The sequence below is a fragment of the Herbaspirillum sp. NPDC101397 genome (assembly GCF_044767325.1).
Classification (GTDB): domain Bacteria; phylum Pseudomonadota; class Gammaproteobacteria; order Burkholderiales; family Burkholderiaceae_D; genus Herbaspirillum.
Genome location: NZ_JBIWNS010000005.1, coordinates 114,363 through 336,818, shown reverse-complemented (window position 1 = coordinate 336,818; position 222,456 = coordinate 114,363). Strand labels below are relative to the sequence as shown.

At 60.3% G+C, this 222,456-nt stretch carries 232 protein-coding genes, 3 tRNA genes and 1 pseudogene (2 of these 236 running past the window's edge); 117 read left to right on the top strand and 119 right to left on the bottom strand.

Annotation, left to right across the window (positions count from 1 at the left end):
• The 18 genes from ACIROW_RS14345 to ACIROW_RS14260 form a co-directional block, all read right to left on the bottom strand.
• On the bottom strand, positions 1-375 hold the 5' end (the start) of the coding sequence (locus ACIROW_RS14345) for a C40 family peptidase (RefSeq protein ID WP_402276669.1). 381 nt of this gene lie to the left of the window's left edge; the window shows 375 of its 756 coding nt (coding positions 1-375); its start codon is at positions 373-375; the stop codon falls past the left edge of the window.
• Positions 372-1,103, bottom strand: coding sequence for a phage minor tail protein L (locus tag ACIROW_RS14340; protein WP_402276667.1), 732 nt, complete (start codon positions 1,101-1,103; stop codon positions 372-374). The genes ACIROW_RS14345 and ACIROW_RS14340 overlap by 4 nt, the downstream gene beginning before the upstream one ends.
• On the bottom strand, positions 1,100-1,435 hold the full coding sequence (locus ACIROW_RS14335) for a phage tail protein (RefSeq protein ID WP_402276665.1): 336 nt from the start codon (positions 1,433-1,435) through the stop codon (positions 1,100-1,102). The genes ACIROW_RS14340 and ACIROW_RS14335 overlap by 4 nt, the downstream gene beginning before the upstream one ends.
• On the bottom strand, positions 1,435-4,968 hold the full coding sequence (locus ACIROW_RS14330; protein WP_402276663.1) for a phage tail tape measure protein: 3,534 nt from the start codon (positions 4,966-4,968) through the stop codon (positions 1,435-1,437). The genes ACIROW_RS14335 and ACIROW_RS14330 overlap by 1 nt, the downstream gene beginning before the upstream one ends.
• Positions 4,969-5,007: 39 nt before the next feature.
• Entirely contained in the window at positions 5,008-5,313 is a 306-nt protein-coding gene (locus ACIROW_RS14325; RefSeq protein ID WP_402276660.1) for a DUF1799 domain-containing protein, read from the bottom strand.
• Positions 5,314-5,321: 8 nt separating this feature from the next.
• Positions 5,322-5,633 (bottom strand): phage tail assembly chaperone, encoded by a 312-nt coding sequence (locus tag ACIROW_RS14320; protein ID WP_402276658.1) that lies wholly within the window; start codon positions 5,631-5,633, stop codon positions 5,322-5,324.
• A 9-nt stretch (positions 5,634-5,642) separates the two neighbouring features.
• The gene (locus ACIROW_RS14315) at positions 5,643-6,293 is read right to left on the bottom strand and encodes a phage tail protein (protein WP_402276656.1); all 651 of its coding nucleotides are present in this window, start codon (positions 6,291-6,293) and stop codon (positions 5,643-5,645) included.
• Positions 6,294-6,356: 63 nt separating this feature from the next.
• Positions 6,357-6,698 (bottom strand): DUF3168 domain-containing protein, encoded by a 342-nt coding sequence (locus ACIROW_RS14310; protein WP_402276654.1) that lies wholly within the window; start codon positions 6,696-6,698, stop codon positions 6,357-6,359.
• The gene (locus tag ACIROW_RS14305) at positions 6,695-7,174 is read right to left on the bottom strand and encodes an HK97-gp10 family putative phage morphogenesis protein (protein ID WP_402276651.1); all 480 of its coding nucleotides are present in this window, start codon (positions 7,172-7,174) and stop codon (positions 6,695-6,697) included. Before ACIROW_RS14305 ends, ACIROW_RS14310 begins: the two co-directional genes overlap by 4 nt.
• A complete protein-coding gene (locus ACIROW_RS14300; protein WP_402276999.1) occupies positions 7,167-7,493 on the bottom strand; it encodes a phage head closure protein in 327 nt (108 codons plus the stop codon). The genes ACIROW_RS14305 and ACIROW_RS14300 overlap by 8 nt, the downstream gene beginning before the upstream one ends.
• Entirely contained in the window at positions 7,493-7,810 is a 318-nt protein-coding gene (locus ACIROW_RS14295; protein WP_402276649.1) for a head-tail connector protein, read from the bottom strand. Before ACIROW_RS14295 ends, ACIROW_RS14300 begins: the two co-directional genes overlap by 1 nt.
• A gap of 11 nt (positions 7,811-7,821) precedes the next feature.
• Positions 7,822-8,073: a hypothetical protein gene (locus ACIROW_RS14290; RefSeq protein WP_402276647.1), complete on the bottom strand. Its 252-nt coding sequence runs from the start codon at positions 8,071-8,073 to the stop codon at positions 7,822-7,824.
• An 80-nt stretch (positions 8,074-8,153) separates the two neighbouring features.
• The gene (locus ACIROW_RS14285; RefSeq protein WP_402276645.1) at positions 8,154-9,398 is read right to left on the bottom strand and encodes a phage major capsid protein; all 1,245 of its coding nucleotides are present in this window, start codon (positions 9,396-9,398) and stop codon (positions 8,154-8,156) included.
• A 9-nt stretch (positions 9,399-9,407) separates the two neighbouring features.
• Entirely contained in the window at positions 9,408-10,106 is a 699-nt protein-coding gene (locus tag ACIROW_RS14280; protein ID WP_402276643.1) for an HK97 family phage prohead protease, read from the bottom strand.
• Positions 10,096-11,403, bottom strand: coding sequence for a phage portal protein (locus ACIROW_RS14275; RefSeq protein WP_402276640.1), 1,308 nt, complete (start codon positions 11,401-11,403; stop codon positions 10,096-10,098). The genes ACIROW_RS14280 and ACIROW_RS14275 overlap by 11 nt, the downstream gene beginning before the upstream one ends.
• 10 nt (positions 11,404-11,413) lie before the next feature.
• Positions 11,414-13,105 (bottom strand): terminase large subunit, encoded by a 1,692-nt coding sequence (locus tag ACIROW_RS14270; RefSeq protein ID WP_402276637.1) that lies wholly within the window; start codon positions 13,103-13,105, stop codon positions 11,414-11,416.
• Positions 13,106-13,108: 3 nt separating this feature from the next.
• On the bottom strand, positions 13,109-13,516 hold the full coding sequence (locus ACIROW_RS14265) for a hypothetical protein (protein ID WP_402276635.1): 408 nt from the start codon (positions 13,514-13,516) through the stop codon (positions 13,109-13,111).
• Between the two features lie 273 nt (positions 13,517-13,789).
• Positions 13,790-14,155, bottom strand: a complete 366-nt coding sequence (locus ACIROW_RS14260) for an HNH endonuclease (RefSeq protein WP_402276633.1) — start codon at positions 14,153-14,155, stop codon at positions 13,790-13,792.
• A 268-nt stretch (positions 14,156-14,423) separates the two neighbouring features.
• Here ACIROW_RS14260 and ACIROW_RS14255 point away from each other — a divergent pair, with 268 nt between their 5' ends.
• Positions 14,424-14,597 carry a type II toxin-antitoxin system HicA family toxin gene (locus ACIROW_RS14255; RefSeq protein ID WP_402276631.1) on the top strand — a complete coding sequence of 58 codons (174 nt, stop codon included), beginning with the start codon at positions 14,424-14,426 and terminating at the stop codon, positions 14,595-14,597.
• A 63-nt stretch (positions 14,598-14,660) separates the two neighbouring features.
• Entirely contained in the window at positions 14,661-15,080 is a 420-nt protein-coding gene (locus ACIROW_RS14250; RefSeq protein WP_402276629.1) for a type II toxin-antitoxin system HicB family antitoxin, read from the top strand.
• A gap of 178 nt (positions 15,081-15,258) precedes the next feature.
• On the opposite strand, the gene ACIROW_RS14245 is transcribed toward ACIROW_RS14250, so the two are convergent.
• The 4 genes from ACIROW_RS14245 to ACIROW_RS14230 all read right to left on the bottom strand — a co-directional run bounded on the left by ACIROW_RS14245 (position 15,259) and on the right by ACIROW_RS14230 (position 16,789).
• Positions 15,259-15,334: transfer RNA gene (locus ACIROW_RS14245), tRNA-Gly, on the bottom strand.
• A 431-nt stretch (positions 15,335-15,765) separates the two neighbouring features.
• Positions 15,766-15,842, bottom strand: a tRNA-Met gene (locus tag ACIROW_RS14240).
• 80 nt (positions 15,843-15,922) lie between these two features.
• Positions 15,923-16,384, bottom strand: coding sequence for a hypothetical protein (locus ACIROW_RS14235; RefSeq protein ID WP_402276627.1), 462 nt, complete (start codon positions 16,382-16,384; stop codon positions 15,923-15,925).
• Between the two features lie 42 nt (positions 16,385-16,426).
• On the bottom strand, positions 16,427-16,789 hold the full coding sequence (locus ACIROW_RS14230; protein ID WP_402276625.1) for a 2OG-Fe(II) oxygenase: 363 nt from the start codon (positions 16,787-16,789) through the stop codon (positions 16,427-16,429).
• Positions 16,790-17,168: 379 nt separating this feature from the next.
• Here ACIROW_RS14230 and ACIROW_RS14225 point away from each other — a divergent pair, with 379 nt between their 5' ends.
• Positions 17,169-18,851, top strand: coding sequence for a hypothetical protein (locus ACIROW_RS14225; RefSeq protein ID WP_402276622.1), 1,683 nt, complete (start codon positions 17,169-17,171; stop codon positions 18,849-18,851).
• Positions 18,852-18,889: 38 nt separating this feature from the next.
• Here the strand turns inward: ACIROW_RS14225 and ACIROW_RS14220 are convergent, their stop codons facing one another.
• The 13 genes from ACIROW_RS14220 to ACIROW_RS14160 form a co-directional block, all read right to left on the bottom strand.
• Positions 18,890-19,228, bottom strand: coding sequence for a hypothetical protein (locus tag ACIROW_RS14220; RefSeq protein WP_402276619.1), 339 nt, complete (start codon positions 19,226-19,228; stop codon positions 18,890-18,892).
• A gap of 143 nt (positions 19,229-19,371) precedes the next feature.
• The gene (locus tag ACIROW_RS14215) at positions 19,372-19,836 is read right to left on the bottom strand and encodes a hypothetical protein (protein WP_402276617.1); all 465 of its coding nucleotides are present in this window, start codon (positions 19,834-19,836) and stop codon (positions 19,372-19,374) included.
• Positions 19,829-20,155, bottom strand: coding sequence for a hypothetical protein (locus tag ACIROW_RS14210; RefSeq protein WP_402276614.1), 327 nt, complete (start codon positions 20,153-20,155; stop codon positions 19,829-19,831). Before ACIROW_RS14210 ends, ACIROW_RS14215 begins: the two co-directional genes overlap by 8 nt.
• Complete coding sequence (locus tag ACIROW_RS14205; protein WP_402276612.1) at positions 20,155-20,607, bottom strand: hypothetical protein; 453 nt, start codon at positions 20,605-20,607, stop codon at positions 20,155-20,157. Before ACIROW_RS14205 ends, ACIROW_RS14210 begins: the two co-directional genes overlap by 1 nt.
• The gene (locus tag ACIROW_RS14200) at positions 20,604-20,888 is read right to left on the bottom strand and encodes a DUF3310 domain-containing protein (protein WP_402276609.1); all 285 of its coding nucleotides are present in this window, start codon (positions 20,886-20,888) and stop codon (positions 20,604-20,606) included. Before ACIROW_RS14200 ends, ACIROW_RS14205 begins: the two co-directional genes overlap by 4 nt.
• The gene (locus ACIROW_RS14195; RefSeq protein ID WP_402276607.1) at positions 20,885-21,568 is read right to left on the bottom strand and encodes a DUF6475 domain-containing protein; all 684 of its coding nucleotides are present in this window, start codon (positions 21,566-21,568) and stop codon (positions 20,885-20,887) included. Before ACIROW_RS14195 ends, ACIROW_RS14200 begins: the two co-directional genes overlap by 4 nt.
• Before the next feature lie 2 nt (positions 21,569-21,570).
• On the bottom strand, positions 21,571-22,485 hold the full coding sequence (locus ACIROW_RS14190) for a DUF1376 domain-containing protein (protein WP_402276605.1): 915 nt from the start codon (positions 22,483-22,485) through the stop codon (positions 21,571-21,573).
• Positions 22,485-22,919 (bottom strand): nuclease domain-containing protein, encoded by a 435-nt coding sequence (locus tag ACIROW_RS14185; RefSeq protein ID WP_402276603.1) that lies wholly within the window; start codon positions 22,917-22,919, stop codon positions 22,485-22,487. Before ACIROW_RS14185 ends, ACIROW_RS14190 begins: the two co-directional genes overlap by 1 nt.
• Positions 22,916-23,425, bottom strand: coding sequence for a hypothetical protein (locus ACIROW_RS14180; RefSeq protein ID WP_402276601.1), 510 nt, complete (start codon positions 23,423-23,425; stop codon positions 22,916-22,918). The genes ACIROW_RS14185 and ACIROW_RS14180 overlap by 4 nt, the downstream gene beginning before the upstream one ends.
• On the bottom strand, positions 23,425-23,688 hold the full coding sequence (locus tag ACIROW_RS14175; protein WP_402276598.1) for a hypothetical protein: 264 nt from the start codon (positions 23,686-23,688) through the stop codon (positions 23,425-23,427). Before ACIROW_RS14175 ends, ACIROW_RS14180 begins: the two co-directional genes overlap by 1 nt.
• Positions 23,685-26,321, bottom strand: coding sequence for a DNA methyltransferase (locus ACIROW_RS14170; RefSeq protein ID WP_402276596.1), 2,637 nt, complete (start codon positions 26,319-26,321; stop codon positions 23,685-23,687). The genes ACIROW_RS14175 and ACIROW_RS14170 overlap by 4 nt, the downstream gene beginning before the upstream one ends.
• A complete protein-coding gene (locus tag ACIROW_RS14165; protein WP_402276594.1) occupies positions 26,318-26,644 on the bottom strand; it encodes a hypothetical protein in 327 nt (108 codons plus the stop codon). Before ACIROW_RS14165 ends, ACIROW_RS14170 begins: the two co-directional genes overlap by 4 nt.
• Entirely contained in the window at positions 26,637-27,242 is a 606-nt protein-coding gene (locus tag ACIROW_RS14160; protein ID WP_402276591.1) for a hypothetical protein, read from the bottom strand. The genes ACIROW_RS14165 and ACIROW_RS14160 overlap by 8 nt, the downstream gene beginning before the upstream one ends.
• A 124-nt stretch (positions 27,243-27,366) precedes the next feature.
• On the opposite strand from ACIROW_RS14160, the gene ACIROW_RS14155 reads away from it, so the two are divergent.
• Positions 27,367-27,615, top strand: coding sequence for a hypothetical protein (locus tag ACIROW_RS14155; protein ID WP_402276588.1), 249 nt, complete (start codon positions 27,367-27,369; stop codon positions 27,613-27,615).
• Here ACIROW_RS14155 and ACIROW_RS14150 read toward each other — a convergent pair.
• Entirely contained in the window at positions 27,612-27,782 is a 171-nt protein-coding gene (locus ACIROW_RS14150) for a hypothetical protein (protein WP_402276586.1), read from the bottom strand. The genes ACIROW_RS14155 and ACIROW_RS14150 overlap by 4 nt on opposite strands.
• Positions 27,783-27,886: 104 nt before the next feature.
• Here ACIROW_RS14150 and ACIROW_RS14145 point away from each other — a divergent pair, with 104 nt between their 5' ends.
• Entirely contained in the window at positions 27,887-28,102 is a 216-nt protein-coding gene (locus tag ACIROW_RS14145; protein WP_402276584.1) for a hypothetical protein, read from the top strand.
• 10 nt (positions 28,103-28,112) lie between these two features.
• Here the strand turns inward: ACIROW_RS14145 and ACIROW_RS14140 are convergent, their stop codons facing one another.
• Both ACIROW_RS14140 and ACIROW_RS14135 read right to left on the bottom strand, forming a co-directional pair.
• Positions 28,113-28,316 carry a hypothetical protein gene (locus ACIROW_RS14140; protein WP_402276582.1) on the bottom strand — a complete coding sequence of 68 codons (204 nt, stop codon included), beginning with the start codon at positions 28,314-28,316 and terminating at the stop codon, positions 28,113-28,115.
• Positions 28,313-28,609: a hypothetical protein gene (locus ACIROW_RS14135; RefSeq protein ID WP_402276579.1), complete on the bottom strand. Its 297-nt coding sequence runs from the start codon at positions 28,607-28,609 to the stop codon at positions 28,313-28,315. The genes ACIROW_RS14140 and ACIROW_RS14135 overlap by 4 nt, the downstream gene beginning before the upstream one ends.
• A gap of 71 nt (positions 28,610-28,680) precedes the next feature.
• On the opposite strand from ACIROW_RS14135, the gene ACIROW_RS14130 reads away from it, so the two are divergent.
• From ACIROW_RS14130 to ACIROW_RS14085, 10 genes are all read left to right on the top strand, one after another.
• A complete protein-coding gene (locus tag ACIROW_RS14130) occupies positions 28,681-29,397 on the top strand; it encodes an XRE family transcriptional regulator (RefSeq protein WP_402276577.1) in 717 nt (238 codons plus the stop codon).
• 144 nt (positions 29,398-29,541) lie between these two features.
• Entirely contained in the window at positions 29,542-29,889 is a 348-nt protein-coding gene (locus ACIROW_RS14125) for a hypothetical protein (RefSeq protein WP_402276574.1), read from the top strand.
• A 266-nt stretch (positions 29,890-30,155) separates the two neighbouring features.
• On the top strand, positions 30,156-30,512 hold the full coding sequence (locus tag ACIROW_RS14120) for a hypothetical protein (protein WP_402276572.1): 357 nt from the start codon (positions 30,156-30,158) through the stop codon (positions 30,510-30,512).
• 2 nt (positions 30,513-30,514) lie between these two features.
• Positions 30,515-30,772, top strand: coding sequence for a hypothetical protein (locus ACIROW_RS14115; RefSeq protein ID WP_402276570.1), 258 nt, complete (start codon positions 30,515-30,517; stop codon positions 30,770-30,772).
• A 110-nt stretch (positions 30,773-30,882) separates the two neighbouring features.
• Positions 30,883-31,242, top strand: a complete 360-nt coding sequence (locus ACIROW_RS14110) for a hypothetical protein (RefSeq protein WP_402276568.1) — start codon at positions 30,883-30,885, stop codon at positions 31,240-31,242.
• Positions 31,242-31,757 (top strand): hypothetical protein, encoded by a 516-nt coding sequence (locus tag ACIROW_RS14105; protein ID WP_402276566.1) that lies wholly within the window; start codon positions 31,242-31,244, stop codon positions 31,755-31,757. The genes ACIROW_RS14110 and ACIROW_RS14105 overlap by 1 nt, the downstream gene beginning before the upstream one ends.
• A gap of 8 nt (positions 31,758-31,765) precedes the next feature.
• On the top strand, positions 31,766-31,888 hold the full coding sequence (locus ACIROW_RS14100; protein WP_402276564.1) for a hypothetical protein: 123 nt from the start codon (positions 31,766-31,768) through the stop codon (positions 31,886-31,888).
• Positions 31,885-32,016 carry a hypothetical protein gene (locus ACIROW_RS14095; RefSeq protein WP_402276561.1) on the top strand — a complete coding sequence of 44 codons (132 nt, stop codon included), beginning with the start codon at positions 31,885-31,887 and terminating at the stop codon, positions 32,014-32,016. Before ACIROW_RS14100 ends, ACIROW_RS14095 begins: the two co-directional genes overlap by 4 nt.
• A gap of 119 nt (positions 32,017-32,135) precedes the next feature.
• Positions 32,136-33,044, top strand: coding sequence for a recombination-associated protein RdgC (locus ACIROW_RS14090; protein ID WP_402276558.1), 909 nt, complete (start codon positions 32,136-32,138; stop codon positions 33,042-33,044).
• Between the two features lie 84 nt (positions 33,045-33,128).
• The gene (locus ACIROW_RS14085; RefSeq protein WP_402276556.1) at positions 33,129-35,111 is read left to right on the top strand and encodes a DNA cytosine methyltransferase; all 1,983 of its coding nucleotides are present in this window, start codon (positions 33,129-33,131) and stop codon (positions 35,109-35,111) included.
• A gap of 14 nt (positions 35,112-35,125) precedes the next feature.
• Here ACIROW_RS14085 and ACIROW_RS14080 read toward each other — a convergent pair whose 3' ends face one another.
• The gene (locus tag ACIROW_RS14080; RefSeq protein ID WP_402276554.1) at positions 35,126-35,782 is read right to left on the bottom strand and encodes a hypothetical protein; all 657 of its coding nucleotides are present in this window, start codon (positions 35,780-35,782) and stop codon (positions 35,126-35,128) included.
• Between the two features lie 39 nt (positions 35,783-35,821).
• Complete coding sequence (locus ACIROW_RS14075; RefSeq protein ID WP_402276552.1) at positions 35,822-36,076, bottom strand: hypothetical protein; 255 nt, start codon at positions 36,074-36,076, stop codon at positions 35,822-35,824.
• Between the two features lie 90 nt (positions 36,077-36,166).
• On the opposite strand from ACIROW_RS14075, the gene ACIROW_RS14070 reads away from it, so the two are divergent.
• The 6 genes from ACIROW_RS14070 to ACIROW_RS14045 all read left to right on the top strand — a co-directional run bounded on the left by ACIROW_RS14070 (position 36,167) and on the right by ACIROW_RS14045 (position 39,233).
• Positions 36,167-36,715, top strand: coding sequence for a hypothetical protein (locus ACIROW_RS14070; RefSeq protein WP_402276550.1), 549 nt, complete (start codon positions 36,167-36,169; stop codon positions 36,713-36,715).
• Positions 36,715-37,353 carry a hypothetical protein gene (locus ACIROW_RS14065; RefSeq protein WP_402276547.1) on the top strand — a complete coding sequence of 213 codons (639 nt, stop codon included), beginning with the start codon at positions 36,715-36,717 and terminating at the stop codon, positions 37,351-37,353. The genes ACIROW_RS14070 and ACIROW_RS14065 overlap by 1 nt, the downstream gene beginning before the upstream one ends.
• The gene (locus ACIROW_RS14060) at positions 37,350-37,706 is read left to right on the top strand and encodes a hypothetical protein (RefSeq protein WP_402276545.1); all 357 of its coding nucleotides are present in this window, start codon (positions 37,350-37,352) and stop codon (positions 37,704-37,706) included. Before ACIROW_RS14065 ends, ACIROW_RS14060 begins: the two co-directional genes overlap by 4 nt.
• A complete protein-coding gene (locus ACIROW_RS14055; RefSeq protein WP_402276543.1) occupies positions 37,703-38,158 on the top strand; it encodes a hypothetical protein in 456 nt (151 codons plus the stop codon). Before ACIROW_RS14060 ends, ACIROW_RS14055 begins: the two co-directional genes overlap by 4 nt.
• Entirely contained in the window at positions 38,155-38,433 is a 279-nt protein-coding gene (locus tag ACIROW_RS14050; RefSeq protein ID WP_402276541.1) for a hypothetical protein, read from the top strand. Before ACIROW_RS14055 ends, ACIROW_RS14050 begins: the two co-directional genes overlap by 4 nt.
• Before the next feature lie 209 nt (positions 38,434-38,642).
• On the top strand, positions 38,643-39,233 hold the full coding sequence (locus ACIROW_RS14045) for a hypothetical protein (RefSeq protein WP_402276539.1): 591 nt from the start codon (positions 38,643-38,645) through the stop codon (positions 39,231-39,233).
• A 1-nt stretch (position 39,234) separates the two neighbouring features.
• Here the strand turns inward: ACIROW_RS14045 and ACIROW_RS14040 are convergent, their stop codons facing one another.
• Entirely contained in the window at positions 39,235-39,564 is a 330-nt protein-coding gene (locus ACIROW_RS14040; protein ID WP_402276537.1) for a hypothetical protein, read from the bottom strand.
• Positions 39,565-39,596: 32 nt separating this feature from the next.
• On the opposite strand from ACIROW_RS14040, the gene ACIROW_RS14035 reads away from it, so the two are divergent.
• The 4 genes and pseudogenes from ACIROW_RS14035 to ACIROW_RS14020 form a co-directional block, all read left to right on the top strand.
• Positions 39,597-40,406, top strand: coding sequence for a hypothetical protein (locus tag ACIROW_RS14035; RefSeq protein ID WP_402276535.1), 810 nt, complete (start codon positions 39,597-39,599; stop codon positions 40,404-40,406).
• Positions 40,407-40,456: 50 nt separating this feature from the next.
• Complete coding sequence (locus ACIROW_RS14030) at positions 40,457-40,711, top strand: hypothetical protein (RefSeq protein ID WP_402276532.1); 255 nt, start codon at positions 40,457-40,459, stop codon at positions 40,709-40,711.
• Between the two features lie 3 nt (positions 40,712-40,714).
• On the top strand, positions 40,715-41,824 hold the full coding sequence (locus ACIROW_RS14025; RefSeq protein ID WP_402276530.1) for a tyrosine-type recombinase/integrase: 1,110 nt from the start codon (positions 40,715-40,717) through the stop codon (positions 41,822-41,824).
• Between the two features lie 414 nt (positions 41,825-42,238).
• A pseudogene (locus ACIROW_RS14020) lies at positions 42,239-42,571 on the top strand (IS21 family transposase); the annotation flags it as partial.
• Between the two features lie 80 nt (positions 42,572-42,651).
• On the opposite strand, the gene ACIROW_RS14015 reads toward ACIROW_RS14020, so the two are convergent.
• Entirely contained in the window at positions 42,652-43,092 is a 441-nt protein-coding gene (locus ACIROW_RS14015) for a GtrA family protein (RefSeq protein WP_402276527.1), read from the bottom strand.
• Positions 43,085-44,068 (bottom strand): glycosyltransferase family 2 protein, encoded by a 984-nt coding sequence (locus tag ACIROW_RS14010; protein ID WP_402276997.1) that lies wholly within the window; start codon positions 44,066-44,068, stop codon positions 43,085-43,087. The genes ACIROW_RS14015 and ACIROW_RS14010 overlap by 8 nt, the downstream gene beginning before the upstream one ends.
• Positions 44,069-44,272: 204 nt before the next feature.
• On the opposite strand from ACIROW_RS14010, the gene ACIROW_RS14005 reads away from it, so the two are divergent.
• Complete coding sequence (locus ACIROW_RS14005) at positions 44,273-45,688, top strand: DUF6056 family protein (protein WP_402276525.1); 1,416 nt, start codon at positions 44,273-44,275, stop codon at positions 45,686-45,688.
• Positions 45,689-46,211: 523 nt separating this feature from the next.
• Here ACIROW_RS14005 and ACIROW_RS14000 read toward each other — a convergent pair.
• Positions 46,212-46,646 (bottom strand): hypothetical protein, encoded by a 435-nt coding sequence (locus ACIROW_RS14000; RefSeq protein ID WP_402276523.1) that lies wholly within the window; start codon positions 46,644-46,646, stop codon positions 46,212-46,214.
• A gap of 123 nt (positions 46,647-46,769) precedes the next feature.
• Here ACIROW_RS14000 and ACIROW_RS13995 point away from each other — a divergent pair, with 123 nt between their 5' ends.
• The gene (locus tag ACIROW_RS13995; RefSeq protein WP_402276521.1) at positions 46,770-47,429 is read left to right on the top strand and encodes a thiopurine S-methyltransferase; all 660 of its coding nucleotides are present in this window, start codon (positions 46,770-46,772) and stop codon (positions 47,427-47,429) included.
• Between the two features lie 16 nt (positions 47,430-47,445).
• Here the strand turns inward: ACIROW_RS13995 and ACIROW_RS13990 are convergent, their stop codons facing one another.
• Positions 47,446-48,477: a dienelactone hydrolase family protein gene (locus tag ACIROW_RS13990; RefSeq protein WP_402276519.1), complete on the bottom strand. Its 1,032-nt coding sequence runs from the start codon at positions 48,475-48,477 to the stop codon at positions 47,446-47,448.
• Positions 48,478-48,599: 122 nt separating this feature from the next.
• On the opposite strand from ACIROW_RS13990, the gene ACIROW_RS13985 reads away from it, so the two are divergent.
• Positions 48,600-49,055: a hypothetical protein gene (locus ACIROW_RS13985; RefSeq protein ID WP_402276517.1), complete on the top strand. Its 456-nt coding sequence runs from the start codon at positions 48,600-48,602 to the stop codon at positions 49,053-49,055.
• Positions 49,056-49,090: 35 nt separating this feature from the next.
• Here ACIROW_RS13985 and ACIROW_RS13980 read toward each other — a convergent pair whose 3' ends face one another.
• The 4 genes from ACIROW_RS13980 to ACIROW_RS13965 all read right to left on the bottom strand — a co-directional run bounded on the left by ACIROW_RS13980 (position 49,091) and on the right by ACIROW_RS13965 (position 53,954).
• A complete protein-coding gene (locus ACIROW_RS13980) occupies positions 49,091-49,231 on the bottom strand; it encodes a hypothetical protein (RefSeq protein ID WP_016833343.1) in 141 nt (46 codons plus the stop codon).
• A 133-nt stretch (positions 49,232-49,364) separates the two neighbouring features.
• Complete coding sequence (locus ACIROW_RS13975) at positions 49,365-50,699, bottom strand: sigma-54-dependent transcriptional regulator (protein ID WP_402276514.1); 1,335 nt, start codon at positions 50,697-50,699, stop codon at positions 49,365-49,367.
• A gap of 22 nt (positions 50,700-50,721) precedes the next feature.
• Complete coding sequence (locus ACIROW_RS13970; RefSeq protein WP_402276512.1) at positions 50,722-52,527, bottom strand: ATP-binding protein; 1,806 nt, start codon at positions 52,525-52,527, stop codon at positions 50,722-50,724.
• A 92-nt stretch (positions 52,528-52,619) separates the two neighbouring features.
• The gene (locus ACIROW_RS13965; protein ID WP_402276510.1) at positions 52,620-53,954 is read right to left on the bottom strand and encodes an MFS family transporter; all 1,335 of its coding nucleotides are present in this window, start codon (positions 53,952-53,954) and stop codon (positions 52,620-52,622) included.
• A 139-nt stretch (positions 53,955-54,093) separates the two neighbouring features.
• Here ACIROW_RS13965 and ACIROW_RS13960 point away from each other — a divergent pair, with 139 nt between their 5' ends.
• Entirely contained in the window at positions 54,094-54,351 is a 258-nt protein-coding gene (locus tag ACIROW_RS13960; RefSeq protein WP_402276507.1) for a hypothetical protein, read from the top strand.
• A gap of 16 nt (positions 54,352-54,367) precedes the next feature.
• Here the strand turns inward: ACIROW_RS13960 and ACIROW_RS13955 are convergent, their stop codons facing one another.
• Both ACIROW_RS13955 and bla read right to left on the bottom strand, forming a co-directional pair.
• On the bottom strand, positions 54,368-55,981 hold the full coding sequence (locus ACIROW_RS13955) for a methyl-accepting chemotaxis protein (protein ID WP_402276505.1): 1,614 nt from the start codon (positions 55,979-55,981) through the stop codon (positions 54,368-54,370).
• Positions 55,982-56,297: 316 nt separating this feature from the next.
• Positions 56,298-57,203, bottom strand: coding sequence for a class A beta-lactamase (gene bla / locus ACIROW_RS13950; RefSeq protein ID WP_402276503.1), 906 nt, complete (start codon positions 57,201-57,203; stop codon positions 56,298-56,300).
• Positions 57,204-57,322: 119 nt separating this feature from the next.
• Between bla and ACIROW_RS13945 the strand changes: the two genes are divergently transcribed.
• The 3 genes from ACIROW_RS13945 (at position 57,323) to ACIROW_RS13935 (ending at position 59,321) form a co-directional block, all read left to right on the top strand.
• On the top strand, positions 57,323-58,189 hold the full coding sequence (locus ACIROW_RS13945; protein ID WP_402276501.1) for a LysR family transcriptional regulator: 867 nt from the start codon (positions 57,323-57,325) through the stop codon (positions 58,187-58,189).
• A 208-nt stretch (positions 58,190-58,397) separates the two neighbouring features.
• Positions 58,398-58,550: a hypothetical protein gene (locus ACIROW_RS13940; protein WP_167321460.1), complete on the top strand. Its 153-nt coding sequence runs from the start codon at positions 58,398-58,400 to the stop codon at positions 58,548-58,550.
• Between the two features lie 153 nt (positions 58,551-58,703).
• Positions 58,704-59,321, top strand: coding sequence for a gamma-glutamylcyclotransferase (locus tag ACIROW_RS13935; RefSeq protein ID WP_402276498.1), 618 nt, complete (start codon positions 58,704-58,706; stop codon positions 59,319-59,321).
• Between the two features lie 7 nt (positions 59,322-59,328).
• On the opposite strand, the gene ACIROW_RS13930 is transcribed toward ACIROW_RS13935, so the two are convergent.
• Positions 59,329-59,970: a LysE family translocator gene (locus tag ACIROW_RS13930; RefSeq protein WP_402276496.1), complete on the bottom strand. Its 642-nt coding sequence runs from the start codon at positions 59,968-59,970 to the stop codon at positions 59,329-59,331.
• A 153-nt stretch (positions 59,971-60,123) separates the two neighbouring features.
• Here ACIROW_RS13930 and ACIROW_RS13925 point away from each other — a divergent pair, with 153 nt between their 5' ends.
• Together ACIROW_RS13925 and ACIROW_RS13920 are read left to right on the top strand one after the other, a co-directional pair.
• Positions 60,124-61,011 (top strand): hypothetical protein, encoded by an 888-nt coding sequence (locus ACIROW_RS13925; protein ID WP_402276493.1) that lies wholly within the window; start codon positions 60,124-60,126, stop codon positions 61,009-61,011.
• 17 nt (positions 61,012-61,028) lie between these two features.
• Positions 61,029-61,619, top strand: coding sequence for an IMPACT family protein (locus ACIROW_RS13920; RefSeq protein WP_402276491.1), 591 nt, complete (start codon positions 61,029-61,031; stop codon positions 61,617-61,619).
• A 149-nt stretch (positions 61,620-61,768) separates the two neighbouring features.
• Here ACIROW_RS13920 and ACIROW_RS13915 read toward each other — a convergent pair whose 3' ends face one another.
• Complete coding sequence (locus ACIROW_RS13915) at positions 61,769-63,193, bottom strand: MFS transporter (RefSeq protein WP_402276489.1); 1,425 nt, start codon at positions 63,191-63,193, stop codon at positions 61,769-61,771.
• 135 nt (positions 63,194-63,328) lie between these two features.
• Here ACIROW_RS13915 and ACIROW_RS13910 point away from each other — a divergent pair, with 135 nt between their 5' ends.
• From ACIROW_RS13910 to ACIROW_RS13900, 3 genes are all read left to right on the top strand, one after another.
• Entirely contained in the window at positions 63,329-63,949 is a 621-nt protein-coding gene (locus tag ACIROW_RS13910; protein WP_402276995.1) for a helix-turn-helix transcriptional regulator, read from the top strand.
• A 119-nt stretch (positions 63,950-64,068) separates the two neighbouring features.
• Positions 64,069-64,506, top strand: a complete 438-nt coding sequence (locus ACIROW_RS13905) for a hypothetical protein (RefSeq protein ID WP_402276487.1) — start codon at positions 64,069-64,071, stop codon at positions 64,504-64,506.
• Positions 64,507-64,774: 268 nt separating this feature from the next.
• Positions 64,775-66,175, top strand: a complete 1,401-nt coding sequence (locus ACIROW_RS13900; RefSeq protein WP_402276485.1) for a diguanylate cyclase domain-containing protein — start codon at positions 64,775-64,777, stop codon at positions 66,173-66,175.
• Positions 66,176-66,835: 660 nt separating this feature from the next.
• Here the strand turns inward: ACIROW_RS13900 and ACIROW_RS13895 are convergent.
• Positions 66,836-67,675 (bottom strand): lysophospholipase, encoded by an 840-nt coding sequence (locus ACIROW_RS13895; protein WP_402276483.1) that lies wholly within the window; start codon positions 67,673-67,675, stop codon positions 66,836-66,838.
• 368 nt (positions 67,676-68,043) lie between these two features.
• Positions 68,044-69,405, bottom strand: a complete 1,362-nt coding sequence (locus ACIROW_RS13890; RefSeq protein WP_402276480.1) for an HdeD family acid-resistance protein — start codon at positions 69,403-69,405, stop codon at positions 68,044-68,046.
• A gap of 161 nt (positions 69,406-69,566) precedes the next feature.
• Here ACIROW_RS13890 and ACIROW_RS13885 point away from each other — a divergent pair, with 161 nt between their 5' ends.
• Together ACIROW_RS13885 and ACIROW_RS13880 are read left to right on the top strand one after the other, a co-directional pair.
• Positions 69,567-70,331 (top strand): YdcF family protein, encoded by a 765-nt coding sequence (locus ACIROW_RS13885; RefSeq protein WP_402276478.1) that lies wholly within the window; start codon positions 69,567-69,569, stop codon positions 70,329-70,331.
• A 197-nt stretch (positions 70,332-70,528) separates the two neighbouring features.
• Entirely contained in the window at positions 70,529-72,286 is a 1,758-nt protein-coding gene (locus ACIROW_RS13880; protein ID WP_402276475.1) for a methyl-accepting chemotaxis protein, read from the top strand.
• Here the strand turns inward: ACIROW_RS13880 and ACIROW_RS13875 are convergent.
• The gene (locus ACIROW_RS13875; protein ID WP_402276473.1) at positions 72,266-72,439 is read right to left on the bottom strand and encodes a hypothetical protein; all 174 of its coding nucleotides are present in this window, start codon (positions 72,437-72,439) and stop codon (positions 72,266-72,268) included. The two genes, ACIROW_RS13880 and ACIROW_RS13875, sit on opposite strands and share 21 nt — an antisense overlap.
• A gap of 75 nt (positions 72,440-72,514) precedes the next feature.
• Here ACIROW_RS13875 and ACIROW_RS13870 point away from each other — a divergent pair, with 75 nt between their 5' ends.
• Positions 72,515-73,165 (top strand): DUF1120 domain-containing protein, encoded by a 651-nt coding sequence (locus ACIROW_RS13870; protein WP_402276470.1) that lies wholly within the window; start codon positions 72,515-72,517, stop codon positions 73,163-73,165.
• A gap of 190 nt (positions 73,166-73,355) precedes the next feature.
• The gene (locus ACIROW_RS13865; protein ID WP_029363234.1) at positions 73,356-73,544 is read left to right on the top strand and encodes a hypothetical protein; all 189 of its coding nucleotides are present in this window, start codon (positions 73,356-73,358) and stop codon (positions 73,542-73,544) included.
• 23 nt (positions 73,545-73,567) lie between these two features.
• Here ACIROW_RS13865 and ACIROW_RS13860 read toward each other — a convergent pair whose 3' ends face one another.
• Entirely contained in the window at positions 73,568-74,533 is a 966-nt protein-coding gene (locus ACIROW_RS13860; RefSeq protein WP_402276467.1) for a LysR family transcriptional regulator, read from the bottom strand.
• Positions 74,534-74,680: 147 nt separating this feature from the next.
• Between ACIROW_RS13860 and ACIROW_RS13855 the strand changes: the two genes are divergently transcribed.
• Positions 74,681-76,063 carry an NAD(P)H-dependent oxidoreductase gene (locus ACIROW_RS13855; RefSeq protein ID WP_402276464.1) on the top strand — a complete coding sequence of 461 codons (1,383 nt, stop codon included), beginning with the start codon at positions 74,681-74,683 and terminating at the stop codon, positions 76,061-76,063.
• A gap of 70 nt (positions 76,064-76,133) precedes the next feature.
• Here the strand turns inward: ACIROW_RS13855 and ACIROW_RS13850 are convergent, their stop codons facing one another.
• From ACIROW_RS13850 to ACIROW_RS13840, 3 genes are all read right to left on the bottom strand, one after another.
• Positions 76,134-78,392 carry a TonB-dependent receptor gene (locus tag ACIROW_RS13850; RefSeq protein ID WP_402276461.1) on the bottom strand — a complete coding sequence of 753 codons (2,259 nt, stop codon included), beginning with the start codon at positions 78,390-78,392 and terminating at the stop codon, positions 76,134-76,136.
• Between the two features lie 102 nt (positions 78,393-78,494).
• Positions 78,495-78,902, bottom strand: a complete 408-nt coding sequence (locus ACIROW_RS13845; protein ID WP_402276458.1) for a DUF2946 domain-containing protein — start codon at positions 78,900-78,902, stop codon at positions 78,495-78,497.
• A 218-nt stretch (positions 78,903-79,120) separates the two neighbouring features.
• Complete coding sequence (locus tag ACIROW_RS13840) at positions 79,121-79,843, bottom strand: cobalt ABC transporter substrate-binding protein (protein ID WP_402276455.1); 723 nt, start codon at positions 79,841-79,843, stop codon at positions 79,121-79,123.
• A gap of 91 nt (positions 79,844-79,934) precedes the next feature.
• On the opposite strand from ACIROW_RS13840, the gene ACIROW_RS13835 reads away from it, so the two are divergent.
• From ACIROW_RS13835 to ACIROW_RS13820, 4 genes are all read left to right on the top strand, one after another.
• Entirely contained in the window at positions 79,935-80,069 is a 135-nt protein-coding gene (locus ACIROW_RS13835; protein ID WP_402276452.1) for a hypothetical protein, read from the top strand.
• Positions 80,070-80,205: 136 nt separating this feature from the next.
• Positions 80,206-80,766 (top strand): carbonate dehydratase, encoded by a 561-nt coding sequence (locus tag ACIROW_RS13830; protein ID WP_016833314.1) that lies wholly within the window; start codon positions 80,206-80,208, stop codon positions 80,764-80,766.
• Positions 80,767-80,861: 95 nt separating this feature from the next.
• Positions 80,862-81,152 carry a hypothetical protein gene (locus ACIROW_RS13825; RefSeq protein ID WP_402276448.1) on the top strand — a complete coding sequence of 97 codons (291 nt, stop codon included), beginning with the start codon at positions 80,862-80,864 and terminating at the stop codon, positions 81,150-81,152.
• Between the two features lie 25 nt (positions 81,153-81,177).
• Positions 81,178-81,384, top strand: coding sequence for a hypothetical protein (locus tag ACIROW_RS13820; protein ID WP_402276446.1), 207 nt, complete (start codon positions 81,178-81,180; stop codon positions 81,382-81,384).
• Here the strand turns inward: ACIROW_RS13820 and uraH are convergent.
• On the bottom strand, positions 81,381-81,734 hold the full coding sequence (gene uraH, locus ACIROW_RS13815; protein WP_402276443.1) for a hydroxyisourate hydrolase: 354 nt from the start codon (positions 81,732-81,734) through the stop codon (positions 81,381-81,383). The two genes, ACIROW_RS13820 and uraH, sit on opposite strands and share 4 nt — an antisense overlap.
• A gap of 154 nt (positions 81,735-81,888) precedes the next feature.
• On the opposite strand from uraH, the gene puuE reads away from it, so the two are divergent.
• The 4 genes from puuE (at position 81,889) to ACIROW_RS13795 (ending at position 84,747) form a co-directional block, all read left to right on the top strand.
• On the top strand, positions 81,889-82,824 hold the full coding sequence (gene puuE, locus ACIROW_RS13810) for an allantoinase PuuE (protein ID WP_402276439.1): 936 nt from the start codon (positions 81,889-81,891) through the stop codon (positions 82,822-82,824).
• Between the two features lie 74 nt (positions 82,825-82,898).
• Complete coding sequence (locus ACIROW_RS13805; RefSeq protein WP_402276436.1) at positions 82,899-83,744, top strand: outer envelope protein; 846 nt, start codon at positions 82,899-82,901, stop codon at positions 83,742-83,744.
• A gap of 64 nt (positions 83,745-83,808) precedes the next feature.
• The gene (locus ACIROW_RS13800; protein ID WP_402276433.1) at positions 83,809-84,546 is read left to right on the top strand and encodes a class II aldolase/adducin family protein; all 738 of its coding nucleotides are present in this window, start codon (positions 83,809-83,811) and stop codon (positions 84,544-84,546) included.
• 18 nt (positions 84,547-84,564) lie between these two features.
• A complete protein-coding gene (locus ACIROW_RS13795) occupies positions 84,565-84,747 on the top strand; it encodes a 4-oxalocrotonate tautomerase (RefSeq protein ID WP_402276431.1) in 183 nt (60 codons plus the stop codon).
• 77 nt (positions 84,748-84,824) lie between these two features.
• Here the strand turns inward: ACIROW_RS13795 and ACIROW_RS13790 are convergent, their stop codons facing one another.
• From ACIROW_RS13790 to pmbA, 3 genes are all read right to left on the bottom strand, one after another.
• On the bottom strand, positions 84,825-86,423 hold the full coding sequence (locus ACIROW_RS13790) for an MDR family MFS transporter (RefSeq protein WP_402276428.1): 1,599 nt from the start codon (positions 86,421-86,423) through the stop codon (positions 84,825-84,827).
• Positions 86,424-86,604: 181 nt separating this feature from the next.
• The gene (locus ACIROW_RS13785; RefSeq protein WP_402276426.1) at positions 86,605-87,399 is read right to left on the bottom strand and encodes a carbonic anhydrase; all 795 of its coding nucleotides are present in this window, start codon (positions 87,397-87,399) and stop codon (positions 86,605-86,607) included.
• Positions 87,400-87,631: 232 nt separating this feature from the next.
• Positions 87,632-88,996 carry a metalloprotease PmbA gene (pmbA, locus tag ACIROW_RS13780; protein WP_402276424.1) on the bottom strand — a complete coding sequence of 455 codons (1,365 nt, stop codon included), beginning with the start codon at positions 88,994-88,996 and terminating at the stop codon, positions 87,632-87,634.
• Positions 88,997-89,065: 69 nt separating this feature from the next.
• Here pmbA and yjgA point away from each other — a divergent pair, with 69 nt between their 5' ends.
• Both yjgA and mog read left to right on the top strand, forming a co-directional pair.
• Positions 89,066-89,668 (top strand): ribosome biogenesis factor YjgA, encoded by a 603-nt coding sequence (yjgA, locus tag ACIROW_RS13775; protein ID WP_402276421.1) that lies wholly within the window; start codon positions 89,066-89,068, stop codon positions 89,666-89,668.
• Positions 89,652-90,266: a molybdopterin adenylyltransferase gene (gene mog / locus ACIROW_RS13770; RefSeq protein WP_402276419.1), complete on the top strand. Its 615-nt coding sequence runs from the start codon at positions 89,652-89,654 to the stop codon at positions 90,264-90,266. The genes yjgA and mog overlap by 17 nt, the downstream gene beginning before the upstream one ends.
• Before the next feature lie 10 nt (positions 90,267-90,276).
• On the opposite strand, the gene ACIROW_RS13765 is transcribed toward mog, so the two are convergent.
• Positions 90,277-90,912 carry a hypothetical protein gene (locus ACIROW_RS13765; RefSeq protein WP_402276416.1) on the bottom strand — a complete coding sequence of 212 codons (636 nt, stop codon included), beginning with the start codon at positions 90,910-90,912 and terminating at the stop codon, positions 90,277-90,279.
• Between the two features lie 126 nt (positions 90,913-91,038).
• On the opposite strand from ACIROW_RS13765, the gene ACIROW_RS13760 reads away from it, so the two are divergent.
• The gene (locus tag ACIROW_RS13760; RefSeq protein WP_402276413.1) at positions 91,039-91,716 is read left to right on the top strand and encodes an alpha/beta hydrolase; all 678 of its coding nucleotides are present in this window, start codon (positions 91,039-91,041) and stop codon (positions 91,714-91,716) included.
• 115 nt (positions 91,717-91,831) lie between these two features.
• Here ACIROW_RS13760 and ACIROW_RS13755 read toward each other — a convergent pair whose 3' ends face one another.
• Entirely contained in the window at positions 91,832-93,967 is a 2,136-nt protein-coding gene (locus ACIROW_RS13755) for a TonB-dependent receptor (RefSeq protein ID WP_402276411.1), read from the bottom strand.
• Positions 93,968-94,107: 140 nt separating this feature from the next.
• Complete coding sequence (locus ACIROW_RS13750; protein ID WP_402276409.1) at positions 94,108-95,016, bottom strand: LysR family transcriptional regulator; 909 nt, start codon at positions 95,014-95,016, stop codon at positions 94,108-94,110.
• A 117-nt stretch (positions 95,017-95,133) separates the two neighbouring features.
• Between ACIROW_RS13750 and ACIROW_RS13745 the strand changes: the two genes are divergently transcribed.
• Complete coding sequence (locus tag ACIROW_RS13745) at positions 95,134-96,150, top strand: NAD(P)-dependent alcohol dehydrogenase (RefSeq protein ID WP_402276407.1); 1,017 nt, start codon at positions 95,134-95,136, stop codon at positions 96,148-96,150.
• A gap of 111 nt (positions 96,151-96,261) precedes the next feature.
• Here ACIROW_RS13745 and ACIROW_RS13740 read toward each other — a convergent pair whose 3' ends face one another.
• Positions 96,262-98,574, bottom strand: a complete 2,313-nt coding sequence (locus tag ACIROW_RS13740) for an NADP-dependent malic enzyme (RefSeq protein ID WP_116435155.1) — start codon at positions 98,572-98,574, stop codon at positions 96,262-96,264.
• Positions 98,575-98,826: 252 nt separating this feature from the next.
• On the opposite strand from ACIROW_RS13740, the gene thiL reads away from it, so the two are divergent.
• The 3 genes from thiL (at position 98,827) to ACIROW_RS13725 (ending at position 100,954) form a co-directional block, all read left to right on the top strand.
• Positions 98,827-99,792: a thiamine-phosphate kinase gene (gene thiL / locus ACIROW_RS13735; protein WP_402276404.1), complete on the top strand. Its 966-nt coding sequence runs from the start codon at positions 98,827-98,829 to the stop codon at positions 99,790-99,792.
• Positions 99,789-100,325 carry a phosphatidylglycerophosphatase A gene (locus ACIROW_RS13730; RefSeq protein ID WP_402276401.1) on the top strand — a complete coding sequence of 179 codons (537 nt, stop codon included), beginning with the start codon at positions 99,789-99,791 and terminating at the stop codon, positions 100,323-100,325. Before thiL ends, ACIROW_RS13730 begins: the two co-directional genes overlap by 4 nt.
• A 149-nt stretch (positions 100,326-100,474) precedes the next feature.
• Complete coding sequence (locus ACIROW_RS13725; RefSeq protein WP_402276399.1) at positions 100,475-100,954, top strand: CinA family protein; 480 nt, start codon at positions 100,475-100,477, stop codon at positions 100,952-100,954.
• A 102-nt stretch (positions 100,955-101,056) separates the two neighbouring features.
• On the opposite strand, the gene pyrF is transcribed toward ACIROW_RS13725, so the two are convergent.
• Positions 101,057-101,875: an orotidine-5'-phosphate decarboxylase gene (gene pyrF / locus ACIROW_RS13720; RefSeq protein ID WP_402276396.1), complete on the bottom strand. Its 819-nt coding sequence runs from the start codon at positions 101,873-101,875 to the stop codon at positions 101,057-101,059.
• 120 nt (positions 101,876-101,995) lie between these two features.
• Between pyrF and ACIROW_RS13715 the strand changes: the two genes are divergently transcribed.
• Genes ACIROW_RS13715 through ACIROW_RS13700 form a run of 4 tightly spaced genes read left to right on the top strand, consistent with a single transcriptional unit; the run spans position 101,996 to position 105,056 of the window.
• Entirely contained in the window at positions 101,996-102,589 is a 594-nt protein-coding gene (locus ACIROW_RS13715) for a LemA family protein (protein ID WP_016833298.1), read from the top strand.
• Between the two features lie 20 nt (positions 102,590-102,609).
• Entirely contained in the window at positions 102,610-103,452 is an 843-nt protein-coding gene (locus ACIROW_RS13710; protein ID WP_402276393.1) for a TPM domain-containing protein, read from the top strand.
• On the top strand, positions 103,452-103,952 hold the full coding sequence (locus ACIROW_RS13705) for a TPM domain-containing protein (RefSeq protein ID WP_402276391.1): 501 nt from the start codon (positions 103,452-103,454) through the stop codon (positions 103,950-103,952). Before ACIROW_RS13710 ends, ACIROW_RS13705 begins: the two co-directional genes overlap by 1 nt.
• Positions 103,953-104,012: 60 nt before the next feature.
• Positions 104,013-105,056: a diguanylate cyclase domain-containing protein gene (locus ACIROW_RS13700; protein WP_402276389.1), complete on the top strand. Its 1,044-nt coding sequence runs from the start codon at positions 104,013-104,015 to the stop codon at positions 105,054-105,056.
• A 10-nt stretch (positions 105,057-105,066) separates the two neighbouring features.
• On the opposite strand, the gene dacB is transcribed toward ACIROW_RS13700, so the two are convergent.
• A complete protein-coding gene (gene dacB, locus ACIROW_RS13695; protein WP_402276387.1) occupies positions 105,067-106,500 on the bottom strand; it encodes a D-alanyl-D-alanine carboxypeptidase/D-alanyl-D-alanine-endopeptidase in 1,434 nt (477 codons plus the stop codon).
• 206 nt (positions 106,501-106,706) lie between these two features.
• On the opposite strand from dacB, the gene ACIROW_RS13690 reads away from it, so the two are divergent.
• Positions 106,707-107,870, top strand: coding sequence for a diguanylate cyclase (locus tag ACIROW_RS13690; protein ID WP_402276384.1), 1,164 nt, complete (start codon positions 106,707-106,709; stop codon positions 107,868-107,870).
• A 196-nt stretch (positions 107,871-108,066) separates the two neighbouring features.
• Here ACIROW_RS13690 and ACIROW_RS13685 read toward each other — a convergent pair whose 3' ends face one another.
• Positions 108,067-108,249, bottom strand: a complete 183-nt coding sequence (locus tag ACIROW_RS13685) for a hypothetical protein (protein WP_053199787.1) — start codon at positions 108,247-108,249, stop codon at positions 108,067-108,069.
• 457 nt (positions 108,250-108,706) lie between these two features.
• Between ACIROW_RS13685 and ACIROW_RS13680 the strand changes: the two genes are divergently transcribed.
• Both ACIROW_RS13680 and mgtA read left to right on the top strand, forming a co-directional pair.
• A complete protein-coding gene (locus ACIROW_RS13680; protein ID WP_402276381.1) occupies positions 108,707-108,838 on the top strand; it encodes a hypothetical protein in 132 nt (43 codons plus the stop codon).
• 191 nt (positions 108,839-109,029) lie between these two features.
• On the top strand, positions 109,030-111,792 hold the full coding sequence (gene mgtA, locus ACIROW_RS13675) for a magnesium-translocating P-type ATPase (RefSeq protein WP_402276379.1): 2,763 nt from the start codon (positions 109,030-109,032) through the stop codon (positions 111,790-111,792).
• A gap of 79 nt (positions 111,793-111,871) precedes the next feature.
• Here the strand turns inward: mgtA and ACIROW_RS13670 are convergent, their stop codons facing one another.
• The 5 genes from ACIROW_RS13670 to ACIROW_RS13650 form a co-directional block, all read right to left on the bottom strand.
• A complete protein-coding gene (locus ACIROW_RS13670; protein ID WP_402276377.1) occupies positions 111,872-112,525 on the bottom strand; it encodes a DUF1345 domain-containing protein in 654 nt (217 codons plus the stop codon).
• 101 nt (positions 112,526-112,626) lie between these two features.
• A complete protein-coding gene (locus ACIROW_RS13665; protein WP_402276375.1) occupies positions 112,627-113,109 on the bottom strand; it encodes a SecDF P1 head subdomain-containing protein in 483 nt (160 codons plus the stop codon).
• The gene (locus ACIROW_RS13660) at positions 113,109-113,327 is read right to left on the bottom strand and encodes a hypothetical protein (protein ID WP_402276373.1); all 219 of its coding nucleotides are present in this window, start codon (positions 113,325-113,327) and stop codon (positions 113,109-113,111) included. The genes ACIROW_RS13665 and ACIROW_RS13660 overlap by 1 nt, the downstream gene beginning before the upstream one ends.
• An 83-nt stretch (positions 113,328-113,410) precedes the next feature.
• Positions 113,411-114,772, bottom strand: coding sequence for a sensor histidine kinase (locus ACIROW_RS13655; RefSeq protein WP_402276370.1), 1,362 nt, complete (start codon positions 114,770-114,772; stop codon positions 113,411-113,413).
• 63 nt (positions 114,773-114,835) lie between these two features.
• On the bottom strand, positions 114,836-115,504 hold the full coding sequence (locus ACIROW_RS13650) for a response regulator transcription factor (RefSeq protein ID WP_016833287.1): 669 nt from the start codon (positions 115,502-115,504) through the stop codon (positions 114,836-114,838).
• 337 nt (positions 115,505-115,841) lie between these two features.
• On the opposite strand from ACIROW_RS13650, the gene ACIROW_RS13645 reads away from it, so the two are divergent.
• The gene (locus tag ACIROW_RS13645; protein WP_402276367.1) at positions 115,842-118,076 is read left to right on the top strand and encodes a TonB-dependent receptor; all 2,235 of its coding nucleotides are present in this window, start codon (positions 115,842-115,844) and stop codon (positions 118,074-118,076) included.
• Positions 118,077-118,103: 27 nt separating this feature from the next.
• Positions 118,104-118,790 carry a Fe2+-dependent dioxygenase gene (locus tag ACIROW_RS13640; RefSeq protein WP_402276365.1) on the top strand — a complete coding sequence of 229 codons (687 nt, stop codon included), beginning with the start codon at positions 118,104-118,106 and terminating at the stop codon, positions 118,788-118,790.
• 12 nt (positions 118,791-118,802) lie between these two features.
• Here the strand turns inward: ACIROW_RS13640 and mdtD are convergent, their stop codons facing one another.
• The 5 genes from mdtD to ACIROW_RS13615 form a co-directional block, all read right to left on the bottom strand.
• Positions 118,803-120,170: a multidrug transporter subunit MdtD gene (mdtD, locus tag ACIROW_RS13635; RefSeq protein WP_402276363.1), complete on the bottom strand. Its 1,368-nt coding sequence runs from the start codon at positions 120,168-120,170 to the stop codon at positions 118,803-118,805.
• A 40-nt stretch (positions 120,171-120,210) separates the two neighbouring features.
• A complete protein-coding gene (locus ACIROW_RS13630) occupies positions 120,211-121,065 on the bottom strand; it encodes an ABC transporter permease (RefSeq protein WP_402276361.1) in 855 nt (284 codons plus the stop codon).
• A gap of 63 nt (positions 121,066-121,128) precedes the next feature.
• Positions 121,129-121,950: an ABC transporter ATP-binding protein gene (locus ACIROW_RS13625; protein WP_016833282.1), complete on the bottom strand. Its 822-nt coding sequence runs from the start codon at positions 121,948-121,950 to the stop codon at positions 121,129-121,131.
• A 149-nt stretch (positions 121,951-122,099) separates the two neighbouring features.
• A complete protein-coding gene (locus ACIROW_RS13620) occupies positions 122,100-123,113 on the bottom strand; it encodes an ABC transporter substrate-binding protein (RefSeq protein ID WP_402276359.1) in 1,014 nt (337 codons plus the stop codon).
• Between the two features lie 32 nt (positions 123,114-123,145).
• Complete coding sequence (locus ACIROW_RS13615) at positions 123,146-124,171, bottom strand: ABC transporter substrate-binding protein (protein WP_402276356.1); 1,026 nt, start codon at positions 124,169-124,171, stop codon at positions 123,146-123,148.
• Positions 124,172-124,606: 435 nt separating this feature from the next.
• Between ACIROW_RS13615 and ACIROW_RS13610 the strand changes: the two genes are divergently transcribed.
• Together ACIROW_RS13610 and ACIROW_RS13605 are read left to right on the top strand one after the other, a co-directional pair.
• Positions 124,607-125,281, top strand: a complete 675-nt coding sequence (locus ACIROW_RS13610; protein ID WP_116435133.1) for a response regulator — start codon at positions 124,607-124,609, stop codon at positions 125,279-125,281.
• Positions 125,282-125,283: 2 nt separating this feature from the next.
• Positions 125,284-126,678: a sensor histidine kinase N-terminal domain-containing protein gene (locus ACIROW_RS13605; protein WP_402276352.1), complete on the top strand. Its 1,395-nt coding sequence runs from the start codon at positions 125,284-125,286 to the stop codon at positions 126,676-126,678.
• A gap of 36 nt (positions 126,679-126,714) precedes the next feature.
• On the opposite strand, the gene ACIROW_RS13600 is transcribed toward ACIROW_RS13605, so the two are convergent.
• From ACIROW_RS13600 to ACIROW_RS13585, 4 genes are all read right to left on the bottom strand, one after another.
• A tRNA-Val gene (locus tag ACIROW_RS13600) sits at positions 126,715-126,789 on the bottom strand.
• A gap of 123 nt (positions 126,790-126,912) precedes the next feature.
• Positions 126,913-127,638 carry a DNA polymerase III subunit epsilon gene (gene dnaQ / locus ACIROW_RS13595; RefSeq protein WP_402276350.1) on the bottom strand — a complete coding sequence of 242 codons (726 nt, stop codon included), beginning with the start codon at positions 127,636-127,638 and terminating at the stop codon, positions 126,913-126,915.
• Positions 127,639-127,670: 32 nt separating this feature from the next.
• Positions 127,671-128,120 (bottom strand): ribonuclease HI, encoded by a 450-nt coding sequence (gene rnhA, locus ACIROW_RS13590; RefSeq protein ID WP_402276348.1) that lies wholly within the window; start codon positions 128,118-128,120, stop codon positions 127,671-127,673.
• Between the two features lie 85 nt (positions 128,121-128,205).
• Positions 128,206-128,997, bottom strand: coding sequence for a class I SAM-dependent methyltransferase (locus ACIROW_RS13585; protein ID WP_402276993.1), 792 nt, complete (start codon positions 128,995-128,997; stop codon positions 128,206-128,208).
• 64 nt (positions 128,998-129,061) lie between these two features.
• Between ACIROW_RS13585 and gloB the strand changes: the two genes are divergently transcribed.
• The 8 genes from gloB to rbsD all read left to right on the top strand — a co-directional run bounded on the left by gloB (position 129,062) and on the right by rbsD (position 138,125).
• Complete coding sequence (gene gloB, locus ACIROW_RS13580; RefSeq protein ID WP_402276346.1) at positions 129,062-129,844, top strand: hydroxyacylglutathione hydrolase; 783 nt, start codon at positions 129,062-129,064, stop codon at positions 129,842-129,844.
• Between the two features lie 318 nt (positions 129,845-130,162).
• Entirely contained in the window at positions 130,163-131,689 is a 1,527-nt protein-coding gene (locus ACIROW_RS13575) for a transglycosylase SLT domain-containing protein (protein WP_402276343.1), read from the top strand.
• Between the two features lie 348 nt (positions 131,690-132,037).
• Entirely contained in the window at positions 132,038-133,000 is a 963-nt protein-coding gene (locus ACIROW_RS13570) for a sugar ABC transporter substrate-binding protein (protein WP_402276340.1), read from the top strand.
• Positions 133,001-133,121: 121 nt separating this feature from the next.
• Positions 133,122-134,675 carry a sugar ABC transporter ATP-binding protein gene (locus ACIROW_RS13565; RefSeq protein WP_402276338.1) on the top strand — a complete coding sequence of 518 codons (1,554 nt, stop codon included), beginning with the start codon at positions 133,122-133,124 and terminating at the stop codon, positions 134,673-134,675.
• 40 nt (positions 134,676-134,715) lie between these two features.
• Positions 134,716-135,690: an ABC transporter permease gene (locus tag ACIROW_RS13560; protein ID WP_402276336.1), complete on the top strand. Its 975-nt coding sequence runs from the start codon at positions 134,716-134,718 to the stop codon at positions 135,688-135,690.
• 57 nt (positions 135,691-135,747) lie between these two features.
• Positions 135,748-136,746 carry a LacI family DNA-binding transcriptional regulator gene (locus tag ACIROW_RS13555; RefSeq protein ID WP_402276333.1) on the top strand — a complete coding sequence of 333 codons (999 nt, stop codon included), beginning with the start codon at positions 135,748-135,750 and terminating at the stop codon, positions 136,744-136,746.
• A gap of 55 nt (positions 136,747-136,801) precedes the next feature.
• Positions 136,802-137,716 carry a ribokinase gene (gene rbsK, locus ACIROW_RS13550; RefSeq protein ID WP_402276331.1) on the top strand — a complete coding sequence of 305 codons (915 nt, stop codon included), beginning with the start codon at positions 136,802-136,804 and terminating at the stop codon, positions 137,714-137,716.
• A 16-nt stretch (positions 137,717-137,732) separates the two neighbouring features.
• Entirely contained in the window at positions 137,733-138,125 is a 393-nt protein-coding gene (gene rbsD / locus ACIROW_RS13545) for a D-ribose pyranase (protein ID WP_402276329.1), read from the top strand.
• A gap of 40 nt (positions 138,126-138,165) precedes the next feature.
• Here rbsD and ACIROW_RS13540 read toward each other — a convergent pair whose 3' ends face one another.
• Genes ACIROW_RS13540 through ACIROW_RS13525 form a run of 4 tightly spaced genes read right to left on the bottom strand, consistent with a single transcriptional unit; the run spans position 138,166 to position 143,726 of the window.
• A complete protein-coding gene (locus ACIROW_RS13540; protein WP_402276326.1) occupies positions 138,166-139,758 on the bottom strand; it encodes an ABC transporter ATP-binding protein in 1,593 nt (530 codons plus the stop codon).
• Positions 139,755-140,816 carry an ABC transporter permease gene (locus ACIROW_RS13535; protein ID WP_402276323.1) on the bottom strand — a complete coding sequence of 354 codons (1,062 nt, stop codon included), beginning with the start codon at positions 140,814-140,816 and terminating at the stop codon, positions 139,755-139,757. Before ACIROW_RS13535 ends, ACIROW_RS13540 begins: the two co-directional genes overlap by 4 nt.
• Entirely contained in the window at positions 140,813-141,871 is a 1,059-nt protein-coding gene (locus tag ACIROW_RS13530) for a microcin C ABC transporter permease YejB (protein WP_402276321.1), read from the bottom strand. The genes ACIROW_RS13535 and ACIROW_RS13530 overlap by 4 nt, the downstream gene beginning before the upstream one ends.
• A gap of 37 nt (positions 141,872-141,908) precedes the next feature.
• A complete protein-coding gene (locus ACIROW_RS13525; RefSeq protein WP_402276319.1) occupies positions 141,909-143,726 on the bottom strand; it encodes an extracellular solute-binding protein in 1,818 nt (605 codons plus the stop codon).
• A 276-nt stretch (positions 143,727-144,002) separates the two neighbouring features.
• On the opposite strand from ACIROW_RS13525, the gene fabI reads away from it, so the two are divergent.
• Complete coding sequence (fabI, locus tag ACIROW_RS13520) at positions 144,003-144,785, top strand: enoyl-ACP reductase FabI (protein ID WP_016833260.1); 783 nt, start codon at positions 144,003-144,005, stop codon at positions 144,783-144,785.
• 408 nt (positions 144,786-145,193) lie between these two features.
• Positions 145,194-146,636 (top strand): DEAD/DEAH box helicase, encoded by a 1,443-nt coding sequence (locus ACIROW_RS13515; RefSeq protein WP_402276316.1) that lies wholly within the window; start codon positions 145,194-145,196, stop codon positions 146,634-146,636.
• A 109-nt stretch (positions 146,637-146,745) separates the two neighbouring features.
• On the opposite strand, the gene ACIROW_RS13510 is transcribed toward ACIROW_RS13515, so the two are convergent.
• The 4 genes from ACIROW_RS13510 to ACIROW_RS13495 are packed head-to-tail and all read right to left on the bottom strand — an operon-like array spanning position 146,746 to position 150,407.
• On the bottom strand, positions 146,746-147,372 hold the full coding sequence (locus ACIROW_RS13510; protein WP_402276314.1) for a membrane integrity-associated transporter subunit PqiC: 627 nt from the start codon (positions 147,370-147,372) through the stop codon (positions 146,746-146,748).
• On the bottom strand, positions 147,372-149,009 hold the full coding sequence (locus ACIROW_RS13505; RefSeq protein WP_402276311.1) for an intermembrane transport protein PqiB: 1,638 nt from the start codon (positions 149,007-149,009) through the stop codon (positions 147,372-147,374). The genes ACIROW_RS13510 and ACIROW_RS13505 overlap by 1 nt, the downstream gene beginning before the upstream one ends.
• On the bottom strand, positions 149,002-149,742 hold the full coding sequence (locus tag ACIROW_RS13500; protein ID WP_402276309.1) for a paraquat-inducible protein A: 741 nt from the start codon (positions 149,740-149,742) through the stop codon (positions 149,002-149,004). The genes ACIROW_RS13505 and ACIROW_RS13500 overlap by 8 nt, the downstream gene beginning before the upstream one ends.
• Positions 149,739-150,407 carry a paraquat-inducible protein A gene (locus tag ACIROW_RS13495; RefSeq protein ID WP_402276307.1) on the bottom strand — a complete coding sequence of 223 codons (669 nt, stop codon included), beginning with the start codon at positions 150,405-150,407 and terminating at the stop codon, positions 149,739-149,741. Before ACIROW_RS13495 ends, ACIROW_RS13500 begins: the two co-directional genes overlap by 4 nt.
• Positions 150,408-150,791: 384 nt before the next feature.
• Between ACIROW_RS13495 and ACIROW_RS13490 the strand changes: the two genes are divergently transcribed.
• Both ACIROW_RS13490 and leuA read left to right on the top strand, forming a co-directional pair.
• Positions 150,792-150,914 carry a hypothetical protein gene (locus tag ACIROW_RS13490; protein ID WP_402276305.1) on the top strand — a complete coding sequence of 41 codons (123 nt, stop codon included), beginning with the start codon at positions 150,792-150,794 and terminating at the stop codon, positions 150,912-150,914.
• Between the two features lie 92 nt (positions 150,915-151,006).
• Complete coding sequence (leuA, locus tag ACIROW_RS13485; protein ID WP_402276303.1) at positions 151,007-152,710, top strand: 2-isopropylmalate synthase; 1,704 nt, start codon at positions 151,007-151,009, stop codon at positions 152,708-152,710.
• A gap of 88 nt (positions 152,711-152,798) precedes the next feature.
• Here leuA and ACIROW_RS13480 read toward each other — a convergent pair whose 3' ends face one another.
• From ACIROW_RS13480 to egtD, 4 genes are all read right to left on the bottom strand, one after another.
• Positions 152,799-153,542, bottom strand: a complete 744-nt coding sequence (locus ACIROW_RS13480) for an ATP-binding cassette domain-containing protein (RefSeq protein WP_402276300.1) — start codon at positions 153,540-153,542, stop codon at positions 152,799-152,801.
• Positions 153,539-154,273: an ABC transporter permease gene (locus ACIROW_RS13475; protein WP_402276298.1), complete on the bottom strand. Its 735-nt coding sequence runs from the start codon at positions 154,271-154,273 to the stop codon at positions 153,539-153,541. The genes ACIROW_RS13480 and ACIROW_RS13475 overlap by 4 nt, the downstream gene beginning before the upstream one ends.
• 215 nt (positions 154,274-154,488) lie before the next feature.
• Positions 154,489-155,703 (bottom strand): ergothioneine biosynthesis protein EgtB, encoded by a 1,215-nt coding sequence (egtB, locus tag ACIROW_RS13470; protein WP_402276296.1) that lies wholly within the window; start codon positions 155,701-155,703, stop codon positions 154,489-154,491.
• Positions 155,704-155,751: 48 nt separating this feature from the next.
• Positions 155,752-156,696 carry an L-histidine N(alpha)-methyltransferase gene (gene egtD / locus ACIROW_RS13465; RefSeq protein ID WP_402276992.1) on the bottom strand — a complete coding sequence of 315 codons (945 nt, stop codon included), beginning with the start codon at positions 156,694-156,696 and terminating at the stop codon, positions 155,752-155,754.
• A 303-nt stretch (positions 156,697-156,999) separates the two neighbouring features.
• Here egtD and ACIROW_RS13460 point away from each other — a divergent pair, with 303 nt between their 5' ends.
• The 3 genes from ACIROW_RS13460 (at position 157,000) to ACIROW_RS13450 (ending at position 161,696) form a co-directional block, all read left to right on the top strand.
• Entirely contained in the window at positions 157,000-158,805 is a 1,806-nt protein-coding gene (locus ACIROW_RS13460) for an ABC transporter transmembrane domain-containing protein (RefSeq protein ID WP_402276294.1), read from the top strand.
• 179 nt (positions 158,806-158,984) lie between these two features.
• Positions 158,985-160,100: an NADPH dehydrogenase NamA gene (gene namA / locus ACIROW_RS13455; protein ID WP_402276291.1), complete on the top strand. Its 1,116-nt coding sequence runs from the start codon at positions 158,985-158,987 to the stop codon at positions 160,098-160,100.
• Between the two features lie 162 nt (positions 160,101-160,262).
• A complete protein-coding gene (locus tag ACIROW_RS13450) occupies positions 160,263-161,696 on the top strand; it encodes an NAD-dependent succinate-semialdehyde dehydrogenase (protein ID WP_402276289.1) in 1,434 nt (477 codons plus the stop codon).
• A 78-nt stretch (positions 161,697-161,774) separates the two neighbouring features.
• On the opposite strand, the gene ACIROW_RS13445 is transcribed toward ACIROW_RS13450, so the two are convergent.
• On the bottom strand, positions 161,775-162,356 hold the full coding sequence (locus ACIROW_RS13445) for a DNA-3-methyladenine glycosylase I (protein ID WP_402276287.1): 582 nt from the start codon (positions 162,354-162,356) through the stop codon (positions 161,775-161,777).
• Between the two features lie 16 nt (positions 162,357-162,372).
• Positions 162,373-163,368 carry a serine/threonine protein kinase gene (locus tag ACIROW_RS13440; protein ID WP_402276284.1) on the bottom strand — a complete coding sequence of 332 codons (996 nt, stop codon included), beginning with the start codon at positions 163,366-163,368 and terminating at the stop codon, positions 162,373-162,375.
• 115 nt (positions 163,369-163,483) lie between these two features.
• Here ACIROW_RS13440 and ACIROW_RS13435 point away from each other — a divergent pair, with 115 nt between their 5' ends.
• Positions 163,484-164,176 (top strand): UPF0149 family protein, encoded by a 693-nt coding sequence (locus tag ACIROW_RS13435; RefSeq protein ID WP_402276281.1) that lies wholly within the window; start codon positions 163,484-163,486, stop codon positions 164,174-164,176.
• A gap of 27 nt (positions 164,177-164,203) precedes the next feature.
• Here the strand turns inward: ACIROW_RS13435 and ACIROW_RS13430 are convergent, their stop codons facing one another.
• Together ACIROW_RS13430 and orn are read right to left on the bottom strand one after the other, a co-directional pair.
• Positions 164,204-164,965, bottom strand: a complete 762-nt coding sequence (locus ACIROW_RS13430; protein ID WP_402276279.1) for a sulfite exporter TauE/SafE family protein — start codon at positions 164,963-164,965, stop codon at positions 164,204-164,206.
• A gap of 46 nt (positions 164,966-165,011) precedes the next feature.
• Positions 165,012-165,602: an oligoribonuclease gene (gene orn / locus ACIROW_RS13425; protein ID WP_116435106.1), complete on the bottom strand. Its 591-nt coding sequence runs from the start codon at positions 165,600-165,602 to the stop codon at positions 165,012-165,014.
• Between the two features lie 111 nt (positions 165,603-165,713).
• Between orn and ACIROW_RS13420 the strand changes: the two genes are divergently transcribed.
• The 3 genes from ACIROW_RS13420 to rsgA are packed head-to-tail and all read left to right on the top strand — an operon-like array spanning position 165,714 to position 168,260.
• Positions 165,714-166,988 carry a M48 family metallopeptidase gene (locus ACIROW_RS13420; protein ID WP_116435105.1) on the top strand — a complete coding sequence of 425 codons (1,275 nt, stop codon included), beginning with the start codon at positions 165,714-165,716 and terminating at the stop codon, positions 166,986-166,988.
• A 10-nt stretch (positions 166,989-166,998) separates the two neighbouring features.
• Positions 166,999-167,352, top strand: coding sequence for a 4a-hydroxytetrahydrobiopterin dehydratase (locus ACIROW_RS13415; RefSeq protein ID WP_402276276.1), 354 nt, complete (start codon positions 166,999-167,001; stop codon positions 167,350-167,352).
• A 2-nt stretch (positions 167,353-167,354) separates the two neighbouring features.
• Positions 167,355-168,260, top strand: a complete 906-nt coding sequence (gene rsgA / locus ACIROW_RS13410; RefSeq protein WP_402276274.1) for a ribosome small subunit-dependent GTPase A — start codon at positions 167,355-167,357, stop codon at positions 168,258-168,260.
• A 66-nt stretch (positions 168,261-168,326) separates the two neighbouring features.
• On the opposite strand, the gene ACIROW_RS13405 is transcribed toward rsgA, so the two are convergent.
• Positions 168,327-170,474, bottom strand: a complete 2,148-nt coding sequence (locus ACIROW_RS13405; protein ID WP_402276272.1) for a TonB-dependent receptor — start codon at positions 170,472-170,474, stop codon at positions 168,327-168,329.
• A gap of 377 nt (positions 170,475-170,851) precedes the next feature.
• Between ACIROW_RS13405 and argF the strand changes: the two genes are divergently transcribed.
• Genes argF through ACIROW_RS13385 form a run of 4 tightly spaced genes read left to right on the top strand, consistent with a single transcriptional unit; the run spans position 170,852 to position 173,900 of the window.
• A complete protein-coding gene (argF, locus tag ACIROW_RS13400; RefSeq protein ID WP_402276270.1) occupies positions 170,852-171,766 on the top strand; it encodes an ornithine carbamoyltransferase in 915 nt (304 codons plus the stop codon).
• The gene (locus tag ACIROW_RS13395; protein ID WP_402276268.1) at positions 171,763-172,161 is read left to right on the top strand and encodes a VOC family protein; all 399 of its coding nucleotides are present in this window, start codon (positions 171,763-171,765) and stop codon (positions 172,159-172,161) included. The genes argF and ACIROW_RS13395 overlap by 4 nt, the downstream gene beginning before the upstream one ends.
• A gap of 52 nt (positions 172,162-172,213) precedes the next feature.
• A complete protein-coding gene (gene argG / locus ACIROW_RS13390; protein WP_402276266.1) occupies positions 172,214-173,554 on the top strand; it encodes an argininosuccinate synthase in 1,341 nt (446 codons plus the stop codon).
• Positions 173,555-173,585: 31 nt separating this feature from the next.
• Complete coding sequence (locus ACIROW_RS13385) at positions 173,586-173,900, top strand: pyrimidine/purine nucleoside phosphorylase (protein WP_016832939.1); 315 nt, start codon at positions 173,586-173,588, stop codon at positions 173,898-173,900.
• A 95-nt stretch (positions 173,901-173,995) separates the two neighbouring features.
• Here ACIROW_RS13385 and murB read toward each other — a convergent pair whose 3' ends face one another.
• Positions 173,996-175,021, bottom strand: coding sequence for a UDP-N-acetylmuramate dehydrogenase (murB, locus tag ACIROW_RS13380; protein WP_402276264.1), 1,026 nt, complete (start codon positions 175,019-175,021; stop codon positions 173,996-173,998).
• A gap of 150 nt (positions 175,022-175,171) precedes the next feature.
• Between murB and ACIROW_RS13375 the strand changes: the two genes are divergently transcribed.
• The gene (locus ACIROW_RS13375; protein WP_016832941.1) at positions 175,172-175,657 is read left to right on the top strand and encodes a YajQ family cyclic di-GMP-binding protein; all 486 of its coding nucleotides are present in this window, start codon (positions 175,172-175,174) and stop codon (positions 175,655-175,657) included.
• 83 nt (positions 175,658-175,740) lie between these two features.
• On the opposite strand, the gene ACIROW_RS13370 is transcribed toward ACIROW_RS13375, so the two are convergent.
• From ACIROW_RS13370 to ACIROW_RS13350, 5 genes are all read right to left on the bottom strand, one after another.
• Entirely contained in the window at positions 175,741-176,238 is a 498-nt protein-coding gene (locus ACIROW_RS13370) for a VOC family protein (protein WP_402276260.1), read from the bottom strand.
• Between the two features lie 167 nt (positions 176,239-176,405).
• Complete coding sequence (aroG, locus tag ACIROW_RS13365; protein ID WP_402276258.1) at positions 176,406-177,470, bottom strand: 3-deoxy-7-phosphoheptulonate synthase AroG; 1,065 nt, start codon at positions 177,468-177,470, stop codon at positions 176,406-176,408.
• A gap of 337 nt (positions 177,471-177,807) precedes the next feature.
• Entirely contained in the window at positions 177,808-179,268 is a 1,461-nt protein-coding gene (gene tldD, locus ACIROW_RS13360; RefSeq protein ID WP_402276255.1) for a metalloprotease TldD, read from the bottom strand.
• A gap of 35 nt (positions 179,269-179,303) precedes the next feature.
• Positions 179,304-180,110: a carbon-nitrogen hydrolase family protein gene (locus ACIROW_RS13355; protein WP_402276249.1), complete on the bottom strand. Its 807-nt coding sequence runs from the start codon at positions 180,108-180,110 to the stop codon at positions 179,304-179,306.
• Positions 180,111-180,179: 69 nt separating this feature from the next.
• Positions 180,180-184,361, bottom strand: a complete 4,182-nt coding sequence (locus ACIROW_RS13350; protein WP_402276246.1) for a YhdP family protein — start codon at positions 184,359-184,361, stop codon at positions 180,180-180,182.
• A 189-nt stretch (positions 184,362-184,550) separates the two neighbouring features.
• Between ACIROW_RS13350 and glnE the strand changes: the two genes are divergently transcribed.
• The gene (gene glnE, locus ACIROW_RS13345) at positions 184,551-187,280 is read left to right on the top strand and encodes a bifunctional [glutamate--ammonia ligase]-adenylyl-L-tyrosine phosphorylase/[glutamate--ammonia-ligase] adenylyltransferase (protein WP_402276990.1); all 2,730 of its coding nucleotides are present in this window, start codon (positions 184,551-184,553) and stop codon (positions 187,278-187,280) included.
• 51 nt (positions 187,281-187,331) lie between these two features.
• Here the strand turns inward: glnE and ACIROW_RS13340 are convergent, their stop codons facing one another.
• The 6 genes from ACIROW_RS13340 to tkt form a co-directional block, all read right to left on the bottom strand.
• Positions 187,332-188,060, bottom strand: a complete 729-nt coding sequence (locus ACIROW_RS13340; protein ID WP_402276243.1) for a class I SAM-dependent methyltransferase — start codon at positions 188,058-188,060, stop codon at positions 187,332-187,334.
• Positions 188,061-188,186: 126 nt separating this feature from the next.
• The gene (gene lepB, locus ACIROW_RS13335) at positions 188,187-188,876 is read right to left on the bottom strand and encodes a signal peptidase I (RefSeq protein WP_402276988.1); all 690 of its coding nucleotides are present in this window, start codon (positions 188,874-188,876) and stop codon (positions 188,187-188,189) included.
• Positions 188,877-188,992: 116 nt separating this feature from the next.
• Positions 188,993-189,544, bottom strand: coding sequence for a hypothetical protein (locus ACIROW_RS13330; RefSeq protein WP_402276240.1), 552 nt, complete (start codon positions 189,542-189,544; stop codon positions 188,993-188,995).
• 195 nt (positions 189,545-189,739) lie between these two features.
• A complete protein-coding gene (gene gap, locus ACIROW_RS13325) occupies positions 189,740-190,753 on the bottom strand; it encodes a type I glyceraldehyde-3-phosphate dehydrogenase (protein WP_402276237.1) in 1,014 nt (337 codons plus the stop codon).
• 9 nt (positions 190,754-190,762) lie between these two features.
• Entirely contained in the window at positions 190,763-191,341 is a 579-nt protein-coding gene (locus ACIROW_RS13320) for a GNAT family N-acetyltransferase (protein WP_402276234.1), read from the bottom strand.
• Positions 191,338-193,332, bottom strand: a complete 1,995-nt coding sequence (gene tkt / locus ACIROW_RS13315; RefSeq protein WP_402276232.1) for a transketolase — start codon at positions 193,330-193,332, stop codon at positions 191,338-191,340. The genes ACIROW_RS13320 and tkt overlap by 4 nt, the downstream gene beginning before the upstream one ends.
• Positions 193,333-193,622: 290 nt before the next feature.
• On the opposite strand from tkt, the gene ACIROW_RS13310 reads away from it, so the two are divergent.
• The 14 genes from ACIROW_RS13310 (at position 193,623) to ACIROW_RS13245 (ending at position 207,490) form a co-directional block, all read left to right on the top strand.
• Positions 193,623-194,348 carry a 16S rRNA (uracil(1498)-N(3))-methyltransferase gene (locus ACIROW_RS13310; protein WP_402276229.1) on the top strand — a complete coding sequence of 242 codons (726 nt, stop codon included), beginning with the start codon at positions 193,623-193,625 and terminating at the stop codon, positions 194,346-194,348.
• Between the two features lie 212 nt (positions 194,349-194,560).
• Complete coding sequence (locus tag ACIROW_RS13305) at positions 194,561-195,025, top strand: YidB family protein (protein ID WP_402276226.1); 465 nt, start codon at positions 194,561-194,563, stop codon at positions 195,023-195,025.
• Positions 195,026-195,393: 368 nt separating this feature from the next.
• On the top strand, positions 195,394-197,250 hold the full coding sequence (atzF, locus tag ACIROW_RS13300; RefSeq protein WP_402276223.1) for an allophanate hydrolase: 1,857 nt from the start codon (positions 195,394-195,396) through the stop codon (positions 197,248-197,250).
• A 44-nt stretch (positions 197,251-197,294) separates the two neighbouring features.
• The gene (locus ACIROW_RS13295) at positions 197,295-198,344 is read left to right on the top strand and encodes an ABC transporter substrate-binding protein (RefSeq protein ID WP_402276220.1); all 1,050 of its coding nucleotides are present in this window, start codon (positions 197,295-197,297) and stop codon (positions 198,342-198,344) included.
• 2 nt (positions 198,345-198,346) lie between these two features.
• On the top strand, positions 198,347-199,213 hold the full coding sequence (locus ACIROW_RS13290) for an ABC transporter permease (RefSeq protein ID WP_402276217.1): 867 nt from the start codon (positions 198,347-198,349) through the stop codon (positions 199,211-199,213).
• The gene (locus ACIROW_RS13285; protein WP_402276214.1) at positions 199,210-200,055 is read left to right on the top strand and encodes an ABC transporter ATP-binding protein; all 846 of its coding nucleotides are present in this window, start codon (positions 199,210-199,212) and stop codon (positions 200,053-200,055) included. Before ACIROW_RS13290 ends, ACIROW_RS13285 begins: the two co-directional genes overlap by 4 nt.
• A gap of 62 nt (positions 200,056-200,117) precedes the next feature.
• Positions 200,118-201,215 carry a BMP family ABC transporter substrate-binding protein gene (locus ACIROW_RS13280; protein ID WP_402276211.1) on the top strand — a complete coding sequence of 366 codons (1,098 nt, stop codon included), beginning with the start codon at positions 200,118-200,120 and terminating at the stop codon, positions 201,213-201,215.
• A 108-nt stretch (positions 201,216-201,323) separates the two neighbouring features.
• A complete protein-coding gene (locus tag ACIROW_RS13275) occupies positions 201,324-202,466 on the top strand; it encodes an ABC transporter permease (RefSeq protein WP_402276208.1) in 1,143 nt (380 codons plus the stop codon).
• On the top strand, positions 202,459-203,379 hold the full coding sequence (locus ACIROW_RS13270) for an ABC transporter permease (RefSeq protein ID WP_402276205.1): 921 nt from the start codon (positions 202,459-202,461) through the stop codon (positions 203,377-203,379). Before ACIROW_RS13275 ends, ACIROW_RS13270 begins: the two co-directional genes overlap by 8 nt.
• Before the next feature lie 16 nt (positions 203,380-203,395).
• Positions 203,396-204,091: a cysteine hydrolase family protein gene (locus ACIROW_RS13265; RefSeq protein WP_402276203.1), complete on the top strand. Its 696-nt coding sequence runs from the start codon at positions 203,396-203,398 to the stop codon at positions 204,089-204,091.
• Positions 204,092-204,093: 2 nt separating this feature from the next.
• Positions 204,094-205,683 carry an ABC transporter ATP-binding protein gene (locus ACIROW_RS13260; RefSeq protein WP_402276201.1) on the top strand — a complete coding sequence of 530 codons (1,590 nt, stop codon included), beginning with the start codon at positions 204,094-204,096 and terminating at the stop codon, positions 205,681-205,683.
• Positions 205,680-206,366, top strand: a complete 687-nt coding sequence (locus ACIROW_RS13255) for a cysteine hydrolase family protein (RefSeq protein WP_402276199.1) — start codon at positions 205,680-205,682, stop codon at positions 206,364-206,366. Before ACIROW_RS13260 ends, ACIROW_RS13255 begins: the two co-directional genes overlap by 4 nt.
• Positions 206,363-206,743, top strand: coding sequence for an oxalurate catabolism protein HpxZ (gene hpxZ, locus ACIROW_RS13250; protein ID WP_402276197.1), 381 nt, complete (start codon positions 206,363-206,365; stop codon positions 206,741-206,743). Before ACIROW_RS13255 ends, hpxZ begins: the two co-directional genes overlap by 4 nt.
• A 54-nt stretch (positions 206,744-206,797) precedes the next feature.
• Entirely contained in the window at positions 206,798-207,490 is a 693-nt protein-coding gene (locus ACIROW_RS13245) for a GntR family transcriptional regulator (RefSeq protein ID WP_402276194.1), read from the top strand.
• 36 nt (positions 207,491-207,526) lie between these two features.
• Here ACIROW_RS13245 and ACIROW_RS13240 read toward each other — a convergent pair whose 3' ends face one another.
• Positions 207,527-207,982 carry a GNAT family N-acetyltransferase gene (locus tag ACIROW_RS13240; RefSeq protein WP_402276192.1) on the bottom strand — a complete coding sequence of 152 codons (456 nt, stop codon included), beginning with the start codon at positions 207,980-207,982 and terminating at the stop codon, positions 207,527-207,529.
• 287 nt (positions 207,983-208,269) lie between these two features.
• Between ACIROW_RS13240 and ACIROW_RS13235 the strand changes: the two genes are divergently transcribed.
• From ACIROW_RS13235 to ACIROW_RS13210, 6 genes are all read left to right on the top strand, one after another.
• The gene (locus ACIROW_RS13235) at positions 208,270-209,247 is read left to right on the top strand and encodes a bifunctional riboflavin kinase/FAD synthetase (RefSeq protein WP_402276189.1); all 978 of its coding nucleotides are present in this window, start codon (positions 208,270-208,272) and stop codon (positions 209,245-209,247) included.
• 98 nt (positions 209,248-209,345) lie between these two features.
• Positions 209,346-212,240 carry an isoleucine--tRNA ligase gene (gene ileS / locus ACIROW_RS13230; RefSeq protein WP_402276187.1) on the top strand — a complete coding sequence of 965 codons (2,895 nt, stop codon included), beginning with the start codon at positions 209,346-209,348 and terminating at the stop codon, positions 212,238-212,240.
• A gap of 99 nt (positions 212,241-212,339) precedes the next feature.
• The gene (gene lspA, locus ACIROW_RS13225; RefSeq protein WP_402276185.1) at positions 212,340-212,849 is read left to right on the top strand and encodes a signal peptidase II; all 510 of its coding nucleotides are present in this window, start codon (positions 212,340-212,342) and stop codon (positions 212,847-212,849) included.
• 75 nt (positions 212,850-212,924) lie between these two features.
• Positions 212,925-214,133 (top strand): bifunctional phosphopantothenoylcysteine decarboxylase/phosphopantothenate--cysteine ligase CoaBC, encoded by a 1,209-nt coding sequence (gene coaBC, locus ACIROW_RS13220; protein WP_402276182.1) that lies wholly within the window; start codon positions 212,925-212,927, stop codon positions 214,131-214,133.
• Positions 214,134-214,158: 25 nt separating this feature from the next.
• Positions 214,159-214,608: a dUTP diphosphatase gene (dut, locus tag ACIROW_RS13215; RefSeq protein ID WP_402276180.1), complete on the top strand. Its 450-nt coding sequence runs from the start codon at positions 214,159-214,161 to the stop codon at positions 214,606-214,608.
• 12 nt (positions 214,609-214,620) lie between these two features.
• The gene (locus ACIROW_RS13210; protein WP_402276178.1) at positions 214,621-215,712 is read left to right on the top strand and encodes a M48 family metalloprotease; all 1,092 of its coding nucleotides are present in this window, start codon (positions 214,621-214,623) and stop codon (positions 215,710-215,712) included.
• A 215-nt stretch (positions 215,713-215,927) separates the two neighbouring features.
• Here the strand turns inward: ACIROW_RS13210 and clpA are convergent, their stop codons facing one another.
• Both clpA and clpS read right to left on the bottom strand, forming a co-directional pair.
• Entirely contained in the window at positions 215,928-218,234 is a 2,307-nt protein-coding gene (gene clpA / locus ACIROW_RS13205; protein WP_402276177.1) for an ATP-dependent Clp protease ATP-binding subunit ClpA, read from the bottom strand.
• A complete protein-coding gene (clpS, locus tag ACIROW_RS13200; RefSeq protein WP_053199942.1) occupies positions 218,231-218,545 on the bottom strand; it encodes an ATP-dependent Clp protease adapter ClpS in 315 nt (104 codons plus the stop codon). Before clpS ends, clpA begins: the two co-directional genes overlap by 4 nt.
• Positions 218,546-218,885: 340 nt before the next feature.
• On the opposite strand from clpS, the gene ACIROW_RS13195 reads away from it, so the two are divergent.
• Positions 218,886-219,089, top strand: a complete 204-nt coding sequence (locus tag ACIROW_RS13195) for a cold-shock protein (protein ID WP_009665919.1) — start codon at positions 218,886-218,888, stop codon at positions 219,087-219,089.
• A gap of 147 nt (positions 219,090-219,236) precedes the next feature.
• Here the strand turns inward: ACIROW_RS13195 and icd are convergent, their stop codons facing one another.
• Complete coding sequence (gene icd / locus ACIROW_RS13190; RefSeq protein ID WP_402276174.1) at positions 219,237-220,490, bottom strand: NADP-dependent isocitrate dehydrogenase; 1,254 nt, start codon at positions 220,488-220,490, stop codon at positions 219,237-219,239.
• A 197-nt stretch (positions 220,491-220,687) separates the two neighbouring features.
• Between icd and ACIROW_RS13185 the strand changes: the two genes are divergently transcribed.
• The 3 genes from ACIROW_RS13185 (at position 220,688) to ACIROW_RS13175 (ending at position 222,193) form a co-directional block, all read left to right on the top strand.
• Positions 220,688-221,254 carry a pseudouridine synthase gene (locus tag ACIROW_RS13185; RefSeq protein ID WP_402276171.1) on the top strand — a complete coding sequence of 189 codons (567 nt, stop codon included), beginning with the start codon at positions 220,688-220,690 and terminating at the stop codon, positions 221,252-221,254.
• 153 nt (positions 221,255-221,407) lie between these two features.
• Positions 221,408-221,602 (top strand): hypothetical protein, encoded by a 195-nt coding sequence (locus tag ACIROW_RS13180; protein WP_116435334.1) that lies wholly within the window; start codon positions 221,408-221,410, stop codon positions 221,600-221,602.
• A 141-nt stretch (positions 221,603-221,743) separates the two neighbouring features.
• The gene (locus tag ACIROW_RS13175) at positions 221,744-222,193 is read left to right on the top strand and encodes a DUF192 domain-containing protein (RefSeq protein WP_402276169.1); all 450 of its coding nucleotides are present in this window, start codon (positions 221,744-221,746) and stop codon (positions 222,191-222,193) included.
• Positions 222,194-222,439: 246 nt separating this feature from the next.
• Here the strand turns inward: ACIROW_RS13175 and rpsT are convergent, their stop codons facing one another.
• Positions 222,440-222,456, bottom strand: the final stretch of a protein-coding gene (rpsT, locus tag ACIROW_RS13170; protein WP_034294187.1) for a 30S ribosomal protein S20. It continues 250 nt past the right edge of the window; 17 of the gene's 267 nt are visible here — the last part of the coding sequence; the start codon falls outside the window, past its right edge; the stop codon is at positions 222,440-222,442.

Sequence of the window (222,456 nt, the reverse complement as noted above, 5' to 3'; positions counted from 1 at the left end):
GTCCAACAACGGCGCTTCATATCCTGATGGTGCGAAGCTGTGAATCTCCCCTGCGACCACCGCGCCCGCGTCGTCCTTGCTGACATGCACGATGTGCCAGGGTATGCCGCCTTCTTCGCATGCATCCAGATCCGCCGGCGTCGGCAGTGCCGGGACGTTTGGGTGACTGTGCACAACGGAAAGAATCTCGCCCTGGTCTGCCGCCGCGGCGTACTCTTCCTTCGGCAAGCGGAAATGCTCTTCCGGGGTCGCGGCAGCGTTTGAACAAGGGATGTACTTGGTCATGCGGCCCGACTTGATGACCAGGCCGCAGCTTTCCCGCGGGAACTCTTGCACAGCATGCGCACGAATCGCGCGCTCAGTAGATTTATTCATGTTCTCACCAGGGCTGCGGCCGCGTACGAGCCGAAATTGATAACCTCGTATTCGCCAAATCGCTTTTTGCAATCTGAAACCAGTCCCCCGCAATCGTCGAGCGCTGGGTTGTCGGTCGGGTTTCCATCCTTGTCGAACATTGCTGTCCCCGTGTAGCCACAGTATCCGCCGCGGTAGCCGCCGTTCCGGACCCACCAGCACAGGCCGGCCACGATCTGCTTGTCGGGTACCTGCTGGCCGTTCAAATCGAGCGCGTTGCGCAGTTCAAAGGTAATAACCTCGCCGGTTTCGCTGGTTTTTTGCTCGATCTGATAAATATCTTGGGGAAACTCCTCTTCCGGATCGGCGTCCGAATTTCCATCCGCAAAATTGATGGCGTCCAAATACTGCGCCAACGTCGTATGCCGGATCACCTTGGCATTAGCCAGGTCGTCAAGATAGATGCAGAGGGCCGAAATCACCCCCACGACCGGGTTGCCGTCGGCGTCTTGTCCGATGTTCCCGACCGAGAGACTTGGAGCCGGTTGCTGCCCGTCGCTGGTGATCTCGAAGTCTTCAGCATTGATCGCCCAGGGCACGTATTCATTGCCTTGCCACCAGATGGAACCTTGCTGGGCATAGCCGTGAAATCGCATCAGGTCGCCACCGATATCGGTCGCGTCCAATTCGAACAGATGCACGCGGCCGCCCGGCTCCAATTTCTGGATATCGGCAAGGATCTTGTTCATGGCTTGAAGTCCTGATCGAAAGTCACACTCAGCGAATGGACGTCACCACCCTTGTGCCCTTGCGTGTACTTTCCCTTGAAGAGCGCCTGCCCCTCAAGCGGCGGCGTCCAGTAGAACGACCGTGCGCCGGCGTGCCGGTCGATGAAGTCTTTGATGGCCTTGATGTAAGCCGCTTGGCCGGTGAACGTCATCGTCCAGGAAGTCCGTTTGTTGTTGATTCCGTTCGGCGCGGTCTGGGTGTATCCGTCGGCAAAATTGGCTTTCAGGACGTCGAACGTCGGCGTTCCACTCACCCCCGCCGGCGTCGCCCAGGCAAACGTTTCAATCGCCATTACGCGTACCCCATCGATGCCTTGGAGAGCGCGCCGCCGTCTTTCTGAGCGCGGGATAGTTTCTTGTTGATCCGTTGGTCGACAAAGTCGGCCAAGTCACGCCCGAACTGTTGGTAGTCGTCCGGAGCGCTGACATTGCTGGAACCGTCGGTGTTCACTTGGACGCTGACCTGAATTGGCGCCGGGGCGGAAGTATTGTTTCCGCCAATGGCGCGCACGCCCAGATTGCCGTCGGCGGACCTGGTCAACGGCATGATCGCTTCAGGCCCAGCTTCACCAGCTACACCGGCGCCCTTTGCGAAGGCGAAGAATGTAGGCTTGTTCAAAATGGAATTGGAGTACTCGCTGAGGCTTGGCGAGGAATAGACGTCGCCCTTGGCGTTCATCTTCAAACCCAAGCCGCCGCCGGCCTGTTGCTGAAAATAGTTCGCGGTGCTGCCTGCAGATGATTCCGCACCCGTGGCTGCCGCGCCGCTGCCGCCACCAAAATAAGAGCCGAGTGCGCCCACAGCAAAATTGAACAGCCCAGAAATGGCAGCGCGCGCCTGCATGCGGGCGATATCTGCGATTACGGCCTTGGCCAGGTCGCTGAAAGACAGCTTCCCGGTGGTGGCAAATGTGGCAAACGCATCTTCCATTCCGCGCGCGGCCGTGCCGAACACAGTTTCAATCTGCGAGGCGACGTTCGCGGCAGCCGCGCCATAGTTCTGGACGAACCGTGTGGCGCCGTTCCAGCCGTTTTCCTGCACCTTTTTGAGACTGTCTGAATACTGGCGCTCTTGATCCAGTCGTTGCTCGAGATTGTCACGCAACGCAGCCATTTCCTGCTGATACTGCCCTTCGTCGATCCCTCCGTGTGCAACGCCTTTCTCCCGCGACTTACGCAGTGCGTCCGCCGCTCGATCAAACTCCTGCTGCACCTGGTTCAGTCGGGTCAGTTCTTCGCGTGCCGCATCACCGAGTCCAGCGCCCGCGATCAGGTTGTTGATCGCCTCCTGGCGTGTTCGATACGACGCGTTCAGCGACTCAACATACGCGGCAACATCCCGTCGGCTCTTCTCGTGCAACGACTTCAGGTCGTTTACATACTTTTCTTCATTCGCCAGGTCTTCATCGCGGATTTTCTTCTGGAGATTCTTTGCCTCTTCCAGCCCGGTTGCATTCTTCTTCTTGCTGGCGACCTCTTCCTGTTGCTTTGCTAGGGCCATTTCATTGGTCAGTGCGGCTCTACGCGCTTCGTAGTCTGCCTTCAGATAACCTTCTGTATCCAACAAGCCAATGTCATATTGCGACTTGTTGCCTTGAATCGACAGTTTCAGGGCGCGCTCTTGCTCCTGGTATGCGCCCTGAATCGCCTTGATTTGTGCGTTCAATCCATTGTCGTTGCCACGCTGCGCGGCCTTCGGCTTGTACTTTTCTTCGATATCCTTGCGCAGCTGATCGTACAAGCCACCACCGGTTGGTGCACCTGTCTCGCTAAAATACACATCGTCCAGGCGCTCGTTTCGCAGACCTGTTCGATTTGCATCGCGCATCATGCTGGTGAAACGCTCCGACAGCTTGAGAAGCTCAGTTCGCTTTCGGATGTTCTTATCGATCGACTCGCTCTGCTGATCAATAGCCCGTCCTGCAGCAATTGATGCCTCCGACGATTCAGCATCGTCACGTTGTCGCTTTGCGGATATATCTGCCGCTTGTGCCTGGGCCTGCAGCGCAGATATCTCAGCGCGTTTCATTGCAATTTCTTTTGCCGCGCGACTGTCTGACGGAACATTCCCAGCGGTCTGGATCATGCTGGTGAGCTGATTCTGCGCCACAGCAATTTGCTCAGAGAACGACTTGGTACGGCCGATTCCCATCACCGTGTCCCAGAACGAGGCTGCTTCCTGTTTAGCGCCCTTCCACGCCCGCTCAATGATGCCGATGCTGGCCCGGATCTCGCCAGCTCGCTTCTCAAGGGCATCAGCGTATGTGCGCTCGGCGAGCTCAGCTGCAGCGTGCGTGTCACCTTGACGCTCCAGTGCCGCAATCTGGTCATACACCGCCTGCGTGAGGTAGTGGTATTGCTCGTTCAGTTTCACACTTGCGTCAACAGGACTTTTCCCAAGATCTTCGAAGTCCTTGATGGTGTCTCGAACAGCCTCGCCTGTAACATCATTCATGGCAACCGCAGCTGAGGAGATATACGAAATCTGCTCGCTGCTGAATCGACCAGCAGATGCCAAATCAGCAACAGATTCTTTTGCGGCACTGAGGCTGCCACCCATTGAGGTGGCTTGGACTGCAATAGCGTGCAACCCCTCCGCTGTCGTGCCGGCGTAGTTCCCGGCCAGAATCAGCGAAGCGTTGAAGCGCTCCTGCTCGTCGTGGCCTTGCAAGTAGGCTACCGCCAGCGAACCCAACGCTGCGGTAAAAGCAGCAATCGACAGTGCCGCTGGAGAGAGCAAAGTAGTCATCAGCCCCGACCGCTCAGCGAAGATCGAGAAGGAACGGCCGGCCGCGCCCAAGTCGCCCCGCGCCAGTTCCCGGCCGATGACAGCCAATTCACGCCGCGCACCGCCGGTCTCAAGGCTGAAACCATGCATTGCCTTCTCGCCGGCTTCGATTTGCTGAATGAACGGCGCCGCATCGCCGCTGACACCGAGCTGCGCTGCACGATACTCCAACAACTGCGTCGCCGACATGCCTGCCGTGGCAGCTTGCTCTTTCAGTTTCGCGATGAATTGATCAGCGGCAGCAGTGGCTTGCGCGCTGGATTTGACCAGGCTGAGTTCTGTGGTGTCCAGCTGCTTCAGGGCCGTGGCGTACTGCCCCGCTGACAGGCGGCCTTGCCCCCAGAGTGAGACGAGCTTATCGGTCTGCGCCTGCAATTCCTTTTGGCCTGATGCCCCGCGACCAATCGATGCCAGTGCCGCGTTCACCTCATTTACGAGATCGGCGGTTTCCTGCAGGCTTTTGTTCTGAGCCGCAAAGTTGATGGACGAGCCGGTCGACGTGCCCCGGTTGAGTTCGCGCTCCGCGGTCGCGGCCGCCAGCGACGCCGCCTGCTGCGCTTTCAAGGCTGCCGTCTTTTCCAACGAGGCCGCGACCATGGTGCGAATCCGGTCAGTTGCGCCGGCTTCGCTTTCGGCGACCGTGGCCATGGCTGCTGCGGCTGCGTCGGATGCGCCAGCGGATCCTCGTTGCGCTGCCTCGAGTTCGCGCCACTTGGCGAGCAGGGGCGCCGCGGAGTCGGAGACGCCCAACTGGGCTGCCTTCAACTCGATTGAGGCGACCTTGCCACCCTGAATGGCCGCCACCTGGCGCTGCAACCCGTCGATGAACCGCTGTTGCGCCGCGGTCATCTGCTGCGTGCTCTCCGTGGCAACGTCTGACACGGTAGTGAGTGCTGCAGCCGCCTTGGACGAGGACTGGGTGGCATCGGAAGCGAACTGCGCGACCGCCTGCGCCTGATCGACCATGTCGGCACGGAACTGTTCCTTGTCCGTTTCGACCGCGATCGTGACGCTACCGATCAGATTGCCTTCGCTCATCGTGTTTCACCCATAAAAAATGCCGCACAAGGCGGCATATCAGTCATCACTCATCATCCGCATTGCCTCGGATTCCATGAATCGGACATCCGAAAAAATGCGCGTCCACTTTTTCTTGGGCACGTTCAAAAATTGCAGCACCGTCGGCAGTACTTGGTAGTCCAACCCTGTCGCGCCGCCAAATCCCATACGCCACTGGGTACACATCGCTTCAAAAACCTTCACCGACTCGAAGTTATCGGGGAAGACGTCGACCGACCTCTTCTGGGCCTGATAGTCCTTTTGAGTAAGGCCGATCGCCGCGAGCTTTTCTGCGCTGGGCATCCGTTCGTACAGGAATTGCACGACGGCTGTCAGTTTCCCAGCAGTGCCTTGTGGTGTTCGTCAAAAAACGCCTTGAACAGCAGCGTGTCCAGGCCGGCGTAGTTCGTCAGCAGGTTCTCCAGCACCTCCCGGCTGAAGTCCGCATCGACGCCTTGCCAGCCTTCAATGATTCCCATCAGCGCATCGATCTTGGGTTGATCGTTCATCGCCTTCAAGAAAGCATCGCGTGCGGTCGTGTTCATGTATTTGAACGTGACCGTCAGCTTCTCGGCCTTCTTCTCGCCGGGTACCGGCACGTTGACTACCGCGTCGAACTTGGGATTTGGGGTAATTTTGAGCATGGACTTGCCTTAGTCGAAATAGCGGGTGAATTCAGCGGACAGCGCCTGGCTGGCCTTCGTCGCCATGACGCTGCCTTTAGCCAGAGACGGGCTGGAGTTGAAGGAAACGATACCGTTGTAATACAGGTTCGATCCGTTCGGAAGCTCCAGGCGAATGATGCGTGGCAAGCGGGCCTTGTCGGCCTTGGCCAGAACTTTGTTGTGCGGCTTGGTCGGATCGTCAGCGATCGAGATCGCGAGGGTGGTCGGGCTTTTGCTGGTCGGCAGTTGACGTTGCTTCTTGTCGTCCAGGAATTCAATGTTGGCGTAGTTTTGGTCGCCACCAGACACTTCGAACGAAACCACTTGAGGAATGGGAGTCCACTCCGAGACACGTTGCATGGTGCCGGCGCCGGCACCGGCTGGGAAGTCTTTGAGGTCAGTGGTATCAATCTCTTCGAGGGTAATAGCGCCGGCATTAACCGCTTTCAGTCGGGCGACGCGTTGATCAAGGTCGAGCCAACCCGACGTAACGACGACGATGTCGGCTGCGGCGAAATCGTTGACGGCCGGCACGGTGGCGATCGCTTCTTCGGCATTGCTGACTGCTGACATTGCGACGATGGCATCGTAAAGGGACGCGATGGAAACCTTGGAACCATCGGGAAGTGCATAAGACATAGTGGCCTCTCAAAAGAAAAAGCCCGCTCAGGGCGGGCTGTGTTGAACTGCTGAAAAAGACGGCTAAGCGGCTGTCAAAATGGTGAAATCACAATGGCGGCCAAACGTTTGGACCGTCTCTTCGTAGGTGCTGAACGGCGCGCCGACAGGTGTAGCCTTGAGCACGCTAAGCGCCTCTCTCACGGCGGTCATCAGCGAGTTAGCTTCCGGCCGGGTCTGCGCGAAAATATTGATCTGAAGCCGGACAAAATCTGAACCGGAAGGCCCCTCCAAGAACTGCAGCGGCGCGCCGCCGACCTGCTGAATCGTCAAATATGGCAGAACAGTTTCGGCCGGTGCCGCATCGAAAAACGTGCGTTCGCCGACCAATGGATCGAGCAGATCCATGACTTCCTTTTCGATCATCGGGAAAGCTCCTTGATTGCCTTGCTGGTGTTCTCAGCCAGCTTTTCCTGCATGACGCGCAGTACTTCTTCTTTCTTCGCCTCGTAGGCTGGCCGGATGAATGGGTGCGCAGCGACAAAAATCGCCTTCGCGTTGGCGCGGTGCGCCTTCCAGGTGGTCCCTTTTACTTTCGGCGGCACATACCAGTGCCCGTATTCCACCCAGACCCCGTAATACGCGCCGTCGCTGGTCTTCCGGCCTTTGCGCCACGATATGTAGTAGACGTGGCGATCGTCACTGGAGAGCTCGTCCACGTGCTTCTGGTAGATGTTTTCCTGCAAAATTCCTTTGTCGCGCGGCGCGCGCGCGATCACTTCTTCTTTCATCACTGTGGCGCCGGTGTTGGCTGCTGAACGGATAGGATCTGTCAGCTTGTCGGCCAGGCTCAATAACTTGGCAATGGCTTCGTCCTGTCCCGTTACGGACGATTTAGCCATTCGTCAAACCCGAGGAACACATCAGCTGCAGTTCACGCTTCGTGCCCTTACGGTCAAGCACCGATTCGACCTTATAGACGGTGCTCCCGAGGACCAAGCGCATATGCGGCACGATATCCTTCCGGTACCGCAAACGGAATCGGGTTGTAACCTCGCTCTGGGCAGCCTGTGCGGCGAACAACTCGCGTCCGCTTAAATCTTCCTTCTTCGCCCAGACTTTCGCGACCTCCGTCCAGTCCGTCCGCACGTTGCCGTACTCATCTTTGCCTGTCGGCTTGATTTGCACCGACACCTGGTGCCGTAGCTCGCCGGCGCGCATCAAACGCCCATTTCCACCCGGTACGGGCGCATAAGTTGGAGTGCCGAGGCGTTTGCATACAGCAGTGCATCCGTCGATGCCTCCCGGTTTTCCCACAGGTCTCCCAGGAACAGTAGAACAGCCGCCTTCAGTGAAAACGGAATCCCGGGATCTTCCGGCTGCTCCGGCGCGGCCATGTTTCGCATCAGCGGCGCCCCGATGTACTGTTCGACGCGGTCGATTGCTGCACTCATGAACAGCTCGATCATCGGATCAGTGTCGTCGGAGTCCAGGCGAAGATGTGCCCTCGCCTGGACCAGGCCGAAGTCGTCGGTCAAGGGAGTCGCCATTACTTGTTGCGTGGAGCCGGCGCTTGCTTATTGTCCGGTTTGGCGGCTTTTTTCAAGTCATCCGCACCTGGATTTTCAGCGTCATCGCCGACGGCTACAACCAGACCGTTTGCCTTAAGGTCGGCAAAACGGAGGCGCGAAACCGGGAAGGCATCGCTTTCCGGGGTCTTGAATCCTTCTTCGCCTTCGAACGTTTTGACGGCCTTGACCACCACCTCGTCCGCCGCTGCTGCTTTATCTTCGTTGCTCATCGGAGCGCTCCTGAATGTGAAAGGGCCACCTCGCGGCAGCCCCTTGGGTTAGAACAAACTGTGATAGATCGAACGCCGGCTTAGCTGCCCGACGGCACCACCTGGCCGGTGACAAAGGCTTCCGGACGATACACGGCCAACGCCAGGCGCTCTTCCGCCCGGATCGTCACCATGTTCTTCACGAAGTCGTCTTCGTTTTCGGTCGAAACCAGAACTTCGATTTCCATGCGATCGTAGATCTGCGCAGCCAGATTGAACGCACCAGTCAGGAAGGTGTTCTGAGCAATCGCCTGTGTTTCAGCGACCGGAAGGCCCCACAGGCGGGCGATACCGCCGTTGACAGGCTGAGCGATGATGTAGCGGCCTTCGCTATCTTTGGTCAGCTCAATGCCGGCCCAATCAATAGGGTTCAGGACGAAGCCCGACGCAGGATACTCCGCCAGCACAGCCTGCAGAATTGCCAGGCGCAAGCGATCGATCGGGGTGGCGCCAGCGATGGTGATTGCAGCGGCGAATGCCGATGCCTGCGGCAAGATCCCCAGGATGTTCGCACCGGTGCCGTCCCCGCTCAGCAGTTGCTGCTCTTCCTTGAAGCGCAGGCCGTATTGGGCACGACCATCGATATAGCTGGCCAGGCCTTTGGCATCGTCAAGCAACTGACGCGAGGCCTTGAAATAGTGGGCAATCGTGCGCACCGGCGCATTCTTCAGATCGAACGTGATGTTGGACTTTGGCTTTGCAGCACCTTCAGCAACCATGCCGGCGTTGTTGGTGTAGCCCGTTTCGCGGACGAATTCGACAGCGCTGGCACCAGTTTCGCCCGGCATCAGCAGATCACGGATTGTCATCGTGCGCATCGGCGGGGCGATGATGCCGGCAACGCGATCTGCAATGGTCAGCGAGTTGCTTGGGCTGACACCGGCGCCAACGGTTGCCGTCACGTTCAGCAGGTCCTTGCGTTCCATGCCGACGCGGATGCTCTTACGGGCGGAACTGTCCATACCCTTGAAGGATTCGCTTTCGACCACGCGTTGGCCCATCGTTTTGTGCTCTTGTCCTTCGTCGCCACCGGGACGGCGGACTTGCTTCTGCTCGACTTCGGTCAGACGCGCCTTCAGCTCGTTCATTTCGGTCAACGCCTTGTCGGTGTTGTCCTTCAGTTCCTGACTGAGTTGCTGGCCGCTGGACATCTTCTGAGCGATGTCTTCGCCGAAATTCTTCACCTGGTCCATCACCTGGGTCAACTTCTTACCCAATTCGACGATATCTTCGCCACCTTCGCCGCCTGCCGATTTTCGACCGTATTCGTTTGCATTCTTTTGCATCATATTTCCTTAAAGTTTGGGGAGAGTGAAACCGTCGAGCATCTGAGACATGTGCTGCACGGTTGCTTTGCGTTCGCTGTCGCCCTCGGACTCACTCCGGAGCAGATGCTTCAGGCCGCGGTTAGCGACTACAGCAGCCTGAGTTTTTGAGAAGCCGGCCTCGCGCAGGAACTTCTCGAAATCGGGGAGAGATGGCAGATCGCCATGGGCGAGACGTGCTTTGATTGCGTCAATGCGCGCATCGTCGTTTGCAGGAGTTGTCACGATCGAGATTTCGACAAGATCCAGCTTCTTCAGCGTGCGGATGCCGGTTTTTTCGTCGTAGCTGGATTCGCGCACGTAGTAGCCGATCGACAGGCCAGTGACCGCACCGGACTTCATGCCTCGGGAGGCAATCTTTGCGTACGGTGCGTCCTCGAGCCAGAGCAAGCCCTCGCCAAACAGACCGTGATCGTCCTCTTTCAGCGTCGAGATGTCCCAGTTGCCAATCGGCTCGCCGGTCCGGTGCTGCCACAGGACGGGGAATGTACGGCCAGCATCCTTTGTTGCCTGGATGCTCTCGATGAACGCGCCCGGCGCGACGACCTCGTTGTAGCTGTCCACAGTCCCGAAAACGGAGCCGTAGCCAGAAAAAAGGCCGTCCTCTTGGACGGCCTTCACTTTGTAGTCAAACGAGCGAACCTGCATGCCGCCGTTGTTATGTTTCATCTGTTTCTCCAGTTTTGTTCAAACCCAGCCAGTCCAGCACGGCGGACTTGGCCGCTCCTGCTGTTGAAGTAATCTTTCCAAGCATATTTAGCGGAACCAGATTGCTTTGGACAGTCAACTCGTCGCCGCCAGCCATAGGTGGACGGTTGTCGTACGCACGTCCTTCGTTCCGTGTCATCAGCCCGTTCTGTGTCATCTTGGCCAGGTAGTCAGCACGCGCTGCGCTATCAGCTCGCAATAGGCCTTCAATCGAGAACTCGGCGAAATACTTGGCGCGTTCTTCCGGCAACAGCACTGACTTTCGAATTGCCTGCTCTACTCGAGTCAGCCAGGGACGAAGGGAAAACGTCAGGAATCCGATCATCTGCTGCTCAATGCCGGTGCCCCAATTTGTGGAATTTGCAGCGTGCCCGACCATAAAGGGCGGCACGCGGAACCAGCGGCACATCTCCTCGACGTTGAAATTGCGGCTTTCCAGCATCTGGGAGTCGCCTGGATTCATGCTCAACTGGTTGTACTTGGTATCGTTTTCCAACACCATGACGCTGCCAGCATCGACGCCGCCAGCGGAAAATCGACTGACACTTGAGCGCAGATCGTCGCGCTGCTCTTTCTTCAGCGCGCCAGCGACTTGCAGGAATCCAGCCGCACGCATGCCGGTGGTGAACACCTTCGCGCTGGCTTCATCGGTAGCGATCGCGGCGCCGAAGACGTTGGCGCCATATGACATCGGGGTCAGCCCATTGACGCCGTCCAGGCTGAATGCCGGAATATTCACCATGTCGGTCTCGAGGACGATGCGAGTCGTTCCATCCAGGTCCCGGTATTTGTATTCCATTGATCCATCGGTCAGGCGGCGCTTGGACATTCGCGCGGGATTCAGAAAATTCAACGCGACCAGCCGCTTGCCGCTGCGGGCCTTTTCAACGTATGCATTACCCCATAACAGCATGCTTGCAATGATCGCCTCCCAAAACTGCACAGCGGTCATATCGGCGTTGGGCTGACTGTGCAGCAGGTCATACACCGGGTGCTCTGTCGCTGAACGCCGGGAACCGTCCGGCATGCGTTCGTAAAACCCGATCGGCAACGTTGCGATCGTCTCCGAAATCAAGCGCACACATGCCCAGACCGTCGCAAGCTGTAGCGCCGAGTTGACGGTGACGCGCTTGCCAGTGAACGAATGCTCGGCCCATGCCGACCAGAACGAACCATCGGTCATCGAAATGGGCACACCCAGCCACTTCAGCAGGGACGACTTTAGAAAGCCTGGTGGGTTGGTTTTGGTTTCGCTCATTTCGATCCTGTTATGCAACGATGACATCACTAGCCCATCCCTCGTCAGGACCGGTCTCGTCGACCATCGCGCGCGCGAGTGCCATGATCGCGGCGACAACGCCGTCGATTTTGTTTTCGCGCTTTTCTTTGCGGGGATAGATGTTGTCTTTTGCGTCGATCTTCGCCACGACGTTGGACATCATCCAGGTCAGTACTGGGTTGCCGTCGTGATGCAGGCGCCCGGCCTTGACTGCGCTCTCCAACTCTTTCATGGGTAGCGACATGTTTTGCACTGTTTGCCGGAATTCGACTGTTACGGCACCTTCCTTCATCAACTCTTGCGCCAGCTGCGCTGCGCGCCACGGGTCGTACACCACCTCGTCCGGTGCGTAAGCGTCCATATCGGCAAGGACGAAGTCGCGCACGATTTCGAAATCGATCTCAGCGCCTTCGTGCTGGTCAAGAAAGCCTTCAATCACCCATTTCGTATAGGCGTTTTTGAACCGTACGCTCTCCTCAATAGCCGCTTCGGGCAGGGCATAGCGTCCGAACAGGTAGTAGTGCTGCTTGCCGTCGATCATCTTGGTGAAGCAATCGACGTCTGCGCACACGTCTGAGCGTGATGCCAGGTCGAGCGCCTTGACGTTCTTGCAGCCCTTGAATTGCTCGCGGCGCAAGGTCAAGTCCGCACATTTGCCCCACTCGATCATGTTCATCCAGGCGGTCTTGGCCGAGCACCAGATATTCAGGTGCTTCGTCTTGAACCGCGTTTGCTTGGCCGCGCTCTGCACCGCCTGGCGCTGCTGGCTCAGTAAAAATTCTTCGTCGACCGAGATGCCCATGTTCGGATTTGCCTTACGCAGGGCCTTGGGATCGTCCCAGTCGTCCGAATCGTCGACGGTGTAAATGATGGCGAAGAGCTCGTCCTGCTCCAGCGCTCCTTCGAGTACGCGCTTAGCGTCACTCTCCTGTTCATAGCAGGGGCCAGCGATGTTGTAGCCGGCCGTCGTGATCTCAACCAGCAGCGGCTGGTCGCGCGCGCCCATACCGGTTTCCATCGTATCGACCAGGTCGGACGTGTCGTGCTCGTGGTATTCGTCGACGATCGCGCACGATGGCGAGGCACCATCGCCTGGCTTGCCGATGACAGGCTCGAATTTAGAGCCATCCGATGGCGTGAGCAGCATCTTCGCCCAGACCTCGGCGCCAAGTGCATCGGCAAGATCGGGCGTCCGCTGCACCATCTGTTTTGCCGGCCGGAAGACCTCCCAGGCTTGCTTCTCTGTCGTGGCGCCGGAATACACCTCGGCTCCGAACTCGCCATCGCAGGCGAACATGTATAAGCCGATACCGGCCGCGATGATCGATTTGCCGTTCTTACGCGGCACAGCGATGTACGCTTTCCGGTAGCGCCGGCGCCCTGTTTTTCTGTTCTTCCATCCGAAAATCGAACAGAAAATGAACATCTGCCAAGGTTGCAGAACGATCAGTTCCTGCGTTTTTGCCCACTTCCCCTTGGTATGGGGCAGCAGCTCAACAAATCTGCACGCCTTCTCGGCCGTTTCAACATCAAAAACGTATTTCGACGTCTTGCGTTCGGCCTTCTTCAGGCCATCAAGATGCCGCTGACATGCCAGGCGAACCCATTTGCAGGCCACAACCTTCCCCGCAACGACCTCTCGGGCGTAGCGGTTCGCTGCGGTTACATGTGGATTCGCCATTGATCACGCTTTGCTGCCTTTCTTGACCAAGCTTGCGAAAGGGTTTTCTTTTTTCTGTTTCGGCGCGCCAACCTTGGAGCGATCCGCCGGCGTCATGCCGAACTTACCCATCAGGGTTTCGCACCTGGTCAGCACGGCGGCCGGCACCATCCAATGTACCTCCCGGATCTGCGCGATCATGCACGCCAACATCTCAAGCGCGAGCCGATCGGACTTGCCGACCACGCCCGGAGCCGTCAATTGCAGCACCTCGACCCAGACAGCCTTCTCCGCGGCGGTGAGGTGCTCGGGCGGGTCGCCTACATCCCCGCCAGCATCAGGCTCGTTCTCACGCTCCTTGCCGCGTTTAGGGTTCTTGGCGAAGGCGCCGCGCATGTCCAGTACATTGGTCGGTGTTCTAGGTCTGCCCATGGCGCCGGTCCTGAAATTTCATTTTGTGGAAATAAAAATTGTTCGAAGCGTACGGTCAGGGCCTGAATCGTCCCTAGACTTTTGACTCCCCCTCCCCCTGGTCGCGGTCTGTCGATGCCTCGCCGACGCGTTCAGCGGGCGCTGGAGCGTCGCTGCAGTGTGAGCTTGCGTGATCCCAGAAGCCGCAGTGTTCGCATTGCTCAATGCGACTGCCGCGCTCGATCACCCTTCCATTGACCGTCCGCCGAGGTCCGTACCATCTGCCCATGCAACTCAGCGGCGCATCTGCCGCGCCGCCCTTTCCCTGATCGTCTTTGCCTTATGGCAATCACTACACTTCAACTCAAGGTTGTCGTCGTCGTCAGTGCCGCCGTCAACCTTCTCGATGATGTGGTCCACCTCAGAACCGATGTTCACCCGGCCGCCGCGAAGGCAGTGCTGGCACAGGCCCTTGTCCCGGTGCTTGATGCGAACGACCTTCTTCTGCCATTCGTATCCATAGCCTCGCTTGGTCGTGCTCTCAGTGCTGGTCCGCCGCCACCCGACAGCGTCGGCCGCGTGCGCCGCACAGAAGCCCGGCGCGTCGACGAGCTTCTGGCAGCCAGGGTGGCGGCAGATTGTCTTCGGCCTTGGGGCCATGAGGATTCCTAAATGAATGCCCTATGTAAGCCGTCAGCAGCACGTGCGCGCTTAACCAGGCCTCGCCAGCACTCCCACAGGGCAACTGCTTGCGCCTCACGGCGCGAATAAAAAAGCCCGCGACCGGAGACCGATAGCGGGCAAACCCATCACCACGATGGAGGAGACAACCGTTTAAACGTAATCAAAATAGATTACAAATCTCTTGCGCATGTAATCATTTTTGATTACACTGTACTCACTGAATCGAAAAACGAATGGAGGTGCAGTGAAGCAAAAAGAGTTTGTCCGGTGGCTTGCAGAACAAGGCGCTACCTTCAAGGATGGAAGCAATCACCTGAAGGTCTACTTGAACGGCAAGCAAACAGTGATACCGAGACATGCCGGAGAATTGAAAACAGGCACTGTCAACGCTATCAAAAAGCAACTCAACCTAAAGTGAGAGAAGCCCCGAAAGGGGCTGCTCCCGCAACACTGCACCACCGCTACCTTGAAAGGGGCACACATGCAATATCCAGCTACATTTACGCCTGATACCGAAGACGGCGGGTTTGTTATTACTTTCCGCGATATTCCTGAAGCGATCAGCCAGGCTGAAACCGTGGACGAAGCGCTTGCGATGGCTGCCGACGCACTTCTGTCGGCGATGGACTTCTATTTCGAAGATAGCCGTCCTGTTCCACTTCCATCCAAGGCGAAGCGGGGCGAACACTTGATCGCCCTGTCAGCCAGCGTGTCCAGCAAAGTCCTGTTGCTCAACGAAATGCTGTCGCAGCAAGTCGCACCTAGCGAACTGGCCCGACGTCTCGATACAACGCGGCAGGAAGTGAATCGCTTGATTGACCTAAGCCACGCAACCAAGATCGACCGCATCGAGGAAGCCCTCGGCGTTCTCGGCAAACATCTGGAGTTGAGCGTTGCTTAAACACCTTCGCGACAGCATCTGCGCCAAGCGGTGGCCCGCGTATATCGAGGTCCCGCTTGTCTCCGTGGTTTACCTGGTTGCGTTTGGCCTGGGCGTTTTTCTTTTCGGCCTGTGCTGCCTAGCAGTCTTCCTTGGCAGCTTGGCCGTGCGCGCTTGGTTTATGTCGCCTTGAGACGAATGGAGCGGGCGACCGGGATCGAACCGGCGACAGCGAACTTGGAAGGCTCGCGCTCTACCAACTGAGCTACACCCGCGAAATCTGTTTCGGGCGATAAACGCCCTGCCGCTGCACGCATGCGATTTCCTTGCCAAGCTGTTTGCGGTCGATCATTGGCTCATTCACGTCCCGGCTTACCCTTTTTGCCGTGTCTCGGTTTTCGCTACCGTCGCCGGACTACCTGCCGTCGCTCAGGGGTTCGAATCATGTTGCCGGGTTACAGCGTCCCGGCGGCGGTAAGCGTGCGGCTTTTGGCGGCACCCGCTGATATTCACGGCTCACCGGTGGGCCATGCCTAGTAGCAGCATGGGTCGGGTTTTGCACTTCCGTGTATATGGCTTCATTGATTCCGCTAAGGGATCGCCACTCCCAACTACCCGCTGCCCGATGGCCCCATGCGCGGTAAGTCGGCTGTCGCATGTACTCACCCCGCCAGTTTTCTGGCATCCGGGCGACGCTTGCGCGTTCTGGTAGCGTGAGGATGGATTCGAACCACCGACCTTCGGCTTATGAGGCCGACGAGCTGACCGCTGCTCCACTCCGCTGCAAAGAAAAAAGCCCCGATCGGTAAAGGATCGAGGCTTTATGTTCCGTCTATCGTTGAACGCATACACGCTTCAACATTTCACTTTCGCTTAAATTTCTTCCCGGTCAAGGGCTGATCGGGTGGCACCTGGTCACCATTAGCATGAATCGCGGCATCCTCTCGGGCCTTCGCTTGCGCGCTGAGAATGGTGAACTTAGCTAGGAATGCGCTCCGCTCGTCGTCCTGCAGGTCCGACGACAAATTCTGCAGCGCTTCCAAATTGTCCAAAACCGCCAGTTCGTAGACCGCGGCTATCTCGGCATTGGCCACGATGGCATAAATCTCAGCGATCTCCAGCGACGTCAAATCGATATCAGACAATGTAGTCAACAACTCTGCGGTAACAACCTGCCTGTCGGTCACCGCGGTCTTGCTGTAGTTGGCGCGGAGGTATGTGTAGGTCGCCATTCCAACCTGAAGCGCGTCTTTGATTCGTTGCGCCCTGCCTTCCCATGGACTCACGGGTTTGGCGGGCCGGCTGCTTTCTGGGCTATCACTCACGGCTGCGTCTCCTTGTCTAGATGCAGCAGTATGCCAGAAACATCAACCGCGCCGAATCCATCCAATCGACAAGACGTACCGTGAACCGCCCTCAACGCGCGTTACGCTGTGTTCCGAGACATCCGGACGGAAAAGCTTGATTCTTCGTGTCTCGAAGATCGGCGCCGCGCATACGAACTCGCCGCCGCGCGGCGATCGCCACAGAACAATATTTAACCGGTAGTGCCTGGCCGCCGTGACGGGATCGGTGTGCGGCGGGATGCTGGCCCCGATTGGATACCTGATCAGGTACGAATCAAACCCAACCGGCCAAAGACCAGTGATCAGCAGCATCTTGTCGTAACCGCCCTCTTGGCGGCCGCGCTGCCAGCGAAACGCGGTGCGCAAATATTCGCGAAGGTTCATGATCCCTGCTGCAACGAAAAAGCCCCGATCTGTGAAGAAACGGGGCTTTCGATAATTACCGATACTTGAGAAGATTCGCAGTCTCCAAACCTATCTGGAGAGTGAAACTGCCGCGAAAGAATCTGCTCATGTATCGGCACGAGCGTTACGTTTTGTAGGGACGTGACTGGTGACGGAGAGAATCATAAACTGGATAAAAACACAGTGCAAGCTATTTCTGGTACCACGCGTCTTCTTAATTCGATTAATGTGAGCCGAGACCTGCTGGCCCTCCTCGCTGTCGGAGCGTCTGCACGGAGGGAGAGCAAACTCAACATATAATGCGCTGAGCGGACATTCCCTCGATCATCTGTTGAAAACAAATAATTCAAAATTAACCATGAGCGACATCATCGTATTTGATGGCAGCGTAGAGATTCGCGCTGCATTAGAACAAAATGGCTTGAGCACTACTCACGCAACGCTGGGCTCAGTTGTTCGGGTACCAAATCGAAAAACCGGTGACAAGCAGGTACTGGTACCGGATGAGCAATGGCCTGCCAACTTTCATGAATATAAAGTCGCTATTCTTGACTTAACGTCCCCCAGAGTAACGACGCAAACCGGCTCCCTTCCTCCAAATACTAAAGTGGCATTTCGGAGTACGTATCCTGAAACGTCCTTAGACCTCCGGCCGTTCGGTGCGGCCCGTTTGAGAGATGGGATAGATGATTTCATCGATCGTCAATCTGTCACGATCATTTTTTTCAGTCGGCCGGTCAGAGTAACGTATCAAATTGGAACGGTCGGTGAATGGGGATTGGGAGAGGTAGAGGATTTCGGTGCCAATCTGACCACATTTTACGCTGGCTGCCCGTCTTATTCAGAGAAATCAGGCACCAAAATGAAAGGCGCGGGTGCTGATCCAATAGCCACGCTGCTCAGCCGATACCTTTCCGGCTCGTACGGTACCATTTTTGAACATCCCACGCAGTACGTGGACGGCGGGTGGGTCAATGCCCAATATTTTTCACCGCTTGCCGTTAATGCGGACGGAGAGATAATCGCATTTATCAATTTCAAAGAAGCCGGGACAGTCATCGGACTGCCAAATATTGATGACAAGGCAGGATTTTGCCATCAGCTTATTAACGAGGTAATCCCAGATCTCATACCGTCACTCTTTCCAGAATTGAGCTCGGCGAAATGGACGGACTCGGCCGACTATCAGTTGCCGGGGGTACAAACTCTGCTAGATCAACGGGCCGCCGAAGTAGCCGCGCATGAACTCTCCCTGGCCACCTTAGACGTTCGGCTTGCAGAAACCCGAGCCGCATCGAAGTTCTTGCACGACTTGCTCACGGAAACGGGGGACGCGCTCGTAGAAGCGGTCCACCGCTATTGCGAGTGGCTTGAGTTCCCAAGCGTCAAAATGATGGATGACGATAGCAATGAACTACTGGAAGAAGACCTGCAAATCGAAGTCCCAAGCGGCTTACTCATAGTCGAGGTAAAAGGCCTCCACGGTACGTCCACCGACTCAGAGTGCAGCCAGATTGCGAAAATACGCTTTCGTCGGAATCAACAACGCGGCAAAGTCGATGTAGATGCACTGTACATAGTGAATCACCAGCGGCATCTCGCGCCACTGAGCAGAACAAATCCACCCTTCAACGATCGGCAGCAAGAAGACGCCCGCCTGGATTCGCGTGGTCTCCTTACTACCTACTCGTTGTTTGAAGCCTATTTCCTAATCGAACGAGGTTTGTTGACGAAGGCTGATGTGCGCCAAGCATTTCGACGACACGGATACATAGACCCCACTGTTAGCGGCCTTGAACTGCTAGGGACTCCATTAAATGTATTTGCCGAACATAAGGCAGTGATCATCAACATCCCAGCGAGCGTCACGATCAAGGTGGGCGACACGGTGGTGGTCCAAAAGGCTGGGACGTTCACCGAAACTTCGGTCGTATCAATCCAAGTCAAAGACGTGGATGTCACCACTCACACTGGCGGAAAACTCGGAATCGCCCTCGCCGAACTAGTGCCAAAGTCGTGCACCCTTTACTTAAAACCATAATCGGATTTACTTCCCTATCCCTCATCCAGCGTGGCACGTTAAATAACGCCGCGCTTTCGTAGTAGTGAGGCGATTTCGAGCTTTGCCTGTTCATACAGACGATTGTGTTCCGTGAAGCGCCACACCGCAGCCCCCAAGCCGAAGCGGACATTGATAGCAAGACGGCTCAGTGCCTTCAGACTATCAATGGCCGCATCGGTTGCTTCGATCTTCGCCATGTCAGCGGCTTCGTACAGCTCTTCGCTGTCCCTGATCCACGACGGCGCGAGCATGCCCGCCGAACGTGCTGGGTAGCCTTGCGGCGCCTCGGGACGCTTCATCCATTCTGCCCAATCCTGTAAGGCGTAATCGATATCGTCCAGCTGGGGTTGTTCCATGTTCTCTCCCGATCCTTTATTTCTTGTAAATTCAATTGTTTCCGCTGGGTCTCGATACGCGCGCGCCGGCAAGGCGTTGCTAGCCTCTTTCCCGATCCGAGTGAGGCGAATTGCAAGCAGATCCGCTGGCTCCATATCTCGCTTCATGCGTTGGCCCCTTCCATTGCTTCCATGATTTGAAAATCCTTGATCAGCTGATTGGCATAGCCAGCCGTCATGTTCAGCGTCGTCGCGCGTATCCGAGCGAGGCATTCGCGCGCCGCTTTGGTGTCGTTCTGGTCAATCATCATTTGGTACTTCAGCTTGTTCGCAAGCCGGCGCAGCGCGTCTAGCTCCAACACCGCCCCAGTACGGCGCTCATGAATCTCATACGCTTCCACCACGCCCATGATCGCGACCGGGCTGTCGTACCAAACCCCGTCGCAGTGATCTTTGAACACCGCCTGCCCGTCACCGGCGACGTCGATGGTGCCAGCGTGCTCCAGCTGGTCGACGATCGACTCGAGCGGGTTCATGACCGCTGCCACCTTCCAAGGCTCGAACCGCAGCAGGATCGATTCAGGGTCGCGGGGTTTGTACGCCTTATTGCGCCGTTTCGTCTTAGCCACGCGTCGCCTCGCAATTGGCCCGGAACAGGTCCAGTGCAGCGCTATAACCGACCAGTGGGCGCCATTCTCTTCGTTGCGCCGCACGCTCCTCCGCCGCCAATTCCTCGACGCTAGGGACGTAGAACTTGGTCTGCGTGCCGTCGACCATCGCGCGCACCAAACCCAGATCCGAGAGCGAGCGGAGCAAACGCGTCATCTCCGAGATGGACTTCTTGAATTTCGGCGCCATGCCTACGCTGCGGAAGCGCTTGCCCGGCGTCGCCTCGATCATCGCCAGCGCGGCGGCCTGGTCCTTGCTCAATGAATCTCGCACACTCATCAGAAATACTCCTGTGTTTTCCAGCCGCCGCCATCCTTGTCGGCCAGCTTCGTTACTTTCAACATCCGGATGAAGGGCAAGGCCTCGGCGCACAGCTTGATCTTCATCTGCCCCTTGTCGGTGGTGAAGCCGCCCTTCGTCTCGTGAAATTCCAAACCCATGTCCTTGCCCATCACCAGAAAGTCGATCTCGTAATACGTGTTGTCGGCCAGGCGCACGCGCAGCGGATGAAAACGGAACTCCAAGATTTCACCGGCCAGCTGCTGGCGGCCGAGATATGCCGCGTACGCCGCCTCCGTCTTGTTCATCCGCCCCTTTGGCATGCGGCCCAGCGCCTGGAACTTCTTCGTCCGGTCGTGCTGCTTCAGTACATCAGCCGCGGTGGCCGGTGCCTTCGTCTTTGCGCCGCCCCAATTGCATGCCACTGACCAGTTTTGAACCGGTCGCGTCACGCCCGGCCTTCCTCGATCAGTTCGACCAGGCGCTGCAGATGGTGCGAAGCCTTGGCAACGTCCTCGTCGCCGCCCTTCGCGCCTTCCCGCGCCAGATAGCCGATCACGACACCTTTGTGGTATCCGCGCAGCTCCGCCGGCGGCATCCAGGCTTCCATCGCTTCCCATGGCGCCACCGGCATGTCCTTGTAGTGGCTACCGCCGACTTGGCGATCGCTGGCGCGCGGGCGGTCCGGTGCTGGTGGTGTTGGGCGCGGTGGTTTGTGTGTTTGCTTCGTCATTGGTCGAGTCCTCTCTCTGAAAATTGATTGCCTGTATGGCTGTCAACAAGACGCAGCGTGGCGGCGGCTGTCTCTGCGCCCATCTGGGTTATTGCGAGCATTGGTTTGTGCGTGCCGAGCAGCATCACGTTCTGCGCGGCCTTCGGGTTGCCGATCAGCGTCGGCGGTTCGTTCGACTGGTGACCTTCTTTGGCGTTGTTGGCCTGGGACATGCCGAGCAATACCGGCGGGTAGTCCGGCACCATGCTGCGCGACCGGTAGCCGCGATAGCGCGCGCTGAACTCGTTCTTCAGGAAGGGCCAATCCTTCTCCTCCTTGGTGCCAAGCATTGTCCAACCGCCCATTTCCGTGACCACGACGTGAATCAGCGGATCATCGAATGCGACTGAGCGCCACGGCCCGACCACACGGATTCCCCGGTCAACTTTCGTCCAGGCCACCAGCGCGCTGTCGATGGTCGCGCCCTCCAGCATCTGGACGATATCGGCGGGGAATGGGCAGAATCTGCCGGTGTCGGGATTGATGGAGTGGCGTCCGAATGCGTCCTGCACTGCCGCCAGATCGAAATTCTTCATCGCGTTCCACCACACCTGACCGGTGAACTTTGAAAAGTCTTTGCGATAGAAGGCGTAGACATCGCCAATCAGCGTGTAGAAAGTCTTTTTGTCCGCTTCTGTCACGTTCAGACCTCGCCAGCCAGCTCGGCGGCAACCGACCGATTCTTGCCTTCGAGCGACTCTTGTCCGTTCGGACGCTCACCCTTTATCCGCTGGCAGACGGCTTTCATGAACGAAGCAGGGTCTGCCGGACGCTGGACCACGGCGGCGCGCACCGCCTCGAGCACCACGCCGTCGCCGTAGTCCTTGACCAGCTTGCCCACGAAGGCGCCGCACTGCGCACCGGGCATTCCGGCCTGCACCAGCAGCGACTTGCCTACGGTCCAGAGCTCGTCCTTCGTCATTTCCTCGGCGGGCTTCGGCGGCGTGCCGCCCGTACCGTCAGGTACGGAATAACCTTTTCCCTGTCCCTCTCCCTTTTCCTTTCTCTTTCTCTTGGCTTCTGTAACAGACCCTGTAACAGACTCTGTAATTGCCGTTATCTCTGTTTGTGGCAGGTACTGCGACAGATCGTTTAACAGGGTCTGTATGCTGCCTTCGATGTTGGCGAAGTCCATCGTGTCACTGGTCTTTGACAGACGAGATAACAGAGCCTGTAACCGAGCTTTTGCCGTGCGTGCGCGCTGGCTTTTCTTGCCGGTCCATGCCTCGGCGGCCTTTTCAGCGACGACCGGGTGGTAGAAGCGGCCGTCAGAGCACTTGATCCAACCGTGCAAGGCCGTTGCCCGAACCTTCTTCCATGCTTTAACGTCACGCCCCAACTCAGCCAGACGGGCGAGCGATACATCGTCGTCAGGGACCGAGCCGGCTGGCACCTGGTGAAACGACTTGAGCCACAGCGTTAGGCCTGCGCGCCACTCAGCATCGCTGGCGCGCGCGTGAAACTCGGAATTAAACAGTCGGGTAATGTCCAGCGGCATGAACGGAAAATCTCGAAGGTCGCAATCGACCGGAGTGATGGGTGCAGGCAATGTGTCCACTATTTCGCTTTCAGCAAACCCTTGCGGGTGAGGATCTCGTGTGTTCGCCGCACGCCCGCCTCGAAGAGGTCGAGCATGTGGTCGTAGGTCATGTTCTCGGGGCGCGTATTGCGACCATCCAGCACATCATGGCAGGCCACGCAGCCGTAGACCGCACGCGTGTCCGCTGCCTTCAGGCCCATGCCCTTCCCATCTGCCAGCAGGTTGCTGTGGCACAGCACGGTGGTATCGGTGCGGTAGTTGCAAACCCCAGGAAAACGCAAGGTGCAGTCCTGATCGCGCGCGGAGGCTTGGATTTTGGTCAGCGGCTTGCGCCGTGCCTTCATCGGCGTTTTCTTGAACGAAGCTGCCAAGACCTCGCGCGATTCCGGACGGACAAACCCAGTGCGCTTCATTGGCTTGGTGCCGGGTTTCATTGGAGAACGGCGCATCATGCTGTCAGCGAGGCTCCGGCTTTCACGCGCTGGGCGTGTCCGGCGCAAACGCGGACAGGACGGCCACCGGCATCGAGCTTTTCGTGACACATGAAGTCGACCAGCTCGTCTACCGCATGGTCGGCATCGCATGTGGTGACCGGCGACTGATTTGCCGGTGTTCCGCGGCGGTACGCGCAGCCTTGGCAAGTCCCACGTTGCTTGATCGGGAGAGCCAGGAGAGCGCCGGCGGCGGCACCGAAGATAGTCGGCAGATTGATCTTCTCTGCAGTATGTGGGTGCATGCCGTTCTCGATCAGCAGGGATTCAGACATCTGGGCGCAGTTTCTTGCTACAGAGTTCGCCAGACCGACAAACTCCACAAAAAGCGCCGCGATGCTGGCGATGCCGTGGCGCGCGGCGTAGTCTTCCACCAAGACCGCGCGCAAGTCGGCCGGCATCAGCGCGACCGCCTGGACGAATTCGGCTTGAGGCCGCGACAGCTTGTAATCTGTAAAAGTCGGCATCAGTCGGCCCGCCCCATGTTCCAGTTGGCATACGGGATGCGGATGCGGTCGTGAAAGCGATCTGCCGCGGCGGGATCGTTGTCGAGCTGCTTGCGCGAATCAATCTCGCAAACCATCTTCAGGTGCGCGGTCGCCTGCGCCGGCGTATCGATCTGATCGGCGTCCGGCCAGCGGCGCATCAGGAACGTGCGGAAGTTCTCATCAGCGCAGAACAACGCGCTCAGCTTGGCCAGCATGCCGCCTTTGATTTCCGGCGCCGTCATGCCGCGGCTCCAATTTCTTCGAAGTCGAACAGCGATGGCATCGACATTTCACGCTCGGCGGCCTTGCAATACGCCACGCCGTCCAAGAAATACGACGGGTTCAGTTCGATTCCGACGCCCTTGCGCCCTTTCAGCACCGCACGATACGGCACCGTCATCAGCCCGCCGAATGGGTCCAGCACCGTCTCGCCGGGCATCGAGAACTGTTCAATCGCGCGGTCGGCGATATCGAACTGCATAGGGCACAGGTGCATTTCCTTGCCTTTGGCCGACTGCGCGCCGTTCAGCGTCAACATGCGGGTGACGTCCGCCCAGACTTCTGTCGACCATGACTGCGGCTGCAGCAGCATGAACGTGACCGGCAACTTGCCTTGCGTGTCCAGCGATTCGCCGATCTTCACGTGGTGGTCGAAGTCGTACACCGACTGCAGGCTGTAATTACGGAATGCCTTGAATATCTGGTCGTGCGGCATGCTCTGCAGCTCTTCCGGCGTCAGATGGCGATTACCTGACGATCGGGCGTAACCGTGGGCGTCGACCTGCCAGCGAGCGCGGCTGTACGTTTCCTTCTGCTTCACCACCGGCATGTCGGCGTAGCTGTTGCTGGTGTCCGTCGGCGGCTTGCGGAACAGCAGCAAGTACTCCGGCATGCCGCAGCTCATTTTCGAGCCGTCCTTGCATTGCTCCGTCCAGCCCAGGCGGTATGTCTGGTTGTTCTCGCGCACGACGTCGGTCACGATGGTTTTCATGCCCATGTAGGCGAAGCCGTGCTTCGTGAAGTGCTCGATGCAGCGTGCATGGAAGGGATACACCGTCTGGAAGCCGAGACCAGTCATGCCGCCGGGGACAATCCGGTCCTTGACGTGGATGGCGGCAATCCGACCAGGCTGAAGCGACTTGAACAGATTCGGCGTCAGGTAGTCCATCTGACCGAAGAAATGCTCGTTGTTGTCCGTGTGGCCGAAGTCCGCATAGTTCGGGGAGTATTCGTACTGCGTCGAGAACGGGATACTTGTCAGAATGAAACCGACGCTGTTCTCCGCCAGTTTCGCGGTCTCCAGCACGCTGTCGTTGTTGATGCAGCGATAGTTCTCTCCGGCGGACTCGATGCGCTCGACGCCCATCGAACGGGTCAGCAGTTCGGCCATGGCATCTTCGGTCAGGCCGTATTCCTTGATAATTTTGCTCATTTTTTCCATCATCTGAATGTGCTGTTTCCACTTGCGTTCCATCGTGCGGCGGACGCCGCGCTCGGCCTCGGTGTAGATCAGGTCGATGCGAACCGTGTCTTGCTGGAGGAAGCGTTGCAAGCGGTGGATGGCCTGAATCAGGTCGTTGAACTTGAACCCGATGCCGAGGAAGATCGCCCAATGGCAGTGCCGCTGGAAGTTGCAGCCGCTGCCGGCGATGACGGGCTTCGCCGCCAGCTCCTGGCATTGACCGTCGGAGAACTTGATGATGGTGGCCTCGCGCTCGTCGAGGTCCTGTGAACCGTAGACACTGGCCACGGTGGGAATGGCGCGCTCAATGGCGTGACGTTCAGCCTCGAGGTCGTGCCAGATGATCCGGTGTGCGTCCGGATCCTCGGCGCGCAACTCCATCATCTTGGCAATGCGCGCCGGCAGCGAGTCGCGCTTTTCGCGCGCCGCGTCGACCACGCCCAGCGCCTGCGACTTGAACATGCGGGCCTGGCCGTAGACCTCGTGCCCGGCTTCCGAATGGTCTGCCGGGATTTCGTGCCAGCGTACGTCCAGCGCAGGCATGTCGTAGCCGGCGTCATCAAACCCGAGGTCAGAGGGCCGCTGCACGAACAAGCCCCAGCTCGACACCCACAACCAGAACTCACGCTCTTTGTGGGCGTGGATGGTCAGTTCGTCGGCCTTTTCGCTGTTGCGCTTGAAGAAACGCGTTTTCGCGGCCGACACATCCATGACGCCAAGGAACGCTGAATACGCCAGCAGCTCGATGTAATCGTTCGGACTCGGGGTTGCTGTCGCTACAAAGCGATATCGCACGCCATCCGATCGGACGCGGGCATCCATGGTCTTGTAGTCGCCAGCGAACAACCCCATGAATTCGCGGAATGTCTTGGTGCCGCCGAAGCCGCGCAGGCACGATGCCTCGTCCAGACTGGCGACGGCGAACAGGCGCGGGTCCAGCTTGCCGTCGCGGACCGTCTCGTAGTTCGTCGCGTACATGCCCAGCGGATCGGTAGCCTCGGCGATGCTGCGGATGAATTTCGGATTTGGCGCGCGATCCGGGCGACCTTCTAGCCATTGCGCCAACTCGGCGCGCTGGGCGTCAGTGATCGCTGGATGATCGCCGGTGCGCAGCACGTGCGCGTCGCGCATGAATTCCTGCCGCACGCCCAGCGGAATCACCAACAGGCCCATGCCGCCGCCGTAAGCGATCGCCAGCCTGACAATTTCCAACTGGATGATGCTCTTGCCGAGACCAAACGCGGCGAAGATGGCGCGGCGGCCGCCCTTCAACGCCCAGCGAACGATGGCGCGCTGGTGCGGCTTCAGAATCGGATTGATATCGGCGTCGGCGACGTCAAAGCCGATCGACTCCGGCCGAATCACCTTGCCTTGCAAGAACGCCTGATAGTCCTCTACAATGTTTGTGATCATTCACGGTCCCCCTCGATTGTGTTTTGATCTGAAGCCTGGACACCGCAAATGTCTGGGCTTCGCTTTTTGGGCATCCGGTTGGCGCAGCGGATGCAGATGGCGGCGCCGTCAGCGAACTGGCCGACGCTCTTGCTCTTGCCGCATTCGCCGCGGCAGGTCTTTTTCGCGTGATTCAGCTGGACGCCGCGTGACGACGACTCGCGATACTGGTGCATGTAGTTCGGTGCCATGTTCATGCCAACAAACCCCACACCACCAGAAACCCGATCAAGGCCAGATACCCCAGCAGGCCTTGCGCCAAGTGCTTCACGGTTTTCATGCATGCTCCTTCGCGCGGCGTGGATGGCAGAGACGCCCAATGAGCGAACGCGCGCGCAGCATTGCGCCGATCAGGCGGCCCGCGCGTCGCTTCGTCTCGATGGCTTCGGCGATTTCCTTTTGCGCAAGATGCAGCGATTCAGCGCTCGGGTCTTCCAGCACGCGCGCGCACGCCTGGTGCGCCTCGCCGTCCTCTTTCATCAGCACGGCCAGATCGTGAATCCGGAATTCGCCTTCGCCAGCCTCGACCGAGGCGACGCAGAAGCCGTCCAGCCCCAGCACCTCATTCCAGTAGCTGATCTTCAAATCAAGCGGCAAAGCAGCAACCACCGAGTGCACGAAATTAGCGCTCAACAAGTTCTTGTCTTCGGTGACGTCATCCAGCCAGCGCCAGATGCGCGCCGAGTTGGCCTTCATGCGGTTGTATTCGTCCGCGCTGCCGGGATCAAAACGGATGCCGGTGCGTGCCGGGCCGCCGATGCGTTCGTGCGCCGCCACGATCAGGTCAGCGATCGCCTCGTTGCTGAGCCGATCCCGTTTCTTCCATGCGTTGATGTGGCGGACCAGCGCGGCGATCGGGCTTTCGTGTGGATCAAGGAACATGATTTTTCTTGTCTCGTTCGCTAAAGTGCTTCAATGGGAAAACAACTACAAAACTGCAAATTTGGGTGGAAGCCCCTCCGTGATAAATTGCTGGTTCTCACACCACAATCACAAAAGGACTTCCGTGAAACCATCAGAAGAGGAATACATCGTCGCAAAGCTCTATTCAATGGATCTCGTGCTGAAGGCACTTCTTCTTCAAACCACTCCAGAGCAGGCTGCAAATGCGCTGGACTTCATCAGCGGAATGGGCTCCCAATTCGAAAGCGTGTCCGAGGACAAACGTCGCACGCTGGTCGTAACTGGCCACATGAAGAAAATCTTGGCCGAATACGAGAGCATTTTGGCCCGCATCCAGCAGCCGAAAACCTAACGGCGCCTCCACTGGGCCACCCGCGTGTCGATGAACTCAGACAGTTCGCGGCTGTACAACATAAGGGCAGCAGACTCTTTGTCTTGCTGCTCCTTGTGTCGTCGGAGTTCTTCCCGAATTGCCGGGCCGATCAGGAACAGCACGAAACGGATGTACAGCGCTTTCATGCGCCCTCCTTTCCTGCGGCCGGCGCGTTTTCGCCAGACTGTGCAGGTAGACATGCTGCGTGATACATTTCCGGTTTCCTCATATCAACTTTGGAGCTCGTCACATGCACGCGGACTCAGAGACCCTGCTTGCACGCAATCTCGCAACCAACATCGCTCTAAAAGCACTCTTCGCGTCGCTCGATTCGGCGGCTGCCGCGAAAGTGCGCCAGTATCTCGTTCAAGACATCGAGTCGCTGGCCGGCGGACGCGATGCGGACAAACCCTTGACTGCTGCCGTGCTCAAACAACTCAACACCTTCAACGCCCTTCTCGGGTAACAAACACGCGTTACCTTGGCGCCCCTTCCCCCGTCGGCGCGTTCAAGGCCAAAAACTCTTTCGTCAGCGAGGTACGTACGCCCGTCATGGTCGTTTCCGGTATCGGCCGATTCGCGCTGGCAAGGTTCACAGCGATCTGCGCCAGGCTTTCGGCAATCAGTTTTCTTTGCGCTTGGGAGAGGTCCATAACCTTCTTTGAAGTGGTGCCGGTCATCCCGCGGCCCCCGTTGCAATGACCTCGGCCACAGGGGCGTTCTCGGACGCGACAGCAGTTGGGATAGCGCTCCTGTTTTTTGCGTTACGCTGCGAGCCGCCGCGCTTCGTCTTCTCACAGCGCGCGCCATGGAGCCTCAGCAGGCTGTTGCCAATCTGCATGGAGGTTTGCTTTCCCCGTGTGCCATTCGCGAACGCTGCTATCAGCGACTGAGAACACGGCACCAAGTCGGCCAGCTCCTGCTGCGTCAATCCTGTGGCCAGCAGTTCGAGAACGGTTTTTTGTGTATCCATACCTAATTATCACGTACGTGTTTGAACTTGTCAAACACCATCGTGTTTAATTTTTCTATTACATTCGTGATATGAAAACTCTTGCAGAGCGGCTCGTCTGGGCACGCAATAAAAAAGAGATGTCTCAAGCCCAGCTTGCGCAGGCTGCAGGCGTCTCTCAGTCGACCATTGGCAACCTCGAGGCCGGCATCCGCTCGAGCGCACGAAAGATCACTTCTATCGCATTGGCGCTGGACGTCGACGCAGCGTGGCTTGCTGAAGGCATTGGCGATTCAGCCAGAAACGAAGATTCCACGCTCCCCAACATTCATGAAGACTTGCTTCCGCGCGGCGCCATTCCTGTCAGCGTGGCTGAGCAGGAAGATCCCAACTATTTAGAGATTCGAGCAGTGCGATTAAAACTTTCAGCGGGATTGACTGGCGTTGCGATTGACCAGGTTATAGAAGACGCGAAACCGATACTGTTTCAGCGCGAGTGGCTGGAAAAGAATGGCTACTTTGCAGAGGATTTGGTGGCGCTGAAAATCCGAGGCGAGAGCATGGCCCCTCGGATGGAGGAAGGTGACCTCGTTGTGATCAACATGGCGGACAAGGTGCCCCGCGATGGGTTGGTCTATGCGGTCAACTATGAAGGCGAAGACGTCGTGAAGCGCCTTGTCCGCGAGAACCGTGAATGGTGGCTTGTTTCCGACAATCCGGATCAAAAAACATATCAGCGAAAGCTTTGCCGCGGAGCCAGCTGCATCATCATCGGCCAGGTGATCCACAAGCAGAGCTCAACGATTTGATTTCAGCTGAAGCCCCTTCACATTGAACATTAAGATATGCAAATATCAAGATTGCACACTTTGTTATGCATAAAAACCGCAATGGTTGCTGTGTGCCTGATAACGACAAACGCCGGCTGGGCAGCCGAGAATGTGCGACCGTCCTTGATCGCCCTTACCCAGGCGCTCAACGGTGGTGACAGCTCTTGCCAGATGTACGCCAATTTTGCGCGTCAAGCTGACCGACGATTTCCGGACTCGAAGCGCGATAACGCCCGGAAGGCGACTGACTGCGTGCTGAACGCCCGGGCAGCCGCCGAGCCGCTCTATGCCACGGCAATCGCGGACGAACCACGCGCGGCCGTCAAAGCCGGGATCAAATCCATGTACGTGAAATGGAACGCCTACGTTGACGGCATAAGCGGCTACGAACCGATAGACAGAGACGGCCAACGGGCTTTCGCCGAGGCGCGTGTGAGCGTGTTCCTCGATGCGGACCTGAACAACAAGTAGCCTCGTACCTCTGCCGCCGTGCCGGTAGAGACGCTGCGGACATAGACTAATAGCCCCGCGCACAACCGCCACTCAGGCGGTTTTTTTTCGTGCTAACGGGACGCTTTATTCCGAAAAGATGCATTTATCTCATTGACTTAGATTAATTTGATCTAACACATTCGCACTTTTTAAACACATATGTGATTGACTATCTTAAACACATACGTGATACTCCGTTCATCGACAAGTAGACATAAACGTCAACCGATTCAGAGGAGTAAAGCATGGCTTGGATGGATCAAGAGAAAAAAGAACAGATCGCCGCTGCGGTAAAAGCCGTCATGCCGCAGGGCTGGAAGTACTCACTCGACGTGCGTCACAACAGCGCCATCGTGCTGACGATTTCGACCGCGCCGGTGCGCTTGATTCCAACCGGTGAAAAGCACCGTCAGGTCAACCGCTTCTTCCCTGAGAAGTCTGTTTGCCGCGAGCACGTTAAAGCGGTCGAGCAAATCATTGCGGCGCTCAACGCCGATAGCGCCAGCGCTGCCGACTCTCGCCCGGACTACCTGCAGAGCGGCCTGCATGTCGACATCAACATCGGCCGCAAGAACAAACCGTTCACTGTCGCGGCGGCCTGAGCATGACGATCCGTCCATTCGGTAATTCCGAAATTACCGGCGCAGCGCTCACCGCACTTCGCGCCCTCACCGTCAAGTTCGAACTGATCCACCAGCGTCACTCGCTCACCGCGCTCAGTCTCGCTGAAGCCTCCGCAAAGTGGCAAGCCGCGCTCGCCGAAGAGAATTACCGCGCCAGTGAGGTCGGCTATTGCCGCATCTATCAAGGCAGGAAGCTCGTCGCCCGGATCAGCTACAACGGCCGCGTCTGGGCCGTCTGATCACCACAACAAATTTACCAAAAGCCTCAGCCGAACGTGACCCCTTCACACCCCGGTTGAAAGCATCCTGCGCCGGTTTGGGCTTTCCGGCAGATTTTATGGAGAGGCATATGCCAGCAACATCGAAGAAGAAAGCAGCACCGATCAAGCGCCCGGCGCCGAGCCAGACCACGCTGGAGCGCCTGCTGCAAATCACCGAAACCCATGGTGCCGTGCTCGACCGCGTGCTTACACAGCTGACCGAAATCCGGAAAGCGCCGCCCTCGATTGTGGTTCAGGGCAACACCGCGCCGGCCGAGACCGGCAACGCAAGCGCCCGCTTGGGCGCGCTGCTGGCGATCATTTCCGGCAAGGGCTCGCAGCAACTGCTGGAAGACATGCTCTCCGCAGGCCGCCCGCCCTCGCCCGAGAAACTGCTGCAGCTGGCCGATGATCACCTCGCGCGCACCGGCATGAAAGTGGCAGCCTGATGAACAGCCACAGCACACCCGCCACGCTTCGAACGCTTCCAATAGCCCTGCGCGCGCTCTTCATCGACTACGCGACTGTCGCAGAGGAATGGAGCTATGACGTCAAGGTTGGACAGAACCTGCCAGGCCGCGCGAAAGCCGATCGCCCCGGTCTCGTCAAACTTGAAAAAGCGGGCCTGCTCGTCATGTACACGCGCCTCGAAGAGGACACCGACCGTCCTCGCAAGCGCACCTATATCAACTTCACGCAGCTCGGCTGCCAATACAGCGCGGTCCACAGCCTGAAAGTTGAAGCCCTCGATTTGCACAAGGGCACCAACAAGGACACGGCCGATGCGCCGCAGATAGACGAAAACACGATCGACCGGAACAGCGGCGATCAGCTGACCCGCGATATCGCCTTCCTGAGTGAAATGCAAGGTTTGCTTGACGACGGGAACGTCGACGACGTCAAGATCATGCTCGGTGACTGGCAGCGCGAACTTGAGCGGCTCGCCGCCGGGGAGGCCGAATGATTTGCCGCGTGCGCACCGTCTACAGCGACGGCACCGTGCTGGTATTGCCGGCCGTCGGCTCGCCCGCCGATCTTGAGCAGGCCGCGTACGACGCGGGCGCGCTCGGCGTCACCGTGGTGGTGCTTCCATGAAGCCCTTCTACGCAGGCGTCGCGTGCGGCATCGCCATCACCATCCTGTGCGTGTTTGCCCTGGCCGCCCGTGCGTCCCAGGTCAAACCTCATCCGATCAAACCCATCTGCCAGCGGGTACACACATGAAATTCTCTGAATTCTTGCGCTTCGTCGGCGTGTACCGGCGCTGCGGCAACTCCCTGATCACGTCCTTCCGTATGGCGCGCGATCGCGTCTTCAACTCCAACTATTGAACAGGCACTCTCATGTGGTTTAAAAATCTCCAGATTTACCGTCTCCCGGCGCCGTGGCCGATCAGCGCCGAACAGCTGCAGGAACACCTGACATCGCAGGCCTTTGCCGCGTGCGCCAGTCTCGAAATGCAGTCGCAGGGCTGGGTGTCACCGCGCGGCGACGATCAGCTGGTGCACGTCGTGAACCGCCAATGGCTGCTCAAGTTGGACACCGAAAAGAAGCTGCTGCCGGCCACCGTGATCAACCAGGTCACCAAGGCCCGCGCCGGAGAGCTTGAAGAGCAGCAAGGCTTCCCGCCGGGCCGCAAGCAAACGAAGGAACTGAAGGAACTGGTCACCGATGAACTGCTGCCACGCGCGTTCAGCATCGTGCGCAGCACATGGACATGGATCGATCCGGTCAATGGTTGGCTGGTAGTCGACGCCGGCAGCCCGGCGAAAGCCGAAGAAGTGCTGAAGCTCATGCTCAAGGCCATCCCGAAATTCCCGCTGGAGACGCTGCGCACCGCTCAATCGCCGCTTTCAGCCATGACCACCTGGCTCGCCACCGACGAAGCGCCGCCCGGCTTCACCGTCGACCAAGACACAGAACTGCGCGCCACCGGCGAAGGCAAGGCCACCGTACGCTTCGTGCGTCACACGCTGGATCCGGACGATGTGCTCCGCCACATCGAATCCGGCAAGCAATCCACGCGCCTCGCGCTCACCTGGAACGATCGAATCTCGTTTGTTCTGACCGAGAACCTGAGCCTGAAGAAGATCGCGCCCCTCGACGTACTCAAGGAAGACAGCGATATCACCTCGAAAAACGACGCCGAGCGCCTGGACGGCGACTTCATGCTGATGACCGGCGAACTGAACAACCTGCTCAACGACCTTGTCGCCGCGCTCGGCGGCCGTCGGACCAGCATCCCTATCTGATCTCTAACCATCAACCACTTGCCGCACCAACCTGCTGAAACGCCATCGGGAAATCATCTTAAACCGACATCAGGAAACTATTGAATGCAACGCGACACAACTACACTCCCGCTCGGCTTCCCGCATGAGCTCATCGTCGACAACTTCGCCGGCGGCGGCGGCGCGTCGACTGGCATCGAGCAGGCACTACGGCGCCCGGTCGATATCGCAATCAACCACGATGGCGAGGCCTTGGCCATGCACGCCGCCAATCACCCGCAGACCGCGCACCACCGCGAAGACGTCTTCGCCATCCACCCCGGATTTGTGACGCACCAGATGCCGATCGCGCTGGCGTGGTTCTCTCCGGACTGCAAACATCACAGCAAGGCAAAGGGCGGCAAACCCCGTGAAAAGAAGATTCGCGGCCTCGCCTGGGTCACCCTGAAATGGGGTGCGTTCCAGATGCCGCGCAGCATTGCCATTGAAAATGTTGAAGAATTTCTAGATTGGGGCCCCTTGGACGACGACGGCAAGCCGATCAAGTCTGAGAAGGGGCGTACCTTCAAAGCGTTCGTTGCCGCCTTGTCGACCGGCTTGGACAGAGATCACCCGGACGTCGGGGAAATCTACGAAGCCCTCGGCTCCGACTTCCCAATGGACCGCCTGTACGCGGGACTGGGCTACCGCGTGGAATATCGCATCCTGCGCGCATGCGACTACGGCACGCCGACGATCCGCAAGCGCTTGTTCGTTTTCGCCCGCCGCGATGGCCTGCCCATCGTCTGGCCAACGCCGACCCATGGCGATCCGAAAACTGACGCCGTGAAGCAAGGCCGGCTGCTGCCGTATCGCACCGCCGCCGAATGCATCGACTGGTCGATCCCCTGCCCATCCATCTTCGAGCGCACACGTCCGCTCAAGGACGCCACCCTGCGCCGCATTGCAAAGGGCGTGATGAAGTTCGTGGTCAACAGCGATGATCCCTTCATCGTCAAGTTCTCAGAAAACAGTACCGGCCAGCAGCTTGACGAGCCACTGCACACGGTCATGGCCGGCGCCCCTCGGTTTGGGCTGGTGGTGCCATCGCTCATGCATCTAACTCATCACGGCCAGGATCGTACCGGCAGCGTAGACGAGCCGCTTCCTACCGTCACGGGCGCGCATAGGGGTGAGCAGGCACTTGTATCGACAACCTTAGCGCCGTTTGTGACTGAGCACGCGAACGCCAGTACACAACGCAACATGGCAGCCAACGAACCGTTGCGTACGCAATGCGCCGAAGTCAAGGGCGGACACTTTGCCGTCGTCTCAGCCACCCTCATCGACGCAGCGCACGGTGAAATATCGCCCACAGGTGTTAAGCGCTGGGGAACCGGCGCTCACAATATTGAAAAGCCACTCGGCACCATCCTGGCAGGTGGCGGCAATCAAGCCTTAGTCTCTGCCATGCTCGCCAAGCACTATGGCGGTGTCGTCGGCACGGGTGTGAAGGTGCCTTTCGGTACGGTCACGACCTCCGACCATCATTCAGTGGTGACGGCCAACCTCATGCACTACAACGCTGAAAAGCGCGACGGTGAAGTAAGAGCGTCCGATTCACGCACTCCGCTGAAAACGCAGACCACGGAGAATCGGCACGCTGTAGTGACGTCACATCTGCTCAAGCTGCGCAACAATCAGTTCGGCCAGCCGACCGATGAACCGGCGCCGACACTCACCGCCGGCGGCGGCCACATTGGGGAGGTGCGCGCGTTCCTGATCAAGTATTACGGAAACGAAAAGGATGGCGTCAGTCTGCGCGCTCCACTTGGGACGGTGCCGACTCATGATCGCTTCGGCCTAGTCACGATCAAAGGCGAGGAATACCAGATCGTCGATATCGGCATGCGTATGCTGTCGCCGCGTGAGCTGGCGCGCGCTCAAGGCTTCCCTGACGACTACATTCTTGATCCGATTGTCGATGGCAAGCCGCTTTCTAAAACGGCTCAGGTGCGCATGATCGGAAATAGCGTATGTCCACCATTGGCAAAAGCTCTATTAGAAGCAAACTTCGCCCACGAACGCGCCATAGTGATGGTGGCCTGATGATGCCTAGTTTCTTACGAGGTCCAACGGCCGAATGGCCTCCCTTCAGTCAACTCAATACCTTGGGTCGCTTTAACAATGGCGAGATAGTCGCTTTTAACGAGGTCAAGGTATTTGCAAGCTATTCCAGTGACTTGCTCGAGATCAAGATCCTTGTCGCTAGGCAGCGTGGGACCAATAACGATTCTATAGGTAGTCGCCAGCCAGGTGGACAGCCTCAAAATGTTCGCCTGAAACGAAACTACATTTTTGGCAATTTCCTCCGAGTGCAGCTCAAAAAGTGGGATTGCTTGCACGCGATCGATGGATTTCTGAAAACTATCAGTGTCGTAGCTGGTGACCAGTTCGATATATGCAAATTTGTTTTCTTTCTCGGCAACCTCGAACACATGCCGTACGTCAAGGCATTGTTGATAAGCGTCATCGATAACCGCCTTAACCACGGATTGCAAACGTTCAGCGTTCAGGGATGCTGCAACTATAGCGGTCTCGCGGTCGCCAACTCGTTGTCTACGACCTACCTCAATCGCACCAATGACGGCAGCGATCGATCCAACGGCTTGAACCCACGATGCCCAATCGGAAGGCGACAGGTTGAAGAACGTATGTATCAACACCACCGCCATCCATATCACCGTAAAGGCGCTGTACACGATGCTAAATATTCCCAAACGACCTCCCCTATTTTTTCGGAGATCGTAGCACAGACGCTATTTCAAGTCGTCTGGAGCCACTGCTATATACGGGGCCAATGGCGCCGGCAACTTTTTGCGCACCGCGGCAGCGATCACCGCGACGTGCTGGGTGAAGAGCGCAACCAGGTTGTTCGTCGTCAGCCCACCAATTCCGACCAGCGTGTCTTTGCCAATAAAGCCCGGCAGCACGGTGCCGTTGAATTTGATGATGAACGCCACACGCCCATCGCCGGTGTCCTTCGGTTGCTCAACTGCGAATCTCTCAGCCATACGCCCTCCGTAGAAGGGGGAAATCCTATCACGTCCGCGCCGGCCAAGTTAGCCGCTGCGCTGGTCCATAATCACATTGGAGAACAGACAATGACTCTCGAAGAACTGCAAAATATAGCTCTGGCCGCCACCCGTGGCCAGTGGAGCTGGTGGACCAGCAATAGCGTCCGACGCCTGACAGCCGTCGGCGGCGCCGATGGTGGAGTGCTGCACGCAACCAGCCATCCAGCCGACTGGCACGCCGATATCGTTATCTCGCCCGCTGACATGGCGCACATAGCTGCGGCAAGCCCGGCCAACATCCTGCCACTGCTTGAAGAGCTCGCGCATCTCCGCGCCTTGGTCAACTCGCCCGAGCTTCTCAATTTTTCCAACGGCGTGATCCTCGAGGCCGCACACCAAGTCGAAAAATGGGGGCCTGCGCACGATCGCAACAAGAGCGCCGAGCATTGGTACTGGCTGGTCGGCTATCTCGCAGGAAAAGCACTGCGCGCCGCGATCACTGGCAACAAGGAAAAAGCGTTGCATCATACGATCAGCTCCGCGGCCGCGCTCTCGAATTGGCATGCAGCGATCAGTGCCGACACGACCGGCGCCGGCATCGGCGCGGATCTCGACCTGCAGCCGGAGGCCGCGTGATGAACAGCGATACATCCATCGAGACGTCCGAAGACGAAGCCCGCCCCTATCGTCGCGACCCGGACATGGACGGAATGGCGACGCCGCGCGCCCCGGTCGACGCAAACGATTTGGAGCGCATGAGCCAGAAAGCAGCGAGCCAAGACGCAAAGCCGGTAGCTGCTGATGACGATGCAGAAAGTGACTGGCGCAGGCTTGCACTGCAATTTGACAACCATCGCATGAAGGCGCTTGCGCATTTGCGAATGCTTTTGAAGGAACCCGCCGCACACGCTGGTGCAGCCGCTGAATTCTTGGCCGCGCCGCCACTGAGTGGTGAGAAGGTATTGACGCAGAGGATAGCCGCTCTCGCCGCCGCACCGCAGGAACAAGCGCCAGCCGCTGCGGCTCGCGGTGCGGGCCTGTACGTTGAAGCCCGTGAATGCACCGTCTGCCAGCACGTCGGCTTGAACGACGAAGACGAACGCGGCGCAGCATGCAACACATGTGGCTGGACCGGAGAGGGCCCCAGCGAAGATAAATGCCCGGAGTGCAAGACACACGGCACCATGTCGTCAGCGTGCCCGAAATGCGGCGAGCGTTACCGTATGCTCTGCGCGGCTACCTTGCGATCCCAACCGCAGCAGGTGACGAAGTGAGCGCACCAGACTTTGAACTTTTGAAACTCGCCGCGCAGGCGGCAAAGCTCGACTTTCACATCGACCACCTTGATGGCTGCCCAAAGCTGATCGTAGATGGCAGCGTTTGGAACCCGCTGTGTTTTGATGCCCAAGCCCTCCGCCTGGCTGTGATCCTCTGTATTCACCTTGGACTCGAAGACACTGTCGCCAGCGCATGGCCAGCAGGCCAGATGTTCAGGGCATGGGCGACTGAATCACATGGCAATGACCCGTTCGCAGCAACGCGACGCGCGATTGTCAGGGCTGCCGCAGCAATGGCCAGCATACGCCGCCGACCCACTTCCTTGGCATACGACGGAGGTGCAGCATGAATTCCCAAAACATCGGCGTCACTTTGGGCATCATCGCCATCGTGGTATCGCTGTCGTCTTTGATCGCTCCTGTCCGCGAATGGCGCAACCACAATACGCTCCGCTTTGTACGATGGATCTTCGGTCCGAAACTGATCCAGGCGGTACTGGTCGTACGCGACTCCGAAGGCTATTGGAGCCATCCCGGCATGCCTGATTTCAACGAGGACACGCCGCAGTCAGAATACCTCGCGTGGGTCGAAGCGCAAGGCTTGGAACTCAGCATCGACAGCCTGGAAGATTACGATGAGCATCCTGCCTTCGAGCGTTACTTTGAAAACGGAAGCCCTGATATTGGCGACTGGACTCCTGAACAGCCGCGCGGCGACGGATGGTTCATCCTATCCATCCATATGACCGAAGACAGCGCCGTGTGGGTCTGGGCGCGCCGCAAAACAAAGGAACAGAGATGAGCGAGCCAATCAAGATTTTCGGGCTGCTTGTGGTCCATCCCGACCAAGAAGCGCTGATCAAAAAGCATTGCTTCGGTGACTGCGGAAAAATTTCCATTGCCGGCGCAATTGAGGACCCGCAAACCGGCGGCCTTGCAGTCTGTTGCGAAGCTCAATGCCCCTGGCTTCAGGGTGAAATGGATGAGCCGTACGGAACTACCATGTCCTTCGGCAAGGAGCATGCGATCTATCTGCGTGCCATTACCGACACACCCGAAACGCATCAGGACGCGTAACGATGAGTGCCTATTGCACCTATTGCGGCAAGCAACACCCAGTGTCGCTCTGCCCGCATACGTGGGGCGGCAGTGTCGCGAGAACGCATTTGCGCTGCACGTACTGCGGCAGCAATCAGCACGCAGTGAAGTTCTGCCCTCATACCTGGAGCGGCGGCAGCAACCGCCGTCAAAACTCGAACGGCGAATATTTAGATTAAGGAATGGGGATGAAAGACTTTACACCAACGAAGGAGACGATCAGTCTCCATGGCCTCGGATTTATCCAGCTGGTTCTCAGCGGCAATCAACGCATGCATGTGTGGCATCCGGATCTGCCGCGTCGTAATTGCTTCGAGCATTCGGCGATTCATAACCATCGATTCAGCTTCACATCTCGGGTGTTGAAAGGTGTTCAGATGAATACGCGCTGCGATCTGGAAATCGTCAAGCCTGGCACGGGTTCACACGTCCTGATCAGTCACAACGGGCCGCGCAGCGACAAGGGCGGACGGCTCAGCTACCCTGTCGCAGATGTCAACGTTATCGAGCGTGAGCTGGAACCGTATAGTGCGGGCCAAGAATACTTCATGCCGGCGATGGAATACCACTTCACGCCTTGCGTTGGCGTCGTAGTAACTCTGATGACGAAAATCGAAGAAACGCAATTGCACGCAAGCAGCGTGATCCGATCCGGAGTGGACTTCCACTACGATTTTGACCGGTTTCAATTGTCGCCAAAGAAACTCTTTGAATATGTAGTTGATGCACTGGGATCGTCAAGGGTCATGTCGGAAACGGCAAACCCGGAGAAAGCGTGAATCAGGCGCCAACCAACTGCACGACCAAAGAAATCACAGCGATGATCGCTGCGATACCTGCGCACACCGCCGCCCATTTGGCGAAACGTGCAGAATTTTCCGCAGCAACAGCCGATCGCTCAGCAGCGACAACCTCTCGCTCGCGAAATTGTCGATCTGCGTCGGCGGCCGCCGCGCTCTTTTTTTCGTCTTGGTCTCGCAACCATTCGTTGATGTGGCCATACGCCTCGGCTGCCATGCCGAAGCGTTTTTGCGTGACGGCGATTCGGACGCACTCGTCGCCACCGTTAGCGTCTGCCCAGTTCTGGACCTCATCTTTCGATCGCAGCATTGTGACACCCTCAGTTTTTTAGGAATCCTAGCATGAAAAAACGCCCTATCCTCTTCTCCGGCGCCATGGTGCGCGCGCTGCTGGACGGCAGCAAGACGCAGACACGACGAATCGTGAAACCACGGCCAGACTTCGCCAGTGCATTGAAATTGTTGGGAGGGCCTGAAGCCGGAACTTCAATTGCATACGACCATATGTTCGGCGGCATCGGACTGAAACGAAACGCGGGAATTGCTTTTTGCCAGCCGAATATCCACTGCCCCTACGGTTATGCTGGTGATCGCCTCTGGGTGCGCGAAACCTGGCAGTACGCCGACTGGACGGACTGCGGCGAACCACATATCGGCTATGCCGCTGATGGCAAGAGCGTCCTGCACGAAGAGTTTCCAGAGGACTGGGCCAAGCGGCTTGAGGAAATCTGGTGCGAACTCTCCGCACCAGCGAATTTCGACATCGACAACCGTGCGGCAGACCGTCGCTGGCGCCCCAGTATTCATATGCCTCGCTGGGCCTGCCGTCTGCTGCTTGATGTCGTCGCAGTCCGGGTAGAACACCTGCAAGACATTAGCGCCGAGGATGCGATTGCCGAAGGCCTGAGCGCCATCACGAAAGATGGCAAGACGGTGAAATACGGCATCCCAGACCGCGACGGATTCCCTGGTTCAGACGATGATGGCTGGCATTGGAACGAATGGGAAAAGGATCCTATTGTTGCCTTCGGCAAGCTTTGGGAAAAGATCAACGGCGCCGGCAGCTGGGCGGCAAACCCGTGGGTCTGGGTTGTCGAATTCAAGCGAGCCGAAAATAACGTTGAGGCAGATATTTGCCGCAACGGAGCCTGAATCCGACTAATTACGGCAGAAAACTAGACGATATACGCAAAGTGAGAAGCATGAGAGATGACGCAGCGGACATTTTTATGTCGGAAAAACAGGTTGATTTCCTGACCGGGATTTCGCGCGGGCGGACGGTTGGTGAGTTGAAATTGACCAAGTTCCAGCTGCAGGGCGAGTTCCTCCGCAAGAAGGGCATTCCATTCACGGAAAACGCCCGTGGCAAGCCTATCGTCGCCAAGGTGGCCGTCGAAGGGCGCGTTCAATCGGACCAGCCACGCAAACGCTGGCAGCCCACGCTCGTTGGGGCATAGCGAATGGGACGGCAACCATCAACAAATAAAAATCTGCCGATCCGGATGCGCCGTCGCGTGCAGCGGAGCGGGATCGCATATTACTACTACGACGCCGGCGGAAGCCCGCGCGTCGAGATCCCGCTCGGCAGTGATTATGTCGCAGCAGTGATGAAGTGGGCTGAGCTGGAACAAGACAAGACCACGCGCATCGCCGGCCTGATAACGTTCCGATATGCAGCAACGCGCTACATCAAGGAGGTGTTGCCGGGGAAAAGCGCCCGATCTCAAAAAGACAATCTGACCGAGTTTGAGTTTCTCCTTGAATTCTTCGGCGATGCTCCACTTGATGAGATCGACCCGCAACACATCCGGCAATACATGGAATGGCGCGTCAGGAAGTCGCGAGAAATGGCCGCAGAAAAGAATCGCCAGCGCATGCTGCGCGGCCTGGCGCCATTGAAGATTCCCGATGGCCTAGTTCGCGCAAACCGTGAGAAAGCACTGTTTTCGCACGTTTTCAACATGGCGCGCAACTGGGGCCTGACGAAAGCCCAGAACCCGTGCGCCGGCATCAAAGGCAACACCGAGACCGGTCGGGATGTGTACGTCGAAGATGAGACGTATAACGTCGTCTACAACGCTGCTGACCAGCCAACGAAGGATGCTATGGACCTGGCCTACCTGACCGGCCAGCGCCCGGCAGACACAGTGAAGTATCGGGAAACGGACATGAAGGACGGGTATCTGGAGCTTGCACAAAACAAGACCACCAAAAAACTGCGCATTCAGATCATCGGCGAGCTCGAGGCGGTACTGGCGCGGATCATTGCTCGAAAGCGCTTTGCCGAGAATTTCTATGGAGCGTCGTGTCTGGAGCTCATTGTCAATGAGAAAGGCCGCCGACTGACTCAGGAGGCGCTGCGGCAGCGCTTCTACGATGTGCGCCAGAAAACTGGAGTTAAATCCACCCAGTTTCAGTTCCGTGATCTTCGCGCCAAAGCGGGAACTGATAAGGCCGATGAGGCCGGCGACATGCGCGCGGCGCAGCGACAGCTGGGGCACAAATCACTTGCCATGACGGAAACATATGTACGCGAGCGAAAAGGAGACAAAGTAACGCCAACCCGCTAATTTCCGCTCCGCAAACGGTCTCGTGAGTCAGTATTTATAAGGCTTTCAGGGCGGCGAATCCGTCACCTTTGCGGAGCAACAATGCGGCGCAAACCCGCGCCGGTGCTGAATCTATTGGCGGACTCTTAATCCGTAGGTCGAGTGTTCGAGTCACTCACGCCCCACCAAAGAACATCAACGGTCTAGGCTTATGCCTAGGCCGTTTCCATTTGTGGCATTGAGTTGCTCCGAAATTCCCCTCCTGCTAGTAAAAGTCATTTTTTGCCCCGCCCCCTTTTGGCACACTTCTACGAGGCTAATAGTGGCAGCAATCAGAAAAACGAAGAAGTCTCCAATGCAAGCTGTTGATTTGCAGCGGGGATTGACCCACGTGTAGAACACAATTCTGCTTATGGCCATAAGCAGGGGATCCGAGTGATCGACATGGCATTATCAGGCATTATTCGACGCTGGCACCTTCGCGACCAGGTCCCATTGCGAGAGATCGTCAGACGTTCAGGCATCTCACGCAACACCGTCAGGCAGTAGATTCGCGCTGAAACCATTGAGCCAGCCTATGCAGTCAGGCTTTCCTGGAGTTCTTTGGATAAGTACACACTCAAACTCTCGGTCTGGCTAAAGACGGAAGCGGCAAAGTCACGCAAGCAACGTCGCGTCGAACGTTAAAACAGCTCCATTAGGAGCTGTGTGCGTTGGGATATGACGAGTCTGACGATCGGGTCGCCGCCCTTTGCCAGACTCTGGAGGATGATCAATTGGAGAGGCTCAATTCTGCGAGCAAATCAACACTCCATGATTTTGCTTCGAAGGTGTTTATAAAATGAGTTCTAGTTACGATTCCTCAGCTTTTGACCGAACGTCCACAGTGCGTTTGTCACGTAGTTGAAGCAAAGCGTAATGACGGTGACAATCAGCTGAGCAATGCGGTAGTCGAAGCGAGTGCCGTGCGTCAGCAAATACATCAATCCAGCATTGAGCACCAGACTCACTCCGGCAATCAACATGAACCGCGATGCGGTCTCCGATAATTGCCTCTGGCTTTGAAATGTAAACTTGTGGTTCAGAACAAAATTGACCACTGCACCGGCAATCGATCCGATGATCGTTCCCGTAAGAGGCGCTTGCCCGCCGTACTCAACCAAGGAAAACAAAATCGCATAATGCACCAGCGTTCCGACGGCGCCAACAACCGCAAACAGGAGAAACTGCCAAACAGAGATGCCGACTTGCTTATCACGCGGCAACCGCGACACCTCGATATCATTCATGAGAATCGTGAGATGCCAAATGATCAAATGTACGGGAGACACCATGCTGCTTGCGCACAACATAAGTTGGACGTTGCTTGGTTTCCATATAAATTCGCCCGACATACTCACCAAGAATGCCGATGCCAATCAACTGCAAGCTTCCTACAAACAAAATCGCAACCAGCAGCGATGCATAGCCGGGAACGTCCACGCCGTGGATGAGCGTCCTGAATACGATATACAACGCATAAAACAACGTGATCAGAGTCCCCGTTCCACCGAGATAAGTCATCAGCTTCAATGGCGCAGTACTAAAGCTGGTAATTCCTTCCAAAGCAAAATTCCACAACTTCCAGCCCGAAAACTTCGTCGTGCCGACTTCACGCGCGCTACGTTTGTAGTCCACCGTGGTCGTCTTGAATCCCACCCAGGCAAATAGCCCTTTCATGAACCGCTGCCGCTCAGGCAGCTGTTTAAGTACATCAACCGCAATACGATCCATCAGACGGAAGTCGCCGACATTTTCCGGAATCTTGATGTGAGACAGACGATTGTGGAATCGATAGAACAATTCAGCCGTCTTGCGTTTCATATACGTGTCGGTGCTTCTATCCATCCGTCGCGCCAAGACGACTTCTGCGCCCTTGTCCCACTCCGCGAGCATTTCAGAAATCAGCTCGGGTGGATCTTGCAAGTCCGCATCGATGGGAATTACCGCATCGCCGACCGCAACATCGATACCAGCTGTGAGCGCAGCTTCCTTCCCGAAATTGCGAGAAAGCTCAACCACGTGAAAGCGACGATCCTGAGCGGCAATCGATATCAGTTTTTGCAAGGTGTCGTCCCGACTGCCGTCATCGACGCAGATCACTTCAAAATCATATGCCGGCATGGCATCAAGGATTTCCCGGATCGCGGTCCAGAACAGGACCACGCCTTCGCCCTCGTTATAGAACGGTGCCACAATCGATACGGATTTTTTTTTAATTACCATGCTTTTCTCGGTCAACCTCTCCATTTTCACTGGAGAAAGATGCCATTCTAATGAATTGTGGATACCCTGTGCCATGCAAATTGCCGGCTTTCATCGCAGGGACGGAAAATGCGGCCTTGCTTGCAAGCTCGCGATAGAAATACAATCCCGCGTGCCAGTTCGATGCACGCATAATGTCAAATCAACAATAAACGCGCCCCAAAGTTGACTACCGAAAAAATACCCCCAGCCACAACACCTGAAAACAGCGTGTTCAATTTCTCCGACCATCGACTTTCGCAAATTTGCCAAATCGTCTTCTCCCTCCTGGCCGTAGCGTTTTCAGGTTGGATTTTGTGGAATGCAGTTCTGGCGATTCCTGCAGTTGACGACTTCTGTTATGGCGCCGGCGCTCATGAGCGCGGCGTCATCCAAAATGTCGTGATTGAGTACTTCACGTGGGGAGGCCGGTATTCGGCAGCTTTTCTGATTAGTGCATTTGCAGGCGCAGACACGCTGCTGTTTCACTACTATTACCTGGTCCCTCTCACGATTCTGGCTCTCAATCTCCTGGCCGTCCGCCATTTTCTGTCCAGTGTCGATCTGAAAACAAAGACAATCCTGCTGTTGTTCTTTGTCATTCTCATGACAACATTCCGCATGCGTGAATCGCTGTTCTGGCTTTCCGGAGGCGCGACGTACGGAGTATCCTGCGCGATCTTTCTTACCCTGATTGCGGAAGAGTGGCGCATCTTTACAGGAGCGGTCCAGTTACGCTGGAAACGCACCTTGGTACTTTCCATCGCGAGCATACTGTTGGTCAGCTTCAATGAAGCGGTCATGCTCGCGCACGTTACCTTGCTCTTTCCCTTGGTGGTCGTTGCGTTCGCGACGAAAAATAACAGAGCCGTTGCATGGATCTTGGCCGCCACGATTGTCGGCACGCTGATCTCCGGCCTCGCTCCTGGAAACTTCCTTCGAGCCGGCCTGACCCCCCACAATACAAATGTACTGGTCGCGGCCTGGGTATCGTTCAAGCTGTTGGCGATCAAATATGCCTTGCCCACACTTGTCAGCATTCTGATGTTCCGTTGCTTGCTATGGTTCTGCCGGGTCCGCAGAGACTTCGCTTTCACGCGCAACCAGGCTTTTGCGTTCTGCCTGTTTCTTCTTCTGGCGCTATGGGCAAGTATCTTTGCCAGAGCCTATGCACTCAACGAACTGGGACCGGAAAGAGCGAGAACGATTGACTTTCTGCTGGTGAATCTGATCGGATTTTTCATTGCGACTCAACTGTATCAACGCAGCCGCGCGCGATCTGAGAATCAATCCCGCCCGATTTTGGCAGGACTCATCTTGTGCGCACTCGTCGCCACGATAGCCGGCGCAGTCTTCGCCCCTCAGCAGACTTGGCGACCGCTACTGGATGGCATGCAAGAGAGCGTCCGGTTACGCGATCTGATCACCGCGCGACTGAATCTTGCCGGCTCGGCAAGAGGCCAGGCGCTGGTCGTAGACGCTTACATCCAGGATCAAAAGCCGATTACCTTCTTTAACGATATTAAGGAAGACCCGAAACAATGGGAAAACAGCTGCTTTGCAAAGTACTTCGACTTGAAAGAAGTTCGCACCAGAAATTGACCACAACTTATCGTCAGAATGTCATATGAAAAGGGCCTGCGTTTCACCGCAGGCCCTTTTTATTGTTTGTACCGACTTCGTTTTCTCCAAACTCCAAGGATCGATGCTGCGAGCAAAGGCGCAACAAGCTGATAATGCGCAAAATCGACGCTTACTCCGCAAGTCGAGTGATCGAATCACTCACGCCTGACCAAAGAATGCAGAGGGCTTGAATCGAGATTCAGGTTCTTTTTCTTTGGCCGACACAAGACGAATACTTCTGGCGATTTCCGCTCCCGCATCCCCGTCACCCCTGAAGCAAACATCCCACCATCAGACGGGATGTTTAGAGATCATTTATTCTTCGGTGGATTATTGCTTCTACCACCACCCGATGGTTGCCCGGGATTCTTGCTCGGCCAGTTCGGTGGATTTTCGTTTGCCATTTTCACATCGACCTCCAATAAGAAAAATACCGCATCAAGAATTAAAAAACTGCACCGGGATTTTTATCGCTGCATTCCGCTCAGCACACAGTCACGTTCTACAACTTCCCCGCCGCCACATCCTCATCAATCGCCTCGCGCGCCACCGCTATCGCGTTGTCTTCCGCTTCCTTGCGTGTGTTGCCGCGGAACGTCGGGACGTTGGCGCGGCGAAACGGCACCGGGTTGTCGTTGCGATGCAATTGATAGGCGCCGACCCAGGTGCCGTCGCGTTGTTCGCTGCCGCTGGCGCGGATGAAGTAGCCCTTGTGTTCGTAGGAGTCGAGGTCGAGTTCGGAGTCGATCAGCGCGCGTGCGAATGCCGCGCCGGCCATTTGGGCAGCGTGGACCGTGTCGAAGGGGGAGCCTTTGATATTCGGATATTCTTCTTCACCGTCGACCTTGATGCTGCAAAACACGCCCTTCTTGCCGGGCTGCGTGCTGTCGATCACGATGAAGTGCTTGCCGCGATGGGTGGAACCGTACTGCGCCATTGTTTCTGCCTCAATAAATAATTAACAGCCATCGTAGCATATGCCCCTCTTGCATGAAGGCAACCCCGCTTCCGCACCGGGGACGGCTACAATATGCGTCAAACAAATTCACGGGACAAGTTCATGGACGCAGAATTCTGGCTGGAACGCTGGCGCGACGGGCGCACGCATTTTCATCAAACCCGCGTGACGCCGCTGCTGCAGAAATACTGGCCGACACTGGCGCTGCCGCAGGGCAGCCAGGTGCTGGTGCCGCTGGCGGGCAAGTCGCTCGACATGGTGTGGCTGGCGTCGCAGGGACATCGCGTGCTGGGCGTGGAATTGTCGCAGCTGGCGGTCGAGCAGTTCTTCGATGAAAACCGGCTGCAGCCACAGGTCAGCGAATCCGCCTACGGTCGCCACTATGCGGCCGGCGACGTCGAGATCATTTGCGGCGATATTTTCAAGCTGGATGCAGCGCTGCTGTCGGCCTGCGTCGGCGTCTACGACCGCGCCGCGCTGGTGGCGCTGCCGGCCGACATGCGCGCACGCTATGCGCAGCACGTCTATGGCCGGTTGTCCGCACAATATCGCGGCATCCTCATTACGCTCGACTACCCACAAGAACAGATGGACGGTCCGCCGTTCTCGGTCAGTGATGCGGAAGTGCAGGCGATCTTCGCGGCGCATTCCGAAGCGCTCGTCATCGACCGTCGCGATATCCTCGACAAGGAACCGAAGTTCAGCGAGCGTGGCGTCAGCCGGCTCGACACCGTGGTGTATCAGCTGCAGCGCAAACGCTGATTGCCCTCATCACGCGTCACTTGATCTGTCCGATCCTGCGCAGGAACTCTTCCACGTCCTTGCTCGCCTGGTCGCGGTAGCGATTGTCGAACGAACCGACGGTCACGCCCACGGCCTGGCAGTCCTTGTACAGCTTGCGCTCGTCCGCGGGCGAGAGTTTGTCGCCGCTACCGACCAGGCTACGCGCCCAGCTCGGAATGTCGGTTTCGGTCATCGGGCAGTTGCGGGTGGAGGTGCCTAGCCTCAGGTAATGCACGCCCTGGTTGCCGTCGAAACTGTGATGCGCGCCGTCGTAGACGCGATAATCGATGACGCCCGGATACTCTTCCTGCATGCCCTTGATCTGGTCGAGGCAGAACTTCGCCGGCGTGTAGTCGTCCTTGCTACCCATCAGGAACAGCATCGGCGCGCCGGTCTTGTCGAAGCTGCCGTTTTTGCGGAAGCGCGAATTCTGGCAGCCGGGATAAGCGGGAATATGGAAGGCGAATTGCAGGTTTTTATTCTCGCGCAGCACGTTGTCGCGGAAGGACTTGACCGCCGTTTCGTTGGCGGCGGTGCCGCCCCGGCTGAAGCCGATGATGCCGATGCGGTCGGCATCGAAGCGCGGATCGGCGGCGAGGAATTTCAGCGCAAAGAAGGCATCGGCGGTGTCGGCGGCATTGCTGACCAGGCTCTGGTCATCCACCGTGCTCTCGACGCCGCGCGGGGTAAACGAATCGACCACGAAGGTGGCGAAGCCGAGCTTGTTGAAATACGGCGCCCAGAAACCGGTGTCCTTGGCTTGTACGCCGGCGCTGCCATGCGCAATCACAACCACGGGAATCTTGCCGGCCGGCGGATTCGGCGGCAGCGTCAGGTAGCCGAAAATCTCAAGCGGCTTGCCCACCCGCTTTGCCATTTCGAACTTGTTGGCGTATTCGGCCGAAGGGAAGCTGATCTTTTGCTGGGCAGAGGCAAGGCCCGACCAGAGCAGGCAACACGCTGCAAGAACGCACATCAGTGCCTGCAGATGGCGACGTAACGGAGCGGGTATTTTTTTCGAGTTCATGTCGGCCTTCAAAAAATTGCCCTCCATCATGCCAGCAAGCGCCACGCCTTGGCTGACAAGCTCGTCAGGAGTTGAAGATGGCGCATGCCTTTTACGGCTACGCACCTCGAAATAAAGCGATAATGCTGCTTTCCCAAGCCAGCGACGACGCCCAGCCGATGCAAGACCCCGATCAAGATTCTCCCGAAGTGCAGCCGACCCGTCCGTGGATCGTGCTCACCACCACTTACGACGTGGAAGCGTGGATCGACAACTACAACCGGGACTTGCAACAGGCGGTGAAGAAGGACAACACCAAGGGTTACGGTATCTGCTTCTGCATGGAACTGGGCGGCGAGGTGTACCTGCACACGACGTCGGAAGGCGACATCCTGCTGGACGTGACAGAAGAAGCGGAATGGGTGGCGCCGGTGATCAGCGCGGCCACCGGGGTAGCGGCGCCGTCGTCATCGGTGTGGGCACTGCCGGGCGATACGCTGACGCAGCTGGTGCTTGGGCTGAGCGGATTGATCGCGGCAACCCGCATCGTCGTCAGCCACGCCTACAAGACTCCGAAAAACTGGCCGCAACGCTATTGAACGGTGCGACCTCAGGCCGGCAAGCCCGGTGATGTTTATTGCGACTTCGGCTTGGTGTTGATGGCCCGGCGGGCATCAGCATCGCGTTCGGATTTCTTTTCGAATTCGGTGCGTTCGCAGGCGCACAGGATAAAGGCGATGCAGGCAGCCAGCGAAATGGCGATGAAACGCTTCATGATTATTCCCCGATAGTGATGGGCCGATGCCGGAGTCGTTGCTGCGGCTTGAATCGCACCCTTATTTCCCTGGGACAAGAGTCTAACCCAGCCCTTCCCAAAAACAAAGAATAACTCGTCTGCGCTGCCTGGCTCAGGCGCCGCGCGCGGCCGCCAGGTCGTATTTCTTGATCTTGTCGTACAGCGTCTTGCGCGGGATGCCGAGTTGCTCCGCCGCCAGCGCGACGTTGCCGTCGGCTCCCGCCAATGCATCCTCGATCAGGATGCGCTCATAGGCGTCGAGTTGCTGCGGCAGGCTGGCGGCGGCGGTCGAGGCAGCAGCAGCCGTGCTGCTGTCCGCCACGCCGAGCACCCAGCGATCGGCGAAGTTGCGCAACTCGCGTACGTTGCCCGGCCAGTCGCGTTGCTGCCATTGCGCCATGAGCGCTGCGGTCCAGGCCGGCGCTGTACGACCGTAACGAATTGCCGCAGCATGGATGAAATGCGCCAGCAGCAGCGGGATGTCTTCGCGCCGGTCGCGCAGGCGCGGCAAGTCGATGCTGACCACGCCGATGCGGTAGTACAAATCTTCACGGAAGGCGCCCTGCGCGCTCAGTTGCAGCAGGTCGGCCTTGCTGGCGGCGATCACGCGGCAATCGATGGCGATCGACTCATTGCCGCCCAGACGCTCCAGTCTGCGCTCCTGCAGCACGCGCAACAGCTTGACCTGCAAGGCCATCGGCATGCTTTCGATTTCATCAAGGAACAGCGTGCCGCCGTTGGCGTATTCCAGTTTGCCGATGCGGCGCTTCTGCGCGCCGGTGAAGGCGCCTGCTTCGTGGCCGAAGATTTCGCTTTCGAATACGCTCTCCGGCAATGCGCCGCAATTGATCGCCACGAAGGGCCCCTTGCGTTCACTGGCGGCGTGCAGCTGGCGCGCCACGACTTCCTTGCCAGCGCCGGTCTGGCCGTTGATGAGGATGTCGACCGAGGTCGGGCCGACGCTGCGGATCAGCGTGCGCACCCGCTCCATCGCCGCCGACTGCCCCACCAATGCCGGCGTGGCGGGATCGGCCTGCCAGGCTTCGCGCAGGCGGCGGTTGTCGAGCACCAGGTTGCGCTTCTCCTGTGCGCGCCGTGCGGTCTCCAGCAGCCGGTCGGCAGCGAAAGGCTTTTCGATGAAATCGTAGGCGCCGGCACGCATCGCTTCGACCGCCATGGCGACGTCGCCGTGCCCCGTTACCACGATCACCGGCAGGTCGGCGTCGGCCGCCACCGCGTGCGCCAGCACTTCCAGGCCGGAACGCCCCGGCAGCCGCACGTCGGTCACCACGATGCCGGCGAAACCCGCATGCAGCAGCGGCAAGGCCTGTTCGGCATCGGCGCAGGCCTGCACGCTGAACCCACCGAGTTCCAGCGTTTGCGTGGTGGCCTTGCGCACGCTTTGTTCGTCTTCAATCAGGATGGCGAGTGCGTTGGGTGCGTTCAATGAGGTCTCCATGAATCATCAGTTACGGGGCCGGCGCCGGCAGGCGTACGGTGAATTCGGCGCCGCCTTCGGGCAGATTATGCGCCGACAGGCGGCCGTTCATCGCCTGCACGATGGACGACGAAATCGCCAGTCCCAGCCCGAGACCTTTGCCGCTGGGCTTGGTGGTGAAGAACGGTTCGAACAGGTGCGGTGCGACTTCATCGGGAATGCCGGGGCCGCTGTCGCGAATACGTATGACGGCCTCGCCGGCGTCGTGCTCGACGATCACCGTGACGCGCTTGTCGGCAACGTATTCGACCGTCTCAACCGCATCGATGGCGTTGCGCAGCAGGTTGATCAGCACCTGCTCGGTGCGCACCACGTCGCCCATCACCTGCACCGGACTGCGCACGTCGATCTCGATGGCGACCGCCTGCTGGCGGAACTCGTTGCGCAGCAGCAGCACCGCCGCTTCGACCGTCTGCGCGACGTCGACCACGGCGATGGCGTCGCCGCTCTTGCGCGCGAAACCTTTCAGCTGCGCGATGATCTTGCCCATGTGGGCGCTGGCGCCGCTGATGTGCTCGAGGTTCTCTTCCACCTGCGGCAGCTGGCCGCGGCGCATGAATTGCACGGCGTTGTCGGCGAAGGCGCGGATCGCCGCCAGCGGCTGATTCAGCTCATGCGTGACGCCCGCCGCCATTTGTCCCAGCATGGCCAGCTTGCCGGCCTGCACCAGTTCATTTTGCGTCGTGCGCAACAGGCTTTCGGTCTGCTGCAGGGTGACGTATTTTCCCTCCAGCGCCTGATTGGCCACGCGCAGCTCCTGGGTGCGCACGGCGATGGTGGCGTCCAGCTCCTGGGCCGCACGGCGCAATGCGTCGCGCGATTCCAAGCGCTCCTGCAGGCGTCGTCTGCGCTGATAGATCGCCCATAGCGAAATCGCTGCGATCGCCATGATCAGCGCGACCCACATGGACCACAGCATGGCGATGCGGGTGATGCGGGCCTCGGACGGAAACAGCATCAGCTGCCAGCCCTGCTTGTCGATCGCGCGTGCGACGTGGTCGCCGAAGCCACGCCGCAACGGCTTGGGCATCTCGGCCACCGGCGTGATCGGCTGGTCGGCATATTGATGCGTGCCGGCCAATTCCTGCTGCAGCTTGCCGTCGAGCGGACGCAGGCTGTGGTATTTCCATTCCGGCCGATTGCTCAGGAACACCACGCCGCTGTGATCGGCCAGCGTGATCGGGTCTTCATTGCTGCGCCAGGTGTGTTCGAACTCGGACAGGTCGACCTTGACCGTCATCACGCCGATCGGCTTGCCTTCACCACGCGGCGCCCCGGCCGGATAAATCGGCTGGGCCATGAAATAGCCCGGTTCGCTGGAGATATTGCCAATGCCGTAGAAGCGTCCGGAGCCGCCCGCCAGCGCTTCGGCAAAATAGGGCCGGAAACCGAAATCGCGGCCGACGAAACTGGTTTCTTCATTCCAGTTGCTGGCCGCCAGCGTCATGCCGCGCGCATCCATCATGTAGATCGCCAGCACCTTCGACTGCTTCTGGATCGCCTGCAGGCTCAGGTTCAGGCGTTGCACCGCGGCTGCGTCATCGGGATGATGCAGCACCTGGTCGACGTCGGCCAGTGCGCCCAGCGCGTACGGCATGATCTCGAACTTGTCGAGTATCGATTGCAGGTCGAGCGCGACGATCTGCAGTTGGCGTTCGCCGGCGGCATGCAGGTCGCTGCGGGCTTTCTCCGCGGCGACGAAATACGATGCAAAAAAAACCGCCGCCGCGCACAGCGCGACGACGGCGATCAGTATCGGAAATTTACGGGAAGACATGGCTGGAGAGGTGCTCTGAACATACATGCCGCCATCATACCCGCTGGCGCGCCCTGCTCTGTCGTCTCTCTCCCTTGCTTCCCGTAACGCCATCAGTCCTCGTCCTTGAGGTAACCGACCTTGCTCGGATCACGCATGCGGAAAGTAATCAGCAAGGCGATCGCGCACATGATCGAGACGTACCAGTAGAAGTTGGACTCCATGCCGGCCGCCTTGAACGACAGTGCAACGAACTCGGCCGAGCCGCCGAACAATGCATTGCCGACCGCATACGACAGGCCGACGCACAGCGCGCGCACTTCCGGCGGGAACATCTCGGCCTTGATCAGGCCGCTGATCGAGGTGTAGAAACTGACGATGCACAAGGCCAGAAGCGCCAGGCCGAATGCTGCGTACGGATCGGTGACGTCCTTGAGCATGTGCAGAATGGGCACGGTGCACAGGGTGCCGAGCACGCCGAAAAACAGCATCATGTTGCGGCGGCCGATCTTGTCGGACAGTGCGCCGAACACCGGCTGCAGGATCATGTAGACGAACAGCGCGCCGGTCATCACTGCGCTGGCGGTCTTGGGGTCCATGCCTGCGGTGTTGACCAGGTACTTCTGCATATAGGTGGTGAAGGTGTAGAACATCAGCGAGCCGCCGGCGGTGAAGCCGACCACGGTGAAGAAGGCACGCTTGTGCTTCCACAGGCCGGCGAAGGTGCCAGCCTCTTTCTTGTTGCGGGTTTCGGCGGTGGTGGTCTCGGTCAGCGACCTGCGCAGGTACAGCGCGATCACCGCGCCGAATGCGCCCAGCACAAACGGCACACGCCAGCCCCAGGCGCGCAGCTCTTCGTTGCTCAAGGTCTGCTGCATGGCCACCAGCACCAGAACCGCCAGCAACTGCCCGCCGATCAGCGTGACGTACTGGAACGAGGCGAAGAAGCCGCGGTTATTTTTTGGCGCGATTTCGCTCATGTAGGTCGCACTGGTGCCGTATTCACCGCCCACCGACAGGCCCTGGAACAGACGCGCTACCAGCAGCAGGAACGGCGCCGCCGTACCGATCACGGCATAGGTCGGCAGGAAGGCGATCATCAGTGAACCGCCGCACATCATCAGCACGGAGATCATCATCGAGGTCTTGCGGCCATGCTTGTCGGCGATGCGGCCGAACAGCCAGCCCCCGATCGGGCGCATCAGGAAACCGGCTGCGAACACGCCGGCAGTGTTCAGCAATTGCGTGGTGGTGTCGCCCTTGGGAAAAAAGGCCGGTGCGAAATAGATGGCACAGAATGAATAGACGTAGAAGTCGAACCACTCGACCAGGTTGCCCGACGAAGCGCCGAGGATCGCCAGGATGCGTTGCTTGGTGGTGGATGGTCCGGCGGCGACGGGCGTAGCCGAAGCGTGCGTGGTCGACGTAGTGGAAACTGTTTGAGTCATTGCTATCTCCAGGTTTGTAAGCGGCCGGAGGTGCTCCACGAAAATCACGGGGCAAACCGGCTGTTTGATATTTGTGCCAGGCGTGTGCCTGCAATCGCGGCCGCAACGCGGTGCGACAGGAGCGAAAAAGGACGTTGGTTTGCCGGATTACGGCGAAGGAAGCGGCGTCACATCTGTCTCCTGCTTTATTGTTTTGGAGAGGCATATGCAGGCATCGTGCCAGTATCCGGATCTTTCTCAAGCATTTGATTTAAAAAGGGTTTTAAAAATACGTTGCGACAAGGAAAGCGCTTTCCTTGCGAACATCCAGAATCCCGGGAACACACATTGCGGATATCCAGCCAAAGCGCAGGGCGAAAAAAAAGCCCGGGCCGTTGCCGGGCCGGGCTCTTCTTGAAGCGCTGACAAAAGCATTAACGCAGGCGCGGCTCCGACGGCGTGATGTCGATGGTGCGGCGCGCTGCCGGCAAGGCCGGCACGCCGCTCAACGTGAACACGCTGACCAGTTGCGCCAGGCTGTCGGCCTGGGTCTGCATCGAGGCGGCAGCCGCGGCAGCCTCTTCCACCAGCGCGGCGTTCTGCTGGGTAACCTGGTCCATCTGGGTGATGGCGTGGTTGATCTGCTCGATGCCGGTAGTCTGCTCTTCGCTGGCGGAGCTGATCTCGGCGACGATGTCGGTGACGCGCTTGACGCTGTTGACCACTTCGGCCATTGTCGCGCCGGCCTGCTCGACCAGCTTGCTGCCGTTGCCGACTTTTTCCACGGAGTCGTTGATCAGGACCTTGATTTCCTTGGCGGCCGCCGCAGAGCGTTGCGCCAGGCTGCGCACTTCGGAAGCGACCACGGCGAAGCCGCGACCCTGCTCGCCCGCCCGCGCGGCTTCCACGGCGGCATTCAAGGCCAGGATATTTGTCTGGAAAGCAATACCGTCGATGACGCTGATGATGTCGACGATCTTTTTCGACGAGTCGTTGATGGCGCCCATGGTGTCGACCACCTGACCGACCACGCCGCCGCCCTGGGTGGCGATTTCAGATGCCGATACCGCGAGTTGGTTGGCCTGGCGCGCGTTGTCGGCGTTCTGCTTGACGGTGGAGATCAGTTCTTCCATCGATGACGCGGTTTCTTCCAGCGCACTGGCTTGCTGCTCGGTGCGCGAGGACAGGTCAAGGTTGCCGGCGGCGATTTCGCTCGATGCCGTGGCGATGGTGTCGGTGCCGGTGCGCACGTTGCTGACGATGCCGCGCAGGCTGAGATTCATGTCTTGCAGCGCTTGCAGCAGCTGGCCGGTTTCATCCTTGCTGCTGACCTGGACGTCGCTGGTCAGGTCGCCCTCGGCGACACGGCGCGAAATCGTCACGGCGGAATTGATCGGCCGCGTGATGCCGACCGTCAGGTACCAGGCGCACAGCACGCCCAGCGCCAGGATCAGGCCTTCCAGCGCGAGCAGCAAGATACGGCTGTCTTCGGCGATGACGTCGATGTGTTTCGCGGTGTCGTCGATGTCTTTGCGCTGCAGCTCGACCAGCTGGCGCATGGTGTCCTGATAGGCATTGGACGCCGGTACGAAATCCTTTTCAAGCACGCGCTCGGCTTCCTCGATGTTGCCGGCCGCCTTGGCCTTGTTGATAGCGTCGCGCGAGCTCAGATAGAGCTTGCGCTGTTCGCCGATCTTCTGGAACAGCTTCTTTTCTTCGTCGCTTTCCAGCAGTGCCTCAACCTTCTTCTGGTATTCGCCTGAGCCCTTGGACGAGGCCGCCGCTTCCGCCGCGAAATACGGGCCGAGTGACGGATCGCTGCTCTTGGCGATGGCGATCGTGCGGCGGATGCCGCTGGCAAGGTTGGCGTACCAGTCGCCGATCAGGCGCTCCTTCAGCAGAGGCTGGCTCATCATCTCGCGCGTGGCCGACGATACCGCTTGCAAGCGCCAGATGCCGATGGCCGTGATCACGATGGAGAAGGCCAGAATAAGGGCGAAGCCCAACGCCAGGCGCTTGCCGATTCGCATGTTTCCGATAATGTTCATTGCTATTTTCAATCCCGTTTTACCGTCGCTGCTGCGACGTGTTTTTAAATTCTCGAGGCGACCCCGATCCGCTCAGCACCGCCGGGCAGGTCGCCATTACAAATCAAAACGGGATATTTGATTCGTCGCAACATACGATGAAAAGCCCCGCAGATCGGGGCTTTGAGGCATATGTTGCGCAAAAGGCATCGAAAAAATGGGAATGGCATTAATGCTTCGACAAGATTGGCGTCGCAAGTGTTATCGGAACAACCACGGTCTTGTCGAAGGAACAAATCGGCCAGCAAATCGAACGAGCAAATCGAATAAGCACATCTTATCGATCAAGACCGCCGACGATCAATTTTCCGACTTCCGCCAACACCGTATTGCGCTGCTCTTCCGGTGCCTTGGTTTCAGTAAGATAAATCGATGCCAGCAACGGTGCGCCCTGCGGCGGCCAGATGATGGCGACGGTGTTGGTGGTGCCGTAGTCGCCCGAGCCAGTCTTGTCGCCTACTTTCCAGCCAGCCTGCATGCCGGCACGCACCCGGCGGTCGCCGGTTTTGTTGGCCAGCATCCAGGCCGTGATCTGGCGTCGCGATGCAGCCGACAAGGCATCGCCGAGCAGGATTTTTTGCAGGTTGCCGATCATCGCCGTGGGCGTCGTGGTGTCGCGCGGATCGCCGGGGATGGAGGTGTTGAGTTCTGTTTCGAAGCGATCCAGGCGCGTCGTGTCGTCACCCAAAGAGCGCACGAATTTATTGAACGCCTCGAGGCCGCCGAGGCTGCGCAGCATCAGGTTGGCGGCGGTGTTGTCGCTCAGCGTGATGGCCGCTTCGCACAATTGCGCCAGGGACAGGCCGTCGCCGCCGACATGCTTGCCGGTGGTCGGCGAGTAATTGACCAGCACGTCTTCGCCGTAGACGATGCGGCGGTCGAGCTGTTCGGCGCCGGTGTCGACGCGCCTGAGCACGGCCGAGGCCGCCAGGAACTTGAAGGTGCTGCACATCGGAAAGCGTTCGTCGGCGCGGTAGCCCCAGCGGCGACCGCTGCCGCTGTCGAGGATTTCCACGCCGAGGCGGCCGGCGACGCTGGCTTCCAGTTTCGCCAGACGCGCCACAACGGAAGCAGAGTCCTTAGATTTTTTTGCCTCAGCGGTACCGGCTGCCCACGCGCCGCCGGCACAACCGGCCAATACCGCGCCGGTCATGGCGAGAAAATGTCTTCTGTCTGTCATCATTTTTCCTTGCAAAATTGGAGACGAAGCGAAATGATAGGCAGCAAGTACGGTCATCGCAATTCACGATAATTTACCCCAGACCACAGAAAAACTGATCCCAGAATGAATTCGGAAAACTTATGCATCTCCCCCTCAATGCCTTGCGGGCCTTCGAAGTCGCCGCCCGCCATCTCAGCTTCACTTACGCGGCCGACGAACTGAACGTGACTCAGACCGCCGTCAGCATGCAGGTCAAGAATCTGGAAGAGCGCCTCGGCGTGACGCTGTTTCGTCGTCTGCCGCGCGGTCTCGCGCTGACCGACGAAGGCCTGGCGCTGCTGCCGGTGCTGGCCGAATCCTTCGAACGCATCGCCACCGTGCTGGGCCAGTTCGAGAACGGCCGCATGCGCGAAGTGCTGACGCTGGGCGCGGTCGGCACGTTTGCGGTCGGCTGGCTGATGCCGCGGTTGCGTGAATTCCAGCAGACCTATCCGTTCGTCGATCTGCGCCTGCTGACCAACAACAACCGCGTCGACCTGGCCGGCGAAGGATTGGACTACGCGATCCGTTTCGGCGATGGCGCCTGGCACGGCACCGACGCCGAGCGCCTGTTCGCCGCGCCGCAGTCGCCGATGTGTGCGCCGGCGCTGGCGGCACGGCTGCGGCGGCCGCAGGACCTGGCCGGCGAAACGCTGCTGCGCTCCTATCGCACAGATGAATGGAACCACTGGTTCGCCGCTGCCGGCGCGCCCTGCCCGCCGATCCGCGGCTTCGTGTTCGACTCCTCGCTGACCATGGCCGAAGCGGTGGCGCAGCAAGCAGGCGTGGCACTGCTGCCGGTCAACATGTTCGAGCGCGAACTGCGCCAGGGCCGGCTGGCCTGCCCTTTCGACATCTCCATCAGCGACGGCGCGTACTGGCTTACGCGCCTGAAATCGCGGCAGGAGACGCCCGCGATGCAGGTCTTCCGCAGCTGGCTGCTGGCACATGCAACCGGCGCGGCGTAGACAAAAGACCACATCCGATATCAGGAAACGCCTGATACTTGCAAAAGAGAACACACCGTAAAATAAATGATATAAACTATTTACATCCGCACTGCATCAGGCTTCACCAGGATGATGTAATCGTTTACAAATGCGGATTGCAGGCCGGAACCTATGAAATCAGACGGCTTGCAACGTGTCTCAACCCAACAAGGAAACGGGGGACATCATGAAAAATTACTTCGCTGCGCTGTATCGGAAACTGGTCGATTACCTCAACGACTCCAGCGCCCTCACGACCGGATCGCACCGCGGCGAGCCGCATTGCTGTGGCATGTACTCGGGCCTGTCCGACATGGAACAGGGTCACGAAAAGAACTGACGTCCGACTTTGCCTGGGCGGGCCGCGGTCCGCCCAGCCGTATTTTCCGCACTTCCTCCGGCCTTCTCCGCCGGGCACGCCCATCGGCGCTTGCCTTTATAATTTCAGCGGATCAACATTCCGTCACGCCCTTCCCGGCGCGCATCGCCTGCAATGTCCGACAACACCATCGCCCGCAACAAGTCCATGACCCGTTTCGACCAGCACGACAGCGTCTGGCTGTTCGGCTACGGGTCGCTGATCTTCAAGGCCGACTTCCCTTTCATCGAGCGCCGTCCGGCCCACATCGTCGGCTGGAGCCGGCGCTTCTGGCAAGGCTCGCACGATCACCGCGGCACCGTGCAGGCGCCCGGCCGTGTCGTGACGCTGATCCGGGATGAAGGTGCGACCTGCGCCGGCATGGCTTACCTGATTACACCGGAAGTGTTCGGCCATCTCGACTACCGCGAAAAGAATGGCTATCTGCGTCTGGCCACCGACATCCTGTTTGAAGACGGCAGCTGTACCGAAGGATTGATCTATATCGCCACGGAAGAAAACGCCGCCTTCCTCGGTCCGGCCTCGGAACGCGACATCGCGCGCCAGATCGCCGGCGCGGAAGGCCCGAGCGGACGCAATGCCGATTACCTGCTGGGACTGGCGGTGGCCTTGCGCGAACTGGGCAAGGACGATCCGCACGTGTTCGAAATCGAGCGTCACCTGCAGTTGCTTGGGGAGATCAATGCGACGAGCGGCAAGGACAAGGATGCGGCAGCGAAGCCGCATCCCTGATTGAAAATCACTGACGTGCCGCCAGCAGCAGAGCGCCGGCGCCGATGAAGAAACCGCCGGTAGCCTTGTTCAGCCGCGCCACGCCGCGCGAGGTACGGATGTAGCGGCGGATCTGCTTGCCGCAGGCCGAATACACTGCACTGGAGACGAATTCGGCGCACAGGTAAATCGAGCCGAGCACCAGGAACTGATGCGCCGCCGGGCGCGACGGATCGATGAATTGCGGGAAGATCGCAGCGAACAGCATGATCGCCTTGGGATTGGTGATGCCGAGCAGGAATTCCTGCATGACCAGCGCGAAGACGCCTTTCTGCGCCGGCGCCGACGATGGCGCCCCCGACTCGATGCCGTCGGCCAGTTCCAGTCCATGGAATTCGCGGCTGCGCCAGGCGCGCCAGCCCAGATAGAACAGATACAGCGCGCCGACCCACTTCACGGCCGTGAAGGCTGTTTCCGAAGCCAGCAGCATGGCGCCCAGTCCCACCGCCGATACCGTCAGGAAAATCGCAAACGCCGTCACCCGCCCGAACGTGGCCAGCAGCGCCACGCCGACGCCGCGGCGAATGCCGTTGTTGAGCGCGCAAAAATTATTCGGACCTGGCACCAGCGCCAGCATGATCGCGACGGGGATGAAGAACAAGGCGTCCATGTTGCTTCCGTTTTCTGAACGTTGGGGGAGTAACGATTTTATCAGCCGCAGGATTTTCACGCCGCTACGATCGCCTTGCACCAGGATCCAGCCCCGACCCGTAGTGTAAAATTCCGGTCCGCCTCCGATTCGCCGGAGCGGTCCAGGGATGCCATGAATATCACGATCAATAACGAACTTCTCCAATACATCGATCCGCTCACCGCCAACGAATACGCCGCCCTCGAACGCAGCCTGCTGGCCGAAGGTTGCCGCGATGCGCTGGTGCTGTGGGGCGACGTGCTGGTCGACGGCCACAACCGCTACGAAATCTGCCGCAAGTACGACATCGAATTCAAGACCGTGCAAAACACCGGTTTCAGTTCGATCGACGACGTCATGCTGTGGATGATCGACAACCAGCTGGGCCGCCGCAGCGTGACCGACTTCCAGCGCGGCGTGCTGGCGCTGCGCAAGCGCGACATCATTTCCGCGCGCGTGCGCGCCGAGATGGATGCATCCATCGCCGCCAAGGCGGACACCACGGCGTCGGAACAAAGCAGCGACACACAGGCAGAAGACACCTCGATCCCGAGCGCCTCCATCAAGACCCGCGAAGACATCGCCCGCGTCGCCGGCATCAGTTCCAACACCATCGGCCAGATCGAGAAGATCCGCAAGACCGCCGCGCCGGAACTGGTCGAAGCAGTGCGCACCGGCGCCATCTCGATCAACGCCGCCGCTGCAGTGGCGTCGCTGCCGAGCGAAGAACAGATCACGGCAGTAGCCGGCGGCAAGAAGGAGTTGCGCCAGGCCGCCAAGATGGTGCGCGAAAAGCAAGCCGCCAACCGTACGCCCCGTGCCGCTCCCCAAAAAGAAACTGAAACTGCAGCGGCAAGCAGCGCCAACGACGGCGCCGCGCCGCCGTGGTCGGTTGACGGCGACGATGCAGCCGCGTTGCGCGCCGAAATCGCCACACTGAATGCCCGCGTCGCCGCACTGACGGCGGAAAACCAGGCCCTGCAGGCGGAGATCGACGCACTGCGCGGCGTGACCGCCTGACCGTACGATAGTCGACCTTGCCGGTCTATACCCTCACCGCCGCCGTCGAGATCGAACTCGAGATCCGCAAGAGCCGCTTCATCGGCATCGTCATGCCGGTGGACAATCGCGACGCCGCACAACGGCAACTGGAACAACTGCGCGCGCAACATCGCGCCGCCACCCACGTATGCTGGGCGCTGATGGCTGGCGGCCAATCGGGCATGTCGGACGACGGCGAACCGTCGGGCACGGCTGGACGGCCCATGCTGGAAGTGTTGCGCCATCACGAACTCGACGGCGTGCTGGCGGCGGTGGTGCGCTATTACGGCGGCATCAAGCTCGGCGCCGGCGGCCTGGTGCGCGCCTACACCGACGCCATCGCCACGGCGCTCAAACAGGCGCAACGCATTGAGCGCATCGTCTACGCCGAAGTGGAAATCGCCATCGCCTATGCCGATGAATCGCAGCTGCGCTACTGGCTGCAACAGAAGCAATACGCCCTGCTCGGGAGCCGTCACGACACGCTGGCGCGCTTGCATGTGCGCTTGCCGGCAACGCAACTGCCTCAGCTTGCGGACAGCTTGCCGCGGCTTTCTTCAAACGCTGCGATCGCGCAGATCATGTAATCCATGCGGCGCCGGTTGGCGTCGCTGCAGGGACGTCCCCACAGAGCATCGAACTCGGCCACCACGAGGTGGTATTCAATCTCGCTGATGGGATCCATGGCTGCATGCTCCTCACAGGTTACGGTCGTCGCCGGCATCAGCATGTCCGCTTACCTGTCCCGCGCCACGCGGCGCGCCAGCACGATCGCCAGCGCCGGCGCTACAGCGAAGCAGGCGAACAAGGCGTAAGCCGCATGGCGTGCGCCGTCGATACCGCCCGGCTCCGTCAGACCTGCGGCGTTCACCGTGAGGCCTGCCAGCGCGGCGCCGATCGCCATGGCGTAGAGCTGCACCGTGGTGATGCCGGCCGAGGCCAGGTTTTCTTCACCGCGGCGCGCCGATTTCAACACGCGCGTCAGCAGATGCGGCCAGCCCAGTCCTATGCCCAGACCGACTCCGCCGAGCGCCAGCGCCAGCCACAGTCCTTCTGCCCCAACATCCACATCGACGTCGCCGGGCAGCAGCGCCGCCAATGCCACCAGCGACAAGGTCATTATCAGCGGTCCGATATGCACCATCCGATCGGCATCCTTGCCGCTGCGCGCCGAACTCAGCAGCGACGCCAGGCTCCAGCCGCCGGCCATGGCGGCCGTCATGTAACCGGCCTGCAGCGGCGCGTAACCGTGCAGCGTCTGCAGGAAGTACGGTACGAAGATTTCGGTCATGCTGCCGATCATGAGCAGGCAGACGCAGGCGAATACCTTCCCCATTGCGGTACTCAATTGATAGGCGCCGGTCGGCAAGAGGGCTACGCCGGGACGCTGGTCAAGCCAGGCGACCAGCCCACCCGCCGCCAGTCCGGCCGCGACGCCGAGCAATTTTCCGGCGATGTCCTCCACCTGTCCGGCCAACGCCACCAGCAGCACGGACAGCGCCAGCAAGGCAATCTTGAGCAGTGGAATACGTACCGGACCAGAAGCCGCAGTATCGCCCTGCGACGGCTTGCCGTTCAGTTGTCCGGCCACGATCACCGCCTGCAGCAACGCCACCGGCAGCAGGCACCAGAACGCCAGCCGCCAGGCGCCGCCGGCGGCGAACAGTCCGCCCACCGCCGGGCCCAGCAAGGTCGCCACGCCCCACATGCCGGACTCCAGCGCCACCGCGCGCGACCACAGGCGCTGCTCGAACAGCACCGGGATCAGCGCATAGCCGAGCGCCGCCAGCAAGCCGCCGCCAAGACCCTGCACGCTACGCCCCGCCAGCATCCATGGCATCGACAAGGCCGTGGCGCACAGGATCGAGCCGAGCGTAAATACGCCTAAGCCCAGCAGATAGGCGCGACGCGGGCCGAGCTGGTCGAGCAGCTTGCTGGTCAGCGCCGAGCCGACGATGGAGGCGACCACGAACAGCGTGATGTTCCAGGCGTAATACGCCAGGCCGCCGATGTCGCGCACCACCGACGGCAAGATGGTGGTGACGATGTGGACATTGATGGCGTGCAGCGCAACGCCGCCGGTCAGGGCGACCGAGCGCAAGAGATTGCGGCCGGTCAGCAATTCGCTCCAGGATGTGACGACAACGGTTTCGGACTTCATGACTGACCTCGACATTCGGATGGATAACGCCTAATATGCAAGCGTTTGTTTGGATATTGTTTGAACGCATGTTAAACCCGCACCTTGAATTACACAAGTAAACACTTGGAAAATAAAATTGACATTAACCCCGACATGCCGACCGCCGAACGCATCCTGCTCCGGCTGAAGACGCGCGGCCCCGCCTCCACCGCGGCGCTGGCGCAGGAGCTCGGGATGACGGCAGAAGCGGCGCGGTTGCAGGTGCAGAAGCTGCTGGCGGACGAATTGATCAGCGGCGTGCAGGAAGCTGCCGCCGGCGCCGGACGTCCGCGCCAGAACTGGGAGTTGAGCGCAGCCGGCCACGCGCGCTTTCCCGATACGCATGCCTACCTGACGATCCAGCTGATCGGGTCGATCCGACAGTTGTTCGGCGAAGAAGGACTGGATCGCCTGATTTCCCAGCGTGAAGGCGAGATGCGCAAGGATTACCTGAAGGCCTGCAGCGGCCTTGCCGGGATTCCGAAAAAACTCGACAAGCTGGCCACCCTGCGCGCTGCCGAAGGCTACATGGCGCGCGTCGAGAAGGATGGCAAGGACTGGCTGCTCATCGAAGACCACTGCCCGATCTGTGCGGCAGCAACCAGTTGTCAGGGCTTTTGCCGCTCGGAGCTGCAGCTGTTCCGCGAGGTCATCGGCGAGGCCGCCTCGGTGACGCGCGAAGAGCATTTGCTGGCCGGTGCGCGGCGTTGCGTCTATCGCGTCAAGAGCCAATGAGGAGTACCTGAGGCATGACAAGAGCGCGGCATGCGTAAAGTTGTATAGGCAATGCCGTCGGCTTCATGTCAGAATCGCTTTCGCGCAACATGAAAAACCTCCCACATAAGGAAGCTGCAATGAAGACACCGATGACCGCCTGCCTGCTGGCGCTGACCATGGCGTTGAGCGCCTGCGTAATCCAGCCGGCCGCCGAGCAAACAACGTCGACCGGACAAGTGCCGCCGGCGCGGGTCTACATCAAGAGCATGCTGTCGCCATCGTCGGGAACGGCCGAGGTGCAATTCTCGCGCGGTACGTCGTTCTTGTACGGGAACGCGCCGCTGGAGCTGGCGATCAACGACGTGGTCCTGGCGCAGATACAGAAGGGCGAACGCCTCAGCATCTGGCTCAAGCCCGGCACCAGCTATGACTTCAGCATCAAGCCCGTGCATTCACTCAATAGCGCGACCTATCCGCAGCCCAGGAAGATCACTGTGGAGCTGAAAAATCCCGGCATCTACAAGATCGTCATCGGCGGCGACCACGAAGGCCCCGTCCTGCAACAGGAAAAGTGAAACAGGGCTACCGTTCGGGACCATCCCGAACTTGATAAAAAGCGCGGAGAGTCCGCGCTTTTTTAATGCCCGCAGGAAAATTGATGCCGCCTTGCAATGCACGTCAGGAGCGGTTTTCGGAGCCGGGAGACACAAAAATTTCCTTGAAAAAACTATCCCGGCCAAATAACAACACTCTCAAAAAAATTATCAATCGGTCATCACTCTTCGCGCGCCGATGCGCTTCTTCGGCACTAAGATGTGGAAAAATCGACAACAAGAATCTCTCATGGACCAAGAACCCTATCTCATCAAGGATGCCGGCGTCAGTCCGCGCCAGATCCGCATGGCGCGCGTCGTCATCGCCGTGTTGTTGCTCTCTGCGGCGATCGCCACGCCGCTGGCGACCACTCCCCTGCTGCCGATTCCGGGCTACATGAGCGCCTTCGGCATTGCCATGATCGTGGTCAACATCATCCTGGCTTCGCTGCTGTTCGCCCAAGGGCTGATCGAAGGCAAGGAGCGCACGATCAGGCTGGGCACGGCGTATTTTTTCGTGACGGTGATTTTCGTGCCGCTGATCGCAGCCTTCCCGGGCGGGCTGATGGAAGCCTCCATCATCGGCAGCACCAGCAGCGCAGTGTGGCTCTGGTGCTGCTGGCACACCGGTTTCGGCCTGTTGATCATCCGCTACGCGACCAGTTCGGAGGAAGTCACCGGCACCACAGCCAGCGTGCGCAAATCCATCGTCGCCTGCCTCATCGTGGTGGCGCTGCTGACGCTGGCGGCGACGCTGGGACTGCCTTATTTGCCGGAAGTATTCCGCAACGGGCGCAACTTCTTCGACGACTCGACCATGCTGGTGCCGGCGCTGGTGTTCGGCGTCAACGTGATCGCCTTGCTGTTCGTGATGCGCATGCGCGAAGAAAGGCCGGAACAGCTGTGGGTCATGGTCGGCATGTTCGCCGCCTGTATCGACGTCTGGCTGACGCTGTACGGCGGCGCACGCTTTTCACTGGGCTGGTATTTCGCCAAGATGACCAGCCTGTTCACCTCGCTGGCCGTGCTGATTTCGCAGCTGTACGGCATCACGCGGCTGTACCACAGCATCGCCGGCGCCAACAAGATCCTCATGACGCAGGCCAACCAGGATGGTCTGACGGCGCTGTCGAACCGGCGCTGCTTCGACCAGGTGCTGGAAATCGAATGGAATCGCGCCCGCCGCGACAAGCGTTCGCTGGCGCTGCTGATGATCGACGTCGACCATTTCAAAAAATACAACGATTGCTACGGCCACCTGGCCGGGGACGATTGCCTGCGCCAGATCGCACAGCAGTTGTTGCGCGTGATCAATCGGCCGGGCGATGTCGCGGCACGCTACGGCGGTGAAGAGTTTGTGGTCATTTTGCCAAACACGGATACCGCCGGGGCCCGCCTGGTCGGCGAACGCCTGCTGGTTAACCTGACTGCTGCATCGATTCCGCACGCCCACAACCAGCCGCTATGCCATGTCACGCTCAGTATCGGCGTGTCGGCGATGGTGCCAGGCCCCGGCGGCAGTACGACTGCGCTGGCGCTGGCAGCAGACAAAGCCTTGTACGAGGCCAAGGAAAGCGGCCGCAATCAGGTCTGCATCGCCCGCCATGAATCATTTGCGTCGGCAGCGACACCCGCATTCCTCATGAGTTAGGTGCGTCGGCGCTCAGATATTCAACAAACCCATAACTGGTATTGGTAATCAAAATTGGAAAAGGATGTCTGAAACACGCATACTGCAACGCAACATAAATCACTTTCTTGCGGAGCCCACCATGCGTATCCTGATCGACGTCCTGCCATACACCCTGCTGATCGCTGCAATGGTCGCACGTTATTTCGCGTCGACACGCTAATCCATGGCGGCAAGCCTGCTGCGGGCCACCGCAGGCAGGCCTGAAATAAAAAAAGGGCGGATTTTTCCGCCCTTTTGCTTTTTCTTCTCCGACGAAAAGCCTCTCTTTTCGCGTCTTTACAATTTCCCCGCACGATTCAAGTAACCGCCCCCTTCGTCGTTATGGAGCTGGGTACCCGCGCCGACTTGGCCTTACACTCCACGCTTCATTTTGCTTCCGTCCATTTAGAAAGACTGCTCATGCCGCGCATCATGACCCTCCTCCTCGCGACAGCACTGGCGCTGGCGATCACCGGCTGCGCCTGTGTGCCCGGCTTCGTGGGTTTCGACAGTCGCTGCGGCTTCACCAACCTGCCCAGCGGGCAACCCTGAGGACAATTTACACGTGCAAATCGAAGTTAAGTTTTCCGCCTTGGACGGCCTGTAGCGCAACGCAACAAAAACGCCGGCGGCAAGCGTTCAATGCACGTGCGATTCCAACCATGCAATGAGATCGTTTTGTGCGTGCAAACGGCGTTCCGGGGATTCATTGAAAATCTCGTGGAAAGCGTCGTCGTAACAATGCATCGTCTTGTCGACTTGCGGCACATGGGCGAAGAAAGCACGGCTGCCTGCCGGATCGACGAAAGCGTCGTCGCCGGCAAACTGCAGCAGCAGCGGTGAAGTAAATGTGCCGGCATCGCGCTGCACGCATGCCATCGCCCCCAGCATGAAATTGACCACGCGCGCGGACACCTTGCCATGGTTGAGCGAATCATCGAGGAAGTCGCGCACCACCGCTTGGTCATGCGACAAGCGCTGCGCCGGCAGACTGGTCGGCACCGCTACCCCCGGCGCAATCCTTGTGGTCAGCGCCAGCAGGAATTTCTGAAAGCCCGACATCCGGATCGCCAGCGCCGGCGACGACAGCAGCAGCCCACGCACCTTCGACCAGCCGCCGGTGGCGAAGCGCGCCGCCACCAGGCCGCCCATGCTGTGCCCGAACAAAAATGGCGTGGTCTGCGCGACGGCGGCGAAATCGTCGAACACGGTCTTGAGGTCATCAAGAAAATCATCGTTCGCCTGCACGCTACCGCGCGCACCTCCTGAACGACCATGGCCGCGATGATCGTGAATGCGCACCGAGAAACCGGCATCATGGAAAACCCGCGTCAGTTCGGCGTAGCGGGCGCCGTGCTCGCCGAGTCCATGCACCAGCACAATGGCACCGCGCGGCTGCGGATGCACCCATTCGCGATAAAAAAGCTTGACGCCATCGGCGGCCTGGAGAAATCCCGTATTTTGATTGTTGTCGGACATCGCGCTGCATTTCCTTGAAGGGATCACGGACGTCTGCATATTGCCCTAAAAACCGGCAACGCACAGCATCGCCCTGTTCCGGCGAAACGGCAGGGACACAATAAAAGAATGGGAAAAACTCGATGGGAAAACAAGCGCGCCGGGCGATCTGCGGAAATATGCTGATCGCCCGGCGGCGGTGAAATGCCGCATGCATCGCTTCGGGGAATTGGTGTTGGTATATTTTCTAACCGCCAACTCCGGTATCGAGACCAGATAATAAATTCGCCTCTGCGCGCCACCAATCGGACGATGCCGGATTGCCTTGTAGGACAAGCTCCCCTGTCGCGGTGGCGCCGGTTCCTGCTGCTATCGCGCGCTTATCGTGGTCAATCCTGGCCCGCTATTCCGGTGTCCTGGCGACGGTGTGAGCGACGCACACGCCGGATCGCCAGTTGCACGCTGGCCAGCCATGACAGCGGACGCGGATGCACTACGGCGCGCAAGGCGCGCGCATAGTCGAGGATAAGCCCCGGCGTCCACGCCATGGTCATGGCGCGCTTGCGGATGTGGCTGGCGACCCAGACTTCCGGCGAGAACAGGATCTTGATGAAGCTCAGCCAGTGATCGGCGCGCTTGCCGATCACGCCTTCCAGTGCCGCCTCCAGCGCATGCGCGACGGTGCTGGAACAATTGCGATGAGTCAGGTTGTAGATCTCTTCGCGACGATAGTCCTGCCAGAACTGCTGCAGGTGACGCACGTCGTAATCGCGGAAAGAAATCTTTTCGGTCGATTCGCACCACGCCGCCGATTCCGACGGATAGTCGGTCAGATAGCGGCCCCGCACGTTGTTGTCCGGCGTGGCGCGCAGCAGGCGTGAAAACTCGCCCGGTGACCGATCGATTTCAACCGCCGGATACAGGCTGATATACAGACTTGGCGCAATCTCCAGCGCTGCGTGGCCGGTCGAAATGCGGCCGCTGGCGTCGACTGCGGCAATATAGCGATCGACGATGGGACGATGCAGCGTCGCTTCCCGGGCCGAGCCGGCCGGCGTCCAGACGTGCACCGTGAGCGGCGCTGCCGAGGCAATTGCTGCCGGCGTCGTCACCGCCAGCTGGCCGTCGTAGCTGCCGGCATCGAGCGGCCGATCCGAATCGGCGTTGCGATAAGCCAGCTGCGACAATGAACTGGCACGCGGCAAACGGCGTGAACGACTGGCCAGCCAGATCATGCTCCAGCCGCTAAAAATCAGTCCCATGCCCAGGCAATACGGCACGGTGCCTTTGTAATGCGTAGGGTAAGGCTGGAAGAAAAAAATCGCGATCAGGATCTGGCCGACGCCACCCGCCAACGCCATGCGCCAGCGTGGAAAACGCACGATGGCGGCCGAGATGATCTGCAAGCCGCCGCCGATCGTGAAAGCCGTGCCGAACAGCATCGCCAGCAGCATATCGCTGTGGTGATAGGCCGAAATGATCAGCAGCGCGATCACCAAGAACAGACTGCCTTTGACGTAGCGCAGCGTTTTCTGCGCACCTATGCCACTCGACGCCAGGAACAGCGTGGCCAGGCTTTCCACCAGCAGCAGCCAGCCGAACAACGTCAACGGAAACACCAGCACACCATCCAGCGCATCGATGCACAGGCTGACGCCGACGACCGCCCAGGCCAATCCGATCAATGCCAGTACATGCCAATAACGCCGGATAAAATCCGCTCCCAGTAACAACAACACCAGACGTATCACGTTTTGTTCCCCATTTCTGATGACGGCCTTGCGGCCGGTCCCGTTTCCTCTGTTTCCCGGCGTCCATTTTACCGTCGTCGGCGCACTTGTTCCCAACGGAAAGAATCGACGACAATGGACGGCCTTCTCCCTCTTCTTCGTCTTCTCTCTCTGTGCCATCCATGCTCCTCTTCTCTACATTTGTCAGCGCGATGCTGCTGTTTCCTCTGAACGTGACGCTGCTGGGCGCGCTCGGGCTGCTGTTGCGACGACGCCGGCCTGCGGCGATATGGCTGAGCTGGACGGCGCTGGCCCTGCTGCTGGTCTTCAGCACACGAGCCGGCGCACTGCTGCTGGTCGCACCGCTGGAATGGCAGACGCCGCCGCTGGCATCGATACCGCCGACGGCGCAGGCCATCGTCGTACTCAGCGGCGCACGACTGTCAAATGCGCCGGACTACGATCATCAGGACAAACCCGGTTTCATCACGCTTGCACGTCTGCAATACGCCGTGCGCCTGCATCGCGCCAGCGGCCTGCCGATTCTGGTCACCGGCGGCAAGCCTGACGGCTCGGTTGAAAGCGAAGCGGCTGTCATGGCGCGCAGCCTGCGCGACGACTTCGGCGTCGCTACGCGCTGGCAGGAACAGGCCTCCGACACCACCGCCGACAATGCCCGGTTGACGGCGCCGATTTTGCGCAACGCGGGGGTACAACATGTGCTGCTGGTGACCGACGCCATGCACATGCCGCGCGCGCTGCGCAGCTTTCGCGCACAAGGCATCGGAGTGATCCCAGCGCCGACGGTCTTTTTCAGCAATGAACGCCTTACGCTCAACGACTGGCTGCCGGGAGGCGAAGGCTTGCGACGCAGCAACTACGCGCTGCACGAATGGATAGGCGCACTCTGGTATGCGTTGCGGAGCATTGCTGACAAGAGCCGATAAGGCCGAGGAAAGCCCCACTAATCGGGGCTTTCTTTTTTCCTACCACGTTTAAAGTTATCCTGTTGTCGCGCCGTTAACGACACAGTCCGGGCAGCATTCCGGACGACAACTCGGGTATTTTTATCCAAGTTTTCAAGGCATGCGCAGACACGCCGACCATTTCCACTTTAATCAAAGAAAACTCTGGAGACCATGGAATGAAACTTTCATTCAAACAACGTCTGTGGGCGCCGCTCGTCATCAGCCTGATCGCTCTGCTCGCCATTTCAATTTTCAACGCCTACCAGGCGCACAACATCCGCCTTGAAGAACGCAAGAAAGACCTGATCAATGTGGCGCAAGTCGCCATGAGTACGATCAAGGAATACGGCGAGCTGGCCAAGAACGGCACGATGAGCAAGGAAGAAGCGCAAAAGACCGCGTTGGCGCGTGTGAAGATGATGCGCTACGGCACCGACGGTTATTTCTCGGTATCCAATTCGTCCGCCGTGACCATCATGCATCCGATCAAACCGGAGCTGAACGGCAAGGACCTGACCAACTTCAAGGATCCGGCCGGCAACCAGGTGTTCGTCAACATCTCCAAGGCCGCTGCATCGCCGCAGGGCGGCTTCATCAACTACATCTGGCCGAAAGTCGGTTCACCCGACCCGGTGCCGAAAACTTCCTATGCGTTCCGCTATGAACCTTGGGACTGGATCGTCACCACCGGCGTGTACATGGACGACGTCAATTCGGCGTTCACGCAATCGGTCTATCAGCTGATCGCGATCTTCGCCGGTTTTGCCATCATTCTGATCGCTCTGGTGGTGGTCAACAACCGCAGCATCCTGCGCACCATCGGCGGCGATCCGGGCGACGCGGCGGAAATCGCCAACCGCATTTCCGACGGCGACCTGACGCTGGTCATCAACACCGCGCCGGGCGACACCTCGAGCCTGGTGTACGCGTTCAAGCGCATGCGCGATTCGCTGACGCACACGATCTCGAACATCAAGTCGTCGGCCGACACCATCGCCACCGCATCGAGCGAAATCGCCAGCGGCAATCTGGATCTGTCGGGCCGCACCGAACAGCAGGCCGGCTCGCTGGAAGAAACCGCGTCGGCAATGGAAGAACTGACCTCCACTGTGAAACAGAACGCCGACAACGCACGCCAGGCCAACCAGTTGGCGGTGTCCGCTTCGGAAGTCGCGATCCAGGGCGGCGCGGTCGTCAGCCAGGTGGTCGACACGATGGGCTCGATCAACGAATCCTCGCGCAAGATCGTCGACATCATCAGCGTCATTGACGGCATCGCATTCCAGACCAACATCCTGGCGCTGAACGCGGCGGTGGAAGCTGCTCGCGCCGGTGAACAGGGCCGCGGCTTCGCGGTGGTGGCGTCGGAAGTGCGCAGCCTGGCGCAACGCTCTTCCGCTGCGGCCAAGGAAATCAAGACGCTGATCGACGATTCGGTATCGAAGGTCGACGTCGGCAGCAAGCTGGTGCAGCAAGCCGGTGAAACAATGAACGAGGTGGTCGCCAGCGTCAAGCGCGTGACCGACATCGTCGGCGAAATCAGTTCGGCCAGCCAGGAACAAAGCGCCGGCATCGGCGAAGTCGGCCAGGCGATTACCCAGATGGATGAAGGCACGCAGCAAAACGCAGCACTGGTGGAACAAGCCGCCGCTGCCGCGCAGTCTCTGCAAGACCAGGCGGCTACGCTGGCCCAACTGGTCGGCCGCTTCAAGCTCGATGGCGCTCACGTGCAGGCGGCGCCGATCGTACGTGCTGCCGCGCCGGTACGTACTGCGGTGGCAAAGGCGCCGGTCCGGCCTGTTGCCGTCGCCGGCAAACCCAAGGCGGCTGCTACTGCTCCTGCTGCAGCGCCACGCATCGCCTCGGCGCCTGCCAAATCGGCAGGATCGAAACCGACGATGCCGGATTCCGATTCAGATTGGGAAACCTTCTGACGGACGTCCCTGCATCATCGTGACGGGCAGCAAAACGAAGGGCTTGCATCTCAGTGCAAGCCCTTTTTTCATGCCTTGATCCTGCACATTTTCTTTCACCGCGACCATGCCGCCACGCTTGTCGAAGCGGTCATTTTTTGAGAGTTTTCTCATATTCTTTGAGGGCGTGAATCGCGAGAATGGTTACATCGCGCTGAAACAAGGCGCTCACATGAAACCACAATCGCCATGAACCGTCTCGCCGCCCTCATCGTCCTGACCTCCGCCTTGTGCGCCACTGCCGCCGTGCAGGCAGCGCCGACGGTGGAACTGCGCGTGACCGGCGTGATCCGTCCTTCCGCCTGCACCCCGACCCTGGGCAACAGCGGCGTGGCCGACTACGGCACCATCCCGGCCAAGACCTTGCAACCCGGCCAATACAAGAAGCTGGACGTCAAGCAAGTCAGCCTGTCGGTGACCTGTGACGCCGCCGCCAAGATTGCGCTGGTGGTGATCGACAACCGCGCTTCTTCACGCATCGACGGCGTGGTCGACAGCATCCGCGCCGACGCTGCCTACAACTTCGGCCTTGGCAGTGTTGCCGGCAAGAACGTCGGCGGCTACACCATGATGCTGTCCGCCGCCGCGCTGGCCGACGGCCAACCGGTCTCCGCTATCGCGTCCAAGGATAAAGGCGCTTCGTGGAGCGGCAACGCCGGCTACCTCGATCACGACGGCGCTTATTTCTCGTTCGCTCAAAGCGGCATGACACCGGTTGCACTCAAGACGCTGGCCGCGACCATCAATGTTCAGGCCGTGCTGAACAAACCGGAAAACTTGCCATTGAATCAAGACGTGCCTCTGGACGGCTCCGCCACGATCGAGATCAAGTATCTTTGACGCGACAGAGTTGCGTTGCAAGCACGCTTCTTGCAAGCACTTTTTGCGCAGTCCACAGTCAAACTTGGAATCGGCTTAAAATAAGCCGGTAGCATTGCCCAGCGCATTGAGCCGTTTAGTTGTCGACCGTCTGTGAAAATCCAGCAGTTCCGGCAGGTCCGCCCTGTCGAATCCGTTTAAGGAAAGAGACATGGCAAACTCTCCAAAAACAATGTCCAGCCTGATGTGCGAGCTCAGCGTCGCACTCGCCGACCTTGCTGAAAAAATGAGCAATCTGGCAATCAATCTGGAAAACCAATACCTCGATTCCGATGCGGAAGAACCGGCTGCGCTGATGGAAGCCGCCCGCTCCACGATTGAAAAAGCCAGGAGCAATTGACGCGCAGCCTGCCGTCATTTCCCTTAGCCCGACTTGCCGCGTCTCTTTTTTGACATCGCTTCCCGAGCGACATCACGTGCCACTCCGCCATCGTCGTCGATCCAGAACGACACTCCTTCCGCCTCCACCCGCTCAGCAATGAAATCCGCCACCACGTTGACGCGCACAATGTCGCGCGCATCGGCATGCGTAATCAGCCAGTAGGAACGATACAGTTTCACTTGCTGCAACAGACGCACCAGTTTCTTCTCGCGCCGTGCCATGAAACAGGGCAGCACGCCCAGGCCTGCCCCACCGACCACCGCCGCCATCTGGCTGATGATGTTGGAGATGCGGATGCGCGGCCGCAGCGCCGGTGAAATCTCGGACAGGTAATCCAGCTCGCGCGACCACATCAGGTCTTCCACGTAACCGACCCACGGATGCGCTTCCAGTTGCGACTTGTCTTCAACGGCCGGCTTGCGGCGCAGGTAATCGCGTGCAGCGTAGATGCCGAGTTCGTAATCGTTGAGGCGGCGCGCGTACAAGCGCCCCTGTTCGGGCCGCGTCATGCTGATGGCGATATCGGCCTCGCGTTTGGACAGGCTGAACATGCGCGGGTTGGGGATCAGTTCCACTTCGAGCTCCGGATGGCGCTGCGCCAGCAGGTCCAGCTGCGGCGCCAGGAAATAGGTGCCCCAGGCCTCCGGCGTGCCGATGCGGATCGAGCCGGTCAGCCCCTGCGCCGGATCGTCCTGGCGCGCATGGATGCGCACCGCCAGGCTTTCCATGGCTTCGGCTTCGGGAATCAGGCGCTCGCCTTCGACGGTCAGCGCGTAACCGGCCGAGCGACGGTCGAACAAGGCCGCGCCGAGGGATTGTTCCAACCCGACGATACGCCGGCTCAGCGTCGAATGGTCAATGCCGAGCTGACGCGCGGCCACAGTCAGGCGTCCGGCACGGACCACCGCGAGGAAGGCTTGCAGGTCGTTCCAGTCGAACTTGTTCATGGGATTTCCGTATGCGATTTTTTGCACATGAAGTGTGTGATATTCGGCATTTACCGGGAAAAATCCCAATGCTACTCTTTTTCTGCTTTTACGCCTGCACGTTCATTTTCTTGCTGATGCGGGCGACAAACCTACAAAGGAGACCGCATGTCCAACATGTTCCATCAGCTCAAGGCCCTGGCCCAGGCCGGCAAACCGGTGCGGGTCGGCCTGATCGGCGCCGGCAAATTCGGTTCGATGTTCCTCTCGCAAGTCCCCCGTACACCCGGTGTGCATCTGCTCGGCATCGCCGACCTCTCGCCGGCGCGCGCCAAACAGGCGCTCACGCGCGTCGGCTGGAAGGACGACATGCACGCTGCACGCTCGTGGGAAGAGGCGCTGCGCGACGGCAGCACCTTCGTGCAGGACGATGCCGAAGCGATGATCGCGCATCCGCAACTCGACATCGTCATCGACGCCACCGGCAGTCCCGCCGCCGGCATCCGCCACGCATTGCTGTGCTGCCAGCACCGCAAGCACATCATCATGGTCAACGTCGAAGCCGATGCGCTGGCGGGACCGCTGCTGGCGCGCCGTGCGGCCGAAGCCGGCATCATCTATTCGATGGCCTACGGCGACCAGCCGGCGCTGATCGCCGAGATGGTTGACTGGGCGCGCACCTCGGGCTTCGACGTGGTGTGCGCCGGCAAGGGCACCAAGTACCTCCCGATCTACCATCAATCCACACCGGATACGGTATGGGGACACTACGGTTTCAGCGAGGCGCAGGTGGCGTCGGGCGACTTCAATGCGCAGATGTTCAACTCCTTCCTCGACGGCACCAAGTCGGCGCTGGAAATGGGCGCGGTGGCCAACGCCTGCGGCCTGACGCCGGGCGCCGACGGACTGGCCTTCCCGCCGTGCGGCGTGGACGATCTGCCGAACCTGCTCAAGCCGGCTTCGGCGGGCGGCATTCTGCCGCACTCGGGCACGGTGGAAGTGGTGTCCTCGCTGGAACGTGACGGCCGTCCGGTGTTCCGCGATTTGCGCTGGGGCGTGTACGTGACCTTCGAAGCGCCGAGCGATTACGTGCGCGACTGCTTCGCCCAGTACGGACTCAAGACCGATGCCAGCGGCCGCTACGCTACCATGTACAAACCGTATCACCTGATCGGCCTCGAGCTTGGCATCTCGGTGGCCAACATCGCCGTGCGCGGCCAGGCCACCGGCAGCACGCTGGCGTTCAGCGGCGACACCGTCGCCACCGCCAAGCGCGATCTCAAACCAGGCGAAAAACTGGACGGCGAAGGAGGTCACATGGTCTACGGCAAACTGATGCCGGCGGCCGACTCGCTCAACGCCGAAGCATTGCCGATCGGCCTGGCGCATCACATCGTGTTGCAGCGTCCGGTCGCGGTGGGTCAGGCGGTGCGCTGGAGCGACGTCGCCATCGACAGCAGCGTGCAGGCGATCCAGGTGCGGCGAGAAATGGAGGCGCTGTTCCGCAAGGAAATGGGATTGGCGGCGCCGCGCAACAGCATCGCCGCATGATCTGAATGGGCATGAAAAAACCGTCGTCCGGCATGACACCGCACGACGGTTTTCTTTTGGCGACGACGTATCAGAAGTCGTACTTCAGCTCCGCAAACAAGGTCCGCTGCGGAAACGGATGGAACAGGAAGTAATCCTTGTTGGTGATGTTGTCGATGCCGACGGCGGTGCTCCAATGCTTGTCGATCTTGTAGCGCACGCGCGCATCAAAAATCACGTAGCTGTCGAAGCCCTGGTAGGTATGCGTGTTGACGTCGCTATTGTCGACCGTGGCGTACAGGCGGCCGCTGTAGCGTCCGGCCAGCGTGTAGGCCCATTTGTCGTCGGGACGGTAAGTACCTACCAGCGTGGCGCGCCACTCCGGCACGTAAGGCGTGCGCTTGCCGACCGAGGTCGTGGTGGAAGAGACGAAACTGCTGTTGCCGAGGATACGTGCATCGACATAGGTCAGGCTACCGTTGATCTCGAGTCCGCGGATCAGCGCGTCGTCTTTTTGCAGCACCAGTTCGACGCCGCGCTGGCGCGTCTTGTCGATGTTCTGCGTATAGGACGACACCACCGTGCCCAGCGTCGCGGTCTGCGAAATCAGGGCGTTCGAGACGTCTTCCTGGAACAGCGACACCCGCACCTTGCCCTTGTCGAGCACGCGCTCGATCGCCAGTTCGCTCGACAACACGCGCTCCGGCTGCAGGTTGGGATTGGGCTGGCGGAAGATACCGTCGCTGCCCTGTACGTTCTGGTACAGCTCGCCCACGGTCGGGAAACGCAAGGCCTTACCAAACGAGCCGGTGAACTGCCATTGCTCGCCGGGCGTCCACGCCACCGACAGCTTCGGCGAGAAGCCGGAGTTGCGCACCTCCGGCTGGTTGATGCCGCCGCTGGCCACCGCATAGTTGTAGCCGCCGAAGGCGCGCCACCATTCATAGCGCCCACCCAACGTCGCCTTCCAGTCCTGCGCCAGGCGCCAGACATCCTGCGCCCACACAGCGGACGTCTCGGTCTTGCCGCGTGAGTCGGTCGACAAGGCGCCGTTGCTGCCGGAAACCCAGTTGCCGGTCAGGTAAGTCGGGCTGACCAGTTTGTATTGATCGTAGTGGCCGCCGAAGCTGACGATGTGCGCGCCCTTGAGACCGTCGGGACGCCAGACACCCTTGAGGTCGAGCGTGTTCCAGCCGGTGCCGCCGGCGTCGGCGACAGTGCCGGCACCGCCGTTTTGTGCAGCGGGATAAAGGCCTGTCGACGTACGTGTCAGATCCTTGGACATGGAGAAATTGCTCACGACTGCTTCCCAGTCGAACACGCCCTGCGTCTTGCTGCGGACCGACAGGCTTTGCATCCACTGCTCTTGCTCGACGGTGTTGCTGGAAAATCCGTTGGCACTGGTATAGACCGGCGCACCTGCAGCATTGCGTAGATAAGTGACGGCATGTGCATCAGCCCTGTTCTGCCAGAAACCAAGCGTATAAGTGGCCGTGAGCGTCGGCGAAAAATCATAGGCCAGCTTGAGCTTGGCATTGTCCTGCACGGTGTGTGTCAGCCCGGACGCACCCAGCACGACAATACCTTTCCCCGTGCGATCCTGGGTCGCATAGCTGCCGCTGCTGCCGGCCGGCGCCGTGCCCGTCACATATCCCAACGGCTGGCTGTAGCTGTCCAGATGATTGGCGCTGAACCACCACGACAGGTCGCCGCTGCGATTGCCCAGCGTGGCGCTCAATTCCTGTGCGCGATAAGTGTTGCTGGTGCCGTACTGGCTGAAATCCTGGAACGCGGTATTGGCCTTGACGCTGGCTTCGAAGTGATCGGGCATGCGCGTGGTGATCTCGGTCACGGCGCCGTAGGAATTACCGGGATACTGCGCGGCGAACGGACCGTACAGCACGTCGATGCGCTCGACTTCTTCCGGCGCGACCATGAACCAGCGCGGCGAACCGTTGCCGTTGTTGTTGTTGATCAACGCCGACAACAGCATGCCGTCGGCGTAGATCAGGCTGCGCGCGCCGGCGTTGATGCCGGTGGTGCGGGTGGACATGGGCGCCTGCGTGTCGCCGATGTAGCGCTTGCGCACCAGCACGTTGGGCAGGTACTTGAGCGTGTCCTCGACGTTCATCGCGTTGACGGTGTCGGCCGCTTTGGCGGCGGTGATGCTTTCGGTGGTGGTCGGCAGCTGGTTCTTTTCGCTGACCGAGCGCGACTCCTTGACGACGACTTCGGGCAAGGCCGCGGCGTCTTCAGCTTGAGACTGAGCCTGGGTGAGCGGGCTCCATGCGGCGATCATCGCCAGCAGCAGAGGCCGCAAGGGGAATGGAAATGGATTGGTGTTTTTCATGTTGATCCGGACCGGCGGCGCAGGCGCGGACAAGATCCGTACTTGCGCAAGTTGACTGAACAGGGAAGACAACCGTCAAACCGTCAGCGGTTGCCACTGAATTCAGACGGCCGGCGGCGGCGCACGCGACAGTGCGACGGTCCATGCAAACAGCGGCTGCGGCGCGCGATAAAACAGGCGCGGCAGGAAATGTGAAATGGTGAAGACGGTCTCGGCCAGCATCGGTTGCCGTGGCGGCGCGACGGCGTCGGCATGCATCAGGCAATACGGGCAATGCGAGGAAGAAGCGGCGTTTTTACCGGTGTCGCGATCAGCTTCATTGGCGGTCTTGTCGCCGAAGGCGCTGCAGATTTCCATCCAGAACGAACCGCCGCGCTCCTGCGACCACGCTTGCGATGCCGCGGAAAACGTCGGGGCGAGCACCATCAGCAGCACCGCCAAAATGGCGGCCCACGCGGTGATTGTGTTGCGGATGGATGGGCTCGAACGGCCCGATGTCTGCTTCCCCATCGTGCGAATGTAGCACGCAGATGCGCGGCAATGCAGCGCCGGAACTGGAGTTCAGGCCGACGGCAAGGTGTACGCGGCGGGAAGAAAAAGGCTTGAAAGGCTTGCCGGTGGCGGTCTGCAAACGATGCAGGCCGCCACGGCAAGACCGGATGAAAGCAGGTGCGACAAATTGTCGCACCCCTGCAAGCCGGGAAGCTTGCAGGGGTGAATCGTCCGGATTACTTGTTCGGCGTGGCGGCCGGTGGCGTCGGCAGCGCCTTGATGCCCTTGGTCTGCGCCACGGTCAGGCTGGTGACGAAACTGGCGATGTCATAAGGCTTGCCGTCGCGTTCGCCCGCAGTCTTGTCGATGTGGTGCGCTTCAACGACATAGGTGCCTTGCCATGGCAGATCGAAGTTCACCAGGCCTTGTTCATTGGTGTGGCCTTCCTTGCCCCAGCCTGCCGAGGTAACGATGGTGATCTTGGTCTTGGCCAGCGGCTGGCCCTTGTAGACCAGCTTGAATTCGCCCGGCTTGCCGGTGGTCACGATGTCGAGCGTCAGGCGCGGCGCCTGTTCGGCGAAACCGGTGACAAGGCGTGCGGCCGGGGTCCACAACGTGCGCGTCACGGTTTCGCCGGTCTTGCGTTCGAGGATGGGATAGTGCGCTTCTTCAGCAACGATGGACTCGCCCTTGCCGGCGCGTGCCGACAGTGCGTAGGCGTTCTTGCCCTTGTTCACGTCCAGTGTCTTGTCGCCGTTGGCGCCCAGCAGGACGGCGCTCGGTTGCACGAAGCGGTCGAGCAGACCAGGCGAAGTTTCGCGCAGGTTTTCACCGAACTCGCCGAAATACAGGTTGGCGGACTTGGCGTCCTGCTGCAGCCAGACGTGGTGGGCCTGCGCGGACGCGGCCAGCAGCAAGGTGGACAGCAAGGCGGGAATGACGAGACGTTTCAGTTTCATGTAGTGCTTCCTTTCAGGGGCTAGGTGTTTTTATGATGCAAAACGACAAACTCTCTCCTTCCGGCGCGCATCGACTAATGAGCATCGACTGATGAACAACGAGCAAAACCCTGCCGGAGATGAAGAACAAACGGGAGATCATGCGAAGCGCTGTATGGCGCCAACCTGGCTTGAGGCTCGGTTAATTTTAATTATCGAGAATGATTATCATTATATCAGAAGCTGACAAAACCCTGAATCCAAAAAGCCCCCTACAATGAGCGCCGCTCTTTACCGGCAAAACCGTCCGCCTCCACCGGCACAGGTAGCCGCAGTTCAATTTCGGCCCGCATCATCAAGGCCAGTTCAAGGAGAAAGCCCCCATGCTTCGTCGCAATCCCTCCGGCGATATGCCGCAAGTCCACGAATCCGCTTACGTCGACCAGACCGCCATCCTGTGCGGCAAGGTCATCGTCCACGAGAATGTTTTCATCGGCCCCTACGCAGTCATCCGAGCCGATGAAGTCAACGAGAAAGGCGAGATGGACGCCATCGTCATCGGCGCTCACTCCAACATCCAGGACGGCGTGGTGATCCACTCCAAGTCTGGCGGCGCCGTGACCATTGGCGAGCGCACGTCGATCGCACATCGCGCCATCGTGCACGGTCCCTGTACCGTCGGCCATGACGCCTTCATCGGCTTCAACAGCGTACTGTTCAACTGTGTGATCGGAGATGGTTGCGTGGTGCGCTACAACGCCGTGGTGGATGGTTGCCATCTGCCGCCGGGTTTCTATGTCCCGTCGACACTGCGAATCGGCCCGCAGACCGATCTCGATGCCTTGCCGCGGGTGTCGGCGCAGGCGTCGGAATTTTCGGAAGACGTGGCGCGCACCAACAATGAACTGGTGCAGGGCTACAAGAAATTGCAGAACGAATTCTGAGCGCCGTTGCAACGCCCAAAAAAGAAAAAGACAGACGGCTCTTGCCGTCTGTCTTGTACGGTGAAACTTACTTTGCGTCCTGGTAGGTATCGCCGATGACTGCCTCACCCTGGATTGCCACTTCCATTCCCGGTTCTGCGAAATGTTCGATGGTCAGCAACGCGCTGCCGGGATACTTGCCGGTGTCTTTGAACGCCGCGACGCGAATTTCTGAAGCACGCGGACCGTTGCGCGTTAAAAAAATGGCATCAAAACGAAATGATGAAAATGCCCATGCACTACGTCCCGAAATACAACGGATTGGTCAACTGCGGGGCGCAACACTTTCCTTGAGGCATTCAGCCAGCTTCGCCGCAGCCTTGCCGACAATTTCGGCATCCGCATGAATCAAATAAAGCGCGGAAGTGCGCCGTGCCCCGGCGAGCAGCGGCATTGATCAGCGCGCTGAAATTCTTCTTCGCCACGCTGGCGGGGATGGCGATCGGCGTCTTGCACGACGGCACCTCGCTGCCGCTGGTCATCGTGATGGCTGTCTGCGGTTGCGGCGCCTGGGGAAGTCATCGCTTGCTACTGAAGAAGCGTCCGCAAGCGGATGCTGACTTCGGCCAACGCTCCTAGCTTCCCCTGTAGGTCGAATACGACCACGGCGACACCACCAGCGGCACATGGTAATTCTGCGCCGGGTCGGCGATGCCGAAGGCCAGCACCACTTCATCGACGAAACGCGGGGCCGGCAATTGCACGCCCTGCGCCGCGAAATAATCGCCTGCGCCGAACACCAGTTCATAGCGTCCGGCCAGCAATTCGTCGCCTTGCAGCAACGGTGCATCGCAGCGGCCGTCGCTGTTGGTGACGGCGTTTTTCAGCAGGACCTTCTCGTTGCCGCGGACCGCAAACAAGGCCACCTTGACGCCGACGCCCGGCTTGCCCTGGGTGACGTCCAGGACGTGGGTGCTCAGTTTTCCCATTGTGTTTCCTCTCGTTGACAAATTTTGTAGATCATTTCAGTCGCAAATGATATACCGCAGAGATCAGGTCCATATACGTTCGCCGTTATATCTGTAATCAATTCTGAAGACATAATTCGGCGAAGATGCAAAAAACGATTCCAAGGCAGGAGACATGACAGATTCCACTTACCCTCGCGACCTCACCGGTTACGGCCGTACGCCGCCGCACGCGCAATGGCCTGACGGCGCGCGCATCGCATTGCAGTTCGTACTCAACTACGAAGAAGGGGCGGAGAACAGCGTGCTCGACGGCGACGCCGGCTCGGAAACTTTCCTGTCCGAAATCATCGGCGCCCAGAGTTTCGCCGCGCGCCACATGAGCATGGAGTCGCTTTACGAATACGGCTCCCGCGCCGGCCTCTGGCGCTTGCTGCGCATGTTCGAAGAGCGCCGGCTGCCGCTCACCATATTCGGCGTGGCGCGCGCGCTGCAGCGCAATCCGGAAGCCACTGCCGCCTTCCTCGAACTGGGTCACGAAATCGCCTGCCACGGCCTGCGCTGGATCAGCTATCAAAACATCGACGAAGCCACCGAACGCCGCCACATCGCCGAAGCGATAGCGATCATCAAGGACATCACCAACAACGCGCCGCTGGGCTGGTACACCGGCCGCGATTCTCCCAACACACGCCGTCTGGTGGCCGAACACGGCGGCATCGCCTACGACGCCGACAGCTACGCCGACGACCTGCCCTATTGGGACAAGGTGCAAACCACACGCGGCGCCACACCACAACTGATCGTTCCCTACACGCTCGACAGCAACGACATGCGTTTCGCCGCACCGCAGGGTTTCAACACCGGTACGCAATTCTTCGACTATCTGAAGGACGCCTTCGACGTGCTGTACGCCGAAGGTGACCCGTCCGGGCTCGACCGCCCCAAGATGCTGTCGGTCGGCCTGCACTGCCGTATCGTCGGCCGGCCGGCGCGCGCAGCGGCGCTGGCGCGTTTCCTCGATTATGTACAGAAGCACGACAAGGTCTGGATCACGCGCCGCATCGACATCGCCGACCATTGGCGCGCCACTCATCCGTTCAAAGTTTGATCTACCGCCGTGGCGGCTCCACGGAACACTATAAAAAACAGCAGTACACATAACCATTCAATGGAGGAGACACCATGCAGCAAGCAAACGCAATCGTGCGCACGCCACTGGGCAAACATCTCGCAGCCGGCCTGATCGGACTGTCGGCGTTGGCCGCCGTGCAGCACGCACACGGCGCCGACTGGAGCGACAATTCCATCGGCTACCGCTACGGCACCAAGTTCGCAGAGCCGTTCAACACGCAGGACATCAGCAAGAACATCATCAACTTCACCCATGCCAGCGGCTACAAGTACGGCACCAATTTCCTCAACGTCGACTTCCTCATGTCCGACAACAAGGACAGCAATGCACAGGAAGCCTATCTGACTTATCGCCACACGCTCGACATCGGCAAGATCAGCGGCAAGGATCTGGCGTTCGGCCCGGCGCGCGGCGTCGGCTTCACGCTGGGTGTTGACCTCAACACCAAGAACGATCCGGGCTACGGCTCCAAGAAGCGCATGTGGGTCGCCGGTCCGACGCTGATGATGGACGTGCCGGGCTTCCTCAACCTGAGCATCTTCGCGCTATGGGAAAGCAACAAGCCGGTCGGCATCGCCAACCGCTACTCCTACGACACCCATCCGATGTTCAACGCCGCCTGGGGCATTCCGTTCGGCACCAGCGGCTTCGCGTTCGAAGGCTACCTGAACTACATCGCCGCCAAGGGCAAGGACGAGTTCGGCAACAGCACCAGCCCGGAGCTGAACTTCGATGGCCAGATCATGTACGACGTCGGCACACCGCTGGGCATGGGCAAGAACACCTTCCGCGTCGGCGTGGAATATCAGTACTGGCGCAACAAGTTCGGCAACCGTTCGACGGTGCCGGGCTCGCTCGCCAAGACGCCGATGCTGCGCGCGGAATATCACTTCTGAGTCTGCGTGTAACATACCGGGGGACGCATTTGCGTCCCCTTTTTCATTACACACCCGATTGCCCATGACCGACATCAGCCGCAACGAATGGCAGACCCGCCTGGACCTCGCCGCCTGCTATCGCCTGTGCGCGCTGCAGGGTTGGGACGATGTGATCTATACGCACATCTCGGCCACCGTGCCGGACGAGCCCGGCCACTTCCTGCTCAATCCCTTCGGCTTGCGCTTCGATGAAGTCTGCGCCTCGAACCTGGTCAAGGTCGACCGCCACGGCGCCATCGTCGGCGGCAGCACCTATCGCATCAACGTCAGCGGCTTCGCCATCCACGGTGCGGTGCACGCGGCGCGCCCGGATGCACTGTGCGTCATGCATCTGCACAATGATCATGCGGTGGCCGTCAGCGCCCAGCCGCAGGGCTTGTTGCCGCTGTCGCAACACGCGCTGCGCTTCTACGAGGCCATCGCCTGCCACGATTACGAAGGGCTGGCGCTGACGTCGGCCGAGCAGACCCGTCTGATTGAACGCCTGGCCGATTTGCCGGCGCTGCTGCTGCGCAATCACGGCAGTCTGGTGTGCGGACGCACCGTCGCCGAGGCCTACGTGCTGATGGATACGCTGGACAAAGCGTGCCGCATCCAGCTGCTGGCGCAAGCCGGCGGGCAGGCGCTGCACATGCCGGCGACGGATATCTGCCGCACGACGCACCGGCAACTGCTGGGCGACGGCAGCCCGGAAGGCCTGCTCGAATGGCCGGCGTTGCTGCGCAAGCTGGATGCGATCGACGCATCCTACAAGAATTGATTTTACTGAGGAGACGACATGCCCACATTCAACATCCAGTTGTTCGAAGGTCGCAGCATCGAACAGAAACGCGAACTCGTGAAAGCGATTACAGAGGTCACCTGCAAGACGCTGCAATGCAGTCCCGAATCGGTCGATATCATCATTCAGGATGTACGCAAGGAAAACTGGGCGACCGCCGGCAAACTGTGGTCGGACTGACCACGACACTGCAGAAATAGAAAAACGGCGTGCTGGATGTGCACGCCGTTTTTCTTTTTGCGAATCCTGAAATCGTTCTATTCGGACAGCACCGTCTCCACCTTTTCATTCGGCGTGAAGCGAATCAGCGGCACCCGCCGCACCATCCACAAGCCGATCAGCGCCGACACGACCGCCAGCGCAATGCCCATGTGGATCGCGCCGACCAGTGCATCGCGGGCAGCGTCCAGCAAGGCCGATCCGTTATGCCCTGCTTGCAGCATTTGCGCCAGCAGGGTCGACTGGATATCGTGGTTGACGAGGATTTCCGGGTCCTTGAATTCGGCCAGCCATTGTGCTGCGTGATCGGTTTCCAGCGCGCGCTCGACGCCGCTGCCGTACATCTGCGTGACCAGCGTGCCAGTCACGGCGGTGCCGAGCATGCCGCCGATCATGCGCAGCGACTGCAGCAAGGCGGTGGCAATGCCGAGATGCTCGCGGCTGGCCGCCTGCTGTGCGAACACGGTCAGGTTGGGCAGCACCAGCCCGAGGCCGAAGCCGCCGGCCAGCATCGTCGCCAGCATGAAACCGGTCGGCGTATTGCGCTGCGACAGCACGATGCCCAGGCAGGACAGCGCGATCAGCAAGAAGCCGACGTACATCATCATGTTGGGATTGGGAATGCGCGTGACGATGCGACCGTTGACGATGCTCGCCACGGTGATACAGGCCACCAGCGGCGTGATCAGCAAGCCGGCTTCGCGCGGCGACATGCCGAAACCGCCCTGGAACAGCAGCGGCGCATACATCAGCATCGAGAACATCGAAAAGCCCGCCAGCACCGACAGCAGGAACAGGCTGGAGAGCGCCGGATCCTTGAACATCTCGAACGGCAGGATCGGTTGCTCGACCTGGCGCTCCCATTTCCAAAGTGCGTAAAACGCGCCGATAGCAACCACCAGCAACGCCAGCATGCCGCCGGTCAGGCCGCGCTTGGGGAAGAGCTCCACCAGCAGTTGCAGACTGCCCAGCGCCACCGAGATAAGCAGCGCACCCACCCAGTCAAGGCGAACCTTGCCGGCGTGCTTGTGATGACGGATGTGGGGGATGTAGCGCATCGCAAAGAACAGCGACACCAGGCCCACCGGCAAATTGACGTAGAAGGTCCAGCGCCAGCCCAGCGACTGTGTCAGGAAGCCGCCCAGCGATGGGCCCACCGAAGTTGCAATGCCGTAGGCCGCGCTGAGGATGATCTGCCAGCGCAGGCGGATGTGCGGATCGGGGAACAGATCGGCCGCCGAGGCGAACGCAGTGCCGACCAGCATGCCGCCGCCGATGCCTTGCAGGCCGCGCGCCAGCACCAGGAACAGCATGCTGTCGGCCATGCCGCACAGCATTGACGCAATCACGAAGATGATGATGGAAGCGATCAGAAACGGCTTGCGGCCGAAATAATCGCCAAGCCGGCCGAAGATTGGCACGGTGATCACCGACGTCAGCAGATACGACGTCGCCACCCAGGCGTACAGGTCGAAGCCCTTGAGCTCGGCCACGATGGTCGGCAAGGCGGTGCCGACGATGGTCTGGTCCAGCGCCACCAGCATGATGACGAAGCAGATGCCGAGCGTGGCCATCAGGGATTCGCGGAAAGGCAAGACTTGACCGCTCGAATGCGCGGCTTCTTTGTGTGGAGACATGTTGGGAAAATCGTTTGGCCGGGGCTTGCAGATGTTGATGTTGGCGAAACGACAAGCACCTGAAAATGATTACTTGTCGTGCACGACCACATTCATCACAGGCGCCAGCCTGAAGTGACTGAACCGTCATTCTATCAATTGCGGACGTACCCTGCAGAATGTCTTGGCAACGATGCCGGCATCAGCGCTTCACCTCGCGGTGATAAAGAACTTCGCGACCATTCAGCGGCTGCAGATCACGGCTGTTGCCCGAGTAGTAGCGATGAAAATCTTCCAGTTGGGCTGACGACAAGGTGACCGGCTGCGACAGCACATGCCACTCCGCATTCTCGGTCAGCGGTGGTGTGGTCAGCGAACCGAGATAGTGGAAGTAACTCAGGTCTGCCGGCAACAAGGGGCTGATGTCAAACTCCGGCATCGGTTCCGCCTGCCCTGCGCGTACGACGCGTCGCATGATGGCGCCAAACGCGGGGTTGGCGGCGCCTTTCTGAAACGGGACGCCGATCACGGCAAGGCGACCGTTTTTGGCGCGGTAGACCAGATGCAGCTCCAGCGGATATCGCTTGCCGTCGATTACATGCTCGGCCGGTGTGTGGAAGTGGAACTGCTGCAGTTGAAAGCGGCGCCCGCGAATGCTTGCAAAATTTCCCGGCAATACGTTGACTTGTATCGTGTGTGAGTTGTCCACCACGATGGCGTCTCTGATCGTGGGCGCTATCTTGATGCTGTCGTCTTCATCGTCGTCGAAATCCGGCATCGCGTTGTTCGAATCAAGTGCAACCGGCGACTGGCGGTCGCCATGCACTTCTTTCCACGCTGCCTGATGCGCATAGTCAAAGTGCGTGCCTTCTGACATCGCATCCGGCGTAGCGCCGGCCAGCATGATCGTCAATAACAGCATCGCAGGCAACGCCTTGTCGGCCCCAGAAAAAATCTTTGATTTCATGAAAATCCTCGGTCCCATGTTGTTCGTCACTGAGGCCGAAATTTTAGTCGGGCGCTTGTACGAAACACGTCGCGTCAGGACGGATTAACCGATATACAACGGCCTGTTCGAAATCGAACGACGTCTTTATCGTTGTGGCAACGCTGAGAAAAGCAGGGAGAGAGTCGCTATCAGGAAGCTGATAACCGGAGAGTCTGAACGAGCCGCCTGACGAAAATTCAGGCGGCTGTACGAGGAGAGATATGCAAGAGTGAAGGCGCTATCAGTCGCCCGCGATGGTCATGCTTTCCAGCAGGATGGAGCCGGTTTCCTTGGTGCCGCGGATCAGGGTGTCGTTCCCGATGGCGACGATCTGGCGCAGCATGTCTTTCATGTTGCCGGCGATGGTGATCTCTTCCACCGGATACTGGATCACGCCCTTCTCGACCCAGTAGCCCGACGCGCCGCGCGAATAATCGCCGGTCACGTAGTTCACGCCCTGCCCCATCAGCTCCGTCACCAGCAGGCCGGTATGGAGTTTCTTGAGCATGCCCTTGAAGTTGTCGGATGCGGTGGTCAGCGACGAAGTGATCGACAGGTTGTGCGAGCCGCCGGAGTTGCCGGTGGTTTCCATGCCCAGTTTGCGCGCGGAATAGGTCGACAGGAAATAGCCTTGCACGACGCCGTCCTTGACCACTTCGCGGCGATGTGTCTTGACGCCTTCGTCATCGAAGGGGGCGGAACCGACGCCGCCGATGACATGCGGATCTTCGAGGATCTGGATATGGTCGGGCAACACTTGCTTGCCCAGCGAGTCGAGCAGGAAGGTCGATTTGCGGTACAGCGCGCCGCCCGACACCGCTTGCACGAAAGCACCCAGCAAACCCGCCGCCAGCGGCGCTTCGAACAGCACCGGGCACTTGCGCGTGGACAGCTTGCAGGCGTTCAGGCGGGCCAGCGCGCGTTCGGCGGCGTAGCGGCCGATGGCTTCCGGCTTGGCCAGTTTCTTTGGATCGCGCATCGACGAATACCAGTCGTCGCGCTGCATGTTGGAGCCCTTGCCGGCAATCGGCGCCACCGAAATGGTGTGACGCGAGAATGGATAGCCGCCGATGAAGCCGCGCGAATTGGCCGCGACAAAATGCGATTGCTGCGCGTAGACGCTGGCGCCTTCGCTGTTGGTGATGCGCTTGTCGACCGATAGCGCGGCAGCTTCGCAGCGCTGCGCCAGTTCGACCGCTTCTTCGGCGGTGATCAGCCAGGGCGTGCACAGCTTGAGATCGCGTGGATTGAGTTCGAGGTTTTCTTCGTCAGGCAGGCCGGCGCAGTCGTCAATCGCGGTGAAGCGCGCGATGTTGTAGGCGGCTTCCACGGTTTCCTTGAGCGCCTGCTGCGAGAAATCCGAGGTACTGGCGTTGCCGCGGCGCACATTGCGGCCTTCACCAAGGTACACGGTGACGCCGATACCCTTGTCCTTGTTCTGCTCGATGGTCTCGATCTGGCCCTTGCGCACCGCTACCGACAATCCGCTGCCTTCGCTGATGTCGACCGCAGCATCCGAAGCGCCCTTTTCCTTGGCGTAACGCAACACATCCTGTGCAAGCTGCTTCAATTGGTCTTGACTGTGGGTAAATACGGTATCGCTCATTGGGCTGTTTTCTTCGGAATGCGTATAAAACGGGTATGATAGCAGTCGTTTAGCTTATTTTTCTGAATCATGCCAAATCCCAATCGCGGGTCCTGCGGCTTTCAATCCAACGAATTCGAGCAGGAATACGACCGTCCCTCCAAATCCCAACTGAAACGCGATATGACTGCGTTGCAGAAACTGGGCGAAGAACTGGTTGCCGAGCCGCGCGACCGCGTCAAGCGCGTCCCCATGCCGGAAGATGTACGTGACGTCATCCTCGAATGCCAGCAAATCAAGGACCACGAAGGTCGTCGCCGCCAGATGCAATTCGTCGGCAAAAAGATGCGCACGCTGGAGGAGCACGAAGTTGCCGCCATCCAGAAGACGCTCGACAGCTGGCGCGGCCTGTCCAAAGCGGACACCGCCTCCATGCATGCACTTGAGCGTCGTCGCGAAAAGTTGTTGAAAGACGACAACGCCCTCACCGAACTGCTCGCCCAGCATCCCGATCTCGATGCGCAGCACCTGCGCACCTTGATTCGCAATGCCCGCAAGGAACAGGCCGAGAACAAGCCGCCCAAGGCGTATCGCGAAATTTTCCAGATCCTCAAGCAACTGCAGGTTGCGTCGCGTGGCGCCAACGCCGCGGAAGATGATGCGGACGCGTTGGACGATGAGCACGAAGACTGATCCGGACGAACTGCTGATCGGCCTGGTGTCGATCTCCGATCGTGCGTCGGGTGGTGTCTACGAAGACAAGGGGATTCCGGCGTTGCAGGAATGGTTTGGCGCTGCGCTGACCAGCCCGTGGCGCATGGAAACTCGCCTGATCCCCGACGACCGCACACAAATCGAACAGACGCTCATCGAGCTGGTGGATGTGATTGGTTGCGACCTGGTGCTGACCACAGGCGGCACCGGTCCTTCGCGCCGCGATGTCACTCCCGAAGCCACGCTGGCGGTAGCCACCAAGGAAATGCCCGGCTTCGGCGAACAGATGCGCCAGATCAGCCTGCAATTCGTGCCGACCGCGATTCTCTCGCGCCAGGTTGCGGTGATTCGTGAAACGAATGATCGCGCTGCCCTGGTCATGAACCTGCCGGGCCAGCCCAAGTCCATCCGCGAAACGCTGGAAGGCGTCAAGGACGCCGACGGCAAGCAACAGGTACCCGGCATTTTCGCCGCTGTGCCTTACTGCATCGACCTCATCGGCGGCCCGTACATCGAGACCAACGAAGCGGTCTGCAAGGCCTTCCGTCCCAAGTCGGCAATACGCCCGGCCAAATAAGCAATCCTCTTCAACGTGGGCAGGTCAGCTGATCCGCTCCTCCGCACAACATCGCACGATTGATCTGATCAAGCAGCACCTGCAACCGCTGCGGCGTAATGCGCAGGGGATATCCATTCAGTTCGTTGGGGGTCGATGGACGCCAGCCGAACTGCACCAGAAACAGATTCTTGGTTCCTTCAATGACCGCCACCAGGCTGCCTTCGCCGAACGGTGCTGCCGCCCCATAACGATCGCAAAAGCCGCCGCTGATTGAGGTGTACGCACCGTTGGTCATGGAGTCCTTCTGCTTCATCGGCGTGAAGTGCCCGGAGCAACCATTTTGCGCGCCTTGCAGCACACGCTGCACGATCTGGGTCGACATATGCACGCCGGGGCTGACGGAGGCCGCGCCGCGCTGCACCGACATGTAGCCTTCGCGCCAGGAGTCATGGCTTTCATTCTGCGGCAGGAACTCGACCACGTAGTCACCGTTCGGATCGCCATTCATGTAGGCCAGACGCCAGCCGGTAGGCGGCTGGATGATGAGGTTTTCACCATTGGGCTGGAACAGGCTGCCTTCCAGCGCTGCGTGCGCCGCCGGCATCGCGGTCAGAGTTGCAGTCAAGGTCAGTGCGCAGGCCAGCAGCGCGGCGATTTTTTTCATCGTGGGTCTCCATCAGGGCAGGCGGGAGATTTTCCGCCGGGATCGTCGTATCATGGCGCTTCCGGCATCTCCGCCGTAAAACGTTATTGTGCACCAAGCTGCGCAAACCTGACCCAAAGAAAATACATGTCCGCACCTGCCCCGCTCCAGACCATCGAAATCGAATCCGCTCCCAATCCCACCGCCGCTGTGATCTGGCTGCATGGCCTCGGCGCCGACGGCAACGACTTCGTGCCCATCGTGCGCGAACTCGACCTGTCCGGCAGTCAGGCCATCCGCTTCATCTTCCCGACCGCACCGACGATGCCGGTGACCATCAACGGCGGCTACATGATGCGCGCCTGGTACGACATCTTCACGCCCGACCTGGTGCGCCGCGAAGACGAACCCGGCCTGCGCGCCTCGCAGGCGCTGGTCGAAGCGCTGATCGCCAAGGAAAAGGCGCGCGGCATTCCGGCCGAACGCATCGTGCTGGCCGGCTTCTCGCAAGGCTGCGCGATGACCCTGCAAACCGGCCTGCGCCATCCGGAAAAGCTGGCCGGCCTGATGTGCCTGTCCGGCTACCTGCCGCTGGCCGCCACGATCGAAGCGGAACGCCATGCATCCAATCACGCCTCGCCTATTTTCATGGCGCATGGCCGCCAGGATCCGGTGGTCGTCATCGCGCGTGCGGAACAGTCGCGCGATACGCTCAAGGCGCTGGGCCACGACATTGAATGGCATGAGTACCAGATGCAGCATTCGGTCTGCCAGGAAGAAATCGACGACATCGGGCAATGGCTGGCGCGGGTGTTGCCGAAGTAAATACGGCCGACGTCGAGACGTCTTTCATCAAAGAAAAAGCCTGCGATGTCGTTCACATCGCAGGCTTTTTTCATGTTGCCCCTGGTTTGCCGGAGCAACGCTGATTACACGTTGATTACATCGAATAGCGCAGCGTCAATGCAGCGTTGCGCGGTGCGCCCGGCAAGCTCAGGTTCGGGCTGGTGCCGTGACCGGAGACGATGTAGCCGGTGTTGAAGATGTTGTTGATGTTCAGCTGCACCGAGTACTTGGCCGCCTTGTACACCGCCATCGCATCGGCAGTGAAGTAACCCGGCAGGCTCACGGTATTGCCGGGATTGGCGAAACGGCTGCCAACGGCGTTGGCGCCGCCGCCGACCGTGAAGCCGTAACCGATATCCTTGGTCAGCCACAGGTTGGCGCTATGCATCGGCGTCAGGGTAGCGCGCTTGCCCTTGAACGGAACGTTCGCAGGGCTGTTCACGCTGCCGTCGACGGCAACCGATTCGATCACCTTGGCGTCGAGGTAAGCGTAACCTGCCAGGACTTTCCAGCCCTGCTTCAGGTCCGCGCTCAATGTGACCTCAGCACCGTCGGTGCGTTGCTTGCCGACCGGGATGATGGTGGTGGTGCCGGGAATCGTCGCCTTCATGTTGTCGCGTTCCAGGCGGAAGATCGATACGGTGGCATTGGCGCGGCCGTCCAGGAAATCGTACTTGGCGCCGATTTCGGTGTTGCGCGTATTTTCGGGCGCGAGATCGGCGTTGTTGGTCGCCAGAGGCAGTGTTTCGCCGGAAGGCTGGAACGAACGGCTCCACGACAGGTAGTACGATTGTGTCTCGCCCGGTTGCCAGACCAGGCCGGCGCGCGGGCTGAAGGCATTGTCGGTGCGCGACAGGTTGCCGACTGTTGTGCCAGTCAGACGCGACTGTTGCTTGAAGCTGTCGTAACGCAGGCCGACCAGTGCTTTCCATTGATCGCTGAAGGCGATCGTGTCTTGCACGTAGCCCGCCAGCGTATCGTAGGTGCCGAAGGTATAGGCAGCAGGGCCACGCAAGGCTGGATTTACGGTTGGGATAACCGGATTGAAAATTGAAACGCCCGACGCCACCAACGTGGCGCCATAGCTAGCAGCATCTTTGCTCTGCTGACCAACTTCTACGCCATATAGAATCTCGTGCTTAGTGCCTCCCCAATTCAACTTCTGAGTCAACTCAGTCTGATTGAACCAACCATTTTCATCTCGCATAAGCGACGCATGAGTGATATTCATCGTGCGCAAAACTTCGTTGACGTTAGCGCTAAATCCTGGAACTCCGCCAATGTTAGTGTTGTTGCGGTTCAGGTGATAGTCGTAATAGCGGAACGCATTGCGTAGTGACAAACTGTCATTGAAACGATGCGTGAGCGTCGCCGCAGTTGATGCCACGCGCGACTGACTGAAATCAGCGTCACGCGCGTTGGGCGCACCATAGTAAGTCCCCGGATTCACATTCACCGGACGCCCCTGATACGAAGGAATACCGAAGTCGGTCAGGCGGCGATCTTCGATGTAGTCTGCCTGCAGCAACAGCTTGGTGTCGGAAGTGAACTTGACCTCGACCGATGGCGAGATCGCCGTGCGGTCGATGAATTGCTGGGCGCGGTAGCTGTCGGATTGCTCGCGCGCGCCGGTCAGACGCCACGACACCGTTTCGCCGCTGCGGCCGACATCGATCTCGCCGCGACGGCCGGCGGTGCTGGTGAAGCTGACGCTGACGTCGCTGATGTCGACGCCCGGCTTCTTGGTGACGCGATTGATGAGACCACCCGACGAACCGCGGCCATACAGGACGGCTGCCGGGCCCTTGATGACTTCCAAGCGTTCGACGTTGGACAGGTCGCGAAAATACAGCGCATCGTCACGGAAGCCGTCAACGAACTGGTCGCCGATGGCGGTGAAGCCGCGAATGAACACCTGGTCGCGCTGACCGTCGCCGGTCGACAGGCCGATGCCTGGCACGTTCTTGAGGATGTCCTGCAGCGAAGTCGCGTGCTGGTCGCGGATGACTTCGGCGGAAATGACGTTGATGGTTTGCGGAATGTCGCGCAGCGGCGCTTCGCTCTTGGTGGCGCTCACCGATGTCGGCGCGACGTAGCCCTCGCGGGCTCCGCTGACCTGGACTTCGGGCAGGCTGCCTGCACTTTGCGCCCATGCGACGTCAGCGTTGATTGATGTCAGCGACAGTGTCGCCAGGACTGCCAGGTAACCAGGCTTGATGCGAAACTCCATTGTTCCTTACCTCATTATTAATGTTAATCGTTCTCATTAATATTAGCTTTCAATTGTAAGTGTGTGTAAATTCTTGTAACAATTTGGTGCCAAACATCCCATAAAACGGCGAATTGTCACGAGTATGTTGTAGTTATACGTCAGGTTTTCGTCAGCAAAGGCGGCACGCTCGCCATTAATTCGTCGATGACGACGCGCAGGCGCTGTGGCACGTGCCGGCTCGCCAGCCACATCAGATGCATGTCGAAAGAAACCTGGGAAAACTCTTCCAGCACCGGCACCAACCGCCCCTGCGCCAGATGCTCGGCAATGCTCCAGCGTGGCAGCCGCGCCAGTCCGGCGCCGTCCAGCGCAGCCTCGGCGATGGCCTCCAAGTCATCGAAGCGCAGTTGATATGGAATGACAACGTCGCGCAATTTACCCTCTTCATCACGCATCTTCATCTGTACATCGCGGCTGCTGCGACCATACAAGATGGCGCTATGGCTCGCCAGATCGGCGATACTCCGCGGCATGCCGCGACGGGCGAGATACGCCGGCGCCGCGCACAGACAGGTTTCCTGCATCCCCAGACGACGCGCAACGATGCCGCTGCTGTCGAGCAAAGGACCGCTGCGGATCACCAGATCCACGCCTTCATCCACCAAATCGACGACACGGTCAGTGAACGAGGTGGTCAACTCCAGCGCCGGATAGCGTTTCGCCAGGCGCACCAGCACCGGCGCCACGCAACGGCGTCCGAACAGCACCGGCATGCTCAGCCGCACACGCCCGCTCGGTACACTTCGGCCCGCATTGACGGCGGCCTCGCCGCTCTCGAGCTCATCCAAGGCACGCAGGCAGCGCTCGTAATACGCCTGCCCTTCCTCGGTCAGACTTTGGCTGCGCGTGGTGCGGTGAAACAGCCGCACGCCCAGACGTTCCTCCAGCCGCGCGATGCTTTTTGCCACGGCCGAGCGTGACAGGTGCATGCGTTCCGCGGTGCGGGCGAAGCTGCCCGCCTCTACCGCCTGGACAAAAACGGCGATACCACTGAGCCGGTCGGACATGATTTTTCTCCATCAATTGAAGAATTAAATTCTACATTCAAAAGAAAAACTGCCGCCACATGACGGCATAAATCGCCGATAGACTCATGCTCATTCCCATCCATGAAGGAGCAAGCAATGAGCAACACCATGCGGCAATGGCGTCTTCCCCAATTCGGCCGGCGACACCTGCAACTGGAACAGGTCGCGATCCCGACTCCGGCAGACGATGAAATCCTGGTCAAGGTCGCGGCGGCAGCGTTGAATTACCGAGACAAGCTCAATATCGAAGACGGCAGCGGCGGCCTGCAAATCACGCCGCCGCTGGTGCCTGCGTCGGACCTGAGCGGCGCCGTGGTGGCGACCGGCAAGCGCGTCACCCGTTTCCGTACGGGTGACCGCGTGCTTGGCACCTTCTGGGCCGACTGGATTGACGGCCCCTGGCCGGCGCATGCCTTGACACTGGGCGGGCCGTTGACCGGCGCGCTGGCCGACTACGTCGTGCTGAAACAGGAATGGGCAGTGCACGCACCAGCCACGCTGGATGATATCCATGCCAGCACGCTGCCTTGCGCTGCCCTGTCGGCGTGGTTTGCGCTGGTCGAGCAAGGTCATCTGCATGCGGGCCAGACCGTGGTGATCCAGGGCACCGGCGGCGTGTCGCTGTTCGGCCTGCAATTCGCCGCGGCGCACGGTGCCCACGTCATCGTTCTCTCCGGCGACGACGACAAGCTGGCGCGCGCAAAAGAACTCGGCGCCACGCATGCGGTCAACCGCCGCAAGACGCCGCGTTGGGACGTTGCCGTGCGTGATCTCACCGCTGGACGCGGCGCCGACCACGTGCTGGAAATGGTCGGCGGCGACAATCTGCTGCTGTCGCTGCAAGCCTTGAAACAGGCCGGGCGCCTATCCGTGATCGGTACGCTTGGCGAAGCTGAAATCCACAGCCCGAGCGTGCCATTGTTCCTGGGCCGGCCGACCATCCAGGGCATCGGCGTGGGTCATCGCCGCGGGCTGGAAGACATGATCCGCGCAGTCGATCATCTCGGCCTCAAACCGGTGGTGGACAAGGTCTATGCGCTGGAGGAGTTGCCGGACGCACTCGATCACTTGGAGCGCGGTCCTTTCGGCAAGCTGGTGATGCGCATGGATTGAGTACGCTTGCGTTCAGACGAATCCGACACAAGCAAAAACGGCGCATTCCTTTCGAAATGCGCCGTTTTTCTTGTTGCTTGTTGCTTGCTGATCAGCCTGACTTGGCTGGGATCAACGCTCCGACATTGCATCCATGACGCACAAAGCCGTCATGTTGACGATGCGGCGCACCGTTGCCGATGCCGTCAGGATATGCACCGGCTTGGCGCAACCCAGCAGGATCGGGCCGATGGCCACGCCGTTGCCGGATGCTGTCTTCAGCAGGTTGTAGGCGATGTTGGCGGCGTCGATGTTCGGCATCACCAGCAGGTTGGCGTCGCCCTTCAATGGCGAATCCGGCATGATTTGCGCCAGCAGCTTCGGATCGAGCGCGGTGTCGCCGTGCATTTCGCCGTCGGCTTCCAGTTCCGGCGCTTGCTCCTGGAGCAGCTTCAAGGCGGTACGCATCTTGACGGCCGACTCGCTGTTGCTGGAGCCGAAGTTGGAATGCGACAGCAGCGCTGCGCGCGGGTGCAGGCCGAAGCGGCGCATTTCTTCCGCAGCCATGATGGTGATTTCCGCCAGTTGCTCCGCCGTCGGGTTTTCATTGACGTGCGTATCAACCAATACCAGTTGGCGGCTCGGCAGGATGACGCCGTTCATGGCGGCGTAGACGTTGACGCCTTCACGCTTGCCCAGCACCTGATCGATGTAGTGCAGGTGCAACTGGGTGGTGCCATAGGTGCCGCAGATCATGCCGTCGGCATGGCCCTTGTGGATCGCCATGGAACCGATCAGGGTGTGGCGGCGACGCATTTCCAGCTTGGCGTATTGCTCGGTGACGCCACGACGCTTGGTCATCTCCAGGAAGGTCTGCCAGTAGTCGCGATAGCGTTCGTCGAAGTTCGGGTTGATGACTTCGAAGTCGACGTTCGGACGCAGGCGCAGGCCGAATTTCTTGATGCGTTGTTCCAGAACTTCCGGACGACCGACCAGGATCGGTTTGGCCAGGCATTCGTCGACGATGACTTGCACCGCGCGCAGAATGCGCTCTTCTTCGCCTTCGGCAAAGACGATGCGCTTCTTGGCGTCCGGCGCCTTCTTGGCGGCCTGGAAGATCGGACGCATGAAGGTGCCGCTGTGGTAGACGAACTGTTCCAGCTTTTCGGCGTAGGCGCCCATGTCCTGGATCGGACGGGCGGCGACGCCGGAAGTCTCGGCTGCACGCGCCACCGCAGTGGCGATCTTGATCATCAGGCGCGGATCGAACGGCTTCGGAATGATGTATTCCGGACCGAACGACAAGTTGGTCACGCCGTAAGTCGCAGCGACGATGTCGGATTGCTCGGCTTGCGCCAGTTCGGCAATCGCGTGCACTGCGGCGATTTCCATTTCACGCGTGATGGTGGTCGCACCGGAATCCAGCGCGCCGCGGAAGATGTAAGGGAAGCACAAGACGTTGTTGACCTGGTTCGGATAGTCGGAACGGCCGGTCGCGATGATCGCATCGTCGCGCACTGCCATGACGTCTTCCGGCAGGATTTCCGGGGTCGGGTTGGCCAGCGCCAGCACCAGCGGACGCGGCGCCATCTTCTTGACCATGTCTTGCTTGAGCACGCCGCCGGCGGACACGCCCAGGAAAATGTCGGCGTCAGGAATAACGTCGGCCAGGGTGCGCGCATCGGTTTCGCGAGCGAAGCGTTCCTTGTCCGGATCCATCAGTTCGACGCGGCCCTTGTAGACCACGCCGGCCAGGTCGGTGACGTAAATGTTTTCAATCGGGAAGCCGAGATCGACGATCAGGTCCAGGCAGGCCAGCGCCGCAGCGCCCGCGCCGGAGACCACCAGCTTGACTTCCTTGATGCTCTTGCCGACGACCTTGAGGCCGTTCAGGATCGCTGCGCCGACGATGATCGCGGTGCCGTGCTGGTCGTCATGGAAGACCGGGATCTTCATGCGGTCGCGCAGCTTGCGCTCGATATAGAAGCACTCCGGCGCCTTGATGTCTTCCAGGTTGATGCCGCCGAAGGTCGGTTCCAGCGAGGCGATGATATCGCACAGCTTGTCCGGGTCGGTCTCGTTGATTTCGATATCGAAGACGTCGATGCCGGCGAACTTCTTGAACAGCACGGCCTTGCCTTCCATCACCGGCTTGGAAGCCAGCGGGCCGATGTTGCCCAGGCCCAGCACGGCAGTGCCGTTGCTGATGACGGCAACCAAGTTGCCGCGCGCGGTGTATTTGAATGCGTTGGCCGGATCGGCGACGATTTCTTCGCAGGCCGCAGCCACGCCTGGCGAGTACGCCAGAGACAGGTCTCGTTGATTGGTTAAAAGCTTGGTGGGCGTGACGCTGATCTTGCCCGGCGTTGGAAATTCATGGTACTCCAGCGCTGCCTGGCGAAGTTGCTGACGCAATTCTTCTTTCTTGCTGATCATCGAATCCATACTCTGCGTTCTCTTTTAGACTTGTCGAAGACCTGCGATTTTAGCAGAGCTCGGCCCGCTCTCATAGCGCGGATGCAAGCCATTTATGGTGCACCGCGACATTCGGCGAGCCTTTACCGGTGCGGGTTCCGTGGATAAAACAAAGGACGCAATGGTCCTACCAATCCGCACCAAAATAGCGCCCGCAGATGCACCGAAATTCATCGAAGGCCAACGCGTAATATCTCTGATGTATTGGTTACAATCACGCCCATGCTTAGCGAATTCGAACTTATCTCCCGTTATTTCACGCGTCCGATGGCGCAGGACAGTCGCACCGCGCTCGGCGTGGGCGACGACTGCGCCCTGCTGACGCCGGCCCCGGGAATGCAATTGGCGGTGTCGACCGACATGCTGGTCGAAGGCCGTCATTTCTTCCCGCATGCGGACCCGTATGCGCTCGGCCACAAATGCCTGGCCGTCAATCTGTCGGACCTGGCCGCCATGGGTGCACAGCCGATCGCCTTCACGCTCGCCTTCGCCCTGCCGGAAGCGCGCGAAGACTGGCTGGCGCCGTTTTCACAAGGCTTGCTGAAGCTGGCCGACGAGCACGGCTGCGAACTGATCGGCGGTGACACCACCAAGGGTCCGCTGACGATCAGCATCACCGTGTTCGGCGAAGTGCCGTTCACCCAGGCCTTGCGCCGCGACGCCGCGCGCGATGGCGACGACATCTGGATTTCCGGCACGCTCGGCGATGCAAGGCTGGCGCTGGCCGGCTATCGCAAGGAACTCGCGCTCGACGCCGAAGTGCTGCATGCCGCCGGCGCACGCATGCACCAACCGACGCCGCGCGTGGCGCTCGGCATGGCCCTGCGCGGCATCGCACATGCCGCCATTGACATCTCTGACGGCCTGGCCGGCGACCTCGGCCATATCCTCGCACGCTCGCACGTGGGTGCTCGCCTCGACGTCGACGCGCTGCCGGCCGGCCCGGTGCTGAGCACGCAGGCGCAAACGCTACGCCGCGCCTTCACGCTGTCGGGCGGCGACGATTACGAACTCTGCTTCACTGCACCACAGAGCCGACGCGAACAGGTGCTTGCCGCCGCCGAACAAGCCGGCGTCGCGGTCACCCGCGCCGGTGTCATTGAATCGGTTCCCGGCCTGCGCCTGGTGGACGCCGGCGGCGAACCGCTCGACCTGACGCCTTCTTCTTTCGACCATTTCAGTTCATGACAACAACAATAAACCCTGCCCGCAAGACGTATTCGACCAAACCAGTGCGCCCGACTGCGCGCTTCATGCTGGGACATCCGGCGCGCCTGCTGGCGCAGGGCTTCGGCAGCGGCCTCTCGCCGATCATGCCGGGCACCTCCGGCACGTTGTTCGCCTGGCTGGCGTATGCGGTGCTGAACGTGCGCTGGCCCGCCGTCTTCACGCCGTCGGCGTGGCTGCTGATTATCTTCGTCGGCTTTTTCATCGGCGTATGGGCGTGCCATCGCACCGGTCGCGACCTCGGCGCGCCCGATCACGGCAGCATGGTGTGGGATGAAATCATCGCGTTCTGGCTGGTGCTGGTGGTGCTGACGCCGGCCGACTTCAAGACGCAGTGCTGGGCCTTTTTCTGGTTCCGCGTCTTCGACATGGTCAAGCCGCCGCCGATCGCTTATTTCGATCGCCGCTTCAAGGGCGGCTTCGGCGTGATGTGGGACGACATCGTGGCGGCGTTTTACACGCTGCTGGTATTTGCGTTCTGGCGCTCCATGTAAAACCGCTTCAACAAGAGTATGCTGAACACATGGGAATGCGACGGACTATTCCATGAACTATTAGTGAACTGTTTCATGTCGATGTTCGTCAAGAAGTACATCGCGCCCATCACGTTGACCACCCGCCAACCCTGAAGGATGACATCAACATGGATACCTCGACTGACCTCGCCGCGCGCGTCGGACTCGCGCTCAAAGCCAGGAAATTGCTGCTCTCCACCGCCGAATCCTGCACCGGCGGCGGCGTAGCCCAGGCCATCACCGACATCGCAGGTTCTTCGGAATGGTTCGATTGCGGCTTCATCACCTATTCCAATACCTCCAAGAACGAATTGCTGGAGATTTCCGAAGCATTGATCGCCCAGCACGGCGCCGTCAGCGAAGAAATCGCCGCCGCCATGGCTGAAGGCGCGATTGCCAACAGCAGCTCCGACGTCGCCGTTTCCACCACCGGCATCGCCGGTCCGGGCGGCGCGGTGCCGGGAAAACCGGTCGGCACCGTCTGCTTCGGCTGGAAGGTCGGCGACCAGACCTTTACCGAACGCCTGGTGTTCACCGGCGACCGCCGCGCAGTGCGTGAGCAAGCCGTAGTGCATTCGCTGCAAGGCTTGCTGCGCTTGCTGACCTGAGCTGCCGGCAAACGTGCATGAAAAAGAGCCGCAGCGAGTGATCGCGACGGCCCTGGTTTCTGCTGCTGCGGCTGCAGCGACGCTGCAAGCCGATACGTTTCCTCAGCGATACTGATTGATCGCGTCGCGCGTCTCCAGCGCCACACGGCGCGCTGCTGTGGCGTAGTCTTCGCCGGCCTGCGGCTTGGCGTACAGGATCGCCCGCGACGAATTGATCATCATGCCGCCGCCGTTCGCCGTCTTGCCCGATTTCACCGTCGCCGCCACGTCGCCACCCTGCGCACCCACGCCCGGCACCAGTAAAGGCATGTCGCCGATGATACTGCGCACCTGCGCCAGTTCCTCCGGGAAAGTCGCTCCCACCACCAGTCCGCACTGGCCGTTGGTGTTCCACTTGTCGGCCACCAGACGCGCCACGTGCTGATACAGCGGCACGCCGTCGACCGTCAGGAATTGCAGATCGGAACCGCCCGCATTCGAGGTGCGGCACAGCACGATGGCGCCGCGATCCTTCCACTCCAGATACGGCGCGACCGAATCGAAACCCATATAGGGGCTGACCGTGACCGCCTGCGCGCCGTAGCGTTCGAAGGCTTCGCGCGCATATTGCTCGGCAGTGGCGCCGATGTCGCCGCGCTTGGCATCGAGCACGATGGGAATATGCGGATAGGTGGTGCGGATATAGGTGCAGATTTCTTCCAGCTGGTCTTCCGCGCGCAGGGCGGCGAAGTAGGCGATCTGCGGCTTGAACGAGCAGGCCACGTCGGCGGTGGCGTCGATGATGCCTTTGCAGAAAGCAAAAATGGCGTCGGGCTGGTCCTTCCACTGCGCGGGAAATTTGGCGATATCCGGGTCGAGGCCGACACACAGCAGCGAATTATTGGTCTTCCACGCAGCGGATAATTGTTCGATAAATGTCACGGTAAGCCTTAATATGCAAAGATGCGATATTGTAACGCGCCCGCAGCCCGCCCTACCCGCTTGACGGCGTCGGCAGTAGTACGCACAGTATCGAATCTCCCTATCTTCCCGAGGCACACAATGAAAAAATGGTTTGCATGGCTGGCGATCGCCGCTTCCGTCCTGACGCTGAGCAGCTGCGGCTACAACGACTTCCAGGCCAAGGATGAGGCCACCAAGGCCGCCTGGAGCGAAGTCGTCAACCAGTACCAGCGCCGCGCCGACCTGATCCCGAACCTGGTCAATACCGTCAAGGGCTACGCCTCGCATGAAAGAGAAACGCTGGAAGCCGTCACTCGCGCCCGCGCCGCCGCCACCAGCTTCCAGATCACGCCGGAAGTGTTGAACAATCCGGAAGCCTTCAACAAATTCCAGCAGGTCCAGGGCGAACTGTCGTCCGCGCTGTCGCGCCTGATGGCAGTGTCGGAAAACTATCCGCAACTGAAGGCCGACACCAGCTTCCGCGACCTGCAGTCACAACTGGAAGGCACCGAAAACCGCATCACCGTGGCACGCCAACGCTACATCGCCTCGGTGCAGGAATACAACGTGCTGGCGCGCAGCTTCCCGACCAACATCACCGCCAAGATCTTCAGCTACCCGGTCAAGCCGTCCTTCACGGTCGAGAACGAGAAAGCGATTTCCACCGCCCCCGCCGTCAATTTCGGCAAATAAGTTCGACCTGAATCTTGCCCATGTCGCACTTTTCCCGCCTGCTGGCGTTCTGTCTCTTCTTCCTGCTGGCCGGCTCCGTCCAGGTTGCCGGCGCGCAGGATTTCGTTGCCGTCCCTGCGCTGACCTCGCACGTGATGGACCAGGCAGGGATGCTGGACGAGCAGCAGCGACGCACACTGGACCAGGTCCTGACCGACTATGAAACCCGCACCGGCAGCCAGATCGCGGTGCTGCTGATCGCCAGCACCGCGCCGGAAGCCATCGAGCAATACGGTATTCGCGTCGCCGACGCCTGGAAACTGGGCCGCAAAGGCATCGACGACGGCGTCATCCTGATCGTCGCCAAGGACAACCCCAAGGCCTTGCGGCGCTTGCGCATCGAAGCCGGCCGCGGCGTCCAGGGCAGCCTGACCGACGCCCAGTCGAAACGCATCCTGGAAGACGTGATCGCGCCGCACTTTCGCCAGAACGACTATTACAGCGGCCTCGCGGCGGGTATCTCGGCGCTGACCAGCCTGCTTGATCGTGAGAACCTGCCCGCGGCGGAGAAGAAAGAGGCAAGCGTCCCATCCGATGCCGGCTGGCTTGAAGTTGCGATCCTGGTAATCATGCTGGCGGTATTCTTCACCGCGCTGCTGCTGGTGCGACGCCGCACCACCGGCCGCAACAATCTCAACAACAATAGCTGGGGCAATGCCGCCGGCGTCATCATCGGCAGCATCCTCAACGAGGCCGCTCGTGGCTCCGGCAGCAGCGGACGCGGCGGCTTCGGCGGCGGTGGTTTCAGCGGCGGCAGCGGCGGCGGCGGATTTTCGGGCGGCGGCGGCAGCTTTGACGGCGGCGGCGCCTCGGGGGACTGGTAATGCATACATTCAAGCGCCTCCTCAGGCATCTGCGCCACACCCGCGCCGCAGCACGCGCGCAGTTTCCACCGGCCACGCTGCAGGCGATACAGGCCTGCATCGGCGCCGGTGAAGCGGAGCATCGCGCCGAGGTCCGTCTGGTGATCGAAGCATCCCTGCCTCTGGGCGCAGTGCTGCGCAACGAGTCCTCGCGCGCCCGCGCTCATGAGCTGTTTTCGCACTACCGCATCTGGGACACCGAAGAAAACAGCGGCGTGCTGATCTACCTCAACCTGGCTGATCATCGCGTCGAAATCGTCACCGACCGCACTGTCGGCCGCGCCCTCAAGCGCGCTGACTGGGAATCCGTTTGCAGTACAATGACCCGAAGCTTTGCCGGCGGGATTTACCATGACGGCGCGCTGGAAGGGCTCGCACAGTTGAACCGTTTGCTGACCCTGCATTTTCCCCAGACGTCGCAGCACAAGAACGAGATTTCCAACCGGCCGCTGATGCTCTGACATCCCTGAGCGACCGATGCCTGGCACACAAGCTTCGACTCAACAATAACGATGGGGGAAATGATGAGCACATCCGGTCCCGAACAATCGCATGAGCCCGCAGCACCTTCACGCCAGTCCGCCGTCGCGGAGCAGGAATACCGCTTCAGCGTGCTGCTCATTGATGACCAGCTGGTGGTCCAGGAAAAAGTCCGGCGCGCCGTGCGCCCGGAAACCGACATCGACTTCCACTTTTGCGGCAAGGCCGCCGATGCCCTGGCCAAGGCTGAAGCCTGTCGGCCCACCGTCATCCTGCAAGACCTGGTCATGCCCGACTCCGATGGCCTCGAGTTGGTGCGGCAATACCGCAGCAGCCCCCTGCTGGCGAATGTCCCGGTGATCGTGCTCTCCAGCACCGACGAACCGCTGATCAAGAAAGATGCCTTCCTGGCCGGCGCCAACGACTACGTGGTCAAGTCCTATGACACCATCGAACTGGTCGCGCGCATCCGCTACCATTCGCGCTCCTACATCAATCTTCTGCAACGCGACGCCGCCTACGCCGCCCTGCATGAAAGCCAGAAACAGCTGGAAGCCAGCAACGCCGAACTCAAGCGCCTGACGCATACCGACGGCCTCACCGGCATCGCCAACCGGCGCTATTTCGACGACTACATGAAACAGGAATGGCTGCGCGCACAACGCGAGAAGACGACGTTGTCGCTGCTGTTGATGGATGTGGATTGCTTCAAGCTGTACAACGACACCTACGGCCATGTCGCCGGCGATGACGTACTGCGCCGCGTGGGCGCGGCGATTGCGGCCGGCGCCGCGCGCCCTGCAGATCTGGCGGCGCGTTACGGCGGCGAAGAGTTCGCCGTCGTCCTGCCCAACACGGACAGCGCCGGCGCGAAGGAACTTGCTGAAAAAATCTGCCGGGCGGTAGCCGCTCTCGGCATTGCACACGCCACCTCGAAAGCGGTCGATCACGTCACCGTCAGCGTCGGCGCCGCTACCGCGCATCCCGTTCAGGGCGGCGACATCGTCAGCCTCATCAAGCACGTCGACGACTGCCTCTACAACGCCAAGCAAAGCGGGCGCAACCGCGTCAGTGCGGCGCCATGACGCAACCCGGTCAGCCCTTTTCAAACACCCATTGCAGCAAGGCGTCCTGCGCCGCTTGCCCGAGCGGCGCGTTCGGATGATTGATCAGGCACACCACCACATACATCTTGCCTGACGCCGCCTGCACATAACCGGCAATCGAGCGCACGTCGTTGAGCGAACCGGTCTTGATGTGCGCCTGCCCGGCCACGCTTTCGCCGCGCAGGCGCTTGCGCATGGTGCCGTCGTAGCCCACCAGCGGCATCGAGGCGATGAACTCCGGCATCACCGGCGAATGAAATGCCGCCACCAGCACCTGGCCCAGCGTGGTCGGCGCGATGCGCTCGTTGCGCGACAAGCCCGCGCCGTTTTCAATCACCAGTTCATCGGCGCCGATGCCTTTGGCCGACAACCAGCCGCGAATCGCCTGCGCGCCGCGCACAGTGCTGCCCGGCGCCTGCGATGCCTGCGCACCGATGGTCAGCAGCAACTGGCGCGCCATCACATTGTTGCTGTATTTGTTGATGTCGCGGATCACCTCGGGCACGGCTGGAGACTGCCACTCCGCCAGCAAGCGCGCCACCGGTGCGACATTGCCGGGCATGACCTTGCCCGAGATGGTGCCGCCCAACTCGCTCCACATCTGGCGCAGCACCGCGCCGAAATACTGCGTCGCGCTCATGCGGTAGGGATGGATGTACCAGACTTTTTCTCCGCAGGCCGCAGGAAAAGCGCCGTTGAAGACTGCCGCGCCGACGCCGACGTCGGCCTGCAACTTGCCCTGCCAGTCGCCGCAGACGGTTTCTTTCGACAAGCGTGGCGCCATCACGGTATAGCCCGACAGCGGAGGTTCCATGACCACGCTGACCTGGCCGCTCGCTTCGTCCGGCATGAAGCGGATCGCCACTGTCTTGTAGTTCAGCAGCAAGGCGTCGGGACCAACGTTGTAGGGCTTCTGCGGATCGCCGTCGAATTGCGCCGGATCGTAGACGTTCTCTTCAAACACGCTGCGGTCCAGCACGACGTTGCCGCGAATGTCGCGGATGCCCTTGGCGCGGATCTGGCGCAGGAACATCCAGAAGTTCTCCATCACCAGCTTGGGGTCGCCGCTGCCCTTGATGCTCAGATCGCCCAGCAGCACGCCGTCGTTGAGCACGCCGTCGGTGTAGGCCTGGGTTTTCCAGTTGAAGGCGGGGCCGAGCAATTCGAGCGCGGCGTCGGTGGTCACCAGCTTCATCACCGACGCCGGATTGAACGGCGCCGTCGCATTGAAGGCCAGCGTCGGACGCGTGGCGTCGACGGCCTGGACAAACACCCCGACATTGCGCGCCGGGATCTTCGCCTGGCGAAGTGCGCTGCTCATTGCAGGCGGCAATTCTTGCGCTGCAAGGTGTTGCGCGGAAACGATACCGCCGGAAGCGAAGGCGCAGAGCGCCAGGATTCGGAATTCTTTGAGGATCTGCATGAGCGGCCAAGGACAGGGGAACAAAATGACCCGAAAGAAGGGACCCGGCATTATATGTCGTCTTTTCGCTCCTCTCTCCGCGCGACATTCTGGCGATAGGGCGGCAGATGTTGTAATCTAGACATATATTGGCTGGATGCAAATCATGCCCGACAACAAGAACGCCGCCGCGGCCGGCATGCCAACATTGGAAAGCACCCCAGATCATGTCGCATCGCAACGCCCCATCTCGCACGCACGGCAGCCACGGCACTGACAGCTCGCATGGACGCTCGGCGTCCTTCTTTTCGTTCAGGCGGGCGCGGCGTGCATTGCGTGACTCTCCGTCACCGGAAGAACTGATCGGCAAGGGTGTGCGCTTCGTCAAACGCATCTACAAGCTGCGCGTGATCGGCCTGTCGATCGGCTTCTTTTGCGTGGCCGCCGGCTTCCTGCAAAATCCGGTCGGATGGCCGCTGTGGGCCCTGCTGATATTCCACGGCTACCTGTGGCCGCACCTCGCGTACCACCTGGCGCTGCGCAGCAAGATCCCGTATCGCACCGAACGCCTCAACCTGGTGATCGACACCACCTTCGGCGGCTTCTGGCTCATCGCCATGCAAGGCAACTTGGTGCCCGGCGCCGTGATCCTGGCGATGCTGTCGATGGACAACATCGCCGCGGGCGGTACCAGGCTGTTCCTGCGCGGGCTGATCGGCAGTGTCGTGGGGGTCTTGCTGGGTCTGCTGCTACTCAACTTCCGCTTCCTGCCGCAATCCGACATCTACACCGTCGTCGCCTGCCTGCCGATGCTGGCGCTCTATCCGCTGGCGCTGGGCAAGTCCACTTATGACATGTCCAAGAAACTGGCCGAACGTTCACGCGAGTTCGAAACCGTCAGCCAGCGCGACGGCCTTACCGGCCTGCTGAACCGACGTTATTGGGAAACCCTGCTGATCGAGGAATTCAACATCTGCCGCGAACGCAAACAGAGCTCCTCGCTGCTGTTGCTCGACCTCGATCATTTCAAGAACATCAACGACACCCACGGCCATCTGGTCGGCGACGAAGTACTGAAGAACTTCGCCCAGCTGCTGCGCGAAAACCTGCGCGCGGATGATCTGATCGGCCGCTACGGCGGCGAGGAATTCGTGGTGATCCTGCGCGACATCAGCCTCAGCGAAGCCGAAACCCTGGCGGCGCGGCTGATCGAACAAGTGCGCCGGCACCGCTCGGAAAAAAACTTGCTGTGGGGCTGCACCATCAGCGCCGGCCTGGTGTGCTTCCATAGCGACATGGAGGCGCATTACTCCTGGCTGCAACGCGCCGACAACGCGATGTATCGCGCAAAGGATAGCGGACGCGATTGCCTGGTGGTCGAAGGTAACTGAAGGTGGCCGAAGGTGAAAGGCGGCAAGGCGGAGAACAAGAAAAAGCCGCCGCGTCATCTTAGGGAATGACGCAACGGCTTCGGAAAAAAGGTGGAACGCCCGACGAGTTCTCGGAGTACACGCATACTGAAGATGCCGACTCCCTCCGACGTTCCAGCCACCGCCGCTTGCGCGGCGAACGAGCAAGAAAGCTCGTTTAGATTAGCACTGGCAGTACCTCCAGCACTAAAAGCGCAATCAGCGCCCCACCTACGGCGCCAATCGTTCGCAACACCGTCCTCACAAATTTTGACGCTACGGGCACTTCGCCGAACAACACCAACCCGGCGAATGCCATCGGTAAAAAGAACATGAGATTGTTCGTGACGATATTGGGCATGATCTGTGTCTCCTACCTGTTTTCTTTATGATTTGAGTATAGGTCGCCGTTCGCATAAAACAAGGAATGTTTTCGAGGCCGCCGCCCCGCAGCGCACATCCCGCGCCGCTTGCAGCGATGCCTCCTATTTGCGGAAGTGTTGTTGAATAGGCTTGACCATGCTGCGGCGCGGGAGTAGACTCCGCCCGTTCTTATTTTATGGAGTCCCTCTCATGGGCACTTGTTCGAGTGACAGTTGTTGCCGGGAAATTTCCCGGTTCGCCTCGGCAAGATAACGCAGGACTTCCCTGCCGTCATCTTGCAAGAGAAGATGACGGCATCAGGCATGCACCGCTTCAGGCGCAGGCCTTTTCCACCGTACAACACAGCACGCTACAGACCGACCCGCACCGGCGCACGTCCGGATGCTGCATGGCTTGCGGCCATACGCGTCCACGACATATGCATTGATTCGCCGATGCCTCTCGCGGCCGTCGCCACAGTCCAGACTGCGCGCCGGCCGGACCTGCCATTGCCCGGCCTGGCCGCCGGCGCCGTGCGCACGCCGTCGATGGAACAATTACCGATGAAAGGGTCTTCGCAAACCTGACCTGCGGAGGCCTTATGCCCGATATATCTCGCACCTGATCGCCTGCTGTCATCGAGATGTCAGGAGGATTCGTTACAGTCTGACGCTTTCCTCATCTTTCTCTCCGATGACCGCACGAACCGGACCGCCACGCCCCGTCAAGGCATGCCGTCCGCACTGCAAACCGCTGCAAAAAGAAAAAGAGCTTCATCATGAATCTGGATCTGTTGAAAGAAACCTTCGCGAACTTCATCCGCGCACGCGGCATGGATCGCCACTTCCATCGCATCGGCGTGGACATGTTCCGCAGTTCGCCGACCACCAAGGAAGTCCCGCAAACCGTGGCGCAAAGCCTGGTGGACGCCTCCCGCACCGAGCTGTCCGGACTGCTGGAAAAACTGCACTCGCGCACTGACGGCCTGACCGAACAGGAAGCTGACGCCATCCGCCTCGAGGTCGGCCCCAATGAAGTCGAACACGAAAAACCGCTGAGCTGGTGGGTGCACCTGTGGCACTGCTACAAGAACCCGTTCAACCTGCTGCTGACCGTGCTGGCCGCCGTCTCCTACTACACCGAAGACATGAAGGCCGCGATCGTGATCGGCACCATGGTGGTGGTGTCGACGCTGATGCGCTTCATCCAGGAGTCGCGTTCCAACACCGCCGCCGACAAACTCAAGGAAATGGTCAGCAACACCGCGACCGTGATCCGCCACGACATCGTGCAGGACATCGCCGAAGAAGCCCAGCGCTACTTCGACGTCACCCTGCACCCTAAAGGCGCGCGCCGCGTCGAGGTGCCGATCAAGAAGCTGGTGCCCGGCGACATCGTGCAGCTGTCGGCCGGCGACATGATCCCCGCCGACCTGCGTCTGCTCGCAGCCAAGGACTTGTTCGTCAGCCAGGCCGCCATGACCGGCGAATCGCTGCCGGTCGAAAAATTCGCCGAGCATCGCGGCGTCGACGCCGGCAATCCGCTCGAGCTCGACAACCTGTGCTTCATGGGCACCAACGTCGTCAGCGGCTCGGCCACGGCCGTGGTGCTGACCACCGGCAAGCGCACCTACTTCGGCGCGCTGGCTGAACGCGTCACCGCCACCGACCGCACGCCGACCGCGTTCCAGTCGGGCGTCAACAAGGTCAGCTGGCTGCTGATCCGCTTCATGCTGGTGATGACGCCGGTGGTGTTTTTCATCAATGGCTTCACCAAAGGCGACTGGGTCGAAGCCTTCCTGTTCGGCCTGTCGATCGCGGTCGGCCTGACGCCTGAAATGCTGCCGATGATCGTCACCTCGACGCTGGCCAAGGGCGCGGTGGCACTGTCGCGCAAGAAGGTCATCGTCAAGCGCCTGGACGCGATCCAGAACTTCGGCGCCATGGACGTGCTGTGCACCGACAAGACCGGCACGCTGACGCAGGACAAGATTTTTCTCGAGCGCCACACCGGCATCCTGGGCGAGCCGAACGATGAGGTACTGCAATACGCTTACCTCAACAGCTACTACCAGACCGGCCTGAAGAACCTGCTCGACGTCGCCGTGCTGGAACACGCCGAACTGCAACGCGAAATGGCGCTCGCCTCGGCCTATCGCAAGGTCGATGAAATCCCGTTCGACTTCCAGCGCCGCCGCATGTCGGTGGTCGTCAGCGAACGTGAAGATCACCATGAGCTGATCTGCAAAGGCGCGGTCGAAGAAATCGTCTCGATCTGTACCCACGCGCGCAACAACGGCGAGATCGTGCCGTTCACGCCCGAACTGCTGGCCGAGATCCGCGAAACCACCGCCAGCCTGAACTCTGAAGGCCTGCGCGTGGTGGCCGTGGCCGCCAAGGACCTGCCGCCGACCAAGGAAACCTACAGTGTCGCCGATGAATCGGACCTGGTGCTGATCGGTTACATCGCCTTCCTCGATCCGCCGAAGGAATCGACCGAGCCGGCGCTGGCGGCATTGCGCGCGCATGGCGTGACGGTCAAGATCCTGACCGGCGACAACGAATTGGTGACCGCCAAGATCTGCCGCGAAGTCGGCCTCGAAGTCGAAGGCATGCTGCTCGGCTCGCACGTAGAGAAAATGAGCGATGCGGAATTGTCCATCGCCGTGGAAAAGACCACGGTCTTCGCCAAGCTCAGCCCGACCCACAAGGAACGCATCGTGCGCGTGCTGCACGACAAGGGCCATGTGGTCGGCTTCATGGGCGACGGCATCAATGACGCACCGGCATTGCGCGCAGCCGACATCGGCATCTCGGTCGACACTGCGGTAGATATCGCCAAGGAAGCGGCCGACCTGATCCTGCTGGAAAAGAGCCTGATGGTGCTCGAAGAAGGCGTGCTGGAAGGCCGCAAGACCTTCGCCAACATGCTCAAATACATCAAGATGACCGCCAGCTCCAACTTCGGCAATGTCTTCTCGGTGCTGGTGGCGAGCGCCTTCCTGCCCTTCCTGCCGATGCTGCCTTTGCATCTGCTGGTGCAGAACCTGCTGTATGACGTGTCGCAGATTTCCATCCCGTTCGACAACGTCGACAAGGAATTCCTGGAAAAGCCGCAGCGTTGGAATCCGGGTGAAATCGGCCGCTTCATGGTGTTCTTCGGTCCGATCAGCTCGATCTTCGACATCAGCACGTTTGCCCTGATGTGGTACATCTTCGGCGCCAACTCGCCGGACCATCAAACCCTGTTCCAGTCGGGCTGGTTCATCGAAGGCCTGCTGTCGCAGACGCTGATCGTGCACATGATCCGCACCAAGCGCATTCCGTTCTTCCAGAGCCGCGCTTCGTGGCCGCTGATGGGCATGACGCTGGTCATCATGGCCATCGGCATCATCCTGCCGATGTCGCCGCTGGCCAGCTACTTCAAGCTGCAGGCGCTGCCGCTGAGCTACTTCCCGTGGCTGCTGGCGATCCTGATCGCGTACGCCGCGCTGATCCAGCTGATGAAGAAGTGGTACACCCGGCGCTATGGCTGGCAATAAGGCCGGTGTCGTGACGTAAAAAAAACGGGATGCGTGCAGACGCATCCCGTTTTTTATTGCGTGTTGAGAACGCGCCGAATCAGCCCACCAGGCTCGCCGCGATGTTGATCGACAAGCCCAGAATCGCCGCATTGAACAGGAAGCCGATCACCGAATGCGCCAGCACGGTCTTGCGCAAGGAGCGTGTGCCGACGGCAACGTCCGAGGTCTGCACGGCGACACTGATGGTGAACGCGAAATAAAGGAAGTCCCAATAGTCCGGATTTTTCTCGCCGTCGGCAAAACGCAGCGGCGGCTCGGCGTCGTCATCCTCGGCGTAAAACAGGCGCGCATAATGCAAGGTGAAGACCGTGCCGATCAGGAACCAGGAACCCAGCACGGTGCCGCCGGTGAAAGCATAATGCAGCAGCTTCTGGCCGCGCTCCAGATGCGAAGTATCGGCAAGTTCAATGACGATGGCGGCCAGGCTGGCGATGGCGGCCACGCAGACGGTGGCCAACACCAGCTCTGCACTTTCATCCTCCTTCTCGGCGAGGCGTTTGGTGTCGTCCGCCCTGGAGCGGAACATCATCACCCAGATCGTCAGCAGGTAGCAGGCCACGCCGGCATTCCACCCCGTCAGCAGGCGCGTGATGAGATCGCCTCCGGAACACAATAAATACCCTGCCGCGCCGACCGCGACAGCGATGAGCAAACGGGGATGGACCTGGACGATATGACGAGCGACTGACATGGTGTGGGGCGGGTCGCGTGACCCGCAGCAATTGAATTGCTGCAACCTTATCATGCGCGCGGCCGGCTGCGCATGCCGCCGGTCGGATGCGCCCTATTGGATTACTTCTTCGGCGCAATGCCCTGGGCGATTTCCTGCGCTTCTTCCAGCGACCTGAAGCCGGTGATGGCAAAGCGATTGCCCGACAGCGGCGCCGACACTACCGGCGCCGTCATCACCTCGCCGTTGATCATCACCGCCATGCGCTGGCGCAGCAGCACGCGTGAAGCCATGCCCATGCGGATCGCGCCGGCCGGCGTCATCTGGATCACGATCAGGACCTGGCCGCCGAGGTCTTTCTTGGCATTGGCCAATTCCACGTCGGAATTGTCCAGCAGTACGTCCGGCGCCACGTAGACCGTGGTGCCGGGATCATCGAGCAGGTTGGCTTTTTGCCAATCCGGACTGGCGACCAGGCTGGCGGCGTGGATTTCGAAGCGTGTCCCTGATTGCGAATGGCCGGCCGCGCAGGCGACCAGGCCGATGCTCAGGATCAGCAGGGAAAGAGTACGTTTGAACGAGGTAAAAGAAGCTGTTGCCCGCATCAGAACTCATGTTCCTTGAGCGCCCGCTCGGCGCGCTGTTTGGCATTATCCAGCGCTTCCTGCATGGAGCCGAACAGGCCTGCGGGGATGTAGGTCTCGGCAATTTCCGGTTCACGTGTGAGACGTACGAAGACTTGCGCTTCGAAGACGTCGTCGTCTTTTTTGACCGCGTCGAAACGGGCGATGTGGGTGCCGCTCTGTAGGACTTGCTCTGTCATGGATACCTCCATCAATGGCGATAGAGGATTGGACAGAGGCACGCCGAACAGGTTCGGTCCAATTTTGAACCCTAAGCTGAAACTCAGGCCTGGCGCGGGAAACGGACCGTAAATACGGTCCCGCAATTGGCCTCGCCCGAGGTCAGCGTAATCTCCCCGCCATGATCCTTGGCAATATCGCGCACGATGGCCAGGCCAAGTCCGCTGCCGGCGATCTTGTCGTTGACGCGATAGAAGCGGTCGAAAATCAGTTCGCGATGTTCGGGCGCGATGCCGGGGCCGGAATCCTCCACCGTCAGCAGCGTGGCGTCTTCCTGCTCGCGGCAACTTACCGTGACGGTGCTCTGCGGCGGCGAATAGCGCACGGCATTGTCGACCAGATTGTCGATCAAGTCGCGCAGCATGAAACGGTCACCCTTCATGCGCGCCGGTTGCAAGTCGAAGCCGAGGTCGATCTGTTTCTTGTCAGCCTGTTCGATGAAGTGCTGCACCGATTCTTCCACCAGCTTGTCGAGAAGCAGGTCTTCCAGATGGGTCGGCTTGAAGCGGCTCGGTTCGGCGCGCGCCAGCGCCAGCAACTGATTGCTCTGGCGCACCATGCGCTCGACCGACGAGGTCATCAGTTCGGTGGAATGCGCGGTCTCGGGCTCGTCGGCGTGACGCTGGTGCAACCATTCCAGTTGCAGCCGCAGACCGGTCAGCGGCGTGCGGATCTGGTGCGCGACATTGGCCAGGAAATTCTGCTGCGCACTCGCGCCCTTGCGGATGTTTTCCAGCAGGCTGTTGATCGCGCCGATCACCGGCGACAGCTCTTCGGCGGTCTCCTTGAATTCGATCGGCGTGAGGTTGTCGTGATTGCGCTGGTCAAGATTCTGCCGCAATTCTCGCAGCGGACTCAGGCCCTTGTTGACCGCGATCATCACGATGGCGATCGAGAAGAACGTCAGCGCACCGTCCAGCAGCAGCAACGAAATCAGAATCACGTAATGGGTCTGGTTGCGCTTGCGGAAGGTCTCGGCGATGCCGATGTAAATCGGCGTGCGCTCGATGCTGACGTACAGCGCGGCGATGCGCACCTGTTCGCCGTTCATGACGCCGTCGTAGGTAACCGGTTCGTTGGGCGCGGTGACCTGATTGACCGGCGGAAAGTTGTGATCGCCGGCCAGGGTCTCGCCATTGGAGTCGCGCACCACGAAGTACATGGTGTCGAAATGATCCGAGCGCAGCATCTGCTCGGCCTGCTTGGTCAGCTCCAGCGAAGTCTTGCCGCGCACGCGCTTGATCTGCGAGGTCAGCGCCCAGGCGGCATCGGTGATGCTCTGGTCGAACGCATCCTGCGCCGGCAGCCATGCCAGCCAGTAAGTCAGGCCGGCGCCGATCAGGTTGACAGCGAGCAGCGGCGCGATCAGCCATTTGAGAAGATTGATTTTGATGCTGGGGCGCATGGCGATCTCAGGCCCTCAGCCGACGCGGCAGAAAAAACACATGCCGGCTTGTCCCCACGTGCTTCAGGCTTCGCTCTTTTCCAGCATGTAGCCAAACCCGCGGATGGTGCGGATGGCGACGCCTGAGCCGGCAGTCTTGGTGCGGATGCGGGAGACGTAGACTTCCACCGCGTTGAGCGTGACGTCTTCGCCCCACGGCAGCACGGCGTCGATGATCTGCTGTTTGGAGACCACGCGCGACGCTTGCTGCATCAGGTATTCCAGCACGGTCCACTCGCGCACCGAGAAGTCGACTTTCTTGCCGTCGATGGTCGCGCGCTTGGAGGAGGTATCGAGCGACAGGCCGCCGATGGTCAGTTGCGTCGGCTGCGGGCTGCTGCGGCGAATCAATGCCTTGATGCGCGCCACCAGCTCCGGCGTCGCGAACGGCTTGACCAGGTAATCGTCGGCGCCCAGCTCAAGGCCGTGCACGCGATCGGGAATGGTGTCGCGCGCCGTCAGCAACAGCACCGGCATGTTGCTGCCGCGTGCGCGCAAGCGGCGCACCACTTCAAAACCGTCGAGGCCGGGCAAGCCGATGTCGAGCACCAGCACGGTCGCGGTATAACGCTGCAGCAGCGCGTCGGCGTCGGTGCCGTTGTTGACCGTGTTGACACTCAGACCATGCGACTTGAGCATGCGCGACAAGCCGTCGGCCAGCACCAGATCGTCTTCCACCAGCAGAACGTTCATATTTCGGGACCAGATGAGAAATTCGAGTTGCGCCGGAGAAATTCACAACGCATCGGGCAGCGCAAGTCAGACCAATTCACGCTGCAAGGAACGTATTGTAGCGCCGGCAACACCGCAGGACAGGGACTTTGAGCGCGATCATCGTTTTATTTTAGCCACAGTCAGTATTGCGTCAGCATATCGTCAGCACGTCGACAGCACACCGCTTTAGTCTAGCGCACACGCAATTGGAACGAGAATCAAAATCAATTCCACACTGCCTTCAGCCAGCCAGACGGCCTTCGCCTTCATCGCCAGCCAATCTTCATATGAACCAACCAGACAGAAAACGCCAAAAATGAACCGTCTTACGCCGATCGCCGCTGCACTTGTCGCCGTGTTTGCCGCGCCAGTTGCCGTGCATGCGCAACAAACTTCCGCCCCCGCTTCTTCTACGGCGCCGTCCTCCTCGCTCAAGGAAGTCGTCGTCGAAGGCAAGCGTGATGATTTCAACACCGGGACGACCGCGCTGACCAAATTGCCGGCCGATCTGCACGACGTGCCGCAATCGGTGGTGGTGGTCAACAAGGCTCTGCTGCAATCGCAAGGCGCGGCATCGCTGTCGGATGCGCTGCGCAATGTCGCCGGCATCACGCTGGGCGGTGCAGAAGGTGGTCAGATCGGCAACAACATCAACCTGAACGGCTTCTCGGCGCGTACCGATATTTACCTGGACGGCTTCCGCGACCGCGGCCAGTACTTCCGCGATACCTTCGCGATGGAAGAGATTGAAGTCCTGATGGGACCGTCGTCCATGCTGTTCGGCCGCGGTTCAACCGGCGGCATCATCAACCAGGTCACCAAGAAGGCCAACCTGAAGCAATCGACCGAGGTCTCCGCTTCGGTGACCACCAACGGCCTGGTGCGCACCACTGCCGATTACAATCATCCGCTGTCGGATACTTCCGCCGTACGCGTTTCCGTGATGGCCCAGGATGGCGCAGCCACCACGCGCAACCAGACCAACGTGCAGGACTTCGGCCTGGCCGCCTCCTATGTGACCGGCATCGGCACCGCGACGGAAATCACCCTGTCGACGCTGATCCAGCACAACCACGATCAACCCGATTACGGTCTGCCGGCGCTGAACGGCCGTCCGGTCAATGTCGACCGCGACACTGCCTACGGCCTCAACTCCGACCGCACGGACCAGGACGTGGTCTCGCTGAACGCCGGCATCAAGCACAAGATCACGCCGGACGTGACGCTGCGCAACCAGACTCAATTCAACTACGTGCGCACCAACGCCGTGGAAACTGCACCGCAAGGCATCGGCACCGTCGGCGCAGGCGGCTACACCGCAGTGACCGGCGGCGCCAGCACATTGCCGCTGTCCAGCTTGTTCGTCCAAGCACAGAGCCACGATCGCACGATTCGCGATTACTCGATCTTTAACCAGACCGAGCTGTCTGCCAAAGGCTCGTTCCTGGGCTTCAAGCATGATGCGCTGGTCGGTCTGGAAGTGGGTCATGACGGTTACGACGTGCAAAACTACTATCGCAACGGCACTTGTAACGGTGTCGCGTTGACCGGCGCAGCGACGCCGACTTCGGGTTACGCCGACTGTATTCCGCTGGTCAATCCGACCTACAGCGCCGCCGGCACCGGCGTCACCAGTAGCATCGGCAACCATCAGGGCGGCAGCTCCAACACCATCGCCACCTATGTCGGCGACACACTGGAACTGACCCCGCAAGTCAAGCTGGTGGGCGGCTTGCGCTATGACAAGTTCGTCGCGCAGATCAGCAACTCGCTCAACTCCGGCAACATGCCCGCGGCAGCGAAGAACACCGCCCTCGCCTATGCCAATCAGAGCGTCAACTTCCTGAGCGTACGCGCCGGCGCCATCTGGCAACCGACCGCAGCGCAGTCGTATTACCTGTCCTACGGCACCTCGTTCAATCCTTCGCTGGAACAGTTGACCGGCACCGTCGGCCAGACCAATCTCGATCCGGAAAAGAACCGTTCGTACGAAGTGGGCGGCAAGTGGGACTGGGCGGAAAGCCTGTCCTTGAATGCGGCGGTATTCCAGATCGACAAACAGAATGCCCGCAGCCTGGTCTCGACCGGCGTCTACGAACTGTCCGGCAACGTGCGCGTCAAGGGCGCCCGCGCCGGCGCCACCGGCCGCATCAACAAGCAATGGCAGATCGCCACCGCCTACACCTACCTGGACGCCAAGGTCATGAGCGGCGCAGCCGGCGACACCGCCGTCGGCAAGGTGCCGAGCAACACGCCCAAGCATACGCTGACGGCCTGGAGCACCTATGACGTGGCTCCGCACTGGCAACTCGGCGGCGGCGCAACCTACATGTCGCAACGCTACGTCACACCGACCAACAACGTGCAGGTCGGCGGTTACACACGCTGGGATGCGACGCTGGCTTATCTGCAACCGAAATACGATATTCGTCTGAACCTCTTCAATCTGACGAACAAAATGTATTACGATGCACTGATCCAGTCCGACGGCGGACGCTCGGTGCCAGGCACTGGTCGCACCGGCATGATCTCCGTCAACTATCGTATGTAATCTGAAGTAAATGAAAGAGATCCACCCATGCTGATCGCCATTCCCAAGCTGCTCGACGCGCAACAACTCAATGCTGTACGTCAGCTGCTGGAACAGGCCGGTCCGGCATGGGTGGATGGTCGTGCGACCGCCGGCTATCAAGGCGCGCCGGTCAAATTCAACCAGCAGATCGACGAACGTTCGGAAGTCGCTGCGCAATGCCAGCACATCATCCTGTCGGCCTTGGAACGCAACCCGCGCTTCATCAGCGCCGCCTTGCCGAATACGGTCTATCCGCCGATGTTCAACCGCTACAGCGAAGGCATGACCTTTGGCGCGCATGTGGACGGCAGCGTGCGGATCGATCCGCATACTGGACGCAAACTGCGCACCGATATTTCCGCGACCCTATTCCTGTCCGATCCGTCGACTTACGACGGCGGTGAATTGCAGATCCACGATACCTACGGCGTGCATTCCGCCAAGCTGGAAGCCGGCGACGTGCTGGTCTACCCCGCCACCAGCCTGCATCAGGTGACGCCGGTGACGCGCGGCGTACGCACGGCGTGTTTTTTCTGGGTGCAAAGCCTGGTGCGCGACGACGGCCAGCGCAGCATGCTGTTTGACATGGACAATGCCATTCAGACACTCAACCAGACCGGCGCCGACGAAGTTGCGCGGCGCACGCTGGTCGGCTGTTATCACAATATCTTGCGCCAGTGGAGCGATACATAAAGTACTTCAGAATCAATTGAAGTAACGCGCATCCATCCGGCGAAAAACCAGCGCCGACAACAAGGTCACCATGCCGACGCAGACGAAGGTCAGCGTAAAGCTCCAGTCCCTCGCCCACGCCACGCCGTCGAGCCCGCTCAGCATCGAGCCGGCAATCGTCACACCCAAACCCAGCGCCAGCATCTGCACCATCGAGAACAGGCTGTTGCCGCTGCCTGCATCCTTGCTGTTGAGGCCCTTGAGCGTGACGCTGTTCATCGCCGCGAACTGCATCGAGTTGCACACGCCGAAGACCGCCAGCTGCACGATGCCGACCCAGATCGGCCAGGCCGGCGTGATCAGCGCAAATGAAACAATCGCGGCGCCGACCATGATCGTATTCACCAGCAGGAAATTTTCATAACCGTAGCGACGCACCAGCGGCGCGATCCACGGCTTGGCAATGGTGCCGGCCACCGCCGCGGGCAGCAGCACCAGCCCGGCATGCAAGGGCGAAAATCCGAGCTTGACCTGCAACAACAACGGCAGCAGGAACGGCACCGCCGACGAGCCGATGCGGCAGATCAGGTTACCGATCAGGCCGACGCTGAAATTGGGTTCATTGAACAGTCCGAGTCGGAACAGCGGCTGCTCGTCGCGCCGCGCGTGGGCGACATACCACCACACCGTCAGCACCGAAATACCCAACAAGCCTGCGCTCCACCACCCGCGATGCTCGTCCATCGGCACATCCAGCGCCAGCGAAAACGTCACCATGCAGGTCGACAGCAAGGCGCAGCCGAGCATGTCGAAACGCGGCGGCGAAACGATTTCTTCGGCGGGCAGGAAACGATGCACGGCGAACATGCCGACCACGCCGACCGGCACGTTGATCAGGAAAATCCAGTGCCAGCCGATGGTCTGCGACAGCCAGCCGCCGGTCACCGGCCCGACCACCGGCCCGAGCTGCCCGGCAATCGAAATGAAGGCCAGTGCTGAAATGTATTGCGCTCCCGGCACGCTGCGCAGCACCGCGAGGCGGCCGATCGGCAGCAGCATGGAGCCGCCCACGCCCTGCACCACGCGCGCCAGCAGCAACTGCGACAGCGAATGTGCATTGGCGCACAGCAGCGAGCCGAGCACAAAGATCAGAATTGCGAGGAAGTAGACGCGGCGTGTGCCGAAGCGGTCAGCCAGCCAACCGGATGCCGGCGTCAGCGAAGCCATCGCCAGCGTATAGGACACCACCACCGGGTGCATCGCCAGTACCGGTTCGCCGAGGCTGGCGGCCATGGAAGGCAAGGCGGTGTTGACGATAGTGGTATCCAGCGTCTGCATGAAAAAGCCCGATGCGACGATCCACAACAGGGCTTTTTGGGAACGGGAGGAAGTGAGGGACATAGGCTGTGATTCTATCGTCCCTCGGATAACAGCAACAAGATCAGAATGCCGCCGGACGCCATTTCAGCAGACGTTTTTCCAGCGACGTCAGCAGGTAATCCGCCAGCAAGGCCACCACCGCCAGCACGATCATCGCCGCAAACACGCCGCTGGCGTTGAATGCGCCCTGGGCTGTCGAGATCAGCAGGCCGATGCCCTGCTTGGAGCCGAGGAACTCGCCCACCACGGCGCCGACCAGCGCGAAGCCGAAGCTCACGTGCAAGCTCGCCAGGATCCAGCTCAATGCCGATGGAATCACCACCGACATCGTCACCTGACGACGCGAGGCGCCGAGGATTTGCGCATTGGCGATCATGTAGCGATCGGCTTCACGCACGCCCTGGAAGGCGTTGCCGAATACCACGAAGAACACCATCACCACCGCCAGCGCCACCTTGGACGCCATGCCCAGGCCCAGCGCGATGACGAAGATGGAACCCAGTACCACACGCGGAATCGAGTTGGCGATCTGGATGTACAGGCTGAACACGTCCGACATCAGCTTGTTGCGGCCGAGCGCGATGCCGGCAATGATGCCCGCGACGGAACCGATCAGGAAGCCCAGCACGGTTTCTTCCAGCGTGACCATGACCTGCACCCACAACGGGCCTTGCGAGGTGCCTTCCATGATCCAGTCATAGATCTGGATCACGATCAGCGACGGCTGCGAGAAGAAGAAAGGATCGATCCATTGCATCGTGGCGGACAATTCCCAGCCGCCGAGGATGATGACCAGAATCGCCAGGCGCAGTGAAATCACCAGCCAGTAGCGTTGTTTGATCTTGCGTTGCGCTTCGCGTTCGACTTCGGCGATCGCTTCCGGGCTCATGGCGCGGCTTGTATTTACTTGTGTCATGTTGCTCACCTGTCTTGTCGTTGGTGTGGTGTAAGGAGCAGAAGCTGTTTCTGTGGAAAACGTCTATTTGATTTGGACCTCTTCGCGCAGATCGGACCAGATCTTGCGTGAGATATCGATGAAGCGTTGCTCGTAGCGCACTTCTTCCATCACGCGCGGACGCGGCAGGTCGATCTGGTAGGTGCTCTTCAAGGTCGCCGGACGCGCGGTCAGCACATACACCTTGTCGGCCAGCGCGATCGCTTCTTCCAGGTCATGGGTGACGAACACCACCGAGCCGGAATGCGCCGACCACAATTGCAGCAGCTCGTCCTGCATCAGCGTGCGGGTCTGCATGTCGAGCGCGCTGAACGGCTCGTCCATCAGCAGGATTTCCGGGCTGTTGATAAAGGTCTGCGCCAGCGCCACGCGCTTGCGCATGCCGCCCGACAATTGATGCGGATAGTGGTCGCCGAACTTGTCGAGGCCGACGCGGCGGATCCATTCATTGGCCAGTTCATAGGCCTGGTCCTTCGGCTTGCCGCGGAACAGCGGGCCGGCGGCGACGTTGTCGCGTACGCTGCGCCAAGGAAACACGGCGTCGTTCTGGAACACGAAACCGATGCGCGGGTCGATGCCGTTGACCGGCTCGCCCATCACGCGCACTTCACCGATGGTCGGTTTCAGCAGGCCGGTGATCAGGCTCAGCGTAGTCGACTTGCCGCAGCCGGTAGGCCCCACCACGGCGACGAACTCGCCGCGCGCGACGCTCATGGAAAAATCGCGCAAGGCGACAGTGACGTTGCCGTCGGCGGTGATGAAGCGGCATGACACGTTGTCCAGCTCGATGGCCGGCGTGTCGAGCTTGTTGGCCGTTTTTGCAGAAGCGGTGGCGGTTTGATTCATGGAGACTCTCTCGTCTGTTTTTTGGATTGCTGGCCGCGAAGCGTCCCGCCGAGGGCATTCCGGAGAACGCCCGCGTCAGGTGTCTGCTGTTCGCGCTTGAGTGAAACTGGCCGGCCCGGCCGATGAAGCGGGCAAGCCGTGGAGCCGTCTTACTTGACCTGGTTCACGAACTCATTGGTGTAAGTCTTGGACAAGTCGATGTGTTTGCCCTTGACGTTCGGATTGAAACCGGCCAGCACCGACAGCACGGTTTCAGGACCGCCGACCGGCATCTTGCCGTCGGCCGAATACATCGGCAGCGAGTTTTCCAACGCCTGGATGTACAGCGGCTTGTTGTTGCCGTAGTAGTCCTTCGGCATCTTGTCGGCGATCTCGGCGGCGCTGTGGGTCTTGATGAACTTGAGCGTCTTCACGAAGGCGCGCGCCAGCTTGGCGGCGTCATCCTTGTGGCCGTTCAGCCAGTTGCGCTGCACGTACAGGCTCGATGCCGGATACAGGCCTCCCAGCGCCTTCACGGTGCCTTCCACCGAGCGCATGTCGACCAGCACCTTGGCTTCGCCGGTCTTGAGCATCTGCGAGACGGTCGGCTCGGTGGTCATGCCGGCGTCGATGCGGCCCTGCTTCATGGCGGCGATGAAGGTGTTGTCGGCGCCGACCGGCAGCACCGAGTATTCCTTGGAGCTGATGTTGTAGCGCGACGCCAGGTATTGCGTCAGGAAGTTGGTCGACGAGCCGAGACCGGTCACGCCCAGCGTCTTGCCCTTGACGTCGCCCATGTTCTTGATCGTGGCGGAAGCCTTGGTCGAGACCAGTTCCACTTCACCCGGCACCTGGCCGAAGATCACGATGGCGGTGATTTCCTTGCCCTTGCTTTGCAGGTCGATGGAGTGGTCGTAGAAACCAACCACTGCCTGCACCGCGCCTGCCAGCAATTCATTCTCGGCATCGACGCCGGCCGGTTGCGATTGCAGCTCGACCTCCAGGCCTTCTTCCTTGAAGTAGCCCAGTTGCTCGGCCAGCTTGGCCGGCAGGTAAACCATCTTGGTGATGCCGCCGACCATGATGGTGATCTTGCCTGCAGCAGATGCCGTGCCCGGCAGGGCCATCATGGTGGCGCCGGCAACAGCCAGCGAAATCAGCGTGCGACGGATATTCTTGTTCATGGAGTCTCCTGAAGGTTGTAGTTGTGAAGTGCTTATTTCACCTGATTGACGAATTCGTTGGTGTAGGTCTTGGACAAGTCGATTTTCTTGCCCTTGATGTTGGGGTTGAACCCTGCCATCACCTTGAGCACCACTTCCGGACCTTCGGCCGGCATCTTGCCGTCCGGCGAATACATCGGCAGCGAGGCCTTCAATGCCTGCACGTACAGCGCCTTGTTGCCGCCGTAATAATCGGCCGGCATCTTGGCCGCGATTTCTTCCGCGCTGTGGCTCTGGATGTATTGCAGTGTACGGACAAACGCGCGCGCCAGCTTGGCTGCTTCAGGCTTGTGCGTCTTGAGCCAGGCGGCCTGCACGTACACGGCCGAAGCCGGATACAGGCCACCCAGTGCGGCGCGCGTGCCGGCGGCGCTGTTCATGTCGACCAGCACCTTGGCTTCGCCGCTGGCCAGCAGCATCGAGGTGGTCGGTTCAGTAGTCCACACCACGTCCACGCGCTTTTGCTTGAGCGCGGCGATCAGCGTATTGCCGGCGCCGACCGGCAGCATCGAATAATCGCTGGTCTTGAGGCCGTTGCGGCTGGCCAGGTATTGCGCCAGGAAACTGGAGGACGAACCAAGACCGGTCACCCCCAGCGTGCGGCCCTTGAGGTCGGCCATGCTGCGCACTTGCGTCGCCAGGTCGCTGCGCACCATCTCCATGCCGCCCGGCACCACCAGCAGTTGGGTGATCGACAGGACTTCCTTGCCCTTGCTTTGCAGGTCGATGGAATGATCGTAATAGCCGACCACAGCCTGGACGGCGCCGGCCAGCAGTTCATTCTCGGCATCCACGCCGGCCTGCTGCGATTGCAGCTCGACGTCGAGGCCTTCATCCTTGAAATAACCGAGGTTTTCCGCCAGCTTGGGCGGCAGGTAGATCAGCTTGTTGATGCCGCCGACCATGATGGTGATCTTGTTGTCCGCAGCCTGGGCTGCAGGAGCCAAGGCCGCGCCGATCAGCGCGGTGGAAAATAACGTACCGATGACATAAGCACACACTTTGAAGCGTTGACGCATTATGATGCCTCCTGAATGAGATGGAAGACTGCCGGCAAGGGATGCAAGCAGTTCGCTCAAGTTCTTATGTGAACTCATTTCACCAATAGGCGTGAGATGCGTTCTTCCCAGAAAGGGCGCTGGCAAGGCGTGCGACGCGTCGCGTGGCGGTGCCACGCGCAAGGAGCGCAACGCAGCCAGCGCCCTTTCTGGGAAGAACCCGGAGGGAGCGGCCTGTTTGGGCGGATTGCTGCGTTACGACTTATGGTCAAGACGCCCAGTCTTGACCATAAGTCGCGCCTTGCACTCCATCCCAAACAGGACACGCTCGCACTCACGCCTATTGGTGAAATGAGTTCTAATAGTGGTCGCTATTCTAAGAACCGGAAACCTTCATCCAGCTTTCCAAATCCGGTGTTTCTTCTGTGCACCGCAACAAAAATATGGGCCTTTTGCATGAAATTGCTGCTGATCGAAGACAACCCGCCACTGGCGCATTGGCTCACGCAGATCCTCAGGGAGAACAAATTCAGCGTCGACGTCGCCAGTGACGGAGAGATGGCCGATCACGTCCTGCATACGGAAAACTACGACGTCGTGCTGCTCGACCTGATGCTGCCCAAGATGCACGGCAAGAACGTGCTGCGCCGCCTGCGCGAGCGCCACAATGCGGTGCCGGTGATGATCCTGACCGCCAGCGGCTCCATCGACGAGAAGGTCGAATGCCTCGGCGCAGGCGCCGACGACTACCTCGTCAAACCCTTTGAAGTGCGCGAACTGGTTGCCCGCATCAAGGTGCTGATCCGCCGCCAGACACCCGACAAGGCCGCCGAAATCCATTGCGGCGATCTCAGTTATGACAGCAACACGCGCCAGTTCGCCATCGCCGGCAAAACGCTGGCGCTGCCCGCACGTGAACACGATGTGCTCGAAATCCTCATGCTCAAGCAGGGCAAGACGGTGTCCAAGAATGCGCTGGTGAACGGCATCTTCAGTTTGTCCGACGAGCCCAGCGCCGACGCCATCGAAATCTACATCTCGCGCCTGCGCAAGAAACTGGAACCGTCGCAAGCCGCCATCATGACGCTGCGCGGCCTGGGCTATCTGCTGAAACAAAAAGATGATAGTTAGCGATGATCGTTAGCCTGCGCCTGCGGCTGCTGCTGTGGCTGCTGATTCCGCTTACCGTCTATGTCGGCGTCAGCGCCAGCTTCACGCACGACAGCGCGGTCACGAGCGCCGACCTGGTGCAGGACCGCGCGCTGCTGGCCTCGGCGCGCATGATGGCCGGCCAGGTCACGTGGGAAGACGGCGCACCGGTGGTCAACATCCCGCCGGCCGCGCTGGAAATGTTCGCCTCGCCCGATCACGACGAAGTCTATTACCAGGTGCTGATGGACGACAACACGCTGCTGGCCGGGCGTCCCGACTTCCCGGTCGACGTCGACTTTTCGCTGATCGCACCGGCTTACGCCACCACCTATTTCAACAACCAGCCGCTACGCGTGGTCAGCTACGTACGCGCGCTGTACGACAACGGCACGCTGCGCATGGTCGCGGTGTCGGTGGGCCAGACCATGCGCGGCCATGCACAACTGCTCGATGAATTGTGGCGCCCCGCCCTGCACCGCCAGATCATCATGCTGCTGCTGGCGATCGCGCTGGTGGTGGTCGGCCTGACGATGGAGCTGCGCCCCATCCTGCGCGTCAAGGATGAACTCGCCACGCGCGAACCCAACTCGCTCACGCCTCTGCGCGCCGGCGAGCTGCAGGTGGAACTGCGTCCCATCGTGGTCGCCATCAACCAGTATATCCAGCGCCTCAATACCCAGGTCGCGGTGCAGAAGCGTTTCATCGCTGACGCCGCGCACCAGTTGCGCACGCCGCTGACGCTGATCGATTCGCAGATCCAGTTTGCCCGCCAGCTCAACGATCCACAGCGCCTGCCGCAAGTCTTGCAGGCCTTGCAGGACAGCAGCCGCAACATGACCGACCTGACCAACAAGCTGTTGCAACTGTCGCAGGCGGAAGCATCGAACAGCACTGCGTTCCCGCGCCAGCCGATCGAGCTGGTGGGACTGGCGGCGACCGTGCTGGAAGAAGTGGTCAGTCTGGCGCAGCGCAAGCACATCGACCTCGGCATGGAAACCGCCGTCGACGAAGCCTGGGCCATGGGCAGCCAGGCGCTGTTCTCGGGCATGCTAATGAACCTGATCGACAACGCGCTGCGCTACACCCCGGAACACGGTAAGGTCACCGTCGGCGTGGCGCTGGAAGACAACAAGGAAGTGGTGATCACCGTGGCCGACAACGGACCGGGCATTCCCGCCGAAGTGCGCGAACGCGTGTTCGAACGCTTCTACCGGAACGCCGCGCCGGACCAGCACGGTGCCGGCCTGGGCATGGCGATCGTGAAGGAAATCGTGCAGGCGGCGCAGGGGACGATTACGCTGGGGACGGACAGGGATGGCAAGGGGTTGACCGTGACAGTCAGACTGCCGGCTTGGAAGGCGCCGTCGCCGAAATGAAAAAAGCCAGCGCGAACGCTGGCTTTTTTTGAATTCTGGTGGAAAGTCGCAGTTTCGAACTGCGGACCCCTGCAGTGTGAATGCAGTGCTCTACCCCTGAGCTAACCTTCCATTTTGCTATCGCCACCGACCGCAAGGGTTGGTGTGAAGCGGCCCGAATTATGACACAAAATTGACGGCACGGGCAAGCTGCTTGTTATTTCTTCCCGTTTCCCGCCATTTCCCTCAAACAATTTACGCCGGCGGCGCTTCCGCCTCGGGTTCCTTGCGCCATACGCACGTGCCGCGCACTTCCTTGTCGAGCGTGTTCAGGAGGGTTTCATGCAGGCCCAGTTCGGCTTCGCTGGCGGCGACCACGATGACGTCGGCCAGCGGCGCCAGTTCGAGCTTGACGGCGCCGTCTTCATCGTCGCCGCCGGCGGCCAGGTCCATGGTCAGGCTGTTCTGGCCGCGCGTCATGGCCAGGTACACCTCGGCCAGCAGGGCGGCATCGAGCAGGCCGCCGTGCAAGGTGCGGTGGGCGTTGGAGATGCCGTAGCGGTCGCACAGCGCGTCGAGCGAGTTGCGGCGGCCGGGATGCTGCTCCTTGGCCATTTGCAGCGAATCGATGACGTTGTCGACGTGCTCCTTGAACGGCGGCAGGCCGAGCAGCTTGAACTCGGCGTCGAGGAAGCCGACGTCGAAGGGCGCATTGTGGATGATGATCTCCGCGTCGCGCACGTAGTCGCGGAACTCGTCGACGATGGCTGCGAACTTGGGCTTGTCGCTGAGGAACTCGGTGGTCAGTCCGTGCACCGCCAGCGCGCCTTCTTCGGAGTCGCGCTCGGGGTTGATGTAGAAGTGCAGGTTGTTGCCGGTCAACTGGCGGTTGAGCAGTTCAACACAGCCGATTTCAATGATGCGGTCGCCGGTGCGGGGATTCAGGCCGGTGGTTTCTGTGTCGAGGACGATTTGTCGCATGAGGATTCCGTTAGCTGGTGCTGAGCCTGCGCTCAGAGGACGGTTTCAACGCCGCGGTTGGCGAGCTGGTCGGCGCGCTCGTTGCCGGGATGGCCGGCGTGGCCCTTGACCCAGCGCCATTCGATCTTGTGCTGCGCCTGGGCGGCGTCGAGCGCCTGCCACAGGTCGACGTTCTTGACCGGTTCACGCGCCGCGGTTTTCCAGCCACGCGCCTTCCAGCCGTGGATCCATTCGCTGATGCCTTTTTGCACGTACTGGCTGTCGGTGTAGACGGTGACGTCGCAGCGGCGGGTCAGTGCGCCGAGCGCTTCGATCACGGCCTTGAGTTCCATGCGGTTGTTGGTGGTGTTGCGTTCGCCGCCGCACAATTCCTTCTCGCGGCCGCCCGCGATCAGCAGTGCGCCCCAGCCGCCGGTGCCGGGATTGCCCTTGCAGGCGCCGTCGGCGTAAATCTCTACACGTTCCAACTCGTCTTTGTTCATGCTTGCGTCTGTCATTTCCTGATTACTTTGTTCGTTGATGTTGATCGTTGAGGATGCCCCCGCTTTTTTGCGGGAAGGCGGCATTCTATTCCTTATGGATGCGATTGGTCGCGGGCATGCCCTTGGGCACCTTGACCTTTTGCTTGCTCCAGGCCGGGCCGATCAGGCGCATGCCCTTGACACGCTTGATCGCCTGCACGATGTAGACCGCGCCGAAATACGGCCACCAGCGGTCGCCGGCTTTTTCCATGAAGTCGAAACGGTCCAGCCATTTGTCGGTGGCGCACGGCGGCGCATAGCAGCCGAAATGGCCGCGATTGACTTCCATGTTGAGCAGCTTGAGCCAGTCCTTCAGGCGCGGCAGGCGGATGAATTCGCCGTCCTGCGGCAGGAAGTGCGCGCCGGTCAGCCGGCCTGCGGCCTGGCGTGCTCCCCACAGGCTGGTCGGATTGAAACCGCAGATGATGACCTGGCCTTCGGGGATCAGCACGCGCTCGACTTCGCGCAGCACCTGGTGCGGCTCGGCGCTGAACTCCAGCACGTGCGGCAGCACCACCAGGTCGAGGCTTTGCGTGGCGAACGGCAGTTCGGAAAAATCATGTGCGACCACCAGCGGAATTTCGCGGCCCTCTTGCAAGCCGGCCGACGCCTCGATCGGCAGGCAATTGTCGGTGAGCCAGCGGTAAGGCATGCGATTAGCCTGCAGCGCGTTGATCTGCGGCATGCCGATCTGCACGGCGTTGAATCCGAAGATGTCGGCCGTGAGTGCGTCCAGGTGCTTCTGCTCCCAGGCGCGGACGTAGTTGCCCATCGGCGTATGCAGCCAGTCGTCGAGGGCTATAATGGCTTTTCCCGAATCCGTATCGACTTCCGCCATCACGCGCACCCATCCAGCCATGTCAGCCATCCCGCCAGCAGCATCGTCCGATTCATCCACATCCTTGAGTATCCTGACTGTTCCTGCATTTGACGATAATTACCTGTGGTTGATTCATGACGGCGTCAATGCGGCGGTCGTCGATCCCGGCGATGCCGCTCCGGTCCTGGCAGCGCTCGAGGCACATGGCCTGACGCTGGCCGCTATTCTACTGACTCATCATCATGCTGACCATGTCGGCGGCGTTCCAACCTTGTTGCAACATGGACAAGTTCCGGTCTACGGCCCCGCCGGCGAAGCGATTCCGACGATTACCCAGCCCTTGTGGGAAGACGATCTGGTGCACCTGGCCGCGCTCGGCCTTGACCTCAAGGTAATCGACGTACCCGGCCACACCAAGGGCCACATTGCCTACTACGCCGCACGCCAGGGCTGGCTGTTCTGCGGCGACACGCTGTTTGCCGGCGGCTGCGGCCGCCTGTTCGAAGGCACGCCGCAGCAGATGGTGGCCTCGCTCGGCAAGCTGACCGCCCTGCCGGCCGACACCAAAGTCTACTGCGCGCACGAATATACCCTTTCCAACCTGCGCTTCGCGCGTGAAATCGAACCGGGCAATGCGGCGCTGGCCGCGCGCATCGATGTGGAACAGGCCAAACGCGCCCGCAACGAACCGACCGTGCCCACCACCATCGCGCTTGAAATCGCCACCAATCCTTTCCTGCGTTACAAGGAAAGCGCCGTCATCGCCCGCTTGCAACAAGCCGGCCGTTTGCCTGCCTCAGGGAAACTAGTTGATCCGGCGGAAACATTCGGCGCGCTGCGCGAATGGAAGAATACCTACAAATAGAGGGTGTATAGGCCTTTTTTCGGACAAATACCAAGCGAATCAAGGGCTTAAGCTTTGTAACATAAGTGAATTTTTACTTGACGAGTGAAAAGGGGCTTACGTACACTCCGTCTAGACTCCAAATCCACCGGCTTGCAAGCCGTTTTTAGATAAACAGGCGCTTTTGTTGTTTTTTAATGACAGAACCGCCAGATGCATTATTGCTTTCGTTCGGACACATACTTCCCCGCAGGAGGTGCCGTGCACCCGAGACGACCGGTGAATTTACCCATGCGAATTTAATCGCTACTTCAGCCTCAGGCACAGGATCAGGTACCCATGCAGCTAACATTCAGGAAACTGGCGATCGCAACGCTTTTCTCTCTCGGTACTCCCCTCCTGGCCCACGCCAACGACATCTCGATCTACCCCGCACCTTTCAACGCCATCAATCCGAATGATCCGGCTTCCGCATTGCCAGGCATGGAAGACATCGATATCTGGGCCCGCATCCGCAAGGGCTTCGGCATCCCGAATCTCGAAAACCCGCTGGTCGACAACCAGACCCAGTGGTACAGTTCGCGTCCCGACTATATCCAGCGCACCACCGTGCGCGCGTCGCGCTACCTGTTCCACGTCGTGCAGGAACTCGAAAAGCGCGGCATGCCGACCGAACTGGCGCTGCTGCCGTTCATCGAGTCCGCCTTCAACCCGCAAGCCTTGTCGACCGCCAAAGCGGCCGGCATGTGGCAGTTCATCCCGTCGACCGGACGCGACTACAACCTGAAACAGAACCTGTTCACCGACGAGCGCCGCGACGTGCTGGCCTCGACCGATGCGGCGCTGACTTACCTGCAGAAACTGTATGGCATGTTCGGCGACTGGCAGCTGGCGCTAGCCGCTTATAACTGGGGTGAAGGTTCGGTGCAGCGCGCCGTCAACCGTAACCTGGCCGCCGGCCTGCCGATCGACTTCAACACCCTGTCGGCGCAGATGCCCAATGAGACGCGCAACTACGTGCCAAAGCTGCAAGCCGTCAAGAACATCATCGCCGTGCCGGGAGAATTCGGCATCGACCTGCCCAAGGTCGACAACCAGCCCTACTTCGTCACCATCGGCAAGACCCGCAACATCGACGTGAAGGTGGCTGCGCAACTGGCCGAATTGTCGCTCGATGAATTCAAGGCGCTCAATCCGCAGTTCAACCGCCCGGTCATCATCGGCGGCGACGACACCAAGATCCTGCTGCCGGAAAGCAATGCCGAGAAGTTCAAGACCAACATGTCCAAGTTCACGCAAGCGCTGAGCTCGTGGACCGCACACACCGTGTCGAGCGCGCGTGAACGCATCGAAACCATCGCCAGCCGCTTCGGCACCACGCCGGACGTGATTCGCAGCGTCAATCAGATTCCGCCGAAGATGGTCCTCAAAGCCGGCTCCATGATCCTGGTGCCGAAGACCGAAACCTCGATGGAAGCCGACATCACGCCTGAGATGGCCGACAGCGCCCGCCTGGCCGTGGCGCCGGACGTACCCGACTTCAAACGTATCTACGTGAAGGCCGGCAAGCGCGACACGCTGGCCTCGATCGCCGGCCGCTACCGCGTCAGCGTAGTCCAGATCAAGCAGTGGAACAGCCTGCACCACGACACGCTGGCCAACGGTCAGAGCCTGCAGCTGCAAGTGCCTTACCAGACGCCTTCTGCGGCCCCGGTACGCGTGCGCCAGGTAATCCATTCGCCGGCCAAGCCGATTCGCAAGGCGCCTGCCGTCGTCGCCAAGAACACCCGCGCGGCACCGGCGCCGGCGCGCAAGGGCGCGGCACCGATCACGCTGGCATCGGAAAGCGGCAACCGCCGCCGCTGATACAGGCACTCAGGAATCGTCAAAAGGCCGGGATGCGTTCCCGGCCTTTTTATTTCCGCCGCTTTCTACCGCACCGCAAAACGACGGTTTTTCCCCGGGTTTATCCTGCAAGCTTCAATCAATTCGATATTCTCCCTCGGAAATATTCAAGTAAAACCCCGCCGCCTCTGCCGCGCCGCCGCATGAATGATCGTGCCGATGGCCTTCATTTTCCCGAAATCCGGTGCTATGATTCAGTCGCGCAAACGTTTGCGCATATCAATACACAGCACGCAGAACTCACCAATAACAGCATGCCGATCCACACGAATTGCTGCTCACCCCGAATATCTGGAACCTGGAGACATCATGAATAAACGTATCCGCCTCAAGCTGATTGCCGCTGCCGTCCTGGCCTGCGCCCTGCCTGCACTGCCTGGTTTGGTCCAGGCGCAAACTGCCGCCAAGCCCAAGGTCGCCCTGGTGATGAAGTCGCTGGCCAATGAATTCTTCCTGACCATGGAAAACGGCGCCAAGGAACACCAAAAGGCCCACGCAGCGCAATACGACCTGATCGCCAACGGCATCAAGGACGAGCAGGACACCGCCAACCAGATCAAGATCGTCGAACAGATGATCGTCTCCAAGGTCAGCGGCCTGGTGATCGCACCGGCTGACTCCAAGGCGCTGGTGCCGGTCATCAAGAAGGCTATCGACGCCGGCATCATCGTGGTCAACATCGACAACAAGTTCGACGACGCCGCGCTGAAGGAAAAGGGCATCACCGTACCATTCGTCGGTCCTGACAACCGCAAGGGCGCCAAGCTGGTCGGCGACTTCCTGGCCAAGCAGATCAAGAGCGGTGACAAGGTTGCGATCATCGAAGGCGTCTCGACCACCTTCAATGCGCAGCAACGCACGCTGGGCTTCCAGGACGCCATGGGCGCGGCCGGCGCCAAGGTAGTATCGGTACAATCGGGCCAATGGGAAATCGATCCTGGCAACAAGGTCGCCGCCTCGATGCTGAACGCCAATCCTGACATCAAGGCGATCCTGGCCGGCAACGACAACATGGCGCTGGGCGCGGTTGCCGCGGTCAAGGCAGCAGGCAAGGCCGGCAAGGTGCTGGTGGTCGGCTATGACAACATCAACGCCATCAAGCCGATGCTCAAGGATGGCCGCGTGTTGGCGACCGCCGACCAGTTCGCTTCGCAGCAAGCCGTGTTCGGCATCGAAACTGTGTTGAAGGCGCTGACCGACAAGAAGAAGCAAAGCAGCCTGAGCGGCGCGGTTGAGACCAAGGTCGAGCTGGTGACCAAGGACAGCAAGTAAGCAGCAAGTAAGCAGCAACTAAGCTGTAGCGCACAAAATGAAGCATCGGGCGGAACGCGCGTGCGTTCCGCCCTTCCCGCAACACCTAATTTCTGAACCACACCTTCACGGTGGAGACTGCATGTCCAATCCATCATCCCCGGCTTTGCTCTCGCTCAGCGGCATCGGCAAGACCTACGTCGAGCCTGTGCTCAGCGATGTCGCGCTGGAAATCCGTCCCGGCCAGATCCTGGCGCTGACCGGCGAAAACGGTGCCGGCAAAAGCACGCTGTCGAAAATCGTGTGCGGCCTCGTACAGTCGACCACGGGCGCCATGCTCCTCGACGGCCAGCCCTATCAGCCGCGCTCGCGCACCGAGGCCGAACAGCTCGGCATCCGCATGGTGATGCAGGAACTGAACCTGATCCCGACGCTGAGCATCGCCGAAAACCTGTTCCTGAACCAGTTGCCGCAACGCTTTGGCTGGATCGACCGGACCAGACTGGCCGCGCTGGCGCAAGCACAAATGGCGGCGGTCGGCCTGACCGACATCGATCCGTGGACGCCGGTTGGCGAACTTGGCGTGGGCCATCAGCAAATGGTGGAGATCGCACGCAATCTGATCGGCAGCTGCCGCCTGCTGGTGCTGGACGAACCCACCGCGATGCTGACCAGCCGTGAAGTGGAATTGTTGTTTGCGCAGATCGCGCGGCTGCAATCGGAAGGCGTGGCGATCATCTACATCTCGCACCGCCTGGAAGAATTGAAACAGGTCGCCGACCGCATCGCTGTGCTGCGCGACGGCAAACTGGTCTGCGACGACGCCATCGGCGGCTACAGCAGCGACGCGCTGGTGCAACTGATGGTCGGGCGCGCCGCCGAAGCGGAACTCGATCTCGGCCATCGCGAGATCGGCGCCCCGCTGCTGCGCGTGCGCAATCTCGGTCGTGGCGATGTCGTGGCGCCGGCCTCATTCGATTTGCGCGCTGGGGAAATCCTCGGCATTGCAGGCCTGATCGGTTCCGGCCGCACCGAACTGCTGCGCCTGATCTTCGGCGCCGACCGCGCCGACCAGGGCGAAGTCTTTATCGGCGATCAGACGCAAGCTGCCGACATCCGCTCGCCGAAACATGCGATCGCCGCCGGCATCGCCATGATCACCGAAGACCGTAAAAGTCAGGGCCTGCTGCTGCCGCAGTCGATCGCCGTCAACACCACGCTGGCCAGGCTCGGCGACGTCAGCAAGATGGGCCTGCTTGACGGCGACGCCGAAACCAACGTCGCCGCCGACTACATCAAACGCCTGCGCATCCGCTCGCGCGACGGCGCGCAGGCAGCGGGCGAACTGTCCGGCGGCAACCAGCAAAAAGTCGTCATTGCGCGCTGGCTCTACCGCGATTGCCCGATCATGCTGTTTGACGAACCGACCCGCGGCATCGACATCGGCGCAAAATTCGACATCTACAAACTGATGGCCGACCTGTCACGCCAGGGCAAGGGCCTGCTGATCGTGTCCAGCGACCTGCGCGAACTGATGCTGATCTGCGACCGCATCGCCGTGATGAGCGCGGGCAAGCTGGTCGATACCTTCGAGCGCGGCCAGTGGAGCCAGGAGGCGATCCTCGCCGCGGCGTTCAGCGGCTACATGAATTCGCCGTCCACGACCGCAGCCGCAGCGGCCGAACAGACCGCCTGACCATGACGTCACCAATATACAAACACAACAAGCCAAGATCATGAGCCATCCCAATCGCACCTTCTCCGTCTACGGCCTGTCCGCCGTCAAGAACTACCTGGGCCTGATCGGCGCCCTGCTCGCGATGTGCGTGCTGTTCTCCTTCCTGAGCGAAAACTTCCTCACGCTGGGGACCTTCAGCACCCTCTCCAACGACATCCCGACGCTGGTGGTGATGGCGGTCGGCATGACCTTCGTGCTGATCGTCGGCGGCATCGATCTGTCAGTGGGCTCTGTGATGGCACTGGCGGCATCGATCCTGTCGATGGCGATGGTCCGCTGGGGCTGGCCGCTGTTTGCCGCGGGCCTGCTCGGCATCCTGGTAGCGAGCCTGTGCGGCATGCTGACCGGACTGATCTCGGTGGGCTGGCGCATCCCCTCCTTCATCGTCTCGCTGGGCGTTCTGGAAATGGCGCGCGGCATGGCCTACCAGGTCACCAATTCGCGCACTGAATACATCGGCAGCGCGGTCGACGGCATCAGCTCGCCGATTTTCCTCGGCCTGTCGCCGGCCTTCATCGCATCGATCGCCGTCGTCGTCATCGGTCACCTGGTGCTGACACGCACCGTGCTGGGACGCCACTGGATCGGCATCGGCACCAATGAAGAGGCGGTGCGTCTGGCCGGAATCAATCCGCGTCCGAGCAAGATCCTGGTGTTCGCGCTGATGGGCTTGCTGGCCGGTGTCGGTGCGCTGTTCCAGGTGTCGCGCCTGGAGGCGGCCGACCCCAACGGCGGCGTCGGCATGGAGCTGCAGGTGATCGCGGCGGTCGTGATCGGCGGCACCAGCCTGATGGGCGGACGCGGCTCGGTCATCAGCACCTTCATCGGCGTGCTGATCATCTCGGTGCTGGAAGCCGGGCTGGCGCAGATCGGCGTGTCCGAGCCGATGAAGCGCATCATCACCGGCCTGGTGATCGTGGCTGCCGTGGTGCTCGATACCTATCGCCGTCGCGGCGAACGCAACACACACTGAATAAACACTGAGCTGCACCGACGAACATTCATTCAGCGATAAGAAGACAAGAAGAACATGGCAACCATCAAGGACGTAGCGCGCCACGCGGGTGTTTCGTACACCACCGTGTCACACGTGCTGAACAAGACCCGCCCGGTCAGCTCCGAAGCGCGCGACCGCGTGCTGGTGGCGGTCGAGGCGCTGGCCTATGTGCCCAGCGCACTTGCCCGCTCGCTGCGCAGCAACGCAACCGGCAGTATCGGCCTGATCATCCCGAACAACACCAATCCGTACTTTTCGGAAGTGGCGCGCGGCATTGAAGACAGCTGCTACGAGGCGGGTTATAGCGTGATCCTGTGCAATTCCGACGACGATCCTGCCAAGCAGCGCGACTATCTGAACGTGTTGCTGACCAAGCGTTGCGACGGCCTGATCGTGGCAACACTGGCGCAGACCGACGGTGAGCTGCTGCGCAAGATGAAGGTGCCGACCGTTCTGCTCGACCGCGCGCCGAAAGACATGGCGATCGACCTGGTAGCGGTCGACAATGCGGCCGGCGGCGCGCTGGCTGCGGAACATCTGCTTACGCTGGGACGCCGTCGCATCGCCTGCATCGGCGGCCCGGAGAGCCTGGACATTTCCGCAGAACGGATTGCCGGCCTGCGCCGCAAACTGCAAGCCGCAGGTGTCGTGATTGCACCCGACCTGCTGGCCTATGCGGACTTCACCAGCGCCGGCGGTTATGCCGCGGCGCGAGCACTGTTGTCGACATCACAGCCGCCGGACGCCATCTTTTGCTGCAACGACCTGATGGCCATCGGCGCGCTGCGCGCCGCCGCCGAGCGCGGCATCGACGTGCCGGACCAGTTGTCCGTGATCGGCTTCGACGATATCGACCTGGCCCAGTTCGTGCATCCGCCGCTGACCAGCGTCTCGCAGAACACGCGCACGCTGGGCCAGTTGACAGCGCAATGCCTGCTCGAACGCATCGCCGATCCGACGCGCCCGGTACAACGCAAGACCATCACGCCGCAATTGCATGTGCGCGGTTCTACCGTGCGCTCGCCCACATGAGTGCGGGATGGCATCCGTTCAACAATTCCATTCAATCATCAATCGTCGGAAACACATGATAGTCATCATCGGCAGCATCAACATGGATCTGGTCTTGCGCGTGCCGCGCATGCCGCTACCCGGCGAAACCATCACCGGCGGCCAGTTCCGCACCATCCCCGGCGGCAAAGGCGCCAACCAGGCCGTCGCCTGTGCGCGCCTGAGCGCCGACGACGTCAAAGTCGCGATGGTGGCCTGCCTGGGCGACGACGCCTTCGGTACCGAGCTGCGCGCCGCGCTGCGCAAAGACGGCATCGACGACAGCCACGTGGCGACGATTGCCGGCACGGCGTCCGGCATCGCCTCCATCCTGGTGGATGACAACGGCCAGAACAGCATCGTGCTGGCTTCCGGCGCCAATGCCGAGCTCAGCCCGGCTCACATCGACGCCGCACGCGACATGATCGGACAGGCGCGCATCGTGGTGTTGCAACTGGAGTCGCCGCTGCCGACCGTGATCCATGCGATCAAGCTGGCGCATGCGCTGGGCAAGACCGTCGTACTCAACCCGGCCCCGGCGCAAACCCTGCCGACCGAATTGCTGGGACAAATCGATTACCTGGTCCCCAATGAAATCGAAGCCGCGATGCTGGCCGGCATGCCCGCCAGCGGTATTGAAAATGACGAACAGATTGCCGCCGTGATCAGCAAGTTGCGCGCGGCGGGCTCGACCAACGTACTGGTCACGCTCGGAGAAAAAGGCGTCTACGCGGCGCTGGAATCGGGCTCCGAACATTTCAGCGCCCAAGCCGTCAAGGCGGTCGACACCACCGCCGCCGGCGACACCTTCATCGGCGGCTTCGTCGCCGCGCTGGCGGAAGGCCGCAGCGAAGCCGATGCCATCGCGCTGGGCCAGCGTGCGGCAGCCATCAGCGTGGCGCGCGTGGGCGCACAAACCTCCATTCCTTCCCGCCGGGAAGTTGCGGACTGAACAAAGGAGATCCGACATGAAGAAAACGCCGCTGCTCAACATCGCGCTGTCGCAGCTGATCGCCTCGCTCGGCCACGGCGACAGCATCGTGATCGGCGATGCCGGCTTGCCGGTGCCGGCCGGCGTGCCGGTGATCGACCTGGCGCTGACGCGCGGCATCCCCGGCTTCATGGACACGCTGCAAACCGTACTGGCCGAAATGCAAGTAGAACATCATGTGCTGGCCGATGAGCTGGCCGAGCGCAGTCCTCAGTTGGCGCAGCAGATCGGGCTGCTCGGACTGGCCGGCAAGCAGACCCTGCCGCATGAGGAATTCAAGCACCGCACGCAGCAGGCGCGTGCGGTGATCCGCACCGGTGAATTCACGCCTTACGCCAACATCATCCTGATTGCCGGTGTGACGTTCTGAGTCAGACCCGGCGAAGCAATCTCAATTAAAGGCAGACTCCTCACGTCCCTGCTACGTTGTCAGCCGCATAAGTCGCCGCCGCCAGCAGTCGCTGGGTGTAAGCATGCGAGGGCTGCTGCAGGACGTCGGCAACCGCGCCGCCTTCCACCACCTTGCCGTCTTTCATCACCAGCACCTGATGCGCCATGGCACGGATGACGGCGAGGTCGTGACTGATGAACAAATATGCCAGGCCGTACTTGCGCTGCAACTGCGCCAGCAGTTGCAAGACCTGCTGCTGCACGGTGACGTCGAGCGCCGAGGTCGGTTCATCCAGCAACAGCAGATCGGGCTTCAACACCACCGCACGCGCAATCGCGATGCGCTGGCGCTGGCCGCCGGAGAATTCATGCGGATAGCGTTGCAGCATGTCTTCCGACAGGCCGACTTCATGCAGCGCCGCGACCACTTCTGTGCGCTGCTGCGCGGCGCTCAGTTGCGGCTGATGCAAGGCCAGTCCTTCGCCGACGATCTGCGCAACCGTGCGGCGCGGTGACAGCGAGGCGAACGGATCCTGGAACACCACCTGCATGCGCGCGCGCAAAGGCCGCACCGCAGCCGAACTCATGGCGCTGACCTGTTGACCGTCGAAGCGGATATCGCCCTCGACCGTAGCCGTGGACAGGCGCAGCAGGGCCATGCCCAGGGTCGACTTGCCGGAACCCGACTCACCCACGATGCCGAGCGTTTCGCCCTTGCGTAGCGTCAGGCTGACATCGTCGACGGCGGCGAATTTTTTCTTGTGCAGCCAGCCTTGTTTGATCGTGAACGTGCAGCGCACGTTCGCGCCGGTCAGCAGCACCGGCGCATCCGGCGCGACGTCGTCGACATTGCGCTGCGGCTGGGCGGCCAGCAGTTTGCGCGTGTAGGCTTGCTGCGGCGCTGCGAACAAGTCAGCGGTGGCGGCGGTCTCGACCAGCTTTCCTTTTTCCATCACGCCAACGCGATCGGCGAAGTGGCGCACCAGGTTGAGATCATGAGAGATCAGCAGTACGGCCATGTTCTCGTCGCGCTGCAATTGATTGAGCAATTCCAGGATCTGCACCTGGATGGTCACGTCCAGCGCGGTGGTCGGCTCGTCGGCGATCAGCAGCTTGGGATGGCAAGCCAGCGCCATCGCAATCATCGCGCGCTGGCGCTGGCCGCCGGACAACTGATGCGGATAAGCCAGTGCGCGTCGCGCTGGCTCCGGAATGCCGGTCTTTTCCAGCAAGGCCACGGTGCGCTGTGCAGCGGCCCTGGCGTTCAAGCCCTCGTGCAGCATCAGTACTTCAGCGATCTGGTTGCCGATGGTGAACAAGGGATTCAAGGCCGTCATCGGCTCCTGAAAAATCATCGCTGCATCCATGCCTCGTACACCGCGCATGGCGGCCTCGCTCTTTTGCAGGATGTCTGCGCCGTTGAACAAGATCCGGCCATCGTAGCGCGCATCCTGGTTCAGGCGCAGCACCGACAAGGCGCTGACGGTCTTGCCGGAACCGGACTCGCCGACCAACGCGAACTTCTCGCCGGGTTGGATGCTGAAGCTGACGTCGTCGACCACGGTGGCGTCGCCGAAGCGCACCGAGAGATTCTGAATATCGAGCAGGCTCATGCTTTCCTCCGCACGTCGAGGGCATTGCGCAAGGCGTCGCCGATATTGGTCAGCAGCAGCAAAGTCACGGTCAGCACGATGAAGGTCGACAAGGCAATCCACCAGGCGTCGAGGTTGTTCTTGCCCTGCGCCAGCAGCTCACCGAGGCTAGGCGTAGAAGGCGGCACGCCGAGGCCGAGGAAGTCGAGGCTGGTCAGCGCCAGGATCGACGCGCTCATGCGGAACGGCAAAAAGGTGACGACCGGCGTCAGGCTGTTGGGCAGCACATGGCGCCAGATGATCTGCAGGTTCGACAGGCCGAGCGCGCGCCCCGCCTGCACGTATTCAAGATTGCGGTTGCGCAGGAAGTCGGCGCGCACGTAGTCCGACAAACCCATCCAGCCGAACAGCGACAGCAGCACCAGCAATAAGCCGATGCTGGGTTCGAAGATCGAGGAAAAAATGATCAGCAGATACAGCTCGGGCATGGAGCCCCATATCTCGAGAATGCGCTGCATGAACAGATCGATGCGGCCGGCAAAGTAACCTTGCACCGCGCCCGCCAGCAACCCCAGCACCACGCCGGTGATCGTCAGCGCCAGGCCGAACAGGATGGAAATACGGAAGCCGTACAGCAAGCGCGCAAACACGTCGCGGCCGCGGTCGTCGGTGCCCAGCCAGTTCTCGGCAGACGGCGGCGCCGGATTGGGTTGTTTGGCGAAATAGTTGAGCGTGTCGAAGCGATAGTGGTTGGGCGGATAGATCGCCCAGTTGCCGTCCTTCCTGAACTGGTCCTGGATGAAGGGATCGAGGTAGTCGGCCGGCGATTCGAAGTCGCCGCCGAAGGCCTTCTCCGAATAATCATGCACGATCGGGAACAGGATCTTGCCGTGGTAGCTCGCCATCAGCGGCTTGTCATTGGAGACCAGTTCCGCGCCGAGGCTGATCACGAACAGGATCAGGAACAGGATCAGGCTCACGTAGCCGTTGCGGTTCTGGCGGAAGCGCAGCCAGATGCGGCGGCCCGGGGAAACCGAAGGAGAGGTAGCAGGAGAAGCAGTCACGATGGTCACGCTCATTTGGCCAGGCTTTCAAACTGGACGCGCGGATCGGCCCAGACATAGCAGAGATCGCCGAGCAGCTTCACCACCAGGCCAATCAGCGTGAACAAGTACAGCGTGCCCATGACGACCGGATAGTCGCGCCGGATCACCGACTCATATGACAGCAGACCGAGCCCGTCGAGTGAGAACAGTGTTTCGATCAGCAGGCTGCCGGCGAAGAAGGCGCCGATGAAGGCGGCCGGAAAACCGGTCACCAGCGGAATCAGCGCATTGCGGAACACGTGCTTGTACAGCACCTTGTTTTCGGAGAGTCCCTTGGCGCGCGCGGTCAGCACGTATTGCTTGCGGATTTCTTCAAGGAAGGTGTTCTTGGTCAGCATGGTCATGACCGCAAACGAACCGGCCACGGAGGCGATCACCGGCAAGGTGATGTGCCAAAGGTAATCCTTGACCTTGCCCACCAGCGACAGCGTGGCCCAGTCATCCGAAGTCAGTCCGCGCAGCGGGAACCACTGCACGAAACTGCCGCCGCCGAACACCACCAGCAGGAACACCCCGAGCACGAAACCGGGGATCGAATAGCCGACCAGCACCAGCGCGCTGGTGGCGGAATCGAAACCGCTGCCCTCGCGCACGGCCTTGGCGATGCCGAGCGGCACCGAGATCAGGTAAGTCAGGAAGAAGGTCCACAGACCGATCGTGATCGACACCGGCATCTTGGATTTCACCAGTTGCCAGACGTCGCCGTGATGGTAAAAACTCTTGCCCAGGTCGAAGCTGGCGAAGCCCTTGAGCATTTGCCAGAAGCGCTCGACCGGCGGCTTGTCGAAGCCGTACAGCGTCTTGATCTCGTTGACGCGCTCGGCGTCGATGCCCTGACGTCCGCGGTATTGCGAAGCGCCGCCGCCGGAGGCTTCACCGCCGCCCCCGAGGCCTTTCATTTCGATCAGCGCCTGCTCGACCGGACCGCCCGGCACGAACTGGATCACGGCAAAGGTGATCACGACGACGCCCAGCAATGTCGGCAACATCAGCAGGATGCGTTTGAGGATATAGGACCAGATATTCATGGCAGCGCCGGCAGGTTAAAAATAGTAATCACGACATTCATTTCGGCGACACTTCCCACCAGCTCGAGATCACGTAAGGATCAGCCTGGTAGTACAGCGGCGCCACGGCGGGAATGCCGAAACGGTTACGATAGGCCACGCGGTGCGTTGACGAATACCACTGCGGCACCACGATGTATTTGTGCAGCAAGACGCGGTCCAGCCCGCGTGCGGCCGCGACCAGGTCCTTGCGCGTTTCGGCGGCGACCAGCGCCTCGACCAGCTTGTCGACGGCCTTGTCCTTCAGGCCCCAGACATTGTTGGAGCCTTTTTCGTCGGCCGCCCTGGAGCCGAACATGTCGAACATTTCGTTGCCGGGGCTGCTGACATCGGGGAAGCGGATGCTGGTCATGTCGTAGTCGAACTCGTCCATGCGCTTGGCTACCAGGGCGAAATCGGCGGTGCGCTGCGTCACCTGGATGCCCAGCTTTTGCAGATTGCGGACGTAGATGCTGATCACGCGCGACAGCGCCGACTGATCATCCAGGACCTCGAACGCGAACACTTCACCCTTGGCGTTGCGTAAGGCGCCGTCGCGATATTCCCAGCCGGCCTGACGCAGCAGCTCACGCGCCTGCAGCAGGTTGGCGCGCAGCGAGCCGGGCGGATTGGTGTTGGGTGGCACCGGTGCCGGGCCGAAGACGGCCGGATCGATCTTCGTGCCGGACGCGCGGATCGACTCCAGCAATTTGAGCTCGTCGCCTTCCGGCACGCCGGTGGCGGCGAGCGCGCTGTTGTTGAAGAAGGAATAGATGCGGGTGTACTGACCATAGAACAATTGCCGGTTCATCCACTCGTAGTCGAGCGCAAGTCCCAGCGCCTGGCGCACGCGTGCATCCTTGAACTGGTCGCGCCGCAGGTTCATGACGAAACCCTGCATGCCGGCGCCGTTGGAATGCTTGAGTTCACGCTTGACGATTTCACCGCTGACAAATTTGGGACCGTTGTAGTTGCGCACCCAGTTCTTGGCGCTGTACTCCACCACTACGTCGAACTCGCCGGCCTTGAAGGCTTCCAGCCGCGCGACGTCGTCCTTGTAGAAACGATAGGCGATGCGTTCGAAATTGAAGCTGCCCTTGCGCGTCGGGATGTCCGTGCCCCAGTAGGCGGGATTGCGCTTGTAGGTGATGTTGCGGCCGACGTCGTAGGTATCGATCAGATACGGGCCGCTGGTGATCGGCGGCGTCAGCTGGATGTTGTCGAAGGCAGTGCCGGCCGCCCATTTTTTGGAAAACACCGGCACGCCGCCGACGATCAGCGGCAGCTCGTGGTTCCTGGTCTTGAATTCGAAGCGCACGGTCTGCGCGTCGACCACGACGCATTGCTTGACGTCGGCGAACATCGACTTGAACTGCGGCGCGCCCTTGGCCAGTAGCGTGTCGTAGGAATACTTGACGTCGGCCGCGGTGACCGGATCGCCGTTGTTGAAGCGAGCCTTCGGATTCAAATGGAAAGTCATCGCCATGCGGTCCGGCGCCAGCGTCATGTCGTCGGCCAGCAGGCCGTACATTGTGGCGACTTCATCGGAGGAACCTATTGCCAGGGTTTCAAACATCAGCGTCGACACGCCCGCCGCCGCCACGCCCTTGAGCGAGAACGGATTGAACTTGTCGAAGCTGGTGCGGCGGTCCGGATTGGCCAGGTACAGCGTGCCGCGTTTGGGGGCGTCAGGGTTGAAGTAATCGAAGTGGGTGAAGCCGGCGGGATACTTGGGAGTGTCGTACAGCGAGAAGGCGTGGTCGGCGAAGGCCGGGCCGCTGAATCCGAGTGTTGCCGCGCAGCTCAGAAGCAATGTGGAGAGGGTGAATTTACGCATGCGTACTTGTCATGTCGAATTTCTGGTTCCTGAAAGTGATGTGCTTTATGCGCTATTTGAAAGCAATTCGACCATTTTACAGAATAAATTTTTACACAATGGCAATAACGGGAGACCGCAAAAACGCCAGAAGTTGCCCCCGCCGTCGCAAGCCCCTACAATCTTGCCCAGTTCAAGCGCAAATATACTGCATAGAACCGGAATCCCCCTTATTTCGCCTGTTCCGGCGCGGCTTTCAGCCTGCTGCCGCTGTACGGCGAATCACTCGGAGTCAACATGGCATTTCTGCAAGGCAAAAAAATCCTGATCACAGGTTTGTTATCGAATCGTTCCATCGCCTACGGCATCGCCCAAGCGTGCAAGCGCGAAGGCGCGGAACTGGCGTTCACCTATGTCGGCGAGCGTTTCAAGGACCGCATCACCAAGTTCGCGGAAGAATTCGACACCAAGCTGATTTTTGATTGCGACGTCGGCAGCGATGAGCAGATCAACGCCCTGTTCGCCGATCTCGGCAAGTCCTGGGATCAGCTCGACGGCTTGGTGCACGCGATCGGCTATGCGCCGGCCGATGCGATTGCCGGCGACTTCCTGGAAGGCTTCTCGCGCGAAGGCTTCAAGATTGCCCACGACATCTCGGCCTACAGCTTCCCGGCCATGGCCAAGGCTGCCCTGCCGCTGCTGCGTCAGAACTCGGCGCTGCTGACACTGACTTACCTCGGCTCCGAGCGTGTCGTCCCGAACTACAACACCATGGGCCTGGCCAAGGCGTCGCTGGAAGCCAGCGTGCGCTATCTGGCCGAATCGCTGGGTCCCAAGGGCGTCCGCGTCAACGGCGTTTCCGCCGGACCGATCAAGACCCTGGCGGCCAGCGGCATCAAGGGCTTCGGCAAGATCCTCGGCTTCGTCTCCGATCACGCTCCGTTGCGCCGCAACGTAACTATCGAGGACGTTGGCAATGCATCGGCCTTCCTGCTGTCGGACCTGGCGGGCGGCATTACCGGCGAGATCACCTACGTGGACGGCGGCTTCTCGCGTGTTGTCGGCGGTATTTCGGAGTAAGACGCATTAAAGTTCAGGACTTGTTCGAAGCAAATCTCCGAACAAGTCCTAGTGCCAACTTCGACATTTTCCTGTATGATCCGGTTTGTGCGTTGCAATACGACGTACAAACCGTGATCCGGCCTACCGGATTACTCCGTAGCTTCGCAAGCCCTAATTGTCGCGCTAGACAGTCGACAGTACGTAGTAAAAGCCCTCCCGCCTTGAGTGTCCTTATTTTCTAAGCGACACCGTCCCGGCGCAAAGCTTTTGTGCCGAAATTTCTTTGTTTTTCATAGTCATTTCGTTGGTTGGCGTTGCTTTTTTGCGTTCACCGCTTTTGCTGTGCGCTCGTTGCGTTCGTTCAAACCGACGCAATCGTTGCGCTGCATAGCATTTGTCTGGCGCTCATACTAAACGAAAGAAAACATGACTTTTGAATCACTAGGCCTGCACCCATCGATCATCAAAGCCTTGACCGACTCCGGCTACACCGCGCCGACTGCGGTCCAGGAACAGGCTATCCCTGCGGCCATCGCCGGCAAGGATCTGCTGGTGTCGTCGCAGACCGGCTCGGGCAAGACCGCAGCGTTCATGCTGCCGGCGCTGCACAAGTTCGCCTCGATGCCGCCTGCCGCTCCCGGCGCCAAGACGCCTAACCAGGAAGCCCAAGCCGCCAAGGCGCGCGGCGACCGTCCACGTTTCCGCCCTGCCCAGCCGAAGATGCTGGTGCTGACCCCGACCCGCGAGCTGGCCCTGCAAGTGACCACCGCGACCGACAAGTACTGCGCCCACATGCGCCGTCTGAAGGCCGTGTCGATCCTGGGCGGCATGCCTTATCCGAAGCAGATGCAATTGCTGTCGCGCAATCCTGAAATCCTGGTGGCGACACCTGGCCGTCTGATCGACCATATGGATTCGGGCAAGATCGATTTCTCCGAACTGGAAATCCTGGTTCTGGACGAAGCCGACCGCATGCTGGACATGGGCTTCATCGAAGACATCGAAAAGATCGTCGCCGCGACACCGGCGACTCGCCAAACCATGCTGTTCTCGGCAACGCTGGACGGCGTCGTCGGCAACATGGCCAAGCGCATCACCAATGCACCGCAGATCATCCAGATCGCCGGTTCCGCTACCAAGCATGAAAACATCGCCCAGCGCGTTCACTTCGTCGACGACCTGTCGCACAAGAATCGCCTGCTCGACTTCCTGCTGCGCGACGTCACCATGGACCAGGCGGTTGTGTTCACCGCCACCAAACGTGACGCCGACACCATCGCCGACCGCCTCAACATCGCCGGTTTCGCTGCCGCCGCTTTGCATGGCGACATGCACCAGGGCGCACGTAACCGCACTCTGGACGGTATGCGCCGCGGCCAGGTGCGTGTGCTGGTGGCAACCGACGTCGCCGCGCGCGGCATCGACGTGCCGGGTATCACCCACGTGTTCAACTACGATCTGCCGAAATTCCCGGAAGACTACGTTCACCGTATCGGCCGTACCGGTCGTGCCGGCCGTAACGGCGTTGCCGTCTCGCTGGTCAATCACGCAGAAGGCATGCACGTCAAACGTATCGAGCGCTTCACCAAGCAACCGATCCCGGTGGACGTCGTTGAAGGCTACGAGCCGAAGAAGACAGCAGCACCTGCACGCGCCGCGCGCAAGCCGGGCGGCTGGCGTCCAGGCGACAACCGCAGCGGTCCTGCTCGTCCTGCCGGTAGCGGCAATGGCAATGGCGGTGGTCGCAGCTTCGGCGGCAAACCGGCCGGCAGCGGCGGTCCACGCAAAGAAGGCGGCGGTGGCGGCTACAAGGGTACTGGCGCACGTTCTTCCGACGGCGGCGCACGTCGCTCGTACGGCGATCGCTGATCTGCATTAAAGACTGACCGTACCGGTGATGTTTGCCGGTGCAGCAAAACAAAAGGCCGCTTCGATGAAGCGGCCTTTGTCATTTTCGGCAAGGTAAAACTGCGCAGTGCTAGCGGCTGCAGACACCAGTCTTCCCTGCACGCAATGCCGTCACGTCGGCGGCGATGGCGTCGGCGGCATTGCCCACCGCGCGTTGCATGCCCTGCACTACGCCGTCAACACCAAGCCCTGACGCCGGCTCTACCACGCTCAAACGGCACACTGCACTGCTGCTGTTGTCGCTGCGCGTGATGGTCCAGCCAAACGTGGCGTCGACCTTGCCACCCTTCACCGCGTCGAGCTGGCGCAATTCGACCACGATGCGATAGACCGGTTGGTTGTTGGGGCGGCCGCCGCGCGTCACATCGACCGCGCCGAGCCGGTTGGCCACACCACTCGCCAGCGCGTCGCGCAACTCATTGTTGAACGGCGCCGACCAGCGATCCTGCTCCAAAATATCCACGCGCGTGGCGTCGGTGCGCACCACGATTTGCGGTCGCGCCAGGCGTTCCGGCACGCTGACCGGGGCGACCTCGATGAAGGTCTGGCCGGTCGCGATCGATGCGGCCGCTGCTGCTGTCGGCGCCGCGGTATCGGCCAGCGTATAGAAACGCGTCGGCGCCGATGCGCAGGCGCTCAGCAGCATCGCTGCTGTTGCCGATGTTGCCAACGAGATGAGAGTGAAACTGCGCTGCATTATTTATCCTCCTGCTTGCCGCGAATCAGCGATTCGGGATGTTGCTGCAAATAATCGGTCAGCACGCGAATTGATGCCGCTGCACGCGACAGCTCCTGCATGGTCTGACGCACGTCCTGCTGCAACGGTGCGTCCTCGGACAACGTCCGTTCGGCGGCGCTGAGCGTCTTGCGCGCATCGCGCATGGCGGCGGTGATTTCCGGTGCGACGTCGTTGTTGATCTTGTTCATGGTCTGCTCGGCACCTGTCAGGGTGCGGTTGAGCGTCGCCAGCGTCTTGCGCAGGTCGTCGCCGATCTTGTCGAACGGCACCTTGCTGAGCTTGCGCGTAATGTCGCCAATCTGGTTCTGGATCTCGTCGAGGCTGTTCGGGATCGTCGGGAACACCAGCGGCGTCCTCTCGATATCGATCTGCGCCGGCGCCGCGTTCGGGAAGAAGTCCAGCGCCACATACACCTGCCCGGTCAACAGGCTGCCGCTGCGCAGCTGCGCCCGCAGGCCGCGCGAGACCAGATACTTCAGGCGCTGACGCGGCGTATAACGCGACTCCTGCTGCTCGTTGAACTTGCGGCCGAGGCGATCCGGATACAGCTGCACCACCACCGGCATCAAGAACTCCCGGGTCTTGTCGTCGTATTCAATGCCGATGGACTTGACCTCGCCCAGCACCACGCCGCGGAAGTCCACCACCGCGCCCGGCTCGAGGCCGCGCAAGGACTGGTTGAAGTACAGCAGCACGGTTTGCGAGCGGCCGTCCGGTTCCTTCATCGCCGCCGCTTCGTCTTCGGCCAGGCGGAAGCTGGTGTTTTCCTTGGCGGGGGCCGGCGAGTCGAGATCGTCGATGCTCTTGAACGCGATACCGCCGAGCACCACCGTCGCCAGCGATTGCGTGTGCAGCTTGAAGCCGCTGGCGTTGATCTGCATGTCGAAGCCGCTGGCGTGCCAGAAGCGCGAACTGATGCCGACGAACTTGTCGTAAGGGGCATTGACGAAAATGCGCAACGTCACGCCGCGGCCATCCTGGTCAAGGTCATAGGCAGCGACCTGGCCTACCTTGATGCGGCGGTAGAACACCGGCGAGCCAATATCGACCGAGCCGAGGTCGGCGGCATGCAGCACGAACTGCTTGCCCGACGTGTCGCGCGTAATGATCGGGGGTTGTTCCAGACCGGCGAATTCCTTCTTGGTTTCTTCCGACTTGCCGGCGTCGGCGCCGATGTAAGCGCCCGACAACAAGGTGTTCAAGCCGGAAATGCCCGACGCCGCCACGCGCGGACGCACCACCCAAAAGCGGGTGTCGTCGGCAGTAAAGCTTTCCGCTTCCTTGGTCAGCTGCACGGTGGTGATGACGTGCGAGCGATCCTTGCTGAGCGTGATCGACTGTACCTGGCCGATGTCGACGTCCTTGTACTTGACTTTGGTCTTGCCGGCTTCGAGGCCTTCGGCCGAGACGAAACTGATAGTGATGATCGGGCCGCGTTCGACCAGGATCTTGGCCACCAGCGTCAAGCCGACCACGGCGGCAACGATGGGGATAAGCCAAACCAGCGACGGCAGCCAGTTACGCTTGCGCTCGCGTTTGGGTTCCGGCCGGTTCGGCTGCGATGGTGCCGATGTCGGCGTCGTCGGTTCAGTCATTGCTATCCTTTTCTTGTTGCTCTTTATCTGCGGCAGGTTCGGCTTGTTCGGATTCCGGATCGAGCTCATCCCAGATCAGGCGCGGGTCGAAGCTCAGCGACGCCAGCATGGTAAACACCACCACCGAGCCGAACGCCGCCACACCGATGCCGGCGGTGATCTTCGCGAATCCTTCTATCTGCACCAGTCCGGTCAGCAGCGACACCACAAAGACGTCCAGCATCGACCAGCGGCCGATGGTTTCCACCACGCGGTACAGCTTGGCGCGCTGCAGGCGCTGCCAGCTGCTGCGGCGACGCGCGCTGACGGTCAGGATGATCAGCGCCACCAGCTTGAACAGCGGCACCATGAAACTGGCGACGAACACCACGATGGCCAGCTCCCATGAACCCGACGCCCAGAAATAGACGATGCCGCTCATGATGGTGTCGCGCTGCTCGTCGAGCAGCGTCGAGGTGATCATCACCGGCATCAGATTGGCCGGGATGTACATGATGCAGGCGGCGATCAGAAACGCCCACGTGCGGTTGAGGCTGTCGATGCGGCGCCGGTGCAGCGGCGCATGGCAGACGCCGCATTGTTCGTCCTGTTGCGCGCCCTCCCAGACCGTGCCGCAATGGTGGCAGGGGAAAATATCGGTGCCGATGGCGCTGTCGAGCCGGGGTGCGGCCGCAATCGGATGCGAGGCGCGGTCGATGCCGTCGACGCCGGTGTTGTGCATGCCCGCGCTCATGCAATCGGCTCCCCGCTGTTGCGGCGTTCGCTGACCAGGATGCGCCACAGGTAACGCGGGTTGAACGACACCACCACGGTCAGCAGGATGGTCAGCGCACCGAACGCCCATAAGGCGACGCCCGGCACCACGGCCGCCATATTGGAAAGCTTCACCAGCGCCACCAGCACGCCAAGCAGGAACACCTCGACCATGCCCCAGGGGCGCACCACCTGCATCAGGCGCAGCAATATCTTCACACCGGGACGGCGACCATCATGCGCGCCGTGTACATCATTCGCGTCATTCACAACAGGCGCAGACGGCAGCAACAGATAGAGCAGCACCAGCATTTGCATCAGCGGGAACAGGATCGTGGTGGACAGCACCAGCATCGCCACCAGCGACATGCCCTCGCCGTTGAGCACCATCACCGCGCCGAACAGGGTCGTTTCGCTGGTCAGGCCCTGCAACTCGATCTGCACGATAGGGAAACTGTTGGCGATCACGAACATGATCAGGCTCGCCACCGTCAGCGGCAGCAAGCGCTCCAGGCGGCTGCCGGTGTCGCGCTCCAGCTCGGCGCCGCAGCGCAGGCAGCGGGCGACCTCGGCATGCGCGAGCACCGGCCGGCGATGGACGGCATCGCACTCTTCGCAAACGATCAGGTCGGGGCGCTCTTGCATGGAGAGGGAGAGAGGTTCAAATTGATGACTTATTGGTTAATTAGGCAAACTTGGATTCTAACAACAAAAAATGACCGGATCGGCTCGCTTTCCGGGGATATTGGGCCTGATCGGGCAGATAAAGCTTGACAATTCAAACGGCAATCTTCTAAAGTGACCAGATGAACTCCGCAACACAATTCTCCCTGACACTATCGCACTTCGCTGGCGCCCTGCTAGCGTTGCTACTAGTGACGCTACTACCAGCTTCGCGCTGATCCAAGTTTCTCCCCTGGTTTTTGCAGTTTCCTCGCTGGTCATGGTCTGAAAAGCATCCGAAATGGGTCTTCAGGCACACATGGCGGCACAATTAAAAAGTTGTAAATTTTTCCTGAAAAGCCGTCCATGCATTTCACGTCCATCACTGCATTCCTGATTTCCGGCGAATTGATCGCTGCGATGGTCGTTGCACGTGCGCCGGCGCGCTTGCTGCTAAAACTACCGATCGGTCGCCTGGCCTTGCGTTAGTGGCAGTCAGGCGGCCCTACTTCCAGCCACATCAGATGATTTCCCCAGTTACGTTTCTCTGTTCAGCAGTGACCAATTAAAGAGGTTCCACCATGATGTTAAGCAACCCGGCAGCAAAATACCGCGCATTCCCGACGATCCCGTTATCTGATCGCACCTGGCCCAATCAGTTCATTTCCAAGCCGCCGATCTGGATGAGCACCGACCTGCGCGACGGCAACCAGGCGCTGATCGAGCCGATGAGTCCGGAACGCAAGCTGCGCTTCTTTGAAATGCTCCTGCAAATCGGCCTGAAGGAAATCGAAGTCGGCTTCCCTTCAGCCTCGCAAACCGATTTCGATTTCGTGCGCAAGCTGATCGAAGAAAACCGCATCCCCGACGACGTCACCATCATCGTGCTGACACAGTCGCGCGAAGAACTGATCCGTCGCACCATCGATTCGCTGGCCGGCGCCAAGCAAGCCATCGTCCACCTGTACAACTCGGTCGCGCCGGCATTCCGCAAGATCGTCTTCAACATGTCGCGCGACGAAATCAAGAACATCGCCGTCACCGGCACCCAGCTGGTCAAGGAATTGACCGACGCCCGTCCGGAAACTCAATGGCGCTATGAATATTCGCCGGAGTCCTTCAGCACCACCGAACTCGACTTCTCCAAAGAAATCTGCGACGCCGTCTGCGAAACCTGGGGAGCGACGCCGGAACGCAAGGTCATCCTCAATCTGCCGTCGACCGTCGAATGCAGCACCCCGAACGTCTACGCCGACCAGATCGAATGGATGTGCCGCAACCTGAAATACCGCTCGTCCTCCATCATCTCGGTGCACCCGCATAACGACCGCGGCACCGCCGTCGCCTCCGCCGAACTGGCCGTCATGGCAGGCGCTGACCGCGTCGAAGGCTGCCTGTTCGGCAACGGCGAGCGCACCGGCAACGTCGACCTGGTCACGCTGGCCCTGAACCTGTACACCCAAGGCGTCAACCCAGGCCTGGACTTCTCCGATATCGACACCGTGCGTCAGTGCGTCGAAGAGTGCAACCAGATCCCGGTCCACCCGCGCCATCCTTACGTCGGCGACCTGGTCTTCACGGCCTTCTCCGGCTCGCACCAGGACGCGATCAAGAAGGGTTTCGCCAAGCAGCAAGCCGACGCCATCTGGGAAGTGCCTTACCTGCCGATCGACCCGGCCGACCTGGGCCGCAGCTACGACGCCGTAATCCGCGTCAACAGCCAGTCCGGCAAGGGCGGCATGGCTTACCTGCTGGAACAGGAATACGGCTTGGCCCTGCCGCGTCGCCTGCAGATCGAGTTCAGCCGCGCCATCCAGCGCGAAGCCGACGCCAGCGGCAAGGAAATCGTCGCCACCGACATCTACACGATCTTCAAGACCGAGTACCTGGACCGCAGCGCACCGTACGTCTACCGCGCGCATCGCATGTCGGAAGACACCTCGCATGAAGAATCGATCAAGATCGAAGTCGACATTGAGCGCAACGGCGAAAAGACCACCGTGCGCGGCACCGGCAACGGTCCGATCGACGCCTTCGTCAATGCGCTGGGCCTGGACATCAAGCTGATGGATTTCCACGAACACGCCATCGGCGCAGGCGCCAACGCGCAAGCCGCCAGCTACATCGAACTGCGCCTGAACGAAGCGCCAACCGGCTTCGGCGTGGGCATCGACGCCAACATCGTCACCGCCTCGTTCAAGGCCGTCCTCAGCGCCGTCAATCGCCAGATCGCGATCGACCAGAGCGCCAACCAGTCTTCTTCGCCAAAAGCGAAAGCAGCCTGATTCGGGATCACGCAAAAAAAGCCGCCGGTTTATCCAACCGGCGGCTTTTTTACGTCTCTGAATTTCTTTAATATGCAGCGTGTCGCCCTCAAGCGAAAGAGGGCGTCTTCGGATTGATGCCCTGCGCCGCACGAATGAAGGCGGCATCGAGTGAATCACAATCAAAGGTTGACGAAAAATCGGCGCCGTCGCGATACTTTGTAAACTCACCATTCACGAGAAAATAAAAATAATCACAGTTGTCAGCGATCTCGCTTACCAAATGAGAAGAAACCAGAATCGTTTTCTGGCATTTTTTCAACGTCGAAATTGCTTGCCAGATGTAGAACCGATATTCAGGATCAACTCCGCTAGTGGGCTCATCCAGTATGTAAACATCCCGGTCAATGGCCAGCAGGCACATCGCGATATACCAGCGTTTTTCACCGTAACTGCAAACGCCCGAACGCAATGCACCGATTTCATCAAACCGAGATTTTTTGTGCTCCCCAATCAGTTCATCCCTCCTCGCCTTTATCGCAGTCTTGTCAATAACGCCTGACATCAACTCAATCATTTCCGCGATTTCATGCATTTTCAGTGCAGCCGGCGTCGTAATGGCTTGGGACAAATATATGCATTGCCCCGGACTCAATGCTTTTTCAGTTCTCAGCGTGGCGGTAGGATTTATTCCGCAGAGAATATCGAAGAAGCTGCTTTTCCCTGCACCGTTTGAGCCCAGCAAACCCACAATCTCTCCAGGCTCCGCCCGCAACTTAGCCCCTTCTAAAACTATCTTGTCCTTATACCTCAGCGTCGCCTCAATAACGTTAATTCCTGAATTCGAGTTCAATATCGACTCCATATAGGATTTATCTTGAAACACAACAAACCATAGATACCCAACGCCAGCAACAGAACGAAATGCAATATTGGGGCCACTGAAAAGTCCGTCACACCACCACTGATGAATTCTCCGGCAACAAAATAGGGGTTAACGAAGTTGATCCAATGCAGCGCCACTGCATCGGTCCTCGTCGAAGCCAGTCCCAGCATGATGAGCGGCATAGACAAAATTGACATCAGGCTGCTTGCCGTTTGAAACGTCAACGGCAGTGCACTGAATGTCACACATCCAACCATCAGGATCATCGTCGTACATATGAAACGGATCAATAGGGCGAATAACGGCGCGCTACTTATATTCGGCTGAAAAGCCAGACTCGTGACGAGCATAAAGAACAAGCCGTAGAGAATTGACAGCGTCAAAGATGCCAGAAATTGCGCGCCGATAAACTGCATCCGCGAACGGCTGGCGTAGGCGAATGTTCGGATAAATCCGCTTTCCCGTCGCCCTATCAGGTACAAGCCAAAGCCGAAGAGCGCTGTCATTAATCCGATATAGGCCAGATGCCAACCTGCACGAAGCAAGAATGCCCCGCCCTCTTCTAAAAAGATATTTCGATCCGACCAATTGGCAAAACAGAAGAAGCCTGCCGGCGCGATCAGGGCCCAGAAAATACCTACAGGCTCGCGGCATTGTTCTCTGATTAGAATAAGACTGAGTTTTAAGGTAGCGAGCATTTTTTAATAGGCGCGAAAAAAACTTGGCGAAATAGATCATCCACGTTGCTGCAGCAGCAACTGCCAGATCAACTACCAGTTCACTTTAGTGAAAATTATCATAATTACAATTAATCTTTTAGAATTCAGGAGATACTTGAATCGGAATTACCAGGCAAAAAAAACGCCGGTTTATTCAACCGGCGGCTTTTTTAATTTGTACTACAGCGGACTCGTTACAGCGATCGCGCCAAACGAATCCCGCTGTACTGCCAGCAAGCCGTGGCCGGGAAGAAGTTGCGATAGCTGGTGCGCGAATGCCCGAGCGGCGTTGCGCCCGAGGAGCCGCGCAAGACGTATTGATTGACCATGAACTTGCCGTTGTACTCGCCCACCGCGCCGTCGGGAATCGCATAGCCCGGATACGGCGCATAGCTGCTCGAAGTCCACTGCCACGCCGTGCCGAAGAATTGCCGGCCTTCGTTGCCCAACTCGCCGGCGGCATATTCCCACTCCGCTTCGGTCGGCAAGCGTGCACCGGCCCAGCGCGCAAACGCGTCGGCCTCGTAATAGGACAAATGCAGCACCGCCGCATGCGGGTCCAGCGGCAGCGTGCCGTGCAGCGTGAACTCGCGCCAGGCGCCGTCCTCCTGCCGCTGCCAGTACAGCGGATGCGCGATGTGATTGCTGCTGCGCCAGTCCCAGCCGGCCGACAGCCAGTAGGCGGGATTCTCGTAACCGCCCTGTTCGACGAACATCAGGTATTCGATATTGCTGATCAGGCGCGAGCCGATCGCGAATGCTTCGACGAACTGGCGATGCGACGGCAGCTCGTTGTCGAAACAGAATCCACCATTGCGATAACCGATTTCCACCACGCCGGCGTCGAAGGTATTCCACTCCAGCTCGGTCTGCACCGGCATGGCCTGCAAGGCGCGCGGCAGGTAGGCGGGCTTGAGCGGATTGAGCGACAGCAGGTGCTTGAGGTCGGTCAGGATCAGTTCCTGATGCTGCTGCTCGTGCTGCATGCCCAGTTCCAGCAGGCGCAGGCAATTGTCATCGCAGACATCCGACAGCAGCAGGGCTTGCATGCGCAGATCGATGTTGGCGCGATAGGCGCGAACCTCGGCCAGCGAAGGGCGCGTGAGCATGCCGCGCTGCGGACGCGGATGCTTGTCGCCGACACCTTCATAATACGAATTGAACAGCACCCGGAACGCCGGATGGAACGCCGCAAAGTCTGGCTCGTACGCTTCGAGGATGAAGGTTTCAAAGAACCAGCTGGTGTGCGCCAGGTGCCACTTGACCGGACTGGCGTCGGGCATCGACTGCGCCCCGCAATCCTCGTCAGACAAAGGCGTTGCGAGGATCATCGAATATTCGCGCGTGCGCAGGAAATCGTCGACGATGGCCGCGTTCGTTGCCGCCAGTACTGCCGTCTCGTTATGCATGCTGCTTATCTCCTTTTGTACCTCTTCGCCCGTGAGGCCTGGTGCTGCTTACACCGGTCGCGCGTAACATAGCATGAACCATTTCTGCGGGTCGAACCACATCTTGGCCTGACCGAAACCGGCCTCGCGCAGCAGGTCGCTGAAACCGTCCGGCGTGAATTTATGGCTGTTTTCGGTATGGATGCGTTCACCCTGGCTGAATTTGCGCTCGCCGCCGCACCATGTCACGGTGAGGTCGCGGCGCGCTTCCAGGTGCATCTCGATACGCGACAGTTCCGGATTGAAGAAACCGCGATGCTGCCAGTCAGCCACCACGAAATCGCTGCCCAGCAGGCGATTGACGTGCAACAGCGCGTTGCGGTTGAACGCCGCCGTCACGCCGAGCGCGTCGTCGTAGGCCGCGTCGAGCACCGCCTTTTCCTTGACCAGGTCAATGCCCAGCAAGACGCCGCCGCCTTCGCCCAGTTGCAAGCCGTGACGCATGCGACGGAGGAATTGCAGCGCCTCTTCCGGCGCGAAATTACCGAGCGATGATCCGGGATAAAAGAACAGGCGATTTTCACGTCCGACCGTGGACGGCAATTGCAGCGAGGCGGAAAAATCCATCGCAATTTCCTGCATCGGAATCGCCGGGAATTTTTGCCGCAAGCCGTTCACCGCCTCGCGCAGGAATTCCGTCGAGATATCGATCGGCACATATTGGCGCGGCTGCAGCGCAGGGAACAAACGCGCCGCCTTGGCGCAATTGCCGGCGCCGAGGTCGATCATGGTCACGCCCTTGCCGACGGTCGCGGCAATGTCGTCGGCGTGCTGCTCGAAGATTTGCGCCTCGGTGCGGGTCGGATAGTATTCCGGCAGCGCGCAGATCGCCTCGAACAAAGTGGAGCCGAGCGCGTCGTAAAAGTATTTGGGAGAAATTCTGGCAACGTCGGCCATCAGGCCGTCTTGCAATTCGCTCCGGATGGGACAGGGTTCTGACCAATCGTCCTGCATGTCCTGCAACAATCGTTGAGCCAATTTGCTCTCCTGGTTGAAACAGCATGAAACATCATGAACGCGATCGGCACGGTAGCCGCGCATGCAATACACTAGATCGCGTTTAAAGAACCAGATATGGCGTGCACCCTGCGCATTTCAAGCTCTGCGCCAGGAAAAGAACAGCGGCTTGCATATCTGATGAATGCATATACTTATGCATTCTATCGACTTGCAATCAATCGCGTGGTTCACCGCCCGATAAAAAATCCGACATCCAGCCGCCAAAGTTGCTTCATCAACATCAAGAATCTTGCCAACATGTCATCAAGCGTCAAACCAGAACCAGCCAAAGGCAGCATCAAAACCCTGATCGGCCTGCTCCCCTTCCTGAAACCCTACAAGCGTCAATTCATGCTGGCCGGCCTGGCGCTGATCGTGGCGGCCGCAGCGACACTGGCGATTCCCTATGCCTTCCGGCAGATGATCGATCTGGGCTTCGGCAAAAGCGGCATCGGCGGCGCGGATGCCGCCGCCAGCACCTTGCACATCGACCTGTACTTCCTCGCCCTGTTCGGCGTCGCCTGTATCCTCGGCGTGGCGACGGCGGCGCGTTTCTACATGGTGTCTTGGCTGGGTGAACGCGTGACGGCGGATCTGCGCAGCGCGGTCTACGCGCACGTGGTCACGCAAAGCCCGCAATTCTTCGAAACCACCAAGACCGGCGAAGTGCTGTCGCGCCTGACCACCGACACCACGCTGATCCAGACCCTGGTCGGCACCAGCATTTCGATGGCGCTGCGCAATGGACTGCTTTTTATCGGCGGCATGGTCATGCTGTTCATCACCAGCGTCAAACTGTCGTCCATCATCATCGTGATGCTGGCGGCGGTGGTGCTTCCGATCGTGTTCTACGGCCGCCGCGTGCGCAAGCTGTCGCGCGAATCGCAGGACCGCGTGGCCGACGCGTCGGCGCTGGCTGGCGAAATCCTCAACGCCATGCCGACCGTGCAAGCGTTCACGCATGAAGAGATCGAGGCCAAACGTTTCGGCACCTCCGTGGAACGCGCTTTCCACACCGCCATGCAGCGCATCCGCGCGCGTTCGGTGCTGACCATGATGGCGATCCTGCTGGTGTTCGGCGCGATCGTGTTCGTGCTGTGGCTGGGCGCCCATGCGGTCGTGCAAGGCAGCATGAGCGGCGGGCAGCTCGGCCAGTTCATCCTGTATGCCTCGCTGGTGGCCGGTTCCATCGGCGCCCTGTCGGAAGTGTTGGGCGACACCCAGCGCGCCGCCGGCGCCACCGAACGCCTGCTCGACCTGCTGGCGGCGCAGTCGCCGGTGCAATCAGTGCTGCTGCCGGAGACATTGCCGCCGCGCACCGCCAACGGCGCCGCCCTGCGGCTGGACGACGTGATGTTCCACTATCCGTCGCGCCCTGACAGTAACGCGCTGATGCATCTGTCGCTGGACATCAAACCGGGCGAAACGATTGCCGTGGTCGGCCCGTCCGGCGCCGGCAAGACCACGCTGTTCCAGCTGCTGCTGCGCTTCTACGATCCGCAGCACGGCAAGATCACGCTGGACGGCGTCGACATCCGTTTCCTCACTTTGTCTGCGCTGCGCAACGCCATCGGCATCGTGCCGCAAGACACCGTGATCTTTTCCGAGAACGCACTGGAGAACATCCGCTTCGGCCGCGCCGACGCCAGCGACGAGGAAGTCATCGCGGCCGCCAGGATGGCCGCCGCGCACGAGTTCATCGAGCGCCTGCCGCAAGGTTACCAGTCCTTCCTCGGCGAGCGCGGCGTGCGCCTGTCCGGCGGCCAGCGCCAGCGCATCGCGATTGCGCGCGCGCTGTTGAAAAATCCGCCGCTGCTGCTGCTCGACGAAGCCACCAGCGCGCTCGACGCCGAATCGGAGCGACTCGTGCAGATCGCGCTGGAAGCAGCCATGGTCGGCCGCACCACGCTGGTCATCGCACACCGCCTGGCGACCGTGCAGCGCGCCGACCGCATCGTGGTGGTCGAACACGGCCGCATCGTCGAGACCGGTACGCATACCGAGCTGATTGAGCAGGATGGACTTTACGCCAGCCTGGCGGCATTGCAGTTCAATACCGACTGAGGGTGCCGACCGGACTCCGGCATCCGGCCTCCTCGTACGCGCTTTCAAAAAATAAAATAGACTTTCGTGTTGAAGCCAGATTCAGGCCACATTCAGGCCGCAACCATTTTCCGTACTTTCCCCAATCCGCGAAGACGCGCCTTTATCCCGGGCGCGCCGCGCACAACCAGGAGTTTCCGATGAGCAGCAAACTGTTTTCTCCGTTCACCTTGCGCGGACTGACCCTGCCCAACCGCATCGTCGTCTCGCCGATGTGCCAGTACTCGTCACAAGACGGCTTCATCAACGACTGGCATCTGGTGCATCTGGGCAGCCGCGCCGTCGGCGGCGCCGGGCTGGTGATCGTGGAAGCCGCCGGCGTACTGGCCGAAGGCCGCATCACGCCGGAAGACGTCGGCATCTGGAAAGACGAACACATTGAGCCGCTGCAACGCCTCACGCGTTTCATCGAAACCCAGGGATCGTTCGCCGGCATCCAGCTGGCGCATGCCGGCCGCAAGGCCAGCGCATGGCGTCCATGGGCAGGCAAAGCCGGCACCGTGCCCGCAGCAGAAGGCGGCTGGGAAACCGTCGGCCCGTCGGCGCTGCCGTTCGACGCCACGTTCAAGCCGCCGGTCGAGCTGAGCGTCGCCGCCATCGCCGAACGCGTCCAGGCATTTGCGGACGCCGCCCAGCGCGCGCTCAAGGCCGGCTTCAAGGTGGTCGAAGTGCATGCCGCACACGGCTACCTGCTGCATGAATTCCTTTCGCCATTGAGCAATCAGCGCACCGACCAATACGGCGGCACGCTGGAGAACCGCGCGCGCTTCCTGCTGGAAGTCGTCGCCGCCGTGCGCAAGGTGTGGCCGGCCGATCTGCCGCTGTTCGTGCGCGTCTCGGCCACCGACTGGACCGAGGGCGGCCTGACGCCGGACGATATCGTCGCCGTCTCGCGCCTGCTGCGCGAGGCAGAGGTCGATCTGGTGGACGTCTCCAGCGGCGGCAATGTCGCCACTGCGGTGATCCCAACCGGGCCGGGCTATCAGACTGCATTCTCGGCGCGCGTGCGCAACGAAGCGAAGATCGCCACCGGCACCGTCGGCATGATCACCGACGCCACCCAGGCTGAACACGTATTGCGCACCGAACAGGCGGACCTCGTGCTGCTGGCGCGCGAACTGTTGCGCGATCCGTACTGGCCGCTGCACGCCGCCGACGAACTCAAGGAAAACGTCGCCTGGCCGCCGCAATACGTGCGCGCCGCGTCGAGCAAGACACCGCTGCGCGAGAACGTCGACTACAGCGATCTGGATTGATTGCTTCCCTGCGCCGGCCTGCCGGGTCGGCGCAGTTTTTGATGGCGTGGTATAAATGGCGCCTGCCCTTTTTGTTTCTGCATTGAGCCGTTGCCGGCTGTGAATTCAACACCCTGCTTCTCCTCCATAAATTTCCCCCACCCGATCTGCAAAGAGATATCCATGTACAAAGACGTCCAACTCTTCATCGACGGTCGCTGGACCGCCAGTGTTTCCAACCGCACCATTGCGGTCGTCAATCCGGCCACCGAAGAAGTCATCGGCCATATCGCCCACGCCAACAAGCAAGACCTCGACGCCGCGCTGGTTTCCGCGCAAAAAGGTTTTGACACCTGGCGCAAGATCTCCGCCTTCGAACGCTCCAAGATCATGCGCAAGGCCGCCAACATCCTGCGCGAACGCGCCGATGAAGTGGCGCTGCTGATGACGCTGGAACAAGGCAAGCCGCTGGCCGAAGCCAAGGCCGAGACCCTCGGCGCCGCCGACACCATCGACTGGTTTGCCGAAGAAGCCCGCCGCACCTACGGCCGCCTGGTGCCGGCACGCGTGCCGAACGCCTACCAAATGGTGATCAAGGAGCCGGTCGGTCCTGTCGCTGCGTTCACGCCGTGGAACTTCCCGCTCAACCAAGTCGTGCGCAAGCTGTCCGCAGCGCTGGCCGCCGGCTGCTCCATCATCGTCAAGGCGCCGGAAGAAACCCCGGCCTCGCCGGCCGAACTGATCCGCGCGTTTGCTGATGCCGGCATCCCCGATGGCGTGGTCAACCTGGTCTACGGCGTGCCGTCGGAAATCTCCGAATACCTGATCCCGCATCCGATCATCAAGAAGATTTCCTTCACCGGCTCGACCCCGGTCGGCAAGCAACTGGCCGCGCTGGCCGGCACCCACATGAAGCGCGCCACCATGGAACTGGGCGGTCATGCGCCCGCCATCGTGTTCGACGACGCCGACATCGACGCCGCCGCCAAGCAGCTGGCAACGGCCAAGTTCCGCAACGCCGGCCAGGTGTGCGTGTCGCCGACCCGCTTCCTGGTGCAAAAGAGTGTGTTCGACGCCTTCGTCGAGAAGTTCATCGCCGTCGCCAGCCAGCTCAAGGTGGGCGACGGTACGGTTGCCGGCACCACCATGGGTCCGGTTGCCAACAAGCGTCGCATCCCGGCGCTGGAAGCATTGATCAGCGACGCGGTTGAACAAGGCGCGCAATTGCGCTTCGGCGGCAAGCGTGTCGGCGACAAGGGTTATTTCTTCGAGCCGACCGTGCTGACCAACGTGCCGTTGTCGGCGCGCGCGATGAACGAAGAACCGTTCGGCCCGCTGGCGCTGATCAACTCGTTCGACACATTGGATGAAGTGATCGCCGAAGCCAACCGCTTGCCGTTCGGCCTGGCTGCCTACGCCTACGCCAAGTCGGCGCAGACCAAGCACGCGCTGTCGTCTCGCGTCGAAAGCGGCATGATCACCATCAACCACCTCGGCCTGGCTCTGCCGGAAGTCCCGTTCGGCGGCATCAAGGACAGCGGCTACGGTTCCGAAGGCGGCACCGAAGCGATCGAAGCTTACGTCAACACCAAGTTCGTTTCGCAGTTGGACGTGTAAGCACGCGGTATCGTTACAAAAAAAGCCCGCGCTCTTCAAAGGAGCGCGGGCTTTTTCATTGCGGCAAATGCGGCGGTGTTACTTGGGCTGCTTGTGTTTGCGACCGTGGCAGTGGCAACCGACGACGTGGTCGTCAATGATGCCGATGCCTTGCAGGTAGGCGTAGATGATTGTCGAGCCGACGAACTTGAAGCCGCGCTTGAGCAGGTCTTTGGACACCTGATCCGACAGCGCCGTCTTGGCCGGTGCTTCACCCAGGCTTTTCCATTTGTTGCGAATCGGCTTGCCGTCCACATACGCCCACAGGAAGGGATCAAGGCCGCCGACTTCGTCGCGCAGGCGCAGATAGCTCTGTGCATTGGTGATGGTCGCCGCCACCTTCAGCCGATTGCGGACGATGCCAGGATCGGCCAGTAGCTTGGCCACCTTGGCGTCGGTGTAGCGCGCGATCTTTTCCGGATTCCACTGATCGAAAGCGGCGCGGTAAGTCTCGCGCTTGTTGAGCACGGTCTCCCAGCTGAGGCCCGCTTGCGCGCCTTCCAGGTTGAGCATTTCAAACAGGCGCGTCTCGTCGTGGCAAGGCACGCCCCATTCTTCGTCGTGGTAAGTTACGTAGCGCGGGTTGGCGAGATTGACCCAGGCGCAGCGTTGTACGCTCATCTATTCCTCACTCATTTCATAAGGGCCACAAGGGCGGTTCATCCATCAGCGCGATCTGCTCGCGCAACTCCAGAATTCTGTCCTGCCAGTAACGCTGCGTATTGAACCACGGGAAGGCCTGCGGGAACGCCGGATCTTCCCAGCGCCGCGCCAGCCAAGCCGAGTAATGGATCAGACGCAGCGTGCGCAGCGCTTCGATCAGGTACAACTCGCGCTGCTCGAATTCGCAGAAGCTCTCATAGCCGGCCAGCAAGTCGGACAGCTGGCGCACCATCTCGCCGCGCTCGCCCGACAACAGCATCCACAGATCCTGGATCGCCGGACCGCTGCGGCTGTCGTCGAAATCGACGAAATGTGGTCCGGCATCGGTCCACAAGACGTTGCCGACGTGGCAGTCGCCATGCAATCTCAATTGTCTGATGTCGCCGGCGCGGTCGAAGCAGCGGCGCACGCCATCCAACGCCAGATCGACGGTGCTCTTGTACGAACTCAGCACATCCATCGGGATGAAATCATTGGCCAGCAGATAGTCACGCGGCTCTTCACCGAAGGTGGCGATGTTCAACGCAGGCCGGTGCGCAAAAGGACGCTGCATGCCGACCGCGTGGATGCGGCCGATGAAGCGCCCCAGCCATTCCAGCGTGTCGGGGTTGTCGAGCTCGGGCGCGCGACCGCCGTGACGTGTGAAGGCGGCAAAGCGAAAACCCTGGAATTCCTGCAGGCTGCGCCCGTTGGACAGCAGCATCGCCGGCACGACCGGAATTTCCTGTTCGACCAGTTCGCTGACGAAGGCGTGTTCTTCGAGGATCGCTTCATCGCTCCAACGCTGCGGCCGGTAGAACTTCGCCACCAGCGGCGGGCCGTCCTCCATGCCGACCTGGTAGACCCGGTTCTCATAGCTGTTGAGCGCCAGCAGGCGGCCATCGCCGTACAGGCCGACGCTGTCGAGTGCATCGAGCACGGTATCCGGCGACAGCCCGGCGAAATTGAATACGGTGGTGGAATCGGTCATGGCTGTCATTGTACGTGCCAGAGGGGGGCTGCGGTAATCCTCGCCTCCGCAGCCGAATGGAATTAAACTGCGGTTTTATTAAACTGCGGTTTTACTCGCAATACGGACGCACACCATGCAACTCGACCAACCTCTCTCCGACGAAGAGTTCGACGAACTCGACGATTTCCTGCTGTCCGACCGCTGTGCGGAAGACGCCATGACCATGGATACGCTGCACGGCTTCCTCACCGCGCTGGTGATCGGCCCGCAGGAAATCCTCATGGCCGAATGGCTGCCGCGCGTCTGGGGCAGCAAGCCGGAAGACACGCCCAAGTTCAAAAACCCCAAGGAAGCCGAACGCATCACCGGCCTGATCGCGCGCTCGATGAACGAAATCGCGATCACGCTGGAAGTCGCGCCCAAGGAATATGAACCGCTGTTCTGCGAGCGTGAGCACGAAGGCAAGAGCCTGCTCGACGGCGAAGCCTGGTCGTGGGGATTCTGGGAAGGCATCCAGATGCGCGTCAAGGAATGGGATCCGATTTTCCATTCCAACCTGGCTGCACTGATGCGCCCGATTTACCTGCTCGGCTCGGACGAGCTGGAAGAAGAAGAAATCGCGCTGGTCGAAGATCCGGTCAAGACGCACAAGCTGGCGGTGGAAGTGGAATCGGCGATCCCGCACATCTACAAGTACTGGCTGCCGCACCGCAAGTCGGCGGTGGAAACCGTGCGCCGCGACGGCCCCAAGGCCGGCCGCAACGACGACTGTCCGTGCGGCAGCGGCAAGAAGTTCAAGAAGTGCTGCGGCGCCGACAACGCGTAATCAGTTGGTTTCAGCGCCGGGGCTTATTTATCCCAGATAAGCTCCGGCGGCATCCCACAACAGCTTGCAGCCGGCCACGAACAAGGCCGCAATGGTGATCTGGTAGAAGCGCACCTGATCCACCTTCATCAGCAATTTCAAACCCAGCCAATATCCGACCGGCGCCAGCGGCAGCAAGGCCAGCGAGGTCGTCAGGTTGCGCGCGTCGAACAGGCCCAGCAATACGAACGGCACGACCTTCACCGCATTGATGACGGAAAAGAAAATCACCGAGGTGCCGACGAACACCAGCTTGTCGAGTTGCTGAGGCGCAAGATAAATCACGAATGGCGGTCCACCTGCATTGGCGATGAAGCTGGTGAAGCCGGACATGGTTCCCCACACCGATCCGCGCACTACGCTGGGCGACGTCGGCTGCAATACACGGCCGCGGCCGAGCAGGCGCTGCGCCACGAAACCGATCGACAACACGCCGATCAGGCCGCGCAGCATGGCGTCGGAGGTGAAGCGGAAAGTCAGCGCGCCGATGGCGATGCCGACCAGCGCGGCCGGAATCAGGATGCGCAGATTGCGCAGGTCGCCTTTGCCGCGAAACGTGATCAACCCCATGATGTCCATGGCGATCAGCAAGGGCAGCATGATTGCCGCACCGACCGAGGGCGAGGCAACCAGCGACAGGATGGGAATCGAGAGGATGCCGAGCGAGCCGCCGCCCAGCCCGGACTTGGAAATGCCGACGATCAGCACCGCGGGAATCGCCGCTGCGTAGAACAGCGGGTCCTGGATCAAGGCAAGGTCCCCGACCGCAATCCCGTCGTCGGCATGGTCATCAGGATTACTCCTTGATGAAATGCTCGCGGTAGTACTTCAGTTCTTCGATCGATTCGATGATGTCGGCCAGCGCGGTGTGCTTCTGATGCTTCTTGAAACCGCTTGCCAGCTCGGGCTTCCAGCGGCGGCACAGTTCCTTGAGTGTGGACACGTCAAGGTTGCGGTAGTGGAAGAAGGTTTCCAGCTTGGGCATGCCGCGCGCCATGAAGCGGCGGTCCTGGCAAATCGAATTGCCGCACATCGGCGACTTGCCGACCGGCACGAAAGGCTTGAGGAAGGCGATCAGCGCCGCCGAGGCTTCTTCTTCGGTCACGGTCGAGGCCTTGACGCGCTCGATCAGGCCGGAGCGGCCGTGCGTGCCCTTGTTCCAGGCGTCCATGCCGTCGAGGATCTCATCGGACTGGTGAATCGCGAACACCGGGCCTTCGGCCAGCACATTGAGTTCAGGATCTGTTACCACAACGGCAACTTCGATGATGCGGTCGTTATCGGGATCCAGGCCGGTCATTTCCATATCGACCCAGATCAGGTTGAACTCGTTTGGACGCGCCGGGATCGTATACGGAGCGGCGTTGGTGTCGGTGGCTTGTGACATAATCGTTCTTTCTTCATATTCTGCTTGAATCGGCCGCTCACCCCATTCGATTCGCCATTTTCATCGAATTTTTTGAGCGGTCTTGATCCGCCATTTTCGCACAGGGAAAGAATGTATTCACTCACGTTTTCAGTTTTGTTTGTCGGTTTTCTGCTGGTGACGCTGCTCGTCCGGTTCTGGCTCAGCTCGCGCCACATCCGCCACGTGCTGGCGCATCGCAGCGCAGTGCCGGCTGAATTCGCCGAAAAAATCCCGCTCGCGGCGCATCAGAAAGCCGCCGATTACACCGTCGCGCGCACCAAGTTCGGCATCCTTGCGCTGCTGGTGAATGCCGCCGTGCTGATCGGCTTTACCCTGCTGGGCGGACTGCAACTGCTGTCGACCCTGCTGCTGCAATGGCTGGGCGGTCCCGGCATGGTGTACCAGTTGTGCCTGATCGGCTCCTTCGCGGTGATCTCCGGCCTGATCGATCTGCCGTTCGACTATTACCGCCAGTTCGTGCTGGAAGCGTACTTCGGTTTCAACAAGATGACGCGCACGCTGTTCTTCGTTGACGCCGTCAAAACCGGCCTGATCGGCGCCGCCATCGGCCTGCCGCTGCTGTGGGTGATCCTGCTGCTGATGGACCAGGCCGGTGCGCTATGGTGGTTCTACGCATGGCTGGTGTGGAGCGGCTTCCAGCTGCTGATGCTGGTGCTGTATCCGACCGTGATCGCGCCGCTGTTCAACAAGTTCACACCGCTTGACGACGACAGCCTGCGGGCACGCATCGAGAGCCTGATGCAGCGCGTCGGCTTTGCGTCCAAGGGCTTGTTCGTGATGGACGGCTCCAAGCGCAGCGCGCACGGTAACGCTTACTTCTCGGGCTTCGGCGCGGGCAAGCGCATCGTCTTCTTCGATACCTTGCTGGCGCGTCTGGCGCCGCAGGAAATCGAGGCGGTGCTGGCGCATGAACTGGGTCATTTCAAGCTCAAGCATATCGTCAAACGCATCAGCGTGATGTTCGCGATTTCGCTGGCGTTCCTGGCGCTGCTGGGCTACCTCAAGGGCCAGGCGTGGTTCTACACGGGCCTCGGCGTGAACCCGCTGCTGTTCGGCAACAACGACGCCATGGCGCTGATCCTGTTCATGCTGGCGCTGCCGATTTTCACCTTCCTGCTGTCGCCGTTGTCGTCGCTGTCGTCGCGCAAGCACGAGTTCGAAGCCGATGCCTTCGCCGCCCAGCACACCAATGCGCAAGACCTGGTGTCGGCGCTGGTCAAGCTGTATGAAGACAACGCCTCGACGCTGACGCCGGATCCGCTGCATTCCGCGTTCTACGATTCGCATCCTCCCGCCTCGCTGCGGATAGGAAAACTGCACGACAAACTGAACGCGGCACACTGAGGAGCACGCCATGACACTGACAACCCAAACCCTGCTGGCGCAAAAGAGCCAGCATCAGGTCGCCGCCTTCAACGATGCCGATATCCAGCAATACCTGCCGCTGGTGCCGGGCTGGGCGCTGGAACAAGGCAAGCTGGTGAAGGCGTTTTCCTTCGAGGATTACCATGAGACGCTGGCGTTCGTGAATGCCATTGCCTACGTGATCCATGCCGAAGACCATCATCCGGAACTGGTCGTGACCTACAACCGCTGTGTCGCGAAGTTCGACACGCATAGCGTCAACGAAGGACGCGGCGGCTTGTCGATCAACGATTTCATCTGCGCCGCCAAGGTGGATGCGATTTTCCACCAGACGTTTTCCTGAGCATGAGCGCACCCAAAAACAATACCGAAGTCGGCACCGTCATCGCCGCCCACGGCCGCCACTATCTGGCGCAAGTAGGCGAAGAAAAACTGCAATGCGTCACCCGCGGCAAGAAAAGCGACGTCGCCGTCGGCGACAAGATCAACCTCAAGCGCACTTCGCTCAACCAGGCCGTGATCGAATCCATTGCCGAGCGCAAGACCTTGCTGTATCGCTCGGACCAATACAAATCCAAACTGCTGGCCGCCAACGTCACCCAATTGTTCATCGTGGTGGCGACCGAACCGGGTTTTACCGATGACCTGATTTCACGCTCGCTGGTGGCGGCGGAGTCCGCCGGAGTCACCGCCCACATCATCCTCAACAAGACCGACATCGAAGCAGCGCTGCCGCGCACGCGTGAACGTCTTGAGGTGTACCGCAAGCTGGGCTACCCGATCCACGAAGTGTCGGCAACGGCGCAACCCGAGGCGACCCACGCCACCATCCTGCCCTTGCTGCAAGGCCAGACCACGATCCTGATCGGTCAATCCGGCATGGGCAAATCATCAATCATCAACCTGATCGTGCCGGACGCCGACATCGCCGTGCGCGAGATCTCCGCTGCGCTCGACACCGGCAAGCACACCACCACTTTCACGCGGCTGTATGTGATGACGGACGATACGGCGATCATCGATTCACCGGGTTTTCAAGAGTTCGGCCTGTATCAGTTGAGCGAAGGCATGCTGGAGCGCGCCTTCCGCGAATTTGCGCCGCATCTCGGCCACTGCAAGTTCTACAACTGCCATCACCTGAGCGAGCCCGCTTGTGCGGTGCTGGCAGCAGTGGAAAGCGGCGAGATTGCGCGCATGCGGCATCAGTTGTACGTGCAATTGCTGCATGAGTCGTCGCAGAAACTGTACTGATTGCGATCGTCTCAACGTAAAAAGCCGCTCAATCCCGAGCGGCTTTTTTATTGTGCACAACGGCGATCAGAACTTGTAGGCCGCACTCAGCAAGGCGCTGCGCGGCGCGCCCGGTATGATCTGCGACAAGCCGGTCGACGTCGCGTAATAGCTGCGGTTGGTTAGATTGGTGACCGCCAGGGTGAGCTCGACCTGGGGAAAACGGTAGCCAGCCTTGGCGTCCCAGCGCGTGTAGGCCGGCAGATCGAGCTGATTGGCGACGTCGACATAACGCGAACCTTCATAGATCATGCCCGCTTCCGCGAAGAAGCCTTGTGGCGGCGCATAGCCGACGAACACGCTGCCGTTGGCGCTGGAGACGCCGGCCGAACGCTTGCCCTGCACGTTGGCGCCGCAAGCCACGCAGGACTTCGCTTCGACAATGCGCGCGTTCTGCATGCTGAAGCCGCTGCGGATGAACCAGTCCGTCGCCAGTTGGCCATTGACGCCCAGCTCGACGCCGCGGTTGCGCTCCAGCCCGGTCAGCACGAACAAGTCGGGGCTTGCAGAAACCTGCGTGCGACGGTTGTACAGATCAAGCTGGAACACCGCCAGCGTGGTGCTGATCTTCTTGTCGAACCAGTCGCTCTTGACGCCGACTTCGATCTGCCGGCTGAACTGCGGATCGAGCGCGTTGACGTTGCTGCCGCCGCTTGCCGTGCTCAGGCTGATGGTGTCGGCGCCGCCCGACGGGATGAAGTTCTTGCTGTAAGACGCGTAAAAACTGTGCGCCGCCAGCGGCGACCACACCACGCCCAGACGGGGATTAAACGCTGCAGTGGTGCGTCGCGCGCGGCCGTTGTTGAGCAGGCTCAGCGAATCCGCTTCGAAATGATCCCAGCGCAGACCGGCCAGTAGTTGCCACTGCGGCGACAAGGTGAGCTGGTCCTGCGCATATAGCGCATAGGCGCGCGCACGGTGCACGCTGTCCGTGTTGATGACGGGCGCGGCGCCGTTGTCCGGGCGGTTGTCAGGCGCCATCAGCGACACGGGCGACGCGTTGGCGCGCCACAGCCGCGGATGACGGTTCTCGTTGCTGTATTCGGCGCCGAACAACAACTGGTGTTGCATGCCGTCGGCATCGAGCTTGCCCTCCAGCTCCAGGTTGCTCTGCCAGTTGCGGTGTTGCAGATCCTGCTGCCAGCGTGAACGTGTCACCTGGCTGTTGCCGACGCCGGTCAGGCCGCCGGCGAAGGTGTTGTCGAAGCGACTGTCGAGATTGAGCAGACTGAGGACGTTGCGGACTTTCCATTGCGCGTCAAGCTTGTGCTCAAAGGTCGAGCGCACGTAGGTGCTGGAGTCCTTGATGAAGTCGCGGCCGAGCGCGCCATAGGTCGTGGATTGCGGCGCCGGCGGCAGGAAGTAGCTGCCGTTGGCGCGCCGCCCGGCCGGCATGCCGCGATCGGGCACGCGTTCGAACTCGCTTTGCTCGAGCTGCAGCAGCCAGCTGGTGCGCTGGTTGTCCCACTTGACCGACGGCGCCAGGTATTGCCGCGTGGTGTCGACGCCGTTGCGGAAACTGCCGGCATGGTCGCGCCCGGCATTGATGCGCATGGCCCATTCTTCGGACAACACCTGATTGACGTCGGCCGCCGCGCCGATGCGGCCATAGCTGCCGGCGTTTATCCTGACGCTGCTTTGCACGTCATGGCCGGGCTGCTTGCTGATGCGGTTGATCACCCCGCCGCCGCTGCCGCGTCCGTACAAGACGGCGGCCGGGCCCTTGAGCACTTCCACGCGTTCAATGTTGCCGAGGCTGCGCACGTATTGCGCGTCGTCGCGTACGCCGTCGAGGAACACGTCTCCGGCGCCGGCGAAGCCGCGGATGCGGAATGAGTCGAAGCGCGTATCCGAGGTGTTGGAGATGCCCGGCACGCCACTGAGCGCATCGGCCAGGGTCTGCCCGCCGTAGGAAGCGACGTCTTCCACCTTGATGCTGTTGACGGTCTGCGGCACGTCGCGCAAGTCGGTGTCGGTCCTGGTGGCGGTATTCACGGAAGCCGGACGCGGATCGTAATGGCTGCGCTTGCTGCGGATCTCGATGGCGGGCAGATCTACGGATTCTCTCTCAGGGCCATCGGCCGCATAAGCGTAGTCAAAGGAGGAAGCGATGGAACAAATGGCGATGGCAAGGGGCCGGAGCCGTGCGTCGCGACGGATAGGAAAAAAAGGCATGTTGATCACTCGACTGGTCTTTGAAAGAGGCGCAGTCTAATGACTTACGTTGAGAACAATTCTCAACAAGTACGAAAATCCTGAGAAAATCGTTGAGTACCGATCATCTCGTCGTGAATCTGAAAATGCCAGCTGGAATTGATTTCAATAAATATCAAAATGACAATTCAAAATTACCCGATCGCGATCCCACATCCGGACAGCCGCCGACATGCTTCCCTGCCCCTTTGCCGCGACGGCCCTCATCCCATAGAGCGACACCCTGCCATCCCGCCCTCGACATGCCTGCTTTTGGGTATCTTTTTGGCCCGAATCCCTTATAATTGAAGCAGTTACAACAATCGGCGGCAGGCGCCCACTGGCCGCCGTTTTTATTTATGGCAATCAAACACTACCTGCAGTTTTCCGACTTTACGCTTGATGAGTATGAGTACGTGATCGAGCGGTCGCGTGTGATTAAACGCAAATTCAAAAACTACGAGCCGCATCATCCGCTGGCCGATCGTACGCTGGTCATGGTCTTCGAAAAGAATTCCACGCGTACCCGCCTGTCCTTCGAAGCCGGCATGCACCAGCTCGGCGGCGCGGCGATCTACCTCAACACCCGCGACAGCCAGCTCGGCCGCGGCGAGCCGATCGAAGACGCTGCACAGGTGATGTCGCGCATGTGCGACGTCATCATGATCCGCACCTTCGGCCAGGAAATCATCGACCGCTTCGCCGCCTATTCGCGCGTGCCGGTCATCAACGGCCTGACCAACGAACACCATCCCTGCCAGGTGCTGGCCGACGTCTTCACCTACATCGAGCAGCGCGGCTCGATCAAGGACAAGGTCGTGGCCTGGATCGGCGACGCCAACAACATGCTGTATTCGTGGCTGCAGGCGGCCGAAGTGTTCGGCTTCCACGTCAATGTCTCGACGCCGAAAGGTTACGACATCGACCAGAAGCTGGTCAGCCCCGGCCACCAGCGCTACACCTTCTTCGCCAATCCGGCCGATGCCTGCCAGGACGCCGATCTGGTCACGACCGACGTCTGGACCAGCATGGGTTACGAAGACGAAAACGCCACCCGCCTGAAGGCCTTCGACGGCTGGATCGTCGACCAGGCCAAGATGGCGCGCGCCCGCAAGGATGCCTTGTTCATGCACTGCCTGCCGGCGCATCGCGGCGAAGAAGTGTCCGCCGAAGTCATCGACGGTCCGCAATCGGTGGTCTGGGAAGAAGCTGAAAACCGCCTGCACGTGCAAAAGGCCTTGCTCGAATATCTCGTCCTGGGGAAAGTAGCATGATCGACCATACCGGATTTACACCTTCCGATTACGACCGCACCAAGGCGTTTTACACGCAGGCATTGGCGCCCATCGGCTACACCTTGCTGATGGAGCTTCCCGCTTCGGTCACCGGCGGCACCGACGTTGCCGGATTCGGCGAAGCGCCCAAGCCCGATTTCTGGCTGGCGCGCGCCACCGCCGACAAGCCGGCACACAGCCCGACGCTGCATTTCGCCTTCCGCGTGAATACACGCGGCGCAGTGGATGCGTTTTACCAGGCGGCCCTGCAGGCCGGCGGCAAAGACAACGGCGCTCCCGGCATCCGCGCGCATTATCATCCCGATTACTACGGCGCGTTCGTCCGCGATCCGGACGGGCACAACATCGAAGTTGTCTGCCACGACCCTGCATAATTACGCGCAAGTCAATTCAATCCATCCGTCATAACCAGCCACTACGAACATCATGTCCAACATCCTGCAATCCGTTCCGGTCAACGAAAAAGTCGGCATCGCCTTCTCCGGCGGCCTCGATACCAGCGCCGCACTGACCTGGATGCGCCAGAAAGGCGCCATTCCTTACGCCTACACCGCCAACCTGGGTCAACCGGACGAGCCTGACTACGACGCGATTCCGAAGAAGGCCATGCAATACGGCGCGGAACTGGCGCGACTGATCGATTGCCGCGAACAGCTGGCCAACGAAGGCATCGCGGCGCTGCAAAGCGGCGCCTTCCACATCTCGACCGCCGGCGTCACCTACTTCAACACCACGCCGCTGGGCCGTGCCGTCACCGGCACCATGCTGGTGGCCGCCATGCGCGAAGACAACGTTGATATCTGGGGCGACGGCAGCACCTTCAAGGGCAACGACATCGAGCGTTTCTACCGCTACGGCCTGCTGGTCAATCCGAACCTGCGCATCTACAAGCCATGGCTGGACAATACCTTCATCGACGAACTGGGCGGCCGCAAGGAAATGTCCGAGTTCATGATCAAGTCCGGCTTCGACTACAAGATGTCGGTGGAAAAAGCCTACTCGACCGACTCCAACATGCTCGGCGCGACGCACGAAGCGAAAGACCTGGAGTTCCTCAACAGCGGCATCAAGATCGTGCAACCGATCATGGGCGTGGCGTTCTGGCGCGACGACGTCGAAGTCAAGGCGGAGGAAGTCACCGTGCGCTTTGAAGAAGGCCGTCCGGTCGCGCTGAACGGCAAGACCTTCGACAACATGACCGACCTGATCCTGGAAGCCAACCGCATCGGCGGCCGTCACGGCCTCGGCATGAGCGACCAGATCGAAAACCGCATCATCGAAGCCAAGAGCCGCGGCATCTATGAAGCGCCGGGCCTCGCCCTGCTGTTCATCGCTTACGAGCGCCTGATCACCGGCATCCACAACGAAGACACCATCGAGCAATACCGCGACAACGGCCGCAAGCTGGGCCGCCTGCTGTACCAGGGCCGCTGGTTCGATTCGCAGGCGATCATGCTGCGCGAAACCGCGCAGCGCTGGGTGGCACGCGCCATCACCGGCGAAGTCACGGTCGAACTGCGCCGCGGCAACGACTACTCGATCCTCAACACCGAGTCGGCCAACCTGACCTACCAGCCGGAACGCCTGACCATGGAAAAGGGCGAAGGCGCCTTCACGCCGCAAGACCGTATCGGCCAGCTGACCATGCGCAACCTCGACATCATCGACACCCGTCAGAAGCTGGCGATCTACCAAAGCACCGGCCTGCTGGCAACCAGCAACGCGGTGTCGCTGCCGCTGCTGGAAAAAGACAAGAACGCGAAGTAATCACGCAACCAATCAACGAAAACCAGACAACATGACGACTCAATTCGACAACGTTACCGTCCTGAAAAAGGGCAATGTTTACTTCGACGGCAAGTGCGTTTCGCACACCGTGATTTTTGCCGACGGCACCAAGAAGACGCTCGGTGTGATCCTGCCGTCCTCGCTGACATTCAACACCGGCGCACCGGAAATCATGGAAATCAACGGCGGCAGCTGCAACGTCCGTCTGAAAGGCGAAGACGCCTGGAAGACCTACGCGGCCGGCACCAGCTTCAACGTCCCGGGCGACTCCAGCTTCGAGATCGAAGTGACCGAGACTGTGGATTACGTCTGCCACTTCGGTTAATCGCCGGAACGCAGCAAACAAAAACGCGGCCGGGGAAACCTGGCCGCGTTTTTATTTGCGTGTCGATTGTGTTGCTTGTGCGAGCGCCGGAAGGATCAGATGAACACCGGCTCCGGTTCCAGCTGTACGCCGAACCTGGCCTGCACATCGGACTGGATGGCCAGCGCCAGCGCGGCGATCTCCTTGCCGCTGGCGCCGCCTTTGTTGACCAATACCAGCGCCTGCTTTTCATACACGCCGGCCGCACCCAGCGACCTGCCCTTCCAGCCGCACTGATCGATCAGCCAGCCCGCAGCGAGCTTGTAGCCGCCATCGGGCTGCGGATAACTCACCAGTTGCGGATGTTGCGCCAGCAAGGATTCGCGCTGCTGCGCCGGCACGATGGGGTTCTTGAAGAAACTGCCGGCGTTGCCGATCTGCGCCGGATCCGGCAGCTTGCGCGTGCGGATCGCAATCACGGCGTCGGCGATGTCGCGCGGCGACGGTACGGTGATTTGTCGCAGCGACAATTCCTGCATGACGTCGGCATAGTTCATGTTGGCCCGCCACTGCTTGGGCAAGGCGAAGGTCACATCAAGCACCACGGCGCGGTCGCGCAGTTCCTGTTTGAAAACGCTGTCGCGGTAAGCGAACCGGCATGCCGCGTTATCGAGTGTGAAGGTCTTGCCGTCGACGAAATCGAAAGCCGTCAGGCTGTGAAAGCGATCTTTCACTTCAATCCCATAAGCGCCGATATTCTGGATCGGCGCGGCCCCGACACTGCCGGGAATCAGGGACAGGTTTTCCAGTCCGCCCAGACCGAGGTCCAGCGACCATTGAACGAAACGATGCCAGTTGTCGCCTGCTGCAGCCGTCACGTAGACGAAGTCTTCATTCTCGTTGACGATACGCATGCCGGCGCCACGCATGTGCAGCACCAGTCCGGAAAAGTCCTGCGTCAGCAACAAATTGCTGCCGCCGCCGAGAATCAGGCGTGGCAAGGCCGACAATTCCTTGTCGGCTCTCACCGCGAGCAAGGTATCGACGCTGTCTACCGGCAAATAGACGGCTGCCTTGGCGTCAATGCCGAAGGTATTGAGATGGCGCAGGGAAAAATCCCGCTGGACAGGTATGGGAAACATAAGCGCAGGATTATAGCCTGCGCTATACGGGAACGGCGCGGGCATAGCCGCAAACCCGGTTGTCCGTTAAAATCACGTCTTTCGGGTGCAAGCGCCCTGCCGCAGTCTTCTCTACTTTGCGCGCACCCACAAGATATAAAGGAAATCGCCATGCCCTCATTTGATACCGTCTCCGAAGCCAATCTGGTTGAAGTCAAGAACGCCGTCGAGCAGTCCAACAAGGAAATCACCACGCGCTTCGATTTCAAGGGCAGCGACGCCCGCGTCGAACAAAAGGAACGCGACCTGACCGCCTATGCCGACTCCGAATTCCAGCTCGGCCAGGTGCGCGACGTGCTGACCAACAAGATGACCAAGCGCAACGTCGACGTGCGTTTCCTCGACCACGGCAAGATTGAAAAAATCGGCGGCGACAAGGTCAAGCAGGTCATCAAGGTCAAGAACGGCATCGAGACCGAAGACGCCAAGAAGATCGTGCGCGTCATCAAGGACAGCAAGATGAAGGTGCAGGCCAGCATCCAGGGCGACGCCGTGCGCGTGACCGGCGCCAAGCGCGACGACCTGCAAGCCGCCATGGCGATGCTGCGCAAGGAGATCAAGGATCTGCCGCTGGAATTCAACAACTTCCGCGACTGACGATCATTGTCTGAACGAATAAAAAACGCCGGCACATCATGATGTGCCGGCGTTTTTTATTGCTGTGCGCTTTCTTGACGCCATCAACCGCATTGCATCTTCTGCTCCTTGCTCATCTTTTCCATCGCCTCCCTGATTTCGTCCGGCGACAGGTCGCGCTGATGGGTGGCGACCGACCAGCGATGGCCGAACGGATCTTCGAGCTGGCCGTAGCGGTCGCCCCAGAACATGTCGGCGAGGGGCACCACGACTTTGGCGCCGGCGGACTGCGCCTGGGCAAACACGGCATCGGCGTCTTCGACGTAGAGATGGACGATGACAGGCGAACCGCCCAGCAGATGCGGACCGCGCGAGCCTGCGCCCCATTCTGGCATTTCATCGACCAGCATCAACGACGAATCGCCGATGCGCACCAACGCGTGCATGATCTTGCCGTCCGGCCCCGGCAACCGCGCCAGTTCAATGGCGCCGAAGGCCTGTTTGTAAAATTCGATGGCTTGCGCGGCCCCGGCGCATATCAGATAGGGCGTCAGCGTATGCATGCCCTCGGGGATAGCCTTGACTTGGGAAGAAGTGGCCATGCTTGTCTCCTTTGATGAAATCAGGACGCTCATTGTGCGCCCTGCGTCTTAAAAATCAAGTTGACGGAAAGCCAAGCCGAGATGCAGTGTCGGAATGAAAAAAAGCCCCGACATGTGGGGCTTTTCGTGTTTCTTCTGCTTGCAGGCACATCGCAAACGGAGCGACCTTACTCCTTGTCGCCGATCAGCCGGCGTTGCTTGACCGCGTCGGCCAGACCTTGCAGCACGCCCAGGCTTTCTTCCCAGTTGATGCAGCCGTCTGTGACGGATTGACCGTAGGTCAGCTCCTTGCCCGGCACCAGGTCCTGGCGACCTGCCACCAGATTCGACTCGACCATCACGCCGACGATGCGGGTGTCGCCGCCGGCGATCTGGCCGGCGATGTCGGCGCAGACCGGGATTTGATTCTCCGGCTTCTTCGAGCTGTTGGCGTGCGAGGCGTCGATCATCAGGCGCGCCGCCAGGCCGCTCTTGGCGATGTCCTGGCAGGCCGCTTCCACGTTGGCGGCGTCGTAATTCGGCGCCTTGCCGCCGCGCAGGATAATGTGGCAATCCTCATTGCCGGCGGTCGAGACGATGGCCGAGTGGCCGCCCTTGGTGACCGACAGGAAATGGTGAGGCTGCGAGGCCGCCTTGATGGCGTCGACGGCGATCTTGATGTTGCCGTCGGTGCCGTTCTTGAAACCGACCGGGCACGACAGGCCCGAAGCCAGTTCGCGGTGCACCTGCGATTCGGTGGTGCGCGCGCCGATCGCGCCCCAGCTGATCAGATCGGCGATGTATTGCGGGCTGATCACGTCGAGGAACTCGGTGCCGGCCGGCAGGCCCAGCTCGTTGATGTTCAGCAGCAGCTCGCGCGCGGTGCGCAGGCCGTCATTGATGCGGAAGCTGTTGTCCATGTAGGGATCGTTGATCAGGCCCTTCCAACCCACTGTCGTACGTGGCTTTTCGAAGTAGACGCGCATGACGATTTCCAGCTCGCCCTTGAAGCGTTCACGCTCGACCACCAGGCGGCGGGCATATTCCATCGCGGCCTTGGTGTCGTGGATCGAGCAAGGGCCGATCACGACCATGACGCGGTCGTCCTGGCCGTGCAGGATGCGATGCAGGGCCGTGCGGCACTCTGCGGTGGTGCTCTCGACTTTTTCGCTGCCGCCGAATTCACGGATCAGGTGCGAGGGGGGTGTCAGTTCTTTCATTTCTCGGATGCGTAGATCGTCGGTGCGCGGCATTTTTTTCTCCTGATTGCAATCTGAATTTGGGAATTCGAATGGGTAAAAAAAAACCGCCATCACTGGCGGTTTTTTAGAAATTCGGTTTGGTCTCTACTTACGAACGCTTACCGCTTTTCACCGCCGTGGGGCTGGAATAGCTAAAGTAAAAATAAAAGAAGTAAGCGCGGGCGAAAGACATTGTGTGATCTATGCGAATAGTCGTTAGTGACAACAGAAAACGATAATGCAACAATTTCCCGGCTTTGGCAACACCGGTCATTAATTTTTCACAAAAACCGCATTGAATGACGTTTTTTTGCATTCAAACCGTCACCCAATGCCTGCAACGCACAATTTATGCCGTACCACCCACCGTAACGCCATCGATGCGCAAGGTCGGCTGACCGACGCCGACCGGGACGCTCTGGCCTTCCTTGCCGCACACGCCGACGCCGGAATCGAGTTTCATGTCGTTGCCGATCAGCGAAACCCGGTTCAGCACGTCAGGACCGTTGCCGATCAGCGTGGCGCCCTTGACCGGGTAGGAAATCTTGCCGTTCTCGATCATGTAGGCTTCGCTGGCCGAAAAGACGAACTTGCCGTTGGTGATGTCGACCTGGCCGCCGCCGAAGTTGACGGCGTACAAGCCGTTCTTCACCGATGCCAGAATTTCGGCAGGATCCTTGTCGCCGGCCAGCATGTACGTATTGGTCATGCGCGGCATCGGCAGGTGCGCAAACGATTCGCGGCGGGCATTGCCGGTCACCGGCATCTTCATCAGGCGCGCGTTCATGGTGTCCTGGATGTAACCCTTCAGGATGCCGTCTTCGATCAGCGTGGTGCACTGGGTCGGATTGCCTTCGTCGTCGATGTTGAGCGAACCGCGGCGATCGGCAATGGTGCCGTCATCCACGACAGTGACGCCCTTGGCGGCGACGCGCTCGCCGATGCGGCCGGAGAAGGTGCTCGAGCCCTTGCGATTGAAGTCGCCCTCGAGGCCGTGGCCGATGGCTTCGTGCAACAGGATGCCGGGCCAGCCCGGTCCGAGCACAACGGTCATCGGACCGGCCGGCGCCGGACGCGCGTCCAGATTGACCAATGCAGTGGAGACCGCTTCAGAGGCGTATTTTTCCAGCAACTCGTCGCTGAAGTAAGCATAGCTGTAGCGACCGCCGCCACCACTGCTGCCCATTTCGCGGCGACCGTTCTGTTCGGCAATGACCGTGATCGACACGCGCACCAGCGGACGGATATCGGCGGCAATGATGCCGTCGCTGCGCGCCACCAGCACCACGTCGTATTCGCCGGCCAGGCTGGCCATGACTTGCACGACGCGCGGATCCTTGGCGCGGGCGATGCGTTCGATACGTTCCAGCAGATTGACCTTGGCCGTCGCATCGAGGGAGGTCAGCGGATCGTGCGGCAGGTACAGCGAACGACCGCCGTTGGGCTGCATGCTGCCGGCAATCTTGACGCGCCCTGCGCCCTGGCGACCAATGGTGCGGGTTGCGGCAGCGGCGTCGAGCAGGATCGCTTCCGAGATTTCATCCGAATACGAGAACGCCGTCTTGTCGCCCGACACGGCGCGTACGCCGACGCCCTGGTCGATGGAGAAGCTGCCGGTCTTGACGATGCCCTCTTCCAGGCTCCAGCCCTCGCTCTTGGTGAACTGAAAATACAGGTCGGCGTAATCGACCTTGTGCGTAAACATGGTGCCCAGTGTTTTCAGCAACTTGGCTTCGTCCAGGCCGAACGGCGTGAGCAGGACATCGCGTGCAATACCGAGCGCGCTGAGATTGGGTTCGAATGTTTTCATGAATGATTTATTTAATTTACAGCAACTATTGGCGCTCAGAGTTTGCGGTGCCTGAGCGCAGGCAGGCTTTCACGTACGTATTGTAGACGATGGGGGTCAACGCCGCCGATAACAAGGCCTTCGCCTTCCGGCAACACGCTGACGATTTCACCCCACGGGTCGATCAGCATGCTATGGCCCCAGGTGCGGCGACCATTGACATGCTTGCCGCCTTGGGCCGACGCCAGGACGTAACACTGGTTCTCGATCGCGCGGGCGCGCAGCAGGGTTTCCCAATGCGCCTGGCCGGTGGTATGAGTGAATGCCGCCGGCACCACGATCAGCGCGCAGTCGCCCATGGCCCGGTACAGCTCGGGGAAACGCAGGTCATAGCAGATCGACAGGCCGACCTTGCCGAACGGCGCGGTAAAGCCCCCGACTTCGTTGCCGAAGACAATGGTGCGCGCTTCGTCATAAGCCTCTTCGCCGCGCACGAAACTGAACAGGTGGATCTTGTCATAGCGTGCCACGCGGCGACCGGCCGGGTCGTAGACCATCGTCGTGTTGAGCACCTTGTCGGCTTCATCGGAAGCCATCGGCAAGGTGCCGCCGATCAGCCAGACCTTGAACTCGCTGGCCAGCGCCACCATGAAATCCTGGATCTTGCCGACGTCGGTCTGCTCGGCGTGCGCGAGCTTGGCTTTTTCGTGCATGCCCATGATGGGCCAGTATTCCGGCAGCAACACCAGTTGTGCGCCCTGTTCTGCGGCTTGTCCGACCAGCCGGCGCGCAGCCGCGAAATTCTCTTCGACTTCGGGCGTCGACACCATCTGTATCGCCGCAACTTTGTACGTTTCACTCATGTCAGCCTCGCTGGAAATCGTTTGCGCCGAAAGATGACGCAATCCGGGGATGGGAATGCCGTATGAATATTATTTGGCGGCAGGTTTGCTGTTGGCGTCAGCGGTGCGTTCCTGCTTGACGACCAGAGGATCGCTCCAGGACCCGGTTACATTATATTCAAAGGTCAGCGTCTTCATCAGCGGGTTGCGCAGGAACAGTTGCGCCAGGTAAGTGCCGACCCCGACCACCGGATTGATCGCCAGCGCCACCAGCGACGCGGTACCGAGATTGACCTCCGGGATCACCACAAGGTGCAGGTTTTGGGTTTCCCTGGCGATGTCTGCCGAACCGTTCATCAGCACTGACGCCGCCACGCCGGTCATCTTGAGATTGTCGGTGGTGGCGATGCCTTGTGCGATGGATGCGGTGCCGACGATGTTGTCAAAGGCAAAGCCTTCCGAAAACACGTCGCGGAAATCCAGCGCCAGACGACGCGGCAAGGCTTGCAAATTGAGCACGCCGAGCAGCTTGGCCGCACCCGGATCAACCTTCAGGAACTGCCCTGAATGGATATCCATGTGGACCTGTCCGCTCAGGCTCGGGATGTCCAGTGAATACGGCAAGCCCTTCCAGCTGACGTCGCCGTCGAGTTGCCCCTTGCCGCCGCGCACCACACCGACGAAACCGAAGCGCTCAAGCAGCTTGCCGGCGTCATTGATATCCAGCGCATAGGTCAGGTTGGAAGTATTGTTGCGGCCGAACGCCATCCAGTTGCCGGCGGCGCGCAGCTCGGCGTCGGGATTGATCAGCGTGAGCTTGTTGATGCGCCATTCGCTGCCGACGCTGACGCGCACGTTGTTGGCGTTGAGTTCGAGGCGGCCGAGCTTCTTTCCGAACAGGCGGAAGTCTTCCGCCACGATGTCCAGCGCCGGAATTCGGCTGGCACTGTTGGCGTTGGTATTGTCGGCTGCATCGGCGTTATTTTCCAACAGGTCGGCAGGATCCGTGCCGGCGCCCTTCTGGATATTCAGCGTGGCCAGGCGCGCCGTGACACGGCCCAGTCCGCGGCCGCTACCTGACTCGCTCCAGGTGGCGTAACCGGTGGCTTGGTCAGAAGATATATTCACCTGCCAGGCTTTGTTCTGGTGCGAAGCGCCCAGCACGACGTTGTCGAGCTTCTTGCCCATCAGCAGCAATTCACTGGTGCGTCCGGCGATGACGTCAGGCTCGAGATAGGCGCTCAGGCCCGGATCGGGAGCGCCCTCGCTACCGTCGGACTGCTTCAGCATCGCAGAACGGAAGCTCATCCACTGATCGATGTTCATCGATTTGGCGCTGGCGTAAATCGCCAGGCCGCTATCCGGTTGCGGCGCCGGCTGGCCGAAGCCGATACCGCCGCTCAGCACCTGCCAGTCAGCCTTGCCGGGCGCCTTCTGGCGCAGGTAGCGCGCAGCCAATACCGACCCGAGCGACAGTTTGATTTCATCGCGCTGAAGCAAAGGATCAGACGACGGCATGCCGACGATTTCAAACTTCAAAGGCCAGCTTTCACCGGCAGCTTTCTGCATCGGCGCCGGCAAGTCCACCGCCAGCCCTTGCAAGCTGGACTCGATGGTGATTTCCGGCAGATGCTGGCGCACCGCGATGGTGGCGATGTAGCGTGAAGCACCGCTCAGGCGGCCCAGCAAACGCTGCAGCACTGGCTCGCTGTAGGCCTTGCGCAAACCGTCTGCGGTAACTGCGCCGTCGACCTTGACCAGCGTCGTGCCGTCGCGCTGGGTGCCGCCCGCCACCGTGACCGGCTCATTGAGGAACATGCCCTTGATACCGTTCAGGTTGAAGCCCTTTTCATTGAACTCCAGCTTGCCGTTGGTGCGGTAGACGGTCGGCAGTCCGGTCATCAGCGCGACGTCGTTGTTCTGGAATTGCAGCGCGCCATCGACCTTGGCCTCGATCATGTGATGCAACGGCAGCTGGAACTTCAATTGCAGCTTGGCGTTGCCGGTCGCTTGAGTGTCTTCGGTGAAATTGCCGATCCAGTGCGCCACCGGACTGTCCTTCACATAGCGCAGGAAATCCGGCATGGCGCCGGCGGCACTGCCGTCAATCTCCAGCGACGATTCGGCACTCAGCAAATCCGGGATCACGGCCTTGACGTCCGACACCCCGACGCCGTGGGTCTTGCCCGAATCGGCCAGGATTTCCAGGCGCGTGCGGTCGATCGTGATGCTGCCCTTGACGTCTTCCAGCAGCGGCCATTCGGGCGACTTGCCGTCCTTGCCGGTATGCGACGGCGCATAGTTGATCTTGAGCTTGTCGAACTTGCCGGAGACCTTGAATTCGCCGGGATTTTTGCTGCCCGGCTTGACGTTGCGGAACGGGAAGTCGGCCAGATCGCCGCGTGCGACGATGTCGACGTCAGTCGCCTGGCCGTCAAGCAGCGCGCCGCTGATCCAGTCCATGGCCGGTTTGGCAGTGTGCAGCGGCAGGTAGCGCGACAGCTTTTGCAGATCGAAGCGCGACAGCTTGGCTTTCAGGTCGATGACGCCGGGCGACTTGCCTTGCAGCGGCAGCGTGTGAGTGCCGCTAAGCGTGCCCGCAGCGCTGTCCTGCGCAAAGTCGAGGCTATCGACGTGGAACTGCAGGATCTCGTTGTTCTGGATTTCCCAATGGCTTTGCAGATTGAGCTTGTCGAACGGCATGGCTGCATCGGCGAACAATGCCGGCAGTTGCAGCGCAACGTCCTGCGACGCCAGGCTCAGCTTGCCGCCGCGCTCCGTCGCATCAATCTGCCCATCCAGATTGGCAAAGCCGGGAATCGCCGGTGCACCGGCGCGCGCGGGCTGCGTTGCGGTCTTGGGCTGGGCCAGGCGGGCTGCCTGCGGCTGCATGCCGAGGCCATTGAAGGCGCCGCGGAGACGATAGGCGCGCACATCCGGATAGCTGCCTTCCCATTGCACCGAAAAATCCTTGAGTTGGCCGTGCGGCGCCAGGTCGGCGAGCAGTTTGTGCTGCGACGTCGTCAGCGGCAGGCGGCTGCCGAGGTCGGAAAGAATGGCGAGGTCGAGCAGCTTCGCTTCCACCGTCATTTTCTCGGGACGGAAGCGCGTGGCCGGTTCGAACACTTCGGAAATTGTGGTCGGCGGCAGCGCGAAGCCGTCATCGGTCTCCAGCGAGAAATTGCTCAGCGTCAGCCTGTGGCCGTTGGCGCCGAAGGTCGGGATGCCGTCCTGCAGATCGGGGGCATAAATCTCGCTGCCGGACACGCGGCCGCTGACGCGCGCCAGTTGCAACGGCTCGAGTTTTTTGTCCAGCCGCGCCGACAGGTTGGCCAGGCTGAGGTCGGCGGTGAAGTTGGCGATCTTGGTGTGATCCAGGTCGAGCCAGGCGCGCACCGAGCCGCGGCCCTGCGTCAATTCCAGCGGATAGTCAACATAGGCTTTCCAGACTGCAAGATCGGTATTGCGCACGTCGGCGTACAAGGTGCCTTTCCAACGCGTCACGTCGGAAATTTTGCTGGCGAAACTGGGATGGTAAAAATTCGCGCGCACGTCGAGCGGTGCCGCATAGTCGGCCGGCGGCGTCGCCTTCAACGCCATCTGGTGCAGGCGCCATCGGTTGTGCAGCACCAGGTTGACCTGGTCGAGCGCCAGCTCGGGCGCACCGCGCTTGTCGTCGCGCCAGCGAATCTTGCCGTCGCGGATGACGACTTCGCGTTGCGACAGCAGCCAGTCGGCGCCGGCGCTGTTGTCCTTGCCGCTGGAGGCCGGCAGGCCGGCGACGAAGAATTTGCCGTCGGCGTCGCGCAGCACCGACAGATCAGGCCGCAGGATGGTCAGGTTGTCGAAGCGCAGCTCACCGACCAGCACCGTGGTCCACGACAGCGTGGCGGAGACCTTGGGCAAAGTCAGCGCCGCTTGTCCGGCGCTGTCGTGGATCACGACTTCGGTCAGTTCCAGCTGCGGCCGCAGTCCGCTCCAGGAGGCGTCGATGTCGGCGATGGTGACCGGACGGCCGACGGCCCGGGTGGCGATTTTTTCGATGTCGCCCTTGTAGCTGTCGATTTCGGGCAGGATGCCGTAGCGCAGCGTCAGGAACAGCGCGCAAAACACGAAATAAGCCAGCACCAGCAGCTTGAAGACAAAGCCGATGACGCGGCGCGTGGCGCTGCTCAGATGGCAATACACCCCCTTGGCCGCACCCCACGCAGTACGCCAGGCGGCAGCGCGGCGGCCGGTCGGCGGAGTGGCGTCGTGTTGGTCTTCGGACATCAGGGGCAAGAGGAAAAACTCACGGTAGAATGAAACAAGCGTCGTAGCCCAGCATCATCGCATGGAAGCGTGGTTTGACCTAGAGGACGGCGGCCCGTTTTCATGGTGGAAAACCCCGGCTTTACCATCTTTAACCTCGTATTCAACCCGATATCCTGACAATTTGTGACTAACTCCCTTCTCGACAGCATGACGGCCTCCCGGTTCCTGGCCCGTTGGGCAAATGCCGATGCGGCGCGCCCCGCCCAACTGGCGGAATTCTCGCAATTATCCCTGAACCGTGCGGTTTTCGAGCGCGTTTTACAAAATGACATAAGTACCGCCCGCGCCCCTGAAAGTGGTGCTGCGGCGCTCAACGGCCCGATGCGGCGGCTGCGCAACCTGATCGTCTGCACGCTGATCGAACGCGACCTGAGCGGCAAGGCCGATCTGGCCGAAGTCGTGCGGACCATGAGCGAATTCGCCGACTTCGCGGTCCAGACCCACCTGGCGGCGCTGATGCAGGAGTTGACCGCGCTGTACGGCATGCCCATCGGCGAGGAGTCGGGCAGCGAACAGGAAATGATCGTCCTCGGCATGGGCAAGCTCGGCGGCGGCGAACTCAACGTGTCCTCCGACATCGACCTGATCTTCGTCTATCCCGAGGATGGCGACACGCGCGCCGACCAGCCCGGCCAGCGCTCGCTGTCGAACCACGAATTCTTTATCCGGCTGGGCAAGAAACTGATCGCCGCGCTGTCCGAGATCACCGCCGACGGCTTCACCTTCCGCGTCGACATGGCGCTGCGTCCCAACGGCGGCTCCGGCCCGCTGGTAGCCAGCCACAACATGGTCGAGGAATACCTGATCCGCCAGGGCCGCGAATGGGAGCGCTATGCGTGGACCAAGGCACGCGCGCTGACCGGCAAGGACAGCGACATCGCCGCGCTGGAAGCCATCAGCCGGCCGTTCATCTACCGCCGCTATCTCGACTTCGGCTCGATCGATGCGCTGCGCTCGATGCACGCGCAGATCCGCGCCGAGGTCAAACGCCAGGAGTCGCTGCACCCTGAACGCAGCAACAACGTCAAACTCGGTCGCGGCGGCATCCGCGAAATCGAATTCACCAGCCAGGTATTCCAGCTGATCCGCGGCGGCCGCGACCCGGAACTGCGCGACCGCTCCACCCGCGTCACGCTGCGCACGCTGGCCGACAAGAACCTGCTGGAGCCGGACGTGGTCGCGCAATTGCTCGAGGCGTACACCTTCCTGCGCAATCTTGAACATCGCCTGCAATATCTGGAAGACGCGCAAACCCACACGCTGCCGGTCAACGACAGCGATCAACTGATCGTCGCCCAGATGATGGGCTACCCTGACGTCGCCGCGTTGCTTGCCGAACTGGAACGCCATCGCCGCATCGTGGCCGGGCAATTCGATACCATCTTCAGCGACAAGCAAGGCGGCAACAACACCGACGATCGTGCGGACTCGGAAGGCGATGGCGCTGTCTGTGAACTCAACGACGGCGAGAGCGCCGACTCGATCGCCGATACGCTCACGCTGCTCGGCTACGACGACGTCGAGGGCGCCACCCAGCGCGTGCAGGCGACGCTGCAGTCGCCGCGCCTGCAATCGCTGCCTGAAGCCAGCCGCACGCGCCTGATGACGCTGATCAATGCGGCGCTGCCGATCATCGGCGCGATGCCCGACAAACGCCTGCCGACCTTGCGCCGGCTGCTGGATTTCTTCGAAGCGATCGCGCGCCGCGCGGCCTACCTGGCGCTGTTGACCGAATATCCGCATGCACTGACACGCCTCATCCGCATGATGGCCGCCAGCGACTGGGCCGCCCAATACCTGACGCAGCATCCGATCCTGCTCGACGAATTGCTGGACGACCGCAACCTCAAGGCGCCGCCCGACTGGCCGGCGTTCGCCCTGGATTGCCAGCGCCAGCTCGACACCGCGCCGGGCGACACCGAGCGGCAAATGGACATCCTGCGCGAAGTCCATCACGCCCAGCTGTTCCGCTTGCTGGCGCAGGACCTGGAAGGCGACCTGAGCGTCGAACACCTGGCCGATCACCTGTCGGCGCTGGCTGATATCCTGGTCGCCGCCACCATCCAGGCGGTCTGGCAGACCGTCGCCAACCGCCATCGCGACGTGCCGCAATTCACCGTGATCGCCTACGGCAAGCTCGGCGGCAAGGAGCTCGGCTACGTGTCCGACCTCGACGTGGTGTTTCTCTACGATGACGACGACCAGGAAGCGCCAGGCTTGTACGCCAAGCTGGCCCAGCGCTTCATCACCTGGATGACCTCGCATACGCCGGCCGGCACGCTGTTCGACATCGACATCGCGCTGCGCCCGGACGGCGCCAGCGGCTTGCTGGTCTCATCGTTTGCTACCTTCGAAAAATACCAGCGCACCTCGGCCTGGGTATGGGAACACCAGGCGCTGACGCGGGCGCGCTATTGCGCCGGCGACACCGGCATCGGCAACCGTTTCGAAGCCTTGCGCGAAGACTTGCTGCGGCAGGAACGCGATCCGCAGAAACTGACCCAGGAAGTACTCGGCATGCGCATGAAGATGCATCAGGCGCATCCCAATCCCAGCACGCTGTTCGACCTCAAGCATGACGACGGCGGCATGATCGACATCGAGTTCCTGGTGCAATTCCTGGTGCTGCGCTATGCCTCGCAATACCAGCAGCTGACCGGCGACATCGGCAACATCGCGCTGCTCAAGCTGTGCGGTTCACTGGCGCTGATCGACGCGGCACTGGCCGATGAAGTGGCCAATGCCTACCGCCTGTTCCGCAAGCTGCAGCATCAGATCCGGCTGCGGGGCGAAGAGCGCGCACGCACGCCGATCGAACGCGTGCAAAAGGAAACCGACAGCGTCAAGCGCTTGTGGCTGGAAGTGTTCGGGGGATGAGGGGTTGAAGCTGGAAGTGCAGCCGGATCAGGACGAACCGGCTGCAAAAATTCAGACGACCGGCTTGACCGCGACTAGGTTGATCAGAGTTTCTTCACGCACGGCATTGGGCTTGATGCGCAGTACGCGCTCCATCAGACCGAGGTCCTCGCGGCTCCACCACAGGTAGGGATAGGAAATCGACTGCGGCGCCACCTGAAAGCCGGCGCTGCGCACCAGCGCCAGGTATTCGCCGGCGGTCTTCTGCACTTCCATCGGATGGCGAAACAGCAGCCGGATCATCCACGAATGGATGTAGCGCTTGGTCGATTCGGCGAACAACAGCACGCCGCCCGGCTTGAGCACGCGGAAAAACTCCTGGATCGCCTCTTCCTGCTCGATCAGGTGATGGAAAGTCTGGTGGCAGAACAGCAGATCGACGCTGTTGTCTTCCAGCGTCATGTGCGAGCTTGAGCACTGGATGAATTCGGCGCGGATGCCGGCGCCGGCGACTTCTTTCGCGGACGCCTCCAGCATGGCGGCATCGATGTCCATGCCGATCAGCCGCTGCGGCGCGAAACGCTCATGCAGCTTCGTGAGCGAACGACCCCAGCCACAACCAACGTCGGCCACCACCGGATACGACGCGCGCCGCTCCGGAATCAGCGGCTCGAGATCCTTGAAGGCGCGCTCCAGCACATGCAAGGTCCAGGTATGGGTCTGCAGGAACCAGATGCCGAAGGCGGTCTCGGGGACGTGGGGATAGCTGTGAGGCGATTTGACGATCAGGGGAGCGTTCATATTCTTATGGTCTTGCGTGACGAGCGAGCATGATGCCCTGCCTTGCCGGGAAAAGCAAAACCTGTACCGACATTCCCGGAAGAATGCCAGTCGCCGCGGCAAGCCGCTGCGTAGCGCTGTCCCCGCTTAGCCGGCGTCCCGCAACGCCGCGCCAAATCGCTGCACCCGCGGCAGATAGTGACGCTGCGGATCGAGCGAAAACATCACGCGGCTGACGCGTCCGGTCAGCAAGGCGCGCGGCACGAAGCCGATGTAGCGTGAATCCTTGCTGTCGTCGCGGTTGTCGCCCAGCACCAGGTATTCCCCTGCCGGCACGGTCATCGGGCCGAAGCTGCGCAAGGCCATGCGCTCGGGCAGCAGCATCACGCCGTGCGCCATTGCCGGCAGGCTTTCCCGGACAATCAACTGGCTTCCTTCATAGTCCGGCATGCGGTGCGATGCGGGCGCCGCCGTCGCGGCGTCGTAAGACATCGGCGTACCGTTAATCACCAGCTGCTCGTCGCGCATCTCAATGATATCGCCGGGCAGGCCGATCAGGCGCTTGACCAGCCGCGTACCGTCTTGCGGCGAACTGAAGGTGACGATGTCGCCGCGCCGGGGATCGGCGATGCGGCCGACCACGATATCGGTGAACGGCAGCTTGACGTCATAGGCAAGACGATTCGAAATGATGCGGTCGCCGATCAGCAGCGTCGGATACATCGACGCCGACGGCACGCCGTACCAATCCGCGACGGCGCTGCGGATCAGCAACATGCCGAGCAGGAAGCACAGGAAGCCCTTGTTGGCGGAAATCAGTTTCTTGATCGCTTGCATATCGTTCATTCCATGAAAAACGCCCCGACTGGCGGGGCGCATTGTCTGCCTTGAGCTGCTCGTTGCAGGCCGGCGCGCAGCGAATCGTCAAGACTCGCTCCCGCCGTCCAGTCTACTTACTTTTTGCTCGAGCTGCTGTCGTCGCGATCACGATTGCTACGGCTGCTGCGGCTGCTGCGGTCGCTGTCGCCACCGCCACCATCCTTGCTCTTGCTATCCTTGCTCTTGCTGTCTTTGCTGTCTTTGCCATCCTTGGCATCTTTCTCGGCCTTCTCACGCTCACGGCGTTCGCGGCGCGCGGCGCGATCGTCCTTCGGCGCTTCCTTTTCCTTGGCGCTATCGGCCTCGGTCTTTTCAGGCACCGGCGGCGGCACCACGGTGGGGATGTTCTTGGCCGCCATGTACTCGTGCATGTCCTTCCAGCCGGCGAAAATACCCGCTTTCAGCTTATCTGGGTTGCGTTGGTAGCAATCTTCCAGGCTCTGGCCGGCCTGGCGGCAACCCGCGCCCAGTGCGATGCCTTCGGCCTTGGCTTCTTCGGGCGTCTGCTTGGGTTTGGTGAAGCTGGCGACATAGTCGCAGCCGCCGAGCGTGAAGCTCAGGGCCAGCATGGCGATCAGCTTGACGCCGTGGCTACGCAAAATCGGTGTTGAAGAAGGTGACGACATTACAGCCCTCGATTAATTATTGTTAAATCGTCAATAAAAAAGGCTATCGCAAAACGGATTTGCAACAGCCTTTCCAGAACACATCGTCTGGTTATTGATCCGCCCAAGATATTTTCTTAGACATCGCCTGACAAGCATGCGAAGAAAAGAAGCCAAATTAGGCCGGATCAATCAAAAATGACGGTTTGAGACCGATTATTTTGCCGAAACCAGTGCGACTGTGGTGTCCAGCATGCGGTTCGAGAAGCCCCACTCGTTGTCATACCACGACGAAACCTTGACCAGACGGCCGGAGACCTTGGTCAGGGTCGAGTCGAAATTCGACGATGCCGGGTTGTGGTTGAAGTCGACCGACACCAGTGGCTCGGTGTTGTAGGTCAGGATGCCCTTCAGCGGACCAGCTTCGGAAGCGGCCTTCATGATGGCGTTGACTTCGTCCACAGTCGTGTCGCGCGCGGCGATGAACGACAGGTCGACGATCGAGACGTTGATGGTCGGCACGCGGATCGCGTAACCGTCCAGCTTGCCGTTCAGTTCAGGCAGCACCAAGCCGACTGCCGAAGCGGCGCCGGTCTTGGCCGGAATCATCGACTGGGTGGCCGAACGCGCACGGCGCAGGTCTTCGTGGTAGACGTCGGTCAGTACCTGGTCGTTGGTGTAGGCGTGGACGGTCGTCATCAGGCCGTTGACCAGACCGATCTTCTCGTGCAGCGGCTGGACCAGCGGTGCCAGGCAGTTGGTGGTGCACGATGCGTTCGAGATCACGGTGTCGGAGGCCTTCAGCACGCCGTCATTGACGCCGAACACGACAGTCGCGTCGACGTCCTTGCCGCCTGGTGCGGAGATGATGACTTTCTTGGCGCCGCCCTTCAGGTGGGCGCTGGCCTTTTCTTTTGTGGTGAAGAAGCCGGTGCATTCCAGCACGACGTCAACCTTCAGTTCGCCCCATGGCAGCTCTGCCGGATTGCGTTGCGCCAGCACCTTGATGCGGTCGCCGTTGACGACGATGGAATCGCCATCGACAGTCACGGTGCCCGGGAACTTGCCGTGGGTGGTGTCGTATTGGGTCAGGTGGGCGTTGGTCTTCGGATCGCCGAGGTCGTTGATCGCCACGATCTGGATGTCGTGTTTCTTGCCGCCTTCGTAATGAGCGCGGAGGATGTTGCGGCCGATGCGGCCATAGCCATTGATTGCGACGCGGATAGTCATGTTTTCTCCTTAAGAAACAGTAGTAATTCTGCCGATGGATTGGATGTCGCGCCAGCCATAGGCGACTTCGATCAAATCCAGTTCATCCCACTTGAAGGTCTGTTCAGCCAGCAGCAGCGCATCGAGGTGCGCGTAAAAGTCGCGCGCCTTCTTGTTCTGCGCCAGCACCCAGACCAGCAGGTTGGGCGCTCCTGCCGCGCCCAGTGTTGCAGCCACTTCGGTCAGCAGGCGGCGGCCAATGCCGGCGCGCTGGGCCGAAGGTAAAACGTACAGGGCTGTCAGTTCGGCATCGAAATCCAGCTTGCGTTCCGCCAGCGTAATGCCGGCGGCGAAACCGACCAGTTCGCCCTCCACTTCCGCCACGAAGGTGCAGGCGGCGTCGGACGCCGCGCCCAGCACGCGCGTCCACATGCGTGTGCTGTCTTCCACCTTCATGCCGTCCAGATAGGCGTCCGGAATCATGCCGCGATATGCCGCGCGCCAGCTGTCGATACGCACCTGAGCGATCAGGGCTGCATCATCGACCGTCGCGCGCCGGACCGTCACCGGACCGACGACATTGATGATGTCGTTGCCGGAGACACTCATGCCAGGATCAGCTTGGCCTTGGCGACGACGTTTTCGACGGTGAAGCCGAAATGCTTGAACAGCACGCCTGCGGGAGCCGATTCACCGAAGGTGTCGATACCGACCACGGCGCCTTCCAGGCCGACATACTTGTACCAGGTCGAGGTCACGCCGGCTTCGATCGCGACGCGCGGCACGCCGCGCTGCAGCACGCTGGCCTTGTAGGCTGCATCCTGGCGATCGAACACATCGGTGCTCGGCATCGACACGATGCGCGCGAGGATGCCTTGCGCCGCCAGTTCGTCGGCCGCCTTGACCGCCAGTTCGATTTCCGAACCGGTGGCGATCAGGATAACCTTGGCGTCCTTGGCTTCCCTGAGGATGTAGCCGCCGCGCTTGATGTCGGCGACTTGCTGAGGAGTACGCTCCTGGAACGGCAGGTTTTGACGCGAGAAGATCAAGGTGCTCGGACCGTCGTTGCGCTTGACCGACTGCTCCCATGCCACGGCCGATTCGACCGTGTCGCATGGACGCCAGTTGTCCAGATTCGGGATCAGGCGCAGGCTGGAAACGTGCTCGACCGATTGATGGGTCGGGCCGTCTTCGCCCAGGCCGATGGAGTCATGCGTGAACACGAACAGCGCACGCAGCTTCATCAGCGCGGCCATGCGCAATGCATTGCGGCTGTAATCGGAGAAGGTCAGGAAAGTCGCGCCGAACGGAATGTAGCCGCCATGCAGGGCGATGCCGTTCATGATCGCGCTCATGCCGAATTCGCGCACGCCATAGTTGATGTGGTTGCCGGCGACATCGGCGCGCACGGCCACCGATTCTTTCCAGTTGGTCAGATTGGAGCCGGTCAGGTCGGCCGAACCGCCGAGGAATTCAGGCAGCACTTGCGCGTAAGCCTGGATCGCGTTCTGGCTGGCCTTGCGGGTGGCGATGGTTTCTTTCTTGTCGATGGTGCTGGCGATGTAAGCCTGCACCGCCGCGTCGAAACCGGCCGGCAGCTCGCCCTTCAGGCGGCGCACCAGTTCGGCGGCTTCGGTCGGGTACTTGGCCTGATAAGCCTGGTACAGCTTGTTCCAGTCGGCTTCCAATTGCTGGCCTTGGACCTTGCCATCCCACGCGGAATAGATGTCGGCAGGGATTTCAAATGGCGCCGAAGTCCAGCCCAGCGCTTCGCGCACTGCCGCGACTTCCTTGTCGCCCAGCGCCGCGCCGTGGACCTTGTCGGTGCCGGCCAGGTTCGGCGAACCCTTGCCGATCACGGTCTTGCAGCAGATCAGGGTCGGCTTGTCGGCCAGCTTGGCCTGATGGATGGCGGAGTTGACCGCTTCGACGTTGTGACCGTCGACCGCAGGGATCACGTTCCAGCCGTAGGCTTCGAAGCGCTTCGGGGTGTCGTCCTTGAACCAGCCTTCGACCTTGCCGTCAATGGAGATGCCGTTGTCGTCGTACAGCACGATCAGCTTGGACAGGCGCAACGTGCCGGCCAGCGAACAGGCTTCGTGCGAGATGCCTTCCATCAGGCAGCCGTCGCCGACGAAAGCGTAAGTGTAGTGATCAACCACGGCCAGGTCCGGCTTGTTGAATTCTGCAGCCAGCAACTTTTCCGCCAGCGCCATGCCGACGGCGTTGGTGATGCCCTGGCCGAGCGGACCGGTGGTGGTTTCCACGCCTGGGGTGATGTGGACTTCCGGATGGCCGGCGGTCTTGGAATGCAGTTGGCGGAAGTTCTTGATCTCGTCCATCGACAGGTCGTAACCGGTCAGGTGCAACAAGGCGTATTGCAGCATCGAACCGTGGCCGTTGGACAGCACGAAGCGGTCGCGGTTGGCCCATTGCGGATTGGTCGGGTTGTGGCGATAGTGCTTGGCCCACAATGCAACTGCGATTTCCGCCATCCCCATCGGCGCGCCTGGGTGTCCTGAGTTTGCTTTTTGTACTGCGTCCATTGCCAGCGCGCGGATCGCGTTGGCCATCTTGTCGGTAGGGAGTGTGGAAGTCATGTCGATGTCAAAGAGTTGCGGATTGCGGTCGAACTACGCCGTTACGAACAATTTGGACCTAACGCGCGCATGTCGGATGCCTTGCCGGTCGGCCCGGATGAACTCCCGGATCAAGCCAGACTGAGCCAACTATTTTACCAGAGACCAGCCCGAAGAATTAAAATCGCGGCATGTCGGCGGCGTATTACGGCATGTAAAAAAACAATTTTTTATGCATTTTTGCCCGCGCCTCCGGTTAAATCGCTTCAAATCGTTGCCAATTGCCATTTTTCTATCGGATCGTCCATCCCATGCCTCGCTTTTACTGCCCCGACTCCCTGGCCATCGGCATGACGCTGGCCCTGCCCGAACAGGTCGCGCACCATGTCCAGGTGATCCGCATGCAAATGGGCAATCCGATCACCCTGTTCAACGGCCAGGGCGGCGAATATACGGCGGTCATCACCCAGATGGAAAAAAAGCGCGTGTACGCCGAGGTCAAGACCTTTTCGCCGCGCGAAGCCGAGCTGTCCTACGCCGTCACGCTGGCGCAGGCGCTGCCGGAAGCATCCAAAATGGACTGGATCATCGAGAAAGCCATGGAGCTCGGCGTGGCCGCGATCCAGCCGCTGGCGGCGCAACGTTGCGTGGTGCGCCTCAACAGCGAGCGTGCCGAGAAGAAGCAGAGCCACTGGCAAGGGATTGTCCAGGCCGCGGCGGAACAAAGCGGACGCAATCGTTTGGCGCATCTGGCGCCGCTGACCGAATTCAACAGCTGGATCGGCCAGAGCGACCTCCACAAGCGCATTCTGCTGTCGCCGCGCGGCGAGCAATCGCTGTCCGACTGGGCGCGCCATCACCCGGCGCAGGCGCTGAGCCTGGTAGTCGGCCCGGAGGGCGGCTTTACCGAAGCCGAAGAAAACCTGGCCTGCGACCAAGGCGCGCTGATGCTGTCGATGGGACCGCGCGTGCTGCGCACCGAAACCGCCGGCCTGAGCGCGCTGGCGGCGATCAATGCGATCTGGGGCGAGATGTAGGCAGCTTCCCGGCAAGGCCGCTTCAGAGAAGTCAGCAGAAATATGAAGAAGCAGGAAAAGCAGTAAACATAGGCATAGAGAGACAAAAGAAGAGATATCTCCACATCCTTCGACAACGCAGTCAGCGTGCCATCCGTTGCCTCTCCACCCGTTCCGGCAATTCTTTTCCTCCCCTGCCGGATCGTTCCTTCACTTCCTTTCAGGAGAATCTCATGGGCTTACTCGACAGCGTACTCGGCGCACTCAATGACAGTACAAACGGCAATGCAACCGGCGGCGACCCCAAAACAGCGTTGATTCAGGCTGTGCTGAGCATGCTTGCCAACAATCCGTCCGGCGGCTCGGGCGCGCTGGGTGGGCTTGGCGGATTGGGCGGCTTGCTCGGCAGCCTGCAAAATGCAGGCCTCGGCCAGATCGTCGATTCCTGGATCGGCACCGGCCAAAATCAGCCGGTCTCGGGCGATCAGCTGGCGCAAGCGCTGGGCGACGACCAGTTGAGCGGGCTGGCGCAAACGGCCGGCATTCCGCAAAGCGATATCGCCGGCCATCTGGCCCAGATTCTTCCAGGCCTGGTTGATCATCTGACGCCAAACGGCCAGGTGCCCGCATCCGACGGCGATCTCGGCTCGGAAATCGGCAGCCTGCTTGGCGGCTTTCTCGGCGGCAAGTCGGCCTGAATCTCGAGCTTGAATCTCGAGCTTGATTTTCGAGCCTTATTCTTGTGACTCTCGGCGGGGCAATCGCCACGCCATCATTGCCCGCTAATCATTAGCTGCCTGCGTCCCCGCCTGCACCAAAATCTGGTGCAGGCACCAGTTTGGCGTTGCTGAACGCGCCAATCGAACGCACTCCTCCGCGTTTCCGATCAAGTCCGTCCTCTTTCCACCATCAATCTCCCCTCATTGTCGCGCTGACTGCGATGCCGCCAAACAAGCTGCGGCAAGCGGTTTCGGCGCCTCCCGTCGTTCTCAGAGCGCCCCCAAAGATCCGCTGGCACGCTATCTGCTTAATATTTTTCATCTTGTATTCAAGAATGCATATATCTATGTCAGCAACTACTTTGCCCCAATACGCCTCCTCCGCCTCCTCGAATTCCGCCGCCCCGCAGCGGACCATCGCCGATTTGCTGGCCTCCTATCGCACCGGCAGCCTCAAGCCGAGCAAGCTGATCGGCGACCTGTTGACGCAGATCGAGCAGTCCGATCGCACCGAGGTCTGGATTCATCGCGTGTCCGCCAAGACGCTCAAGCAACAGGCCGCCGCACTTGACCTGATGCTGCAGATCAAGGGCGAAGCGGTGTTCGAGACGCTGCCGCTGTTCGGCATCCCGTTTGCGGTGAAAGACAATATCGACGTCGCCGAACTGCCGACCACCGCCGCCTGCCCTGAATTCAGCCATGTGCCGCAAGTCAGCGCCACGGTGGTCGCGCGCTTGCAGAAAGCCGGCGCCCTGCTGATCGGCAAAACCAATCTCGACCAGTTCGCCACCGGCCTGGTGGGCGTGCGTTCGCCCTACGGCGCGGTGCGCAACGCGCTGCAACCCGAATATGTATCGGGCGGCTCCAGCTCCGGCTCCGCCGTCGCGGTCGCGCTGGGACAGGTGTTGTTCTCGCTCGGCACCGACACCGCCGGGTCGGGCCGCGTGCCGGCCGCCTTCAACAACCTGGTCGGGCTCAAGCCGACGCGCGGCCTGCTCAGCGGCAGCGGCATGGTGCCGGCATGCCGCACGCTCGATTGCATTTCCATCTTCGCGCACGACGTCGCCGATGCCTGGCGCGTGCTGCAAAGCGCGGCCGGCTTTGACGCCGCCGACGCCTACTCGCGCACCCCGGCCATGCTCGGCGTCAAACGCCGCGGCTATCGCGTCGCCGTACCGGCCAAGCCGGAGTTCTATGGCGACGAGCAGGCCCGGCTGGCGTTCGAGCAGGCGTTGGAAAAAGTCACGGCCATGCCGGGCGTTAGCATCACGCGCATTCCTTTCGACGCGTTCACCGATGCCGCGCAATTGCTTTACCAGGGCCCGTGGGTGGCCGAGCGACGCGCCGCACTGGGAGATTTTTACGACACCAATAATGCGGCGATCCATCCGGTAGTTCGGGAGATCACCGCGCAAGCCGACAAGTTCAATGCGGTCGACGCCTTCAACGGCCAATACCGCCTCGCCGGGCTGCGCCGCGAAGCGGAAAACCTGCTGCAAGACACCGACCTGCTGCTGGTGCCGACAACGACGACGATGCCAACCATCGCTGCAGTGGAAGCGGATCCGGTGGTGCGCAATTCCCAGCTCGGCTACTACACCAATTTCGTCAACTTGATGGACATGGCGGCGCTGGCGATTCCTGCCGTGTGGCGCAAGGACGGCTTGCCCGCCGGGATCACGCTGATCGGGCCGGCCGGCTCCGACCACTTGCTGGCTGAAGCCGGGGCGAAGTTCCAGCAACTGCTCGGCGGCGCGGCGCAGGCCGACGCCGTGGCGGCAGCGCCGCTGCCCTTCAATGAACCGACCATCAAGGTCGGCGTGGTCGGCGCGCATCTGAGCGGCCAGCCGCTGAACTGGCAACTGCTGGAAGCCGGCGCGCGCCTGCATGCCACCACCACCACCAGCAAACATTACCGCCTTTACGCGCTCGCCAACACCACGCCGGCCAAACCGGGCCTTGTCCGCATCAATAGTGCAAATGGAGAGGACGGCGTCGCCATCATCACCGAAGTCTGGGAAATGCCGCTGCGCAATTTCGGCAGCTTCGTCGCCGCGATTCCTGCGCCGCTGGGCATCGGCACGATGGAGCTGGCCGACGGCAGCAGCGTCAAGGGCTTCATCTGCGAACCGGCAGCGCTGGACAATGCGCGCGACATCACCGGTTACGGCGGCTGGACTGCGTATCTCGCTGCAAAAATCTGAACAACCTTCGACCTTATTTTCCGCCCCCACCTCACGGAGCCAGCATGAAAAAAACAGCAATCTCTGATACAGAAAACGCACTTGGCACACAGACAGAGGTGAAGGTGGAGTCGGCGCGACGCCGCCGCTTCCTCGGTGCCGCCGGCACGGTCGCGACCACGCTGGCGCTGGGCGGCGCGCCGGCGATCCTGCGCGCGCAAAGCGTGCCGATCCGGATCGGCTACTGGCCGGTCGCCGCCGGCCTGCCCTTTTACGCAGCGGTGGAAGCCGGCTACTTCAAGGAAGCCGGCCTTGATGTGCAACCAATCAAATTCGCCGGTGCGCAGCAAGTGATGGAAGCCATGCTGTCAGGTCGCGCTGATGGTTCGGCCAACGGCACCGGCGCCGGCAACCTGGCCATTGGTGAAATCGCCCAGCCCGGCCTGTTCAAGATCTTCGCGACGAATCCGAGCAATGCGCAATACGTGCTCGACGAATTCCTGGTGCCGAAAGACAGCACCATCAAATCGATCGCCGAACTCAAGGGCAAGAAGGTCGCCTCCGGTCCCGGCATCCAGAACGTCACGCTGGCCAAGACCGTGCTCGAACGCGCGGGCGCGACCGGCGCCACTGTTACCGAACTGCCGATCGGCCAGCACGTCGCCGCGCTTGCCGCAGGTCAGGTCGACGCCGTCTACACGCTGGAGCCGACCGGCACCGTCGGCCGCATGAACAACACCACCCGCGTGCTGGAAGCCGGCGTCATCGCCAAGTACATCCTCGGCAATCCGAACGCGCCATGGCATGGCGGCGCAGCGGCGCTGACCACCGAGTTCATCAAGAAGCATCCGGCCGAAACCAAAAAATACATCGCCGCTTATGCGCGCGGCATCGAGCTGATCCGCAAGACGCCCGACAAGGCGCGTCCTTACCTCAAGGGCTACACCGCCATCGAAGGTTCGCTCACCAATGAAGTTCCGCTGGCGTCTTACATGCTCTACAACGAGTTCAAGGCCAGCGACGTTGCCTACTTCCAGAAGTTCTACGACCTGTTCGTCGACAAGGGCATCTTCGCCTCGCGCGTGATGGTGGATTCGCTTCTTTACAAGGGTTGATCATGGCTGACTCCCTCACTGTTGACGGCGCCGATGCTGCCGCCAAGCCGGACACCGCAGGCGTTGCGGCGGCTGAAATCAAGCCTGCACCGGTTGTCAAAAAGCGCCGTGCGCTGCCGTCCTTCGGCAAGCTCCTGCCTTTCATCGGCCCGATCGCCTTGTTCATCATCTGGGACCTGGTGGTGCGCGCCGGCTGGATCAAGGCGATCCTGCTGCCGACGCCTGCGGCAACGCTGATCACGCTGGTCAACGGCCTCGCCGGCGGACCGCTGTTGCTGGATTTCCTGGTGACGGTGATGCGCACGCTGGAAGCCTTCCTGATTGCCGCCGTGGTCGGCGTACCGCTCGGTGTTCTGCTGGGCAGCAACGAGCGCGCCTATCGCAGCGTGGAGTTCCTGATCGACTTTTTCCGCTCGACGCCGTCGTCGGCACTGATCCCGCTGTTCCTGCTGATCTTCGGCGTGTCGGACATCAACAAGGTCGCCATCGCCGCCTTCGGCGCGCTGCTGATCGTGCTGTTCAACAGCGCTTACGGTGTGCTCAACGCCCGCAAGCAGCGCGTGATGGCGGCCAAGGTCATGGGTGCGTCGCGCTGGCAGATCTTCAAGGACGTGCTGCTGTGGGAAAGCCTGCAACCGACCTTCGTCGGCCTGCGCAGTGCGGTGTCGATGGCGCTGGTGATCGTGATCGTGGCCGAAATGTTCATCGGCTCCGAAAACGGCCTTGGCCACAAGATCATCGACGCCCAGCAAGTGTTGAACGTGCGCGAAATGTATGCCGCGATCCTGGCCGCCGGCGCGCTCGGCTATGCGTTGAACGTGGTGTTCATCGTGATTGAAAAACGTATCGTCCACTGGAGCGGAAGATGAGCGTCGTCATTTCCCCGAAATTGAAGCACGAAGAGCCGGTCGTCCCTTTCGTTCCCGGTCCTCCCGGCACCCACATCACGATCCGAGGGCTGACCAAATATTTCGCCGGCTGGCCCCTGTACGAGGATTTCAACCTTGACATCCCCAAGGGAAAGATCGTCTCGGTGTTCGGCCCCAACGGCTGCGGCAAGTCGACGCTGATCAACATGATCGCCGGCCTGATCCCGATCGACGCCGGCCAGATCCTGTTCGACGGCAAATCGCTGGCCGACACCAAGATCGGCTACGTCTTCCAGAACTACCGCGAAGCGATGTTCCCGTGGTTGCGCACCATCGACAACATCGCCTACCCGCTCAAGCTGGAAGGCAAATCCAAGGTCGAGATCAACCGCCGCGTGGAAGAACTGGTGGCTTCCTTCGACGTCAAGTTCGACCTCAACCGCTATCCGTATGAAATGTCGGGCGGCCAGCAGCAGACCGCTTCCATCATGCGCGCACTGGCGCCGGGGCCGGAGGTGCTGTTTCTCGACGAACCGTTCTCCGCGCTCGACTTCGAGATGACGCTGTTCATCCGCGAAAAGCTGCAGGAAGTCTTCATGCAGACCGGCACCACCATGATGCTGGTCTCGCACGATCTGGAAGAAGCGGTCTACCTCGCCGACGAGATCCTGCTGCTGACCAAGCGCCCGACCAAGGTGGCACACATCCTGCATTACGACGATGCCCGTCCGCGCACGGTGGAGACGCTGACGCAACCGCGCTTCATCGACGCCAAGAAGATGAGCCTGGAAATTTTCCAGACTGAAGTGCGGCGCGAGGCTACTGCTCAGCCGCCGAAATAAGATTTTTTTCAGCATCACTTTGCCAACAACACCACCAACGTTTCCCTTTACCGGAGCCAAAGATGAACAACCGTCGTGACTTTCTCAAACTGACCGGCGCCGCCGCGCTGGGCTCGGCATTTCCACTGGACCTGCTGGCTGCCGCACCGCTGACGGTCGGCTTCATCTATGTCGGCGCACGCGACGATTTCGGCTACAACCAGTCGCATGCGCAGGCTGCCGCCATCATCAAGAAAATGCCCGGCATCAAGGTCATCGAAGAAGAGAAAGTCCCGGAAACCGTGGCCGTGCAAAAGACCATGGAAGCCATGATCCAGCAGGACGGCGCATCGCTGATCTTCCCGACCTCGTTCGGCTACTTCGATCCGCACGTGCTGAAAGTCGCGGAGAAATATCCCAAGGTGCGCATCGCCCATTGCGGCGGCCTGTGGACGCAAGGCAAGCATCCGCTCAACGTCGGCAGCTTCTTCGGCTACATCGAAGAGTGCGAATACCTGTCCGGCGTGGTCGCCGGACACATGAGCAAATCCAAGAAGCTGGCCTTCATCGCCGCCAAGCCGATCCCGCAGGTGCTGCGCAACATCAATGCCTTCACGCTGGGCGCGCAGTCGGTCGATCCGGCTATCACCACACGCGTGATCTTCACCGGCGACTGGTCGCTGCCGGTCAAGGAAGCCGAAGCCGCCAACAGCCTGATCGACCAGGGCTGCGACGTCATCACCTGTCACGTCGACGGCCCCAAGGTCATCGTCGAAACCGCCGAGAAGCGCGGTGTCATGACCTGCGGCTACCACGCCAGCCAGGCCGCGCTCGCGCCCAAGGGCTACCTCACCGGCGCCGAGTGGAACTGGGCCACGCCTTATACCGAGATCGTCAAGGCCACGCTGGAAGGCAAGCCGATGATCAACTTCCTGCGCGGCGGCCTCAAGGACAATTTCGTCAAGATGTCGCCTTACGGCGCCAACGTCAGCGCCGCCGCGAAGAAGAAGGCCGACGACGTCAAGGCGCAGATGCTCGCCGGTAAATTCCAGATTTTCAAGGGGCCGATCAAGGACAACAAGGGTGCAGTCGTGATCCCGGCCGGCACCACGCAAATTCAGACCGACGTCGCGCTCGAGAAGATGAATTATCTGGTGGCGGGCGTCGTCGGCCAGGTATGAAAACTGCTTGACGCAATGTGATACGGCAGCGCGTTGCAGCGACAAATAGTCGTCACCGCAACGCGCCGCTTACGGATTTTTTTCGCCATTCATTGTTCATTGATCGCCATGACCACACACGACCGCGCGGAAAGCAGTGGTTTCATTTTGCAGCTGAAGGCCCGTATCGGTATCGCGCTGGCGCCGGTATTGCCGACGCTGTGCGCGCTGGCCGGTACACTGTTGCTGTTCGTGCTGTTCCTTCTGGTGCAGGGCAAGCCCGCGACCGAAGCCTGCCTGCTGATTTTCCAGGGTGCGTTCGGCTCGATGTTCGCCTGGCAAAATACCTTGCAGCGCGCAGCGCCTTTGCTGCTGACGGCGCTGTGCGTGGCGCTGCCTGCGCGCGTGGGCCTGATCGTCATCGGCGGAGAAGGCGCGCTGGCGATGGGTGGTTTGTTTGCCGCCGTGCTTCCTTCTTTCTTACCCATGCTGTCGCCGTGGATCATGTTGCCGGCCATGGCCATCGTTGCGATGATCGCCGGCGGTCTCTGGATCGCGCTGTGCGGCGCCCTGCGTCAATGGCGCGGTGTCAACGAAACCATCTCCAGCCTGCTGCTTTCCTACATCGCGGTTGCACTGTTCAAACATCTGGTCGAAGGTCCGCTGCGCGATCCGGCCAGTCTCAACAAGCCGTCGACAGTGCCGCTGCCGGACGCCTATCTGATCAATCCCCTGCCCGGTCTCGATGTGCATTGGGGATTGGTCTGGGGTGCACTGGCTTGTGTGGCGGCGTGGGTATTCCTGCGCCATAGCGTGACCGGTTTCGCCATGGCGATTGCCGGGGGCAACGGTCGTACTGCGCGCCTGGTCGGCCTGCCGGTCAATCGCCTGGTCGTGATCGCCTGCGCCATGGGTGGCGCTGCAGCGGGTCTGGCCGGCATGTTCGAAGTCACCGCCGTGCATGGCAGCGCCAACAGCGCGCTGCTGGCAGGCTACGGATTCAGCGGCATTCTGGTTGCCTTTGCCGCGCGCCAGAATCCGCTCGCCATCATCGTCTGCGCGGTCGTCATCGGCGGCGTCGAAGCCAGCGGCAGCCTGCTGCAACGCCGCCTCGACCTGCCCGACGCCACCACGCTGGTGTTGCAGGGACTGCTGTTCTGCAACCTGTTGGCATGGGAAGCCATCACTGGTCGTCTCGGCGCGTTGAAGACGCGCTGGCAGCAGCAGGCGCAACCTTTGTCGACCACTGTCGCGGAGACCATCCATGGTTGATTTCGATTTCACCACGCTGCTGCTGGCCTTGTTCGCGGGCGCGATCCGGGTCGGCACGCCCTTCCTGTTCGTCAGTCTGGGCGAATGCCTGACCGAAAAAGGCGGCCGCGTGAATCTCGGCCTCGAAGGCATCCTGGTTTGCGGCGCGATGACCGGCTACGCCGTCTCCTTCTTCTCCGGCTCGGCCTGGCTGGGTGTGCTGGCGGCGGGCGCCTCCGGCATGCTGCTCGGCACCTTGCACGGTTTGGTGTGTTCGCTGCCGCGCGTCAACGATATCGCCTTCGGCATCGCGCTGATGCTGCTCGGCACCGGCCTCGCCTTCTTCCTCGGCAAGCCGTTCATCCAGCCGCAGGCGACGATGCTGCCGTCGATCGATCTCGGTCGCTGGAGCAGCAATCCGCATCTGCATCACGCGCTCGAAATCAATGCCCTGTTCCTGATCGGCGTGCTGTTGGCCGCCGCCTTGCAATGGGGCCTGTCGAGCACCAGCTGGGGCCTGGCGCTGCGCCTGGTCGGCGACCATGCCGAGACCGCGCGCGCACTCGGCTATCGCATCAATCTGACGCGCATCATCGCGACGGCTTGCGGCGGCTTCCTGGCGGCGGTGGGCGGCGCTTATCTTTCGCTCTACTACCCCGGCAGCTGGAACGAAGGCCTGTCCAGCGGACAAGGCTTGATGGCGGTGGCACTGGTGATTTTTGCGCGCTGGCAGCCGCTGCGCTGCCTGCTGGCGGCGCTGCTGTTCGGCGCTGCGGGCGCACTCGGTCCGGCCTTGCAGGCGGTCGGCGTGACCTCGGGCTATTACCTGTTCAACGCCGCGCCTTACGCGCTGACCCTGCTGATCATGATCATTACCTGCCGCCCCGACCGCACGCTGTCGAGCGCGCCGGGCGAGCTCAGCCTTACCAGATAAATCAGGAGAAACCGATATGTCCGAATTGTTCATCCAGTCCGAACCCTACCCGTGGCCCTACGACGGTGCGCTGACGCCGGGCAACACCGCGCTGATCGTGATCGACATGCAGACCGACTTCTGCGGCATCGGCGGCTACGTCGACAAGATGGGTTACGACCTGTCGCTGACGCGCGCACCGATCGCGCCGATCAAGAGCGTGCTGGCCGCCATGCGCACCGGCGGCTACACCATCATCCATACCCGTGAAGGCCATCGCCCCGACTTGTCCGACCTGCCCGCCAACAAGCGCTGGCGTTCGCGCCGGATCGGCGCCAACGGCGTCGGCATCGGTGATGACGGCCCCTGTGGAAAAATCCTCGTGCGGGGCGAGCCGGGCTGGGAAATCATTCCCGAACTGGCGCCCATCGCCGGCGAAATCATCATCGACAAACCGGGCAAGGGCTCGTTCTGCGCCACCGACCTGGAACTGGTGCTGCACACGCGCGGCATCCGCAACCTGATCCTGACCGGCATCACCACCGACGTCTGCGTCCACACCACCATGCGCGAAGCCAATGATCGCGGCTTCGAATGCGTGATGCTGGCCGACTGCTGCGGCGCCACCGATCACAACAATCATCTGGCGGCGCTGTCGATGATCAAGATGCAAGGCGGCGTGTTCGGCGCGGTGTCGGACTCGTCATCGCTGTTGCAAGCGATAGGCAAATAATCATGCACGCGCTCGAGCTGGAAGTCATCGGCGCCGGCAAATCCTTCGGCGAATTCCGCGCGCTGGACGAGGTCTCGATCAAGATCAAGGCCGGCACCATCCATGCGCTGCTGGGCGAAAACGGCGCGGGAAAAAGTACGCTCGTCAAAGGCCTGGTCGGCTACAGCCCGCTCGACCAGGGCATCATCCAGGCCGATCGCCGCGAGGTGGAGATTCGCGGCCCGCGCGTGCCCAACATGCTCGGCATCGGCATGGTGTACCAGCATTTCACGCTGGCGCCGAGCCTTTCCGTGGCCGAAAACCTGCTGCTGGCGCGCGGACTGGTGCGCTGGCGCATCCACTGGAACCTGGAACGCCAGGCGCTGGAAGAATTCATGGAGGCGATGCCGTTCCGGCTCGACCTCGACCGCCTCATCAGCAGCCTGTCCGCCGGCGAAAAACAGAAGCTCGAAATCCTCAAGCAACTTTACCTGCGCCGCCGCCTGCTGATCCTCGACGAACCGACCTCGGTGCTCACGCCGCAGGAAGCCGACGAAGTGCTCGGCCTGATGCGCGACCTCACTCGTCGCGAAGAACTGACCGTGCTGATGATCACGCACAAATTCCACGAAGTCACCGCCTACGCCGACGATGTCACGGTGCTGCGCAAGGGACGGCTGGTCGGCAGCGCGGCGGTAGCCGACACCAGTCCGGCCGAACTCGCACACTGGATGATGGGACAGGCGCGCGTCGAAAAAGAAGCCGTGGCGCGACCACCCGTGCCCGCCAATGCGCCGGTCGGACTGAACGTGGATTCCCTGCTGGTGCTCAATGACCGTGGCGTCACCGCCGTCAACACGCTGTCGCTGCAGGTAAAGCGCGGCGAGATCGTCGGCCTGGCCGGCATCTCCGGCAACGGGCAGAAAGAACTGGTGGAAGCCCTGCTCGGCCAGCGCCGCCGCTTGTCCGGCGAAGTACAGATCAACGGCGCCGATTACCAGGCCAGCCGTACTGAAATGCGCGAGCGCAAGGTCTTTGCGCTGCCGGAAGAACCGCTGCGCAACGCCTGCATCGCGGGGATGAACGTCGCCGAAAACATGGCGTTACGCAATTTCGACGTCGCGCCGTTCCGTCGCAGCGGCTGGCTGCGCTGGAGCGTCAATCGCGCCGCCATGCGCAAGCAGGCGCAGGCCCTGATCGCCGCCTTCAACGTCAAGCCGCCGCTGCCGGAACGCGCCATCGGCACGCTTTCGGGCGGCAACGTGCAGCGCGCGGTGCTGGCGCGCGAACTGGGCGACTCGACCAGGCAGGAAGACGCCGTCAACGTGTTGATCGTCGCCAATCCGGTGTTCGGCCTCGACTTCGCTTCGGTGGCCGACATCCATGCACGCCTGCTGCAGGCGCGCGCACTGGGCGCGGCAGTCTTGCTCGTGAGCGAAGATCTCGATGAGTTGCTGGAGTTGTCGGACCGCATCGTGGTCATGACCGACGGCGCTATCGTGCATGCGACTGATGCCGCCGGCGCCGACCGCGCTGAGCTGGGACGCTGGATGGCGGGACATGGTCAGCACGCGGACGCAACCTCACACAACGCTCAACTGGAGACCGCATGATCACCGTCGACGCCATTCCCTATCCTTACCAATTCGACAGCCGCCGCACGGCGCTGGTGGTGATCGACATGCAGCGCGATTTCGTCGAGGAAGGCGGCTTCGGCAGCGTGCTCGGCAATGACGTGCGGCCGCTGACGATCATCGTGCCGACCGTGGCGAACCTGCTGGCGCTGGCGCGCGAACAGAACATGCTGGTGGTGCATACGCGCGAATCGCATTCGCCGGATCTGTCCGATTGCCCGCCGGCCAAACTCAAGCGCGGCAATCCGACGCTGGGCATCGGCGATGAAGGCCCGATGGGCCGCATCCTGGTGCGCGGCGAACCGGGCAACCAGATCCTGCCGCTGCTGGCGCCGCAATACGGCGAGCTGGTGATCGACAAACCTGGCAAGGGCGCGTTCTACGCCACCGACCTGCATGCCCAATTGCAGGCGCGCAGCATCACGCACCTGCTGTTTGCCGGCGTCACGACCGAAGTCTGCGTGCAGACTTCGATGCGCGAAGCCAACGACCGCGGTTACGAATGCCTGATCGTCGAAGATGCCTGCGCCAGTTATTTCCCCGTCTTTCATCAGGCCACGCTGGCCATGTTGACCGCACAGGGCGGCATCGTCGGCTGGCAAGCGTCGCTATCCACTTTGCAAACCGCATTCAAAGAAACCGCCGGAGAAACCGCATCATGAATCCGCAAGTCAATCTGCCGCACATCGTGGAAGAAGTCGAACAAGCCTTCGCCGACTACGAACACGCCCTGCTGATCCACGACGTGCCCGCGCTGGACCGCTGGTTCTGGTACGACCCGCAGACGGTGCGCTACGGCGTGGGTGAAATCCTGCTGGGCGGCGAAGCGATCCGCCAATATCGCCAGACCTGCGCGCCGGTGCATCCTTCGCGTAAATTGCATCGCACGGTGGTCACGACCTTCGGCAGCGACTATGCTACTGTCAGCACCGAATTTACCGGCGAGGACTCCGATAAAATCGGCCGCCAGATGCAAACCTGGGTGCGCATGGACGATGAATGGCGTATCGTCGCGGCCCATGTCAGCCTGATGCTGTGAACAGGTTCCAAGATAGTTGTTCCGATTTCTTCTTTGTATTGACGACGTCCCGCCATGACCGTAACTGCTGCAAATCCGCTTGCTGAACAGGTTTACAACCGGCTCAAGGAAGACATCTTCAATTTCCGCCTGCTGCCGGGCGACAACTTTACCGAAACCGAGATGGCGCTGTCCTACGGCGTCTCGCGTACGCCGCTGCGCGACGCCCTTTTCCGGATGCAGCGCGAAGGCTACCTGGACGTCGGCTTCCGGCGCGGCTGGAAGGTGCGGCCCATCGACTTCGACCGGCTCGACAATCTGTATGACTTGCGCATCGTGCTGGAAATGGCGGCGCTCGAGCGTCTGTGCCAGAATCCCGATCCTTCGCCGGGCCTGCTGGCGCTGAACTCGATCTGGCTGGTGCCGGAAGACGAACGCGAAAGCGAAGCCGTCAAGGTTGCCGAGCTCGATGAAAGCTTCCACACCAACCTGGTCGCCGCCGCCGGCAACGAGGAAATGACGCGCATCCACACCGAGGTCACGGAAAAGATCCGCATCGTGCGCCGTCTCGACTTTCTCAAGAAGAACCGTGTGCTGGCGACCTATGAAGAACACGGCAAGATCCTCAAGCTGATCGCCAAGCGCAAGGCCACCGAGGCGCAGATCCTGCTGCGCGCCCACATCACGCAAAGCAAGCTGGAAGTGCGCAAGATCACGATCTGGATGCTGGCCGAGGCGCGCCAGGAACAATTGAAAACACTGCCTTAGCGGCCAGAACAACTCTCTACGCCGCCTCGCCCAAGTTTACAGACGCAAGGTCATGAACAGGCTGTTCGGATCTTCTTCGTAAGTCCCGAACGGGCCGCAGTAGACGAAACCCACACTCTCATACAGTTGCCGGGCCGGCTTGAATGCATCGAGCGATCCGGTCTCCAGGCTGAGGCGTTCATAGCCGCGCGCCCTGGCTTGCCCGATGATGTGCGCCAGCATTGCCCGGCCGGCGCCTTTGCGGCGCAGCGCTTGCGGGGTGCGCATGGACTTGATCTCGCCGTGCAGGCGATCGAGCTCCTTGAGCGCACCGCAGCCAATCAGTTGCGCATCCTTCCACGCCGTCCAGAACGTGATGTCGGGGCTGCGCAGCTTGCCAAGGTCAAGAGCATGCACGCTCTCCGGAGGCGATATCTCACGCATATTGCGCAAATGCTCTTCGAGCAAGGCGTGAATGGCGGGGCGCGAAAGATCGTCGACTTCTATGTGCATCGCTGCTTCCTTGGGGGGTTGGCGTCTGTAGAGTGAAGTTCTGCCGGATTCGGCCATTATGCCAAGGGTCGGGGACGCTGGCATTGGCGCCGAACAATATTTCCAAATTGGAATAATTGCACTTTGATCAATTCCCCTTGAAAAACCGCCTCGCCGGTCAGCCCGATGCCTTGGAGCGGCTTCAGCTGCGGCTTGTTTCCCGCCGTTTCGCCGCCAAATCAGGGGTGGGCCTCCGAAAACATTTATAATGGAAGGCTTTTGCAACGGCATCACTTTTAACCTCTTCCATGAAGGTATTTCGCGGACTTCCCAATGCTGAATCGCGTGCGCCCTGCGCGCTGACGATCGGCAACTTCGACGGCGTGCACCGTGGCCACCAGGCGCTGCTGGCGCAGGTGCGCGAAGCGGCCACCCGCCTGAACCTGGATGCCGCCGTGATGACGTTCGAACCGCATCCGCGCGAGTTCTTCGCACAGCTGGCCGGCACCCCGGAAAAAGCCCCGCAACGCATCGCCAACCTGCGCGACAAGCTGCAATCGCTGTCCAATGCCGGTGTCGACCGCGTCATCGTCGAACATTTCAACGCCAACTTCGCCGCCCTGTCGCCGCAAGACTTCATCGAGAAGATCCTGATCCAGGGCCTGCACGTGCGCTGGCTGCTGGTCGGCGAAGACTTCTGCTTCGGCTCGCGCCGCGCCGGCAATATCCAGACGCTGATCGACGCCGGCAAGCAATACGGTTTCGAAGTGCACACCATGCCGAATGTGAACAACGACGGCGTGCGGATTTCGTCGTCGGCCATCCGTGCGGCGCTGGCAAAGGCGGACTTCCCGCATGCACGCCAGTTGCTGGGCCATTCGTACGCGATCTCCGGCCACGTGGTGCACGGCAAGAAGCTCGGCCGCACCATCGGATTCCCGACGCTCAACATGCGCGTGAGCCACAAGCATCCGGCGCTGTCAGGCATCTTCATCGTGCAGGTGCACGGACTGGGCGACCAACCCTTGCCGGCCGTTGCCAGCCTGGGCGTACGCCCGACCGTGGACGACAGCGGCCGCGTGCTGCTGGAAACGCATATCTTCGACTACAGCGGCGATTGCTACGGCAAATTGCTGCGCGTGGAGTTCCTGAAGAAGATTCGCGACGAAGAGAAATACGTCGACCTGCCGACATTGACGGCAGCCATTGAGCGCGATGCGCAACAGGCGCGTGCCTGGTTCAAGGAACAGGCGAGTTTCGCCGTGTCCGCCACCGACCGAATTTGACGCTGGCCCGCCCCGCTCGCTCGCCGGCAGTCATTCGCGGCACCGCTTCTTCCGGCATCAGCCGTCACCGATTTCCCGAATTTAACTGAAAACAACTTATGTCGAACAACGAATCCTCCAAGCCGAACAAGCCCGGCAAGAACGAAGGCAAACCGGCCGGCAAGTATCCGGTCAACATGACCGAAACCGCGTTCCCGATGCGCGGCGACCTGGCCAAGCGCGAGCCGCAATGGGTCAAGGAATGGCAGAGCAAGAAGCTGTATCAACGTATCCGCAAGGCCTCGGCCGGTCGTCCGAAGTTCATCCTGCACGACGGTCCGCCGTACGCCAACGGTGAAATCCACCTGGGCCACGCCGTCAACAAGATCCTCAAGGACATGATCGTCAAGGCCCGCAACATGGCCGGCTTCGATGCGCAATACGTACCGGGCTGGGATTGCCACGGCATGCCGATCGAAATCCAGATCGAAAAGAAATACGGCAAGAACCTGCCGGTGGCCGAAGTGCAAGCCAAGGCGCGCGCTTACGCCAACGAGCAGATTGAGCTGCAGAAGAAGGACTTCATCCGCCTCGGCGTATTGGGCGAATGGGACAATCCATACAAGACCATGAACTTCTCCAACGAAGCCGATGAGCTGCGCGCGCTCGGCACGATCCTGGAGAAGGGTTATGTCTATCGCGGCCTGAAGCCGGTCAACTGGTGTTTCGACTGCGGCTCCGCATTGGCGGAAGCGGAAGTGGAATACCAGGACAAGCGCGACCCGGCCATTGACGTCGGCTTCCCGTTTGCGGAACACGACAAGATCGCCAAGGCCTTCGGCCTGGCCAAGCTGCCAACAGATAAAGGCTACGTGGTCATCTGGACCACCACGCCATGGACCATCCCGTCCAACCAGGCGCTGAACGTACATCCGGAATTCGACTATGCGCTGGTGCAGACCGAGCGCAACGGCGAACCGACCTTGCTGATCCTGGCCAACGACCTGGTCGAAGCCTGCCTGCAGCGTTACGGCCTGGAAGGCAAGGTCATCGCCACCGCCAAGGGCGAAGCGCTGTCGCTGATCGCCTTCCATCATCCGCTGGCGAAAGCCGACAAGGGCTACGACCGCCTGTCGCCGATCTACCTGGGCGACTATGTGACCGCCGACAGCGGCACCGGCATCGTCCACTCGGCGCCGGCTTACGGTATCGAAGACTTTATCTCGTGCAAGGCGCACGGCATGAAGGACGACGACATCATCAGCCCGGTCATGGGCGACGGCCGCTACGCGTCGTCGCTGCCGCTGTTCGCCGGCCTGACGATCTGGGAGGCCTCCAAGCCGATCTGCGCCAAGCTGGAAGAAACCGGCGCGCTGTTCAAGCTGGTGATGTTCGACCACAGCTACATGCACTGCTGGCGCCACAAGACGCCGATCATCTATCGCGCCACCTCGCAATGGTTCGCGAGCATGGACAACACCCCCAAGGATGGTGGCAAGAGCCTGCGCGACACCGCGCTGCAAGGCATCGAGGACACCGCCTTCTTTCCGGCCTGGGGCAAGGCGCGCCTGCACGGCATGATCGCCAACCGTCCCGACTGGACGCTGTCGCGCCAACGCCAATGGGGCGTGCCGATGGCCTTCTTCGTGCATAAGGAAACCGGCCTGCTGCATCCACGCACGCCCGAGCTGCTGGAACAGATCGCCCAGCGCATCGAGCACGGCGGCATCGAGGCATGGCAGGCGCTGGATCCGAAGGAATTGCTGGGCGACGAAGCCGATCAATACCTGAAGAACAAGGACACGCTGGACGTCTGGTTCGACTCCGGCTCGACCCATCAGACCGTGCTGCGCGGTTCGCATAAGGATGAGCTCCAGTTCCCGGCCGACCTGTACCTGGAAGGTTCGGACCAGCATCGCGGCTGGTTCCACTCCTCCTTGCTGACCTCGTCGATGCTGAACGGCTGCGCACCGTACAAGGCCTTGCTGACGCACGGCTTCGTGGTGGACGGGGAAGGTCGCAAGATGTCGAAGTCGCTCAAGAATGGCGTCGAACCGCAAAAGGTGGCCGACTCGCTGGGCGCTGAAATCCTGCGCCTGTGGGTGGCGTCGAGCGACTACTCGGGCGAGATCTCGATCTCGGACGAAATCCTCAAGCGCGTGACGGAAGCCTATCGCCGCATCCGCAATACGCTGCGCTTCCTGCTGGCCAACACGGCCGATTTCGACATGGCCAAGAACGCCGTGCCGGTCGCCGAGATGCTGGAAATCGACCGCTATGCGATCGCCAACATGGCCAACCTGCAGAAGGAAATCCTGGCGCATTACGAGACCTATGAGTTCCATCCGGTGGTCTCCAAGCTGCAGATGTATTGCTCGGAAGACCTGGGCGGTTTCTACCTCGACATCCTCAAGGACCGCCTCTACACCAGTGGCGTCGATTCGCACGCGCGCCGTTCGGCGCAGACCGCGATCTGGCACATCACCCAGGCGCTGCTGCGCCTGATGGCGCCGACGCTTTCGTTCACGGCGGAAGAGGCATGGAGCTTCTTCGCAAGCAAGGAAGCCTTTGCCGACAGCAGCGAAACCATCTTCTCGCAGACGTATTACACGCTGCCGGAAGTGGCGCAGGCTGACGCGCTGGTGGCCAAGTTCAACGTGCTGCATGAAGTGCGCGCCACCGTGACCAAGCAACTGGAAGAAGTCCGCATCGCCGGCAACATCGGTTCGTCGCTGCAAGCGGAAGTCGAACTCAAGGTCAGCGGCGACAAGGTGGCCTTGCTGCAAAGCCTGGGCGACGATCTGAAGTTCGTGCTGATCACCTCGGCCGCCAAGGTCACTGCGGTGGCGGCGGAAGCCGACGAAGCCATCGTCGTCACGCCATCGGCCAATCAGAAATGCGAACGCTGCTGGCACTATCGCGCGGATGTCGGCTCACATGCCGAACACGAAGGCCTGTGCGGCCGCTGCGTCGCCAATCTGTTCGGCAGCGGTGAAGACCGCCACTTCGCTTAAGCATCAGGCAAGCCGGCGCGTGACATATGACACGTGCCGGCGCTTTTTCCGCGCTTTTTCTCCCGATATCATCAACGTCCGTATCCATATTCATCCTCCATGGCTTCCAATAAAAAACGCCTCATGCCCAGCTCCAGCAACAACAACAGCCTGCTGCCATGGCTGGGTATTTCGCTGATCGTCCTGCTGCTGGATCAACTGTCCAAGATCACGATTCTCAAGCTGTTCCACTACGGCGAATCGCGTCCGATCACCGGCTTCTTCAATCTGGTGCTGGTCTACAACAAGGGCGCGGCGTTCAGCTTCCTGGCCGCCGAATCGGGCTGGCAGCGCCACCTCTTCACCGCGATCGGCATCGCCGCCGCGATCTACATCATCTATCTGCTGCGCAAGCACGCCGGCCAACGCATGTTTTGCTGGGCGCTGGCGCTGATCCTGGGCGGCGCGGTGGGCAACGTGATCGATCGCATCCTGTACGGTCATGTGATCGACTTCCTCGATGTCTTCATTGGCAACTGGCACTGGCCGGCTTTCAACATCGCCGATAGTGCGATCTGCGTCGGTGCGGTATTGTTCGTGCTGGATGAATTGCGCCGCGTCGGCAAATAGTGGCTGGCGGCAAGGCTGCAGCAATTTTCTTGATTGCTGCGGTCGTCACGATTGAGTTCTATAAGGAGTAGGGCAATGGATCTCGCTGGCAAAAAAATCCTTCTCGGCCTGACCGGCGGCGTGGCCTGCTACAAGGCCGCCGAACTGGCGCGCGGCCTCGGCAAGGCGGGTGCCTCGGTGCAAGTCGTCATGACGCAGGCGGCAACACAATTCATCACGACCGTCACCATGCAGGCGCTGACCGGCAACACGGTCTACACCGATCAATGGGATGCGCGCATCGGGAACAACATGCCGCACATCGACCTCACGCGCGGGATCGACGCGATCGTGATCGTGCCCTGCTCCACCGATTTCATTTTCAAACTCGCGCACGGCGCCTGCGACGATCTGCTGTCCACACTCTGCGTGGCGCGTCCGCATGGCGTGCCGCTGATGATCGCCCCGGCCATGAACGTCGAGATGTGGCAGAACCCGGCGACCCAGCGCAACATCGCGCAGGTGCAGCAGGACGGCATCAAATTGCTCGGCCCCGATTCGGGCGACCAGGCCTGCGGCGAAGTCGGCTATGGCCGGATGCTTGAGCCTGAACAACTGCGGGAAGAAATCATCGCCGCGTTCCAGCCCAAGCTGTTGGCCGGACGCCGCGTATTGCTGACAGCCGGTCCGACCTTCGAGCCGATTGATCCGGTGCGCGGCATCACCAATCTGTCATCGGGCAAAATGGGCTATGCCGTGGCCCGCGCTGCACGCGAAGCCGGCGCCGAGGTGGTGCTGGTGTCGGGACCGACCGCACTGGACGCACCTTACGGTGTACGTCGCATTGACGTGCAGACGGCGCAGCAGATGCATGACGCGGTGTTCGCCAACATCGCCGGCCAGGACATTTTTGTCGCCGTCGCCGCGGTGGCCGACTGGCGCGTCGCCAACGTCAGTGAGCAGAAGCTCAAGAAGAGCGCCGACGATGACAGCCTCAAGCTGGCCTTCGAACAGAACGCGGACATCCTGGCGGATGTGGCTGCTTTACCGAAGCGCCCCTATTGCGTGGGCTTTGCAGCCGAGTCGGAAAATCTCGAACAGTACGGTGCCGCCAAACGCGTGAAGAAAAACATTCCCCTGCTGGTCGGCAACATCGGCCATCAGACCTTCGGCAAGGATGAAAACGCACTGACGCTGTTCGACGACAAGGGCCATACCAGCCTGCCGCGCGCCGACAAGCAGACGCTGGCGCGACAACTGGTGCGCGAAATTGCGTATCGCTTGTCTGCAGCCGTCTCGCATTGATTTTTAACTTAATTATTTTGTTTCCATGAAAACTATCGACGTCAAAATCCTCGACCCGCGCATGAAAGATCAACTGCCAAGCTACGCTACCGCCGGCAGCGCCGGACTGGACCTGCGCGCCTGTCTGGACGCGCCGCTGACGATTGCGCCGGGAACCACTCACCTGATCCCGACCGGCCTGGCGATCCACGTGGCCGATCCCGGCTATGCGGCGATCATCCTGCCGCGCAGCGGCCTTGGCCACAAGCACGGCATCGTGCTGGGCAACCTGGTCGGACTGATCGACTCCGATTATCAGGGCCAGCTGATGGTCTCGACGTGGAACCGCGGACAGACCGAGTTTGTCCTAAACCCCATGGAGCGCCTGGCGCAACTTGTGATCGTTCCGGTCATGCAAGTGGGCTTTAACGTGGTTGAAGAATTCGACAGCAGCGAGCGCGGCGCAGGCGGTTTCGGCAGTACCGGAAAACATTAAGGAGATCACTGGATGCACGCTCGACACCTGGCTTATTGGGGAAGAATAAAAATCGCGCTGGCGGTCATGCCAGCGGCATTGCTCGCAGCATGCGTCACACCGCAAGACAGCAACACACTCAACAGGCCGGCGCAAACAGCGACGGCGCCGACCGCCGTCAAGACGCCGGTGCTGACGCCCGACCAGACTGCATTGCGCGCGCTGACGGCGCAGCAGGACCGGCTGTACAACGTGGCCGCGCCCCTGCTGACCGCCAATGCGCAGCTGTGCCGCGGCAATGCCCGCAACTTGCTTGGCTTCACCGCCAAGAACAAGTATTCCTATCCGAGTGAGTTCGCCGATGCGGCCCAGTCGCTGGGCTTCGACGATCGCCTGCAAGTCACCGGCGTGCTGCCAGGCAGCGGCGCTGCCAAGAGCGGCGTGCAACGCGGCGATGTGCTGGTGGCGGTTGCAGACAAACCCCTGCAGCAAGGCCCCGATGCCGAGCGCCAGGCGGCCAATCTGCTGGGGCCATTGGTCACCAACGGCCGCGCACCGATCAAACTGACCGTGATGCGCAACAAGGCGCAGCAAAACGTCATCGTACCGCTGACGCTGGCCTGCGCCTTCAGCATCGAGTTGGGCAACGCCGACAACGTCAACACTTACGCCGACGGCCGTCGTGTGCTGATTACGCGCGGCATGATGAATTTCGCCAGGACGGATGAAGAACTGGCCTACCTGATCGCCAAGGACATGGCCCACAACTCGCTGGGCCATGCGATTCGCCAGCGTATGGTGGCGACCACCGGCAGCGTCATCGACAACTTGATGCGCGCACGTCCCGATCCGACTGCGGCGGCGGGCACCGGTGGCATTCGCCCGTATCCGCAGGACCTGGACGCGGCAGCCGACAACCTGGCCCTGTACATGCTGGTGCGCGCCGGTTACGGCATCGACGGCTACGCCGCATTCTGGCAACGGCTGGCGACGCAATATCCGGCCAGCGTGCCGAGCGGCTATACAGCGCTCCATCCGGGCACGGCCTATCGCATGACGGCGATAGACAAGTCCGTGCAGGCACTCAAGGCCAAGCAGGCCGCAGGCAAGCCCCTGACGCCGTGATGTGACGCCGTGAGTCCTGACGTCCTGTGCACACCACAGGACGCCTGTGAGGCCCACAGATGCCTGCAACTGTAACACTGGCGCATTGCCGTCTCAGCGCCAGGCAGCGTCGCCAACACACCGCAAAAACAAAAAGGCCGGAACGATCAAACGTTCCGGCCTTTTTGCTTGGCCACTCCTGACGCCTCTTGCGAGGCGCCCGGATTAGCTTCTGCTTACTCGACTTCCAGCTTCTCTTGCGGCTCTTCCGGCGGCGGCGTCGGGTCGTCGCCTTCGGGGAATTCCAGCTTGACCTGATCCTTGTCGTCCAGCTCGACCGTCACGCGACCGCCTGTCACCAGACGACCGAACAACAGCTCGTCGGCCAGCGCCTTGCGGATCATGTCCTGGATCAGACGCGACATCGGACGTGCGCCCATGAGCGGATCGAAGCCCTTCTTGCTCAGGAACTTGCGCAGTGCGTCGGAGAATACGGCTTCCACCTTCTTCTCGTGCAATTGCTCTTCCAGTTGCATCAGGAACTTGTCGACCACGCGCAGGATGATTTCTTCGTCCAGCGCACGGAAGCTGATGATGGCATCCAGACGGTTGCGGAACTCCGGCGTAAACATGCGCTTGATGTCCGCCATCTCGTCGCCGGCTTCCTTCTTGTCGGTGAAACCGATCGAACGCTTTTGCAGGCTTTCTGCACCGGCATTCGTGGTCATCACGATGATGACGTTGCGGAAGTCGGTCTTGCGGCCGTTGTTGTCGGTCAGCGTACCGTGATCCATCACCTGCAGCAGGATATTGAAAATATCCGGATGCGCCTTTTCGATTTCATCGAGCAGCAGCACGGCGTGCGGCTTCTTGGTGATCGCTTCGGTCAACAGACCGCCCTGGTCGAAACCGACGTAACCCGGAGGTGCGCCGATCAGACGGCTGACCGCGTGGCGCTCCATGTATTCGGACATGTCGAAACGGATCAGCTCGATGCCGAGGATGAACGCCAGTTGCTTCGCCACTTCGGTCTTGCCCACGCCGGTCGGACCGGAGAACAGGAAGGAGCCGATCGGCTTGTCGGTCTTGCCCAGACCGGCGCGCGCCATCTTGATGGCTGACGCCAGCGCTTCGATGGCAGGATCCTGACCGAACACGACGTTCTTGAGGTCACGATCGATCGTTTGCAGCTTGGTGCGGTCGTCCTGATTGACCGATTGCGGCGGAATGCGCGCGATCTTGGAGATGATTTCTTCGATCTCGGACTTGCCGATGGTCTTCTTCTGCTTCGACTTCGGCAGGATGCGCTGTGCTGCGCCTGCTTCATCGATCACGTCGATCGCCTTGTCGGGCAGATGACGGTCGTTGATGAAGCGCGCGGCCAGTTCGGCTGCCGAGGTCAACGCCGAAGCAGAATACTTGACGCCATGATGTTCTTCAAACTTCGATTTCAGGCCACGCAAAATCTGGATGGTCTGTTCGACGGTCGGTTCGTTGACGTCGATCTTCTGGAAGCGACGCGACAGCGCGTGGTCTTTTTCAAAGACGCCGCGGAATTCGGTATAGGTGGTCGCGCCGATGCACTTCAGCTGGCCGCTGGACAATGCCGGCTTGAGCAGATTCGATGCATCCAGCGTACCGCCCGAGGCCGAACCGGCGCCGATGATGGTGTGGATTTCGTCAATGAACAGAATGCCGTTGGGCGCATCCTTCAATTGCTTGAGGACGGCCTTCAGACGCTGCTCGAAGTCACCGCGATACTTGGTGCCGGCCAGCAGCGCGCCCATGTCGAGCGAATACACGACGGCGTTCTTGAGGATTTCCGGTACGTCGTTTTGCGTGATGCGCCATGCCAGGCCTTCGGCGATGGCAGTCTTGCCCACGCCGGCCTCGCCGACCAGCAGCGGGTTATTCTTGCGGCGGCGGCACAGGGTCTGGATCACGCGCTCGACTTCAGCGTCGCGGCCGATCAGCGGGTCGATCTTGCCTTCTGCGGCGGCCTTGTTCAGATTCTGGGTGAACTGATCGAGAGGACTTTCCTTTTGCTGGCCTTCGGTCTGCACGTCTTCCGCTCCTTCAGGCGCTTTTTGCGAATCGATCTGCTGATCCTTGCGCACACCATGAGAAATGAAATTGACTACGTCCAGGCGGGTCACGCCTTGTTGATGCAGATAGTAGACAGCGTGCGAATCCTTCTCGCCGAAGATGGCCACCAGCACGTTGGCGCCGGTCACTTCCTTCTTGCCGTTGGACGCCGACTGCACGTGCATGATCGCGCGCTGGATCACACGCTGGAATCCCAGCGTCGGCTGCGTGTCGACCTCGTTCGTGCCGGGCACGGTCGGGGTGTTGTCCGTGATGAAATTGGTCAGTGTCTTGCGCAGATCGTCGATATTGACCGAGCACGCGCGCAGCACTTCCGCAGCCGATGGATTATCCAGCAGCGCGAGGAGCAAATGTTCCACGGTGATAAATTCATGACGCGATTGTCTGGCTTCGACAAAGGCCATGTGCAAACTGACTTCCAATTCCTGCGCAATCATGCTTCCTCCATCACGCATTGCAGGGGGTGCCCTGCTTTTCGAGCGTGGGTTAAAACGAGTTCAACTTTTGTGGATGCGATATCTTTGGGATACACACCACACATACCTTTCCCATCGCGGTGAACGTTGAGCATAATCTGCGTCGCAGTTTCACGGTCTTTGTTGAAGTACTCCTGAATGACTGCGACGACGAATTCCATCGGCGTATAGTCATCATTCAACAACAATACCTGGTACATAGGGGGCGGCTTGAGCTTCTGCTCCTGCCGCGCCAGGACCGTACCGTTATCATTATCGTGCTTGGTAGCCATGCATTTATTCTAAAACCATCAATCCACTGTGCACCGCACAACATGAAGAAAATACCTAATTAGATTAGATATTACGCGTTTTCCTGATAGTGCGCAGATAACGCTCATTTATCCTAAATCAAGAGCGTACTATTCAATTCGCGGAACAAAAGCTTAATAATTCCATTGAAAACGACTTGACTTTTGTATTTTTAACGAGAACAATGGAATTCATTGATAAGTAGTTACTGCTTGTTAATACGAAGGGGGCAAGTTTAAGGGGGGCTGCGGAAGATTCAATCTCGCGAGGCTTCTTGCTTTTACGGCTCGTGTGATTTTTTTTAATTGAAAGATGCTTTTTATGGCAACAGGTACAGTCAAGTGGTTCAACGATTCTAAAGGCTTCGGCTTTATCACTCCGGATGACGGCGGTGAAGATTTGTTCGCACACTTCTCGGCAATTCAAATGAACGGCTTCAAGACCCTCAAAGAAGGTCAAAAAGTACAGTTCGAAGTCACGCAAGGCCCTAAAGGCAAGCAAGCTTCCAACATCCAGGCTCCTTAATTCGTATTAAGTCGCTTTTGTAAAAAGCTCCTGTTTCGGCAGGAGCTTTTTTTATGCCTGCACCATTTGCGGACTGCATCTGCAGCAGGCAATAAAAAAGGCCGGCAACACAGCCCGGCCTTTCTTCAGCAAGAATCACCCGCTGAATTACATATTTTCGATTACCGCGTCACCGAAGCCCGAGCATGACACCTGCGTCGCGCCTTCCATCAGGCGCGCAAAGTCGTAAGTCACCTTCTTCGACGAAATCGTGGTTTGCATGGCCTCGATGATCAAGGCCGCCGCTTCGGTCCAGCCGATGTGGCGCAGCATCATTTCCGCCGACAGGATCAGTGAACCCGGATTGACGTAATCCTTGCCGGCATAGCGCGGCGAGGTGCCGTGGGTGGCTTCGAACATTGCCACGGAATCCGACATATTGGCGCCGGGAGCAATCCCGATGCCGCCTACCTGGGCCGCCAGCGCGTCCGAGATGTAGTCGCCGTTCAGGTTCATCGTTGCAATCACGCTGTACTCGGCGGGACGCAAGAGAATCTGCTGCATGAAGGCGTCGGCGATCACGTCCTTGACGATGATGTCGCGCCCGGTCTTCGGATTCTTGATCCTGACCCATGGACCGTCATCGATCACCACGCCGCCGAATTCCTTCTGCGCCAGGGCATAGGCCCAGTCGCGGAAGCTGCCTTCGGTGAACTTCATGATATTGCCCTTGTGGACAATCGTCACCGACGGCTTGTCATGGTCGATGGCGTACTGGATCGCCTTGCGCACCAGACGCTCGGTGCCTTCCTGCGACACTGGTTTGATGCCCAGGCTGGAGGTCTCAGGAAAGCGCAGCGTCTTGACACCCATTTCCTTGACCAGGAAGTCGATCAGCTTCTTGGCGCCGTCGGTGCCGGCCTGCCATTCGATGCCGGCGTAAATGTCTTCCGAGTTTTCGCGGAAGATGACCATGTTGGTTTTTTCAGGTTCGCGCAACGGCGACGGCACGCCCTTGAAATAGCGCACCGGGCGCAGGCAGACGTACAGGTCCAGCTGTTGGCGCAGCGACACGTTCAGGGAGCGGATGCCGCCGCCGACCGGCGTCGTCAGCGGGCCCTTGATGGACACCACGAATTCCTTGACCGCAGCGACGGTCTCTTCCGGCAACCAGACGTCGGCGCCGTACAGCTGCGTCGATTTTTCGCCGGCGTAGATTTCCATCCAGTTGATCTTGCGTTGGTCGCCGTAGGCCTTGGCGACCGCGGCATCCACAACCTTGAGCATGACAGGCGTGACATCGCGACCGGTGCCGTCGCCCTGGATGAACGGAATGATCGGATTGTCCGGGACGTTGAGGGAAAAGTCGGCGTTGACGGTAATCTTCTTACCTTCGGCCGGCACCTGAATGTGTTGATACATTACGGTCTCCGAGAATAGTGCGGAAAAGAGGGGAATTCGGCCTCGCTGCGGACATGGGCGAACGCGGACTTGTCGCGCGCAACATCGCAGCCTCGGGGCGATTAAATTCAGAGTCAAGTCTCATATAAGACATAAGACATTGATTTATATTATGCACGAGTATTTTACTGGACGTCATGTTTTTGCGACACTGACGCATGCCCCTCATTTTATTCAACAAACCCTATCAGGTAATGTGCCAGTTTTCGGCGCAGGATGACCGAGAAACGCTGGCCGACTACCTGGACATCCCCGACATCTACCCTGCCGGACGTCTCGACGCCGACAGCGAAGGATTGATGCTATTGACCGATGACGGTGAATTGCAGCACGCCATCAGCCATCCCAAACGCAAGCAACCCAAGGTCTACCTGGTGCAGGTGGAAGGCACGCCCGATGCAAACAGCCTCGAGCGCCTGCGCAACCCGCTCGATCTCGGCGATTTCGTCACCCAGAAAAGTGAAGTCCGCCATGTGCAGGAACCGGCCTGGCTGTGGCCGCGCAATCCGCCCATCCGCGAACGCAAGAATCACCCGACCAGCTGGCTGACGATACAGATATCGGAGGGAAAGAATCGTCAGGTCCGCCGCATGACGGCGGCGGTCGGACTGCCCACATTGCGGCTGGTCCGGATCGCCATCGGACCGTTTGCACTGGCGACCGATCCGCTGCTGCCGGGAGAGTGGAAAACCGTCGATCCTCAGGAATTCCGCCGCAATAGCTGACAAACTACTGACAAAACCGGCTTTTCAAAGACAGTCCGCAAAGAAATTTTGTTTTTTGGAATTTTTTGTCAACCAAGCCTTCGGCGCGTCGTTATTGGCAATGATTCACGAGAATCACCGTCTTCTTAACATGTTAAATTGAAGGACTGCAAAATGAAAAAATTGATCGCCGCTCTGATCGCTGGTCTGTTCGCCACTTCCGTGTTCGCACAAGCTGCAGCTCCTGCTGCCGCACCTGCTGATGCTCCTAAGGCTGAAGCTGCTGCACCGAAGGCTAAGAAGGCCAAGAAAGCCAAGAAGAGCCACAAGGCAAAGAAGGCTGCTCCAGCTGCTGACGCTGCCAAGTAATCTTGCTTTCGCATTGCTAAAAGGCAGGCTAGTCCTGCCTTTTTTCATGTCCGCTGCATTTGTCGGCTTCCTTTATAATCGCCGCATTCCGGCAGATTTCGGATCTGCAGTCGATTCCCATACAGCCACGTACATCCCATCATGCGTCGTCTCCTCCCTTTCGCCACCCTGCTCGCCACCCTCGCCGCTCTTGCGGTCGCTCTGCCCGGCCAGGCCCAGCAGCTTCAGAAATTCCCGACCACCACGCTCAATGCCGGCCTGTACCTGATCAAGGCCGAAGTCGCCTCGACCGAAGCGCAGCGCGAGCAAGGCCTGATGTTCCGCGACAAGATGGGCGCCAATGAGGGCATGGTGTTCGCATTCGGCGCGCCGGCCGGCGTGTGCATGTGGATGAAGAATACGCTGATCCCCCTGTCGGTCGCCTTCATGGACGAAACCGGCAAGATCATCAATATCGAGGAAATGAAGGAACAGACGCTGGATTCGCATTGCGCGACCAAGCCGGCCACCTACGCCTTGGAAATGAACAAGGGCTGGTTCAAGCAAAAGAACATCAAACCCGGCACGGTCATCGAAGGCCTGCCGCGTTAAACGCCTGACAACAAGCCTGTGACGCCGGAAGCCGGCATCAAGGTGTCGCTACAGCCCCATGGCAGGCTTTCACATAGACGTCGCACCCGAATCAGCAATTTCTCACTGAACAACACCCGGAAATGCAAAAACCCGCCAAATCGCTTGGGCGGGTTGATGTTTTCGTGATGCTTGTGAATCGACATTGCTATCGATTCGACATTGCGCGGATCCTTGCCTGAGCAAAGATCCGGTCAGCAACAAGAATTAAGCAGCCAGTGCCT

Excerpts from the sequence above, each read along its gene's own strand:
- ACIROW_RS14340 (WP_402276667.1), bottom strand. The coding sequence starts at position 1,103 with ATGAACAAGATCCTTGCCGATATCCAGAAATTGGAGCCGGGCGGCCGC.
- ACIROW_RS14335 (WP_402276665.1), bottom strand. The coding sequence starts at position 1,435 with ATGGCGATTGAAACGTTTGCCTGGGCGACGCCGGCGGGGGTGAGTGGA.
- ACIROW_RS14330 (WP_402276663.1), bottom strand. The coding sequence starts at position 4,968 with ATGAGCGAAGGCAATCTGATCGGTAGCGTCACGATCGCGGTCGAAACG.
- ACIROW_RS14320 (WP_402276658.1), bottom strand. The coding sequence starts at position 5,633 with ATGCTCAAAATTACCCCAAATCCCAAGTTCGACGCGGTAGTCAACGTG.
- ACIROW_RS14315 (WP_402276656.1), bottom strand. The coding sequence starts at position 6,293 with ATGTCTTATGCACTTCCCGATGGTTCCAAGGTTTCCATCGCGTCCCTT.
- ACIROW_RS14310 (WP_402276654.1), bottom strand. The coding sequence starts at position 6,698 with ATGATCGAAAAGGAAGTCATGGATCTGCTCGATCCATTGGTCGGCGAA.
- ACIROW_RS14305 (WP_402276651.1), bottom strand. The coding sequence starts at position 7,174 with ATGGCTAAATCGTCCGTAACGGGACAGGACGAAGCCATTGCCAAGTTA.
- ACIROW_RS14300 (WP_402276999.1), bottom strand. The coding sequence starts at position 7,493 with ATGCGCGCCGGCGAGCTACGGCACCAGGTGTCGGTGCAAATCAAGCCG.
- ACIROW_RS14290 (WP_402276647.1), bottom strand. The coding sequence starts at position 8,073 with ATGAGCAACGAAGATAAAGCAGCAGCGGCGGACGAGGTGGTGGTCAAG.
- ACIROW_RS14285 (WP_402276645.1), bottom strand. The coding sequence starts at position 9,398 with ATGCAAAAGAATGCAAACGAATACGGTCGAAAATCGGCAGGCGGCGAA.
- ACIROW_RS14280 (WP_402276643.1), bottom strand. The coding sequence starts at position 10,106 with ATGAAACATAACAACGGCGGCATGCAGGTTCGCTCGTTTGACTACAAA.
- ACIROW_RS14275 (WP_402276640.1), bottom strand. The coding sequence starts at position 11,403 with ATGAGCGAAACCAAAACCAACCCACCAGGCTTTCTAAAGTCGTCCCTG.
- ACIROW_RS14270 (WP_402276637.1), bottom strand. The coding sequence starts at position 13,105 with ATGGCGAATCCACATGTAACCGCAGCGAACCGCTACGCCCGAGAGGTC.
- ACIROW_RS14265 (WP_402276635.1), bottom strand. The coding sequence starts at position 13,516 with ATGGGCAGACCTAGAACACCGACCAATGTACTGGACATGCGCGGCGCC.
- ACIROW_RS14260 (WP_402276633.1), bottom strand. The coding sequence starts at position 14,155 with ATGGCCCCAAGGCCGAAGACAATCTGCCGCCACCCTGGCTGCCAGAAG.
- ACIROW_RS14250 (WP_402276629.1), top strand. The coding sequence starts at position 14,661 with ATGCAATATCCAGCTACATTTACGCCTGATACCGAAGACGGCGGGTTT.
- ACIROW_RS14230 (WP_402276625.1), bottom strand. The coding sequence starts at position 16,789 with ATGAACCTTCGCGAATATTTGCGCACCGCGTTTCGCTGGCAGCGCGGC.
- ACIROW_RS14225 (WP_402276622.1), top strand. The coding sequence starts at position 17,169 with ATGAGCGACATCATCGTATTTGATGGCAGCGTAGAGATTCGCGCTGCA.
- ACIROW_RS14220 (WP_402276619.1), bottom strand. The coding sequence starts at position 19,228 with ATGGAACAACCCCAGCTGGACGATATCGATTACGCCTTACAGGATTGG.
- ACIROW_RS14210 (WP_402276614.1), bottom strand. The coding sequence starts at position 20,155 with ATGAGTGTGCGAGATTCATTGAGCAAGGACCAGGCCGCCGCGCTGGCG.
- ACIROW_RS14200 (WP_402276609.1), bottom strand. The coding sequence starts at position 20,888 with ATGACGAAGCAAACACACAAACCACCGCGCCCAACACCACCAGCACCG.
- ACIROW_RS14185 (WP_402276603.1), bottom strand. The coding sequence starts at position 22,919 with ATGATGCGCCGTTCTCCAATGAAACCCGGCACCAAGCCAATGAAGCGC.
- ACIROW_RS14180 (WP_402276601.1), bottom strand. The coding sequence starts at position 23,425 with ATGCCGACTTTTACAGATTACAAGCTGTCGCGGCCTCAAGCCGAATTC.
- ACIROW_RS14175 (WP_402276598.1), bottom strand. The coding sequence starts at position 23,688 with ATGACGGCGCCGGAAATCAAAGGCGGCATGCTGGCCAAGCTGAGCGCG.
- ACIROW_RS14170 (WP_402276596.1), bottom strand. The coding sequence starts at position 26,321 with ATGATCACAAACATTGTAGAGGACTATCAGGCGTTCTTGCAAGGCAAG.
- ACIROW_RS14165 (WP_402276594.1), bottom strand. The coding sequence starts at position 26,644 with ATGCATGAAAACCGTGAAGCACTTGGCGCAAGGCCTGCTGGGGTATCT.
- ACIROW_RS14160 (WP_402276591.1), bottom strand. The coding sequence starts at position 27,242 with ATGTTCCTTGATCCACACGAAAGCCCGATCGCCGCGCTGGTCCGCCAC.
- ACIROW_RS14150 (WP_402276586.1), bottom strand. The coding sequence starts at position 27,782 with ATGAAAGCGCTGTACATCCGTTTCGTGCTGTTCCTGATCGGCCCGGCA.
- ACIROW_RS14145 (WP_402276584.1), top strand. The coding sequence starts at position 27,887 with ATGCACGCGGACTCAGAGACCCTGCTTGCACGCAATCTCGCAACCAAC.
- ACIROW_RS14140 (WP_402276582.1), bottom strand. The coding sequence starts at position 28,316 with ATGACCGGCACCACTTCAAAGAAGGTTATGGACCTCTCCCAAGCGCAA.
- ACIROW_RS14135 (WP_402276579.1), bottom strand. The coding sequence starts at position 28,609 with ATGGATACACAAAAAACCGTTCTCGAACTGCTGGCCACAGGATTGACG.
- ACIROW_RS14130 (WP_402276577.1), top strand. The coding sequence starts at position 28,681 with ATGAAAACTCTTGCAGAGCGGCTCGTCTGGGCACGCAATAAAAAAGAG.
- ACIROW_RS14120 (WP_402276572.1), top strand. The coding sequence starts at position 30,156 with ATGGCTTGGATGGATCAAGAGAAAAAAGAACAGATCGCCGCTGCGGTA.
- ACIROW_RS14115 (WP_402276570.1), top strand. The coding sequence starts at position 30,515 with ATGACGATCCGTCCATTCGGTAATTCCGAAATTACCGGCGCAGCGCTC.
- ACIROW_RS14110 (WP_402276568.1), top strand. The coding sequence starts at position 30,883 with ATGCCAGCAACATCGAAGAAGAAAGCAGCACCGATCAAGCGCCCGGCG.
- ACIROW_RS14105 (WP_402276566.1), top strand. The coding sequence starts at position 31,242 with ATGAACAGCCACAGCACACCCGCCACGCTTCGAACGCTTCCAATAGCC.
- ACIROW_RS14095 (WP_402276561.1), top strand. The coding sequence starts at position 31,885 with ATGAAGCCCTTCTACGCAGGCGTCGCGTGCGGCATCGCCATCACCATC.
- ACIROW_RS14090 (WP_402276558.1), top strand. The coding sequence starts at position 32,136 with ATGTGGTTTAAAAATCTCCAGATTTACCGTCTCCCGGCGCCGTGGCCG.
- ACIROW_RS14085 (WP_402276556.1), top strand. The coding sequence starts at position 33,129 with ATGCAACGCGACACAACTACACTCCCGCTCGGCTTCCCGCATGAGCTC.
- ACIROW_RS14075 (WP_402276552.1), bottom strand. The coding sequence starts at position 36,076 with ATGGCTGAGAGATTCGCAGTTGAGCAACCGAAGGACACCGGCGATGGG.
- ACIROW_RS14070 (WP_402276550.1), top strand. The coding sequence starts at position 36,167 with ATGACTCTCGAAGAACTGCAAAATATAGCTCTGGCCGCCACCCGTGGC.
- ACIROW_RS14065 (WP_402276547.1), top strand. The coding sequence starts at position 36,715 with ATGAACAGCGATACATCCATCGAGACGTCCGAAGACGAAGCCCGCCCC.
- ACIROW_RS14055 (WP_402276543.1), top strand. The coding sequence starts at position 37,703 with ATGAATTCCCAAAACATCGGCGTCACTTTGGGCATCATCGCCATCGTG.
- ACIROW_RS14050 (WP_402276541.1), top strand. The coding sequence starts at position 38,155 with ATGAGCGAGCCAATCAAGATTTTCGGGCTGCTTGTGGTCCATCCCGAC.
- ACIROW_RS14045 (WP_402276539.1), top strand. The coding sequence starts at position 38,643 with ATGAAAGACTTTACACCAACGAAGGAGACGATCAGTCTCCATGGCCTC.
- ACIROW_RS14040 (WP_402276537.1), bottom strand. The coding sequence starts at position 39,564 with ATGCTGCGATCGAAAGATGAGGTCCAGAACTGGGCAGACGCTAACGGT.
- ACIROW_RS14035 (WP_402276535.1), top strand. The coding sequence starts at position 39,597 with ATGAAAAAACGCCCTATCCTCTTCTCCGGCGCCATGGTGCGCGCGCTG.
- ACIROW_RS14030 (WP_402276532.1), top strand. The coding sequence starts at position 40,457 with ATGAGAGATGACGCAGCGGACATTTTTATGTCGGAAAAACAGGTTGAT.
- ACIROW_RS14025 (WP_402276530.1), top strand. The coding sequence starts at position 40,715 with ATGGGACGGCAACCATCAACAAATAAAAATCTGCCGATCCGGATGCGC.
- ACIROW_RS14015 (WP_402276527.1), bottom strand. The coding sequence starts at position 43,092 with ATGAATGATATCGAGGTGTCGCGGTTGCCGCGTGATAAGCAAGTCGGC.
- ACIROW_RS14010 (WP_402276997.1), bottom strand. The coding sequence starts at position 44,068 with ATGGTAATTAAAAAAAAATCCGTATCGATTGTGGCACCGTTCTATAAC.
- ACIROW_RS14000 (WP_402276523.1), bottom strand. The coding sequence starts at position 46,646 with ATGGCGCAGTACGGTTCCACCCATCGCGGCAAGCACTTCATCGTGATC.
- ACIROW_RS13995 (WP_402276521.1), top strand. The coding sequence starts at position 46,770 with ATGGACGCAGAATTCTGGCTGGAACGCTGGCGCGACGGGCGCACGCAT.
- ACIROW_RS13990 (WP_402276519.1), bottom strand. The coding sequence starts at position 48,477 with ATGAACTCGAAAAAAATACCCGCTCCGTTACGTCGCCATCTGCAGGCA.
- ACIROW_RS13985 (WP_402276517.1), top strand. The coding sequence starts at position 48,600 with ATGCTGCTTTCCCAAGCCAGCGACGACGCCCAGCCGATGCAAGACCCC.
- ACIROW_RS13980 (WP_016833343.1), bottom strand. The coding sequence starts at position 49,231 with ATGAAGCGTTTCATCGCCATTTCGCTGGCTGCCTGCATCGCCTTTATC.
- ACIROW_RS13970 (WP_402276512.1), bottom strand. The coding sequence starts at position 52,527 with ATGTCTTCCCGTAAATTTCCGATACTGATCGCCGTCGTCGCGCTGTGC.
- ACIROW_RS13965 (WP_402276510.1), bottom strand. The coding sequence starts at position 53,954 with ATGACTCAAACAGTTTCCACTACGTCGACCACGCACGCTTCGGCTACG.
- ACIROW_RS13955 (WP_402276505.1), bottom strand. The coding sequence starts at position 55,981 with ATGAACATTATCGGAAACATGCGAATCGGCAAGCGCCTGGCGTTGGGC.
- bla (WP_402276503.1), bottom strand. The coding sequence starts at position 57,203 with ATGATGACAGACAGAAGACATTTTCTCGCCATGACCGGCGCGGTATTG.
- ACIROW_RS13945 (WP_402276501.1), top strand. The coding sequence starts at position 57,323 with ATGCATCTCCCCCTCAATGCCTTGCGGGCCTTCGAAGTCGCCGCCCGC.
- ACIROW_RS13940 (WP_167321460.1), top strand. The coding sequence starts at position 58,398 with ATGAAAAATTACTTCGCTGCGCTGTATCGGAAACTGGTCGATTACCTC.
- ACIROW_RS13935 (WP_402276498.1), top strand. The coding sequence starts at position 58,704 with ATGTCCGACAACACCATCGCCCGCAACAAGTCCATGACCCGTTTCGAC.
- ACIROW_RS13930 (WP_402276496.1), bottom strand. The coding sequence starts at position 59,970 with ATGGACGCCTTGTTCTTCATCCCCGTCGCGATCATGCTGGCGCTGGTG.
- ACIROW_RS13925 (WP_402276493.1), top strand. The coding sequence starts at position 60,124 with ATGAATATCACGATCAATAACGAACTTCTCCAATACATCGATCCGCTC.
- ACIROW_RS13915 (WP_402276489.1), bottom strand. The coding sequence starts at position 63,193 with ATGAAGTCCGAAACCGTTGTCGTCACATCCTGGAGCGAATTGCTGACC.
- ACIROW_RS13910 (WP_402276995.1), top strand. The coding sequence starts at position 63,329 with ATGCCGACCGCCGAACGCATCCTGCTCCGGCTGAAGACGCGCGGCCCC.
- ACIROW_RS13905 (WP_402276487.1), top strand. The coding sequence starts at position 64,069 with ATGAAGACACCGATGACCGCCTGCCTGCTGGCGCTGACCATGGCGTTG.
- ACIROW_RS13900 (WP_402276485.1), top strand. The coding sequence starts at position 64,775 with ATGGACCAAGAACCCTATCTCATCAAGGATGCCGGCGTCAGTCCGCGC.
- ACIROW_RS13895 (WP_402276483.1), bottom strand. The coding sequence starts at position 67,675 with ATGTCCGACAACAATCAAAATACGGGATTTCTCCAGGCCGCCGATGGC.
- ACIROW_RS13885 (WP_402276478.1), top strand. The coding sequence starts at position 69,567 with ATGCTCCTCTTCTCTACATTTGTCAGCGCGATGCTGCTGTTTCCTCTG.
- ACIROW_RS13880 (WP_402276475.1), top strand. The coding sequence starts at position 70,529 with ATGAAACTTTCATTCAAACAACGTCTGTGGGCGCCGCTCGTCATCAGC.
- ACIROW_RS13875 (WP_402276473.1), bottom strand. The coding sequence starts at position 72,439 with ATGAGAAAACTCTCAAAAAATGACCGCTTCGACAAGCGTGGCGGCATG.
- ACIROW_RS13870 (WP_402276470.1), top strand. The coding sequence starts at position 72,515 with ATGAACCGTCTCGCCGCCCTCATCGTCCTGACCTCCGCCTTGTGCGCC.
- ACIROW_RS13865 (WP_029363234.1), top strand. The coding sequence starts at position 73,356 with ATGGCAAACTCTCCAAAAACAATGTCCAGCCTGATGTGCGAGCTCAGC.
- ACIROW_RS13860 (WP_402276467.1), bottom strand. The coding sequence starts at position 74,533 with ATGAACAAGTTCGACTGGAACGACCTGCAAGCCTTCCTCGCGGTGGTC.
- ACIROW_RS13855 (WP_402276464.1), top strand. The coding sequence starts at position 74,681 with ATGTCCAACATGTTCCATCAGCTCAAGGCCCTGGCCCAGGCCGGCAAA.
- ACIROW_RS13850 (WP_402276461.1), bottom strand. The coding sequence starts at position 78,392 with ATGAAAAACACCAATCCATTTCCATTCCCCTTGCGGCCTCTGCTGCTG.
- ACIROW_RS13845 (WP_402276458.1), bottom strand. The coding sequence starts at position 78,902 with ATGGGGAAGCAGACATCGGGCCGTTCGAGCCCATCCATCCGCAACACA.
- ACIROW_RS13840 (WP_402276455.1), bottom strand. The coding sequence starts at position 79,843 with ATGAAACTGAAACGTCTCGTCATTCCCGCCTTGCTGTCCACCTTGCTG.
- ACIROW_RS13835 (WP_402276452.1), top strand. The coding sequence starts at position 79,935 with ATGAACAACGAGCAAAACCCTGCCGGAGATGAAGAACAAACGGGAGAT.
- ACIROW_RS13830 (WP_016833314.1), top strand. The coding sequence starts at position 80,206 with ATGCTTCGTCGCAATCCCTCCGGCGATATGCCGCAAGTCCACGAATCC.
- ACIROW_RS13825 (WP_402276448.1), top strand. The coding sequence starts at position 80,862 with ATGACTGCCTCACCCTGGATTGCCACTTCCATTCCCGGTTCTGCGAAA.
- uraH (WP_402276443.1), bottom strand. The coding sequence starts at position 81,734 with ATGGGAAAACTGAGCACCCACGTCCTGGACGTCACCCAGGGCAAGCCG.
- puuE (WP_402276439.1), top strand. The coding sequence starts at position 81,889 with ATGACAGATTCCACTTACCCTCGCGACCTCACCGGTTACGGCCGTACG.
- ACIROW_RS13805 (WP_402276436.1), top strand. The coding sequence starts at position 82,899 with ATGCAGCAAGCAAACGCAATCGTGCGCACGCCACTGGGCAAACATCTC.
- ACIROW_RS13800 (WP_402276433.1), top strand. The coding sequence starts at position 83,809 with ATGACCGACATCAGCCGCAACGAATGGCAGACCCGCCTGGACCTCGCC.
- ACIROW_RS13795 (WP_402276431.1), top strand. The coding sequence starts at position 84,565 with ATGCCCACATTCAACATCCAGTTGTTCGAAGGTCGCAGCATCGAACAG.
- ACIROW_RS13790 (WP_402276428.1), bottom strand. The coding sequence starts at position 86,423 with ATGTCTCCACACAAAGAAGCCGCGCATTCGAGCGGTCAAGTCTTGCCT.
- pmbA (WP_402276424.1), bottom strand. The coding sequence starts at position 88,996 with ATGAGCGATACCGTATTTACCCACAGTCAAGACCAATTGAAGCAGCTT.
- yjgA (WP_402276421.1), top strand. The coding sequence starts at position 89,066 with ATGCCAAATCCCAATCGCGGGTCCTGCGGCTTTCAATCCAACGAATTC.
- mog (WP_402276419.1), top strand. The coding sequence starts at position 89,652 with ATGAGCACGAAGACTGATCCGGACGAACTGCTGATCGGCCTGGTGTCG.
- ACIROW_RS13765 (WP_402276416.1), bottom strand. The coding sequence starts at position 90,912 with ATGAAAAAAATCGCCGCGCTGCTGGCCTGCGCACTGACCTTGACTGCA.
- ACIROW_RS13760 (WP_402276413.1), top strand. The coding sequence starts at position 91,039 with ATGTCCGCACCTGCCCCGCTCCAGACCATCGAAATCGAATCCGCTCCC.
- ACIROW_RS13755 (WP_402276411.1), bottom strand. The coding sequence starts at position 93,967 with ATGGAGTTTCGCATCAAGCCTGGTTACCTGGCAGTCCTGGCGACACTG.
- ACIROW_RS13750 (WP_402276409.1), bottom strand. The coding sequence starts at position 95,016 with ATGTCCGACCGGCTCAGTGGTATCGCCGTTTTTGTCCAGGCGGTAGAG.
- ACIROW_RS13745 (WP_402276407.1), top strand. The coding sequence starts at position 95,134 with ATGAGCAACACCATGCGGCAATGGCGTCTTCCCCAATTCGGCCGGCGA.
- ACIROW_RS13740 (WP_116435155.1), bottom strand. The coding sequence starts at position 98,574 with ATGGATTCGATGATCAGCAAGAAAGAAGAATTGCGTCAGCAACTTCGC.
- thiL (WP_402276404.1), top strand. The coding sequence starts at position 98,827 with ATGCTTAGCGAATTCGAACTTATCTCCCGTTATTTCACGCGTCCGATG.
- ACIROW_RS13730 (WP_402276401.1), top strand. The coding sequence starts at position 99,789 with ATGACAACAACAATAAACCCTGCCCGCAAGACGTATTCGACCAAACCA.
- ACIROW_RS13725 (WP_402276399.1), top strand. The coding sequence starts at position 100,475 with ATGGATACCTCGACTGACCTCGCCGCGCGCGTCGGACTCGCGCTCAAA.
- ACIROW_RS13715 (WP_016833298.1), top strand. The coding sequence starts at position 101,996 with ATGAAAAAATGGTTTGCATGGCTGGCGATCGCCGCTTCCGTCCTGACG.
- ACIROW_RS13710 (WP_402276393.1), top strand. The coding sequence starts at position 102,610 with ATGTCGCACTTTTCCCGCCTGCTGGCGTTCTGTCTCTTCTTCCTGCTG.
- ACIROW_RS13705 (WP_402276391.1), top strand. The coding sequence starts at position 103,452 with ATGCATACATTCAAGCGCCTCCTCAGGCATCTGCGCCACACCCGCGCC.
- ACIROW_RS13700 (WP_402276389.1), top strand. The coding sequence starts at position 104,013 with ATGATGAGCACATCCGGTCCCGAACAATCGCATGAGCCCGCAGCACCT.
- dacB (WP_402276387.1), bottom strand. The coding sequence starts at position 106,500 with ATGCAGATCCTCAAAGAATTCCGAATCCTGGCGCTCTGCGCCTTCGCT.
- ACIROW_RS13690 (WP_402276384.1), top strand. The coding sequence starts at position 106,707 with ATGTCGCATCGCAACGCCCCATCTCGCACGCACGGCAGCCACGGCACT.
- ACIROW_RS13685 (WP_053199787.1), bottom strand. The coding sequence starts at position 108,249 with ATGCCCAATATCGTCACGAACAATCTCATGTTCTTTTTACCGATGGCA.
- ACIROW_RS13680 (WP_402276381.1), top strand. The coding sequence starts at position 108,707 with ATGCCTCTCGCGGCCGTCGCCACAGTCCAGACTGCGCGCCGGCCGGAC.
- mgtA (WP_402276379.1), top strand. The coding sequence starts at position 109,030 with ATGAATCTGGATCTGTTGAAAGAAACCTTCGCGAACTTCATCCGCGCA.
- ACIROW_RS13670 (WP_402276377.1), bottom strand. The coding sequence starts at position 112,525 with ATGTCAGTCGCTCGTCATATCGTCCAGGTCCATCCCCGTTTGCTCATC.
- ACIROW_RS13665 (WP_402276375.1), bottom strand. The coding sequence starts at position 113,109 with ATGCGGGCAACAGCTTCTTTTACCTCGTTCAAACGTACTCTTTCCCTG.
- ACIROW_RS13660 (WP_402276373.1), bottom strand. The coding sequence starts at position 113,327 with ATGACAGAGCAAGTCCTACAGAGCGGCACCCACATCGCCCGTTTCGAC.
- ACIROW_RS13655 (WP_402276370.1), bottom strand. The coding sequence starts at position 114,772 with ATGCGCCCCAGCATCAAAATCAATCTTCTCAAATGGCTGATCGCGCCG.
- ACIROW_RS13650 (WP_016833287.1), bottom strand. The coding sequence starts at position 115,504 with ATGAACGTTCTGCTGGTGGAAGACGATCTGGTGCTGGCCGACGGCTTG.
- ACIROW_RS13645 (WP_402276367.1), top strand. The coding sequence starts at position 115,842 with ATGAACCGTCTTACGCCGATCGCCGCTGCACTTGTCGCCGTGTTTGCC.
- ACIROW_RS13640 (WP_402276365.1), top strand. The coding sequence starts at position 118,104 with ATGCTGATCGCCATTCCCAAGCTGCTCGACGCGCAACAACTCAATGCT.
- mdtD (WP_402276363.1), bottom strand. The coding sequence starts at position 120,170 with ATGTCCCTCACTTCCTCCCGTTCCCAAAAAGCCCTGTTGTGGATCGTC.
- ACIROW_RS13630 (WP_402276361.1), bottom strand. The coding sequence starts at position 121,065 with ATGACACAAGTAAATACAAGCCGCGCCATGAGCCCGGAAGCGATCGCC.
- ACIROW_RS13625 (WP_016833282.1), bottom strand. The coding sequence starts at position 121,950 with ATGAATCAAACCGCCACCGCTTCTGCAAAAACGGCCAACAAGCTCGAC.
- ACIROW_RS13620 (WP_402276359.1), bottom strand. The coding sequence starts at position 123,113 with ATGAACAAGAATATCCGTCGCACGCTGATTTCGCTGGCTGTTGCCGGC.
- ACIROW_RS13615 (WP_402276356.1), bottom strand. The coding sequence starts at position 124,171 with ATGCGTCAACGCTTCAAAGTGTGTGCTTATGTCATCGGTACGTTATTT.
- ACIROW_RS13610 (WP_116435133.1), top strand. The coding sequence starts at position 124,607 with ATGAAATTGCTGCTGATCGAAGACAACCCGCCACTGGCGCATTGGCTC.
- ACIROW_RS13605 (WP_402276352.1), top strand. The coding sequence starts at position 125,284 with ATGATCGTTAGCCTGCGCCTGCGGCTGCTGCTGTGGCTGCTGATTCCG.
- dnaQ (WP_402276350.1), bottom strand. The coding sequence starts at position 127,638 with ATGCGACAAATCGTCCTCGACACAGAAACCACCGGCCTGAATCCCCGC.
- rnhA (WP_402276348.1), bottom strand. The coding sequence starts at position 128,120 with ATGAACAAAGACGAGTTGGAACGTGTAGAGATTTACGCCGACGGCGCC.
- ACIROW_RS13585 (WP_402276993.1), bottom strand. The coding sequence starts at position 128,997 with ATGGCGGAAGTCGATACGGATTCGGGAAAAGCCATTATAGCCCTCGAC.
- ACIROW_RS13575 (WP_402276343.1), top strand. The coding sequence starts at position 130,163 with ATGCAGCTAACATTCAGGAAACTGGCGATCGCAACGCTTTTCTCTCTC.
- ACIROW_RS13570 (WP_402276340.1), top strand. The coding sequence starts at position 132,038 with ATGAATAAACGTATCCGCCTCAAGCTGATTGCCGCTGCCGTCCTGGCC.
- ACIROW_RS13565 (WP_402276338.1), top strand. The coding sequence starts at position 133,122 with ATGTCCAATCCATCATCCCCGGCTTTGCTCTCGCTCAGCGGCATCGGC.
- ACIROW_RS13560 (WP_402276336.1), top strand. The coding sequence starts at position 134,716 with ATGAGCCATCCCAATCGCACCTTCTCCGTCTACGGCCTGTCCGCCGTC.
- ACIROW_RS13555 (WP_402276333.1), top strand. The coding sequence starts at position 135,748 with ATGGCAACCATCAAGGACGTAGCGCGCCACGCGGGTGTTTCGTACACC.
- rbsK (WP_402276331.1), top strand. The coding sequence starts at position 136,802 with ATGATAGTCATCATCGGCAGCATCAACATGGATCTGGTCTTGCGCGTG.
- rbsD (WP_402276329.1), top strand. The coding sequence starts at position 137,733 with ATGAAGAAAACGCCGCTGCTCAACATCGCGCTGTCGCAGCTGATCGCC.
- ACIROW_RS13540 (WP_402276326.1), bottom strand. The coding sequence starts at position 139,758 with ATGAGCCTGCTCGATATTCAGAATCTCTCGGTGCGCTTCGGCGACGCC.
- ACIROW_RS13535 (WP_402276323.1), bottom strand. The coding sequence starts at position 140,816 with ATGAGCGTGACCATCGTGACTGCTTCTCCTGCTACCTCTCCTTCGGTT.
- ACIROW_RS13530 (WP_402276321.1), bottom strand. The coding sequence starts at position 141,871 with ATGAATATCTGGTCCTATATCCTCAAACGCATCCTGCTGATGTTGCCG.
- ACIROW_RS13525 (WP_402276319.1), bottom strand. The coding sequence starts at position 143,726 with ATGCGTAAATTCACCCTCTCCACATTGCTTCTGAGCTGCGCGGCAACA.
- fabI (WP_016833260.1), top strand. The coding sequence starts at position 144,003 with ATGGCATTTCTGCAAGGCAAAAAAATCCTGATCACAGGTTTGTTATCG.
- ACIROW_RS13515 (WP_402276316.1), top strand. The coding sequence starts at position 145,194 with ATGACTTTTGAATCACTAGGCCTGCACCCATCGATCATCAAAGCCTTG.
- ACIROW_RS13510 (WP_402276314.1), bottom strand. The coding sequence starts at position 147,372 with ATGCAGCGCAGTTTCACTCTCATCTCGTTGGCAACATCGGCAACAGCA.
- ACIROW_RS13505 (WP_402276311.1), bottom strand. The coding sequence starts at position 149,009 with ATGACTGAACCGACGACGCCGACATCGGCACCATCGCAGCCGAACCGG.
- ACIROW_RS13500 (WP_402276309.1), bottom strand. The coding sequence starts at position 149,742 with ATGAGCGCGGGCATGCACAACACCGGCGTCGACGGCATCGACCGCGCC.
- ACIROW_RS13495 (WP_402276307.1), bottom strand. The coding sequence starts at position 150,407 with ATGCAAGAGCGCCCCGACCTGATCGTTTGCGAAGAGTGCGATGCCGTC.
- ACIROW_RS13490 (WP_402276305.1), top strand. The coding sequence starts at position 150,792 with ATGCATTTCACGTCCATCACTGCATTCCTGATTTCCGGCGAATTGATC.
- leuA (WP_402276303.1), top strand. The coding sequence starts at position 151,007 with ATGATGTTAAGCAACCCGGCAGCAAAATACCGCGCATTCCCGACGATC.
- ACIROW_RS13475 (WP_402276298.1), bottom strand. The coding sequence starts at position 154,273 with ATGCTCGCTACCTTAAAACTCAGTCTTATTCTAATCAGAGAACAATGC.
- egtB (WP_402276296.1), bottom strand. The coding sequence starts at position 155,703 with ATGCATAACGAGACGGCAGTACTGGCGGCAACGAACGCGGCCATCGTC.
- egtD (WP_402276992.1), bottom strand. The coding sequence starts at position 156,696 with ATGCAGGACGATTGGTCAGAACCCTGTCCCATCCGGAGCGAATTGCAA.
- ACIROW_RS13460 (WP_402276294.1), top strand. The coding sequence starts at position 157,000 with ATGTCATCAAGCGTCAAACCAGAACCAGCCAAAGGCAGCATCAAAACC.
- namA (WP_402276291.1), top strand. The coding sequence starts at position 158,985 with ATGAGCAGCAAACTGTTTTCTCCGTTCACCTTGCGCGGACTGACCCTG.
- ACIROW_RS13450 (WP_402276289.1), top strand. The coding sequence starts at position 160,263 with ATGTACAAAGACGTCCAACTCTTCATCGACGGTCGCTGGACCGCCAGT.
- ACIROW_RS13445 (WP_402276287.1), bottom strand. The coding sequence starts at position 162,356 with ATGAGCGTACAACGCTGCGCCTGGGTCAATCTCGCCAACCCGCGCTAC.
- ACIROW_RS13440 (WP_402276284.1), bottom strand. The coding sequence starts at position 163,368 with ATGACCGATTCCACCACCGTATTCAATTTCGCCGGGCTGTCGCCGGAT.
- ACIROW_RS13435 (WP_402276281.1), top strand. The coding sequence starts at position 163,484 with ATGCAACTCGACCAACCTCTCTCCGACGAAGAGTTCGACGAACTCGAC.
- orn (WP_116435106.1), bottom strand. The coding sequence starts at position 165,602 with ATGTCACAAGCCACCGACACCAACGCCGCTCCGTATACGATCCCGGCG.
- ACIROW_RS13420 (WP_116435105.1), top strand. The coding sequence starts at position 165,714 with ATGTATTCACTCACGTTTTCAGTTTTGTTTGTCGGTTTTCTGCTGGTG.
- ACIROW_RS13415 (WP_402276276.1), top strand. The coding sequence starts at position 166,999 with ATGACACTGACAACCCAAACCCTGCTGGCGCAAAAGAGCCAGCATCAG.
- rsgA (WP_402276274.1), top strand. The coding sequence starts at position 167,355 with ATGAGCGCACCCAAAAACAATACCGAAGTCGGCACCGTCATCGCCGCC.
- ACIROW_RS13405 (WP_402276272.1), bottom strand. The coding sequence starts at position 170,474 with ATGCCTTTTTTTCCTATCCGTCGCGACGCACGGCTCCGGCCCCTTGCC.
- argF (WP_402276270.1), top strand. The coding sequence starts at position 170,852 with ATGGCAATCAAACACTACCTGCAGTTTTCCGACTTTACGCTTGATGAG.
- ACIROW_RS13395 (WP_402276268.1), top strand. The coding sequence starts at position 171,763 with ATGATCGACCATACCGGATTTACACCTTCCGATTACGACCGCACCAAG.
- argG (WP_402276266.1), top strand. The coding sequence starts at position 172,214 with ATGTCCAACATCCTGCAATCCGTTCCGGTCAACGAAAAAGTCGGCATC.
- ACIROW_RS13385 (WP_016832939.1), top strand. The coding sequence starts at position 173,586 with ATGACGACTCAATTCGACAACGTTACCGTCCTGAAAAAGGGCAATGTT.
- murB (WP_402276264.1), bottom strand. The coding sequence starts at position 175,021 with ATGTTTCCCATACCTGTCCAGCGGGATTTTTCCCTGCGCCATCTCAAT.
- ACIROW_RS13375 (WP_016832941.1), top strand. The coding sequence starts at position 175,172 with ATGCCCTCATTTGATACCGTCTCCGAAGCCAATCTGGTTGAAGTCAAG.
- ACIROW_RS13370 (WP_402276260.1), bottom strand. The coding sequence starts at position 176,238 with ATGGCCACTTCTTCCCAAGTCAAGGCTATCCCCGAGGGCATGCATACG.
- aroG (WP_402276258.1), bottom strand. The coding sequence starts at position 177,470 with ATGCCGCGCACCGACGATCTACGCATCCGAGAAATGAAAGAACTGACA.
- tldD (WP_402276255.1), bottom strand. The coding sequence starts at position 179,268 with ATGAAAACATTCGAACCCAATCTCAGCGCGCTCGGTATTGCACGCGAT.
- ACIROW_RS13355 (WP_402276249.1), bottom strand. The coding sequence starts at position 180,110 with ATGAGTGAAACGTACAAAGTTGCGGCGATACAGATGGTGTCGACGCCC.
- ACIROW_RS13350 (WP_402276246.1), bottom strand. The coding sequence starts at position 184,361 with ATGTCCGAAGACCAACACGACGCCACTCCGCCGACCGGCCGCCGCGCT.
- glnE (WP_402276990.1), top strand. The coding sequence starts at position 184,551 with ATGACGGCCTCCCGGTTCCTGGCCCGTTGGGCAAATGCCGATGCGGCG.
- ACIROW_RS13340 (WP_402276243.1), bottom strand. The coding sequence starts at position 188,060 with ATGAACGCTCCCCTGATCGTCAAATCGCCTCACAGCTATCCCCACGTC.
- lepB (WP_402276988.1), bottom strand. The coding sequence starts at position 188,876 with ATGCAAGCGATCAAGAAACTGATTTCCGCCAACAAGGGCTTCCTGTGC.
- ACIROW_RS13330 (WP_402276240.1), bottom strand. The coding sequence starts at position 189,544 with ATGTCGTCACCTTCTTCAACACCGATTTTGCGTAGCCACGGCGTCAAG.
- gap (WP_402276237.1), bottom strand. The coding sequence starts at position 190,753 with ATGACTATCCGCGTCGCAATCAATGGCTATGGCCGCATCGGCCGCAAC.
- ACIROW_RS13320 (WP_402276234.1), bottom strand. The coding sequence starts at position 191,341 with ATGAGTGTCTCCGGCAACGACATCATCAATGTCGTCGGTCCGGTGACG.
- tkt (WP_402276232.1), bottom strand. The coding sequence starts at position 193,332 with ATGACTTCCACACTCCCTACCGACAAGATGGCCAACGCGATCCGCGCG.
- ACIROW_RS13310 (WP_402276229.1), top strand. The coding sequence starts at position 193,623 with ATGCCTCGCTTTTACTGCCCCGACTCCCTGGCCATCGGCATGACGCTG.
- ACIROW_RS13305 (WP_402276226.1), top strand. The coding sequence starts at position 194,561 with ATGGGCTTACTCGACAGCGTACTCGGCGCACTCAATGACAGTACAAAC.
- atzF (WP_402276223.1), top strand. The coding sequence starts at position 195,394 with ATGTCAGCAACTACTTTGCCCCAATACGCCTCCTCCGCCTCCTCGAAT.
- ACIROW_RS13295 (WP_402276220.1), top strand. The coding sequence starts at position 197,295 with ATGAAAAAAACAGCAATCTCTGATACAGAAAACGCACTTGGCACACAG.
- ACIROW_RS13290 (WP_402276217.1), top strand. The coding sequence starts at position 198,347 with ATGGCTGACTCCCTCACTGTTGACGGCGCCGATGCTGCCGCCAAGCCG.
- ACIROW_RS13285 (WP_402276214.1), top strand. The coding sequence starts at position 199,210 with ATGAGCGTCGTCATTTCCCCGAAATTGAAGCACGAAGAGCCGGTCGTC.
- ACIROW_RS13280 (WP_402276211.1), top strand. The coding sequence starts at position 200,118 with ATGAACAACCGTCGTGACTTTCTCAAACTGACCGGCGCCGCCGCGCTG.
- ACIROW_RS13275 (WP_402276208.1), top strand. The coding sequence starts at position 201,324 with ATGACCACACACGACCGCGCGGAAAGCAGTGGTTTCATTTTGCAGCTG.
- ACIROW_RS13270 (WP_402276205.1), top strand. The coding sequence starts at position 202,459 with ATGGTTGATTTCGATTTCACCACGCTGCTGCTGGCCTTGTTCGCGGGC.
- ACIROW_RS13265 (WP_402276203.1), top strand. The coding sequence starts at position 203,396 with ATGTCCGAATTGTTCATCCAGTCCGAACCCTACCCGTGGCCCTACGAC.
- ACIROW_RS13260 (WP_402276201.1), top strand. The coding sequence starts at position 204,094 with ATGCACGCGCTCGAGCTGGAAGTCATCGGCGCCGGCAAATCCTTCGGC.
- ACIROW_RS13255 (WP_402276199.1), top strand. The coding sequence starts at position 205,680 with ATGATCACCGTCGACGCCATTCCCTATCCTTACCAATTCGACAGCCGC.
- hpxZ (WP_402276197.1), top strand. The coding sequence starts at position 206,363 with ATGAATCCGCAAGTCAATCTGCCGCACATCGTGGAAGAAGTCGAACAA.
- ACIROW_RS13245 (WP_402276194.1), top strand. The coding sequence starts at position 206,798 with ATGACCGTAACTGCTGCAAATCCGCTTGCTGAACAGGTTTACAACCGG.
- ACIROW_RS13240 (WP_402276192.1), bottom strand. The coding sequence starts at position 207,982 with ATGCACATAGAAGTCGACGATCTTTCGCGCCCCGCCATTCACGCCTTG.
- ACIROW_RS13235 (WP_402276189.1), top strand. The coding sequence starts at position 208,270 with ATGAAGGTATTTCGCGGACTTCCCAATGCTGAATCGCGTGCGCCCTGC.
- ileS (WP_402276187.1), top strand. The coding sequence starts at position 209,346 with ATGTCGAACAACGAATCCTCCAAGCCGAACAAGCCCGGCAAGAACGAA.
- lspA (WP_402276185.1), top strand. The coding sequence starts at position 212,340 with ATGGCTTCCAATAAAAAACGCCTCATGCCCAGCTCCAGCAACAACAAC.
- coaBC (WP_402276182.1), top strand. The coding sequence starts at position 212,925 with ATGGATCTCGCTGGCAAAAAAATCCTTCTCGGCCTGACCGGCGGCGTG.
- dut (WP_402276180.1), top strand. The coding sequence starts at position 214,159 with ATGAAAACTATCGACGTCAAAATCCTCGACCCGCGCATGAAAGATCAA.
- ACIROW_RS13210 (WP_402276178.1), top strand. The coding sequence starts at position 214,621 with ATGCACGCTCGACACCTGGCTTATTGGGGAAGAATAAAAATCGCGCTG.
- clpA (WP_402276177.1), bottom strand. The coding sequence starts at position 218,234 with ATGATTGCGCAGGAATTGGAAGTCAGTTTGCACATGGCCTTTGTCGAA.
- clpS (WP_053199942.1), bottom strand. The coding sequence starts at position 218,545 with ATGGCTACCAAGCACGATAATGATAACGGTACGGTCCTGGCGCGGCAG.
- ACIROW_RS13195 (WP_009665919.1), top strand. The coding sequence starts at position 218,886 with ATGGCAACAGGTACAGTCAAGTGGTTCAACGATTCTAAAGGCTTCGGC.
- icd (WP_402276174.1), bottom strand. The coding sequence starts at position 220,490 with ATGTATCAACACATTCAGGTGCCGGCCGAAGGTAAGAAGATTACCGTC.
- ACIROW_RS13185 (WP_402276171.1), top strand. The coding sequence starts at position 220,688 with ATGCCCCTCATTTTATTCAACAAACCCTATCAGGTAATGTGCCAGTTT.
- ACIROW_RS13180 (WP_116435334.1), top strand. The coding sequence starts at position 221,408 with ATGAAAAAATTGATCGCCGCTCTGATCGCTGGTCTGTTCGCCACTTCC.
- ACIROW_RS13175 (WP_402276169.1), top strand. The coding sequence starts at position 221,744 with ATGCGTCGTCTCCTCCCTTTCGCCACCCTGCTCGCCACCCTCGCCGCT.